At 61.1% G+C, this 224,699-nt stretch carries 218 protein-coding genes, 2 tRNA genes and 2 pseudogenes (1 of these 222 running past the window's edge); 127 read left to right on the top strand and 95 right to left on the bottom strand.

The window, feature by feature from the left end:
• On the top strand, positions 1–833 hold the 3' portion of the coding sequence (metA, locus tag ACQY1J_RS05140) for a homoserine O-acetyltransferase MetA (RefSeq protein ID WP_209902388.1). 91 nt of this gene lie to the left of the window's left edge; the window shows 833 of its 924 coding nt (coding positions 92–924); its start codon lies beyond the left edge, outside the window; the stop codon is at positions 831–833.
• Between the two features lie 121 nt (positions 834–954).
• Positions 955–1,977: an aldose epimerase family protein gene (locus tag ACQY1J_RS05145; protein ID WP_430250861.1), complete on the top strand. Its 1,023-nt coding sequence runs from the start codon at positions 955–957 to the stop codon at positions 1,975–1,977.
• Positions 1,978–2,115: 138 nt separating this feature from the next.
• Here ACQY1J_RS05145 and ACQY1J_RS05150 read toward each other — a convergent pair.
• Positions 2,116–2,190 (bottom strand) — tRNA-Gly (locus tag ACQY1J_RS05150).
• Complete coding sequence (locus ACQY1J_RS05155) at positions 2,191–2,403, bottom strand: hypothetical protein (protein ID WP_139283769.1); 213 nt, start codon at positions 2,401–2,403, stop codon at positions 2,191–2,193.
• A 50-nt stretch (positions 2,404–2,453) separates the two neighbouring features.
• Between ACQY1J_RS05155 and ACQY1J_RS05160 the strand changes: the two genes are divergently transcribed.
• From ACQY1J_RS05160 to ACQY1J_RS05175, 4 genes are all read left to right on the top strand, one after another.
• Positions 2,454–2,951 carry a prolyl-tRNA synthetase associated domain-containing protein gene (locus tag ACQY1J_RS05160; RefSeq protein WP_062462247.1) on the top strand — a complete coding sequence of 166 codons (498 nt, stop codon included), beginning with the start codon at positions 2,454–2,456 and terminating at the stop codon, positions 2,949–2,951.
• Positions 2,952–3,032: 81 nt separating this feature from the next.
• Complete coding sequence (gene trxA / locus ACQY1J_RS05165; RefSeq protein WP_430250862.1) at positions 3,033–4,046, top strand: thioredoxin; 1,014 nt, start codon at positions 3,033–3,035, stop codon at positions 4,044–4,046.
• Between the two features lie 162 nt (positions 4,047–4,208).
• Positions 4,209–4,883 carry an LON peptidase substrate-binding domain-containing protein gene (locus tag ACQY1J_RS05170; RefSeq protein WP_062462253.1) on the top strand — a complete coding sequence of 225 codons (675 nt, stop codon included), beginning with the start codon at positions 4,209–4,211 and terminating at the stop codon, positions 4,881–4,883.
• 14 nt (positions 4,884–4,897) lie between these two features.
• On the top strand, positions 4,898–5,086 hold the full coding sequence (locus ACQY1J_RS05175) for a Trm112 family protein (protein ID WP_062581585.1): 189 nt from the start codon (positions 4,898–4,900) through the stop codon (positions 5,084–5,086).
• A gap of 26 nt (positions 5,087–5,112) precedes the next feature.
• Here ACQY1J_RS05175 and ACQY1J_RS05180 read toward each other — a convergent pair whose 3' ends face one another.
• Positions 5,113–6,327 (bottom strand): ubiquinone biosynthesis hydroxylase, encoded by a 1,215-nt coding sequence (locus ACQY1J_RS05180; RefSeq protein WP_325265480.1) that lies wholly within the window; start codon positions 6,325–6,327, stop codon positions 5,113–5,115.
• A gap of 114 nt (positions 6,328–6,441) precedes the next feature.
• Between ACQY1J_RS05180 and tesB the strand changes: the two genes are divergently transcribed.
• From tesB to ACQY1J_RS05210, 6 genes are all read left to right on the top strand, one after another.
• Positions 6,442–7,329 carry an acyl-CoA thioesterase II gene (gene tesB / locus ACQY1J_RS05185; protein ID WP_430250863.1) on the top strand — a complete coding sequence of 296 codons (888 nt, stop codon included), beginning with the start codon at positions 6,442–6,444 and terminating at the stop codon, positions 7,327–7,329.
• A gap of 210 nt (positions 7,330–7,539) precedes the next feature.
• Positions 7,540–7,890, top strand: coding sequence for a P-II family nitrogen regulator (locus ACQY1J_RS05190; protein ID WP_062462263.1), 351 nt, complete (start codon positions 7,540–7,542; stop codon positions 7,888–7,890).
• 28 nt (positions 7,891–7,918) lie between these two features.
• Positions 7,919–9,280: an ammonium transporter gene (locus ACQY1J_RS05195; RefSeq protein WP_062462266.1), complete on the top strand. Its 1,362-nt coding sequence runs from the start codon at positions 7,919–7,921 to the stop codon at positions 9,278–9,280.
• Positions 9,281–9,504: 224 nt separating this feature from the next.
• Positions 9,505–12,186: a DNA translocase FtsK 4TM domain-containing protein gene (locus ACQY1J_RS05200; protein ID WP_430250864.1), complete on the top strand. Its 2,682-nt coding sequence runs from the start codon at positions 9,505–9,507 to the stop codon at positions 12,184–12,186.
• A gap of 93 nt (positions 12,187–12,279) precedes the next feature.
• The gene (locus ACQY1J_RS05205) at positions 12,280–12,939 is read left to right on the top strand and encodes an outer membrane lipoprotein carrier protein LolA (protein WP_430250865.1); all 660 of its coding nucleotides are present in this window, start codon (positions 12,280–12,282) and stop codon (positions 12,937–12,939) included.
• Between the two features lie 111 nt (positions 12,940–13,050).
• Complete coding sequence (locus tag ACQY1J_RS05210; protein WP_430250866.1) at positions 13,051–13,854, top strand: exodeoxyribonuclease III; 804 nt, start codon at positions 13,051–13,053, stop codon at positions 13,852–13,854.
• A 14-nt stretch (positions 13,855–13,868) separates the two neighbouring features.
• On the opposite strand, the gene ACQY1J_RS05215 is transcribed toward ACQY1J_RS05210, so the two are convergent.
• The 3 genes from ACQY1J_RS05215 to ACQY1J_RS05225 all read right to left on the bottom strand — a co-directional run bounded on the left by ACQY1J_RS05215 (position 13,869) and on the right by ACQY1J_RS05225 (position 15,474).
• The gene (locus ACQY1J_RS05215; protein WP_430250867.1) at positions 13,869–14,120 is read right to left on the bottom strand and encodes a hypothetical protein; all 252 of its coding nucleotides are present in this window, start codon (positions 14,118–14,120) and stop codon (positions 13,869–13,871) included.
• 193 nt (positions 14,121–14,313) lie between these two features.
• Complete coding sequence (locus ACQY1J_RS05220; RefSeq protein ID WP_430250868.1) at positions 14,314–14,769, bottom strand: cyclic nucleotide-binding domain-containing protein; 456 nt, start codon at positions 14,767–14,769, stop codon at positions 14,314–14,316.
• A gap of 24 nt (positions 14,770–14,793) precedes the next feature.
• Positions 14,794–15,474 (bottom strand): response regulator transcription factor, encoded by a 681-nt coding sequence (locus ACQY1J_RS05225; protein ID WP_062462280.1) that lies wholly within the window; start codon positions 15,472–15,474, stop codon positions 14,794–14,796.
• Positions 15,475–15,597: 123 nt separating this feature from the next.
• Here ACQY1J_RS05225 and ACQY1J_RS05230 point away from each other — a divergent pair, with 123 nt between their 5' ends.
• Complete coding sequence (locus ACQY1J_RS05230; protein ID WP_430251863.1) at positions 15,598–16,149, top strand: L,D-transpeptidase family protein; 552 nt, start codon at positions 15,598–15,600, stop codon at positions 16,147–16,149.
• A 1-nt stretch (position 16,150) separates the two neighbouring features.
• Here the strand turns inward: ACQY1J_RS05230 and ACQY1J_RS05235 are convergent.
• A pseudogene (locus ACQY1J_RS05235) lies at positions 16,151–16,330 on the bottom strand (EamA family transporter); the annotation flags it as partial.
• A 300-nt stretch (positions 16,331–16,630) separates the two neighbouring features.
• On the bottom strand, positions 16,631–18,040 hold the full coding sequence (gene leuC, locus ACQY1J_RS05240) for a 3-isopropylmalate dehydratase large subunit (RefSeq protein WP_062462289.1): 1,410 nt from the start codon (positions 18,038–18,040) through the stop codon (positions 16,631–16,633).
• Positions 18,041–18,368: 328 nt separating this feature from the next.
• Here leuC and ACQY1J_RS05245 point away from each other — a divergent pair, with 328 nt between their 5' ends.
• On the top strand, positions 18,369–19,397 hold the full coding sequence (locus ACQY1J_RS05245) for a sensor domain-containing diguanylate cyclase (protein WP_209902368.1): 1,029 nt from the start codon (positions 18,369–18,371) through the stop codon (positions 19,395–19,397).
• Positions 19,398–19,422: 25 nt separating this feature from the next.
• Here the strand turns inward: ACQY1J_RS05245 and ACQY1J_RS05250 are convergent, their stop codons facing one another.
• The 3 genes from ACQY1J_RS05250 to rplS all read right to left on the bottom strand — a co-directional run bounded on the left by ACQY1J_RS05250 (position 19,423) and on the right by rplS (position 21,838).
• Positions 19,423–20,259, bottom strand: a complete 837-nt coding sequence (locus tag ACQY1J_RS05250) for an amino acid ABC transporter permease (RefSeq protein WP_113111702.1) — start codon at positions 20,257–20,259, stop codon at positions 19,423–19,425.
• 40 nt (positions 20,260–20,299) lie between these two features.
• Positions 20,300–21,097: a transporter substrate-binding domain-containing protein gene (locus tag ACQY1J_RS05255; RefSeq protein ID WP_430250869.1), complete on the bottom strand. Its 798-nt coding sequence runs from the start codon at positions 21,095–21,097 to the stop codon at positions 20,300–20,302.
• Positions 21,098–21,301: 204 nt separating this feature from the next.
• Positions 21,302–21,838 (bottom strand): 50S ribosomal protein L19, encoded by a 537-nt coding sequence (rplS, locus tag ACQY1J_RS05260; protein ID WP_062462300.1) that lies wholly within the window; start codon positions 21,836–21,838, stop codon positions 21,302–21,304.
• Between the two features lie 270 nt (positions 21,839–22,108).
• On the opposite strand from rplS, the gene ACQY1J_RS05265 reads away from it, so the two are divergent.
• Entirely contained in the window at positions 22,109–22,855 is a 747-nt protein-coding gene (locus ACQY1J_RS05265; protein WP_430250870.1) for a sulfite exporter TauE/SafE family protein, read from the top strand.
• On the opposite strand, the gene trmD is transcribed toward ACQY1J_RS05265, so the two are convergent.
• The 5 genes from trmD to ffh all read right to left on the bottom strand — a co-directional run bounded on the left by trmD (position 22,852) and on the right by ffh (position 26,563).
• Positions 22,852–23,532 (bottom strand): tRNA (guanosine(37)-N1)-methyltransferase TrmD, encoded by a 681-nt coding sequence (gene trmD, locus ACQY1J_RS05270; protein ID WP_062462630.1) that lies wholly within the window; start codon positions 23,530–23,532, stop codon positions 22,852–22,854. The two genes, ACQY1J_RS05265 and trmD, sit on opposite strands and share 4 nt — an antisense overlap.
• Before the next feature lie 5 nt (positions 23,533–23,537).
• The gene (rimM, locus tag ACQY1J_RS05275) at positions 23,538–24,104 is read right to left on the bottom strand and encodes a ribosome maturation factor RimM (protein WP_430250871.1); all 567 of its coding nucleotides are present in this window, start codon (positions 24,102–24,104) and stop codon (positions 23,538–23,540) included.
• A 131-nt stretch (positions 24,105–24,235) separates the two neighbouring features.
• Positions 24,236–24,601: a 30S ribosomal protein S16 gene (rpsP, locus tag ACQY1J_RS05280; protein ID WP_062462306.1), complete on the bottom strand. Its 366-nt coding sequence runs from the start codon at positions 24,599–24,601 to the stop codon at positions 24,236–24,238.
• Between the two features lie 57 nt (positions 24,602–24,658).
• On the bottom strand, positions 24,659–24,973 hold the full coding sequence (locus ACQY1J_RS05285; protein WP_062462309.1) for a chorismate mutase: 315 nt from the start codon (positions 24,971–24,973) through the stop codon (positions 24,659–24,661).
• A 12-nt stretch (positions 24,974–24,985) separates the two neighbouring features.
• Complete coding sequence (gene ffh / locus ACQY1J_RS05290) at positions 24,986–26,563, bottom strand: signal recognition particle protein (RefSeq protein WP_113165678.1); 1,578 nt, start codon at positions 26,561–26,563, stop codon at positions 24,986–24,988.
• Positions 26,564–26,970: 407 nt separating this feature from the next.
• Here ffh and ACQY1J_RS05295 point away from each other — a divergent pair, with 407 nt between their 5' ends.
• From ACQY1J_RS05295 to ACQY1J_RS05325, 7 genes are all read left to right on the top strand, one after another.
• Positions 26,971–28,044 (top strand): MBL fold metallo-hydrolase, encoded by a 1,074-nt coding sequence (locus ACQY1J_RS05295; protein ID WP_430250872.1) that lies wholly within the window; start codon positions 26,971–26,973, stop codon positions 28,042–28,044.
• Between the two features lie 63 nt (positions 28,045–28,107).
• A complete protein-coding gene (locus ACQY1J_RS05300; protein ID WP_062581614.1) occupies positions 28,108–28,695 on the top strand; it encodes a biliverdin-producing heme oxygenase in 588 nt (195 codons plus the stop codon).
• Between the two features lie 112 nt (positions 28,696–28,807).
• Entirely contained in the window at positions 28,808–29,728 is a 921-nt protein-coding gene (dapF, locus tag ACQY1J_RS05305) for a diaminopimelate epimerase (RefSeq protein WP_113111882.1), read from the top strand.
• Positions 29,725–31,011, top strand: a complete 1,287-nt coding sequence (mtaB, locus tag ACQY1J_RS05310) for a tRNA (N(6)-L-threonylcarbamoyladenosine(37)-C(2))-methylthiotransferase MtaB (protein ID WP_430250873.1) — start codon at positions 29,725–29,727, stop codon at positions 31,009–31,011. The genes dapF and mtaB overlap by 4 nt, the downstream gene beginning before the upstream one ends.
• A 16-nt stretch (positions 31,012–31,027) precedes the next feature.
• Positions 31,028–32,404 (top strand): signal recognition particle-docking protein FtsY, encoded by a 1,377-nt coding sequence (ftsY, locus tag ACQY1J_RS05315; protein WP_430250874.1) that lies wholly within the window; start codon positions 31,028–31,030, stop codon positions 32,402–32,404.
• Positions 32,405–32,459: 55 nt separating this feature from the next.
• Complete coding sequence (locus ACQY1J_RS05320; RefSeq protein ID WP_062462334.1) at positions 32,460–33,110, top strand: septation protein A; 651 nt, start codon at positions 32,460–32,462, stop codon at positions 33,108–33,110.
• Between the two features lie 8 nt (positions 33,111–33,118).
• Complete coding sequence (locus tag ACQY1J_RS05325) at positions 33,119–33,694, top strand: DUF2585 domain-containing protein (RefSeq protein WP_430251865.1); 576 nt, start codon at positions 33,119–33,121, stop codon at positions 33,692–33,694.
• Positions 33,695–33,730: 36 nt separating this feature from the next.
• On the opposite strand, the gene ACQY1J_RS05330 is transcribed toward ACQY1J_RS05325, so the two are convergent.
• The 5 genes from ACQY1J_RS05330 to ccmA are packed head-to-tail and all read right to left on the bottom strand — an operon-like array spanning position 33,731 to position 36,640.
• Positions 33,731–34,342 carry a DsbE family thiol:disulfide interchange protein gene (locus ACQY1J_RS05330; protein ID WP_430250875.1) on the bottom strand — a complete coding sequence of 204 codons (612 nt, stop codon included), beginning with the start codon at positions 34,340–34,342 and terminating at the stop codon, positions 33,731–33,733.
• Positions 34,339–34,512: a heme exporter protein CcmD gene (gene ccmD, locus ACQY1J_RS05335; protein WP_430250876.1), complete on the bottom strand. Its 174-nt coding sequence runs from the start codon at positions 34,510–34,512 to the stop codon at positions 34,339–34,341. Before ccmD ends, ACQY1J_RS05330 begins: the two co-directional genes overlap by 4 nt.
• 1 nt (position 34,513) lies before the next feature.
• Entirely contained in the window at positions 34,514–35,296 is a 783-nt protein-coding gene (locus ACQY1J_RS05340; protein WP_430250877.1) for a heme ABC transporter permease, read from the bottom strand.
• A 40-nt stretch (positions 35,297–35,336) separates the two neighbouring features.
• Positions 35,337–35,996 (bottom strand): heme exporter protein CcmB, encoded by a 660-nt coding sequence (gene ccmB, locus ACQY1J_RS05345; RefSeq protein ID WP_113111713.1) that lies wholly within the window; start codon positions 35,994–35,996, stop codon positions 35,337–35,339.
• A complete protein-coding gene (ccmA, locus tag ACQY1J_RS05350; RefSeq protein WP_430241810.1) occupies positions 35,996–36,640 on the bottom strand; it encodes a heme ABC exporter ATP-binding protein CcmA in 645 nt (214 codons plus the stop codon). The genes ccmB and ccmA overlap by 1 nt, the downstream gene beginning before the upstream one ends.
• 281 nt (positions 36,641–36,921) lie before the next feature.
• Between ccmA and acnA the strand changes: the two genes are divergently transcribed.
• The 4 genes from acnA to ACQY1J_RS05370 all read left to right on the top strand — a co-directional run bounded on the left by acnA (position 36,922) and on the right by ACQY1J_RS05370 (position 42,241).
• On the top strand, positions 36,922–39,615 hold the full coding sequence (gene acnA / locus ACQY1J_RS05355) for an aconitate hydratase AcnA (RefSeq protein ID WP_062462356.1): 2,694 nt from the start codon (positions 36,922–36,924) through the stop codon (positions 39,613–39,615).
• A gap of 227 nt (positions 39,616–39,842) precedes the next feature.
• A complete protein-coding gene (locus ACQY1J_RS05360; protein ID WP_430250878.1) occupies positions 39,843–40,580 on the top strand; it encodes a TSUP family transporter in 738 nt (245 codons plus the stop codon).
• A gap of 177 nt (positions 40,581–40,757) precedes the next feature.
• Positions 40,758–41,525: a DUF1223 domain-containing protein gene (locus ACQY1J_RS05365; RefSeq protein WP_062462362.1), complete on the top strand. Its 768-nt coding sequence runs from the start codon at positions 40,758–40,760 to the stop codon at positions 41,523–41,525.
• 326 nt (positions 41,526–41,851) lie between these two features.
• Complete coding sequence (locus ACQY1J_RS05370) at positions 41,852–42,241, top strand: DUF2794 domain-containing protein (protein ID WP_192085694.1); 390 nt, start codon at positions 41,852–41,854, stop codon at positions 42,239–42,241.
• Between the two features lie 6 nt (positions 42,242–42,247).
• On the opposite strand, the gene ACQY1J_RS05375 is transcribed toward ACQY1J_RS05370, so the two are convergent.
• The 4 genes from ACQY1J_RS05375 to ACQY1J_RS05390 all read right to left on the bottom strand — a co-directional run bounded on the left by ACQY1J_RS05375 (position 42,248) and on the right by ACQY1J_RS05390 (position 47,082).
• Entirely contained in the window at positions 42,248–42,805 is a 558-nt protein-coding gene (locus ACQY1J_RS05375) for an N-acetyltransferase family protein (RefSeq protein ID WP_430250879.1), read from the bottom strand.
• Between the two features lie 123 nt (positions 42,806–42,928).
• On the bottom strand, positions 42,929–43,675 hold the full coding sequence (locus ACQY1J_RS05380) for a Bax inhibitor-1/YccA family protein (protein WP_062581634.1): 747 nt from the start codon (positions 43,673–43,675) through the stop codon (positions 42,929–42,931).
• Between the two features lie 156 nt (positions 43,676–43,831).
• Positions 43,832–46,375: an ABC transporter permease gene (locus tag ACQY1J_RS05385; protein ID WP_062581636.1), complete on the bottom strand. Its 2,544-nt coding sequence runs from the start codon at positions 46,373–46,375 to the stop codon at positions 43,832–43,834.
• Entirely contained in the window at positions 46,372–47,082 is a 711-nt protein-coding gene (locus ACQY1J_RS05390; protein ID WP_113111718.1) for an ABC transporter ATP-binding protein, read from the bottom strand. Before ACQY1J_RS05390 ends, ACQY1J_RS05385 begins: the two co-directional genes overlap by 4 nt.
• Positions 47,083–47,157: 75 nt before the next feature.
• On the opposite strand from ACQY1J_RS05390, the gene ACQY1J_RS05395 reads away from it, so the two are divergent.
• The 4 genes from ACQY1J_RS05395 to ACQY1J_RS05410 all read left to right on the top strand — a co-directional run bounded on the left by ACQY1J_RS05395 (position 47,158) and on the right by ACQY1J_RS05410 (position 49,266).
• Positions 47,158–47,808: a GDSL-type esterase/lipase family protein gene (locus tag ACQY1J_RS05395; protein WP_113167784.1), complete on the top strand. Its 651-nt coding sequence runs from the start codon at positions 47,158–47,160 to the stop codon at positions 47,806–47,808.
• Positions 47,809–47,874: 66 nt separating this feature from the next.
• Positions 47,875–48,462 carry an RNA 2',3'-cyclic phosphodiesterase gene (thpR, locus tag ACQY1J_RS05400; protein ID WP_092659293.1) on the top strand — a complete coding sequence of 196 codons (588 nt, stop codon included), beginning with the start codon at positions 47,875–47,877 and terminating at the stop codon, positions 48,460–48,462.
• 20 nt (positions 48,463–48,482) lie between these two features.
• On the top strand, positions 48,483–48,800 hold the full coding sequence (locus ACQY1J_RS05405; protein ID WP_092660928.1) for a 4a-hydroxytetrahydrobiopterin dehydratase: 318 nt from the start codon (positions 48,483–48,485) through the stop codon (positions 48,798–48,800).
• A gap of 64 nt (positions 48,801–48,864) precedes the next feature.
• Positions 48,865–49,266, top strand: coding sequence for a YkvA family protein (locus ACQY1J_RS05410; protein WP_062462639.1), 402 nt, complete (start codon positions 48,865–48,867; stop codon positions 49,264–49,266).
• A gap of 18 nt (positions 49,267–49,284) precedes the next feature.
• Here the strand turns inward: ACQY1J_RS05410 and ACQY1J_RS05415 are convergent, their stop codons facing one another.
• Positions 49,285–49,848 (bottom strand): sigma-70 family RNA polymerase sigma factor, encoded by a 564-nt coding sequence (locus ACQY1J_RS05415; RefSeq protein WP_062462388.1) that lies wholly within the window; start codon positions 49,846–49,848, stop codon positions 49,285–49,287.
• A gap of 417 nt (positions 49,849–50,265) precedes the next feature.
• On the opposite strand from ACQY1J_RS05415, the gene ACQY1J_RS05420 reads away from it, so the two are divergent.
• The 3 genes from ACQY1J_RS05420 to ACQY1J_RS05430 all read left to right on the top strand — a co-directional run bounded on the left by ACQY1J_RS05420 (position 50,266) and on the right by ACQY1J_RS05430 (position 53,647).
• Positions 50,266–50,793 carry an invasion associated locus B family protein gene (locus ACQY1J_RS05420; RefSeq protein ID WP_062462391.1) on the top strand — a complete coding sequence of 176 codons (528 nt, stop codon included), beginning with the start codon at positions 50,266–50,268 and terminating at the stop codon, positions 50,791–50,793.
• 237 nt (positions 50,794–51,030) lie between these two features.
• Positions 51,031–52,269, top strand: a complete 1,239-nt coding sequence (gene rlmN / locus ACQY1J_RS05425) for a 23S rRNA (adenine(2503)-C(2))-methyltransferase RlmN (protein ID WP_062581643.1) — start codon at positions 51,031–51,033, stop codon at positions 52,267–52,269.
• A 307-nt stretch (positions 52,270–52,576) separates the two neighbouring features.
• A complete protein-coding gene (locus ACQY1J_RS05430; RefSeq protein ID WP_430250880.1) occupies positions 52,577–53,647 on the top strand; it encodes a hypothetical protein in 1,071 nt (356 codons plus the stop codon).
• A 55-nt stretch (positions 53,648–53,702) separates the two neighbouring features.
• Here the strand turns inward: ACQY1J_RS05430 and ACQY1J_RS05435 are convergent, their stop codons facing one another.
• Complete coding sequence (locus ACQY1J_RS05435) at positions 53,703–54,344, bottom strand: LysE family translocator (RefSeq protein ID WP_062462396.1); 642 nt, start codon at positions 54,342–54,344, stop codon at positions 53,703–53,705.
• Between the two features lie 71 nt (positions 54,345–54,415).
• Entirely contained in the window at positions 54,416–55,273 is an 858-nt protein-coding gene (locus tag ACQY1J_RS05440; RefSeq protein ID WP_062462399.1) for an SDR family NAD(P)-dependent oxidoreductase, read from the bottom strand.
• A gap of 150 nt (positions 55,274–55,423) precedes the next feature.
• Between ACQY1J_RS05440 and ACQY1J_RS05445 the strand changes: the two genes are divergently transcribed.
• The 3 genes from ACQY1J_RS05445 (at position 55,424) to ACQY1J_RS05455 (ending at position 57,300) form a co-directional block, all read left to right on the top strand.
• Positions 55,424–55,678 (top strand): type II toxin-antitoxin system ParD family antitoxin, encoded by a 255-nt coding sequence (locus ACQY1J_RS05445; RefSeq protein ID WP_430250881.1) that lies wholly within the window; start codon positions 55,424–55,426, stop codon positions 55,676–55,678.
• Positions 55,675–55,965, top strand: coding sequence for a type II toxin-antitoxin system RelE/ParE family toxin (locus ACQY1J_RS05450; protein WP_430250882.1), 291 nt, complete (start codon positions 55,675–55,677; stop codon positions 55,963–55,965). Before ACQY1J_RS05445 ends, ACQY1J_RS05450 begins: the two co-directional genes overlap by 4 nt.
• Positions 55,966–56,076: 111 nt before the next feature.
• A complete protein-coding gene (locus tag ACQY1J_RS05455; RefSeq protein ID WP_062581647.1) occupies positions 56,077–57,300 on the top strand; it encodes an argininosuccinate synthase in 1,224 nt (407 codons plus the stop codon).
• Positions 57,301–57,356: 56 nt separating this feature from the next.
• Here ACQY1J_RS05455 and ACQY1J_RS05460 read toward each other — a convergent pair whose 3' ends face one another.
• Positions 57,357–58,532 (bottom strand): multidrug effflux MFS transporter, encoded by a 1,176-nt coding sequence (locus tag ACQY1J_RS05460; RefSeq protein ID WP_430250883.1) that lies wholly within the window; start codon positions 58,530–58,532, stop codon positions 57,357–57,359.
• 37 nt (positions 58,533–58,569) lie between these two features.
• Positions 58,570–59,073, bottom strand: a complete 504-nt coding sequence (locus tag ACQY1J_RS05465) for a MarR family winged helix-turn-helix transcriptional regulator (RefSeq protein ID WP_430250884.1) — start codon at positions 59,071–59,073, stop codon at positions 58,570–58,572.
• A 188-nt stretch (positions 59,074–59,261) separates the two neighbouring features.
• Here ACQY1J_RS05465 and ACQY1J_RS05470 point away from each other — a divergent pair, with 188 nt between their 5' ends.
• From ACQY1J_RS05470 to ppa, 4 genes are all read left to right on the top strand, one after another.
• Positions 59,262–61,352, top strand: a complete 2,091-nt coding sequence (locus ACQY1J_RS05470) for a M3 family metallopeptidase (protein ID WP_430250885.1) — start codon at positions 59,262–59,264, stop codon at positions 61,350–61,352.
• 150 nt (positions 61,353–61,502) lie between these two features.
• Positions 61,503–63,326, top strand: a complete 1,824-nt coding sequence (typA, locus tag ACQY1J_RS05475) for a translational GTPase TypA (RefSeq protein ID WP_062581654.1) — start codon at positions 61,503–61,505, stop codon at positions 63,324–63,326.
• A 200-nt stretch (positions 63,327–63,526) separates the two neighbouring features.
• Positions 63,527–64,033: a GNAT family N-acetyltransferase gene (locus tag ACQY1J_RS05480; protein WP_062462422.1), complete on the top strand. Its 507-nt coding sequence runs from the start codon at positions 63,527–63,529 to the stop codon at positions 64,031–64,033.
• Between the two features lie 115 nt (positions 64,034–64,148).
• Positions 64,149–64,682, top strand: coding sequence for an inorganic diphosphatase (gene ppa, locus ACQY1J_RS05485; protein ID WP_062462425.1), 534 nt, complete (start codon positions 64,149–64,151; stop codon positions 64,680–64,682).
• 147 nt (positions 64,683–64,829) lie between these two features.
• Here ppa and ACQY1J_RS05490 read toward each other — a convergent pair whose 3' ends face one another.
• A complete protein-coding gene (locus ACQY1J_RS05490; RefSeq protein WP_062462428.1) occupies positions 64,830–65,123 on the bottom strand; it encodes a YggT family protein in 294 nt (97 codons plus the stop codon).
• A 142-nt stretch (positions 65,124–65,265) separates the two neighbouring features.
• On the opposite strand from ACQY1J_RS05490, the gene ACQY1J_RS05495 reads away from it, so the two are divergent.
• Positions 65,266–66,501: an MFS transporter gene (locus ACQY1J_RS05495; RefSeq protein WP_174197148.1), complete on the top strand. Its 1,236-nt coding sequence runs from the start codon at positions 65,266–65,268 to the stop codon at positions 66,499–66,501.
• A 1-nt stretch (position 66,502) separates the two neighbouring features.
• Here ACQY1J_RS05495 and ACQY1J_RS05500 read toward each other — a convergent pair whose 3' ends face one another.
• From ACQY1J_RS05500 to hemC, 6 genes are all read right to left on the bottom strand, one after another.
• Positions 66,503–67,270, bottom strand: coding sequence for a glutamine amidotransferase (locus tag ACQY1J_RS05500; protein WP_430250886.1), 768 nt, complete (start codon positions 67,268–67,270; stop codon positions 66,503–66,505).
• 26 nt (positions 67,271–67,296) lie between these two features.
• Positions 67,297–67,791 (bottom strand): TerB family tellurite resistance protein, encoded by a 495-nt coding sequence (locus tag ACQY1J_RS05505; protein ID WP_062462449.1) that lies wholly within the window; start codon positions 67,789–67,791, stop codon positions 67,297–67,299.
• 27 nt (positions 67,792–67,818) lie between these two features.
• On the bottom strand, positions 67,819–69,444 hold the full coding sequence (locus ACQY1J_RS05510) for a heme biosynthesis protein HemY (RefSeq protein ID WP_430250887.1): 1,626 nt from the start codon (positions 69,442–69,444) through the stop codon (positions 67,819–67,821).
• 21 nt (positions 69,445–69,465) lie between these two features.
• A complete protein-coding gene (locus ACQY1J_RS05515; RefSeq protein ID WP_430250889.1) occupies positions 69,466–70,833 on the bottom strand; it encodes a COG4223 family protein in 1,368 nt (455 codons plus the stop codon).
• Positions 70,834–70,916: 83 nt separating this feature from the next.
• The gene (locus ACQY1J_RS05520) at positions 70,917–71,630 is read right to left on the bottom strand and encodes a uroporphyrinogen-III synthase (protein WP_062462456.1); all 714 of its coding nucleotides are present in this window, start codon (positions 71,628–71,630) and stop codon (positions 70,917–70,919) included.
• 4 nt (positions 71,631–71,634) lie between these two features.
• Positions 71,635–72,564, bottom strand: coding sequence for a hydroxymethylbilane synthase (hemC, locus tag ACQY1J_RS05525; RefSeq protein WP_062462652.1), 930 nt, complete (start codon positions 72,562–72,564; stop codon positions 71,635–71,637).
• A gap of 66 nt (positions 72,565–72,630) precedes the next feature.
• Here hemC and tsaD point away from each other — a divergent pair, with 66 nt between their 5' ends.
• From tsaD to ACQY1J_RS05550, 5 genes are read left to right on the top strand one after another with little or no spacing between them, the layout of a single operon-like run.
• Complete coding sequence (tsaD, locus tag ACQY1J_RS05530; RefSeq protein ID WP_062462459.1) at positions 72,631–73,728, top strand: tRNA (adenosine(37)-N6)-threonylcarbamoyltransferase complex transferase subunit TsaD; 1,098 nt, start codon at positions 72,631–72,633, stop codon at positions 73,726–73,728.
• A complete protein-coding gene (locus tag ACQY1J_RS05535) occupies positions 73,725–74,726 on the top strand; it encodes an NAD(P)H-dependent glycerol-3-phosphate dehydrogenase (protein ID WP_430250890.1) in 1,002 nt (333 codons plus the stop codon). Before tsaD ends, ACQY1J_RS05535 begins: the two co-directional genes overlap by 4 nt.
• A 20-nt stretch (positions 74,727–74,746) precedes the next feature.
• Positions 74,747–75,040, top strand: a complete 294-nt coding sequence (locus ACQY1J_RS05540) for a YciI-like protein (protein WP_062581670.1) — start codon at positions 74,747–74,749, stop codon at positions 75,038–75,040.
• Positions 75,041–75,047: 7 nt separating this feature from the next.
• Complete coding sequence (locus ACQY1J_RS05545; protein ID WP_062462467.1) at positions 75,048–75,488, top strand: EVE domain-containing protein; 441 nt, start codon at positions 75,048–75,050, stop codon at positions 75,486–75,488.
• Between the two features lie 7 nt (positions 75,489–75,495).
• On the top strand, positions 75,496–76,140 hold the full coding sequence (locus ACQY1J_RS05550; RefSeq protein WP_430250891.1) for a class I SAM-dependent methyltransferase: 645 nt from the start codon (positions 75,496–75,498) through the stop codon (positions 76,138–76,140).
• A 5-nt stretch (positions 76,141–76,145) separates the two neighbouring features.
• Here the strand turns inward: ACQY1J_RS05550 and ACQY1J_RS05555 are convergent, their stop codons facing one another.
• Positions 76,146–76,640 (bottom strand): hypothetical protein, encoded by a 495-nt coding sequence (locus tag ACQY1J_RS05555; RefSeq protein WP_430250892.1) that lies wholly within the window; start codon positions 76,638–76,640, stop codon positions 76,146–76,148.
• A gap of 285 nt (positions 76,641–76,925) precedes the next feature.
• Here ACQY1J_RS05555 and sdhC point away from each other — a divergent pair, with 285 nt between their 5' ends.
• The 13 genes from sdhC (at position 76,926) to lpdA (ending at position 92,004) form a co-directional block, all read left to right on the top strand.
• Positions 76,926–77,318: a succinate dehydrogenase, cytochrome b556 subunit gene (sdhC, locus tag ACQY1J_RS05560; protein ID WP_062462475.1), complete on the top strand. Its 393-nt coding sequence runs from the start codon at positions 76,926–76,928 to the stop codon at positions 77,316–77,318.
• Positions 77,319–77,330: 12 nt separating this feature from the next.
• Positions 77,331–77,711, top strand: coding sequence for a succinate dehydrogenase, hydrophobic membrane anchor protein (gene sdhD / locus ACQY1J_RS05565; protein WP_062462477.1), 381 nt, complete (start codon positions 77,331–77,333; stop codon positions 77,709–77,711).
• 6 nt (positions 77,712–77,717) lie between these two features.
• Positions 77,718–79,571, top strand: a complete 1,854-nt coding sequence (gene sdhA / locus ACQY1J_RS05570) for a succinate dehydrogenase flavoprotein subunit (protein WP_092659318.1) — start codon at positions 77,718–77,720, stop codon at positions 79,569–79,571.
• A gap of 17 nt (positions 79,572–79,588) precedes the next feature.
• On the top strand, positions 79,589–80,368 hold the full coding sequence (locus ACQY1J_RS05575; RefSeq protein WP_062462483.1) for a succinate dehydrogenase iron-sulfur subunit: 780 nt from the start codon (positions 79,589–79,591) through the stop codon (positions 80,366–80,368).
• A 201-nt stretch (positions 80,369–80,569) separates the two neighbouring features.
• The gene (locus ACQY1J_RS05580; protein WP_062581681.1) at positions 80,570–81,109 is read left to right on the top strand and encodes a protease inhibitor Inh/omp19 family protein; all 540 of its coding nucleotides are present in this window, start codon (positions 80,570–80,572) and stop codon (positions 81,107–81,109) included.
• Between the two features lie 21 nt (positions 81,110–81,130).
• Entirely contained in the window at positions 81,131–82,294 is a 1,164-nt protein-coding gene (gene zapE / locus ACQY1J_RS05585) for a cell division protein ZapE (protein ID WP_113166658.1), read from the top strand.
• Positions 82,295–82,467: 173 nt separating this feature from the next.
• The gene (mdh, locus tag ACQY1J_RS05590) at positions 82,468–83,430 is read left to right on the top strand and encodes a malate dehydrogenase (protein ID WP_092659322.1); all 963 of its coding nucleotides are present in this window, start codon (positions 82,468–82,470) and stop codon (positions 83,428–83,430) included.
• Positions 83,431–83,464: 34 nt separating this feature from the next.
• Positions 83,465–84,658: an ADP-forming succinate--CoA ligase subunit beta gene (gene sucC, locus ACQY1J_RS05595; protein ID WP_113111732.1), complete on the top strand. Its 1,194-nt coding sequence runs from the start codon at positions 83,465–83,467 to the stop codon at positions 84,656–84,658.
• Positions 84,659–84,673: 15 nt separating this feature from the next.
• Positions 84,674–85,576, top strand: coding sequence for a succinate--CoA ligase subunit alpha (gene sucD / locus ACQY1J_RS05600; protein ID WP_174197137.1), 903 nt, complete (start codon positions 84,674–84,676; stop codon positions 85,574–85,576).
• Between the two features lie 243 nt (positions 85,577–85,819).
• Positions 85,820–88,819: a 2-oxoglutarate dehydrogenase E1 component gene (locus tag ACQY1J_RS05605; RefSeq protein WP_430250893.1), complete on the top strand. Its 3,000-nt coding sequence runs from the start codon at positions 85,820–85,822 to the stop codon at positions 88,817–88,819.
• A gap of 61 nt (positions 88,820–88,880) precedes the next feature.
• A complete protein-coding gene (gene odhB, locus ACQY1J_RS05610; protein ID WP_430250894.1) occupies positions 88,881–90,137 on the top strand; it encodes a 2-oxoglutarate dehydrogenase complex dihydrolipoyllysine-residue succinyltransferase in 1,257 nt (418 codons plus the stop codon).
• 15 nt (positions 90,138–90,152) lie between these two features.
• On the top strand, positions 90,153–90,566 hold the full coding sequence (locus ACQY1J_RS05615; RefSeq protein WP_192077832.1) for an MAPEG family protein: 414 nt from the start codon (positions 90,153–90,155) through the stop codon (positions 90,564–90,566).
• Between the two features lie 31 nt (positions 90,567–90,597).
• Entirely contained in the window at positions 90,598–92,004 is a 1,407-nt protein-coding gene (gene lpdA, locus ACQY1J_RS05620; RefSeq protein ID WP_092659328.1) for a dihydrolipoyl dehydrogenase, read from the top strand.
• 70 nt (positions 92,005–92,074) lie between these two features.
• Here the strand turns inward: lpdA and ACQY1J_RS05625 are convergent, their stop codons facing one another.
• From ACQY1J_RS05625 to ACQY1J_RS05635, 3 genes are all read right to left on the bottom strand, one after another.
• Positions 92,075–93,055 carry a TraB/GumN family protein gene (locus ACQY1J_RS05625; protein WP_430250895.1) on the bottom strand — a complete coding sequence of 327 codons (981 nt, stop codon included), beginning with the start codon at positions 93,053–93,055 and terminating at the stop codon, positions 92,075–92,077.
• 244 nt (positions 93,056–93,299) lie between these two features.
• A complete protein-coding gene (locus ACQY1J_RS05630) occupies positions 93,300–94,370 on the bottom strand; it encodes a TraB/GumN family protein (RefSeq protein ID WP_430250896.1) in 1,071 nt (356 codons plus the stop codon).
• A 78-nt stretch (positions 94,371–94,448) separates the two neighbouring features.
• A complete protein-coding gene (locus ACQY1J_RS05635; RefSeq protein ID WP_430250897.1) occupies positions 94,449–95,384 on the bottom strand; it encodes a tyrosine recombinase XerC in 936 nt (311 codons plus the stop codon).
• A 139-nt stretch (positions 95,385–95,523) separates the two neighbouring features.
• On the opposite strand from ACQY1J_RS05635, the gene ACQY1J_RS05640 reads away from it, so the two are divergent.
• Positions 95,524–96,468 (top strand): GNAT family N-acetyltransferase, encoded by a 945-nt coding sequence (locus tag ACQY1J_RS05640; protein ID WP_430250898.1) that lies wholly within the window; start codon positions 95,524–95,526, stop codon positions 96,466–96,468.
• On the opposite strand, the gene ACQY1J_RS05645 is transcribed toward ACQY1J_RS05640, so the two are convergent.
• Entirely contained in the window at positions 96,455–97,405 is a 951-nt protein-coding gene (locus ACQY1J_RS05645) for a hypothetical protein (RefSeq protein WP_430250899.1), read from the bottom strand. The genes ACQY1J_RS05640 and ACQY1J_RS05645 overlap by 14 nt on opposite strands.
• 164 nt (positions 97,406–97,569) lie before the next feature.
• Between ACQY1J_RS05645 and ACQY1J_RS05650 the strand changes: the two genes are divergently transcribed.
• The 7 genes from ACQY1J_RS05650 to ACQY1J_RS05680 all read left to right on the top strand — a co-directional run bounded on the left by ACQY1J_RS05650 (position 97,570) and on the right by ACQY1J_RS05680 (position 105,449).
• Complete coding sequence (locus ACQY1J_RS05650) at positions 97,570–99,789, top strand: primosomal protein N' (RefSeq protein WP_430250900.1); 2,220 nt, start codon at positions 97,570–97,572, stop codon at positions 99,787–99,789.
• A 66-nt stretch (positions 99,790–99,855) separates the two neighbouring features.
• Positions 99,856–100,239, top strand: coding sequence for a DUF4345 domain-containing protein (locus ACQY1J_RS05655; protein ID WP_430250901.1), 384 nt, complete (start codon positions 99,856–99,858; stop codon positions 100,237–100,239).
• Between the two features lie 261 nt (positions 100,240–100,500).
• Positions 100,501–101,067 carry a F0F1 ATP synthase subunit delta gene (locus ACQY1J_RS05660; RefSeq protein ID WP_062581709.1) on the top strand — a complete coding sequence of 189 codons (567 nt, stop codon included), beginning with the start codon at positions 100,501–100,503 and terminating at the stop codon, positions 101,065–101,067.
• Positions 101,067–102,596, top strand: coding sequence for a F0F1 ATP synthase subunit alpha (gene atpA / locus ACQY1J_RS05665; RefSeq protein WP_062462534.1), 1,530 nt, complete (start codon positions 101,067–101,069; stop codon positions 102,594–102,596). The genes ACQY1J_RS05660 and atpA overlap by 1 nt, the downstream gene beginning before the upstream one ends.
• 29 nt (positions 102,597–102,625) lie before the next feature.
• Positions 102,626–103,513: a F0F1 ATP synthase subunit gamma gene (locus tag ACQY1J_RS05670; RefSeq protein WP_062581712.1), complete on the top strand. Its 888-nt coding sequence runs from the start codon at positions 102,626–102,628 to the stop codon at positions 103,511–103,513.
• Between the two features lie 23 nt (positions 103,514–103,536).
• Positions 103,537–104,967, top strand: coding sequence for a F0F1 ATP synthase subunit beta (gene atpD, locus ACQY1J_RS05675; protein WP_062581713.1), 1,431 nt, complete (start codon positions 103,537–103,539; stop codon positions 104,965–104,967).
• Positions 104,968–105,041: 74 nt separating this feature from the next.
• On the top strand, positions 105,042–105,449 hold the full coding sequence (locus tag ACQY1J_RS05680; RefSeq protein WP_062462547.1) for a F0F1 ATP synthase subunit epsilon: 408 nt from the start codon (positions 105,042–105,044) through the stop codon (positions 105,447–105,449).
• 74 nt (positions 105,450–105,523) lie between these two features.
• Here the strand turns inward: ACQY1J_RS05680 and ACQY1J_RS05685 are convergent, their stop codons facing one another.
• Positions 105,524–106,420, bottom strand: a complete 897-nt coding sequence (locus ACQY1J_RS05685; protein ID WP_184654585.1) for a LysR substrate-binding domain-containing protein — start codon at positions 106,418–106,420, stop codon at positions 105,524–105,526.
• A gap of 112 nt (positions 106,421–106,532) precedes the next feature.
• On the opposite strand from ACQY1J_RS05685, the gene ACQY1J_RS05690 reads away from it, so the two are divergent.
• The 5 genes from ACQY1J_RS05690 (at position 106,533) to fdhD (ending at position 112,418) form a co-directional block, all read left to right on the top strand.
• The gene (locus ACQY1J_RS05690; protein ID WP_430250902.1) at positions 106,533–107,678 is read left to right on the top strand and encodes an iron-containing alcohol dehydrogenase; all 1,146 of its coding nucleotides are present in this window, start codon (positions 106,533–106,535) and stop codon (positions 107,676–107,678) included.
• A gap of 16 nt (positions 107,679–107,694) precedes the next feature.
• Complete coding sequence (locus ACQY1J_RS05695) at positions 107,695–109,194, top strand: aldehyde dehydrogenase family protein (RefSeq protein ID WP_430250903.1); 1,500 nt, start codon at positions 107,695–107,697, stop codon at positions 109,192–109,194.
• Positions 109,195–109,365: 171 nt separating this feature from the next.
• Positions 109,366–110,490 carry a mandelate racemase/muconate lactonizing enzyme family protein gene (locus ACQY1J_RS05700; RefSeq protein WP_430250904.1) on the top strand — a complete coding sequence of 375 codons (1,125 nt, stop codon included), beginning with the start codon at positions 109,366–109,368 and terminating at the stop codon, positions 110,488–110,490.
• A 195-nt stretch (positions 110,491–110,685) separates the two neighbouring features.
• Positions 110,686–111,570 (top strand): LysR family transcriptional regulator, encoded by an 885-nt coding sequence (locus ACQY1J_RS05705; RefSeq protein WP_062462554.1) that lies wholly within the window; start codon positions 110,686–110,688, stop codon positions 111,568–111,570.
• Positions 111,570–112,418 carry a formate dehydrogenase accessory sulfurtransferase FdhD gene (gene fdhD / locus ACQY1J_RS05710; protein ID WP_430250905.1) on the top strand — a complete coding sequence of 283 codons (849 nt, stop codon included), beginning with the start codon at positions 111,570–111,572 and terminating at the stop codon, positions 112,416–112,418. The genes ACQY1J_RS05705 and fdhD overlap by 1 nt, the downstream gene beginning before the upstream one ends.
• Positions 112,419–112,447: 29 nt before the next feature.
• Here the strand turns inward: fdhD and ACQY1J_RS05715 are convergent, their stop codons facing one another.
• From ACQY1J_RS05715 to ACQY1J_RS05735, 5 genes are all read right to left on the bottom strand, one after another.
• Positions 112,448–114,205: a methyl-accepting chemotaxis protein gene (locus tag ACQY1J_RS05715; protein WP_430250906.1), complete on the bottom strand. Its 1,758-nt coding sequence runs from the start codon at positions 114,203–114,205 to the stop codon at positions 112,448–112,450.
• A gap of 213 nt (positions 114,206–114,418) precedes the next feature.
• Positions 114,419–114,898, bottom strand: coding sequence for a chemotaxis protein CheW (locus tag ACQY1J_RS05720; RefSeq protein WP_062462566.1), 480 nt, complete (start codon positions 114,896–114,898; stop codon positions 114,419–114,421).
• Positions 114,899–115,193: 295 nt separating this feature from the next.
• Entirely contained in the window at positions 115,194–119,684 is a 4,491-nt protein-coding gene (locus ACQY1J_RS05725; protein ID WP_430250907.1) for a translocation/assembly module TamB domain-containing protein, read from the bottom strand.
• Positions 119,685–119,701: 17 nt separating this feature from the next.
• Entirely contained in the window at positions 119,702–121,627 is a 1,926-nt protein-coding gene (locus tag ACQY1J_RS05730) for an autotransporter assembly complex protein TamA (protein ID WP_092659354.1), read from the bottom strand.
• Positions 121,628–121,810: 183 nt separating this feature from the next.
• Positions 121,811–122,074: a glycine zipper domain-containing protein gene (locus tag ACQY1J_RS05735; protein ID WP_062462576.1), complete on the bottom strand. Its 264-nt coding sequence runs from the start codon at positions 122,072–122,074 to the stop codon at positions 121,811–121,813.
• Between the two features lie 466 nt (positions 122,075–122,540).
• Here ACQY1J_RS05735 and hemA point away from each other — a divergent pair, with 466 nt between their 5' ends.
• A complete protein-coding gene (hemA, locus tag ACQY1J_RS05740; protein WP_062581729.1) occupies positions 122,541–123,755 on the top strand; it encodes a 5-aminolevulinate synthase in 1,215 nt (404 codons plus the stop codon).
• A 129-nt stretch (positions 123,756–123,884) separates the two neighbouring features.
• Here the strand turns inward: hemA and dxr are convergent, their stop codons facing one another.
• A complete protein-coding gene (gene dxr / locus ACQY1J_RS05745; RefSeq protein WP_430250908.1) occupies positions 123,885–125,069 on the bottom strand; it encodes a 1-deoxy-D-xylulose-5-phosphate reductoisomerase in 1,185 nt (394 codons plus the stop codon).
• Between the two features lie 100 nt (positions 125,070–125,169).
• Between dxr and ACQY1J_RS05750 the strand changes: the two genes are divergently transcribed.
• The 3 genes from ACQY1J_RS05750 to ACQY1J_RS05760 all read left to right on the top strand — a co-directional run bounded on the left by ACQY1J_RS05750 (position 125,170) and on the right by ACQY1J_RS05760 (position 127,841).
• Positions 125,170–126,402 (top strand): FAD-dependent oxidoreductase, encoded by a 1,233-nt coding sequence (locus ACQY1J_RS05750; RefSeq protein WP_430250909.1) that lies wholly within the window; start codon positions 125,170–125,172, stop codon positions 126,400–126,402.
• 148 nt (positions 126,403–126,550) lie between these two features.
• Positions 126,551–127,087 carry a DUF2937 family protein gene (locus ACQY1J_RS05755; RefSeq protein WP_062462586.1) on the top strand — a complete coding sequence of 179 codons (537 nt, stop codon included), beginning with the start codon at positions 126,551–126,553 and terminating at the stop codon, positions 127,085–127,087.
• 376 nt (positions 127,088–127,463) lie between these two features.
• Complete coding sequence (locus tag ACQY1J_RS05760; protein WP_325265530.1) at positions 127,464–127,841, top strand: DUF982 domain-containing protein; 378 nt, start codon at positions 127,464–127,466, stop codon at positions 127,839–127,841.
• A 340-nt stretch (positions 127,842–128,181) separates the two neighbouring features.
• Here the strand turns inward: ACQY1J_RS05760 and ACQY1J_RS05765 are convergent.
• Positions 128,182–128,258: transfer RNA gene (locus tag ACQY1J_RS05765), tRNA-Arg, on the bottom strand.
• Positions 128,259–128,313: 55 nt separating this feature from the next.
• Positions 128,314–129,504, bottom strand: coding sequence for a M20 aminoacylase family protein (locus ACQY1J_RS05770; RefSeq protein WP_430250910.1), 1,191 nt, complete (start codon positions 129,502–129,504; stop codon positions 128,314–128,316).
• 178 nt (positions 129,505–129,682) lie between these two features.
• Between ACQY1J_RS05770 and ACQY1J_RS05775 the strand changes: the two genes are divergently transcribed.
• Together ACQY1J_RS05775 and ACQY1J_RS05780 are read left to right on the top strand one after the other, a co-directional pair.
• The gene (locus ACQY1J_RS05775; RefSeq protein ID WP_244474111.1) at positions 129,683–130,768 is read left to right on the top strand and encodes a D-alanyl-D-alanine carboxypeptidase family protein; all 1,086 of its coding nucleotides are present in this window, start codon (positions 129,683–129,685) and stop codon (positions 130,766–130,768) included.
• Between the two features lie 30 nt (positions 130,769–130,798).
• Complete coding sequence (locus ACQY1J_RS05780) at positions 130,799–131,974, top strand: CobW family GTP-binding protein (protein ID WP_430250911.1); 1,176 nt, start codon at positions 130,799–130,801, stop codon at positions 131,972–131,974.
• A gap of 28 nt (positions 131,975–132,002) precedes the next feature.
• Here the strand turns inward: ACQY1J_RS05780 and ACQY1J_RS05785 are convergent, their stop codons facing one another.
• The 5 genes from ACQY1J_RS05785 to ACQY1J_RS05805 all read right to left on the bottom strand — a co-directional run bounded on the left by ACQY1J_RS05785 (position 132,003) and on the right by ACQY1J_RS05805 (position 135,954).
• The gene (locus tag ACQY1J_RS05785; RefSeq protein WP_113166674.1) at positions 132,003–132,239 is read right to left on the bottom strand and encodes a sulfurtransferase TusA family protein; all 237 of its coding nucleotides are present in this window, start codon (positions 132,237–132,239) and stop codon (positions 132,003–132,005) included.
• 5 nt (positions 132,240–132,244) lie between these two features.
• Complete coding sequence (locus tag ACQY1J_RS05790) at positions 132,245–133,603, bottom strand: L,D-transpeptidase family protein (RefSeq protein WP_430250912.1); 1,359 nt, start codon at positions 133,601–133,603, stop codon at positions 132,245–132,247.
• A gap of 204 nt (positions 133,604–133,807) precedes the next feature.
• Complete coding sequence (locus ACQY1J_RS05795) at positions 133,808–134,761, bottom strand: acetyl-CoA carboxylase carboxyltransferase subunit alpha (RefSeq protein ID WP_092659372.1); 954 nt, start codon at positions 134,759–134,761, stop codon at positions 133,808–133,810.
• Positions 134,762–134,825: 64 nt separating this feature from the next.
• Positions 134,826–135,767 (bottom strand): site-specific tyrosine recombinase XerD, encoded by a 942-nt coding sequence (gene xerD / locus ACQY1J_RS05800; protein ID WP_192085752.1) that lies wholly within the window; start codon positions 135,765–135,767, stop codon positions 134,826–134,828.
• A gap of 28 nt (positions 135,768–135,795) precedes the next feature.
• On the bottom strand, positions 135,796–135,954 hold the full coding sequence (locus ACQY1J_RS05805) for a hypothetical protein (RefSeq protein WP_092660944.1): 159 nt from the start codon (positions 135,952–135,954) through the stop codon (positions 135,796–135,798).
• A gap of 145 nt (positions 135,955–136,099) precedes the next feature.
• Here ACQY1J_RS05805 and ACQY1J_RS05810 point away from each other — a divergent pair, with 145 nt between their 5' ends.
• The 3 genes and pseudogenes from ACQY1J_RS05810 to ACQY1J_RS05820 all read left to right on the top strand — a co-directional run.
• Entirely contained in the window at positions 136,100–136,705 is a 606-nt protein-coding gene (locus ACQY1J_RS05810) for a shikimate kinase (protein ID WP_209902254.1), read from the top strand.
• Positions 136,702–137,832, top strand: a complete 1,131-nt coding sequence (gene aroB, locus ACQY1J_RS05815) for a 3-dehydroquinate synthase (protein WP_430250913.1) — start codon at positions 136,702–136,704, stop codon at positions 137,830–137,832. Before ACQY1J_RS05810 ends, aroB begins: the two co-directional genes overlap by 4 nt.
• Before the next feature lie 20 nt (positions 137,833–137,852).
• Positions 137,853–138,716 (top strand): annotated as a pseudogene (locus tag ACQY1J_RS05820) (transporter associated domain-containing protein); the annotation flags it as partial.
• Positions 138,717–138,723: 7 nt separating this feature from the next.
• Here ACQY1J_RS05820 and ACQY1J_RS05825 read toward each other — a convergent pair.
• A complete protein-coding gene (locus ACQY1J_RS05825) occupies positions 138,724–139,005 on the bottom strand; it encodes a BolA family protein (protein WP_430250914.1) in 282 nt (93 codons plus the stop codon).
• A 116-nt stretch (positions 139,006–139,121) separates the two neighbouring features.
• Here ACQY1J_RS05825 and ACQY1J_RS05830 point away from each other — a divergent pair, with 116 nt between their 5' ends.
• The 4 genes from ACQY1J_RS05830 to ACQY1J_RS05845 all read left to right on the top strand — a co-directional run bounded on the left by ACQY1J_RS05830 (position 139,122) and on the right by ACQY1J_RS05845 (position 143,793).
• Positions 139,122–139,769, top strand: coding sequence for a J domain-containing protein (locus tag ACQY1J_RS05830; protein ID WP_062461786.1), 648 nt, complete (start codon positions 139,122–139,124; stop codon positions 139,767–139,769).
• Between the two features lie 62 nt (positions 139,770–139,831).
• On the top strand, positions 139,832–140,824 hold the full coding sequence (cobS, locus tag ACQY1J_RS05835) for a cobaltochelatase subunit CobS (RefSeq protein ID WP_430250915.1): 993 nt from the start codon (positions 139,832–139,834) through the stop codon (positions 140,822–140,824).
• A 48-nt stretch (positions 140,825–140,872) separates the two neighbouring features.
• Positions 140,873–142,789 (top strand): cobaltochelatase subunit CobT, encoded by a 1,917-nt coding sequence (cobT, locus tag ACQY1J_RS05840; RefSeq protein WP_430250916.1) that lies wholly within the window; start codon positions 140,873–140,875, stop codon positions 142,787–142,789.
• 44 nt (positions 142,790–142,833) lie between these two features.
• The gene (locus ACQY1J_RS05845) at positions 142,834–143,793 is read left to right on the top strand and encodes an esterase-like activity of phytase family protein (RefSeq protein ID WP_174197236.1); all 960 of its coding nucleotides are present in this window, start codon (positions 142,834–142,836) and stop codon (positions 143,791–143,793) included.
• 32 nt (positions 143,794–143,825) lie between these two features.
• On the opposite strand, the gene ACQY1J_RS05850 is transcribed toward ACQY1J_RS05845, so the two are convergent.
• Together ACQY1J_RS05850 and rpmB are read right to left on the bottom strand one after the other, a co-directional pair.
• Positions 143,826–144,467, bottom strand: coding sequence for a queuosine precursor transporter (locus ACQY1J_RS05850; RefSeq protein WP_430250917.1), 642 nt, complete (start codon positions 144,465–144,467; stop codon positions 143,826–143,828).
• Between the two features lie 107 nt (positions 144,468–144,574).
• The gene (gene rpmB, locus ACQY1J_RS05855; RefSeq protein ID WP_062461777.1) at positions 144,575–144,877 is read right to left on the bottom strand and encodes a 50S ribosomal protein L28; all 303 of its coding nucleotides are present in this window, start codon (positions 144,875–144,877) and stop codon (positions 144,575–144,577) included.
• Positions 144,878–145,133: 256 nt separating this feature from the next.
• Between rpmB and ACQY1J_RS05860 the strand changes: the two genes are divergently transcribed.
• The 3 genes from ACQY1J_RS05860 to ACQY1J_RS05870 all read left to right on the top strand — a co-directional run bounded on the left by ACQY1J_RS05860 (position 145,134) and on the right by ACQY1J_RS05870 (position 147,255).
• The gene (locus ACQY1J_RS05860; RefSeq protein WP_113111780.1) at positions 145,134–145,910 is read left to right on the top strand and encodes a DUF3108 domain-containing protein; all 777 of its coding nucleotides are present in this window, start codon (positions 145,134–145,136) and stop codon (positions 145,908–145,910) included.
• A 28-nt stretch (positions 145,911–145,938) separates the two neighbouring features.
• A complete protein-coding gene (gene yddG / locus ACQY1J_RS05865) occupies positions 145,939–146,823 on the top strand; it encodes an aromatic amino acid exporter YddG (RefSeq protein ID WP_174197112.1) in 885 nt (294 codons plus the stop codon).
• Positions 146,824–147,129: 306 nt separating this feature from the next.
• The gene (locus ACQY1J_RS05870; RefSeq protein ID WP_256413811.1) at positions 147,130–147,255 is read left to right on the top strand and encodes a hypothetical protein; all 126 of its coding nucleotides are present in this window, start codon (positions 147,130–147,132) and stop codon (positions 147,253–147,255) included.
• A gap of 39 nt (positions 147,256–147,294) precedes the next feature.
• Here ACQY1J_RS05870 and ACQY1J_RS05875 read toward each other — a convergent pair whose 3' ends face one another.
• A complete protein-coding gene (locus ACQY1J_RS05875) occupies positions 147,295–147,711 on the bottom strand; it encodes a cupin domain-containing protein (RefSeq protein WP_430250918.1) in 417 nt (138 codons plus the stop codon).
• Positions 147,712–147,715: 4 nt separating this feature from the next.
• Positions 147,716–148,486, bottom strand: coding sequence for a hydroxyacylglutathione hydrolase (gloB, locus tag ACQY1J_RS05880; RefSeq protein ID WP_430250919.1), 771 nt, complete (start codon positions 148,484–148,486; stop codon positions 147,716–147,718).
• 88 nt (positions 148,487–148,574) lie between these two features.
• Between gloB and ACQY1J_RS05885 the strand changes: the two genes are divergently transcribed.
• The 3 genes from ACQY1J_RS05885 (at position 148,575) to ACQY1J_RS05895 (ending at position 151,469) form a co-directional block, all read left to right on the top strand.
• A complete protein-coding gene (locus ACQY1J_RS05885) occupies positions 148,575–149,336 on the top strand; it encodes a class I SAM-dependent methyltransferase (RefSeq protein ID WP_062461762.1) in 762 nt (253 codons plus the stop codon).
• Positions 149,337–149,416: 80 nt separating this feature from the next.
• A complete protein-coding gene (gene hisC / locus ACQY1J_RS05890; RefSeq protein ID WP_430250920.1) occupies positions 149,417–150,520 on the top strand; it encodes a histidinol-phosphate transaminase in 1,104 nt (367 codons plus the stop codon).
• Positions 150,521–150,539: 19 nt separating this feature from the next.
• On the top strand, positions 150,540–151,469 hold the full coding sequence (locus tag ACQY1J_RS05895; RefSeq protein WP_430250921.1) for a prephenate/arogenate dehydrogenase family protein: 930 nt from the start codon (positions 150,540–150,542) through the stop codon (positions 151,467–151,469).
• Positions 151,470–151,484: 15 nt separating this feature from the next.
• Here the strand turns inward: ACQY1J_RS05895 and ACQY1J_RS05900 are convergent, their stop codons facing one another.
• Positions 151,485–152,489, bottom strand: coding sequence for a DUF2125 domain-containing protein (locus ACQY1J_RS05900; protein ID WP_430242036.1), 1,005 nt, complete (start codon positions 152,487–152,489; stop codon positions 151,485–151,487).
• Between the two features lie 53 nt (positions 152,490–152,542).
• Between ACQY1J_RS05900 and ACQY1J_RS05905 the strand changes: the two genes are divergently transcribed.
• Positions 152,543–153,061, top strand: coding sequence for a gamma-glutamylcyclotransferase (locus ACQY1J_RS05905; protein WP_092660949.1), 519 nt, complete (start codon positions 152,543–152,545; stop codon positions 153,059–153,061).
• A 10-nt stretch (positions 153,062–153,071) separates the two neighbouring features.
• Here the strand turns inward: ACQY1J_RS05905 and ACQY1J_RS05910 are convergent, their stop codons facing one another.
• The 4 genes from ACQY1J_RS05910 to ftsE form a co-directional block, all read right to left on the bottom strand.
• Positions 153,072–153,866, bottom strand: a complete 795-nt coding sequence (locus ACQY1J_RS05910; protein ID WP_174197107.1) for a lysophospholipid acyltransferase family protein — start codon at positions 153,864–153,866, stop codon at positions 153,072–153,074.
• Between the two features lie 82 nt (positions 153,867–153,948).
• Entirely contained in the window at positions 153,949–154,683 is a 735-nt protein-coding gene (locus tag ACQY1J_RS05915) for a YdcF family protein (protein ID WP_062461744.1), read from the bottom strand.
• A gap of 73 nt (positions 154,684–154,756) precedes the next feature.
• On the bottom strand, positions 154,757–155,833 hold the full coding sequence (locus ACQY1J_RS05920) for a cell division protein FtsX (RefSeq protein WP_430250922.1): 1,077 nt from the start codon (positions 155,831–155,833) through the stop codon (positions 154,757–154,759).
• Positions 155,826–156,485: a cell division ATP-binding protein FtsE gene (gene ftsE, locus ACQY1J_RS05925; protein WP_062461741.1), complete on the bottom strand. Its 660-nt coding sequence runs from the start codon at positions 156,483–156,485 to the stop codon at positions 155,826–155,828. The genes ACQY1J_RS05920 and ftsE overlap by 8 nt, the downstream gene beginning before the upstream one ends.
• Positions 156,486–156,692: 207 nt before the next feature.
• On the opposite strand from ftsE, the gene ACQY1J_RS05930 reads away from it, so the two are divergent.
• The 3 genes from ACQY1J_RS05930 to ACQY1J_RS05940 all read left to right on the top strand — a co-directional run bounded on the left by ACQY1J_RS05930 (position 156,693) and on the right by ACQY1J_RS05940 (position 158,511).
• A complete protein-coding gene (locus ACQY1J_RS05930) occupies positions 156,693–157,394 on the top strand; it encodes a hypothetical protein (RefSeq protein WP_430250924.1) in 702 nt (233 codons plus the stop codon).
• A gap of 41 nt (positions 157,395–157,435) precedes the next feature.
• A complete protein-coding gene (gene hpt / locus ACQY1J_RS05935) occupies positions 157,436–157,978 on the top strand; it encodes a hypoxanthine phosphoribosyltransferase (RefSeq protein WP_092659399.1) in 543 nt (180 codons plus the stop codon).
• A gap of 155 nt (positions 157,979–158,133) precedes the next feature.
• Positions 158,134–158,511 (top strand): response regulator, encoded by a 378-nt coding sequence (locus ACQY1J_RS05940; RefSeq protein WP_062462002.1) that lies wholly within the window; start codon positions 158,134–158,136, stop codon positions 158,509–158,511.
• A 16-nt stretch (positions 158,512–158,527) separates the two neighbouring features.
• Here the strand turns inward: ACQY1J_RS05940 and ACQY1J_RS05945 are convergent, their stop codons facing one another.
• The 4 genes from ACQY1J_RS05945 to argH (ACQY1J_RS05960) all read right to left on the bottom strand — a co-directional run bounded on the left by ACQY1J_RS05945 (position 158,528) and on the right by argH (ACQY1J_RS05960) (position 164,425).
• Positions 158,528–161,287, bottom strand: a complete 2,760-nt coding sequence (locus ACQY1J_RS05945; RefSeq protein ID WP_430250925.1) for a TIGR02302 family protein — start codon at positions 161,285–161,287, stop codon at positions 158,528–158,530.
• A 136-nt stretch (positions 161,288–161,423) separates the two neighbouring features.
• Entirely contained in the window at positions 161,424–162,692 is a 1,269-nt protein-coding gene (gene lysA, locus ACQY1J_RS05950) for a diaminopimelate decarboxylase (RefSeq protein WP_430250926.1), read from the bottom strand.
• Positions 162,693–162,725: 33 nt separating this feature from the next.
• Positions 162,726–162,932 carry an LPS translocon maturation chaperone LptM gene (gene lptM, locus ACQY1J_RS05955; RefSeq protein ID WP_062581790.1) on the bottom strand — a complete coding sequence of 69 codons (207 nt, stop codon included), beginning with the start codon at positions 162,930–162,932 and terminating at the stop codon, positions 162,726–162,728.
• A gap of 92 nt (positions 162,933–163,024) precedes the next feature.
• The gene (argH, locus tag ACQY1J_RS05960; protein ID WP_430250927.1) at positions 163,025–164,425 is read right to left on the bottom strand and encodes an argininosuccinate lyase; all 1,401 of its coding nucleotides are present in this window, start codon (positions 164,423–164,425) and stop codon (positions 163,025–163,027) included.
• A 22-nt stretch (positions 164,426–164,447) separates the two neighbouring features.
• Here argH (ACQY1J_RS05960) and tlpA point away from each other — a divergent pair, with 22 nt between their 5' ends.
• Complete coding sequence (tlpA, locus tag ACQY1J_RS05965; protein ID WP_430250928.1) at positions 164,448–165,128, top strand: thiol:disulfide interchange protein TlpA; 681 nt, start codon at positions 164,448–164,450, stop codon at positions 165,126–165,128.
• Positions 165,129–165,221: 93 nt separating this feature from the next.
• Here tlpA and ACQY1J_RS05970 read toward each other — a convergent pair whose 3' ends face one another.
• The 7 genes from ACQY1J_RS05970 to ACQY1J_RS06000 form a co-directional block, all read right to left on the bottom strand.
• Positions 165,222–166,091: a 3-hydroxybutyryl-CoA dehydrogenase gene (locus ACQY1J_RS05970; RefSeq protein WP_082476452.1), complete on the bottom strand. Its 870-nt coding sequence runs from the start codon at positions 166,089–166,091 to the stop codon at positions 165,222–165,224.
• 180 nt (positions 166,092–166,271) lie between these two features.
• The gene (locus ACQY1J_RS05975; protein WP_430250929.1) at positions 166,272–167,201 is read right to left on the bottom strand and encodes an electron transfer flavoprotein subunit alpha/FixB family protein; all 930 of its coding nucleotides are present in this window, start codon (positions 167,199–167,201) and stop codon (positions 166,272–166,274) included.
• Between the two features lie 18 nt (positions 167,202–167,219).
• Positions 167,220–167,966 (bottom strand): electron transfer flavoprotein subunit beta/FixA family protein, encoded by a 747-nt coding sequence (locus ACQY1J_RS05980; RefSeq protein WP_430250931.1) that lies wholly within the window; start codon positions 167,964–167,966, stop codon positions 167,220–167,222.
• 140 nt (positions 167,967–168,106) lie between these two features.
• A complete protein-coding gene (locus ACQY1J_RS05985; protein ID WP_430250932.1) occupies positions 168,107–168,853 on the bottom strand; it encodes a rhomboid family intramembrane serine protease in 747 nt (248 codons plus the stop codon).
• A gap of 48 nt (positions 168,854–168,901) precedes the next feature.
• The gene (locus ACQY1J_RS05990) at positions 168,902–169,474 is read right to left on the bottom strand and encodes a cob(I)yrinic acid a,c-diamide adenosyltransferase (protein WP_113111798.1); all 573 of its coding nucleotides are present in this window, start codon (positions 169,472–169,474) and stop codon (positions 168,902–168,904) included.
• 33 nt (positions 169,475–169,507) lie between these two features.
• On the bottom strand, positions 169,508–169,711 hold the full coding sequence (locus ACQY1J_RS05995) for a twin transmembrane helix small protein (RefSeq protein ID WP_062461700.1): 204 nt from the start codon (positions 169,709–169,711) through the stop codon (positions 169,508–169,510).
• Positions 169,712–169,739: 28 nt separating this feature from the next.
• Positions 169,740–170,573 carry an SDR family oxidoreductase gene (locus tag ACQY1J_RS06000; protein WP_192077792.1) on the bottom strand — a complete coding sequence of 278 codons (834 nt, stop codon included), beginning with the start codon at positions 170,571–170,573 and terminating at the stop codon, positions 169,740–169,742.
• Positions 170,574–170,682: 109 nt separating this feature from the next.
• On the opposite strand from ACQY1J_RS06000, the gene ACQY1J_RS06005 reads away from it, so the two are divergent.
• Complete coding sequence (locus ACQY1J_RS06005) at positions 170,683–171,663, top strand: YihY/virulence factor BrkB family protein (protein ID WP_430250934.1); 981 nt, start codon at positions 170,683–170,685, stop codon at positions 171,661–171,663.
• On the opposite strand, the gene gluQRS is transcribed toward ACQY1J_RS06005, so the two are convergent.
• A complete protein-coding gene (gluQRS, locus tag ACQY1J_RS06010; RefSeq protein WP_430250935.1) occupies positions 171,586–172,500 on the bottom strand; it encodes a tRNA glutamyl-Q(34) synthetase GluQRS in 915 nt (304 codons plus the stop codon). The two genes, ACQY1J_RS06005 and gluQRS, sit on opposite strands and share 78 nt — an antisense overlap.
• A gap of 18 nt (positions 172,501–172,518) precedes the next feature.
• Between gluQRS and ACQY1J_RS06015 the strand changes: the two genes are divergently transcribed.
• The gene (locus ACQY1J_RS06015; protein ID WP_430250936.1) at positions 172,519–173,172 is read left to right on the top strand and encodes a DNA-3-methyladenine glycosylase family protein; all 654 of its coding nucleotides are present in this window, start codon (positions 172,519–172,521) and stop codon (positions 173,170–173,172) included.
• A 101-nt stretch (positions 173,173–173,273) separates the two neighbouring features.
• Positions 173,274–173,831 (top strand): HNH endonuclease, encoded by a 558-nt coding sequence (locus ACQY1J_RS06020; protein ID WP_062461688.1) that lies wholly within the window; start codon positions 173,274–173,276, stop codon positions 173,829–173,831.
• A gap of 10 nt (positions 173,832–173,841) precedes the next feature.
• On the opposite strand, the gene ACQY1J_RS06025 is transcribed toward ACQY1J_RS06020, so the two are convergent.
• The gene (locus tag ACQY1J_RS06025; protein ID WP_062583038.1) at positions 173,842–174,351 is read right to left on the bottom strand and encodes a disulfide bond formation protein B; all 510 of its coding nucleotides are present in this window, start codon (positions 174,349–174,351) and stop codon (positions 173,842–173,844) included.
• A gap of 219 nt (positions 174,352–174,570) precedes the next feature.
• Here ACQY1J_RS06025 and ACQY1J_RS06030 point away from each other — a divergent pair, with 219 nt between their 5' ends.
• Positions 174,571–175,320 carry an SDR family oxidoreductase gene (locus ACQY1J_RS06030; protein ID WP_430250937.1) on the top strand — a complete coding sequence of 250 codons (750 nt, stop codon included), beginning with the start codon at positions 174,571–174,573 and terminating at the stop codon, positions 175,318–175,320.
• 39 nt (positions 175,321–175,359) lie between these two features.
• Here the strand turns inward: ACQY1J_RS06030 and ACQY1J_RS06035 are convergent, their stop codons facing one another.
• Positions 175,360–175,794: a winged helix-turn-helix transcriptional regulator gene (locus ACQY1J_RS06035; protein ID WP_430250938.1), complete on the bottom strand. Its 435-nt coding sequence runs from the start codon at positions 175,792–175,794 to the stop codon at positions 175,360–175,362.
• A gap of 186 nt (positions 175,795–175,980) precedes the next feature.
• Between ACQY1J_RS06035 and ligD the strand changes: the two genes are divergently transcribed.
• The gene (ligD, locus tag ACQY1J_RS06040) at positions 175,981–178,659 is read left to right on the top strand and encodes a DNA ligase D (protein ID WP_430250939.1); all 2,679 of its coding nucleotides are present in this window, start codon (positions 175,981–175,983) and stop codon (positions 178,657–178,659) included.
• Between the two features lie 366 nt (positions 178,660–179,025).
• Here the strand turns inward: ligD and ACQY1J_RS06045 are convergent, their stop codons facing one another.
• Both ACQY1J_RS06045 and ACQY1J_RS06050 read right to left on the bottom strand, forming a co-directional pair.
• Positions 179,026–179,832 (bottom strand): Ku protein, encoded by an 807-nt coding sequence (locus tag ACQY1J_RS06045; RefSeq protein WP_184654548.1) that lies wholly within the window; start codon positions 179,830–179,832, stop codon positions 179,026–179,028.
• A gap of 14 nt (positions 179,833–179,846) precedes the next feature.
• A complete protein-coding gene (locus ACQY1J_RS06050; protein ID WP_184654547.1) occupies positions 179,847–180,764 on the bottom strand; it encodes a Ku protein in 918 nt (305 codons plus the stop codon).
• Positions 180,765–180,982: 218 nt separating this feature from the next.
• On the opposite strand from ACQY1J_RS06050, the gene coxB reads away from it, so the two are divergent.
• Genes coxB through ACQY1J_RS06075 form a run of 5 tightly spaced genes read left to right on the top strand, consistent with a single transcriptional unit; the run spans position 180,983 to position 186,630 of the window.
• Positions 180,983–182,050, top strand: coding sequence for a cytochrome c oxidase subunit II (gene coxB, locus ACQY1J_RS06055; protein WP_192077785.1), 1,068 nt, complete (start codon positions 180,983–180,985; stop codon positions 182,048–182,050).
• Positions 182,047–184,563: a cytochrome c oxidase subunit I gene (gene ctaD / locus ACQY1J_RS06060; RefSeq protein WP_430250940.1), complete on the top strand. Its 2,517-nt coding sequence runs from the start codon at positions 182,047–182,049 to the stop codon at positions 184,561–184,563. Before coxB ends, ctaD begins: the two co-directional genes overlap by 4 nt.
• Complete coding sequence (locus tag ACQY1J_RS06065; RefSeq protein ID WP_062461668.1) at positions 184,560–184,943, top strand: hypothetical protein; 384 nt, start codon at positions 184,560–184,562, stop codon at positions 184,941–184,943. The genes ctaD and ACQY1J_RS06065 overlap by 4 nt, the downstream gene beginning before the upstream one ends.
• Positions 184,940–185,581, top strand: coding sequence for a cytochrome c oxidase assembly protein (locus ACQY1J_RS06070; RefSeq protein WP_430250941.1), 642 nt, complete (start codon positions 184,940–184,942; stop codon positions 185,579–185,581). Before ACQY1J_RS06065 ends, ACQY1J_RS06070 begins: the two co-directional genes overlap by 4 nt.
• The gene (locus ACQY1J_RS06075) at positions 185,578–186,630 is read left to right on the top strand and encodes a c-type cytochrome (RefSeq protein WP_430250942.1); all 1,053 of its coding nucleotides are present in this window, start codon (positions 185,578–185,580) and stop codon (positions 186,628–186,630) included. The genes ACQY1J_RS06070 and ACQY1J_RS06075 overlap by 4 nt, the downstream gene beginning before the upstream one ends.
• Before the next feature lie 54 nt (positions 186,631–186,684).
• Here ACQY1J_RS06075 and katG read toward each other — a convergent pair whose 3' ends face one another.
• The gene (katG, locus tag ACQY1J_RS06080; protein ID WP_430250943.1) at positions 186,685–188,889 is read right to left on the bottom strand and encodes a catalase/peroxidase HPI; all 2,205 of its coding nucleotides are present in this window, start codon (positions 188,887–188,889) and stop codon (positions 186,685–186,687) included.
• 137 nt (positions 188,890–189,026) lie between these two features.
• Here katG and ACQY1J_RS06085 point away from each other — a divergent pair, with 137 nt between their 5' ends.
• Positions 189,027–190,016, top strand: coding sequence for a hydrogen peroxide-inducible genes activator (locus ACQY1J_RS06085; protein ID WP_430250944.1), 990 nt, complete (start codon positions 189,027–189,029; stop codon positions 190,014–190,016).
• Here the strand turns inward: ACQY1J_RS06085 and ACQY1J_RS06090 are convergent.
• Both ACQY1J_RS06090 and ACQY1J_RS06095 read right to left on the bottom strand, forming a co-directional pair.
• Positions 189,947–191,380, bottom strand: coding sequence for a family 16 glycosylhydrolase (locus ACQY1J_RS06090; protein WP_430250945.1), 1,434 nt, complete (start codon positions 191,378–191,380; stop codon positions 189,947–189,949). The genes ACQY1J_RS06085 and ACQY1J_RS06090 overlap by 70 nt on opposite strands.
• Before the next feature lie 228 nt (positions 191,381–191,608).
• Positions 191,609–192,514, bottom strand: a complete 906-nt coding sequence (locus ACQY1J_RS06095; protein ID WP_209902185.1) for a LysR substrate-binding domain-containing protein — start codon at positions 192,512–192,514, stop codon at positions 191,609–191,611.
• A 159-nt stretch (positions 192,515–192,673) separates the two neighbouring features.
• On the opposite strand from ACQY1J_RS06095, the gene argH (ACQY1J_RS06100) reads away from it, so the two are divergent.
• From argH (ACQY1J_RS06100) to speB, 6 genes are all read left to right on the top strand, one after another.
• The gene (gene argH / locus ACQY1J_RS06100; protein WP_430250946.1) at positions 192,674–194,134 is read left to right on the top strand and encodes an argininosuccinate lyase; all 1,461 of its coding nucleotides are present in this window, start codon (positions 192,674–192,676) and stop codon (positions 194,132–194,134) included.
• A complete protein-coding gene (locus ACQY1J_RS06105; RefSeq protein ID WP_430250947.1) occupies positions 194,131–195,003 on the top strand; it encodes an amino acid ABC transporter permease in 873 nt (290 codons plus the stop codon). Before argH (ACQY1J_RS06100) ends, ACQY1J_RS06105 begins: the two co-directional genes overlap by 4 nt.
• 8 nt (positions 195,004–195,011) lie before the next feature.
• Positions 195,012–195,782 (top strand): amino acid ABC transporter ATP-binding protein, encoded by a 771-nt coding sequence (locus ACQY1J_RS06110; protein ID WP_430250948.1) that lies wholly within the window; start codon positions 195,012–195,014, stop codon positions 195,780–195,782.
• A 50-nt stretch (positions 195,783–195,832) separates the two neighbouring features.
• The gene (locus ACQY1J_RS06115) at positions 195,833–196,666 is read left to right on the top strand and encodes an ABC transporter substrate-binding protein (RefSeq protein ID WP_062581841.1); all 834 of its coding nucleotides are present in this window, start codon (positions 195,833–195,835) and stop codon (positions 196,664–196,666) included.
• A 145-nt stretch (positions 196,667–196,811) separates the two neighbouring features.
• Positions 196,812–197,690, top strand: coding sequence for a polysaccharide deacetylase family protein (locus ACQY1J_RS06120; protein ID WP_430250949.1), 879 nt, complete (start codon positions 196,812–196,814; stop codon positions 197,688–197,690).
• Between the two features lie 21 nt (positions 197,691–197,711).
• Positions 197,712–198,764, top strand: a complete 1,053-nt coding sequence (speB, locus tag ACQY1J_RS06125; protein ID WP_062461637.1) for an agmatinase — start codon at positions 197,712–197,714, stop codon at positions 198,762–198,764.
• Positions 198,765–198,767: 3 nt separating this feature from the next.
• Here the strand turns inward: speB and tsaA are convergent, their stop codons facing one another.
• Positions 198,768–199,295: a tRNA (N6-threonylcarbamoyladenosine(37)-N6)-methyltransferase TrmO gene (gene tsaA / locus ACQY1J_RS06130; RefSeq protein WP_430250950.1), complete on the bottom strand. Its 528-nt coding sequence runs from the start codon at positions 199,293–199,295 to the stop codon at positions 198,768–198,770.
• A 222-nt stretch (positions 199,296–199,517) separates the two neighbouring features.
• Between tsaA and ACQY1J_RS06135 the strand changes: the two genes are divergently transcribed.
• Positions 199,518–200,837: an Nramp family divalent metal transporter gene (locus ACQY1J_RS06135; protein ID WP_062581848.1), complete on the top strand. Its 1,320-nt coding sequence runs from the start codon at positions 199,518–199,520 to the stop codon at positions 200,835–200,837.
• Here ACQY1J_RS06135 and ACQY1J_RS06140 read toward each other — a convergent pair.
• Entirely contained in the window at positions 200,809–202,023 is a 1,215-nt protein-coding gene (locus tag ACQY1J_RS06140) for a LysR family transcriptional regulator (protein WP_430250951.1), read from the bottom strand. The two genes, ACQY1J_RS06135 and ACQY1J_RS06140, sit on opposite strands and share 29 nt — an antisense overlap.
• Positions 202,024–202,185: 162 nt before the next feature.
• Between ACQY1J_RS06140 and ACQY1J_RS06145 the strand changes: the two genes are divergently transcribed.
• From ACQY1J_RS06145 to minE, 7 genes are all read left to right on the top strand, one after another.
• On the top strand, positions 202,186–203,562 hold the full coding sequence (locus tag ACQY1J_RS06145) for a dihydroorotase (protein WP_430250952.1): 1,377 nt from the start codon (positions 202,186–202,188) through the stop codon (positions 203,560–203,562).
• A gap of 4 nt (positions 203,563–203,566) precedes the next feature.
• A complete protein-coding gene (locus tag ACQY1J_RS06150) occupies positions 203,567–204,805 on the top strand; it encodes a Zn-dependent hydrolase (protein ID WP_430250953.1) in 1,239 nt (412 codons plus the stop codon).
• Between the two features lie 10 nt (positions 204,806–204,815).
• A complete protein-coding gene (locus tag ACQY1J_RS06155; protein WP_430250954.1) occupies positions 204,816–205,904 on the top strand; it encodes a DUF917 domain-containing protein in 1,089 nt (362 codons plus the stop codon).
• A gap of 395 nt (positions 205,905–206,299) precedes the next feature.
• On the top strand, positions 206,300–207,952 hold the full coding sequence (locus tag ACQY1J_RS06160; protein ID WP_430250955.1) for a urocanate hydratase: 1,653 nt from the start codon (positions 206,300–206,302) through the stop codon (positions 207,950–207,952).
• 91 nt (positions 207,953–208,043) lie between these two features.
• Positions 208,044–208,847, top strand: coding sequence for a septum site-determining protein MinC (gene minC, locus ACQY1J_RS06165; protein ID WP_430250956.1), 804 nt, complete (start codon positions 208,044–208,046; stop codon positions 208,845–208,847).
• 53 nt (positions 208,848–208,900) lie between these two features.
• On the top strand, positions 208,901–209,716 hold the full coding sequence (gene minD / locus ACQY1J_RS06170; RefSeq protein ID WP_062461610.1) for a septum site-determining protein MinD: 816 nt from the start codon (positions 208,901–208,903) through the stop codon (positions 209,714–209,716).
• On the top strand, positions 209,713–209,976 hold the full coding sequence (gene minE, locus ACQY1J_RS06175) for a cell division topological specificity factor MinE (RefSeq protein ID WP_062461607.1): 264 nt from the start codon (positions 209,713–209,715) through the stop codon (positions 209,974–209,976). Before minD ends, minE begins: the two co-directional genes overlap by 4 nt.
• A 5-nt stretch (positions 209,977–209,981) precedes the next feature.
• On the opposite strand, the gene ACQY1J_RS06180 is transcribed toward minE, so the two are convergent.
• Together ACQY1J_RS06180 and ACQY1J_RS06185 are read right to left on the bottom strand one after the other, a co-directional pair.
• Positions 209,982–210,632, bottom strand: coding sequence for a hypothetical protein (locus ACQY1J_RS06180; protein ID WP_430250957.1), 651 nt, complete (start codon positions 210,630–210,632; stop codon positions 209,982–209,984).
• A gap of 24 nt (positions 210,633–210,656) precedes the next feature.
• A complete protein-coding gene (locus tag ACQY1J_RS06185; RefSeq protein ID WP_430250958.1) occupies positions 210,657–210,875 on the bottom strand; it encodes a hypothetical protein in 219 nt (72 codons plus the stop codon).
• 275 nt (positions 210,876–211,150) lie between these two features.
• On the opposite strand from ACQY1J_RS06185, the gene ACQY1J_RS06190 reads away from it, so the two are divergent.
• The 3 genes from ACQY1J_RS06190 to ACQY1J_RS06200 all read left to right on the top strand — a co-directional run bounded on the left by ACQY1J_RS06190 (position 211,151) and on the right by ACQY1J_RS06200 (position 214,199).
• Positions 211,151–213,196, top strand: coding sequence for an NAD(+) synthase (locus ACQY1J_RS06190; RefSeq protein ID WP_209902158.1), 2,046 nt, complete (start codon positions 211,151–211,153; stop codon positions 213,194–213,196).
• 110 nt (positions 213,197–213,306) lie between these two features.
• Positions 213,307–214,002 (top strand): superoxide dismutase, encoded by a 696-nt coding sequence (locus tag ACQY1J_RS06195; protein WP_430250959.1) that lies wholly within the window; start codon positions 213,307–213,309, stop codon positions 214,000–214,002.
• 41 nt (positions 214,003–214,043) lie between these two features.
• Positions 214,044–214,199 (top strand): hypothetical protein, encoded by a 156-nt coding sequence (locus ACQY1J_RS06200; protein WP_092659468.1) that lies wholly within the window; start codon positions 214,044–214,046, stop codon positions 214,197–214,199.
• A gap of 33 nt (positions 214,200–214,232) precedes the next feature.
• On the opposite strand, the gene ACQY1J_RS06205 is transcribed toward ACQY1J_RS06200, so the two are convergent.
• The 4 genes from ACQY1J_RS06205 to ACQY1J_RS06220 form a co-directional block, all read right to left on the bottom strand.
• The gene (locus tag ACQY1J_RS06205; RefSeq protein WP_430250960.1) at positions 214,233–215,258 is read right to left on the bottom strand and encodes an acyltransferase family protein; all 1,026 of its coding nucleotides are present in this window, start codon (positions 215,256–215,258) and stop codon (positions 214,233–214,235) included.
• Positions 215,259–215,292: 34 nt separating this feature from the next.
• On the bottom strand, positions 215,293–216,606 hold the full coding sequence (locus ACQY1J_RS06210) for an O-antigen ligase family protein (RefSeq protein ID WP_174197073.1): 1,314 nt from the start codon (positions 216,604–216,606) through the stop codon (positions 215,293–215,295).
• 10 nt (positions 216,607–216,616) lie between these two features.
• On the bottom strand, positions 216,617–217,984 hold the full coding sequence (locus tag ACQY1J_RS06215; RefSeq protein ID WP_092659470.1) for a polysaccharide biosynthesis/export family protein: 1,368 nt from the start codon (positions 217,982–217,984) through the stop codon (positions 216,617–216,619).
• 151 nt (positions 217,985–218,135) lie between these two features.
• The gene (locus tag ACQY1J_RS06220) at positions 218,136–218,816 is read right to left on the bottom strand and encodes a sugar transferase (RefSeq protein ID WP_430250962.1); all 681 of its coding nucleotides are present in this window, start codon (positions 218,814–218,816) and stop codon (positions 218,136–218,138) included.
• Positions 218,817–219,558: 742 nt separating this feature from the next.
• Here ACQY1J_RS06220 and ACQY1J_RS06225 point away from each other — a divergent pair.
• Positions 219,559–219,840, top strand: coding sequence for an exopolysaccharide production repressor protein (locus ACQY1J_RS06225; RefSeq protein ID WP_082472025.1), 282 nt, complete (start codon positions 219,559–219,561; stop codon positions 219,838–219,840).
• A 102-nt stretch (positions 219,841–219,942) separates the two neighbouring features.
• Positions 219,943–220,974: a glycosyltransferase family 2 protein gene (locus tag ACQY1J_RS06230; RefSeq protein ID WP_430250963.1), complete on the top strand. Its 1,032-nt coding sequence runs from the start codon at positions 219,943–219,945 to the stop codon at positions 220,972–220,974.
• Here ACQY1J_RS06230 and ACQY1J_RS06235 read toward each other — a convergent pair.
• Positions 220,965–221,924, bottom strand: coding sequence for a polysaccharide pyruvyl transferase family protein (locus tag ACQY1J_RS06235; protein ID WP_430250964.1), 960 nt, complete (start codon positions 221,922–221,924; stop codon positions 220,965–220,967). The genes ACQY1J_RS06230 and ACQY1J_RS06235 overlap by 10 nt on opposite strands.
• Positions 221,925–221,969: 45 nt before the next feature.
• Positions 221,970–222,953 carry a glycosyltransferase family 2 protein gene (locus tag ACQY1J_RS06240; RefSeq protein WP_430250965.1) on the bottom strand — a complete coding sequence of 328 codons (984 nt, stop codon included), beginning with the start codon at positions 222,951–222,953 and terminating at the stop codon, positions 221,970–221,972.
• A 109-nt stretch (positions 222,954–223,062) separates the two neighbouring features.
• Here ACQY1J_RS06240 and ACQY1J_RS06245 point away from each other — a divergent pair, with 109 nt between their 5' ends.
• Positions 223,063–224,547 carry a lipopolysaccharide biosynthesis protein gene (locus tag ACQY1J_RS06245; protein WP_430250966.1) on the top strand — a complete coding sequence of 495 codons (1,485 nt, stop codon included), beginning with the start codon at positions 223,063–223,065 and terminating at the stop codon, positions 224,545–224,547.
• The last annotated feature ends 152 nt before the right edge of the window (positions 224,548–224,699 follow it).

The following is a 224,699-nucleotide window of genomic DNA, read 5'->3' on the forward strand; positions in this document are numbered from 1 at the left end:
AGGACATCCGGCCACTGCAGATCGGGCTTCTCAACCTCATGCCCAACAAGATCAAGACCGAAGTGCAGATGGCGCGCCTTGTCGGCGCTTCGCCGCTGCAAGTCGAGTTTTCGCTGGTCCGCATCGGCGGCCACAAGGCCAAGAACACATCGGAAGATCATCTCCTGTCGTTCTACGAGACGTGGGAAGAGGTGAAGCACCGCAAGTTCGACGGTTTCATCATCACCGGAGCGCCGGTGGAAACCCTGCCATACGAGGACGTCACATACTGGCAGGAGATGAAGGAAATCTTCGACTGGACCACCACCAACGTGCATTCCACCATGAATGTCTGCTGGGGGGCGATGGCCGCCATCTATCATTTCCACGGCGTTCCGAAGCACGGGCTGAAGGAAAAGGCGTTTGGGGTCTATCGCCACCGCAACCTGTCGCCGGCCTCCGTCTACCTCAACGGCTTCTCCGACGATTTCCAGGTGCCGGTGTCGCGCTGGACGGAAGTTCGTCGGGAGGATGTTGAAAAGGCCGGCAGTGACCTCGAGATCCTGATGGAATCCGACGAAATGGGCCTCTGCCTCGTGCATGAGCGGGCCGGACGGCGGCTGTTCATGTTTAACCACGTCGAATACGATTCCACCTCGCTTGCCGACGAGTATTTCCGCGATGTCGATGCCGGCATACCGATCAAGATGCCGCACGACTATTTTCCGCACAACGACGATACGCTGGCTCCGCTCAACCGCTGGCGCGGTCATGCGCATCTGCTGTTTGGAAACTGGATTAACGAGATCTACCAGACGACGCCTTACGACGTCGAAAAAATCGGCACCGAGTGACCGAGACCGGTTTCTGCCCCGTCATCCTTGCTGGATGATAGCCTGACGGATTTTTCCGCTGGCCTCGTTGCAGCTTTGACCGAAATCACGCAGTTTGCCGCAAACATTCGGGAGATGGGTTATGACGGGTCATGAATTCGAGATTTTCGGCACGACGAAGAGCGGCGAGGCGGTGCACCGGATCACGCTGTCGGGCGGCGGGCTGACAGCCCAGGTTCTCACCTGGGGTTCGGTTATCCAGGATCTGCGGCTTGCCGGCCACGAGCCGCCTCTGGTGCTGGGGTTCGACAATTTCGCAGACTATGAGGCCTACTCGCCCTATTTCGGCGCCACGCCTGGTCGCTGTGCCAATCGCATCGGCGATGGCCGCTTCTCGATCGACGGCACAGAATACCAGCTGGAACTCAACGAAGACGGCGTAACCCATCTGCACGGCGGATCCGACGGTATCGCCCGGCGCATTTGGTCGATCGTCGATCACGCGGAAGACCGAGTCGTGCTGCAGATCACCGACCCGGACGGACGCGCCGGATATCCCGGCAACTGCACCGTCACTGCGACCTACCAGCTGATGGAAGACGGGGTGCTTTCGGTGATCTACGACACGGTGACCAACCAGCCGACGCCCGCCAACGTCTGCCAGCACTCCTATTTCAATCTCGACGGTCGTCCCGACATTTTCGGCCACGACATGATGATCGCCGCGGCTGAGTTGACGGCGGTGGATGAAAGGATGGTGCCGACCGGCGTCCTGATGCCGCTTGCTGGCACCACGTTCGACCTGAGCGAGATGGGTCCGATCCAGCGCACCGGCGCCGATGGCGAACAGGTGAAGTTCGATCATAACTACTGCCTCTCGGAGGAGAGGACTGCCAAGCGCTCGGTCGCGCTTGCCCGCAGCCTGTATTCCGGCGTGCAGCTCGAAGTGCGCACCACGGAGCCGGGGATCCAGTTCTACGCGGGCTTCAAGCTCGCCTTGCCGGTGCCCGGCATGGAAGGCCGCCACTATGCGCCTTACGCCGGCTTCTGCCTGGAAACCCAGGTCTGGCCGGACGCCATCAACCACGAGACTTTCCCCAATGCAGTGCTTCGCCCGGGCGAAACCCTGCGCCAGGAAACCGACTACGTGTTTTCGAAGAGCTGATGCGAGGGGGACGAGGCTGCCGCAAGGCGGCCTCGGTCTGGCTGCGAGGATGCAGGCAGCCAGCGAATGACGATAATAGACGAGGTACCCTACTGGGTACCAATACCGTTATTCGTTTTTTCGTCTGAAGGAAAAATTTGGAGCGGGCGAAGGGATTCGAACCCTCGACCCCAACCTTGGCAAGGTTGTGCTCTACCACTGAGCTACACCCGCTCATAAACCGTCGACCCGGTGGTAGTCTGGATCGTCGGTGCCGCTCGTTGCCGGCGACGGGCGGTATATGGCCCAGACTTTTTTCAAATGCAACAGGGAAATGACGATCTCGATGAAGAATTTTTCAGGAGCTTCGAAAGCCCCTGCGAAACAAGGGTTTGCGCCAAAGCGTGCATCTTGGCCGGTCCGAACAATCTGTCTATAGTCCGCCATCCTTACCCCGCCGGCCGGGGCCAACACCTCAAGAGCAGCCAAGATCGATCATGCCAAAAACCGCAGAAGACCTGTTCGCCTTTCTCGATAGCCTCGATATTGCCCACAAGACGAAAGCGCATGCACCGGTGTTTACGGTATCGGAATCAGCCAGCCTGCGTGACGAGATCCCGGGCGGGCATACCAAGAACCTGTTCGTCAAAGACAAGAAGGACCAGTTCTTCGTCATCACGGTCGAAGAAAACGCCAGCGTCGATCTAAAGACCGTCCACAAGGTGATCGGTGCGTCCAGTCGCGTCTCGTTCGGCAATCCTGAAAAGATGCTGGAATTTCTCGGCGTCGTGCCGGGCTCCGTCACCGTGTTCGGCGCGCTGAACGACACGGATAACAACGTCACGTTCGTGCTCGACGAAGACCTCATGCGCGAAGAGGTGATCAATGGCCATCCACTCTCAAACGATGCGACGACGTCGATCGGTCGCGACGATCTTATCCGCTTTCTGGAGGCGACGGGCCATACGCCGCTTGTCTTGAAAGTGACGGGCTGACATACGATCTTTGCAATTCAGAGTAAGACATAATGCGCATCGGCCGTGTGCCGATTGGACTTTTTCCGGGAGAACACTTTCATGAGCGGCACGAACAATCCTTATGGTGGCTCCTACGGCGCCGGTAACTACGGTGGCCAGAACGCGACGGTGAACTTCGGTTCGACGCCTGCTGCGGCCCCAGCGCCCGCGGCTTCCTCTGTCCCTGCTGCTGCCGGTAGCTATATCTCGGACACGACGACCGCAGGCTTCGGCAAGGACGTGATCGAGGCATCGCGCAGCCAGCCGGTTCTCGTCGATTTCTGGGCGCCCTGGTGCGGTCCGTGCAAGCAGCTGACGCCCGTCATCGAAAAGGTCGTCAACGAAGCCCAGGGTCGCGTCAGGCTCGTCAAGATGAACATTGACGACCATCCCTCGATCGCGGGACAGCTCGGGATCCAGTCGATCCCGGCCGTGATCGCCTTTGCCGATGGCCGTCCGGTCGACGGGTTCATGGGTGCCATTCCGGAAAGCCAGATCCGCGAGTTCATCGAAAAGGTCGCAGGTCCAGAGGGCATGGACCAAGCGGCCGAGATCGAGGCGGTGCTCGGCGATGCGGAAACCCTGCTCGGACAGGACGATATCCAGGGTGCCGCACAGCTCTACGGCGCCGTGCTGCAGGCCGACCCGGAAAACCCCAAGGCTGCGGCCGGCATGATGCAGTGCCTGATCGGCATGGGCGAAACGGCCCGCGCCGGCGAGATGCTCGCCTCCCTGCCCGAAGAGATGGCTGCCGATCCCGCAATACAGGCGGTCGCCAAGAAGCTGGAGCAAATCGAGGAAGCCCGCAAGCTGGGTGACCCTATCGCACTCGAGCAGCAGCTTGCCGCCAACCCCGACGATCACGAGGCCCGCGTGAGCCTCGCTAAGATCCTCAACGTCCAGGGCGAACGCGAAAAGGCGGCCGATCACCTGCTGACCATCATGCGCAAGGACCGCACCTTCGACGACGATGGCGCGCGCCGCCAGCTGCTGCAATTCTTCGAGGTCTGGGGGCCGAAAGATCCAGCTACGATTTCCGGGCGCCGCCGCCTTTCGTCGATCCTGTTCTCCTGATTGTGTTGCCGATTGATCGCTAAGCCGGATCGCAGCCTTGCGTTCCGGCGACGATGCCCCACATTAGTTTTATAGGTTTGGCTGAACGGCCAGGTTTGGACAACGGCCAGATTCGGACAGACATTTTTGTCCGGTGAATGTGGTCTGGGAGGTATCGGACCAATGCATGTGGGAAACGCGCGCTATCTGAAGCGGGAGGATCTGCCGGAAACGATCCCGGTCTTTCCGCTGACTGGGGCTTTGCTCCTGCCGGGAGGCCAGCTTCCTCTGAATATCTTCGAGCCGCGTTATCTGTCCCTGTTCGATGCAGCGCTTGCGGGCGACAGGTTGATCGGCATCGTGCAGCCATCATTGATGGAACCGGACGAGCCGCTCGGCGGCGGGCGCTCGGCGCTGTCGTCGATCGGTTGCGCCGGCCGGATCACGTCCTTTGCCGAAACCGGCGATGGCCGCTACATCATTTCGCTCAGCGGGATCTGCCGCTTCAGGCTGCTCGATGAGATCGGTGGCGGCCATCCGTTCCGCAAATTCAGACACGCGCCTTTCCTGTCCGATCTGACCGACGAGGATGACGAAAAAGCCGTCAACCGGCCGGAACTGCTGCGGGTCTTCAAGGCCTATCTCGACGCCAACAAGCTGGAGGCGGACTGGGAAAGCATCGAGCGGGCCGGAAACCGGACGCTGGTGAATTCGCTGTCGATGATGTCGCCCTTCGGTCCTGCCGAGAAACAGGCGCTTCTGGAGGCACCGGATCTGAAGAGCCGGGCTGATACGTTGATCGCAATCACCGAGATCCTGCTTGCGCAGGGATCCGGGACAGCGAACGTGCTGCAGTAGGGCAAAGGCCGGTCATGGACGAAAAACTCAGCAAGGTGGATCCGAAACTGCTCGATCTTCTCGTCTGTCCGCTGACCAAGGGCAGGCTGTCACTCGATCGCGAAAACAACGAGCTCGTGTCGCAAGGCGCGCGCCTTGCCTATCCGATCCGCGACGGGATCCCGATCATGCTCATGTCGGAAGCCCGCAAGCTCGAGGACTAGCCTTCAGATCGAGCCGTGAGCAACCTTCAGATCGATCGGCCGCTCAGCAGTTTCGGGTTGTCCTTCACCGTCGTTCCGGCAGCCTGACCGATGAAGAAATCCTTGATCTTCGGAAGCCGCTCCACGACGCCCAAGCCGAAATCGCGGGCGATGCGGATCGGCGTGACGTCGTTTGAAAACAGCCGGTTCAGCACATCCGTCGTCACACCCATCCGGAACGTATCGAAACGCCGCCACGACTGGTAGCGCTCGAGCACATTGAGCGAGCCGATGTCGAGGCCGAGGCGATCCGCCTCGACGACGGTCTCGGCAAGCGCTGCCACATCCTTGAAGCCGAGGTTGAGGCCCTGGCCGGAGATCGGATGAATTCCGTGGGCGGCATCGCCGGCAAGCGCGAAGCGCGGTGCGACAAAGGCACGCGACAGGGTGAGGCTGAGCGGATAGGCCTTGCGACCGCCGACCAACCGGATTTCGCCCAGCTTGTGGCCGAAGCGCCGCTGCAGCTCTTCCTCGAAGATCAAGTCGTCCGATGCCATCAGGCGCTCGGCGGCATCGGTGCGCTCGGTCCAGACCAGCGACGAGCGGTTGTTGGTGAGCGGCAGGATGGCGAACGGGCCGGACGGCAGGAAATGCTCTTCCGCCACGCCTTCGTGGTCGCGTTCATGGGCAACCGTCGCGACGATGCCGGACTGGTCGTATGTCCAGTTGACAGTGCGGATACCGGCCATGTCGCGCAGCTTCGAGCGCACGCCGTCGCAGGCAACGAGAAGGCGGGTTTCCTCGGTCGAGCCATCGGAAAATTTCACGGTCGTATGCGTTGCGGTCGTCTCGAAGCCGGTGGCGGAAAGGCTGTGACGGATCGATACGCCGAGCCGTTCGGCGGCACCGCGCAGGGCGCGCACCATCGCGACGTTCGGCACCATATGGGCAAACGGCCTGCCTGCCTGGATCGTGCCGTCGAAGGTGAGAAAGACCGGGCGGACCGGATCGGATGTCCGGCTGTCGGTGACGATCATCCGGTTGATCGGCTGGGCGTGCGGCAATATTTCGTCCCAAGTGCCGAGGATGTCGAGCATCTGGCTGGCGGCCGCGATGATCGCGGAGGCTCGCTCGTCCTTTTCCCAGACACCGGCCGGTGCGGCCTCGACGACCTGGACCTCCAGATGCGGCGCCGCCTGCTTGACCGCGACCGCCGCCGCAAGGCCCACATAACCACCACCCACAACCAGCATGTCCAGCATTGAAAAACTCCCGAGCACGTCAAACACTTCGTGGCGTTTCCATTTGAGCTCGAAACGCTTAGCCTTAGATATAGATCATCAAGTGCCCGCTTCCTACCGCCGGAGTCCGTCTTAATGTCGAGTTCTTCTACCCCGATCGATCCCATCAGCGCACTGCTGACCGTACTCGACCTCGAAAAGCTGGAGGAGAACCTGTTTCGCGGTAGGACCGGCCCCGACACGGGATGGCAGAGAGTGTTCGGCGGACAGGTGATCGGCCAGGCGCTGGTTGCGGCACAGCGGACGGTCGCCAGCGATCGCTTCGTGCACTCGCTGCATGCCTATTTCCTGCGGCCTGGAGATCCGCTGGTGCCGATTATATACCAAGTGGAGCGTATCAGGGACGGGTCGAGCTTCACCACGCGACGGATTGTCGCCATCCAGCATGGTCATGCCATCTTTTCGATGTCCGCTTCGTTCCAGATCGACGAAGGCGGTTACGACCATCAGATGTCGATGCCGCCCGTCGCCATGCCGGAAGAGCTGATGCCGGAAAGCGAATTCAAGCAGATGTTCCTCAAGCACGGCTCGGATGCCGTGCGCCGCTACTGGTCTCGCGAGCGTCCGATCGAGATGCGGCCGACATCGCTTGCGCATTATCTGTCCAAGGAGAAGCTGGAGCCGCGCCAGGATATCTGGGTGAGGACCACCGGCCCGGTGCCGGACGACCGGCCGATCCAGGCGGCGTTGCTTGCCTATCTCTCCGACATGACGCTTCTCGATGCCTCTCTCTATCCGCACGGCACCTCGATCTTCGATCCAACCATCCAGGCCGCGAGTATCGACCATGCGATGTGGTTCCACCGTCCGATCCGTTTCGACGACTGGCTGCTCTATTCGCAGGACAGTCCCAGCGCATCCGGCGCGCGCGGCATGACCCGCGGCGCAATCTACAGTCGATCCGGCGAGCTCGTGGCATCCGTCGCGCAAGAAGGTTTGATTCGTAAAAGAGCAAATGAATAATATTTGGGCATTTTGAGAAAACTGCACAAGTTTTCGCCGCAATTTGGCCAGCGCGTTGCCCGTTATTTGGCGACGTTCTGAAAGGGTCATTCTTATCAATAGCTTAATATGGCTTCTCAAACTGGCATGACCCTTGAATGTGTCATGTCAGTCGCTGCTCTTGATCAGGCAGTGATCCAGGAGAATCGGCCCCGAGCCGAGCAACAAAGGATGGGAAGCCAGATGAAAATTGTAATGGCCATTATCAAGCCATTCAAGCTGGATGAGGTGCGCGAAGCCCTCACCGCTGTCGGTATCCAGGGCCTTACCGTGACCGAAGTAAAGGGCTACGGACGCCAGAAGGGACACACGGAAATCTACCGTGGGACGGAATATGCGGTCAGCTTCCTGCCGAAGCTGAAAATCGAGATCGCGGTTCCGACCGACCTCGTCGAAAAAGCCGTTGAAGCAATCGCCTCTTCCGCCAAGACCGGCCAGATCGGCGACGGCAAGATCTTTGTCTATTCGATCGAGCAGGCCGTGCGCATTCGCACCGGCGAAACCAATACTGAAGCGCTGTAAGAACGGCTGACAGGGGAGTCTTCAAGCTATGCAATTCACTAAATTTTCCACTCTCGGGCGTCTCGGTGCCGCGGCTGCGGCCTTCGCCGCGCCCGCCGTCGCCTTTGCGCAGGACGCTGCCGCCCCGGCAGTCGCCGCCGCGGCTGCCGCCCCGGTTGCCGACAAGGGCGACACCGCGTTCATGTTCATCTGCACGCTTCTCGTGCTGTTCATGCTGATGCCGGGCATCGCCCTGTTTTACGGCGGCCTCGTCCGCACCAAGAACATGCTGTCGGTCCTGATGCAGTGCACCGTTGCCGGTGCCGCCATCATGATCATCTGGGTGACCTACGGCTATTCCTTTGCCTTCGGCGGCAGCACCTCCGCCTTCTGGGGTGGTACGGCGAAAATGTTCCTGTCGGGTGTCAACATGGACTCGACGGCTGCAACCTTCTCCGACGGCGTGGTCATTCCGGAATTCATCTTCGTGATGTTCCAGATGACCTTTGCGGCTCTGACGCCTGCACTGATCATTGGCGCCTTCGCCGAGCGCATCAAGTTCTCGGCTTCGATCCTGTTCTGCATCCTGTGGGTTACCTTCGTCTACTTCCCGATCGCCCACATGGTCTGGGACGCAAATGGCCTGATCTTCGGCTGGGGCGCGCTTGACTTTGCCGGCGGCACCGTCGTTCACATCAATGCAGGTCTTGCAGGTCTGATCGGTGCGATCATGGTCGGCAAGCGTACCGGCTACGGCAAGGACATGATGGCTCCGCATTCGATGACGCTGACGCTCGTCGGCGCTGCAATGCTCTGGGTCGGTTGGTTCGGCTTCAACGCAGGCTCCAACCTCGAAGCTTCGGGCGGCGCAATGCTCGCAACGGTCAACACCTTTGTTGCAACCGCTGCAGCCGTCCTCTCCTGGTGCGTTGTCGAAACCTTCACCCGCGGCAAGGCTTCGCTGCTCGGTGCTGTCTCGGGCATGATCGCCGGTCTCGTCGCCATCACGCCGGCTGCCGGCATTGCCGGTCCGATGGGCGCCATCGTCATGGGCCTGATCGTCTCGCCGCTGTGCTACTTCTTCGTTGCCGTCATCAAGAACAAGTTCGGCTATGACGACACGGCAGACGTGTTCGGCGTCCACGGCATCGGCGGCCTGTTCGGCGCTCTTGCCACGGGCATCTTCGCATCCGCCTCGCTCGGCGGTATCGGCTATGCCGAAGGCGTCACGATGGGCGGTCAGTTCATGACCCAGGTCTATGCCGTTCTCGTCACCATCGCATGGTGCGGTATCGGCTCGCTGGTCATCTACAAGATCGTCGATCTCGTCGTCGGCCTGCGCGTCACCGTGGAAGCAGAACGCGAAGGTCTCGATCTCGCGTCGCACGGCGAAGCTGCCTACCACTCGTAAGAGGCTGCAACTGCCTCTCGAAGGCAGCGTCAATCTCTGATGACCATCACTCAAGCCCGGGCCTCTGGTCCGGGCTTTTGCGTTTTGCCAAGCGAATTCCAGCCGATCAATCTTGGTTAAAGTCGCGTTAACCATCGCGGGGGTATTCTGCCTGGAATTGCGTGACCGGCCGAAACCTGCCGGTTCATGAAACAGGCGGTTTTTCAGGACGGCGGGCAGACAAGATGGGCAGAAGCAGTTCGGCGGCTATGGCAAATCGATCCACCCGCCTGGTACTCACGGCCTTTGTCTGGCGACAGGCGCTCGCGCTGACAGGCTTTGGCATTTTCACGCTGCTGGCGCTGGCGGTGGCAGCCCTTGCCACGTGGAATGTCGCAGATCCGAGTTTCTCCTACGCCACCGACAACCCGCCTGCCAATATCCTCGGCTTTTCGGGCGCAGCCTTCGCCGACCTGATGATGCAGTTCCTCGGACTTGCGAGCATCTTTGCGCTGCTTCCAATCCTTGCCCTGGCGCTCGCTCTGATTTCCGGGCGTCGTTACGATCGCATTCCGGCGCGGCTTGCAGCATGGGGCGGCGGTACGCTTCTCGCCTCGGCGACGCTCGGCTGCTTTCCGGCGCCGGCGACCTGGCCGATCCCGAACGGCATCGGCGGCGTCATTGGCGACATGATCCTGCGCTTCCCGGCTCTCTTCGTCGGCGCCTATCCCACCGGCATGGTTGCAACCGTGCTTGGCTGCATCTTCACCATTCCCTGCATCTGGCTGATGCTGTTTGCGTCAGGCTTTGTCGGCGAGGCCGTCGAGACGGAAAGCGATGACGACGATGCGCCCGTGGCTGCCGTCTCCGCGCGCAACCGTCAGGATGAGGACGATGACGGCGACGACAACGGCCTCTTCGGAGGCTTCCTGGCGTTCGGCGCACTGGCACACTACTGGTATATCGCTCAGGCGCGCCTGCGGCGGCTGACTGGGGCAAAGCCCCGCGCCCGTGTCGGTTTCGACCAGCCCTATGATTTCAACGACGACGAATTCGGCACACTGAACGAGCCGGTTCGTGCCAAGCAGGCCTCTGCCGGTGGCAGAAGCCGGATGGAGCCGTCGCTCGATGGCGCACCGGAGCGGGTCCTGTCGCCACGCCGGATCGTATCGGCACCGCCGATGTCCTCCAATGACGCGGATGACGACGATGATTCGTCGCTCGATACGGGAGACAATCCACGGCGCCCGGCCGGGATCCTCGCCGACCACGATGAGGATTTCGCGGCCGCGCGCGGGCCGAAATCTGCTGGCAACGGCTCTCCGCGCGTCGTCCCGGCGGCACCGCCTCCCAAGCCCAGCGCCCGTGTCGGTCGCGATGCGCAGGGTTCGTTCATCTCGCCGGAAGGGTTCCAGCTGCCATCCGTGCATCTGCTGGCCGAACCGAAGGCGATCGCCCGCGATGCGTCGCTCTCTGCCGAAGCGCTGGAGCAGAACGCCCGCATGCTGGAAGGCGTGCTGGAAGATTTCGGCGTCAAGGGCGAGATCATCCACGTCCGTCCCGGTCCGGTCGTGACACTTTACGAACTGGAGCCGGCGCCGGGCATCAAGTCTTCCCGCGTCATCGGTCTCGCCGACGATATCGCCCGCTCGATGAGCGCGATCGCTGCCCGTGTCGCGGTCGTTCCCGGCCGCAACGCGATCGGGATCGAGCTGCCGAACCGCATTCGCGAAACGGTCTACCTGCGCGAAATGATCGGCTCGAAGGATTTCGAAACCAGCAAGGCAAAGCTTGCCATGGCACTCGGCAAGACGATCGGTGGCGAGCCTGTTGTCGCCGATCTGGCGAAGATGCCGCATCTTCTCGTGGCCGGTACAACCGGTTCGGGTAAGTCGGTCGCGATCAACACGATGATCCTGTCGCTTCTCTATCGCTACACGCCGGAGAAGTGCCGCCTGATCATGATCGACCCCAAGATGCTTGAGCTTTCCGTCTATGACGGGATCCCACATCTCCTGTCTCCGGTCGTCACCGATCCGAAGAAGGCCGTTGTCGCGCTCAAATGGACCGTCCGCGAGATGGAAGAGCGCTACAAGAAGATGTCGAAGATCGGCGTGCGCAATATCGACGGGTTCAATTCGCGCGTCGAGCAGGCGATGGAGCGCGGCGAGGTTCTGACCCGTACCGTCCAGACCGGTTTCGATCGCCAGACCGGCGAGGCGGTTTACGAGACGGAAGAGTTCGACCTGCAGCCGATCCCCTATATCGTCGTCATCATCGACGAAATGGCCGACCTGATGATGGTGGCCGGCAAGGATATCGAAGGCGCCGTCCAGCGTCTGGCGCAGATGGCGCGTGCGGCCGGCATCCATGTGATCATGGCGACGCAGCGCCCCTCGGTCGATGTCATCACCGGCACGATCAAGGCCAACTTCCCGACCCGTATCTCCTTCCAGGTGACGTCGAAGATCGACAGCCGCACCATTCTCGGCGAGCAGGGTGCCGAACAGCTGCTGGGCCAGGGCGATATGCTCTATATGGCGGGCGGCGGTAGAATTCAGCGTGTCCACGGGCCTTTCGTCTCCGATACCGAGGTCGAAGAGATCGTCGCCTACTTGAAAACTCAAGGGTCGCCCCAATATCTCGAAGCTATCACGGCTGATGACGACGAGGATGGCGAGGGCGCAGGACCTGCCGGCACTTCCAACCTCTCGGACTCGGACGATCCTTACGACCAGGCGGTGGCGGTGGTGCTCAAAGACGGCAAGGCCTCCACATCCTACATCCAGCGCCGTCTCGGCATCGGCTACAACCGTGCGGCATCGCTGATCGAGCGGATGGAGCAGGAGGGCCTGATCGGCCCGGCCAACCACGCCGGAAAGCGCGAGATCCTCGTGCCGACCGAAGCGGATGTACTGGATCGGTAAGGCCGGTAAAGCGGTCTTCAGGGGTTCGTGATCCGGCGCAAGCGGCCATCAAGACGCCGTGTTTCCACAACAGAAACACGGAAGGAGACCAGAATGACAGAAGAAAAGACTACTCTTTCCAAGAGCATGACCGGACTGCTCGGCCGTCGCCAGTTCTCGCTTGGCCTTGCCGGCGGATTTGCCGGGCTGCTGGTTGCAGGAGCGGCCAAGCCCGTTCTGGCGCAAGCCGCAGCCGGTGCCTCGGCTCAGCGGATCGCCGACCATTTCTCGTCGGTGAAGACGATGATGGGCGAGTTCGTTCAGTTCGGGCCGCGCGGCGAACAGACCGGCGGCAAGTTCTTTATCGAGCGCCCCGGCAAGCTGCGCTTCAACTTCGAGGATCCGTCGCCGCTGCGCGTGATTGCCGATGGTCGCAACGTGGTCGTGGGCAACGTCAAGCTCAAGACCTGGGATATCTACCCGCTGTCGAAGACGCCGCTCAGCCTGCTCTTGTCCGAGCGCATCGATTTGACATCCGCGACCGTGCGCAGCGTGCGTGAAGAGACCGACCTGACGACGATCGTGCTCGGCAACAAGTCGATCTTCGGCGATTCGACCATCACCATGATGTTCGACACCAAGACATTCGACCTTCGCCAGTGGACGATCACCGACGCCCAGAACAAGGATACGTCCGTGATGGTCTATAACGTCCGCAACGGCGTGGCGATGGACGAGAGAGTGTTCACCATCCCCTACGATCAGGTGAAGTAAGACCCATCCGCCGAGACGGATCGCTTTTGGAGGGCTGCGGAAACGCGGCCCTTTTTGCTTTTACTGCTATCCGAAATTGCCTAGAGGTGATGCCCATCAGCGAGGGCAGGCATGACATTTTCCATCACCACCTGGAACATCAACTCGGTCCGGCTGCGTATGCCGATCTTGCAGCAGTTCATTACCCGCAACCAGCCGGACATTCTCTGCCTGCAGGAGATCAAGTGCCAGGAGCCTGAGTTTCCCTACCAGCCGCTGAGAGACCTCGGCTACGAGCATATCATCGTGCATGGCCAGAAGGGCTATCACGGCGTCGCGATCGCCTCGAGGATCCCGCTGTCGGAAGATCACCGCCAGAATTACTGCAATGTCGGCGATGCCCGGCACATCTCGGCGCTTTTCGGGATGGGTTCCCGGCGGATCCGGGTGCATAATTTCTACGTGCCTGCGGGAGGCGACGAGCCGGACCGGACGATCAATCCGAAATTCGGTCACAAGCTGGATTTTGTCGAAGAGATGAAGGTTTTGCAGGCCGATGCGAAGCCCGGCATTTCGTCGATTCTCGTCGGTGATCTGAATATCGCACCGCTGGAGCACGATGTGTGGTCGCACAAGCAGCTTCTGAGGATCGTCAGTCACACGCCGGTCGAAACTGAGGGCATGAAGGAGATCATCTCCAAGGGCGGCTGGCTCGATCTGATGCGCCAGTACACGCCGGAGCCGGAAAAGATCTATACCTGGTGGAGCTACCGCGCCAAGGACTGGGAAGCCGCCAACAAGGGCCGCCGCCTCGACCATATCTGGTCGTCGCCGGACCTTGGCCCGTTCCTTGACCGGATCGAGGTGCTGAAGGAAGCCCGCGGCTGGACCCAGCCATCGGACCACGTTCCGGTGACGGCAGTGTTCAAGTTCTAAGCGGCGGGTGCCGTCTAGCGGCTGTGCTTATTTTCCGATGGATCATCGCTTAGAGCATTGAAATAGTTTTGGTTTTCCGGCGTCATTCGCGTTTGGAACCGCGCGCGCTGATCGATGAGACGGTTCATCTCACGGTTTGATTTCCAAGACCAGATCAGCAAGCCCAGGAGATAAACGCCGCCCAAACCAGCGAAGATTTTAGTTGCCCAGAACGCGAATTCGCCAGCTGGAGCTGAAAGCTCCTCCCAGGGAATAAGCGATGCCATTATTCCGGCGAGGGCTCCGACAATGATTGCTGCTTTACCGATACTGCTTTTTTTTGCCTTGCATGGCCACCCCTAAGCTTGTCCGCGCAAATTAACACGCAAAAATTGCCATGCGGTGTCGCTGCAATTTCGTGGTTAATCAAGCATTTAGGGTGAGGGATGGTCGACTAGGGAAGCAGCTAGCAGCAAAGCCTCAGCGGAACCGGTGCTGCATGGCGAGCGCCGCTTTGGCGAGGTTGACGATGTTGTCGCGGATGCGGTTTTCGATCAACCGACCGACCTGCGGATACTCTTCCAGCAGGCGCTCGAACAGGGAACGGCCGATCCTGAGCGTTTCGGAATCTTCGGCCGCGATCGCCGTGAACTTGCGCTCGACCATGGTCACCAGCGCGAGCTCGGATAAAAGCGTGCCGGCCCCGACCGTCTTGTCGAGACGAACGGTGCCGTCGCGAGTGGTCGAGTAAAGGTCGAAACTGCCTCGGCAGATGATGAAGGCCGATTCGGCGGGCGAGCGTTCGCGAAACAGCTCCTGGCCTGTCGATGTCGAACGCCGTTCGGCACCGAACGCGATCAGCCGCAGCTGGTCGCTATCCAGTTCCCTGAAAAGCGGCACCTGCGACAGAAGCCTTATATCGTCGGTCAGTGCCATTTTACGGGTTTGCTGTCTTCGTGGTTAAGGAACGATCTTGTATCCACCGTTCTCCGTCACGAGAATCTCAGCATTCGAGGGGTCGCGCTCGATCTTCTGTCGCAGACGGTAGACATGGGTTTCCAGTGTATGCGTTGTAACGCCGGAATTATAGCCCCATACTTCTTCCAGAAGAATATCGCGGGTGACAACTTTCAGGCCGGCGCGATAGAGATAGCGGATGATCGCCGCTTCCTTTTCGGTCAGGCGAATCTTCTTGCCGTCATCCGTCGTCAGAAGCTTCTGGCTCGGCTTGAACAGATAGGGGCCGACGGTAAACGTGGCGTCCTCGCTCTGTTCGTACTGGCGAAGCTGGGCGCGGATACGCGCAAGCAGAACCGCAAAGCGGAACGGCTTCGTCACATAATCGTTGGCGCCGGCTTCGAGGCCGAGGATCGTGTCGGAATCGGTGTCGTGGCCGGTCAGCATGATGATCGGGGCCTTGAAGCCGTTCTTGCGCAGGACCTTGACCGCCTCGCGGCCGTCCATATCCGGCAAGCCGACATCCATGATCAGAAGATCGACCTGGGTCGCCTTGGCGGTATTGACCGCCTTGGTTGCATTGGCTTCCTGCAGGATCGAGAATTCGTCGTAGAAGCCGAGCTGCTCCACAAGCGTCTCGCGCAGATCATCGTCGTCATCGACCAGCAGTATCGTTCTCGCCATGCAGTTCTTGCCTTCCGTAGCGCCTATTGCGTTTGTAAGACGTATCTAGGGATCTTCGATGTAAAACCCAACCCGCTATGAATTCAAACGAAATCATATTCAAAGCAAAACCTTGTGAGTGAAATGCATCGTTTTCGCGAGAAAGATCACAAAACCGGACCCGTCGTCGTAGTTCGTACCGCGCCGCGTGACCGCCGGCGTGCCATCGTGACATGCAGCGGGATCACCGTCCAGGCAGCGCTGGGGCGATCCGGAACGACCGCCTTCAAGCGCGAAGGCGACGGAGGAACGCCGACTGCCGCGATGCGGATCCTCAGCGGCTTCATCCGCGGCGACCGTCTTTCCGTGCCGGCCACGCGGCTTCCGCTTCGCCGCATCGGCCACGACATGCTGTGGTGCGACGAGCCGAAGCACCCGGCCTACAACCGCCTGGTGAAGGCCCCGTTCAAACCCTCCCATGAGGAGATGCAACGGGCAGACGAACTCTACGATATCTGCCTCGTGCTCGACTGGAACATCACCTCGCGCAAGCGCCACGGCGGCTCGGCCATCTTCTTCCACCTGATCCGCCCGGGCTACCAGCCGACCGCCGGCTGCGTCGCGGTTCACCCACGCGACATGAAGCGGCTGCTGCCGTTTCTGCGCAAGGGGACGATTGTGAGGGTGCTGGGATAGGCTACCGGCCGATGGCAATCGCACCGGCCGCCACGATGAGCCCTGCCACGATGCGCTTCGGTGTGAGTGTCTCGCCGAGGAACAGCCTGCCGATGATCATCGCGAAGACCACGCTCGTTTCGCGGATGGCGGTGATGGGGCCGGCAGGTCCCATGGAGTAGGCGATGATGACGACGCCATAGCCTGTCGGCGCCCGAGCGCAGGAATGCATTCCAGCTGGCATGCATGACGGCGGCGGTGAGCGCCAGCGCGATGACGGTCGGGCTCATTGCTTGGCGATCCTTCAGGCCCGCGGCAAAAGACGGAGCGGGCAGACAGGCATTGCCGTACCGTTCTCCTTAAAAAGTCTACCGTATTGGCGCGTCCCGAAAGGTCAAACGTGTTTTCCTGAACCGGCTGTGAGCGCTGTTCATCGCAACAAAAAGCCGCCGGATGCTTTCACATCCAGCGGCTTAGCTTATCGGGTGTGAAAAGCTTCAGCCTATTTCCAGTCGCGGATATCCACGAAGCGACCGGCGACGGCGGCAGCTGCTGCCATGGCCGGTGAGACCAGGTGGGTGCGGCCCTTGGAGCCCTGACGGCCCTCGAAATTGCGGTTCGAGGTCGACGCGCAACGTTCATAAGGGTTCAGGCGGTCGTCGTTCATGGCAAGGCACATGGAGCAGCCAGGCTCGCGCCAATCGAAACCGGCAGCCTTGAAGATCCGGTCGAGACCTTCGGCTTCCGCCTGTTCCTTGACGAGGCCGGAGCCCGGAACGACCATGGCCGACACCGTCGACGCAACGGTCTTGCCTTCGACCATCTTTGCCGCAGCGCGCAGATCCTCGATGCGGCCGTTGGTGCAGGAGCCGATAAAGACGCGATCGATGGTGATGTCGGTCATCTTCGTGCCCGGCGTCAGGCCCATATACTCGAGTGCGCGCCATTTGGAGGTGCGCTTGTTTTCGTCCTTGATCTGGTCCGGATCCGGCACCGTGCCTTCGATCGTGGTGACGTCCTCGGGCGAGGAGCCCCAGGAAACGATCGGGGGCAGGGCGGCTGCGTCCAGCACCACGACCTTGTCGTAATGAGCGCCTTCGTCCGTATGCAGTGTCTTCCAGTAGTCGACGGCCATATCCCACGCCGTGCCCTTCGGCGCGCGCGGCTTGCCCTTGATATACTCGAACGTCGTCTCGTCAGGAGCGATCAGGCCGGCACGGGCGCCACCTTCGATCGTCATGTTGCAGACGGTCATGCGGCCTTCCATGGAGAGCGACCGGATCGCCTCGCCGGCAAACTCGATGACGTGTCCGGTGCCGCCGGCCGTGCCGATCTCGCCGATGATCGACAGGATGACGTCCTTTGCCGTGACGCCCGCCGGCAGTTTGCCGTCGACGCGGACCAGCATGTTCTTCGCCTTGGTCTGCAGCAGCGTCTGGGTGGCCAGAACGTGCTCCACTTCCGATGTGCCGATCCCGTGCGCCAGCGAACCGAAGGCGCCGTGCGTCGAGGTATGGCTGTCACCGCAGACGATCGTCATGCCCGGCAGGGTAAACCCCTGTTCCGGCCCGACGATATGGACGATACCCTGGCGGACATCGCTTTCGGAAAAGTATTCGACGCCGAAATCCCTGGCGTTTTCCGCCAGCGCCTCGACCTGGATGCGGCTCTCCTCGTTCTTGATGCCGAGGTGACGGTCAGGCGAGGTGGGCACGTTGTGGTCGACGACGGCAAGCGTGCGCTGCGGCGAGCGCACCTTGCGTCCGGCCAGGCGCAGGCCCTCGAAGGCCTGCGGGCTCGTCACCTCATGCACCAGGTGACGGTCGATATAGAGAAGACAGGTATCGTTTTCATCACGGGAGACGACGTGGTCGTCCCAGATCTTGTCATACAAAGTACGAGGTGCGCTCATGGCTGCGGTCCAATAAGATTGAGAATGGGTGGGAAATAGAGGCGGCATCTTAGGCCGCGCCGGACATCTCTGCCCGGTCAGCTAAGTCGGCTGCATAGAGCGCCGGATACGCGCGCAAAAAAGCGTGACGGCAGACGCTTGTGGTCCTGCAGCACGATCATGCGGTTCGCGAGACATCCGAATTTCGATCCCATGGCAAAGGGTGTAGCAGTTTTTTGAATTCTCGGCAATTGCCTCCAGAAAACGTACATGCGAGAACGCTACTAAAGGAACCCCCTCATGGGGGGCCGGTCTGCAGCGCCTCCCGGGCCTGAAAGAGGAGACGAGAATGGCTTTGCCAGCCCAGCTTCCCGACAACGAGGCTGAACGCCTGCTCTCTGTGCGGGCCCTGATTTCCGCCGACGGACCCTCCACGCCGGAGCTCGAGGCGCTGGTGAAGCTTGCCAAGGATGTGTTCACGACGCCTTATGCGGCCGTCAACATCGTCGACGCCGATTGGCATCGGGTGGCCTGCCAAGTTGGCATTCGAACGAGCGAATGCCCGCGCGACATCTCGATCTGCTCCCGTGTCGTGTTCGACAACGAGGTCGTGGTGGTTCCCGATCTTGCCCGCCATCCGGAACTGCGCGATCTTCCTTATGTGCTGGGCGAGCCGGGTTTCAGGTCCTATGCTGGTGCGCCGGTCGCGCTGGAGCCAGGTCTTCCCGTTGGTGCCTTCTGCCTTCTCGATACGGAGCCGCGCGAATTCAGCGACCGGGAGATCGCCAATCTCATGCATTTCGCCGAGGTGGCGAGCGGTCTTTTGCGGCTTCAGAAGGCAAATCATGTGATGGGCTTTGCCGAGGAAAAGCTGCGGCTGGCCGCGATCACCGATCCGATGACCGGTTTCTACAATCGCGCGGCGCTGGTCTCTATCGTCGACGGCATGCTGGCCGATGCGTTTTCGGCGCACCAGACTGTCGGCGTTCTCTACATGGATATGGACGGGTTCAAGACGATCAACGACACGCTCGGCCATCCCGCGGGCGATGACGTGCTGAAGCAGGCGGCGCAACGCATTACCGAATGCCTCGGTGTCCAGGAAATTGCCGTCAGGATGGGTGGCGACGAGTTCGCCGTCTTTGTTCCGAACCTTGCCAATGCCGATGCGCTGGCCGGTCTTTCGGAACGCCTCGTGAAACGGTTCCGCAGCCCGTTTGCCGTGGGCAGGCATATCGTCAATGCACGTCTGAGCGTGGGTGCTGCCCTTGCGCCGCATGCAGGGTCGGATCGCCTCAGCCTGTTGCAGGCCGTGGACGAAGCGCTGTACGAGGCGAAGGCATCCGGCCGCGACAGGTTCGTCCTCAGGTCCTCCTGACGGCGGCGAATGCGGGCGATGCCTTCTATCGACGGCTTGCCTTTCTGATCCCCTGTTCCCGCATCCTCTTTTCGACTTGCCGCAAGGCAATCGACAGGCCGATCGTCAGGATCAGGTAGATATAGGCGACGATCGAATAGGTTTCGAAAAACCGGAACGAGCCGGACGCATAGATCTTGCCGGCCTGGCTGATATCGGCCACGCCGAGAACCGAAACGAGAGAACTGTCCTTCACCATGGCAACGAAGTCGTTCGAGAGGGGTGGGAAGATCACCCGTATCGCTTGCGGAAACACGACAAGGCGAAAGCGCTGACCCCGCGTCAGCCCGAGCGCCATGGCCGCTTCGACCTGGCCGCGATCGATGGACTGGAAACCGGCGCGAAAGATCTCGGCGATAAAGGCGGAATAGCCGATCGTCAGCGCAATGATCGCTCGCCACATCAGCGACAGATCGCGGACCTGCATCGGCTCCAGCCAGCCGCCGTCGACCAATGGCGTGATCAGGACATTGTAAAAACCGACGATCGCCGGTGCGCCGGCAAAGGCAATGTAGAATAAAAGCACCAGGATCGGGATGCCGCGCACGACTTCCACATAGAAGCGCGCCGCTTGCCGGAGGGCCAGGCGATCGGAAAGGCCCGCAAGGGCGATGGCCAGCCCCAGAGCGGTGGCAAGCACGAAGGCCGTGACCGTCACGAACACCGTCACCCAGATGCCGCGCGAGACGGTGGCGAAAACCTGGGCATAGAGATCGTTGACGACGATCACGGCTGCGAGCGCGAGGCCTATGACGACGACGGCTGCGAGCCACCACGGACGATCACCATCGCCGCCCGATGTCGGCAGGGTCTGAAAGGTCATCAGGTTTCGACCCTGTCCGCGGTGCCTGCCATCCTGATGGTCACTGGCCCATCTTGTAGTCGAGGAACCACTTTTTGTTCAGGGCATCCAGCGTGCCGTCGGCTTTCAGCGCGGCGATCGCGGCGTTGACGGGCGCTGCGAGATCCGATCCCTTCTTGAAGATGAAGCCGAAATCTTCGGCTCCGAGCGGGCCGCCGATCACCTTCAACCCGCCGTTCGACGCGTCGACATAGCCTTTGGCCGCGACGCTGTCGGTCAGCACGAGATCGACGTCGCCGCCTTTCAACGCCTGCACGGTTGCGCCAAAGGTCTCGAACAGCTTGATGCGCGGGTTCTGCTCGTTGCCGTCGAGGATGCTGTAGACTGACGTGTAGAACGGCGATGTGCCCGGCTGGGCGCCGATCAGCGCGCCGTCCACGGCCGCAAAGGCCTTTTCGTCCGCAAAGCGGGTCTCGTCGCCGCGCACCAGCATGAACTGTTCCGAGCGCAGGTAGGGATCGGAGAAATCGACCTGCGCCTTGCGTTCATCCTTGATGGTGATCCCGGTCATGCCGATGTCGTACTGGCCATCGGACACGGCCTGGATCATCGCGTCCCAGCTGACGTTCTGGTACTCGACCTTGAAATTCAACCGCTTGGCGATCTCGTTCATCGCGTCATATTCCCAGCCGATCGCCTTTCCCGACTTGGGATCCACGAATTGCAGCGGCGGATAGGCATTTTCGGTGACGACGACCACGGAACGGGCCTTCAGGTCCGGCAGGTTTTGCGCAAAAGCAGTGACCGGTGCCAGGCTTGCAACTGCGAGGGCGGCAATGACAAAACGTCTTTTCAGCATGGGGCGATCCTCAAGAGAAATATCTCAGCCAAATCTCACCAATTTCTGCGGGAAGACAAGCACAACCATTCCCTCAGACGAAGATCGCTGGGTTTGCCTTTGCAGACGCAACTGCAGTGGGGTCGATATCAATACCCGAGGGCAATCGCAGGCAATAAAAAAGGCGGCCAAACGGCCGCCTTTTCGTATCCCATAAGGGAAATCTTATTCAGCAGATGCTGCTTCTGCAGCCTTTGCTTCTTCCGCTGCCTTCGCTTCAGCGGCTTCTGCTGCTGCCTTGTCGGCGGCGAGAGCCTGTGCTGCTGCGATCTTTTCAGCTTCGATGCGTGCCTTTTCTTCGACAACTGCAGCGCGCTCGGCTTCGTTCAGCTTGCGTGCGCGCGTGCCGGTGTTCTCGACGATACGAGCCGACTTACCGCGACGATCGCGCAGGTAGTACAGCTTGGCGCGACGGACGCGACCGCGGCGAACGATTTCGACGCCTTCGACGAGCGGCGAGTAGACCGGGAATACGCGCTCGACGCCTTCGCCGTAGGAGATCTTGCGAACGGTGAAGCTTTCGTTGATGCCACCGCCGGAACGGGCGATGCAAACGCCTTCATAGGCCTGTACGCGGGTACGGGTGCCTTCCGTCACACGGACGTTGACGCGTACGGTGTCGCCCGGGGAAAATTCTGGAAGCGAGCGCTTGGCTTCGATCTTGGCGACCTGTTCGGCCTCAAGCTGCTGGATGATGTTCATGTGTCAAACCTCAGGTTTTTCTGAAACAGCCAGAGCGCTCTTAGGATCCGTTGGTCAAAGCCTCTGGATCTGCCTTGCGGCAGAGCGTTTCGCCATTCTTTGTTGCTGGCAGACGGGACAGTTTTCCCATTTCCGTTCGCGCCATTACACGAAAGGCATGCGCTTGTCATCGGGCATGCCGCAATTTTGTGGCGATCGGTGGCGTTTTCGCCGCTTGCTGGCTCTCCATAGCAGGTCTAAAGGCTGACCGAAAAGAATTCGGGAGGATTGATGTCGATCACCATGGTGGTGCTGCTGGCCGCGGCCGGCTTTTTCTCGGGCGCCGCCAACGCGATTGCCGGCGGCGGAACGTTTCTCGTTTTCGGCGCCTTGACGCTTGCCGGCGTGCCGCCGATCGCGGCCAACGCAACATCGTCGATCGTGCAGTTTCCGGGCTATGTCACCTCGACGCTTGCCTATCGCCGCGAGATTGCCAGGCACTGGCGAAGTGCTTTGGCGCTCGCAACCGTCTCCGTCATCGGCTCGATTTTGGGAGCGTTGATCCTGCTGGCGCTCGACAATGACGCGTTTCGCCAGGTCGTGCCGTGGCTCCTGGGCGCTGCGACCGCCGTGTTTGCGGCAGGCCCGTGGCTGAAGCCGAAAGCCTCGTCCGAGCGCCCTGCCAACTCGCCGCTTTCGGTCATCGGTCAGTTCCTGACATCGATCTATGGTGGGTTCTTCGGGGCCGGAATGGGGATCATGATGTTGGCGGTGCTGGGTCTGACGACCGGCGGCAGCTATCACCATCTCAATGCGCTGAAGAACATGCTGGCGGCGCTGATTGCCGGCGTCGCGATCGTCGTCTTCGTCGGCGGCGGCGTGATTGCCTGGCCGGAAACGATCATCATGATGCCGGCCGGCGCGCTCGGCGGCTATTGCGGCGTGTGGCTCGCACGACGCGTTCCGCAGGCAGTGCTGCGCTGGTGCGTGGTGGCGGTCGGCGCAGGCCTGACCGTCTACTATTTCGTCACCGGCTAGCTTTCGTTCAGCAGGTCCGGGCGGCGTTCCCGAGTAAGCCGCAGCGACTGTTCGAGCCGCCATTTCTCGATCGCGGCATGGTTGCCGGAGGTCAGAATAGCGGGGATTTCCCGGTCTTCGAAGACCTGTGGACGCGTATAGTGCGGGTGTTCGAGCAGGCCGTGCTCGAAGCTTTCGTGGGTGCCGGACAGCGCATTGCCCATCACGCCCGGCAGAATGCGAACGACGCTGTCGAGCAGCGTCAAAGCGGCCGGCTCGCCGCCCGAAAGGATATAGTCGCCGATCGACACTTCCTCGAGCTGGCGTGCATCGATCACCCGCTGGTCGACGCCTTCGAAACGTCCGCAGACGATCACCACGCCCTCGCCATCGCCAAGCTCGCGGACCCGCTTCTGGCTGAGCGGCTTTCCGCGCGGGCTCATCAGCAGGCGGGGACGGCTGTCATCTACGAGGGAATCGATCGCCTTGCCGAGAATATCCGCCCTTAACACCATGCCGGCGCCGCCGCCGGCCGGCGTGTCGTCGACAGTACGGTGCTTGTCCTCCGCGAAATCACGGATCTGCATCGCTTCAAGCGACCACTGCCCGCGTTCCATTGCCTTGCCGGAGAGGGAAAAGCCGAGATGGCCGGGAAACATTTCCGGATAGAGGGTGAGCACCGTCGCGCGAAACGGCATCGCGGTCACTTGTCCTTGCGCGGAAAGTTCGAGTTCGCGTCGTCTTCGTCCGGGTTTTCGATCAGGCCCGCAGCTTCGGGATCGATCAGGATCTTGCCGCCTTCGAGATCGATCTCCAGAACGGCTGCCTCGGTAAACGGAATGAGCGACGGACGACGGCCGGGGCCTTTCAGCTCCAGGAGATCGCCGGCGCCGAAATCGAACACGGCGCTGACCGTGCCAAAGCTCTTGCCGTCCTTGTCGACGGCTTCCAAGCCCTCGAGGTCGGCGTAATAGAATTCGTCGTCGTCCAGTTCCTCGTCCGGCAGGTTGTCACGGTCGACGAACAGCTCGATGCCGTTCAGCGCTTCTGCATCCTCGCGGCTGTTGATGCCGCGGAAGCGGACGATGACGACGGTTTTCGCCTCGCGGATATCGAGGATCTCGAAGACCCGGCCGTCCGTGGTGTAAAGATTGCCGTAGTCGCCGAGTGCGGTCGGATCCTCGGTAAAGGATTTCACCCGCACCTCGCCCCGCAGGCCCTGGGCAGCGCCGATCGTTGCCATCAGAACTGGGTTTTCGAGCTTGGTCATGCGGGAAGGCTCCGGTTTCTTCGCGCCCATTTAAGCGCAACACAGTGAAATGAAAACAGTCTCGGCGGAATGAAAACAGCAAAACGGGCGGTGCGTTGCCGCACCACCCGTCGAAGCAAAAGAAGCAGATCTTATTCCGCGGCAGCAGCTGCCTTGGCGTCTTCGATCTTCTTTGCGCGCTCGGCAGTGCGTTCCTGAGCCTTCTTGCCCGGCTTCGCCTTTTCCGGGTTGCTCTTGGCATCGCGCTGGCCAACGCCGGCTTCTGCCAGGAAGCGCAGAACGCGGTCGGTCGGCTGTGCGCCGTTGTCGAGCCAATGCTGAACGCGCTCTACGTTGACTTCAACGCGCTTTGCGTCGTCCTTGGCAAGCATCGGGTTCCACGAACCGACCTTTTCCAGGAAGCGGCCGTCACGTGGCGAACGGGCGTCAGCAACGACGATCGTGTAGTAAGGACGCTTCTTCGAGCCACCACGGGCAAGACGGATCTTCAAGGGCATTGTATTCACTCCTAGGTTTGTCTGGGCCGCCGTCCCGGCGGGCCGTGTCGTTATTGTTTAAGCAGTTTCCTTACCGCCGTGTTCGGCGGCGATGGCTTCATGATGCCGGATGACTTCCTTGATGACGAAGTTCAGGAACTTCTCGGCGAAATCCGGGTCCAGATGAGCGTCGTCGGCCAGGCGGCGAAGGCGTTCGATCTGGTATTCCTCGCGCGCCGGGTCTGCCGGCGGCAAATCGTATTGGGCTTTGAGGACGCCCACTTCCTTGGTGCAGCGAAAGCGTTCCGCCAGCATATGCACCAGTGCCGCATCGATATTGTCGATCGACTGGCGGTAGCTCGAAAGCTTTGCCTTGATTTCAGGGTCAACCATCGTGTCCTCCCCTTACTTCTTCTTGCCAGGCAGGCCGGGAAGACCCGGGAAGCCGCCGAGGCCGGGGAGCTTTCCGCCGCCAAGACCCGGCATTCCACCGCCGAGACCCGGCATGGAGCCAGGCTTCATGCCGGCAGCTTCGGCCTGCTTCTGCAGGGCTTCCAGCTGCTTCGGATCGAGCTTGGAAAGATCGGGCATGCCGCCCATTCCACCCATTCCGCCACCCATGCCACCAAGACCCATCTTGCCGGCAAGGCCGCCCATCATCTGCTTCATCATGCCGCCCTTGCCCTTGCCGCCCATCATTTTCATCATGTCGGCCATCTGGCGGTGCATTTTCAGCAGCTTGTTGATTTCGGATGCGTCCGTGCCGGAGCCGGCTGCGATGCGTTTCTTGCGGGAGTGCTTCAGCATATCCGGGTTGGCGCGTTCGGCCTTCGTCATCGAGCCGATGATGGCGATCTGGCGGTCGAACATCTTGTCGCTCATGCCGGATGCGGCAAGCTTGTCCTTCATGCCGGCCATGCCGGGCATCATTCCCATGATGCCGCCCATGCCGCCGAGCGATTTCATCTGGCGCAGCTGGTCGGCAAGGTCGTTCAGGTCGAACTTGCCCGACTGCATCTTCTTGGCCATCGCCGCGGCTTTTTCCGCGTCGATGTTTTCGGCTGCCTTTTCGACCAGGCTGACGATGTCGCCCATGCCGAGAATACGGTCGGCGATGCGGCGGGGATGGAACTCTTCGAGTTCGTTCATCCGTTCGCCGACACCGATCAGCTTGATCGGCTTTCCGGTGACAGCGCGCATCGAAAGCGCTGCACCGCCGCGGCCATCGCCATCCATGCGGGTCAGAACGAGGCCGGTAATGCCGACGCGTTCGTCGAAATTGCGCGCCAGGTTGACGGCGTCCTGGCCGGTCAGGCTGTCGGCCACCAGCAGGATTTCATGCGGGTTGGACTTCCGCTTGATTTCCGCCATTTCGGCCATCAGCGGTTCGTCGATATGCGTGCGGCCGGCGGTGTCGAGGATGACGACGTCATGGCCGCCGAGCTTGGCCGCCTGGACGGCGCGCGCGGCGATATCGGTCGGCGACTGGCCGGCAATGACCGGCAGCGTATCGACGCCGGTCTGGACGCCCAGCTGGCGCAACTGTTCCTGAGCTGCCGGACGTCGCGTATCGAGCGACGCCATCAGCACCTTTTTCTTTTCGCGGTCGGTCAACCGCTTGGCGATCTTGCCTGTGGTCGTGGTCTTACCCGAACCCTGCAGACCGACCATCATGATCACGACCGGGGCCGCGGCATGCAGGCTGATGCCGACGCCTTCGGTCCCGAGCATTTCGACCAGTTCGTCATGGACGATCTTGACGACCATCTGGCCGGGCTTGATCGATTTCAGAACCTCGGCGCCGACGGCCTTTTCACGAACCTTGTCGGTAAAGGCGCGCACCACTTCCAGCGCCACGTCGGCTTCCAGAAGCGCACGGCGAACCTCGCGCAGGGCGGCGGATACATCCGCTTCGCTCAATGCGCCACGGCCGGTCAGTCCATTCAGAATGGAGCCAAGACGGTCCTGGAGGTTTTCGAACATCGTGTATTCCTTCTTCGTTTCCGGGTGCCCAAAAACGTCGGTTCTTTCGCCGGCAAATACAAGGCACCAAGGAGTACGCAAAGCCAAATAGCACCCGAGGGCGCCACGCGCTGTCGGGTGTTGACCTCCGGGTTTCCGAATAGTTCGGCTCCCGGTCGGCGGCTCCAAGCTCTCGGACTTGTCAGCAGATTGCCGGGCTTAAACAGGAAATGGGGGTGGAAGTCAAGGCGCGCCGGGGTTTTGCGGCGGTTGCGGGCATCCCACGCACCCGATGCCGGAGATCTGATGTCTCCTCATGCTTCCGCCCCTACACGAATTGCCCTATTCTATAGGGGATACATGCGAATATAGATAGAGGTGGCCTTGATGGCGCAGCTCTTGCCAACTCCGGTGATCGAACAGACCTCATGAAACGTCGCAATTTTCTCAAATGGTCCGGGATCGGCGCAGTGGTGGCCCTTGCCGGCGGGTTGACCGCACGAGGTGCCATGGCAGCCAACAGCTATTATTCCGGTCCGGTGTCCGATCACTTCGACGGGACGCATTTCTTCAATCCCGGTGGCGAGGAGCCGCGGGGAACGTTCGACCTCCTGCGTTGGAAGCTCGGCAACGGCAATATTCCCTGGCCGGACACGTTTGCCAGCCCGTTTCCGCAGGCCGTGCCGGAGACGCGCGTGGGCGGCAATCGTCTTGTGGTCACCATGGTCGGCCATGCGTCGCTGCTGATCCAGGTTGCCGGCGTCAATATTCTGACCGATCCGGTCTGGTCGGAGCGTGCCAGTCCGGTCTCCTTCGCCGGGCCCAAGCGGGTCAATCCGCCGGGTATCCGCATCGGTGATCTGCCGCCGATTGATATCGTGCTCGTTACCCACAATCACTACGACCACATGGATCTCGAGACGCTGTGGGTGCTTGAGGGCCGCGACAAGCCGCATTTCATCACACCGCTCGGCAATGATGCGATCATCCGCTCCAAGGTGCCGGATGCGAAGATCACGGTCATGGACTGGGGCGGCAGCGAGACCGTCGCGCCCGGCGTCGTGTTTCACTGCGAGCCCTGCCATCACTGGTCGGCGCGGGGTCTCGGTGACCGGCGCAAGGCGTTGTGGGCGGCCTTCGTGTTTGAAACGCCGGCCGGCAAGGTCTATCATGTGGGCGATACCGGATTTCACGAGGGCGTCAACTATCGCGCCGCGGGCAGTAAGCATGGTCCTTTCCGCTTGGCGAACCTGCCGTTCGGCGCCTATGAGCCGCGCTGGTTCATGAAGGCGCAGCACCAGGATCCGCAGGAAGCCGTCGAAGGGATGCAGCTTTGCGGAGCCTCCTTCGTTGCCGGGCATCACTGGGGCACGGTCAAGCTGACCGACGAGGGCATCGACCAGCCGGTGGAGGCGCTGTTTGCGGCGCTCGACAGTCGTGGTATTGCGCGTGAACGATTCCGGCCGATGCGGGCAGGTGAGGTTTTCGACGTTCCGGCGTGACGGAGCTTGACGAGCCGCTCCACAGTTTGCTTGATGCCGAAACATGAGTATTTGGGGCAAGATATGCAGATCGAACTGGGCCGCCTGACGGACGCTACTCGCATCCAGCGCCTCAAGGCGCAGACAGCGGGTACGCATGATACGCTCGACAAGCGGATCATGCGGGCGGAGCCATTCGCCAATCGCGAGCGCTATGCCTTGTTTCTCGACGTCCAGCATCGGTTTCACGCCGATGTCGCGCCGCTTTACGCGGCCGCCGAACTCAACCGGCTGCTGCCCGGCCTTGCCGAGCGTTGCCGGCTGGAAGCGCTTCGCCATGACATTGCGGATCTCGGCGGCGTGCCGGAACAGCTGGGATCGACGACCGGCCCCCTCAATCCTGCGACCGCGCTCGGCTGGCTCTACGTCGCCGAAGGCTCCAATCTCGGCGCTGCTTTCCTGCGCAAGGAAGCGGCCAAGCTCGGGTTGTCGGACGATTTCGGCGCGCGGCATCTGGCCGGCCACACGGACGGCCGCGGCCTGCACTGGCGCAACTTCGTTTCGGCCTATAACGAGCTTCTGCTGACCGAGGCAGAGGAACTCGAGGCAGCAGAAGGCGCCAGGGCGGCGTTCCGCCGGGTGCATGCGCTGGTCGACCAGATCTTCGGATGACACGATCGGAGAATGGCGCTCGCCGCACAAGTTGCGCGCGCTACTGGCAATTCGTGGCGATTTCCGCCATATACGGCCGATGACCGGTAATTTACCGCACGGGTTGGCAATCATGGCAGAACAGGTCGAATTTGCGCGCATGAACGGGCTTGGCAACAAGATCCTGGTCATCGACATGCGCGGTCGCGCCGACAAGGTCACGCCGGAAGCAGCCGTTGCGCTCAACGCTGATGCTGCGACCCAGTTCGACCAGATCATGGCGATCCACGATCCGAAGATAGCGGGTACCGACGCGTTTATCGACATCCTGAACTGCGACGGCAGCAAGGCCCAGGCCTGCGGCAACGGCACCCGCTGCGTCGTCCAGGCCTTGAGCTCCGAGACCGGCCGCAAGGTTTTCACCTTCCAGACGGTTGCCGGCATTCTCAATGCACGTGAGCACGAGGATGGCACGATTTCGGTCGATATGGGCAAGCCGGCCTTTGCCTGGGACAAGATCCCGTTGTCTGAAGAATTCTACGATACCAGCCGGATCGAGCTGCAGATCGGCCCGATCGATGCGCCGATCCTGCATTCGCCGTCCGCAATGGCGATCGGCAATCCGCATGCGATCTTCTGGGTCGACCGCGACCCGATGGATTTCGATCTGGAACGGTTCGGACCGCTTCTCGAAAACCATCCGATCTTTCCGGAAAAGGCAAATATAACGCTGGCGCAGGTGACATCGGAAACGTCGCTGCGCACCCGGACATGGGAACGCGGCGCGGGGCTGACGCTTGCCTGCGGCTCCGCCGCCTGTGCCGCGGGTGTTTCGGCGGCGCGCACCGGCCGCACGGGTCGCACCGTGACCATCGACGTTGCCTCGGCGCCCACCCGGCAGCCGCTCGTCATCGAGTGGCGTGAAGACGATCACGTGGTGATGACCGGCCCTGCGGAATGGGAATGGTCCGGCAAGGTCGATCCGGTCAGCGGTGAATTTTTGCGCGACGAGGAATTGGGACAGGGCGCTCACCAAGGGGCGCAGGTCCATTGAGTGGCGTCGAGGTCATCACCTTTGGCTGTCGGCTGAACACCTACGAATCGGAAGTGATGCGGGCGGAGGCCGAAAAGGCCGGGCTCAACAATGCCGTGCTGGTGAATACCTGTGCTGTGACCTCGGAAGCCGTGCGCCAGGCCCGCCAGACGATCCGTCGCGTGCGTCGTGACAATCCGCATGCCCGGATCGTTGTGACGGGTTGCGCCGCCCAGACCGAGAAGCAGGCGTTTGCCGACATGCCCGAAGTGGACATGGTGCTCGGCAACGAGGAAAAGCTGAAGAGCCAATCCTATCGCGCGCTGCCGGATTTCGGCGTGTCGTCGGAAGAAAAGCTGCGCGTCAACGACATCATGAGCATCAAGGCGACGGCGCCGCAGATGATCCGTCATATCGACGGTCACGTGAGGGCCTTCATCCAGGTCCAGAACGGCTGCGATCACCGCTGCACCTTCTGCATCATTCCATACGGTCGCGGCAATTCCCGTTCGGTGCCGATGGGCGCGGTCGTCGAACAGGCGCGCAGGCTAACCGAAAGCGGGTATCGCGAGATCGTGCTGACCGGCGTCGATGCCACCAGCTACGGCGGCGACCTTCCCGGCCAGCCGACCCTCGGGCTTCTTGCGAAGACGCTTCTGAGGCAGGTGCCTGATATCCTGCGGCTGCGGTTGTCTTCGATCGACAGTATCGAGGCGGACAATCACCTCTGGGATCTGATCGCCGACGAGCCGCGCTTCATGCCGCATCTGCACCTCTCGCTGCAGCATGGCGACGACATGATCCTCAAGCGGATGAAACGCCGCCACAGTCGCCGCGAAGCCTTCGCCTTTATCGAACAGGCCCGCCGGCTGCGGCCCGAGATCGCATTCGGCGCCGACATGATCGCCGGGTTTCCGACCGAGACGGAAGAGATGTTTGAAAATTCGGCGACGCTTGCGCGAGACGCCGGCATTTCCTTTTTGCATGTTTTCCCCTATAGCCCGCGTCCCGGAACGCCGGCTGCGCGGATGCCGCAGCTCGACCGGGCTCTGGTCAAGGACCGTGCCGCGCGACTTCGTGCAACGGGTGAAGCGTTGCATAATGCCCACCTCGACCGCATGGTGGGGACCGAACAGATCGTCATCGTTGAAAACAACGGCCTGGCGCATACCGAAAACTTTTCGCTGGTCGCCGTGCCGGGGCTGGTTCCCCGGGACATCCAGCGCATTATGATAACTGGCCATAACGGCAAACATCTCGACATGCGGGTCATGGCCGCTCCCGCCACAGAGCGGGCGGCCTGACCGGAACGGATTTCTTATGGCACTGAGTTTCATCAAACGCGTCTTCACCTTCGGCGACGTCCCCCCCGAACAACAGGTCGAAGATCGCGCTCCGGCGCCGATCACAGAAGCGGACTCCGTTCAGGCGGAGCTTGAACCCAAGACCCGCGCGGAAGACCTGCCCGTCGCCGCTGTCGATCCGGTGGCCGCGATCGAGATGGAGACTGCCGGCGGACCGGCGTCGGATGAGCCTGCCGATATGGCTGACGTCGACGAGCCGGGTTCCGAGGCTGCCGCAGAGGACGAGGGTGCCATTCTCCCGGGTGTCGAGGAAACCTCCGAACTCGGGCTCGTGCCACTGTCGCTGCTGGAAGCGGAAGCGGCCGCAGATGTCGATTCCGCTCCACTGCCGACGCCCGTTCTTCCCAAGGGCTTTTCCACCGCCAGTGCGGCACCGGAGACGGTCACCATCGTGCCGCCGGCCAAACTCACCTGGTTCCAGCGTCTGCGCGAAGGCCTGTCGCGGACTTCGTCGCAGCTCACCGGCCAGATCGCGGCGCTGTTTACCAAGCGCAAGCTGGACGACCAGACGCTCGAGGATCTCGAGGATCTGTTGATCCAGGCCGATCTCGGCGTCGAGACCGCCATGCGGATCACCGGCACGCTGTCTTCCGAACGCTACGGCAAGGACGTGACCGGCGAGGATGTGTCGCGCATCATGTCGGCGGAGATCACCAGGGTGCTGACGCCGGTTGCCAAGCCGTTGCAGCTCGATCTCAGCCACAAGCCGCATGTCATTCTCGTCGTCGGCGTCAACGGCACCGGCAAGACGACGACGATCGGCAAGCTGGCGGCAAAACTTTCGGGCTCGGGGCTGAAGGTGATGCTGGCCGCCGGCGATACGTTCCGTGCCGCTGCCATCGAGCAGCTGAAAATCTGGGCCGACCGGACGGGATCGCAGTTCATCGGCACCAAGCTCGGCGCCGATGCGGCGGGTCTTGCCTATGACGCGTTCGAGCAGGCGCGTGCCAACAAGTCGGACGTGCTGATCATCGACACGGCCGGCCGGTTGCAGAACAAGACCGAGCTGATGGCGGAACTCGAAAAGATCGTTCGCGTGCTGAACAAGCTCGATCCGGACGCGCCGCATACGGTGCTGCAGACGCTCGATGCGACGACGGGCCAGAATGCGATGAACCAGGTCGAGATCTTCCGCAATATCGCCGGCGTCAGCGGTCTGATCATGACCAAGCTCGACGGCACCGCGCGCGGCGGTATCCTTGTCGCGATCGCCGCCAAGCACAAGCTGCCGGTCTATTTCGTCGGCGTCGGCGAAGGGGTCGACGATCTCGAGCCTTTCGAGGCCAAGGATTTCGCCGAAGCGATCGCCGGGCTGGCGCCCGCGCCCCATTGATGACACACAGAAACGAATTTGCTCCAGGCAATTACTGGCTTTAAAGTTGGACCCCATGCAGACGATTGAAAGCGACACCAAGCCGACCAAGGAAGAAAAGCAGCATCCGGGCCTGAAAATGGCGCTGGAGCTCGGGCCGCTCCTGGTGTTCTTCTTCGGCAACCTGCGCGGCGAATGGCTGGTGCAGAAATTCCCGGCGCTTTCGGCCGTCGGCGGCCCGCTTCTGGTGGCAACCGCGCTGTTCATGGTCGCCACGGTGATCTCGCTGGTGATCTCCAAGATCGTCTTCAAGCATCTGCCGGTCATGCCCTTCGTGTCGGGCGTGGTCGTCATGGTGTTCGGGTCGCTGTCGATCTGGCTGCAGGACGAAACCTTCATCAAGATGAAGCCGACCATCGTCAACACGCTGTTCGGCGTGGTGCTGCTCGGCGGGCTTTTCTTCGGCAAGTCGCTGCTCGGCTATGTCTTCAATGCCGCCTTCAGCCTGAATGAAGAGGGCTGGAGAAAGCTCACCCTGCGCTGGGGGATCTTCTTCCTGTTTCTCGCCGTGCTCAACGAAGTCGTCTGGCGCAATTTCTCCGACGAGGCCTGGGTCAACTTCAAAGTCTGGGGCACGATGCCGATCACCATCTTGTTCACCCTGTCGCAGATGCCTCTGATCATGCGCCATTCCGTCGAAGAGCCGAAATCAGGTTCCGAGGTGTGACTGCCGGGGTGCTTCCGCCAAGCGGTTCATCCGGACGACGCTGGCTTGTCGCAGCGCTGGTAATTTTTGTGGCGCAGATCGCCATTCTCTATGCGATTGGCCGCATTCCGATCTGCGAATGCGGCTACATCAAGCTGTTCGAGCCTGATGTAAATTCGTCAGGTAATTCCCAGCATCTGGGGGACTGGTATGTGCCGTCCCACATCATCCACGGCTTTCTGTTTTACGGGCTCGGCTGGCTGATCCTGCGCCGCGCGCCGGTTGCGGCCCGGTTCTCGCTTGCGGTGCTGATCGAGGCCGCGTGGGAAATCGCCGAGAATTCGCCCGTCATCATCGACCGCTACCGGACCGCGACGATGGCGCTTGGGTATTCGGGCGACAGCATCATCAACTCGGCGATGGATACGGTGTTCATGGCGCTCGGATTCCTGTTTGCCGCGCGCGCGCCCATCTGGCTCACCGTCTGCATCGCCCTGTTCTTCGAACTCTTCACCGGCTGGCTGATCCGCGACAACCTCGTCCTCAACGTGCTGATGCTGGTCTGGCCCGTCGATGCGATCAAGGTCTGGCAGAACGCGGTTTGAGGCGTTGAACAAGGTTCAGAATCAGCACGTGCCGGCTCAGCCTTTGCCTGCCGCTTCTTCGATGGCCGGTAGCAGATCCTGGGTGACGCTGCGGGTGTCGAAGGGGCCGACCTTCTTGTAGAGGATCGTGCCGTCGGGGCCGACAAGATAGCTTTCCGGAATGCCATAGACGCCCCAGTCGATCGCGGACTTGCCGTTCGGATCGATGCCGATCGCCTTGTAAGGGTTGCCGAGCTCGCCGAGGAAGCGCAGCGCGTTGTCGTTGCGGTCCTTGTAGTTGATGCCGACGATGGTGAGCCTTTTGTCTTCTGCCAGTTGCTTCAGGATCGGATGTTCCTGCCGGCAGGGGACGCACCAGGAGGCAAAGACATTGACCAGCGTCAGCTTGCCGGCAATGGCCGGAGAGGTCAGTGCCGCGGTGCTCGAGCCTTCGAGAGGCGGTAGCGCGAGGGACGGCGCTTTCTTGCCGATCAGGGCTGACGGAATGGCGGAGATGTCGCGTCCGTTGACATCCTGGTCGTAGAGCATCTTGCCGGCGACTGCGGCAAAGCCTGCGAAGGCAAGCAGCGGGATCAGCGCGAAGGCGTAACGGGTGAGACTGCGGCGCTTCGGCGGGATGTCCTGCGAGGATGAGGGTTCGGCGCTCATGCCTTGCCGCCTTCCGGCGCCGTTGCCGAGCGGCGGCGGATGCCGGCGGCTTCGAGCTGCGCAAGCTCCCTTCGGCGGGCGCGGCCATCGAGCCAGACCCAGCCGATCAGACAGAGCGAGATGAGGCCGGCAATTCCATAGGACATGGCGATATAGAATGTGTGGCTCATGTCAGTTGCTCTTCTCGATCGCCGAGCCGGGTTTGTCGCCGGCCATTCTTGCTGCCATCCGGCGCTGCGCGGACACGCGGCGGCGCCAGATCTCGTTGCGCATGGCGGCGATGTGCAGGGTGAAGAACAGCATCGTGAAGGCGAGTGCCATGACGAGCAGCGGCCGCAGGAACGACCCGTCGATGCTCGAACCGCCCATGCGGATGACGCTTGCCGGCTGATGCAGCGTGTTCCACCAGTCGACCGAGAACTTGATGATCGGAATGTTTACGAAGCCGACCAGGATGAGGATGGCGCAAAGGCGGGCGGCCTTGCCCGGATCATCCATGGCACGGTTGAGCGCGATCAGGCCGAGATACATCAGGAACAGCACGAAGACGGAGGTGAGCCGCGCGTCCCAGACCCACCAGGTTCCCCACATCGGCTTGCCCCAGAGAGAGCCGGTGGCAAGCGCGATCAGCGTGAAGGCGGCGCCGAGCGGGGCGGCGGTCTTGTGTGCAACGTCTGCCAGCGGATGGCGCCAGACGAGTGTGCCGATCGCCGAGAGCGCCATCACCGTGTAGCACATCATCGAAAGCCATGCCGCGGGCACATGCACATACATGATGCGAACCGTCAGCCCCTGCTGATAGTCGCCTTCGCCGGCAAAGCTCAGATAGAGGCCTGCTGCAAACAGGATCGCGGTGACCGCTGCAAGCCAGGGCAGGACGCGCGACGCCAGGCCTAAAAACCGGGTCGGGTTGGCGAGATCGCTGAATTTGGTGATGGCAAGGCTTTCGGACATCTGGGTTTTCTACTTCAGGGCGAAAAGAAGTTCCATCTAATCAATCGTCGGCGTTTCGCAAAGCGAGCGCTGCGCCAAGGGGCCCAAGCACTGCAAAAAACATCGTGATTGCCACCAGTATCAGAAAAGGCGGCAGGAATGGAGCAGGATCCTCCACCGCCGCATAGGAAGCGCTGACCCCGAAGATCAGCACCGGCACGGCAAGCGGCAGGACGAGGATCGAGACGAGCAGCCCGCCGCGCGGCAGGGTTACCGCAACCGCTGCGCCCACGGCACCGATGAAGGTCAGCGCCGGCGTACCGACCAGAAGCGTCAGCATGGTGGCGCCGATCGCCACTTCGTCCATGTTCATGAACAGGCCAAGCAGCGGCGAAGCGATGACCAGCGGCAGGCCGTTGCCGATCCAGTGGGCCAGGCATTTGACGAGCACGGTGAGAACGAGCGGATGCTCCTGCATCAGCATCAGGTCCAGCGATCCATCCTCGCGGTCGGTCTGGAACATCCGGTCGAGGCCGAGCAGGGCGGAGAGGAGCGCTCCGATCCAGACGATCGCCGGACCGATTCGCGACAGAAGGTTGAGATCGGGACCGACACCGAAGGGAATGACGGCGACAACCGTGATGAAGAACAGGACGCCGATCAGCGCGCCACCGCCGGCACGGACGGAAAGCTTCAGGTCGCGCAGGAGGAGAGCGGTCATCACCAGACCTCCTCGGCGATACCGGTAAAGCCGGCCATCTTCAGTTCCTGCGCGTTCTCCAGTCCGAGCGGTTGGTGGGTGGCGCCGATCAGGATGCCGCCGTTTCGGAGATGTGATTCGATCAGCCCGGTGAACACGCGTTCCGCACTCACGTCGAGGGCTGCGGTCGGTTCGTCGAGGATCCAGACCGGCCGGAAGGAGACGAGAAGCTTGGCAAATGCCATGCGGCGCTGCTGGCCGGCGGAAAGATATCCGAACGGCAGATGGGTGATGTCGCCAAGCCCGACCGCATCGGCCGCTTCGTCGACAGAAAGAGACTCGCCCTGCGGTGAATGGCCGAAAAACTGCTGCCAGAATGTCAGGTTTTCATACACCGAAAGTTCGGCTTTCATGGCATTGCGGTGGCCGAGGTAATGGCAGGCTTCTGCTGCCCGCATGCCCTTGTCAGCAGTCTCTGCCTGCCATGTGACGGTGCCGCTTTCGGGGCGCAGGAGGCCTGCCACGACGCGCAGGAGCGTGGATTTGCCCGATCCGTTTTTCCCCGTCAGAACAAGGCTTTCGCCGCGAGACAATGCGAAGGACACGCCCTGGAAGATCAGATCTTCGCCGCGCCGGGCGCTCAGATTTTCGGCAATCAGCCGCATGTGGTCTATGCCTTTTCGGGCCGGATTAAGCCTTCGATCACATCGCTGCCAAAAAATGTTTGGCGACCTGCGTCAAAGTGTCTGGAACGCTTCTTAGAAATTATCTATAAGCATCGCAACACGCCAGCGGCCGGCGTGATTTTCATCTAGCGCCGAACTTGAGGATCATCAAAAGTCCTTTCGTGCGGACAGCGGAAATGGTCGTACCCGCATCCTGATGTGCATGAAGTGCATAGGCGTCCGCACGCGCGTGTTGGCTCTTACATCAGCGGGGTTTATCCGTGGCTAAATCTGTCGACAGTTTCAATTGTCGCTCCGTCCTTACCGTAGGCGGTAAGGACTATGTCTATTACAGCCTTCCGAAAGCCGAGCAGAATGGTCTGCCGGACGTTTCCAAGCTGCCCTTCTCGATGAAGGTTCTGCTTGAAAACCTGTTGCGCTTCGAAGACGGAAAGTCCGTTACCAAGGACCAGATCCTGTCGGTTGCCGAATGGCTCAACAACAAGGGTCTGGCCGAGGCTGAGATCGCTTATCGTCCAGCCCGCGTGCTGATGCAGGACTTCACCGGCGTTCCGGCAGTCGTCGATCTCGCAGCCATGCGCGACGGCATCAAGGCACTCGGCGGCGATCCTGAAAAGATCAACCCGCTGGTCCCGGTCGATCTCGTCATCGACCACTCGGTCATCGTCGACGAATTCGGCACACCGACTGCTTTTGCCCGCAACGTCGAGCTCGAATACGAGCGCAACGGCGAGCGCTACCGCTTCCTCAAGTGGGGCCAGCAGGCGTTCAAGAATTTCCGCGTCGTTCCGCCCGGCACCGGCATCTGCCACCAGGTGAACTTCGAATATCTCGGCCAGACGGTCTGGACCAGTGAAGAAGACGGCGAAACCGTCGCTTATCCGGACACCTGCGTTGGCACCGATTCGCACACGACCATGATCAATGGTCTCGGCGTTCTCGGTTGGGGCGTCGGCGGTATCGAAGCGGAAGCCTCGATGCTCGGCCAGCCTGTCTCCATGCTTCTGCCAGAAGTCATCGGCTTCAAGCTGACCGGCAAGCTCAAGGAAGGCGTCACCGCGACCGACCTCGTGCTGACAGTCGTGCAGATGCTGCGCAAGAAGGGCGTGGTTTCCAAGTTCGTCGAATTCTTCGGCCCAGGCATGGACAACATGCCGGTCGCAGACCGTGCGACGATCGGTAACATGGGTCCGGAATACGGAGCGACTTGCGGCTTCTTCCCGGTCGATGCCGAAACCGTCAGCTACCTCCACATGTCCGGCCGCACCAAGGAGCGCATCGCGCTCGTCGAAGCCTATTCGAAGGCTCAGGGCATGTGGCGCGACACCGACGGTGCCGAGCTGGTCTTCACCGACACGCTGGAACTCGACCTCAACGACGTCGTGCCGTCGATGGCCGGCCCGAAGCGTCCGGAAGGTCGCATCTCGCTCGAGAACATCGCCTCCGGTTTCGCTGGCTCGATGGACACCGACTACAAGAAGCCGGGCCAGCTTGAAAACCGCTACCCGGTTGAAGGCACGGATTACGATCTCGGTCATGGCGATGTGGCGATTGCCGCCATCACGTCCTGCACCAACACATCCAACCCGTCGGTGCTGATCGCGGCTGGCCTTCTCGCCCGCAACGCAGTTGCCAAGGGTCTGACGTCCAAGCCTTGGGTGAAGACCTCGCTTGCACCGGGATCTCAGGTTGTTGGCGAATATCTCGCCAAGTCCGGCCTGCAGGATTCGCTCGATGCGATCGGCTTTAACCTCGTCGGCTTCGGCTGCACGACCTGCATCGGCAATTCCGGTCCTCTGCCGGCGCCGATCTCCAAGACGATCAACGACAAGGGTCTGATTGCTGCCGGCGTTCTTTCCGGCAACCGCAATTTCGAAGGCCGTATTTCGCCTGACGTCCAGGCCAACTACCTGGCTTCGCCGCCGCTCGTCGTCGCTTATGCGCTGGCCGGCTCGGTGCGCAAGGACCTGACCACGGAACCGCTCGGCATCGGCAGCGATGGCCAGCCGGTATTCCTCAAGGATGTCTGGCCGACCTCCAAGGAAGTTCAGGAGTTCATCCAGAAATACGTCACCCGCGAACTGTTCGAGAGCAAGTATGCGGACGTGTTCAAGGGCGACGAGAACTGGCAGGCAGTCCAGATCCCTGACGGCGACACCTATGCATGGGACGACAAGTCGACCTATGTGCAGAACCCGCCGTATTTCGTCGGCATGGGCAAGACGGGAACCGGTCTCAAGAACATCCACGGCGCACGCGTCCTTGGCCTGTTCGGCGACAAGATCACCACCGACCACATCTCGCCGGCCGGTTCGATCAAGGCTGCTTCGCCAGCCGGTGCTTACCTTTCGGAAAACGGCGTCGCCGTTGCCGACTTCAACCAGTACGGCACGCGTCGCGGCAATCATGAAGTCATGATGCGCGGCACGTTCGCCAACATCCGCATCCGCAACCACATGCTCGGCCCGAACGGCAAGGAAGGTGGCTACACCATCCACTATCCGTCCAAGGAAGAGATGTCGATTTACGATGCGGCCATGAAGTACAAGGATGAAGGCACGCCGCTGGTCATCTTTGCCGGCGTCGAATACGGCAACGGTTCCTCGCGTGACTGGGCTGCAAAGGGCACCAACCTGCTCGGCGTCAAGGCCGTCATCGCCCAGTCGTTCGAGCGTATCCACCGCTCCAACCTGGTCGGCATGGGCGTCGTTCCCTTCGTCTTCGAAGAGGGCGTGACCTGGGCTTCGCTCGACCTCAAGGGTGACGAGACGGTCGAGATCGTCGGTCTCGAAGGCGATATCAAGCCGCGCGAATGGAAGATCGCAAAGATCACCTATGGCGACGGTTCGGTGAAGGAAATCAACATCCTCTGCCGCATCGATACGCTGGACGAGGTGATCTACATGAACAACGGCGGCATTCTGCAGACCGTTCTTCGCGATCTGGTCGCTTAATAAAAAATCCTCCACCCGCCGGTCAGACCGGCGGGTGGAAATTCTTTGACGGCGATCGGCTCACCCGCCTGGATGTGCTTTTCGCAAGACTTCGTCAGCCCAAATTCCTGGGCTGGAGAACCGGTTTTCCGACCCTGCATGTGCCGGGTCGCTCAATTCCCCTGACCAGCACGGGGATGCGGTGGTGAGCATTTTGCCTTGGCCACCGACGTTAAGGTCTTCATTCCTTGTCCCTCATCATTTTTATCGGCATGGCCGTTACGGTTTTCCTGACGTCGCTTCTGTCTGGGATTTTCGGCATGGCGGGCGGGCTGATCCTCTTGTGGGTCCTGCTGTTTCTCTATCCGGTCGGCACGGCAATCGCGATCCAGGGCGTCATCCAGATGGTCTCCAACGGATCCCGCGCCTGGTTCTCCCGCGCCTATATCGACTGGAAGATCCTCTCGATCCTGTGTTCCGGTGTGGCGGTTTCCGCCCTCATCCTGTTTCTGACGAGCTATACGCCAAGCCTGATCGTGGTCCTGATCGGTGTCGGCCTGATGCCTGTTCTCGTCTGGATACCGGTCAACCGACTGCAGCTCGATGCGTCGCGTCCCTCGCATGCGTTTTTGGCTGGGCTGCTGTCGGGTGGGATGACGATCAGCGTCGGCGTGGCAGGTCCGACGGTCGATATCTTCTTCATTCGCACCGCGATGGACCGGCGCAAGGTCATCGCCACCAAGGCGTCGATCCAGACGATCTCGCATCTGGCAAAGATCGCCTTCTACTGGGATGCCGCTTCGAACCTTCCGACCGTTGACATGGTGGCGGTGCTGATCGCCGCGCCGATCGCCATCCTCGGCGCACGGGCGGGCAACGGTATCCTGCAAAAGATGACGGACGCCAATTTTCGGAGCTGGACCCGATGGGTGGTGACCGGCGTCGGCGCGGTCTACCTGACCCAGGGATTGCTGAGCTTTTTCTAACAGGCGGAACGGGCCGGACACGCGATCGCAGAGAGCGATCACATGTCGGATCCTCACCCGTTCGTGACTTCCTCTTGAACCGGTGCCGCGGTTACTTATCCGGCGTCCCACCGTTATGGCCTTGATTGCCCCTCGCAATCGTGGATAACAAACAACCTATCAAAGGGTTTGCCATTCATGCTGCTTCGTTTTCGCTCCATGGTCCTCGTTGCCGGTCTGCTGATAGCAGGCTCGGCTTCGGCAGGGGAATCGAAGGCCCCGAAGGGCGTCGTGGAACTGTTCACCTCGCAGGGCTGTGCCTCCTGTCCGCCGGCGGACACCACGTTCAGCCAGCTTGTGGCCCAGGGCGACGTCGTGGCGCTGTCCTATCACGTCGACTACTGGAACTATCTCGGCTGGACCGATACGCTTGCCTCCAAAGAGAATACCGAGCGTCAGTACGGCTATGCCAAGACGATGGGCCGCAGCGGCGTGTACACGCCGCAGGCCATCATCAACGGTCGCGACCATGTCAAAGGTACGGACCTGGTCGGCATCAACTCCAAGGTCGATGGTATGCGCAGCAAGGGAGAGGGGCTGGTTGTTCCCGTCTCGGCTGCCATGCACGGAGACGAGATCGAGATCGAGATCGGCGCCGGCAATGCACAGATACCGGCCGAGGCCGAAGTCGTCGTCGCCTACTTCACGAAGAAGCAGCAGGTCGAGGTGACGAAGGGCGAAAACAGCGGCAAGAACATGGATTACTGGCATAGCGTCTACGACGTGCAGTCCGTTGGCATGTGGAACGGCCAGACCATGTCGCTGAAGCTGCCAGGCAAGCTGATGGGCAAGTCCAAGAAGGACGGTTGCGCAATCCTGCTTCAGGCATCGGGCCCGAATGGCGAGCCGGCCGAGATCATCGGCGCAACAATCCTGATGGCCGGGCGCAAGAAGCTGGACGACTGACAGGGCATACCAACACCGCTCACCAGCAAGCTGGTCGCGGAGCGCCGCGCGCTCATTCTTTTCGACGGGAAGTTTGTTGGCGGCCCGGTCCAAATCCACTGGGGGGCTGGGGGTAAGGGTCAGCGAACCGAACCGGGCCAAATGGCGCTAAAGAACGCGCCAAACCAACATCTGCAATCTCGCTTGCAATTCGGGCGCTGTTTTGACCGAAATACGGCTTTCTCAGAAAACATCGCGGCAGCCGGTAACCTGGTATGGCAGCGTTGTAATTTCTAAAATGTCGGGGCACACTGTCACTGCTTTGACATCTATGATTGGGAGTCTTGATGACCGATCAGCCTGAATTTCCGAGGGGCCACCGGCCTCACGATGCTGCCGTCGTCGTCAATCTCAGCGAATACCGACAGAGCCTCGATCCTGCGCCCGTGACATTTCACCGTCGAGAGCTCGACTCCATCCTGTGGATCTATGGTCGGATGGTGGGCGAGGGCGAGTGGAAGGATTACGCGATCGACCACCTGAAGGACAAGGCCGTGTTTTCGATCTTCAAGCGATCGGGCGAGATGCCGCTGTTCAGGATCGAGAAGAACCCCAAGCTTGCCAACAAGCAGGGTGCCTATTCCGTCATCAACACGAACGGCGTGATCCTGAAGCGTGGTCACGAGCTGCCACAGGTGTTGAAAGTGTTCGACAAGGCGCTGAAGCTCATCGACTGAACTGGTTCACTCGGTGAACAGCGAACCGGGATAGACCGTCGGGTCAGGCGGTGTATCCTTAGCCTCTCCGAGTGCGATCTGCATCAGGACCGTGTCCAGCCACTGACCGTGCTTAAAGCCGGTGCCTTTCAGCGTACCGGTCATTTCGAAGCCTAGGCTCTTGTGGACCGCGACGGATGCGGGGCTTGCGCCACCGATCACGGCCACCATCTGGCGAAAGCCGAGCGCTGTGCAGCGGCTGAGCAGTTCCTGCAGCAGTGCCTTCCCGGCACCCTTTCCACGCGCCCCCGGAAAGAGATAGATCGAATCCTCTACCAGCCAGCGATAGGCTGGCCGCGTGCGGAAGGCGGATGCATAGGCATAGCCGATGAGCACACCGGCGTCGTCGATGGCGGCGATGTAAGGATAGCCCTTCTCGCGGAGGGCTTGGAAGCGCGCGGTGATCTCTTTCAGGTCAGGCGGGGTGATCTCGTAGCTTGCAGTGCCGTTCAGCACACTGTCCCGGTAGATGGCGGTGATGGCGGGCAGGTCGTCGGCTGTGACGTCGCGAAGGTGCTGGGGCATGGCAGGACTTGGAGCTTGAGGTGAGGCAGCAAGCCTATGACGCAGCCTCCCGGCGGGCAACAAAAAAGGCGACCTTGCGGCCGCCTTCTTGTGTGTCGTCTGGTCTGTCGTCCACTCCGTGGATCAGTTGTTACGGTTGCCCATGAACTGAAGCAGGAAGGTGAACAGGTTGATGAAGTCGAGGTAGAGCGTCAGGGCGCCCATGATCGCCTTGCGGCCCATGACCGTCGCATCATCCGCGTCGTAATACATTTCCTTGATCTTCTGCGTGTCGTAGGCGGTAAGGCCTGCGAAGATCAGCACGCCGATCGCGGAGATCGCGAAGCCGAGTGCCGAAGACGCCAGGAAGATGTTGACGATCGAGGCGATGATCAGACCGAACAGGCCCATGATCAGGAACGAGCCCATTGCCGACAGGCTTCTCTTCGTCGTGTAGCCGTAGAGCGACAGGGCGCCGAACGAAGCTGCAGTCACGAAGAACGTCTGCACGATGCTCTGGCCGGTAAAGACCAGGAAGATCGACGACAGCGAAAGACCCATCAGGGCAGCGTAGCCCCAGAAGGTTGCCTGGGCGGCGCTCACGCTCATCTTGTTGATCCTGAAGCTCAGGAAGAACACGACGGCGAGCGGCGACAGCATCACGACCCAGCGCAGCGGGCTTGCAAACAGCAGCTGGCCGAAGGGGGTCAGCTGGCCATCGGCGACGGCCATCTGCCAGGTCGCGAATGCCGCGATGCCGGTGATTGCCAGGCCGAGTGCCATCAGGTTGTAGACCTTGAGCATATAGGCGCGCAGGCCTTCATCGATCATCGCACCGGACTGCGCACCCGTCTGGGCGGCTCGGTTTTGATAGTTGTTGAAGTCAGCCATAGTATCCTCTTCAAGCTCCGGAATTTGTCACGGTGTCGGGCCCTAACGGTCAGACCCAGGCGCCGCTGCGGAGCCCAGCAAGCCTACCATCAAATATGAGGCGATAACCACGCCTATACAAGGGGGAAGGAACGCAATGGATCCCAAAGCTCCCGATCACAATTCCCGGAGGACCGGCGCCGCCTTCTGGCCGAGCACCCGCCATGTGCCGATAAGCCCGATGCCGACGGTCAGCACCAGCGAGGCCACAACCGTGATGATCGCCACATCCGGCAGGAAGGTCGAGGGAAGGCGCATGATGCGCGACACGATGAACCAGGCGGATACGCCGCCGGCCAGAAGCGCAAACACGGCGGTGGCGAAGCCGAGGATCATGTATTCATAGCTAAAGGCACGAATGAGCATGGATCTCGTTCCGCCCAGCGTCTTCAGGATCACGGCATCGTGGGTACGGGCGCGGTTTCCGGCCGCAAGCGCCCCGGCAAGCACCAGCACCGAAGCGATCAGCGCCACGGCGGCCGCTGCCCGGATCGCGGTTGCCAGCTGGCCGATCAACTGATCGACGATATCGATCGCATCCTTGACCCTAACACTCGTGATGGTCGGATAGGCATTGCTGACGGAGCGCAGGATTGTCGCTTCCTGCTGCGCCGTTGCCGATGGATCGGTGAGGGTCGCAAGCCAGGCATGCGGCGCGCCGCGGAACGTGTTGGGCGAGAAGACCATGACGAAGTTGATGGACAGCGATTCCCATTCGACGTTGCGGAAACTGGAGATCTTGGCGGTGATGTTGCGGCCGAGCACGTTGACGGTGACCGTATCACCGAGTTTCAGTCCGAGTTCGCCTGCCTCTTCCGCCGAAAATGAAACGAGAGGCTCGCCGTCATAGTCGGCCGGCCACCATTCACCCTGCGTCAGGGTCGAGCTTTCCGGCTTGTTCTTGGCGTAAGTGATGCCGCGATCGCCGCGCAGAACCCAACGGCCCTTTGCCGGAACATTCATCTGACTGACATCCTGACCGTTGAAGGCGAGGATGCGACCCCGCAGCATCGGCACCTCGAACAGCTTGGCGCCGGGTGCCTGCTCCTGCAGCAGCTTGCGGAAACCATCGACTTCGGCGCTCTGGACATCGACGAAGAAGAAGTTCGGCGCGTTGCGGGCGATGTTGCCGGTCAGCTGGTTGCGCATGTTGCCGTCGATCAGCGCCAGCGTCACCAGGAGTGCCAGACCGAGGCCGAGCGAGAGCACGACCGAGGGCGTCAAGGCGCCGGGACGGTGGATATTGCCGAGCGCCAGCCTCAAGGCCGGCGAACTTACGCGCGGAGCCCGACGGGCAAGCCACGAGATGAGCGCTGCAACCAGCCGCAGCAACACGAAGGCGCAGGCGACTGCGCCGAGGAAGACCGAGGCGACGAAGTGATTTTCGGACGAGAAGATCGCAAGGATCGCGAGAGCGGCGAGTGCTGCGCCTGCGGCTGCCAGATACGGCCAGGATGGAAGCCGGCCCGTGTCGAAACTCTGTTCTCTGAACAAAGCTGTGGCAGGGACCTCTCGCGCGTGTCCAAGCGGCAGAATGGCGAACGCAAAGGTGATCAGCAGACCGAACAGGGCGGCAAGCCCAAGCGCAGAGGGATAGATGTTGATGCCATCGGGTACCGGAAGCACGCCTTCGAGAAAGCGCAGTGCCACGATGGGCGAAACGGCGCCGATGACGAGGCCGGCCAGAATGCCGATCACTGCCAGAACCATGATCTGGAACAGGTAGATCAGCGTGACAACAGTTGCGGGTGCGCCGAGGCATTTGAACGTGGCGATCGTGGTGCGTTTGGCATCGAGGAAGGCCCGCACGGCGTTCGCCACGCCGACACCGCCGACGATCAGCGCGGTGAGGCCGACCAGCGTCAGAAACTGCGAGAAGCGCTCGACGTTTTCGGTAAGCGAGGGGGCTGCGCGGTCGCTGCTTCGGATCGACCAGCCGGCGGCCGGGAATTCGCGGTTGGCGCGATCGGCCAACCCGGTCCGGCTGGCAGGATCACGCAGCTTGATCTTGTAGGCGTGTTCGACAAGGCTGCCGTTTGCCATCAGGCCCGACGCCTGCAGCGCTTCCCGGCTGACCATCAGGCGGGGCGCAAAGCCGAAGCCATCGGACACCGCGTCCGGTTCCGACGCGATCGTGCCGCGCAGGACGAGCCTGATATTGCCAAGCAACAGTTCGTCGCCAGTCTTGATGCCGAGGCGCTCGAGCAGAAGCGGAGCGGCCAGTGCGCCGAAGGTCTCGCCCTGTTTGGCGACGAGTTCCTGCAGGGGCGCGGCCGGCTCGGCCTTAAACTCTCCGTAGAGCGGATAGGCGCCGTCGACGGCCTTGACCTCGACCAGCGCCTGTTCGGATCCATCCGGCTTGCGGGCCATGGAGCGCAGGCCGGTCGAGACGGACATTTCGCCGAGCCCGCTCAGAAAGGCGCGTTCCTGTTCGGTCGCTTCGCGGTTGTTCAGCTCAAAACGAATATCGCCTGCAAGCAGCTGCTGGCCCTGGCCGGCAATCGCTTCGGTAATGGCGCGCGAAACGGAATTGACGGCGGCGATGGAGCCGGTGCCAAGGGCGATGCAGGCGAGGAAGATGTAGAAGCCGCTAAGGCCACCGCGCATTTCCCGCAATGCCAGGCGCAGTGCAATTTTCAGCCGAGGGACCGCGACCATCATACGGATGCGACCTGAACGGCCGGAGCGCCTGCTCCGTCGTCGATGATTTCGCCGGAGCGGACGCGGATCTGGCGCGAGCAGCGGGCAGCGAGCGAAATGTCATGGGTGACGAGGATCATCGTCATGCCGCGCTCGGCCTGCTTGGAAAACAGAAGGTCGGCGATCTGGCGCCCGGTCTCGGTATCGAGATTGCCGGTTGGTTCGTCCGCGATCAGCACGGCAGGCGAGGGGGCGAGTGCGCGGGCGATCGCCACGCGCTGCTGCTCGCCGCCGGAGAGCTGGCCGGGATAGTGGTGCAGCCGCTCACCGAGGCCAACGGCTGTCAGCTCGCGGCGGGCGATCTCGAACGGATCTTTCGCATTCGCAAGCTCCAGCGGGACCGCGACGTTTTCGAGCGCGGTCATGTTGGCGATGAGGTGAAACGACTGGAAGACGATACCGATATTGCGGCCGCGGAAATCCGCCAGCGCATCTTCGGAAAGGTTGTGAAGCGCCTGGCCGTTAATGACGATCTCGCCGCTGTCGAGGCGTTCAAGGCCAGCCAGCACCATCAGCAGTGTCGATTTGCCGGAACCGGAGGGACCAACGATGCCGACCGCTTCTCCTGTGTCGACGTCAAGATCCATGCTCTTCAAAACGTGAACGGATGCCGCCGCGCTGCCGAGGGTGAGATCGGCTTTTCGCAGCGTGATGATGGTTTTAGTCAATGCAGACCGTCCTATATAGGCTTCAAGAGCAATTCATGCCGCGCTGCGGTTAAGCCCAAATCTAGGAGACCGATCGTGCGTTTTAAAGCAAGACCGCTTCAATTCCTCGTCATGATACTGGCAGCACTGACCGCAGCCCCGGCTTTTGCCCAGGACAAGACCCTCCAGATCGTCGGTTTTGGAGACAGTCTGATGGCCGGTTACCAGCTGGCGCCGGCAGAATCCTACACCGCCCAGCTCGAGGCAGCGCTGAGAGCGAAGGGCCTCAATGTGGCGATCAACAATGCCGGCGTGTCCGGCGATACCAGTTCCGGCGGGCTTGGACGCATCGACTGGTCGGTTCCAGATGGCACTGATGGCGTGATCCTTGAGCTTGGCGCCAATGATGCGCTGCGCGGCATCGCACCCGAGCAGACGGAAAAGAACCTCGATGCGATGATCACGCGGCTGAAGGCGCGCAACATTGCGATCTATCTGGTTGGCATCATGGCGCCGCCGAACATGGGCAGCGACTATGCGCAGAAGTTCAACCCGATCTACGAAAGGCTCGCCAAGAAACACGCGCTGCCGCTCTATCCGTTCTTCCTCGATGGCGTGACCACTGTTGCCGGAATGCAGCTCGAAGACGGCATGCATCCAAACGCAAAGGGTGTCGCGGCCATGGTCGAAAAGAGCCTTCCTTCGGTCGAAGCCTTCCTTGGGGACATCGGTAGTCAGCAAAAATAATATCTTGCGCGGAAGCGAGTTGCATGTTCCGCTGTTAGCATCTGCAAAAGATTCGAGGAGGTCCCTATGCCGAGACTTTTCATCGCCCTCGAAGTTCCACGCAATGTCGCGATGAGCCTGTCGCTGCTCCGTGGCGGCATCCCCGGCGCACGGTGGATCGATGTGGAGAACTATCACATCACCCTTCGCTTCATCGGCGACATCGACGGACGGACCGCAGACGAGATCGTCGACCGGCTGGACCGGATCGACCGTCCGGAATTCCAGCTAAAGCTGACAGGTATCGGTTCGTTCGGGTCCAAGAAGCCGCATTCGATCTTTGCCGGTGTCTCCCCGTCGCCCGAACTTCACGCGCTGCAGGGGGAAACCGAGCGGATCTGCCAGCGTCTCGGACTGGCGCCGGATCCGCGGAAATTCACGCCGCATGTCACTCTGGCACGTCTCAAACACTGCCGACTCGATGAAGTCGTACATTACCTTTCAGGGCGCGGGAATTTTCACACCGCGCCCTTTGTCGTTCCGCGTTTCGTGCTGATGTCTTCCAAGGAATCCTGCGGTGGCGGGCCCTACCTGACGGAGGAAATCTTCCCGCTGCGCGAGCTCAGCTACGGCTATGCCCAGGACGAGATGGAAACAGCCGAGCACCGTTTCTAGTCTCTGGCGAAGGTATGCTGATGGCTTATGAGGTGCTGGACAGAGAAGCGATCGAGCGCGAGATCGCCACTCTCGATGGCTGGACGATGGGCCCTGATGGCGACGCGATCACGAGGAGCTTTGTCTTTGCGTCGTTTCGCCAAGCCTTCGGGTTCATGGCGGAATGCGCGTTGGCGGCTGAAAAACTCGACCATCATCCGGACTGGTCCAACAGCTATTCGCGTGTCGAGGTGCAACTCACCACCCATGCGAAGAAGGGGCTGACAGATCGTGATTTCAAGCTGGCGCGAGCCATGGACGAGGCATTTCGCGCACGGATCGTCACGCCCCGGAATTGAACTTCACACCGGCATTCCCATATGCTGATGCATTGAAGCGAGCATCTGGAGTGACGGAATGAGCGTGGATGACGTCAAGATCGGCGAGATCCTTCTGCCCGGCGACGAAAAAACGCAGGATCGCCGGGAAAAGCAGGTGCGTGCCAGGTTCTGGCCGACGATGCGGCGAGCCGCGCGGCAAATTCCATTCAGCCGCGATCTGGTCGCCGCCTATTACTGCGCCGTGGACCGAAAAACACCCTTGCGCGTTCGCGGGACCTTGCTGGCAGCGCTCGCCTATTTCATTCTCCCCATCGACATCGTCCCGGATTTCTTTGCGGTCGTCGGCTTCAGCGATGATATCGCGGTTCTTGCTGCGGCCCTGCGCATGATCCAGGGCCATATCAACGACGGACATTACGACGCAGCAGACAGCGCGCTTGCCGATCACCCCGATATTGCAGCCGGAATGAAGACGAGCGGCTGATCCGGCCGCCCCGCCGCTTCAGTTCGGTGAAGTCTCTTCCAGTGCTCGCCGCAGGCGCTCGAACGCCAGCCTGATGCGCGACTTTACGGTGCCCAGCGGAAGCCCGGTCGAAGCGGCGATTTCGGAATGGGACTGACCCAGGAAAAAGGCCGCCCGCACCAGCTTCATCTGCTCGTCCGGAATCTGAGAAAGTGCATCACGGACCCTCTCGTCGCGCTCCTTGCTTTCAAACAAGGTGTCGACGCCCGGTACCTCCGCCAAGGCAAGAAATGTCTCCTGGCCGTCAAACTTGCGGTTTCGGGCGCGGCGCTTGGCATCGATGTGGCGGTTTCGTGCGACCCGGAACAGCCAGGTCGACAGGCTTGATCTTGCGGGATCATAGAGGCTGGCACGATGCCAAAGGATGGTCATGACATCCTGGACGAGTTCTTCTGCCTCGTCCGAATTCATGCCGCGCTTCATCAGCCAGGATTTCAGGCGTGGCGCGAAATGATCAAAAAGCGCAGTGAACGCGTCTTGATCACGCGTTGCAGCCACTGCCCTGACCAGGCGGGCGAAGCGGTCTCTCTCGTCCCCTAGCATCTAACCGGCAGTAGGCTTTCTTTGTGAGTAGGCGTCAGCTTTGCGACTATCCTACCGTATCGGTAGAAAAACGGGTAGCGGTTTTAAGCAGGATTTATACGTAGTTTCAAAGTGCTGCGGCCTGCGTCATCGGACGGACAAACTCTTGCCCAAATCGTTGTTGAGTGATGCGCCCAGAAAACTCGACGTCTGGAACGGGCATCATCAAACGCAACCCTGCGCCGCATTCGACCACATCCCGGTTCACTACATATTCAGCATCCAACCGATAGTGTTGACTCTTTGGTAACCGGAATGAAGTCAAAATGGGACCCGACCGTTGGGACGCCGCATATGACGCCCAGACATGACGCCGAGAAGGCATGTCCGTACTGGCCCGGCTCGGGCCCTTGAAATTACGAAAATTGGCAGGAGATCATGGCCGCTAGAACCGTCGCAATCGCATTGGCGCTTACTCTCGCCGGAATTGGCGCAGGACTTGGCGCCGGCACGGGTACCGCTTCCGCCCAGACGCCGAACCGCATCCAGCAGTTCAAGGCGTGGGGTGCGTATTCCTACAAACAGGGCGCGGCTACGGTCTGCTACGTCTTGTCCGTCCCGACGACCAAGGAGCCTGCAAGCGTCGATCACGGCGATATCTTCTTCATCGTGTCGCAGCGTCCAGGCCAGAACATCTCCTACGAGCCACAGGCGATGATGGGCTACACGATGCAGACCAATTCCAAGGTCACCGTGACGATCGACAACAAGAACTTCACGATGTTCACCAAGGACAAGGCCGCCTGGGTCGAGAACGCTGCCGAAGAACCGGCTCTCGTTGCTGCGATGCGGACCGGTCAGAAGATGAGCGTCAGCGCCGTATCCGGTCGCGGTACCAAGACGTCCTACGCCTATTCGCTGCAGGGCATTTCAGCGGCTCTGAAGCAGGTCGAATCCTGCAAGTAAGCAGAGATTGCCACCACCGCATTGGAAGGCCGGTCATCGACCGGCCTTTTGCGTTTGACGAAGAATAGTGACGTGGCGTCGTTTTGATGATAAAGCGCCCGTCAAGATTAGTCCTGCGCGACCGTTCCTCGGAAAGTCGCTTACCCGGGACGCCATGATTTCACAGAAAGACATGCCACGGCGATGCGCGAAACCTGCGCTGGGCGAAGGCATGTTATTCGAACGGGATATGAAGAAATGTCGGTCTCCGAGGCCTTTGCGCCTGTCGCCATCAAGAAGCCGCTCGTCGCCAATCCGGACCTGTTCAGTGAAAAGCCGTCGCTGATCGGTATGTCGCGCGAGGATATGAGCGCGGCGCTGAGGGAAAAGGGCATACCGGAAAAGCAGGCGCGGATGCGTGTCAGCCAGCTCTGGCACTGGCTCTACATTCGCGGCGTGTCGGATTTCGACGCGATGACGAATGTCGCCAAGGACATGCGCGAAATGCTGAAGACGCATTTCACGATTGCGCGTCCCGAAGTGGTGGAAGAGCAGATCTCCAATGACGGCACGCGCAAGTGGCTGCTGCGCTTTCCGCCGCGCGGTGCCGGCCGTCCGGTCGAGGTCGAAACGGTCTACATTCCCGAAGAGGGCCGCGGCACGCTCTGCATATCAAGCCAGGTCGGCTGTTCGCTGACCTGTTCCTTCTGCCATACCGGCACCCAGCGCCTCGTGCGCAACCTGACGGCCGAGGAAATTCTGAGCCAGTTGCTTCTGGCGCGCGACCGGCTGGGTGATTTCCCCGGTGCCGACACGCCGCCCGGCGCTTTCGTGCCGACTGGCGACCGCAAGGTCACGAATGTCGTCATGATGGGCATGGGCGAGCCGCTCTACAATTTCGAAAGCGTCAAGACGGCGCTGCTGATCGCGACAGACGGCGACGGGCTTTCGCTGTCGAAGCGTCGTGTCACGCTGTCGACGTCGGGCGTCGTGCCGGAAATCTATCGGACCGGCACGGAAATCGGCGTGATGCTGGCGATCTCGCTGCATGCGGTCCGCGACGAACTGCGCGACATGCTGGTGCCGATCAACAAGAAGTATCCGTTGAAGGAACTGCTGGAAGCCTGCCGCCAGTATCCGAGCCTGTCCAACGCCCGTCGCATCACATTCGAATATGTGATGCTGAAGGACGTCAACGACAGCCTCGAGGATGCCAAGCTGCTGACCCAGATGCTGAAGGGCATTCCGGCTAAGATCAATCTCATCCCGTTCAACCCGTGGCCCGGTACCAATTACCAGTGCTCGGACTGGGAGACGATCACCAAGTTTGCCGACTTCATCAACCAGGCAGGCTATGCCTCGCCGATCCGCACGCCACGCGGCCGCGACATTCTCGCCGCCTGTGGTCAGCTGAAGTCGGAATCGGAGCGCATGCGCAAGACGGAGCGTCTCGCCTTCGAAGCGATGATGATCGCCGGCCATGGCGAAGACGACTGACGCCGGGAGGGCTTCGATTGCTGGCTGAACCGGCTCGAAGCCTGGAAACCTCTCATCAGTCCTTTCGTTTCTGACACCGAGCGCTCGAGGGGCGGCAAAAATGCCGCCTGGCGCGGCGCAAATGCGCTTGATTCCGTTGTAGGGGTCATATGCAGACTGCAATAATCTGATATCGATGTGGCTCATCCAGGTGCAACCGGAAGATGCCACCATGTTTCAGCATCCCATTAGGAAGTCTGCATTTTATGTATCACTAACAGGCGGAACGATAGTTACTGCCTTAATTTCCACAACCGCAGAAGCCCATGTGAAATGGTTCGCACCCTACATCGTGGGTGCGCCACTGCAGCCGGTCGAAACTGTTCTGCGTGATATCTGGTTTTGGGTGGCGATCGCACTCGTTCTCGTTTGTTTCGCCGCAGCCCGGGTCATAGAAACCAGCCGTTTTGGACCGTTGATCTTCGAAGCGCTTGATCGCTTTACCTCGCCGCTCTGGGCGAGGATCGACGATTATGTCCGCGTCGTCATTGGCTCGTTCTTCGTCGCGATCTTTGCCACGGGTGGCGTTTACCTGACACCGGACCTGAAGACGCCTGCCGAATGGGTGTCCTGGCTGCAGTTGCTGATCGCTGCCCTGATCTTCTCGCGGCGGACCATGCCTTTCGCCGGCCTTGGAATTGTTGCCCTATGGCTGCTCGCGGCGCGGGACTACGATCTCTTCCACTTGTTCGACTATTTGGCGCTCGGGCTCGGCGTTGCCGCCTACCTGATCGTCGAGCCGATGAAAGACGACTGGCGTATCCACCGTTTTGAAGTGCTGCGCTGGGGGCTAGCCATCGCGCTCATGTGGTCGAGCCTCGAAAAATTCGCCTATCCCGAATGGTTCTATCCGCTGGTGCTGGAAAAGCCCTTTCTCACGATGGGCATGCCCCGCGATGTCTTTATTCCCATGGCCGGTATCGCCGAATTCACCATGGGCTTCGGTCTTCTCTGGACCGCGCTTATCCGCCGCCTTTCGGCCATCGCAATGATCGTCATCTTCACCTCGGCCGTCTTGCCGTTCGGGCGGATAGATCTGATCGGCCACGGGTTGATCACCGCCATCCTGGTGGCGGTTGCCTGCGACCAGAACCGGGCAGACGGGCTGCTGCCCGGACTGAAACAAAAGCTTTCGGCCATCCCTGCCGGGCTGGCTGTCGCCATCGTGGTTTTCTTGAGTGGCTATTGGGGCCTGCATCTCGCCTTCTATGGTGCCGGAGGCTTTTCCGGGCCGGTGGCGGCCGAAAAGACCACCCATTCCCACAGCGTCGAATACCCGCATGGCCCGCAGTCCGACATCGGAATTGGTGCCCCGCCCACCCGCGGCCAGGGGGAGTAACAGAAGAGTCGTCCTTCGACGCGAAGCGAAGGTAGTTTGAAACGAAGGGGCGACCTTATCTCGACTGCGTCATGAAGATCTTCACGGCGAAGACCGAGAACACGCCGGCGAAGGTGTAGTCGAGGCCGCGCAGGACTTTCGGATTTCTTTGCAGCCAGTTCGCAAGCCGATCGGCGGCAAGCACGACGATCAGGTTCACCGGCATGCCGATGGCGATGAAGAAGATCCCGAAGAAGACCAGCTTGCCCGTCACATGCGGATCTGTCGCCGTCACGAACTGCGGCAGGAAAGTCATGAAGAAGATGATCACCTTCGGATTGAGGATGTTCACCCAAAAGCCGATCGAGATATTTGCGAGCGGGCTCGCCGTTGCGCGCTCCACGGTTTCGACGGAGAAGCTGGAGCCGAAGCGGATCGCCTGGATCGCCAGCCACAGCAGATAGGCGGCGCCGCCTGTTTTCAGGATGAAGAAGGCGGTGGGCGAGGCGGTAATCAGCGCCGAGATTCCGAAGGCGACCAGAAGCGTGTGGCAAACGACACCGAGACTGGTGCCGAGCACCACGAACAGTGCCGATCTGCGCCCCTGCGCAAGCGCCCGGCTGATCGACAGCGTCATATCAGGCCCAGGCGTCAGAGCCAGAAGCAAGCCGGCTGCTGTGAAGGCCAGAAGCGATGCAAGGCTTGGCAGGAATTCCATTGATGTCCTCGACAGCCGGATAACGGTTGTCGCTTTTTATCCGGCTTTCGAAGTCCTGCCAAACCTGCCGATCAACTGCCGCTGATGAATTTTTTTGATGCATCCGTGAAGTCCGGATGCCAGCGCGACAGAGGTGGGCGGTTTTCGATGATGTCGCCAATCGCCCAGGCCATACGCCGCTCGTCCGTCTTGCGGTCGACGTCGTTGTCCGGGCAAAGGATGTAGAAATCCCCGCGTTCGAGGCTTTCCAGCATGAACTGCACCGTCTGTTCGGAGGTCCAGGCGGCATCGGGCTTTTCGGTGCGGTCTCCCTTGGTCAGGCCGGTATAGACGAAGCCCGGAATGAGAAGGTGAGCGCTGACCTTGCACTCGGGCATGTTGCGCAATTCGTGCTGCAAGGCTTCGGTGAAGGCTTTCACGCCCGCCTTGGAGACATTGTAGGCGGGATCGCCGGGAGGCGTGGTGATGCCCTGTTTCGACCCGGTGTTGATGATAAGCGCCGGTTCGCCATGGGCGATCATGCCGGGGCCGAAGGTTCTGCTGCCATTGACGACGCCCATCAGGTTGACGGCGAGAACGTTGTCCCAGTTGACCTGCGGGCCGAACAGGCTGCTGCCGGGCTGGATGCCGGCATTGTTCATCAGCACGTGCACCCGGCCGAAGCGCTGCAGAACGGCGCGTTCCAGAGCTTCGATTTCAGCCGGCTTCGAGACGTCGGTGCCGATTGCCACGACATCGGCCTCGCCATCGCTGGAAAGGGCAGCAACCTCGCGGCACGCCTCTGAAAGCCGGTCGCCCTCAAGATCCGCCAGGACGACGCACATGCCGAGTTTCGCAAATTCCTTGGCAGCGGCAAGGCCGATACCGGAGGCGGCGCCGGTGACGACGGCGACATTGTCTTTCTTCAGAGCAGGGTGAGTGATGGACATGGAAAGTCTCCTCTTTGACGCTTCTGTTGAAAGGTTTTGGCGTTCGAAGGTTCGGGCTGTTCTGAGACCCAAAGGTGTTCAACGGCTCGGCGCGATATGGTATCGTACAGCAGATCCGTCAACATGACGCGAGACCGAACCGGAGCCGGCATGATGGGCGAACTTGGATCTATCAAAGTTGACGAAAGACTGGCCGCCTTTGTTGAAAAGCAGGTCGAGGACGGACGTTATGGCTCCGCCAGTGAAGTGATCGAGGACGCGCTGCGCCTGATGCAGGAAAGCGACGCCGCCTCGCTGGAGGCCATCCGCGCGGCGATCCAAGAAGGCGAAGACTCCGGTGAGCCAGAGCCGTTCGATTTCGATGAATTCATAGAGCAGAAGCGGGCACGGCGCCTGCAGCCATGAAGGCGCTGGTTTTTGCGCCGAACGCCGTCGCCGATATCGATGGGATTTACGATCATACGGAAGAATTTTGGGGGTTCGAACAGGCTGAGGACTATACGTTCAGCCTGAGGCAGGCGTGCCGGATCCTCGCTGCGGGCGAACGACGGGGCCGGCATGTGCGCGGGATCAAGACCGGGTATCTGGCGCTGACCTATCGGTCTCACTTCATCATCTATCGCGAGACGAAAACCCAGACCGTGATCATCCGCATCCTCCACCAACGCATGAACCTGTCGCGCCATCTCTGACGCGGTCGCTTCCGGGTTTTTCTTGCGTGCCTTTTGAAACTCGCTAAAAGTGCGCCATCCCAGACACGACGGTTGATCCAACCGCCGCCACCCGCAGACGGACAATTCGACATGGCACTTCCGAAAGACGTAAAAAAGGTCGTTCTCGCCTATTCCGGCGGTCTCGACACCTCGATCATCCTGAAATGGCTGCAGACCGAACTCAACGCGGAAGTGGTGACCTTCACCGCCGATCTCGGTCAGGGCGAAGAGCTGGAACCGGCCCGCAAGAAGGCCGAGATGCTCGGGATCAAGGAGATCTATATCGAGGACGTCCGCGAGGAATTCGTCCGCGACTTCGTCTTCCCGATGTTCCGCGCCAATGCCGTCTATGAAGGCGTCTACCTGCTCGGCACGTCGATCGCACGGCCGCTGATTTCCAAGCATCTGATCGAGATCGCCCGCAAGACCGGCGCCGATGCGATCGCGCATGGCGCCACCGGCAAGGGCAACGACCAGGTCCGCTTCGAGCTATCGGCCTATGCGCTCAACCCGGACATCAAGGTCATCGCGCCTTGGCGCGACTGGGCGTTCAAGAGCCGCACAGACCTTCTGACGTTTGCCGAACAGAACCAGATCCCGGTTGCCAAGGACAAGAAGGGCGAAGCACCTTTCTCGGTCGATGCCAACCTGCTGCACTCGTCTTCCGAGGGCAAGGTCCTGGAAGACCCGGCGGTCGAGGCTCCCGAATATGTGCATATGCGCACGATTTCTCCTGAAGCTGCACCGGATCAGGCGACAACCATCAAGGTCGGCTTCCGCAAGGGCGATGCCTGCTCGATCAACGGCGTCGAGATGTCTCCGGCAACGCTGCTTGCCGCGCTCAACACCTATGGTCGCGACAACGGTATCGGCCGTCTCGATCTGGTCGAGAACCGGTTCGTCGGCATGAAGTCGCGTGGCATCTACGAGACCCCCGGCGGCACGATCCTGCTCACCGCTCACCGCGCCATCGAATCGATCACGCTCGACCGGGGTGCAGCTCACCTCAAGGACGAGCTGATGCCGAAATATGCCGAGCTCATCTATTACGGCTTCTGGTATTCGCCGGAGCGCGAGATGCTGCAGGCCATGATCGACAAGAGCCAGGAGCATGTGGAAGGCGAAGTGACGCTGAAGCTCTACAAGGGCAACGTCATGGTCATCGGCCGCGAGAGTGCAAAGTCGCTCTATTCCGACCAGCTGGTCACGTTCGAGGACGATCAGGGCGCCTACGACCAGAAGGATGCAGCCGGCTTTATCAAGCTCAATGCCCTGCGCCTGCGCACGCTCGCTAAGCGCAACCAGCTCCGCTAAGCGCCTTCGCGCCAAACGATATCAAGGCCTGTTTCCGGAAACGGAGGCGGGCCTTTTTATTGGCGGCGGTTGATGATCCGGTAGGCGATGTAGCTGCCGACGGCGATATATTCCATGGCGGGAATGATCGTGCCGATCGCCGTCAGCGGATCGCCGAAAAAAGCGGCGAGAAGGCCGCCGACAAAGCCGCCGCCCATCTGGATGAAACCCATCAGTGCGGAAGCGGAGCCTGCCGTCTTCGGGAATGGGGCGAGGCCGACCGTCACTGTGTAGGGCGAGATGAACGCGATGCCGAAGGTGGAGACGCCGACCGGCAGCATGATCGACAGGAAGGATGGCGGCAGCAGATATACGGAAAGCGCCATCATCGTGCCCCCGATACCGCTGAACATGAGCCCGATCACCACCGTCGTCGGCCCGCTGATGCGCCCGGACACAAGCCGCAGTGCAATCGACCCGCTGAGAAAAGCGCCGGTCTGGATGAGCATGCCGAGGCCGAACTGCGTCGGGGTCAGCCCCACGTCACCGATCAGCACGAAGGGAAGCATCGTGCCCTGGGCATAGAGCGCACCGATCGCGCCGCCGAGGACAAGCGAAGGAAGCAGAAAGCGCAGGTCCTTCAGAAGCGAAATATAGGTCGCGACAAGGGTCGAGGGACGCAGCCGGCTGCGGTCGGGAACCGTTGTTTCCTTGAGAAACAGCAGGCAGCTTGCAAGCAAGATAATGCCGAAGATGACCATCAGCACGAAGACGGATTTCCAGCCGAATACTGACAGGGACAGGCCGCCGATCGTGGGACCGATTGCCGGACCGACAGCTAGCATGATGCCGATCATGTTCATGATGCGGGTGGCTTCGAAACCGACGAACTGGTCGCGAACCGTGGCACGGGCAACGGTCATGCCGACGGAAGCGCCGATCCCCTGCACCAGCCGTCCGGCCAGGATCCAGTCGACCGAGGGCGCAAAGACCGCCATCAGCGAGCCGACGAGATAGATCAGCAGGAATGCGATACTCGCGGACCGGCGACCGAATGCGTCTGAGGCCGGTCCTGCCAGAAGCTGTGCGACGGCAAAGCCGCCGAAGTAAAGCGTCAGACTGAGCTTGATTGCGGCTTCCGACGTGCCGAAGGCTTTCACGAGTTCCGGCATCGCCGGCGTGTAGATTGCCATCGAGACAGGGCCGATCGCCGTCAGCAGGGCGCCGAGCAGCGTGGTTCGCAGAGCTGTCATCCGCTCGGGCGGTGTCACTAAGGAAGCTGCCTGCGTATCAGCCTTCATCAATTTCGGCCTGAGACGAATTGAAGCTCTGCAGGTTGCCGTTGAAAAGTTTCATGGCGTGTCCGAGGAGGTTCGCGGTTTCGGCATCCAACCCTTCGGTGGCGCAGGTGATGATGGCGCGCAGTTCCTGCTGGATTGACGCCAGCATGTCGGCGGAGGTCGGTGTCAGCATGATGCGCTTTGCCCGTCGGTCGGCGCAGCATTGTTGCCGTTCGATGAGGCCAAGCGCCTGCAGCCCGTCGAGATAAGCGCAAAGCGTCATCGGTTCGACGCCCATGCGCGACGCGATGTCGAGCTGGCGGCTGCCATCGACTTGGGCGATATGGATCAGTGCTCGTGCTTCGCCGGCGGTAAGGCCGAGGCCCGCCTGGGCGATGCGCCGCTCGAAAGCCGTGCGCAGAAGCCTCGCGGCATCGGCGATCAGGAAGCCGAGGGTTTCACCCTGGGCGACCAAGCCTGGCGTTTCCGGGCGATGTTCGTTCGCGAGCTTCATAAGGCAGCCTTACTATCTTTCCCCGACGACGCAAATCGAAATGCCTGGAAACCGTGTGCCGGGCGATTTCGCAACGATGTGCGTTCCAAAAATCTGCATCAGCGGATGAAGCTCTTGCCGTGCCTGCCTATATATGGTCGCTCTACGCAATTAGACGGTATCGAAGCAGCACAGTGAAGGACGACCCAATGGCAACTTTCTCAGCGAATTCCGCGCTTGTCGACTGGAACGGGCATCATGGCCTGCCGCGCTTCGATCAGGTCAAGGACGAGGATTTCGCGCCGGCCTTCGATGCCGCCATCGCCTTGCACGAGGCGGAAATTGCTGAGATCGCGGGAAATTCCGCTGAGCCCACATTCGAAAACACGATCGTTGCACTGGAAATCGCCGGTGACGAGCTGTCGCGCGTTTCGTCGCTCTTCTGGGGCAAAGCAGGAGCGCATACCAACGATACGATCCAGGCTCTGGAACGCGAAATCGCGCCGAAAATGTCGCGCCACTATTCGAAGATCGGCACCAATGCCGAACTGTTCGCGCGTATAGACGCCCTCTGGCAGAAGCGGGACGACCTTGATCTGACGGTCGAGCAGCAGCGGGTGCTGGAACGTCACTGGAAGGGGTTCGTCAAATCAGGCGCCAATCTGCCTGAGGACCAGCAGAAGCGGCTGTCGAGCATCAACGAGACGCTTGCCGGTCTCGGGGCGAGCTTCGGCCAGAATGTTCTCGGCGACGAAAAGGCCTGGTCGTTGAAACTGACCGAAGAAGCCGATCTCGAGGGTCTGCCGGTTTTTGTGAAAGAGGCGATGGCGGAAGCTGCCAAGGAGCGCGGCGAGGGCTCAGGCTATCTCGTCACGCTGTCGCGCTCGATCATCGAACCGTTCCTGACCTTCTCGACCCGCTGGGATCTGCGCGAACAGGCGTTCAAGGCCTGGGTGGCGCGCGGCGAAAATGGCGGCGAGCGGGACAATGTCGCGATCGTTCGCGAAACGCTGGCGCTGAGGGCCGAAAAGGCCAAGCTGCTCGGCTATGAGAATTACGCCGCGTTGAAGCTCGACAACACGATGGCGAAGACACCGAAGGCGGTAAACGGTCTGCTCGGCCAGGTCTGGCAGAAGGCCCGCACCAAAGCGCTGGAGGAAGAGGCAAGTCTTTCAGGTCTGATCTCGGAAGCGGGCGGCAATCATCCGGTCATGCCCTGGGACTGGCGCCACTACGCCGAAAAGCTGCGCGAGCGGACCTTCTCTTTCTCCGAGAGTGAGCTGAAGCCCTATCTCCAGATCGAGAAGATCATCGAGGCGTCCTTCGATGTGGCCGAGCGGCTGTTCGGCATCAAGGCTGTCGAGGTGAAGGGCTTGCCGGTCTATCATCCTGATGTCCGCGTGTTCGAGATCCATGACGAGGACGGCAATCTGAAAGCGCTTTTCCTCGGCGATTATTTTGCCCGCTCCTCGAAGCGCTCCGGCGCATGGATGAGTTCGTTCCAGTCGCAGCACAAGCTGACGCTGAAGAACGGCACTGAGGGTGAGCTGCCGATCATCTACAATGTCTGCAATTTCGCGAAGCCTGCCGAAGGCAAGCCGGCGCTTCTCTCGCTCGACGATGCGCGCACGCTGTTTCATGAATTCGGCCATGCGCTGCACGGCATGCTGTCGAACGTGACCTATCCTTCGGTTTCGGGAACCGGGGTCTCGCGCGATTTTGTCGAGTTGCCGTCGCAGCTTTACGAACACTGGCTGACGGTGCCGGAAATCTTCGAGAAATATGCGGTCCATTACAAGACGGGCGAGCCGATGCCGAAGGAACTGCTCGACAAGGTTCTTGCCGCACAGACGTTCAACGCCGGTTTCTCGACGGTCGAATTCACCTCGTCGGCACTGGTGGACATGGCTTTCCACACCCAGGAAAGCGCGGTCGATGATCCGATGGCGGTGCAGGCCAAGGTGCTGGCCGAGCTCGACATGCCGGCTTCCATCGTCATGCGCCACGCCACGCCGCATTTCCAGCACGTGTTTGCCGGTGACGGATACTCGGCCGGCTACTATTCCTACATGTGGTCGGAAGTCCTTGATGCGGATGCATTTGCCGCGTTCGAGGAGGTCGGCAATGCTTTCGATCCGGTGACGGCGCGCAAGCTCAAGAACAATATCTATTCGGTCGGCGGCTCGATTGATCCGGAGGAAGCTTATGCAGCCTTCCGCGGCAAACTGCCGGATCCGACGGCAATGTTGAAGAAGCGTGGGCTCTCCATCATGGCCGAGCTTTCGGGCGGAGACGGCTGACAAAAGCCATTATCTTTAAAAGATGAAGAGCGGGCGTTGATCGCAGATCGCGCTCGCCCCCTTTCGCATTTGCGAAAAACAGGGTATGAGCGCGCCAACGAAATAGGTGCGGTCCGTCGATCTGCGCCCCGAAACATCCGAGATCTAAAAATGGCTATGCGGAATATCGCGATTATCGCGCACGTCGACCACGGCAAAACGACCCTTGTCGATGAACTTCTGAAGCAGTCCGGCTCGTTCCGCGACAATCAGCGCACCGTCGAGCGCATGATGGATTCGAACGACCTCGAAAAAGAACGCGGCATCACCATTCTCGCCAAGGCAACTTCGGTCGAGTGGAAGGGTGTTCGCATCAACATCGTCGACACTCCCGGCCACGCCGACTTCGGTGGCGAAGTCGAGCGCATCCTGTCGATGGTGGATGGCGCCATCGTTCTGGTCGATAGCTCGGAAGGCCCGATGCCGCAGACCAAGTTCGTGGTCGGCAAGGCGCTGAAGGTTGGTCTTCGCCCGATCGTCGCGATCAACAAGATCGACCGTCCGGACGGTCGCCACGAAGAAGTCATCAACGAAGTCTTCGACCTGTTCGCGAACCTCGACGCCACCGACGAGCAGCTCGACTTCCCGATCCTCTACGGTTCGGGTCGCGATGGCTGGATGAACGTCAACCCAGAAGGTCCGAAGGATGAAGGTCTTGCACCACTGCTCGATCTGGTCCTGAAGCACGTTCCGGAGCCGAATGTCGGCGAAGGCCCGTTCCGCATGATCGGTACGCTTCTCGAAGCCAACCCCTTCCTCGGTCGTCTCATCACGGGCCGCATCGCATCCGGCTCGATCAAGCCGAACCAGGCCGTCAAGGTTCTGTCGCAGGACGGCAAGACCGTCGAAACCGGCCGTATCTCCAAGATCCTCGCATTCCGCGGCATCGAGCGTCAGCCGATCGAAGAAGCCCATGCAGGTGACATCGTCGCGATCGCTGGCCTTTCCAAGGGTACGGTTGCCGACACGTTCTGCGATCCTGCGGTCACCGAAGCGATGACAGCTCAGCCGATCGATCCGCCGACCGTTACCATGTCCTTCCTCGTCAACGACAGCCCGCTTGCCGGCACCGAAGGCGACAAGGTTACCAGCCGCGTCATTCGTGACCGTCTGTTCAAGGAAGCCGAAGGCAACGTTGCGCTGAAGATCGAAGAGTCTGACGGCAAGGATTCGTTTTTCGTGTCCGGCCGCGGCGAATTGCAGCTTGCCGTTCTGATCGAGACCATGCGTCGCGAAGGCTTCGAGCTTGCCGTTTCGCGTCCGCGCGTCGTCATGCACAAGGACGAAGCAACCGGCCAGACGCTGGAGCCGATCGAAGAAGTCGTGATCGACGTCGACGAAGAGCATTCCGGTATCGTCGTGCAGAAGATGTCCGAGCGCAAGGCCGAGATGGTCGAGCTTCGTCCGTCCGGCGGCAGCCGCGTTCGCCTGGTATTCTACGCGCCGACCCGCGGCCTGATCGGTTACCAGTCGGAACTTCTGACCGACACGCGCGGCACGGCGATCATGAACCGCCTGTTCCACGACTATCAGCCTTACAAGGGTGCGATCGTCGGTCGCGTCAACGGTGTTCTCCTGTCGAACCAGTCCGGTGAAGCCGTCGCCTACGCGATGTTCAACCTGGAAGACCGTGGCCCGATGATCATCGAGCCAGGCGAAAAGGTTTATGCCGGTATGATCATCGGCATCCATACCCGCGACAACGACCTCGAAGTCAACGTTCTTAAGGGCAAGCAGCTGACCAACATCCGCTCGGCCGGCAAGGACGAAGCTGTTCGCCTGACGCCGCCGATCCGCATGACGCTCGACCGCGCGCTGTCCTGGATCCAGGACGACGAACTGATGGAAGTGACGCCGAAGTCGATCCGCCTGCGCAAGATCTATCTCGACGCAAACGACCGCAAGCGCTTCGACAAGTCCAAGGCCGCCCTGTAAAAGGCGCGCCTCCTAGACCATCCAAGACCCCGGCAGAAATGCCGGGGTTTTTTTGTGGCTTGGTCTGGGCCACGCTTGTAGCGAAGGTAAAAAATGCGTTAACCTCCTTGCCATCGTCCCCATGAGAAGCTTGTGGGCAATCCACTTTACCCGGGTCGCGGGAATGGCGGAGAGCCCATGGCAGGACCTAGAATCGCGTTATGAAAACGTTATCGATCGATGTCAGGCGTGCGGAGCCGCAGGACGCCCCGGCTATCTCCGAGGTGCACCGCCAGGCATGGTCGCAAGCCTATGCCGGCCTCATTCCGCACAAGCCGCTGATCCAGATGCTGGAGCGCCGCGGCGAGGGGTGGTGGCGCAAGGCCGTCCGCGGGCCGGCGACGCTTCTGGTTCTGGATATCGGTGGCGTTATCGCGGGTTATGCGACGATCGGCCTCAACCGCGCCCGTGCGCTTCCCTATGACGGCGAGATCTACGAGATCTACCTGCGCCCGGAATATCAGGGCGTCGGCCTTGGCCGCCGCCTGTTCGGCGAAAGCCGCAGGCTGCTGAAATCGCTTGGCTGCAAGGGCTTGGTCGTCTGGTGCCTGGAAGACAGCGAGCATGCCGTCCGCTTTCTGCGATCCCATGGCGGGGCGGATCTTGCAGAGGGCATGGAGGACTTCGACGGAAAGTCCCTGAAGAAGATTGGTTTCGTCTGGCACTGACTTCGGGGCGGAAAGGTGCGCCACGACTTAACCTTGGCGGCAAACCTGTGTTGCCTTGCCAGCCAATTCCCGCTATCGACGGTTCACAAGTTCGTAAACCTCATCGGGGAAGACTATGCGCATCGATGCAATTTCTGTTGGCAAGAATCCGCCTGAAGACGTCAACGTAATCGTTGAAGTACCTGTCGGCGGCCAGCCCATCAAGTACGAGATGGACAAGGAAGCCGGCGCGCTGATCGTCGACCGTTTCCTGTACACACCGATGACCTATCCGGGCAATTACGGCTTCGTGCCGCATACGCTGTCCGAGGATGGTGATCCGATCGACGTTCTGATCTGCAACACCCGCCCGCTGGTTCCCGGTTGCGTCATCAATGTCCGCCCGATCGGCGTGATGGTGATGGAAGACGACGGCGGCAAGGACGAGAAGATCATTGCCGTGCCGGTTCCGAAGCTGACCCAGCGCTACGACAAGATCAAGAACTACACCGATATGCCAGAAATCACGCTGAAGCAGATCGAGCACTTCTTCACGCATTACAAGGATCTGGAGCCCGGCAAGTGGGTGAAGATCGAAGGCTGGAAGGACGTTGACGTCGCCAAGAAAATGATCGTCGCGGCGATCGAACGCTTCAACGCTCAGAAGTAATCTTTACCGCTGACCGCTTCCAAAATCCTCCGGTTCGTCTCGAGCCGGGGGATTTTTTGTTTCCGCTCGTAAGCCCAAAACAAAAACGGCCCGCGCGGGAAATTTCCCAGCGCGGGCCTACCGTGTCCGTGCTGAAAGTCTTTGGCTTCAGCCTGCGAGAGCAGGATAGATCGAGGTCCACATCAGCGAGCGAATGAAGAAGATGATCAGAAGCACGATGATCGGCGAAATGTCGATACCACCGAGGTTCGGCATGACCCGGCGGATCGGCGCGAGAACGGGCTCGGTGACATTGAAGAGAAACCGGCCGATTGCATCGACAAACTGGTTGCTCGAATTGATCACGTTGAAGGCGAAGAGCCATGAAAAGATGGCGCTGGCGATCAAGATCCAGGTGTAAAGGTTCAAGGCCAAGTCAATGGTCTGAAACAGGGCGAGCATTCACGTCTCCATTTCTTTGTTGACAGACATGTAGACATTGGCGAACTAACGGGCAAGTGCCGTCTATGGCCCGCGTCGCAGGATGTTTAACGGCGGCGTGTGCATATCGTGGGTTTCCGGCTTCGCTGAAAGTACAGGTTCCATGTCCATACCCACATCGGGTGATCGCTTCGCCGCCTTTCGTCACGCAGCTTATACGCGTTTCTTTCTCAGCCGGTTCTTCGCAGCCTTCGCGATCCAGATTGTCAGCGTGTCGGTCGGCTGGCAGATGTATGACGAGACGCGCAATCCGCTCTATCTCGGTCTGATCGGGCTCTTCCAGTTTCTGCCGTCGCTGCTTTTGATCCTGGTGACGGGATCGGTCGCCGATCGCTACAACCGACGCATGATCATGGCGATCTGCATGGTCGTCGGCGGACTGTGTTCGGCGGCGCTTTTGGCGCTTACCATCACCGACTCATTCACGCCGTGGCTGGTGTTTTCGATCCTTGTCGTCTTCGGCATCGAGCGCGCTTTCATGGGGCCGGCGGTGCAGTCGCTCGGACCGAACCTCGTGCCGGAAGAAGACCTTCCCAATGCGATCGCCTGGAATTCGTCCTCCTGGCAGACGGCATCGATCCTCGGACCGGTTTTCGGCGGGCTTCTCTATGGCGCGAGTTCGATCGCGGCCTATTCGGTCGCCTGTTTTCTCATGACGGTTGCCGCCATCCTCGTCTTCCTCATTCCGAAGCCCGCGCAGCGCACGCCGTCCTCCAAAGTCAGCTGGAACGAGATGCTGGCCGGTTTCCGCTTCATCGCCGGCGAGAAGATCGTGCTCGGTGCGATCTCGCTCGATCTGTTTGCGGTGCTGCTTGGTGGCGCGGTGGCGCTGATGCCGATCTTTGCCCGCGACGTCCTTGAGCTTGGCCCCTGGGGCCTCGGCCTGCTGCGTGCTGCGCCCGGTATCGGCGCGATCGGCGTTGCGGTCTGGCTTGCCATCCATCCGATCCGCCACCATGCGGGCACGGCGATGTTCATCGGCGTAGCGCTGTTCGGGTTGGGCACGCTGATCTTCGGCCTGTCGGCCACTCCGTGGATCTCGATTGCGGCCTTGATGCTGATGGGTGCGGCCGACATGATCTCCGTCTATGTGCGTGAGACGCTGATCGCGCTCTGGACGCCTGATGAGGTGCGCGGCCGGGTGAATGCCGTCAACATGGTGTTTGTCGGCGCATCGAACGAGCTGGGCGAGTTCCGGGCCGGAACCATGGCGCACGCGATCGGCGCGGTCCCTGCCGTCGTCATCGGCGGCATCGGCACGCTGGCGGTTGCCGTCATCTGGTCGATCGGCTTTCCGAAACTTCGCAAGATCGATAATCTGGAAGCGCCGCAGCGCTGAGTTATCCGTTCCCTTGGGCGGGATAGGCGGGCACGGCGGGGCGGCTTGCTTCAGCGGCGGGCCGATCGAAGACGATGTCCAGGAAGGTCCACAGCCAGTCCTTTAACGCGTGGTCGAAGATCATCCGTCCCTCGAGATGCTGATTTCCCTGCTGGGCATTCGGCATCCCAAAGCGTTCGGCGCCGTGCACCACCCAGCGATGCATCATGGCGCGGGTGAGTTCTGCATGGAACTGTACGCCCCAGGCATTCTCGCCGTAGCGGATCGCCTGATGCGGATAGGCGTCGCCTTCTGCCAGAAGCTTCGCGCCACGCGGCACGTCGAAGCCTTCGCGGTGGAAGTGGTAGACCATTTTCGGCCAGTGCATGAGAAGCCGGCCGTGTTCGGTGGCGCGCAGCGGATACCAGCCGATCTCGGTCACTTCGCCCTTCAGCGGCCCGACGCGGCCGCCGAGATTGCGCACAAGCATCTGGGCGCCGAGGCAGATCCCAAGATAGGGCTTGTTCTCCTTCAGCGGCACGTCGATCCAGTCGATTTCCGTCTTGATGAACGGGTCCGGGTCGTTGGCACTCATCGGACCGCCGAAGACGACGGCGCCTGCGTGGCCGGACATCGAGTCGGGGAGGGGATCGCCGAGAGCGGGCCTGCGGATATCCAGCGCAAAGCCCTTGTCGACCAGCATCTGGCCGACGCGACCGGTGGACGAGGTTTCCTGATGCAGGATCGCGAGGATGGGGAGTTTGGAGGATGGGCGGGAAGGGGTTCTCATGACGTCACGTCCTGAAGCGTTCCTGGCTAGACCTTTTCTTCCTCTTCCCCTGCGACCGGATGAGCCGAGGTGCGCGCGGCCGCTTCCTGCCGCTGTAGAACCCGGTCTCGGGCGGAAACGCCCAGGAGATCGGCGATACGCCAGATCACGTGGTCCTCGATCTCGCTGCGCTGCCCATCCGCGTAGACGATATCCCAGAGGATACCGAGAAGCTCGATCCGGTCCTCTTCGTCAACCAGATGCTTTCTGAGATCCGAGGTGAACCGGTAATAGTCGACAGCTTCGCTTCCAGCCTGCCGGCCCGCTTCTATCAGCGACTGCAACCCTTCCGGGCTCAGATCGTAACGATCGCGCATGAGGTCGCGGAACTTCTGCTGCTCTTCCTCAGACATGTTGCCATCGGCTTCCATGACCTGGAAACAGAGCGCCACGAAGGCTACGCGCGGGTCGTCGGGCGCAAATTCATCCGTATGGTGCGGGGCTGTCAGCGTGTGGAGGAAGGCCTGGATGCGATCGAGCATATGTAATCTGGGCCTTCTCCGGTTTTTCTAATAAAGCCTCAGCCTCGTGGGAGACTTCTCGGCACTTGCGTCCTTGACACCGGGATCATCGGGCGGACGACCGAAAAAGGGAACGGGCTCGTCCTGCTTTTCTGCCTCCGGGGGCTGCTCCGCTGTCACATTCGTGGCCGTAGGTGTTTTTGCTGCAACAGCTAAGTCCTCCTGAGGCACTACAACGGGCTGCATGTCGGCAACAACCTGATTGATGCTCTCGTTTTCCGGTGTTTCGACAGCCGGCGTGACGTCTTCGCGAATCGTGATTGCCGGAAGCGTTGCGATCGCCTCGTCTGCGGCCAAGGTGCCGTCTTCCACGGGTCCTTCGATCTGGCCGAACGGGACTTTCCATTCGAAGGCATCAAGACGTCCTGTGACCGGCGAGAGCGGCAGCCATTTGTCCGAAACGATACCGTCGGCAACCCAGGCAGGGTCACGGCCGGCGCGCAGAGCCTGCGCCATCCAGTGACGGACGCGGCCCTGATCGCCGGTTTCCGCTTCCTCGATATCGGCCAGCAGGAGATAGGCGGCCTCACGCGACTGCATGCGGGCTGCAGCTTCCGCCTTGGCGCGCGCCTTGGGGAACTGCTGGGCATCGAGAGCTGCCTGCGCGACGACCAGCAGCGATTCGATGTTGTTGGGACGCAGCGCTTCGAGCTTTTCGGCACGCTTCAGACGGTCAAGCGTGCTATCGCCGCTGCGGGCGCGAACGTAGGTACGACCGACGTCCGGATGCGGCTCGATCTTCCAGGCGCTTTCGAGGATGCTTGCTGCCTTGCGGATATTGTCTTCGCGCAGATAGGCCTTGGCTGCAATGATCGCGGCCGGCACGAGGCCCTTGGCGAGCTTCAGAGCGGCCTTTGCATCTTCGCGGGCACCGTTCGGGTCGCCTTCCAGGCGTTCGCTCGCCTTGGCGGTCAGAAGAACGGCTTTCAAGCGCTCGGCTTCGCCGCGTTCCAGCACACTTGCCGCCCGCTGTTGATCGAGTAGCTGGATGGCCTCGTCCCAACGGCCGGACTGGCTGCGCGATTCGAGCGTCGCCTGGGCTGCCCAGGGCAGGTAGGGCGCATGTTCGACGGCTTTTTCGGCATACTGACGAGCAGCTTCGTTGGCGCCGAGACGGCGTGCTTCCATGTAGAGGCCGCGCAGACCGAGTTCGCGGGTTTCCGGGTCTTCGGCCATCTGTTCGAACTTGGCCCGTGCGTCCGCATGGCGGCCTTCGATCAGAGCGGCCTGGGCTTCCAGAAGGTGAATGAGCGGTTCCTGATCGGCGCTGAGCAGGCCGCGCGTGCGGATGCTCATCTTGCGGGCGAGAACCGCATTGCCGGCACCGGCCGCAATCAGGCCGGTCGACAGCGCCTGATAGCCGCGGTCACGCTTGCGGGTGCGGAAATAGCGGCGCACCGACAGCGGCGATGTCCAGATCACGCCGATGACCCACCATACGATCATAACCGCCGCGATCAACGCCACGACCATGGAAGCGGCTACCATGATGCTGGTTTCGATCAGATGGTCCTGCCAGGTGATCGAGATCAGCCCTGGGCGATCCGCAATCCAAGAAAAGCCCCAGCCGAGGCCCAGAACCACGAGAAGAAAAATGAAGAGCCTGATGATCATCCGTTTCTTTCTTCTTCAGCCTTAAGAGCCTGATTTCGTGCCAGCAAGCGCGCGCGAAAGAGTTCCGCTCACGAGATTTTCAACCTGTACCCGCGCATCGAGCTTGCGCTTGAAATCGGTAGACGCAGATTTCGCGGCGTCCGGCAGCGTATCCCACTGCTGGGCGGCAGCCTGCAGGTCGCCGTTGCGCAACCGGTCCTCGATGCGCGATACGATCGCGTCGACCGTGTCACCCTCGACATCGCCGACGCGGCGAACCTTGACCACCGACATGGCGGAGGACAGAAGCCGGCCGGCAATGCCCTGGTCGGGATCTGCAGGCACAGACGCCTGGATGATCGCATCCGCGACGGCGGGAAACTCGCTCTGCAGCTGTTCACGCGACGGCGCGCCGTCTGCGGCGAATGTCTTGAGCTCGGCGATCGCGGGATCGTCGCCGGCAATGTTCGTATAGGCCTGAAGCTCTGCCTCGAACGAGCCGCCACGATCGATGGCGGCCTTCAATCCGGCAGCAGCGACTGCGCGGGCAACCTGCTGTTCCGGGCCGCGATCGTTGATCTGGGCCTCAGCCGCTTCGAGCCGGCGGGAAAGCTCGGCCGTCTGCGTGGCTGCCGCAGCCTTGGTGTCTGCCAGCTGCTGCTGGAGGGCATTCAAGCTTTCTTCGGTCGGACCGCCGGAATTCTGCGCGACAGAACTTTCCAGCGCCTGAACGCGGCTTGCGAGTTCCGTATCGGGAGACGCCGGCTGGCTGCGCAGCGTCTGGATATCCTGGCGAAGAGCTTCGACTTCGTCCGACAGTTCGGCCGAGCCGGATGCTGCGGGGGTCGATGACGGAAGATAACCGGCATACTGCATGCTGCCCGCCAGCAGAAGCGCGACGATGCCGCCGAAAATGCCGGCAGCAATCAGCGTGGACGCCGAGGTCCCACCGGAGCGGGTGGCTGGCTGGGCGTCCGATGCCTTGTCAAAGGTTTCATGCTTAGCGGCAGGTTCGTCAAAACCGGGCGTGGGCGACGGGGTGAATTCCTCGGTCGGCGAGGGGGCAGCGTCACGAGCAGCGTCTGTCGCAATCGGCGCGTCCGGCTCGGTCACAACCGGATCGGCTGTTCCCGTCACACCTGGCTCGTCTCGCCCATGGGAGCTATCCGGCTGGCCGATCACGTGGGACGTGTCGGTCTCTTCAGGCACGGTCGATGTCACCGGCTCGCCGGCCAGCGGGATGGCATCCGTCGTCTCAGAAGCTTCGACTTTTTCCGAAGCGGTTTCCGGGATGTCGCTGTCATGGCTGCGCACGGGCTCGGCCACCACGCCAGCGCCATCGGCCGTCAGGTCGATCGTGACCGGTTCTTTCTCCGCCATCGATCGGCGGGGTGGTTTTTCCGTTACCATCTCGACCTCTTTTCGCATCTGCTCAGGGAAAGTAGTTGGTGGGGCAGGGTAAGGAAAGGGGAGCGAGAGAATTTGGCTTGGCACTATGGTGAAAGAAACGCGAAAAGTGCGTCTTCGTCGGGTGTTTCAGCGACGAAGATAGCAGGATGAAATTTTTCAGGCACCGCGGTAGCGACGTTTTTGCTGAGGCAGATGACCTGCAAATGTTCGATCGAGGCTGCAAACGGCTGCACGAGTTCGAAGAACAGCGCGGCGTTGTGGCGCGAATAGAGAAGGACTGCGTCGGCCGCCGGGCGGGTCAGAAGCGGTTCGATGATCTCGGTCCGGTAGCCGACCTTGACCATCCGGTAGATCTCGATCGTTTTGCAGGCGATGTCGCGGGCGTGTAACCCGTCCTCCAAATCCGGCGAACGCGGATTGCCGGCAAGATAGAGGAGACTGGATGTTTCGCCGACATCCTGGGCGATCCTCTCCACCAGATCATGCCCGGTGCCATCGCCGCAGCGGATATCGGTAAAGCCGAGGGTGCGTGCTGCCTCGCCGGTCGCTTCGCCGACGGCGTATATCTGCGTGGACAGGCGATGCCGGAGTTCGTGTCCAAGTTCGCCAAGCACGCGAACGGCTTCGGCGCTGGTCACGACAAGTGCGGAATGGGGTTCGGACAGCGCTTCTCGGGCGATCTCCAGGTGATGCTCGGCGCGGGTGAGCGGCAGGAAGACCGGCTGATGGCCGAGGGTTTCGAGCCGTGCTGCGGTTCGCCGGGCGGAATGGTCAGGGCGGGTAACGATGACCCGCATGGCGTCAGACCCAGCCTTCGAAGAAGCCCGGTCCGGCAGCGGCGCGGACGGTTTCTCCGGCCTGGCGACCAAGCGTTTCCGCATCCGCCCGTCGGCCGCTGATGTCGACCGCATGTTCGGTCGATCCGTCCGGCGTCAGGATCAGGCCTGAAAATTTCAGATGATCACCGTCGCAGATCGCGTAGCCGCCGATCGGCGTCCGGCATGAGCCGTCGAGGGCTGCCAGAAACGCGCGCTCGCAACTGACCGCGTCAAAGGTGGGACAGTCGTTGACGGCTTTCAGCAGGTCATCGATGGCCGTGTCGCCGATGCGGCTCTCGAGGCAGATCGCGCCCTGTGCAGGCGCTGGCGGAAAATCGACGGGGTCGAGCAGTTCGGTCGCAACTTCCTCGCGGGCCAGCCGCTTCAGCCCGGCATACGCCAAAAGCGTCGCGTCCACATGGCCTTCATTGAGCTTGCGAAGGCGCGTGCCGACCGATCCGCGAAAAATCGCAACCTGGATATCGGGGCGAAGACGGCGCACCAGCGCCTGACGCCGAAGCGATGCGGTTCCGACGGTCGCACCGTCAGGCAGAGCCTTGAGGCTCGGCGCCGTGCGGCCGATGACGGCGTCGCGGATATCCTCGCGGGGCAGGTAGGCGGAGATGTAAAGGTCTTCCGGAAGCTTGGTCGGCATGTCCTTGGAGGAATGCACCGCGAAGTCGAGATCTCCCGAGGAGAGCTTTTCTTCGAGCTCCAGCGTGAACATGCCCTTGCCGCCGATCTCGCTCAGGGCGCGGTCGGTGATGCGGTCGCCGGTCGTGGACAGGACGACAATTTCGAACATTTCCTCCGGAAGGTCATGGGCTGCCATCAACCGTGCACGGGTTTCGGCCGCCTGGGCGAGCGCCAGCGGGCTGCCCCGCGTTCCTATCCGGAAAGGTTTTGTTTGCATCCGCGTCATTCCATTGTTACCGGAAGCCCTCGTAAACCTGTTTTCCTCTTCAATCAACGATAGGTCATGGCGGCATTTCTTCGCATCCTCGGCATTGAAACAAGCTGCGACGAAACCGCGGCCGCAATCGTCGTGCGCCACGAGGACGGTCGCGGCGAGATTCTCTCTGATGTCGTGTTCTCGCAGCTCGACGAGCACAGTGCCTATGGCGGCGTCGTGCCCGAGATCGCGGCGCGAGCCCATGTGGAGGCGCTGGACGGTCTGATCGAGGAAGCCCTGTCGCGAGCTGGCGTCTCGCTGGATGAGATCGACGCGGTGGCGGCGACCTCCGGTCCCGGCCTGATCGGCGGATTGATCGTCGGGCTGATGACGGCGAAGGCGATTGCACGCGCCACCGGCAAGCCGCTGATGGCGATCAACCATCTCGAGGGACATGCGCTGACGGCGCGGCTGACGGACGGATTGTCGTTCCCTTATCTTATGCTGCTGGTCTCCGGCGGGCATACGCAGCTGGTTCTGGTGCGTGGCGTCGGCGATTATGAGCGCTGGGGCACCACGATCGACGACGCTCTGGGCGAAGCCTTCGACAAGACGGCAAAGCTGCTCGGCCTGCCATACCCGGGCGGTCCCGCCGTCGAGAAGGCGGCGCTGACGGGCAATCCCGATCGTTTTCAATTGCCGCGGCCGCTGGTCGGCGAAGCCCGGCTGGACTTCTCGTTCTCCGGTCTCAAGACCGCCGTGCGTCAGGCTGCGACCGAGATCGCGCCGCTGTCCGAGCAGGATATCGCCGATATCTGCGCCTCGTTCCAGAAGGCGATCTCGCGAACGCTGCGCGACCGGATCGGGCGTGGACTTGCGCGGTTTGCCAAGGAATTCGGCCATCTGGATGTCGGTCCTGCGCTGGTGGTTGCCGGCGGCGTTGCCGCCAACCAGGAGATACGCCGAACGCTGCAGGCGCTCTGCATCGAACACGGATTTCGCTTTATCGCGCCGCCGATGAAGCTGTGCACCGACAATGCAGCGATGATTGCCTGGGCAGGGCTTGAACGGCTGGCCGAAGACATGCCGTTCGACGGCATGGATGTCGCGCCGCGCTCGCGCTGGCCGCTGGATGCCAATGCGCAGACGCTGCTTGGCTCCGGCAAACGGGGTGCCAAGGCATGAACGGGGCAGAGATGCCGCAAGAACGGATCGTCGTGATCGGGGCCGGGGCCTTCGGCACGGCACTCGCTGCCGTCATCGCGCTCGAAGGTCGTCACCCGGTAACGCTGATTGGTCGAAATACCGGCCTGATGGCCGATCTCAGAAACGACCGTGTGCATGACGCGGCACTTCCCGGCGTGACGTTGCCGGATGCGCTCGAATTCTCCGCTGAAGCCGACGCCATCTCGGATGCGAGCATCGTGCTGTTTGCCATGCCTTCGCAGGCGCAGAGCGATGCGGCGCGGTATTACGGTCCGTATCTCGCAAAGGATGCGGCGGTCGTTACCTGTGCCAAAGGCATAGACCGCGTGTCAGGGCTTTTGCTGACGGACGTTCTGGAGGCATCGCTTCCGAGCCACCCGATCGCGGTTCTCTCCGGCCCCGGTTTTGCATTCGACATTGCGCGCGGGCTTCCGACGGCGATGGCGCTTGCGGCGGAGGACCAACTGCTCGCGGAGCGTCTGGCGACCGTGCTGTCCAGCCGGACCTTCCGGCTTTACGCCTCGTCCGACCGGATCGGCGTGCAGCTCGGCGGGGCGATGAAGAACGTGCTGGCGATTGCCTGCGGCATCGTCGAGGGCGCAGGCCTGGGTGATTCGGCCCGTGCCGCGCTCATTTCGCGCGGACTTGCGGAAATGTCGCGTCTGGTCGAGGCGATGGGCGGCAAGGCGGATACGGTGCGGGGCCTGTCCGGTCTCGGCGATCTGGTGCTTACCGGTACCAGCCACCAGTCCCGCAATCTGCGCTTCGGCATTTCGCTCGGGCAGGGGCAGCCGGCATCGGCGTCCAGCGGACCGCTGGTCGAAGGCGCCTTTGCCGCGTCGGTCGCTGCCCAGCTCGCGCAGACCCATTCCGTCGATCTGCCGGTGACCGAGGCCGTTGCCGCGATCATCGACGGACGGCTTGGCGTGGCCGACGCGATGGAACGCCTGATGACCCGCCCGATCACGACGGAATAGATCAACCCAAGGAGAGAACGATGCTGTTTGCCTTCCTCTGCACCGACAAGCCCGGCCATCTCAACGTCCGGATGGAAACCCGTCCGGTCCATCTCGAACATCTCAACAAGCTGAATGCCGACGGCACGCTGAAGTTTGCCGGTCCTTTCCTGGACGATGAAGGCAAGCCGAATGGCAGCCTGGTCGTGGTCGAGGCTGCCGATATGGCGGCGGCCCGCACGCTTGCCGAGGCCGATCCCTATTACCTCGCCGGCCTGTTCGAAAAGGTCGACGTGAAGCCGTGGAACTGGACGATCAACAAGCCTGCGGAGTGAGATAACCATGGCCTATTGGCTCTATAAATCCGAACCGGATGTCTGGTCCTGGGAGCAGCAGAAGGCCAAGGGAAAAGCTGGCGAGGAATGGACCGGCGTGCGCAACTATCAGGCCCGCAACAACATGCGGGCCATGAAGATTGGCGACAAGGGGTTCTTCTATCACTCGAACGAGGGGCTGGAGATCGTCGGCATCGTCGAAGTCTGCGCGCTGTCGCATCCGGATTCCTCGGCCAAGGGCGATCCGAAGTGGGACTGCGTCGATATTCGCGCCGTCGAGGACGTGCCGAAGCCGATCACGCTGAAGGACATCAAGGCAAATCCGCAGTTCGAGAAGATGGCACTTGTCACCTCGATGCGGCTTTCCGTACAGCCGGTGACGGAAGAGGAATATCTCGAGATCTGCCGCTTGGGTGGTGTCAAGAACCCGCCCCGCTCGCCGGACTGACGCGTCCTTGAAAACCGACCCTGCGACCTTCATCCTCGCCAACACGGATGTCACCGCGCCGCCGCATGTTCCGGAGATCCGGCTTCATCTGGCGACCGAGGCGCATGACCTCTGGCTGAAGACCGAGGAAGAGTTGCAGGCGATCGGTCTGCCGCCGCCGTTCTGGGCCTTTGCCTGGGCCGGCGGGCAGGGGCTCGCCCGCTACATCCTCGATCATCCGCAGACGGTTGCCGGCAAGCGGGTGCTGGATTTCGCATCGGGATCCGGGCTGGTGGCGATTGCGGCAAAACAGGCTGCTGCAGCCCACGTGCTCGCCGCCGATATCGATCCCTGGACGGAAACTGCGGTGCGGCTTAACGCCGCGGAGAACGACGTAGAGATATCCTTCACGTCGCAAGATCTGATCGGGCGAGAGATCGAGGCGGATGTGCTGCTCGCCGGCGACGTTTTCTACGATCGCGGCATGGCCGATCTGTTGATACCGTGGTTTACCCGGTTATCGGAAGCGGGAAAGGTCGTTCTGGTCGGTGATCCCGGCAGGAGCTACTGCCCCAAGGATCGGCTTACCGAGATGGCCGTCTACCAGGTACCCGTCACCCGGGCACTTGAAGACAGCGAGGTCAAAAAGACGACCGTGTGGCGGTTCGCCTGAGACGACTATCGGCCGCCTCGAATGACGCAGACGCCGGCTTCAAACGAGCAGGATTTGTTCGAGGCCACCGCGTTGCCGCCCATCTCCTGCGCTACATCGATCACCTTGGCTTTCGGGGCGAGTGCCAGACTGCGGCGTTCCTGCTGCGGCCAGTAGATATCGTCGCGCACAAAATAGGTCCCATTGCCAGGGACCGAGTAGGCCTGGATCGAACCTGCATAGGTATCAATCCCGCGCGTGAAGGATGACGAGCCCTGATCAAAGCGACCCGATGCATAAGTACGGGTCATCCGGTTGATCTCGGCAGGACGGTTGCGTCGTCCGTCACCCTGGCGATCCCAGCGATTGTTTTCGACGAACTGGTGGCGATGGCCTCTGTCGTATCCACGGTCGGCATAGCCCTGATGGTGATGCCTGCGATCTGCCGCAGAAGCGACTGATGCGAAGGCTGCAAGCACTGCTGCGGCGATGACAAGGGGCTTGATCCGGTGACTGATCATGACGAACTCCGCGACACACAGGTTAACGAAACATTAACATGGAGCGAAAGCGGGTTTCTGGCAAGAAACCAATTGTTCGGGTTTGCCAGATATCGTGCCGCGATCTGGCAAACCCGAGACCTTGAGAAAAACACAATCGATTAAATTCTCGATCGTTTAGAATTGTTCTTGTCGTTGGGGAATTCCAAGATTAAACCACGCGAATGATGCAATGCACATTTTCTCGGCAGCGTGCATTGCCAAGGGCTCCCGCTCTTTGACGCATTACGACGCCGCGAGGTTCTGATGGCGAATGTGACTAACAACCGGCCTCTGTCGCCGCATCTCTCAATCTACAAGCCAATCCCCACAATGGTCATGTCGATCGTTCACCGTATCACCGGTGGCGCTCTGTATTTCGGCACGATCCTTGTCGCGTGGTGGCTGATCGCTGCAGCAAGCGGCCCGGCTTACTACGACTGGGCCAACTGGGCGCTTGGCAGCATTCCCGGCAAGCTGGTTCTTCTCGGCTATACATGGGCGCTGATCCACCACATGCTCGGCGGCTTCCGCCACTTCATGTGGGACTTGGGCCGTGGCTTCGAGAAGGAATTTTCGACCAAGCTCGCCATCGCCAACATCATCGCATCGCTCTGTCTGACCGTGCTGGTCTGGGTGGTCGGCTTCATCGTTCGCTAAGGAACAGCTTCCATGGATATGCGCACCCCGCTCGGTAAGGTCCGCGGACTGGGCTCCGCCAAAGACGGCACGGAACATTTCTGGCGTCAGCGGATGACCGCCGTCGCCAACGTGCCGTTGATGACCTTTTTCGTGATCTTCATGATCATCTATGCCGGCAAGCCGTTTGCCGAAGTGGTCGAGGCGCTGTCGAACCCGTTCGTCGCTGTTGTCATGGGCCTTGTCGTGATCTCGGGCATCATCCACATGAAGCTCGGCATGCAGGTCATCATCGAGGACTACGTGCACAGCGAGTTCGCGAAGGTCCTGTTCGTCATGCTCAACACATTCTTCTCGATCCTGATCGCCGGGCTTTGTCTGTTCGCCGTTCTGAAGATCGCTTTCGTAGGATAATCCGTCATGGCATCCGTCACCCCCATCGCTTCAGGCGCCTCTCAGACCGGCAAGGCCTATACCTATGTCGACCATTCCTACGACGTGATCGTCGTGGGTGCCGGCGGTGCAGGATTGCGCGCCACGCTCGGCATGGCCGAACAGGGCTTCAAGACGGCCTGCATCACCAAGGTCTTCCCGACCCGTTCGCACACGGTCGCAGCGCAGGGCGGCATTGCCGCCTCGCTGCAGAACATGACGCCCGATTCGTGGCAGTGGCATCTCTATGACACCGTCAAGGGTTCCGACTGGCTTGGCGACGTTGACGCCATGCAGTACATGGTCATGGAAGCACCCAAGGCCGTTTACGAACTCGAACATTACGGCGTGCCTTTCTCGCGCAACGAAGAAGGCAAGATCTACCAGCGCCCGTTCGGCGGCCACATGCAGAATTTCGGTGCAGGCCCGCCGGTGCAGCGCACCTGCGCTGCCGCTGACCGCACCGGCCACGCCATCCTGCACACGCTCTACGGCCAGTCGCTGAAGCACAACGCGGAATTCTTCATCGAATATTTCGCGCTCGACCTGATCATGTCGGATGATGGTCGCTGCACAGGCGTCGTTGCCTGGAACCTCGATGACGGCACGATCCATCGCTTTACCGCCAAGATGGTGGTTCTGGCGACCGGCGGTTACGGCCGCGCCTATTTCTCGGCAACCTCCGCCCATACCTGCACCGGCGACGGCGGCGGCATGGTGGCGCGTGCCGGCATGCCTCTTCAGGACATGGAATTCGTCCAGTTCCACCCGACCGGCATCTATGGTTCGGGCTGTCTCATCACCGAGGGTGCACGCGGCGAAGGCGGCTACCTCGTGAATTCCGAGGGCGAGCGCTTCATGGAGCGCTATGCGCCATCCGCGAAGGATCTGGCCTCCCGTGACGTGGTCTCGCGTTGCATGACGCTGGAAATCCGCGAAGGCCGCGGCGTCGGCAAGAACAAGGACCACATCTTCCTCCATCTCGACCATCTCGATCCGGCCGTCCTGCACGAACGTCTTCCCGGCATTTCCGAAAGCGCCAAGATCTTTGCGGGCGTCGACGTGACGCGCGAGCCGATCCCGGTTCTGCCGACCGTGCATTACAACATGGGCGGCATCCCCACCAATTACTGGGGCGAAGTGCTGAATGCGGACGCCAACAACCCGGAACGCATCCTGCCTGGCCTTATGGCCGTCGGTGAAGCCGGTTGCGCCTCGGTGCACGGTGCCAACCGTCTCGGCTCCAACTCGCTGATCGATCTCGTCGTGTTCGGCCGTGCCGCCGCCATCCGCGCCGGCCAGGTGATCGACCGCGAAGGACCGATCCCGGCACTGAACACAGCCGCCTGCGACAAGATCATGGACCGCTTTGACAGCCTTCGCCACGCCAGCGGCTCGACGCCGACGGCGATCCTGCGCGACAAGATGCAGCGCACCATGCAGGATGATGCCGCCGTGTTCCGCACACAGGAGTCGCTGGAATCCGGTTGCAAGCGCATGTCGGCAATCTGGGGCGAAATGCGCGACGTGAAGGTCACCGACCATTCGATGATCTGGAACTCGGATCTCGTCGAGACGCTCGAACTGCATAACCTGATGGCGAACGCGATCACCACGGTCTACGGTGCCGAAGCGCGCAAGGAGAGCCGCGGCTCTCATGCACGCGAGGACTATACGGACGGCGCGTTTTCCGGCCGCGACGATGTGACCTGGCGCAAGCACACGCTTGCCTGGGTCAACGACGCGGGCGACGTGAAGCTCGACTATCGCCCGGTCCACACGGACCTGATCGCCGACGGCATCGATCCTTACAAGATCGAGCCGAAAGCGCGCGTGTATTGATCTGAGGAAACTGGAACATGGTTGAACTCGCTCTGCCCAAGAATTCCCAGATGACCGAAGGCAAGGTCTGGCCAAAGCCGGACGGTGCCACGAACGTTCGGGAATACCGCGTCTACCGCTGGAGCCCGGATGACGGCCAGAACCCGCGCATCGATACGTTCTACATCGATATCGACGATTGCGGGCCGATGGTTCTCGATGGTCTTCTCTACATCAAGAACAATATCGACCCGACGCTGACATTGCGCCGTTCGTGCCGCGAAGGCATTTGCGGCTCCTGCGCGATGAACATCGACGGCACCAACACGCTTGCCTGCACCAAGGGCATGGATGACGTGAAGGGGACGGTCAAAGTCTATCCGCTGCCGCATATGCCTGTGGTCAAGGACCTGGTTCCGGATCTGACAAACTTCTACGCCCAGCACCGCTCGATCGAGCCCTGGCTGAAGACCGTCTCGCCGACGCCTGCCAAGGAATGGAAGCAGAGCCACGACGACCGTCAGAAACTCGACGGTCTCTACGAGTGCATTCTCTGCGCCTGCTGCTCGGCATCCTGTCCCAGCTACTGGTGGAACGGCGACCGCTATCTCGGTCCGGCTGTTCTGCTGCAGGCCTATCGCTGGCTGATCGACTCCAGAGACGAAGCCAAGGGCGAGCGCCTTGACAATCTCGAGGATCCGTTCCGGCTCTATCGCTGCCACACGATCATGAACTGTGCGCAGACCTGCCCGAAGGGTCTGAACCCTGCCAAGGCGATTGCCGAAATCAAGAAGATGATGGTCGAGCGCCGCGTCTAGTAAAACCTTACAGTATCCCGACCCTGCAGACGCAGGGTCGGGATTTTTCGATTAAAACAGCTCGCGTAATCGTGACAGTTGTCGTGCCTTCGCCAAATAGCGCCGGTATGACTTGATTAACTAAGTCCTTTTACGGTAATTCCGTCTCAATTGAATGGATCAGTTCCATGCAGAGATGCGGCTGAAAGCAGGAGTTTTGTGATGCAGTTCAGATATGTGGCGACAGGCGTTGTTCTTGCGCTGGCTCTTGCCGGTTGCCAGCGGACGTCCAATACCTCCTCTTATGCTGATCTGCCAGCACAGCCGTCCCGGCCCGCGCCGCTTCAGGCACAGCCTGTTCAGGGTGTGCAGGGCGGCCAGCTTCCACCTCCGGGTGGTGCAGCCCAATATCCGACGGCGCCTCAGGGTGGCCAGCAGATGGCATCCGTCGATCCGAATGCTGCGGCTCCTGCCAATGCTCTCGATATTACCAAGCAGCAGATGGTCGGCAACTGGCGCGTTGCCAATGGCGGCTCGTCCTGCGACATGTTCCTGACGCTGACCAATCTCGGCAGCGGATCGCGCGGCGGCACCCGTGGCTGCTCCGGCGAACTGACGACGATGGGTTCGTGGGAAGTGTCGGGCAAGATGGTTCAGTTCAAGAACCGCGCCGGCGACGTCATCGGCCGCGTCTACAAGAGCGGCGATACCCGTTTCGACGGCACCACCAATTCGGGCCAGCCTCTCGGTCTCAGCCGGTAAACGGTCTGCGGAGGCGGCAGGGTGGAGCCGATCCCGGACTACACATCAAGCGTCGGTGAAGAGCTGAAGGCACTGGCGGCGTCCGGGGTGCTGACGCCGGACACTGCGCAGATGCAGGTGGCCGCCAAGCTCGACCACATACTCAAATGCTTCAGAGACACGAAGCCAGCCAAGAAGACGAGTGCTCTCGGCTGGCTGTTTGCCCGCGGTGGCGGCAAGCCGCGGGAAATCCGCGGGCTTTATGTGCATGGCAGCGTCGGTCGCGGCAAGACCATGCTGATGGACATGTTCTTCAAGAAGGCATCCATCGCAAAAAAGCGGCGTCTGCACTTTCACGAATTCATGGCTGACGTGCATGGACGTATCCACGAGCACCGTCAAAAGCTGAAACGCGGCGAGACGAAACAGGCAGATCCGGTGCCGCCAATCGCTGCGGCCCTGTTCGCAGAAGCGGAACTTCTCTGCTTCGACGAATTCTCGGTGACCGATATCACTGATGCTATGATCCTTGCACGTCTGTTCACGGAATTGTTCGGCCTTGGATGCGTTCTCGTCGCGACATCGAACGTAGCCCCCGACGATCTCTACAGGGATGGCCTCAACCGCGGTCTGTTCACGCCGTTCATCGCGCTGCTCGGCCGCTACGTGGATGTCGTCACGCTGGACTCGCCAACCGACTACCGGATGCAGAAGCTGGCGAGCCTGCCCGTCTATGTGACGCCTCTCAGCCCCCAAGCGGATCTCGCGATCGAAAACACCTGGCATCAGGTGATCGACGGCGAGAAGGCGAGCCCTGTCGAGTTGCCGATGAAAGGTCGCACCATCAAAGTGCCGCTGGCGTCCGGCCGGGCTGCACGGTTCAGCTTTTCGGACTTGTGTGAAAAACCGCTAGGCGCGTCGGACTATCTGGCGATCGCCGATCGCTTTGACGCTGTCTTCATTGAGCACGTCCCGCAGCTCGGACCCGAAAAGCGCAACGCAACCAAGCGCTTCATCAATCTCGTCGATGCGTTCTACGACCATTCGGTCAGACTCTACGTCTCCGCCGCGAGCGAACCGGATCAGCTTTTGTTGGAGAAGCGCGGCACCGAGGGGTTCGAGTTCGATCGAACAATCTCCCGTCTCTGGGAGATGCGGAGCACCGATTACCTCGCTCTGCACAACGCAAAGCGTCAAGAAGCCTGACACTTTCATGACAGAATTTCTTACGTTTACGTAAGGTAATTGATATCTAACCGATTGAAAAATATCACTCCGAAATAATCGATTGCGATTTTTCCGATATGGCGCTATCGGTGGCGCCGCACGTGAACCTGCTATGACTTGACGCAGGTAAAGTCTTGAGAGGAAGCTTTTCGATGGCGCGCAAGAAAATTGCACTTATTGGTTCGGGCATGATCGGTGGCACGCTGGCACATCTTGCCAGCCTGAAGGAGCTGGGCGACATCGTCCTCTTCGACATTGCTGACGGCATCCCGCAGGGCAAGGGCCTCGATATTGCCCAGTCCGGTCCCGTCGAAGGCTTCAACGCCAAGCTTTCCGGTGCCAGCGACTATTCCGCCATCGAAGGCGCTGATGTCTGCATCGTCACTGCCGGCGTTGCCCGCAAGCCCGGCATGAGCCGCGACGATCTGCTCGGCATCAACCTGAAGGTGATGGAACAGGTCGGCGCCGGTATCAAGAAATACGCCCCGAACGCATTCGTCATCTGCATCACCAACCCGCTCGACGCGATGGTCTGGGCGCTGCAGAAGTTCTCCGGCCTGCCGAAGAACATGGTCGTCGGCATGGCCGGCGTGCTCGACTCGGCTCGCTTCCGCCTGTTCCTGTCGGAAGAGTTCAACGTTTCCGTCCAGGACGTCACGGCCTTCGTTCTTGGCGGCCATGGCGACACGATGGTGCCGCTCGCCCGCTACTCGACTGTCGGCGGCGTTCCGCTGACCGATCTCGTCAAGATGGGCTGGGTCACTGCCGAGCGTCTCGAAGAAATCATCCAGCGCACCCGTGACGGTGGCGCAGAAATCGTCGGCCTGTTGAAGACCGGTTCTGCCTACTACGCTCCGGCTGCTTCGGCGATCGAGATGGCCGAATCCTTCCTCAAGGACAAGAAGCGCGTTCTGCCTGCCGCTGCTTACCTGTCCGGCCAGTACGGCGTGAAGGACATGTATGTCGGCGTTCCCACGATCATCGGTGCCGGTGGTATCGAGCGGATCATCGAAGTCGAATTCAATAAAGACGAAGAAGCTGCCTTCGCGAAGTCGGTCGGCGCTGTTTCGGCTCTCTGCGAAGCCTGCATCAATATCGCGCCTGCGCTGAAGTAATCGCCTTCGGGCGCACGGATTTAAGGATACCTCGATGAACATTCATGAATATCAGGCCAAAGCCCTCCTGAAGGGTTATGGCGCACCGGTTGCGGAAGGTGTTGCAATCTTCTCCGCAGAAGAAGCCGAAGCTGCTGCAAAGCAGCTGCCGGGTCCGCTTTACGTGGTCAAGAGCCAGATCCACGCTGGTGGCCGCGGCAAGGGCAAGTTCAAGGAACTCGGACCGGACGCCAAGGGCGGCGTTCGCCTGGCTTTCTCGATCGATGAAGCCAAGAGCCACGCCAAGGAAATGTTCGGCAACACGCTGGTAACCGCGCAGACCGGCGACGCCGGCAAGCAGGTCAACCGCCTCTATATCGAAGACGGCGCCGACATTGCCCGCGAACTCTACTGCTCGCTGCTCGTCGACCGCTCGGTTGGTCGCGTTGCCTTCGTCGTTTCGACCGAAGGCGGCATGGACATCGAAGCTGTCGCTCACGACACGCCCGAGAAGATCCACACGATCGCGATCGATCCGGAAGCCGGCGTGACTGAAGCAGACATCGCTGCGATCTCTTCGGCGCTTGAGCTGTCGGGTGCTGCTGCGGAAGATGCGAAGTCGCTGTTCCCGCTGCTCTACAAGGCCTTCAACGAGAAGGACATGGCGCTCCTCGAGATCAACCCGCTGATCGTCATGAAGGACGATCATCTGCGCGTTCTCGATGCCAAGATGTCGTTCGACGGCAACGCGATCTTCCGCCATGACGACGTCAAGGCGCTGCGCGACGAGTCGGAAGAAGACGCCAAGGAAATCGAAGCCTCCAAGTGGGACCTCGCTTACGTGGCGCTCGACGGCAACATCGGCTGCATGGTCAACGGTGCCGGTCTCGCCATGGCGACCATGGACATCATCAAGCTTTACGGCAAAGAGCCTGCAAACTTCTGCGACGTTGGCGGTGGCGCCGGCAAGGAGAAGGTCGCAGCTGCGTTCAAGATCATCACGGCTGACCCGAAGGTCGAGGGCATCCTCGTCAACATCTTCGGCGGCATCATGAAGTGCGACGTCATCGCCGAAGGCGTTGTCGCAGCGGTTCAGGAAGTCGGCCTCAAGGTTCCGCTCGTCGTGCGCCTCGAAGGCACCAATGTCGAGCTGGGCAAGAAGATCCTCAACGAATCGGGTCTTGCGATCACGGCTGCTGACGATCTCGACGATGCTGCCAAGAAGATCGTCGCGGCGATCAAAGCCTAATTTGGGGACCTGATAATGTCTATTCTCGTTAACAAGAATACCAAGGTCCTGGTTCAGGGCCTGACCGGCAAGACCGGTACATTCCACACCGAACAGGCGCTTGCTTACTACGGCACGCAGATGGTCGGCGGTATCCATCCGAAGAAGGGTGGCGAAACCTGGACCGGTTCGAAGGGCGAAAGCCTGCCGATCTATGCGACTGTCGCCGAAGCCAAGGAAAAGACCGGCGCCGATGCGTCCGTGATCTACGTTCCGCCGGCAGGGGCTGCTGACGCGATCATCGAGGCGATCGAAGCCGAGATCCCGTTCATCACCTGCATCACCGAAGGCATTCCGGTCATGGACATGGTTCGCGTCAAGGCTCGCCTCGACCGTTCCAACTCGCGCCTGCTCGGCCCGAACTGCCCGGGCGTTCTGACGCCGGAAGAATGCAAGATCGGCATCATGCCGGGCTCGATCTTCCGCAAGGGTTCGGTCGGTATCGTGTCGCGCTCCGGCACGCTGACCTATGAAGCCGTGTTCCAGACGTCCAACGAAGGCCTCGGCCAGACGACGGCTGTCGGCATCGGCGGCGATCCGGTCAAGGGCACCGAGTTCATCGACATCTTGGAAATGTTCCTCGCAGACGAAGCCACGCAGTCGATCATCATGATCGGCGAAATCGGCGGCTCGGCTGAAGAAGAAGCGGCACAGTTCCTGATCGACGAAGCCAAGAAGGGCCGCAAGAAGCCGATGGCAGGCTTCATCGCCGGCCGGACCGCTCCGAAGGGCCGCACCATGGGCCATGCCGGCGCTGTCGTTTCCGGCGGCAAGGGCGATGCGGAATCCAAGATCGCTGCCATGGAAGCAGCGGGCATCAAGGTTTCGCCTTCGCCAGCACGTCTCGGCACGACGCTGGTTGAAGTCCTCAAGGGCTAACGCCACATAAAGGTCACCCATCGCCGATAGATAGACGGCGATGGACCAGACATCAAATGACCCGCGGGTTGCTGCATGCGACCTGCGGGTAAGTCGCTCCAGGCTAGGTCTACCCGAGGTAGGTCTACTAAAGAGCGGCGCCGCTCGCAGCGGTATCGAGCCATACGTCAGAGAATGCGGTTTCCGGTCAATTCATCCGGTGCCGATCAGGTCAGGAGGCGGGCGCGGCGCCCGCGGGAAGCAATGGCACGGCAAGAAGCCAACGAACAGTTCCTCATCACGTCTTTCCTCGATGGTGCGAACGCTGCCTATATCGAGCAGCTCTATGGGCGCTACGAAAGTGATCCAACGTCGCTTTCCGAGGAATGGCAGGCCTTCTTCAAGGCGCTGGCAGACAGCCCCGAAGATGTAAAGAAGGCCGCGCAGGGCGCCTCCTGGAAACGTTCGAACTGGCCGATCCCCGCCAATGGCGATCTGATCTCGGCACTCGACGGCAACTGGCCGATCGTCGAAAAGGCGATCGAGACCAAGGTCAAGGCGAAGGCGGAAGCATCCGCCGCGGCGACCGGCCAGCCGGTCCAGCAGACCGACGTTCTGCAGGCGACCCGCGACAGCGTGCGCGCCATCATGATGATCCGTGCCTACCGCATGCGCGGCCACCTTCATGCCAAGCTCGATCCGCTCGGGATCGCGAGCCCGGTCGACGATTACAACGAGCTGTCGCCGAAGTCCTACGGCTTCGAAGAGAGCGATTACGACCGCAAGATCTTCATCGACAACGTTCTCGGCCTTGAATACGCGTCCGTTCGCGAAATGATCGAGATCCTCGAGCGCACCTATTGCTCGACCATCGGCGTCGAATTCATGCACATGTCCAACCCCGAGGAAAAGGGCTGGATCCAGGAGCGTATCGAAGGTCCTGCCAAGGGCGTCACGTTCACGCCTGAAGGCAAGAAGGCAATCCTTTCGAAGCTGGTCGAAGCCGAAGGCTACGAGCAGTTCCTCGACGTGCGCTTCAAGGGCACCAAGCGTTTCGGCCTGGATGGCGGTGAATCGCTTATCCCGGCGCTGGAGCAGATCATCAAGCGCGGCGGTCAGGAAGGCCTCGAGGAAGTCATCCTCGGCATGGCCCACCGCGGTCGTCTGAACGTCTTGACCAACGTCCTCGGCAAGCCACATCGCGCCGTGTTCCACGAGTTCAAGGGCGGTTCGTTCAAGCCCGACGAAGTCGAGGGTTCGGGCGACGTGAAGTACCATCTGGGTGCCTCGTCGGACCGCGAGTTCGACGGCAACAAGGTTCACCTGTCGCTGACCGCCAACCCGTCTCACCTGGAAATCGTCAACCCTGTCGTCATGGGCAAGGCCCGCGCCAAGCAGGACATGCTGACCAAGGTCTGGGACAAGGACAACATCATTCCGCTGTCCGAGCGCGCCAAGGTTCTGCCGCTGCTGCTGCACGGCGATGCGGCCTTTGCCGGCCAGGGCGTGACGGCTGAAATTCTCGGCCTGTCGGGTCTCCGCGGCCACCGCGTGGCCGGCACGATGCATGTCATCATCAACAACCAGATCGGCTTTACCACCAATCCTGGCTTCTCGCGTTCGTCGCCTTATCCGTCGGACGTTGCCAAGATGATCGAGGCGCCGATCTTCCACGTCAACGGCGACGATCCGGAAGCGGTCGTCTACGCCGCCAAGATCGCCATCGAATACCGGATGAAGTTCCACAAGCCGGTCGTGGTTGATATGTTCTGCTACCGCCGGTTCGGCCATAACGAAGGCGACGAGCCTGCGTTCACTCAGCCGAAAATGTACAAGGTCATCCGCGCCCACAAGGCCGTGGCGGAGATCTATGCCGAACGTCTGATCGGCGAAGGTGTCATCACCGAAGGCGAATTCGAGAAGATGAAGGCCGACTGGCGCGCCAATCTCGAAACAGAGTTCGAGGCCGGCCAGAGCTACAAGCCGAACAAGGCCGACTGGCTTGACGGCCAGTGGTCCGGCCTGCGTTCCGCCGACAATGCCGACGAGCAGCGTCGTGGCAAGACCGCGATGCCGATCAAGGATCTGAGAGAGATCGGTCGCAAGCTTTCGACCATTCCGGAAGGTTTTAACGCCCACCGCACGATCAAGCGTTTCATGGATAACCGTGCGCAGATGATCGAGACCGGTGAAGGCATCGACTGGGCAATGGCGGAAGCGCTGGCGTTCGGTTCGCTGACCGTCGAAGGCACCAAGATCCGTCTTTCGGGTCAGGATTGCGAACGCGGCACGTTCTCGCAGCGTCACTCGGTTCTCTACGATCAGGAAACCGAAGAGCGCTACATCCCGCTTTCCAACCTGCAGGCTGGCCAGGGCAAGTACGAAGTCATCAACTCGATGCTGTCGGAAGAGGCAGTGCTCGGGTTCGAATATGGCTACTCGCTGGCGCGTCCAAACGCGCTGACGCTCTGGGAAGCCCAGTTCGGCGACTTCGCCAACGGTGCGCAGGTCGTGTTCGACCAGTTCATCTCGTCGGGTGAGCGCAAGTGGCTGCGCATGTCGGGTCTCGTCTGCCTTCTGCCGCATGGCTATGAAGGGCAGGGCCCGGAGCATTCCTCCGCCCGCCTGGAACGCTGGCTGCAGATGTGCGCCGAAGACAACATGCAGGTCGCAAACGTCACGACGCCATCAAACTACTTCCACATCCTGCGCCGTCAGGTGAAGCGCGACTTCCGCAAGCCGCTGATCCTGATGACGCCGAAGTCGCTGCTGCGCCACAAGCGCGCAACCTCGACACTGGCGGAAATGGCAGGCGAAAGCTCGTTCCACCGCCTGCTGTGGGACGACGCGGAGATGATCAAGGACGGTCCGATCAAGCTGCAGAAGGATGCGAAGATCCGTCGCGTCGTGATGTGCTCGGGCAAGGTCTATTACGATCTGCTGGAAGAGCGCGAAAAGCGCGGCATCGACGACATCTACCTGCTGCGCATCGAACAGCTCTATCCGTTCCCGGCCAAGGCGCTCATCAACGAGCTCAGCCGCTTCCGCAATGCGGAAATGGTCTGGTGCCAGGAAGAGCCGAAGAACATGGGGTCGTGGTCGTTCATCGATCCGTATCTGGAATGGGTTCTGGCGCATATCGATGCCAAGTATCAGCGCGTCCGTTACACGGGCCGTCCGGCGGCAGCATCGCCTGCAACCGGCCTGATGTCCAAGCATCTGGCACAGCTGGAAGCCTTCCTCGAAGACGCTCTCGGCGGCTGATTTTTCAGCCGTCTCCACCAATTGCTCCGAAACGATATCTGACAAACACGGAAAATAGATCATGGCCACCGAAATCCGCGTCCCTACCCTCGGCGAGTCCGTCAGCGAGGCAACCGTCGGCACCTGGTTCAAGAAGGTCGGCGACACGGTCAAGGCCGATGAGCCGCTGGTCGAACTGGAAACCGACAAGGTTACCGTCGAAGTCCCAGCTCCAGCATCCGGCGTTCTGACAGAGATCGTCGCCCAGAACGGCGAGACCGTCGGCCTCGACGCGCTGCTCGGCCAGATCTCGGCCGGCGGCGCTGCTGCCGGCACTGCCGCTCCTGCTGCACAGCCGGCGGAAGCCGCTCCGGCGAAAGCAGCCGAACCTGCACCTGCTGCCCCGGCACCTGCTGCCGCCGCAGCGCCTGCTGGTGGTTCGTCCATGCCGCCAGCCCCGGCTGCCGCCAAGGTTGCCGCCGACAACAACATCTCCACCTCGGATGTCGACGGTTCGGGCAAGCGCGGTCAGGTCCTGAAGGGCGATGTGATCGCTGCCATTTCCAAGGGCCCGGCTGCTCCTGCCGCACCGGCTTCGGTTCCGGCAGCTCCCCGCCCGGTTTCGTCGGCTGACGATGCATCGCGCGAAGAGCGCGTGAAGATGACGCGTCTGCGCCAGACGATCGCCAAGCGCCTCAAGGATGCGCAGAACACCGCCGCCATGCTCACCACCTATAACGAGGTGGACATGAAGGCTGTGATGGACCTTCGCAACCGATACAAGGACGTTTTCGAGAAGAAGCACGGCGTGAAGCTGGGCTTCATGGGCTTCTTCACGAAGGCCGTCACGCACGCGCTGAAGGAACTGCCGGCCGTCAACGCCGAGATCGACGGCACTGACCTGATCTACAAGAACTACTGCCACGTCGGCATGGCCGTCGGCACCGACAAGGGCCTCGTCGTTCCTGTCATCCGCGATGCCGACCAGCGCTCGATCGCCGGCGTCGAAAAGGAACTCGGCCGTCTCGCCAAGGCCGCCCGCGATGGTACGCTGTCGATGGCCGACATGCAGGGCGGTACGTTCACCATCACCAATGGTGGTGTCTACGGTTCGCTGATGTCGTCGCCGATCCTCAATGCGCCGCAGTCGGGTATCCTCGGCATGCACAAGATCCAGGAGCGTCCGGTTGCGATCGGCGGCCAGGTCGTGATCCGTCCGATGATGTATCTGGCGCTTTCCTACGATCACCGTATCGTCGATGGCAAGGAAGCGGTCACCTTCCTCGTTCGCGTCAAGGAAAGCCTCGAAGATCCGGAACGTCTGGTTCTCGATCTGTAATTTGCGGAGAGCAAAATGGACGCCGCTTCAGCCAATGCGACTTACCTCCTGGTACTTCTGTGCCTGAGCGTCGTCCTGCTTCTCGTGCATGTTCTGCTGCAGGGGAATTTCGCCACCAAGGATCGCGGCACGGCATGGAATGCCGGACCGCGGGACGGCGATAACGAACCCCAGAGCGTGATGGCCGGTCGTGCGGCCCGCGCTTCGCGAAACTACCAGGAAACCTATCCCGCCTTTATCGGCTTGCTGCTGGCGATGATCCTGACGGGTGACTCGTCGGGCTTCGGTCTGTTCGGGGCTGCGGTCTGGCTGGTGGCGCGGATCGTCTACATTCCACTTTATCTCAAGGGCATTCCGTATGTCCGCTCGCTTGTATGGCTGGTCAGCCTCGTCGGCCTCGCGCTGATGATGATCGCACTGTTCGTGTGACCGCCTCCTGCTCAATCAAAAGGATAGTCTGATGGCTTATGATGTTGTCGTAATCGGATCCGGCCCGGGCGGCTATGTCTGCGCAATCAAGGCGGCCCAGCTTGGGCTGAAAGTCGCCGTCGTCGAAAAGCGCTCCACCTATGGCGGTACCTGCCTCAACATCGGCTGCATTCCCTCCAAGGCGCTGCTGCATGCTTCGGAAATGTTTGCGCATGTGGCGCATGGCGTCGAAGAACTCGGCGTCGAGGTTCCGGCACCCACGCTGAACCTTTCGAAGATGATGGCGCACAAGGATGCGACGGTAAAGTCGAACACCGACGGCGTCGCCTTCCTGTTCAAGAAGAACAAGATCGACGGTTTCATCGGCACCGGCAAGATCGTTTCGGCCGGCAAGGTTTCGGTGACCGGTGAAGACGGCAAGGTCCAGGAAATCGAGACGAAGAACATCGTCATCGCCACCGGCTCCGACATCGCCGGGATTCCCGGCGTCAATGTCGACATCGACGAGAAGGTCATCGTCTCCTCGACGGGCGGTCTCACGCTAGACAAGGTCCCGGCCAACATGATCGTCGTCGGCGGCGGTGTGATCGGCATGGAACTCGGTTCGGTCTGGTCGCGTCTCGGCGCGAAGGTCACCGTGATCGAATATCTCGACAAGCTGCTCGGCTCGATGGACGCGGACGTTTCCAAGCAGTTCCAGCGCATGATGGCCAAGCAGGGCATGGACATCCGTACCGAAGCCAAGGTTACCGGCGTCGAGAAGACTGAAACCGGCGCCAAGGTCACCTATGAGCCGGTCAAGGGTGGCGATGCCGTCAGCCTCGAAGCCGATGTCGTGCTGATCTCGACGGGCCGCAAGCCGTATACCGCAGGCCTTGGCCTTGAAGAAGCAGGCGTTGCGCTCGACAATCGCGGCCGCGTCGAAATCGACGGCGGCTACAAGACCAATGTTGCCGGCATCTACGCGATCGGCGACGTGGTGAAGGGCCCGATGCTGGCGCACAAGGCCGAAGACGAGGGCGTCGCTCTCGCAGAGATCCTCTCCGGCCAGCACGGACACGTGAACTACGACGTCATTCCGTCTGTGGTCTACACCCAGCCGGAAGTGGCATCGGTCGGCCGCACGGAAGAAGAGCTGAAGGCTGCAGGCATCGCCTACAAGGTCGGCAAGTTCCCGTTCACGGCGAACGGTCGCGCCCGCGCGATGCTCGCCACCGACGGCTTCGTCAAGATCCTCGCCGACAAGGAAACCGATCGCGTTCTCGGCGGCCATATCGTCAGCTTCGGCGCCGGCGACATGATCCACGAGATTGCCGTGCTGATGGAATTCAGCGGTTCGTCGGAAGATCTCGGCCGGACCTGCCACGCGCATCCGACCCTGTCGGAAGCCGTGAAGGAAGCCGCACTCGCGACCTTTGCCAAGCCGATCCATATGTAATCGGCCAAGGCCAAAACTGATTTGGAGCCGCGGATCGAAGGATCTGCGGCTCTTTTCGTTTCGGTGAGGTCTATTCGATGCGCGTGACTTTGGCGCCTTGCTTGCGCAGAAGCTCGATAAGGCCTTCGCGACCCTGAAGATGGAGCGCCCCAACCGCAATGAACGCATTACCTTCAGCGAGAAAGGGAATGGCGCGCGCGGCCATGACGTGGTTGCGTTTGGTCAGAACGTTTGTTTCGAACTCGGAATACGTGTCAGCCGCCATCGTTTCCTTGCCCAGAGAATAGCTTCTAAGGAACGGACTTGTGCTTCTCAGGTCCCTGCTCGAATAGAGCTCAATCAGCGTCTCGAGAATGTCCTGGAACTGATCACGAAACACGATCGCCTCCACCAGTCCTTTGACCTGCCCCTCAAGCGACATGGCGTTCACCGCGCTGTATTGCTCCGCGAATGTTTCCAGCCCCTTGACGGGGATGTTGTTGGCGACCGCATCCACCGCAAGCTGCTGGTCCAGCGTTAACTGGCCTTTCTTCATTCGCTCCATGTCGCAGACCGGGATCGAGATGATTCTGGCGACGACCCCGGGTCTGAGATAGTTGACCGCCGACAGGGGCGCACCTTTGGCGACGAGTGCGGAATTCACATCCTCCCTCTGCTCCGCCGTCAGGAAGTCCTCTATGCGCTTTCCGGCCGGCATCATCATGACATCCGGCTGCATATACGCTTGGGCAATAGCCTGGGTAGGATCAAGGATTTCGGCGGATTCCAGCACGACGACCTTGGCACGGCGGTGTGCCTTTCGCGCTGCATCGGGAATTGCCAGAACCCGGGGGTCGTTCATGTGCATCGTGCCGAGCAGATAGGAAGGGGCTGACCCTTTCTTCTCGATCTTCCAGAAGATGCCGCGGCCGTTCGGGATCTTCTTTCCCTCTTGAACCACGCGCCTGTACTCCTGCGGGTTCTTCGCCTTGAGTTCGGCGAGAAGGTTCCGGCCCTCGCATTGTGGGGCATCATCCAAGGCTTGCGCCGTGCCGATCTGGGCACCGAACATTGCGCCAATGACCAGAGTGAAGAGCAGACATCTTAGGGTGGGCGGGAGCGAGATTTTTTTCGCGAACACAGAAAAGGAAAAACAGTCTCGTCTCATCATGCGCATACTCGAAACGGCCAGCGATCTGAGAACACCGGCTTTGAAATACCGATAGCAATGCATGAAGAATTGACGAGAACAGGAGTCTTTACAACCCCTGATGTTGCTGAAGGACCTGATGGCTGCTGGGGAGCGACGTCACGTCTTAGTGGACGGCGGTCATTCCGAAACCCTGCTTGCGCAAAAGCTCGACCAGCCCGTCATCACCGGGCAGATGCAGTGCGCCGACGGCGATGAAGGTGCTGCCTTCGTTGAGGATGGGTGCTGCGCGTTCGGCCATCAGCAGGTTGCGCTTGCGCACCACCAGTTCCTCGAATTCGGCATAGCCGCTATCATCGTCCTCGCCCTCAGGCACGACGGTCTTCAGGAAGGGGATGGTCATGCCCATGTCGCCGGAGAGATAGAGCCCGGTCATCGTCTCGAACACGTCGTCCAGCTTGGGGCCGAGCTTGATCGCCTCGATCAGCGACTTCAGGTGGATATCGACCGGAATGGCAGCCAACGTCGAAAGCTGCTCGGCAAAGGTCTCAAGCCCCTTCACCGACTTGCCGGCTTTCGCCGCATCCAGCGCCAGCTGCTTGTCGAGGAAAGGGGTGTTCTGGGTCTTGCGGGCCATCTCGCAGGCGGGCATCGAGACGAGGCCCATCAGCAGCCAGGGCTTCATTCTTGAGACGGCAGCGAGCGGCACGCCGCGCTGTTTCAGGGCATCGCTGAGAAGTGCGAGATCATCCTTCGTCAGCAGGCTCTCGATCGAGGTGCCATCGGTAAACATCGTCAGCTCCGGCTTGGACAACATGCCGGCCATTGCCTTCTGCTCGTCGAGCACTTCGTCTGACTCGACGACGATGGTCTTTGCTTCCTCGCGCGCGGCATCTGCGCCCTCAGGCATTTTCAGAACGCGTGGATCGGTCACATGCATGGTGCCGAGAAGGTAGGACGGGGGGAGGCCGGCTTTCTCGATTTTCCAGAAGATGCCGCGGCCGTTGGGGATTTTTTCGCCCTCTGCGACAACCTGCCGATAGGCGGCCGGATCGTTGGCCTTCATCTCCGCGATCAGGTCCCGCCCGGTGCAGGCCGGCGTCTCCGCGCGGGCGGCAAGCGAGGTGATCACGAGGCAGACCGAGGCCAGCAGCAGAACGTGCAAGGCGGCAAACACCCAAAGCGCAGCCGTCTGGGCGCGTTGAAGGATTGTGCCGGCGAAAATGCTGCGGATCATGTCATCAGTCCCAATTGTTGGGCTCACCCTAGCGGGACTGCTCGAACAGCGGCTTAACCGATGTGGTTAAGGATGGGTTCATGCCCTTGGATGGGCGCGGTCGTAGACTTCGAGCAGTCTCGACGTATCGACGCCCGTATAGACCTGCGTGGTGGAAAGGCTTGCATGTCCCAGCAGTTCCTGGATCGTGCGCAGATCGCCACCTCCGGCCAGAAGATGGGTCGCGAAGGAATGGCGCAGCGCATGCGGCGTGGCGCTGTCGGGCAGGTTGAACGCGCTTCTGAGCTTCTGCATCTCGCGCTGGATGATCGCCGGCTGAAGCGTCTTGCCGCGCGCACCCCGGAACATCGGGGCATCGCCGGCCAGGTGGTAGGGGCAGAGTTTCCGGTAGGTCTCGACCGCTTCGAGGATGACCGGAAGAAGCGGCACAATCCGCGTCTTGCCGCCTTTGCCGAGAATGCGAAGCGAGGTTGCGCCTGCATCGACATCGGCGGGCGTCAAGCCGAGCGCTTCGGAAATGCGCAGGCCGCAGCCGTAGAGCAGCGTCAGGATGGCTGCATCCCGTGCCGCGATCCATGGCTCTTCGTGCAGTTGCGCCTCTGCGGTGACGACGTTGAGGGCCTGGGTGTCTGTCAGCGGCTTCGGCAGCGATTTCGGCTGACGCGGGGCACGGATAGCGCCGGCGGCCGCGGCGTTCACCAGTCCCTTGCGCTCCAGATACCGCAGGAACGAGCGCAGTCCGGCCAGATGACGGCCCAGCGAACGCGCACCGGAGCCCTCGCGCCGCCGGGCTGCCAGAAAGCTTCTCAAGTCTGCCGGACGCAGGGTATGGATATCCGAAATCGTCGGCGGTCCGGCGAGGTGCGTGGTCAGAAAAGTCAGGAATTGCCGCGTGTCGCGCTCATAGGCGTCAAGCGTGTTGGGCGACAGCCGGCGCTCTCCACTCAGGCTCTCCAGCCATTCGCGGCGCCTCTCGAGGAGATCGGGGGCAGCGATAATGAGCAGTTCGTTCATGAGGGCGACGTTGATTTCCGTGGCATGCCGCCCCAGATTGCTCCCAGCATCGTTACGGAATCCCTAAGGGCACGGTAACCCTGCCACCGTAATATCATGCGGGCACTGCAAAAGTGCAGGCCCGCTTCAAGGAGTTTTAATGGACCGCCGTGATTCCATGACGAGCTTCGGCCAGTTCGCCGAAGCCATCGCACGCGTATCTCAAGGGCGTCCGGGCCACATCGTCGATACCCTCATCGCCGAGCGGGGCAAGCGGATCGTCGGCAGTCCCTTCTGGCCGGTCATGCGTCCGTTTCTCTACACGCTGCTGCGCTACGGAAGGGCGATCGAGTTCGCCGACGACATTGCGCCGAAGTCCGGCTACCAGTGTTTCGAATATCTGAGCGCGCATCTGAAGCTGAAGCTTTCGGTCAAAAACGAGGAGCGGATCCCCGACAAGGGAGGTTTCATCCTCGTCAGCAACCATCCGACCGGCATTGCCGACGGCGTCGCCGTGTTCGACCTGTTGAAGTCGCGCCGTCCGGACCTGATGGTGTTTGCCAACCGCGATGCGGTGCGGGTCAATCCGCGTTTTGCCGAAATGATCATTCCCGTCGAATGGCGCGACGATCACAAGAGCAAGCTCAAGACCCGCGAGACGCTGGTTCTCACCAACAAGGCGGTCGAGGAGGGCAAGGTGATGATCCTGTTCCCATCCGGCCGCATCGCCTACTGGGAAAATGGCCGGCTGAACGAGCGTCCCTGGAAGACCTCCGCCGTCGGACTTGCCCGCAAATACAATCTGCCGATCCTGCCTGTCCACATGACGGCGCGCAATTCCGGGCTGTTCTACTGGCTTGCCAAATGGTCGACCGAGCTGCGCGACATGACGGTGTTCCATGAGCTCCTCAACAAGAAGGGCAACCAGTTCGATTTCATCATCGGACACTTGATCCAACCGGACCAGCTGGAGGGTGACGTCGTCGAGGTCACCAAGGCGCTGGAGCGGCATACGGTTTTCGGTCTCGCAGCCGACGGCGATGCGCAGTTTGTGCCGATCGCGACACAGACGACTTCGAACGCCTTAAACCTCAATACTTGTTGAGAAATTTCTCGAGCGACCGGTTCAGGCGCAGTCCCTGCTGCCGATCCAGTTCTTCTATAGCAAGGTCCTTAGCCGTCACCGCAGTCGGCTTTGTCGTGGGTTTGGTCTGGGCGCTTGATCTTTTTGCCTGCACTATCTCTTTCTCTGATGGCGGAAGCGACAATGAAAATGTCACGGTGTGCGTATCCGTGCGGGAATTGGCGTTGGTCAAGGAGGCCTCGCTCAGGTGGAAGCCAGCTTTCGGCTCCTCTATCGAGAATTTTGGTGAAAACGAGCCCATAAGTTTTGTCGTGAATTCGATCAAGTCCGCAAATTTTCGGCTGGTCTTGTCGTCGTTTGACGATAGGTTCCCAAATTCATTCAGTTTGATGAACGTATCCAGGGCCTCGGACAGACCAATCCGTCCGGTCAAAGGATATACGATATCGATTTTCGCACTCTGGATGCTGCAATAGCGATCGGTCGCTTCACTCACCGCAAGATCGGCGAATTTATCCGCTATTCTAAAACTTCTGTCGTTCCGACGACTGAGTTCTACACCACCCCCGAGGCCAATGGAACGCGAGCCATTCGAGAACGGCTTTAGAAACTTCACGGACAATTCGTTGTTATTGGTCTCGGTGATGTTCAGCTGAAAATCGTAGGCTATGGCAGCATTTTCGTACCGGTCGAAGTATTGCTTCGTTTCTTGGCTGAAGTCCTTTCGGTACGCTTCAAGAAATGTAAGTTTCTTGTCAGTCAGCCGCTTCGCAAGATGTTTATCGTCGTCGGACCCATCCAGAAGCTGCGAGATCGCAATATTGCGGATCGCGTCGCGCGCTTCACATCGAACCTTCCTGACGATTTGATAGGTCGTATCATCCTTCGAGATATCCTCCGGCAGAGGATGGATATTGCAGCCAGCCAGCAGAAAAGCAGGCACCAAAAGTGTCGTCATTGACCTGATGAACATCCGCAGCCCCCACTCCGGTTTTCAGCTCTACCTATAGTAAGCAATTGTTTAAAATGCAACCTGAATTTCGCGCCGCGATGTTTGCCGTCGATGGGGCGGCTGCTCAAACAGCGGTTCCCTTTCGTTCCGGTTTTGGGCATGGTCCCGCCATGGACACAGATTCGTCCGACCTGTTCGGTCCGCTCCTCGATAAGCCCGTCGCGGCCGTCGTGCCGGTCCTGGTGCCTTTGCCGGTGCCGGGTCCATACAGCTATGCCGTGCCCGAGGGACTGGTCGTGGTGCCCGGTTCCGTCGTGCAGGTGCCGGTCGGTCCACGCCAGATGATCGGCGTCGTGTGGGATGGCGCGGACGACAGCGCGCTCGACCCGAAGAAGCTGCGGCCGATCACGCTCGCCTTCGATTGCCCGCCGCTTTCCAAGGAGATGCGCGATTTCGTCGACTGGGTCTCGGCCTACACGCTATCACCGCCGGGTTTCGTGGCACGCATGGCGATCCGGGCTCCGGCTGCGCTCGATCCGGAACCGATGGTGGAGGGTCTGCGCTTCATCGGTGGCGAGCCGGCGCGACTGACACCGGCCAGAACCCGGGTGCTCGACCGTGCGAAGGAGCAGGAAGCGCCCTGGACCCGCAGCGGCCTTGCGCATGCGGCCGGCGTTTCCCTGAGCGTCGTCGACGGATTGATCAAGCAGGGTGTGTTCGACACGATTTTCCTGCCGCCGCCGCCGGTGGTGGCAAGGCCGGACCCGGAATACACCGCGCCCCGTATCGAGGGACCTCAGAAGGGGGCGGCCGAAGAGATCGTCGCTTCGGTCCGCGCCGGCGGGTTTGCCGCGTCCCTGATCGATGGTGTCACGGGGTCCGGCAAGACGGAAGTGTATTTCGAGGCGATCGCGCAGGCGCTCCGACAAGACAAGCAGGTTCTGATCCTGTTGCCGGAAATCGCACTCACGTCGAGCTTTCTCGATCGGTTCGAGCAGCGGTTCGGGGCAAAGCCTGCCGAATGGCATTCGGATCTATCCCCCCGTATCCGTGAGAAAGTCTGGCGCGGCGTCGTGACGGGGGAGGTGAGGGTGGTTGCCGGGGCCCGTTCGGCTCTGTTCCTGCCGTTCGAGGATCTGGGGCTGATCGTCATCGACGAAGAACACGACCCTGCCTACAAGCAGGAGGACCGCGTCTTCTACAATGCCCGCGACATGGCGGTGGTGCGGGCCCGGATCGGCGATTTTCCGATCGTGCTGGTGTCGGCGACGCCTTCAGTGGAAAGCCAGGTCAACGGGCTCTCCGGGCGCTACACGACGGTCCACCTGCCGACCCGCTTTGGTGATGCAGCACTGCCGGACCTGCATCTCGTCGACATGCGCCGCCATCCGCCGGAACGCGGTGGGTTCCTCTCGCCCATTCTCCTGCGCGGCATGAAGAAGGCGCTGGAGCGCGGCGAGCAGTCGCTGCTGTTTCTGAACCGTCGCGGCTATGCGCCGCTGACGCTCTGCCGTGTCTGCGGCCACCGCTTCCAGTGCCCGCAATGTTCGAGCTGGCTGGTCGAGCATCGCTTCAGAAACCAGATCCAGTGCCATCAGTGCGGCTATCACGAACATACTCCGGAAGCCTGCCCGGAATGCGGGACGTTCGACCACCTCGTCGCCTGCGGGCCGGGCGTGGAGCGGATCGCGGAAGAGGTGGAGAAGCATTTCCCGGAAGCCCGCACCATCGTCATGTCGTCGGACCTGCTCGGCGGCGTGAAGCGGTTGCGGATGGAGCTCGACGCGATCGCCAAGGGCGATGTGGATATCGTGATCGGCACACAGCTGGTGGCGAAGGGCCATAACTTTCCGCTGATGACGCTGGTCGGCATCGTCGATGCGGATCTCGGCCTGTCGAATGGAGACCCGCGGGCGGCCGAGAGGACGTTCCAGCTGCTCAGCCAGGTAACGGGGCGTGCCGGGCGAACAGGGTTGAAGAGCCACGGCCTGATCCAGACCTTCCAGCCGCAGCATCCCGTCATGCAGGCAATCGTCTCCGGCGATGCGGGCGCTTTTTACGAGCGTGAGATCGCGGAGCGCGAAAAGGCAATCCTTCCACCGTTCGGGAGGCTGGCGTCGCTCATCGTGTCTGCCGATACGCGCGCCGATGCGGAAACCCATGCACGGGGATTGCGCGCGGCCGCGCCAAGGGTGACCGGCATTTCCGTGCTCGGTCCAGCCGAAGCGCCGCTGGCGCTGGTACGTGGGCGCCACCGCTTCCGGCTTCTTGTGCACGGACGGCGCAATTCCGACATGCAGGCTTTCCTGAAGGCGATGATTTCAGCCGGCCCGAAGGTGCGTGGTACGGTGCAGATCCAGCTCGATATCGATCCGCAGAGCTTTCTCTGATCTCATCTTTGCGAGTTGTTTACCGCTTTCGGTAAAATCGCCGCACAAGAACGATTCGAGGATGTCATGGAACTGTATTTCCCTACCGAGACCGGCGAGCAGCTGGCTTTTGTCTGCGCTGCCGCAACGGCTCTCATCGGGCTCCTCATCCTGCTGTTCCCCGGTCCCTGCCTGCGGTTTTCGGCGTTTCGGATCGGCGACGTGACGCCGGAGGGTTACGGATCGGTACGGGTCGCCGGCGCTCAATATGTCGGCCTCGGCGTCGTGCCGATCATCTTTGCCCAAGACTGGTTCTATATGGTGCTCGGCATCGTGCTCGGTTTGGGGGCATTCGGACGGCTTGTCTCGTTTGCTTTGGATCGTGGCGCGACTGTGAAAAATACACTGATTCTCCTACTTCAGGTTGTGCTTTCAGCGGGCCCGCTCGCCTATGTCTTCGGCTATCTCTGAGCTTTCCAATTGCGAGAGTTCATCGCAGACGCGGTCAAATCCAGCGCAGTTCGACATAAAAACGACTCAAGCTCTTGTCCGAGGGGCGTTTTCCCGCCTCTCCCGTGTTGCGAGTCCCTACATCCTATGCTAGACGGACCGCGAAAGTCGGAAATGGTGGGGTGGAGGCCTTGCTGGTTCTGATTAATAATCAAATATTTTCAAGGTCTTGCTGATCCTCTAACAAAGGGCGCGGCGCTTGGATGGCAATTCAGGGAAACTGTGCCCGTGGCTGACACGTCCCCGCTTATTTCCGGTGTCGCAGAGCGTTACGCTTCTTCGCTTTTTGAGCTCGCGCTCGAAACCGGTTCCATCGATAAAGTCAGCGCCGATCTCGATCGGTTTCAGGCGTTGCTGGATGAGAGCGAAGACCTTCGGCGTCTGGTTGCAAGCCCGGTGTTTTCCGCCCACGATCAGCAGAACGCGGTGACAGCCGTTGCCGAAAAGGCTGGCATCACCGGTGCCGTTCTCAACTTCATTAAGGTCGTTGCCGGAAATCGCCGTCTGTTTGCGCTTCCGGGCATGATCCGCAGCTTCCGCCAAATCGCTGCCGAGCATCGTGGCGAGGTTACCGCTGAGGTAACTTCTGCCCACGCGCTCACCCCAGCGCAGGAAACTGAACTTAAGTCGGCGCTGAAGGGCGTCACCGGCAAGGATGTGACAATCGCCGTTACGATCGATCCGTCGATCCTCGGCGGCCTGATCGTCAAGGTCGGCTCGCGTCAGATCGATACGTCCCTTCGCACCAAACTTTCCACCCTTAAGCTTGCATTGAAAGAGGTCGGCTGATGGATATCCGTGCAGCGGAAATTTCCGCAATTCTCAAGGACCAGATCAAGAACTTCGGCCAGGAAGCCGAAGTCTCTGAAGTCGGCCAGGTTCTGTCCGTCGGTGACGGTATCGCTCGCGTTTACGGCCTTGACAATGTCCAGGCTGGTGAAATGGTCGAGTTCCCGGGCGGTGTCCGCGGTATGGCGCTGAACCTCGAATCCGACAATGTCGGCGTGGTTATCTTCGGCTCCGACCGTAACATCAAGGAAGGCGACACCGTCAAGCGGACCGGCGCCATCGTTGACGTTCCTGTTGGTCCAGAACTGCTTGGCCGTGTCGTTGACGCGCTTGGCAACCCGATCGACGGCAAGGGCCCGATCAACGCGACCCGCCGTTCGCGCGTCGACGTTAAGGCTCCCGGCATCATCCCGCGCAAGTCGGTTCATGAGCCGATGTCGACCGGCCTCAAGGCCATCGATGCTCTGATCCCGGTTGGCCGCGGTCAGCGCGAGCTCGTCATCGGCGACCGTCAGACCGGCAAGACCGCGATCATTCTCGACGCGTTCCTGAACCAGAAGGCGATCCACGAGACCGGCCCGGAAAACGACAAGCTGTTCTGCGTGTACGTGGCCATCGGTCAGAAGCGCTCGACGGTTGCCCAGTTCGTCAAGGTTCTCGAAGAACGCGGCGCACTGCCTTACTCGATTATCGTTGCTGCGACCGCATCCGACGCTGCTCCGATGCAGTATCTAGCTCCGTTCGCCGGTTGCGCGATGGGCGAGTACTTCCGCGACAACGGTCAGCACGCGCTGATCGCTTATGACGACCTTTCCAAGCAGGCCGTCGCTTATCGTCAGATGTCCCTTCTGCTGCGTCGTCCTCCGGGCCGCGAAGCTTATCCGGGCGACGTCTTCTACCTGCATTCGCGTCTTCTTGAGCGCGCTGCAAAGCTCTCCGACGAGCGTGGCTCCGGTTCGCTGACGGCTCTGCCTGTTATCGAAACCCAGGGTAACGACGTTTCGGCGTTTATTCCGACCAACGTGATCTCGATCACCGATGGCCAGATCTTCCTTGAAACCGACCTGTTCTACCAGGGTATCCGTCCGGCCGTTAACGTCGGTCTGTCGGTGTCCCGCGTTGGCTCGGCCGCGCAGATCAAGGCGATGAAGCAGGTTGCCGGTTCGATCAAGGGCGAGCTTGCCCAGTATCGTGAAATGGCTGCGTTCGCGCAGTTCGGCTCCGACCTCGACGCCTCGACACAGCGCCTGCTTAACCGCGGTGCACGCCTGACCGAACTTCTGAAGCAGCCGCAGTTCTCGCCGCTGAAGACCGAAGAGCAGGTTGCGGTGATCTTTGCTGGCGTCAACGGCTACCTCGACAAGATCGCGGTTTCCGATGTCGGCAAGTTCGAGCAGGGTCTGCTCTCCTACCTTCGTTCCGAAGGCAAGGCGGTTCTCGAAACGATCCGCAGCGAGAAGCAGGTTTCCGACGACACGAAGGCAAAGCTCAAGGCAGCTCTCGACAGCTTCGCCAAGTCTTTCGCCTAAAACGGATCTAGATCGAGGACCGATAACGGATGCCTTCACTTAAGGATCTGAAAAACCGGATCGCCTCCGTCAAGGCGACGCAGAAGATCACCAGGGCGATGAAAATGGTCGCCGCTGCGAAACTGCGCCGTGCACAGGAGGCGGCCGAGGCTGCCCGTCCTTATGCGGAGCGTATGACCAAAGTATTGGCCAGCCTTACGGCTGCCAATGCCGGCAATGCTGAAGCACCGCTTCTCTTGTCCGGGACTGGCAAGGATCAGGTTCATCTCCTGATCGTTGCGACCGGCGAGCGTGGTCTGGCGGGGGGCTTCAACTCCTCGATCGTCCGTCTGGCACGCGAGCATGCGCTAAAGCTGATTGCACAGGGCAAGACGGTCAAGATCCTGACCGTCGGCCGCAAGGGCAACGACGTGCTTCGCCGTACGTTCAAGGACAACATCGTCCACTACGTGACCTTCCGCGAAGTTAAGCAGCTTGGTTTCGTCCAGGCCGACGAAGTGGCCCACAAGGTGCTCGAGCTGTTCAACGCCGGCGAATTCGACGTTGCGACGCTTTTCTTTGCGCGCTTCCAGTCGGTTATCGCGCAGGTGGCAACTGCCCAGCAGATCATCCCCGCAAAGTTCGACGTCAGGGATGCAGCACAGCCGGATGCCGGTTCTGCCGCACTTTACGAATACGAGCCGAGCGAACAGGAAATCCTGGAAGACCTGCTGCCGAAGAACATCGCAGTGCAGATCTTCCGTGCACTTCTTGAAAACAACGCTTCCTTCTATGGCGCGCAGATGTCTGCAATGGACAACGCGACGCGCAATGCCGGTGACATGATCAACAAGCTGACGCTCTCCTACAACCGTCAGCGCCAGGCACAGATCACCAAGGAACTCATCGAAATCATTTCGGGCGCGGAAGCGCTCTGAGGTAAAGAAAGAGGGTAATAATCATGGCTACCGCAACGGGCACGTCCCTCGGCAAAGTGACCCAGGTTATCGGCGCTGTCGTCGACGTGGCGTTCGACGGCGAACTGCCGGCGATCCTCAACGCGCTTGAAACAGAGAACAACGGCAACCGCCTCGTTCTTGAAGTCGCGCAGCATCTTGGTGAAAACCAGGTTCGCACCATCGCCATGGACTCGACCGAAGGTCTTGTTCGCGGTCAGCGCGTAACGGATACCGGCGCTCCGATCACCGTTCCGGTTGGTCCTGAGACGCTCGGCCGCATCATGAACGTCATCGGCGAGCCGGTCGACGAAGCTGGTCCGCTGATCACGTCGGGCAAGCGCTCGATCCACCAGGAAGCACCGTCCTACGTCGAGCAGTCGACCGAAGGCCAGATCCTGGTAACCGGCATCAAGGTCGTCGATCTGCTGGCTCCCTATTCCAAGGGCGGCAAGGTTGGCCTGTTCGGCGGCGCTGGCGTTGGCAAGACCGTTCTCATCATGGAACTGATCAACAACGTCGCCAAGGCGCACGGTGGTTACTCGGTATTTGCTGGCGTGGGTGAACGTACCCGCGAAGGCAACGACCTTTACCACGAAATGATCGAATCCGGCGTGAACAAGCATGGCGGCGGCGAAGGCTCGAAGGCAGCTCTCGTTTACGGCCAGATGAACGAACCTCCGGGTGCGCGCGCTCGCGTCGCTCTGACGGGTCTGACCATCGCTGAAGACTTCCGCGACAAAGGCCAGGACGTTCTGTTCTTCGTGGACAACATCTTCCGCTTTACCCAGGCAGGTTCCGAAGTGTCGGCTCTTCTCGGCCGTATTCCTTCGGCCGTTGGCTATCAGCCGACGCTTGCGACCGACATGGGTCAGATGCAGGAACGTATCACCACCACGACCAAGGGTTCGATTACCTCGGTTCAGGCCATCTACGTTCCCGCCGACGACTTGACCGACCCGGCTCCTGCAACCTCGTTCGCCCACTTGGACGCAACGACGGTTCTGTCGCGCTCGATCGCCGAAAAGGGTATCTACCCGGCTGTTGATCCGCTCGACTCGACTTCGCGCATGCTCGACCCGCTGGTTGTCGGCGAAGAGCATTACGAGATCGCTCGTAAGGTTCAGACTACGCTTCAGCGCTACAAGGCTCTGCAGGACATCATCGCCATCCTCGGCATGGACGAACTGTCCGAAGAGGACAAGATGACCGTTCAGCGCGCCCGCAAGATCGAGCGCTTCCTGTCGCAGCCGTTCTTCGTCGCCGAAGTGTTCACCGGTGCGCCGGGCAAGCTGGTTGCTCTCGAAGACACGATCAAGGGCTTCAAGGGCCTCGTTGCCGGCGAATACGATCACCTGCCGGAAGCTGCCTTCTACATGGTCGGCTCGATTGAAGAAGCCATTGAAAAGGCAAAGAAGCTTTCCGAAGCTGCCTGATCCTATAAGACGGCGCGCGGGAGATGATCCGGCGCGCCATTCCTGCTTGAAACACTCGAGGGAAGTGGACCTTGATGGCCGACGCTTTCAAATTTGAACTGGTATCGCCCGAGCGCCTGCTCGTGTCGGAGAATGTCTCCGAAGTGGTGATTCCGGCTACGCTTGGCGAAATGACGGTGCTTGCCAACCATGCGCCGACGATGACGACGATCAAGCCGGGCGTCGTGTCCGTGAAGCTTGCCTCGGGTCAGGTCACCAAATACGTCGTTTTCGGTGGTTTTGCCGATATCGTTCAGGACAGCTGCACGCTGCTCGCGGAATCCGCTGTGCCGGTGACCGAACTGAACCAGGACACGCTGCAGAAGCGCATCGATGCCACGCAGGCTGCCATCGACAACGCTAACAGCGACGAGCACAAGACGAAGCTCGAACAGTTCCTGTCCGAACTGACGCATCTGAACGGTATCGTCGTTCCGGCCTGATTATTCAGAGTCCAATATAATTTACGAAGGGCGGTCCATCGGGCCGCCTTTCTCGTTTCTGGCTCGTGCGTTGCCTATGGGTTTCCGAGCAGGTGCTGGTGGAGACGTGCGGCGCCTGGGGTGAGCGAGCGGTAGCGCGGCATGCCGAGATAGTAGCCATAGCCCGTATCGAGCTGCGCCGTACCAAGCTCCACCAGTGTTCCGGACGCGAGCTCCTCGGCAATCAATCCTCTGCTGCCAAGCGTCACGCCCTCGCCTCGAAGGGCGGCATCTATCGCCAGTGAGTAGGTCGAGAAGGACAGGCGCGGCTTGATCGCTGCCTTGGGTGGCTTCGGCAAGCGCGCGAACCATTGCCTGAGCGAAATCCAGTGGGCGTTGGCCCGCTCGTAATCGATCAGGTCCAGCTGTGTCATGGCGTCTGCGGTGAGCGACGCTGCATCGAGCCCACGTCTTTCCACATAGGCGGGGGAGGCGACGGGGACGAGGTTTTCCCGGATCAGCAAAGTGAGGTTCCACCGCGGGTGTTCGCCGGCGGCGTACAGGATAACGAGGTCGTTGGCTTCCGATGCCAGTTCCGACGGCACGTCCGTCGTCAGCAAACGCACGGAAACAGAAGGGCTTTCATTGTCGAAATCCTTCAGGCGCTTGCCGAGCCACAGATGCGAGACCGAGCTGCTGGCGGCGATCGAGATGGTTTCGCGGCCACCACCCCGGAACGGCTCAAGACTTTCCTCCAGATATTCCAGCGTGGCGCGCACCCTCTGGGCAAGACGGTCTCCCTCCGGCGTCAGGCTGAGATTGCGGCCGCGGCGGGTGAAAAGCTTCGCGCCGAGCTGGTCTTCCAGCCCCTGGATACGCCGGCTGACGGCGGCCTGGGTGATGTGGAGCTCACGACCTGCGCGGGAGAAATTCATGAACCGGCATGCGGCATCGAAGACGCGGAAGGCTTCCAGCGGAATTCTGTCCAGCATTTCATGCTCCATGATTTCACATCATCAATAAGCCCGAAAAACCGATGGATTTGAAGAGTTCAAATTGTGATGCACACTGTCGCCACGTGATCTTGTCCGGGGTGTCTCCATCATGCAGTTCTCGACTTCGTCAGTTCCAGACATCCGCTTCGGCACGGGGCTATTCCGCGATCTCGCCTCCGCTGTCAGAGGATTCGAGGACGTGGCGATCGCAACCGTTGTCATGGACGGGTTCCTGGCATCGAGCGGGCTCGCCGCAGCACTTGCGGATGAGTTGGTCACCGCCGGGATCGAGCCGCGACTGTATTGTGATTTCTCGGGCGAGCCCAAACTCACGCATCTTCGCGCCGCAAGTGAGCTGGCGAGGGGTTCCAATCTCGTCATCGGTATTGGCGGCGGGTCGGCGCTGGATATCGCCAAGATCGCCGCCTGCTGCGCGGCGTCCGGCGAGGATCCGATGCACTATGCACTGGCGGCCAATCCGCTTCCGCGCAACCCCCTGAAGAAGATCATGGTGCCGACGACTGCGGGCACCGGCTCGGAAACTTCAGCGACGAATATCTTTGCCGGGCCGGAAGGCAAGAAGCTGTGGATCTGGGGAGGGGAAACCAAGGCAGATCTCGTCATCCTCGATCCGGAACTCACCATTTCGCTGCCGTCGCACCTGACGGCGTGGTGCGGCATGGATGCCTTTATTCACGCGTTCGAGGCGGCGACCAACCGCAACACGCATGCCGGCGCGAAACTCTACGCTCATGAGGCCATGCGGCTGGTGGCAGGTTCGCTGGAAACGGCCGTCAAGGCTCCAGGCAATCTCGATGCCCGCGGGAAGGTGCTGCTGGGATCCTGCTATGCCGGTATCGCGATCGACAACTGCGGCACGGCTGTCGCGCACAATATCAGTCATGCGCTGGCGGGCCTTGCGCCGATTCATCACGGTCTTGCCACGGCGCTCGGCTTCGAGGCGACGCTTTCGTGGCTCTGCGATGCCGACACGCCGGACCTGAGCGACGCGGCCCATGTGCTGGGGCTTGCCGATGCGCAGGTGCTGCCCGGGTTTGTTACCGATCTCATGGATCGCTGCGGGGTGCAGCGCGCGCTGCCGAAGGCATTCGAGGCCTTTTCGGGTGCAGACCTTGCCGCCGAAATGCGGGCGCCGGAAAACCAGCCGATGCGGCGCTCGACCGTCCACGACGTTTCAGACGCTGACATCGATGCCTTCGCGAACACGATCATGGCGCTGCCGAAGACGCTTTAGGAACAGGGACACTCCGATGACCACGACCCATACCCGCGATTACTGGGAAAGCGCGCTTTCCTCGCTCAAGCTCGAAGGCCGTCTTTTCATAGAAGGCGACTACCGCCCGGCGCAGTCAGGCGAGACCTTCACCCGTCCGCGCCCGATGGACGGCAAGCCGGGGACGCCGCTCGCGCGCGGGGTGGGCGCAGATATCGACGTTGCCGTTGCATCTGCCCGCGCAGCCTTCGAGAGTGGTGTCTGGCGCAAACGAGAGCCGCTCGAGAAAAAGAAGGTCATGCTCCGATGGGCAGACCTCATCCGCGCCCATGCCGAAGAGCTTGCGATGCTGGAAACGCTCGATGTCGGCAAGCCGGTTCTGGCGTCGCTCAATGTCGATGTGCGCCTCTGCGCCGATGGCATCCAGTATTACGGTGAAATGATCGACAAGCAGTATGACGAGGTCGCACCGACCGGCCCGAATGCCCGCGCACTGGTGCGAAAAGTGCCGCTCGGCGTGATCGGGGTCATCACGCCCTGGAACTACCCGATGATCATCGACGCCTGGAAGCTTGGTCCGGCAATCGCGGCCGGCAATAGCGTCGTCCTCAAACCGGCCGAACAATCGTCTCTCTCGGCGCTCCGGCTTGCGGCACTGGCCGTGGAAGCAGGTCTTCCGGCTGGCGTGTTCAATGTCGTCACCGGTTATGGCGAAGAGGCCGGCAAGCCGCTGGCGCTGCATATGGATGTGGACATGATTGCCTTTACCGGTTCGACCGAAGTCGGCAAGCTGATCATGGGCTATGCAGCCCAGTCCAACGTGAAGCGCGTGGCGCTTGAGCTTGGCGGCAAGTCGCCCATCGTCGTGTTCGAGGATGCAGACCTTGATGCCGCCGCCTCGGCCGCCGCCTGGGGCTGCTTCTACAATGCCGGGGAAACCTGCCATGCCTCGACCCGGCTTCTGGTGCAGCGCTCGGTTCAGGAGAGGCTGATCGCGAAAATCGAGGCGGTGACGGCGAGTGACATCGCGCTCGCACATCCGTTCGAACCGTCGTCCCAGATCGGCGCGCTGATCGACGAAGCGCATATGGAAAAAGTACTCGGCATGATCGCTGCCGGAGAGACGGAGGGTGCCAAACGCGTCTTCGGCGCCGAACGCGTGCTTTCCGAGACGGGCGGCTTCTATATCTCGCCCGGTGTCTTTGTCGACATGACCAACGACATGAGCCTGGCGCGGCAGGAGATATTCGGACCCGTCCTTGGTGTGATCCCCTTCGATACGGAGGAAGAAGCTCTCCGGATTGCCAACGATACGATCTACGGTCTGGCCGGCGCGGTCTTCACCAAAGACATGGACCGCGCTCACCGCATTTCGGAAGCGATCCATGCGGGCACCGTGTGGATCAACACTTATGACATGGCGAATTTCTCGACACCCTTCGGCGGGTTCAAGCAATCCGGTTTCGGACGCGACCGTTCGGTGCATGCGATCGACAAATACTGCGACTACAAAACCATCTGGCAGCAGTTTGGGTAGGAAGGCCCTCTCTGGCCTGCCGGCCATCTCCCCCACAAGGGGGGAGAAGACTCGTGGCGGTCGCTCGTCTGGAATTGATCTCCGGCGTTGCGGCGGGTTAAAGCCCTCCCCCTCGTGGGGAGGGTGGGGAGGGGTCTTCGTCAGTCCGGCAACATCAGCGGAGGAAAGAACATGAGCCGTATCGCATCGATCGAGATCACCCATCATCGCCTGCCGCTCGATCCGCCGTTCAAGGCAAGCTGGGACGGCAGGCCGCGGCATCATTTCGACGCCACGATCGTTCGCGTCAGGGACGATGAGGGCCGGGAGGGGATCGGCTCGGGCGACCTGATGAAGGGTTTCGAGGGCCACGAGGACCTGTTCATCGGCCAGGACCCACGTCATCTGGAACGGCATTACGAGGTGCTCTCACATATCAACTTTCACTATGGCCGCTGCTGGCCGCTGGATCTGGCGCTTTGGGATCTGTCGGGCAAGATCAATGGAGAGCCCGTCTGGCGTATGCTCGGAGGCCGCTCGGACAAGGTGCGCCTCTACGCTTCGTCAGGCGTGCTGCGCGATCCCCAGGCGATGGCGGATCAGGGGGAGCGTTACGTCGAGGAGGGGTTTCCGGCCATGAAGGTGCGCTTCTCGTCGTCTGCCGGCGGTCGTTCCGGCTGGCGGGATGACATCAAGGCGCTGGGAGCGATCCGTGCCCGCGTCGGCGATCGCCTGGAACTGATGGTCGACTGCAATCAGGGCTGGCGCATGCCCTGGGATACGACACTGCCATGGACGTTCAAGGATGCACTTGCGGTTGCGAAGGAACTGGAAAGGCTCGACATCTACTGGATGGAAGAACCGCTGTTCCGGTCCGACCGCAAGGGCATGCGAGCGTTGAAGGAGGCGACGTCGGTGAGGATCGCGGGCGGCGAGATGACCCGCGAGCTCTCGGAATTCCGCGATATCATCGAGGAGCGTGCGTTCGACGTGATCCAGCCGGATGTTGCGCTGGTGGGCGGCATTACCGGCTGCCGGCGGCTCGTCTATCAGGCGCGGGAGGCGGGGGTGACGTTTACGCCGCACAGCTGGACCAACGGAATCGGCGTGCTTGCCAACGCGCATCTGACTGCCGGCGTGGGGGATGCGCCTTTCCTCGAATACCCTTACGACAATCCGGAATGGAGCGAGGCGCGGCGGGATTATCCGATGGCTTCGCCTCTGAAGCACAGTCACGGCTGGCTGGAACTGGGCGACGCGCCGGGTCTCGGCATCGTGCTGGAAGAGGATCGTCTCGCGTCAACCCGGATTGCCTGATCCCAGGCCGTCTGCACCCTGAGTTCGCAGAGCCTGCGGTCTACCAGCGTCGACCAACGAAGAGGTGATTGACGACGCCGAAATCTCCTGCGCATTCGATTTCTTTTGCCGCTATAAGTTGCCGGCAGAGTGATTTGATGGGATGTGGCGCCGGAAGTTCCGGCAATTCAGAGCCATATCGTGTGGGAGCGGGCTTTGATCGACAAGCTGGAATTCTTCATTGCGCTGGCACGGGAAGGCCATTTCGGTCGCGCGGCCGAGGAATGCGGCATTGCCCAACCTTCCCTGTCGGCGGCGATCCGGCACCTCGAAGACAGTCTCGGCGTCCAGCTCGTGGTGCGCGGTTCGCGCTATCAGGGCCTGACGCCCGAGGGACAGCGCGTGCTGGAATGGGCAAAACGCATTGTAGGCGATGCCCGCACGATGCGCGAGGAAATGCGCGCCGCCCGCAAGGGTCTTGCGGGCCACATCCGTCTTGCCGTCATCCCGACGGCGCTTGCCATGGTGCCCAGCCTGACGGGGCCTTTCCAGACCCGGTATCCGGATGTAACGTTTTCGGTCGTGTCCCGCACATCGCTGCAGATCCTGACACAGCTCGACAACTTCGAGATCGATGCGGGCATTACCTATCTCGACAACGAGCCGCTCGGTCGTGTCGTCAGCATTCCGCTCTATTCAGAAAGCTACAATCTTGTCACGGCCGACGGCACGCCTCTTTCCGACCGTAAACAGGTGACCTGGACCGAAATGGCCGGGTTGCAGCTCTGCCTTTTGACGCCGGATATGCAGAACCGCCGGATTATAAGCCAGCACCTCGCGGAAGCCGGCGTGACGGCGAGGCCGATGCTTGAATCCAATTCGATGGTCACGCTGCTGGCGCATGTCGGTACCGGTCGCTGGGCCAGCATCATGCCGCAGAACGTGGCCGAGTCCTTCGGTTTCTCGCAGAATATCCGCACCATTCCGATCGTGGAGCCGCATGTCAGCCATACGGTTGGTCTTGTCGCTCCGCATCGCGAACCCAATACGCCACTGGTTTCAGCGCTGCTCCACGAGGCGCGCCTGCTCGGAAAGTCCTGATGTCCACGTTGAATGATGAACACAAGGGCGGCATCGCGCCGACCGTTTCGCTGGCTGAAACGTCCTATCGCGATGGGCTCGTCAAGGAAACGAGCCGGTTCGTACCCGAAGAGGTGCCGATCGCCTTTTCCTACGGTGGCTCAACCCAGGCGGTGATGATGGGCACGCCTGCCGATCTCGAGGACTTCGCGGCCGGTTTCACGCTGACGGAAGGCATCATTGCTTCCATCGCCGAGATTGAAGGGATCGAGGTGCTCCAGGAGGGCGACGGTCTCGATGTTCAGGTCACGCTTGCCGAAGACAAGGAAGATGCTCTGCGCGCCAGACGACGCCATATGGCAGGACCCGTCGGCTGCGGCCTTTGCGGCATCGAATCGATCGAGCAGGCGATGCGTCCGGTGCCTGATGTCTCCGGTGTCGACATGCTTCTGTCAGCCGCTGACATTGCGCGTGCCAGCAACGCGCTCAATTCCGCCCAGCCGTTGCATGCCCAGACTCGCGCGGTTCACGGAGCCGGTTTCTACGTCCTCGGCGAGGGACTGGTTGCGGTGCGCGAGGATGTCGGTCGGCACAATGCGCTCGACAAGCTTGCGGGCGCCGTGATGCGCGCAGGCCGCACGGGCGCCGAAGGCGTCGTCGTCGTTACCAGCCGCATCTCGGTAGAAATGGTGCAGAAGGCCGCCATTCTCGGTGCCCCAGTCTTGATCGCCATATCGGCGCCGACCGCACTGGCCATCCGCACGGCGGACGCCGCAGGCATGACCCTTGTCGCACTCTCACGCGGCGAGGATTTCGAGATCTTCACGCATCCGCACCGGATCCGTTTCGAGCCAGCCGAGGTTACCTGAACGCCGCCCCGGCTGCTCTTGAGGGTGTCTCAGAAATCTTCCCAGCCACCGGCGGTTTTCAGATTGCCTTGGACCATGCGCAGCGGCGCCACGTTGGCTGCTGCCGGCGTATAGTTCGATTCCGGCCTGCGGACCTGGGAGGTGACGGAGCCGATATCGAATTGGCTGAGCAGAGCCTTCAGGCTATCGGCCTCGTTGGCCAGTGAATAGCTGGCGGCGGTGGTTTCTTCCACCATCGCGGCGTTCTTCTGGGTCGCCTGGTCCATGTGATTGACCGCGCTGCTGATCTCTCGCAGGCTGGTTGCCTGTTCGCGGGATGCCTCGACGATCGCGCCGACATTTTCATGGATGCTTGCCACCTGCACGAGGATTTCCTGCAGTGATCGGCCGGTACGCCCGACCAGTTCGACACCGCTGGAGACCTGATGTGCCGAGGTGTTGATCAGAGTCTTGATCTCCTTGGCGGCCTTGGCCGAACGCTGAGCGAGTTCGCGCACTTCCTGAGCAACCACGGCAAATCCCTTGCCCGCTTCACCCGCGCGCGCCGCCTCGACACCGGCGTTCAGGGCCAGGAGGTTGGTCTGGAAGGCGATGTCGTCGATCACGCCAATGATGTTGTTGATCTCGTTCGACGAGGCGGCGATCTCGTCCATCGCCGAAATGGCACTGCGGACGACAAGGCCGGATTGTTCGGCATTTTCCTTGGTGGCCCTGACCTGCTTGCCGGCCTCGTCGGCGCGGCTGCTGGAATCGGTGACGGTGCGCGTCACTTCCTCAAGGGCTGCTGCGGCCTGCTCAAGCGCGGCTGCCGCCTGCTCGGTGCGCTTTGCGAGCTCTCCAGATGCGTCACGGACTTCGGTTGAAGCCGCGGCAATACCGGCTGCATTCTGCGCCACGGTGCGCATGGCATCGGTCAGCTTGGCGGCGACCTCGTTGAAGTCGCTTCGGGTGGTTTCCATGCTCGGCACGAAGGGCGTATCGAGCGACTGGTCAAGCTTGCCGTCCGCGAGATTGCGCAGGCCTTTGCTCAGCATGCCGATTGCGTTCATGCGCGGCGTCACGTCGGTTGCAAACTTGACGACCTTCGTGACCTTGCCACTGAGATCGCGGATCGGGTTATAGGCGGCCTGGATCCAGATCTCGCGGCCACCCCTTCCGTAGCGGACAAACTCGTCGGCAATGAACTCGCCTTCCGACAGCTTCTTCCAGAATTCCGCATAGGCAGGTGACGCCGCATAGCCAGGCTCGCAGAACATCCGGTGGTGGCGTCCCTTGATCTCGGCCAGATCGTAGCCGACAGCGTTGCAGAGATTTTCGTTGGCGTCGAGGATTTCGCCCTGTGGTGTGAATTCGATGACGGCCTGCGACCGGCTGATTGCCGAAAGCTTGCTCGCGTCGTCGGCTGCCTTCAGCTTCGTGGCCGTGATATCGGTCGCGAACTTGATGACCTTGTATGGTTTGCCGTTGCGCATGACCGGGTTGTAGGAGGCCTGGATCCAGATTTCCCCGCCTGATTTGGTGATACGCTTGTACTCCCGCGCCTCGAACTTGCCGGCAGCGAGGTCTTTCCAGAAAGAGCGGTATTCGTCGGACGCAACGAAAGCGGGCTCGCAGAACATGCGGTGATGCTTGCCTTTTATTTCTGCGAGCGTGTACCCCAGCGCCTGGCAGAAATTCTCGTTGGCATCCAGGATGGTGCCGGTCAGATCAAATTCAATAACGGCCTGCGAACGCGATATGGCGTCGAAGATCCGCGCCACATCCCCGGCTTTACCCAATCCCAGCATGATTATCCCCTTGCCGCGCCGCGTCGGACACTCGGCTGCGTACTTTTGACGCCTTTTCCCAACAGCGGGATGGTCGTCGCCCCGGGATAACATTAGAAAGCATAAATATTAAAAAGTGATGGATGAAGCCTGGTTGTGAGCAAGTATTACGAAGCAAACGACAAAGGCCGCATGACTTAGTCATGCGGCCTTTGTTCAAATCGCGGGGATGGTTTAGGCAGCGAGTTCTTCTACTTCGGTGCCCTTGAACATCTTTGACAGGTTGAGGAAGCAGATCATGCCGTTTTCGTTGGCGATGATGCCTTCCGAGAACGACTTGTCGAACGAAGCGGAGACTTCCGGAACCGGCTGAACCGTGTTTGCGGGAATGGTCAGGATGTCGGACACGCGATCGACCAGCATGCCGATGACCATGTTATGCACCTCGGCGACCACAATCGCGCTCCGCTCGTTTGCGACAGTGCTCTTCATGCCCAGCTTGAAGGCCAGATCGATGATCGGGATGACGGATCCGCGCAGGTTCATGACGCCGATGACGTCGGCCGGTGCATGCGGGAGCGGTGTCGACGGGGCCCAACCGCGGATTTCGCGGATGGTGGTGGTCTTCACGCAGAACTCCTGATCGTGAAGGCGGAAGGCGATGATCTCAAGCGTATCGCCACTGTAAGTCTTCGAGTTGATCGTCGCGGACATCAAAGTTCTTCCCGGTTCGTGCAGGCCTTTCCGGCGACAGCGGCAGGTCCGGTTCAAGGCTTTCAGCTGGCGCTGCTGACCTTTCCGCAACGGTGCTGCAAACCGTATGGCAAGTTTCAATTCGCTAACTGTATGCGAAGAGTATTTCGCAATTCTAAACTTGCTCACCAGTTCGCTAATGTTCTGGCATGTCTCCGCAGGCAGGGTAGCTCTTGCTACGCCCGGTTGCCGGCCACGTTCAGGGCAGTCGGATGTTTCCCGTCTGGTGGGCTGTGGGTGGCTCTACGTCACCTGGTCAGTATTCTTTTTCGTAGAATACGCCTGCGGTGCCGCCTTCGCTGCCGGCGCCGGCCTTCAGCTTGACGCCACGCCCGACATCCAGATTGATGGTGGCCTGAGCGCCGTTCTGGCCGCCCTGCTCGACCTGGAAGTAGGTGCGCTTGTTGATGTAGCGCCCCACCGATACCGTCGTCTGGCCCGTATCGTCTGTGCTGATGTCGAGGTCATCGACGCCGAGGTTGCTGCGCAGCTTTTCGAGCAGCGACGTCGAGCCCCCGCCGGCAAGCTGGGTCACGGCATCGGCCAGCTGTGCAATCTGCAGCGGCGACAGACGCGACATCGACTGGTTGAAGATCAGTCGTGCCAGAACCTCGTCCTGCGGCAGGGCAGGGGCGGAGGAGAAGGAAATCGTCGGATCGTTGGCAACGCCGGTAATGTTCACCGTGATCGTCGTCTGGCCGGAGCTCGTGTTTGCTTCCATGTCGAGGATCGGTACCAGACCGCCGCCGAAGGTGATCTTGCCTTCGGTAAAGTCCAGCCGCTTTGACAGGATGACAATACGGCCTCTACGCATGTCGAAGCCACCGGAAATGACAGGGGTGACTGCGTCGCCCCTGATCGTCAGGTCGCCGCCGAGCTCGGCGTCGATACCGCGGCCTCGCACGAAGATACCGTTCGGTGCCAGGATCTGCAGGTCGAGTGCAATCGGCTCGCTGGCACCCTTTGCGCTTTTCGGCCGGATTTCCTCCATCTGGCGCACAACGTCGCGTGGGGCGTTGCGGTGGCGGATATCGATCGATGACAGTGATGACGGAAGCCGGGCCGGCACGGTGATTGCAGCCTTGGTCAGCGACACCTTGCCCTTCAGCGCCGGGCCCGACAGCAGCGGGCCGTTGATCGTGAGATCTCCGTCAGCGGTGACCGCAAACAGGTTTCCGTCCGCATAGCTCGCCTTGTTGAGGACGATGCGCAGATCGGCCGGAAAGCCCTCGGTCGTCTCTACGGAGCCTGTCACGGCGACGGTGCCGCCGCTTGCAAGCGTTCCGCCCAGCCGCTCGATCGTGGCGCGGGTGCCGTCGAGCCGAACGTTGAGAGCGAGATTGTTGATGGCGAGATTGCGCCTCGCATCGACGAACTTCGCCCCTGAGGAGGTGACGCTGCCTGAGAGAAGCGGTGCCTTGGCCGTTCCGCGAATGCCGAGATCGACATTGCCGGTGCCTGTCAGCACGAACCCCTGAGCGGCAAGTTGGCCCGCGAGTATGGAAAACGGAAAGCGCCCATCGAATTTGAGGTTCAGCGCCTTGTCGCCTTCGAGCGAGACAGCGCCGCCACCGGTGAGCGAAATACCGCCGCCGCCGGTAAGACCGAGGTCGACGGTTACGCGCGTACCCTCATAGGTACCCTTGGCAGTCACATCCACCGAAGCAACGCCTGCGGATGTCGACTGGCTGACGGAGGCGTTCGCCCAACGCAGATCGTAACGAACGGCCGGCGCCTGGGGACTTCCGGTTGCCACCACGGTCCCGGAGATCGCGCCTTTTGCGCCGAGGCCCGGTACGAAGGCATTTGCGAGACTGGCCGGGACAGATCTGGCCCTTGCATTGATGTCGAGCGCCGGCGCGCCGTCGGCGTTGAGGATCACGCGTCCGTCGGCGGTCAATTCGAGACCATCGGATCCCGTGAGACGGGTGCGGTCTAGTGTGACTGTACGGTCGGCGAAGCTTCCGGCAGCCTGGAGTCGAAAGGGTGCGATGCCAGCGTCGCGCATCTGGCGAAGCTGTGCATCACTCCATTCCAAATCATATTTGATCGCCGGGGCAGAGGTCGTGCCCGTTGCATTGATCGTGCCGGAAATGACGCCGGCTGCATTGATCGAGGGTACGAACGTGTTGATCAGGCTGGCCGGCAGGGACGTGATCTTGGCGGAAAGATCAAGCGCCGTGCCGGCGGTCCCGTTCAGAGACAGACGGCCGTTGCCGGTGGCAATGGTAAAGTCGGTAAACCGCGCGTTGCCGTTCTCGACAACGATCCGGGTTGGGGCAGCGAGGCGCACGGGGATCTTGCGTGGCGTCGCATTGAAGCTGTTGATCTCGACAGCAAGCCCGTTCGCGGTCTGGATCGCGCCGGCACCCTCGAGTGGCGCATTGTCGTAGGTTGCGGACAGCTTGAAGTCCGTCGTCGTACCACCGTGGGTGATACCCAACTGCATGTTATCGATGACGTTGGTGCCGCTGCCGATGCGCGCCGCACTGATCGAACCGGCAGCAGCAATCGCCTTCAGGTCCGGGATCGTCAGGTCGACCTTGGGTTGGGTGATCTCGATAGCACCTCGCTTCAGGAAGGAACCTTCGGCCTTCACGACAGCGCTCGCCTTGCCGTCGACATTGGCAAAGGTCGCCGAACCGCGAAGGTCGCCCTGCGCCTGCTGGGCTGCGAGTGCGGCAAGAAGTGCCACATCGGGGAAGTTGAAGGTGACTTCGCCGGTGGGAAGGAATTCCGGCGAGAAGGTCAGTGCGCCGTTCACGCGGTTCGGGCCGATTTCGGCGACGATATTGGGGGCAGACGTCTGGCCGTTCGCCGACTGCACATCGGCATTGATGCGGATCGGCTGGCTGTCCAGAGTGCCCTTGGCGACGATCGTGCCCTGCGGCGCCTGTGGATTGGCGGTGCCATTGATCGTGAAGCTCAGATCTTCGAGCTTGCGGCCGACGAGCCTTGCCTCGGCGGAGTTGACGACGGCCTTGACGGCCAGTGCCGTGGTGGGGCCGCTGGTGGTGATGTCAAAGCCTGCGGCGCCTTCGGCATCCGGCAACCAGCGCTTGATGTCCGGAAGGCGTCCGGCAAGGTGGCTGACCAGCGTGCCGTTCTCATAGAGCACGTTGCCGCGGGCTTCGAGTGCGTTCGATTTCAGCGTGACGTTTTCCAGGCTGATGCGGTTTGCCGAGGAGGCGTCGACATAGCCTTCGGCGGCAATTGCGCCTTCAAACTTCGGTGCCAGCGACGGCGGCAGGACCGAGGCATTGGTCGAAATGCGGAAATTGCCGGTGACTGTCTGCTTCGACGTATCGAATGCGCCGCTGACCGTGCCGCTGATGCCGGCGCTTTCGAGCGTCGCTGCATCCAGGCCGATGGCCGGTGGTGCCAGCCGAAGTGGCGCGTCGAGCGTCAGCGGCCCGCGGATCACACGGTTGAGGTCGGGATTGACGAAGCTCATCTGACCAATTGTCAGGCGGCTGCGGATGCTGCCGGCCCGCTGGATCAGGTCGAGATCCTCGCTTTCAGCCTGTAGCCTCACCTGGCCGAACCGGCCTTGCGGAAGCTCTGCGGAATTCAGCGCTGCCGTCGCATTGAAACGGGCAGAGGCTGCGGCGCCGGTCAGGGTGAAATTGATCGTATCAATGGAGAAGCGGCTCTCCTGGCCGTTGATCGGCCACGCGATCGAGACCGGGCCCTTGGTGCCGGAAACGCCGGCCGTCAGGCTGTTGTCGCCGTTCGGGTCCCATGCGCCCTTGGCGGTAATCTTAACGGCGCCGGAGGTTAGGTCGCCGCGCTGGATGTCGACGCGACCCGAAGGCGCGTAGATGGCGGCGACATTGATGTCCGTTGTACCTTCGACCAGCGACCGGAAGGCTGGCGGCATCAGCGTTGCAAGCTGGCCACCACCGATGATTTCCACGCGGTGGGCGCCGTTGTCGACTAGGACATGTTTGCCGTCCACGGAGATGACAGGTGCGCCATCGACATTGCCGACAAGACGGCCGGCCCAGTTCGAGAGAGGTCCTTCGCCATCCAGCCCCAATGCGACGGCAGGAGCGCCGGGAAGGCGCAACAGGCGGGCGAGCAGTCCGCCCTGCGGTTCGGAGACCGAGGCCTTCAGCTGCAGGCGGTTTTCCGACGGTGCGTAGACGATATCTGCGGATGCCTTCGCATCCATCTCGTCCTTGCGGGTTGCTTCCAGCTTGAGCGAGATGTTGGGCCCGGTCGCATCGATCGAGCCCTTCACCGATAGCGCAAAATCGCGTCCGGAGAGAGCCTGCGACAGGTTGATATCCGGCAGATCTATCTGCGCGACCCGAATGCCGACCGGCAGCGGCGAGCCGGACGACTTTGTCGTGCTCTGCGTCGTTATGGTCGCATCCGGCTGCGGCGGACGAATGAAGTTCACGGTCGTTGCGGAAACCCGGTCTGCGCGGAACACGCCGGAGACCAGCGCCGATGGCGACCAGTCGACTTCGATGCCGCCGATTTCGGCATAGGCACCGTCCTTGTCCGACAGCGTCAGGCTGTCGATGCGCAGATCACCCGACAGCAGACCTTCCGGTCGAGAGAAACTGACCTTGCGGTCCGGGGTGGACACCAGCGCCGAGATCCGCTCTGCCGCAATGTTTCCGCCGAACGGCGTCAATGCAACGAACAGGACGACGCCGAGCGCCATGACGAAAAGGACCCCGACCGCGGCAATCGCGGCCTTGAAGACCCATCTCAGCAGGCGAACGAAAAGCGTCATGCTGGCAACTTTACCTTTCAGAATGCCTGGCCAATGCCGGCATAAATTCCATACTGGCTACCGTCGTCATAGCGTCGCAACGGAAGCGCGACGTCCAGCCTGATCGGCCCGAAAGGAGTGGCGTAACGCAACCCGATCCCCGCTCCAGCTCTTATATCAGAAAAATCAGGCACGATTTCGGTCGAAACCGTACCGACGTCGAGAAACGGTACGATGCCGATGCTATCTGACACTTTTACGCGCATTTCAAAAGAGGCCACAGTGTAGGATCGTCCGCCCAGCGCTTCGTCATCGCCGTTATAAGGCGAAATTTCGCGATAGGAATAGCCGCGCACCGATCCGCCGCCGCCGGCATAAAAGCGCCTGGTGGCTGGGATGTCCTGCAGCTCGTCGGCGCCGACCAGCGTCCCCGCACTCAGCTTGCCTGCAAACACGACCCGATCCTCTGCACCCAAACCGAGATACCCGGAAATCGAGCCCTCGAAAGACGAGAAAATGCTTTGATTGAAGAACTCATAACTAGGCTTGGCGGAAAGCGTTGCGCGGTAACCTTCGGTTGGGTCCAGTTTGTTGTCACGCGCGTCGCGTTCGAAGCCGACAGGCACGCTGAACGTCAGGTACTCATTCTTTCCGAAGGCATCGTCGGCGAGAATATACGCGACTTCACCGCCGGCGGTGAGCTTGTCGGTGTCGTTGAGTTCGTAGGAAAAGCCGGCCGAATAGGCGATCGACTGCGCGTCGTAGATATCGTCTGGATTTTCGCTCTTGGCTTCCAGGCGCGATTCGAACGTTGCCTCAGGTACGGGAAAGCCCGGCTTGGTAAAGACGATACCGGCGGAATAGTCGAATGTGGTGACGTCGGTCGTTGCGCCGATGCCGGAGACCTTGCCTTCCACGCGCAGCGATTCGGCCTGGCCAAACAGATTGCGATGCCCCCAGTAACCCGAGAGACCCGCTCCATCGAGCGAAGAGTATTCGGCACCAAAGCCGAAATACCGCTGCTTGCCGTCCGAAACCTCGATCATCAGCGGCAGCGATCCATCCGGCGCAAGTGCATCGGATTCCTGAATCGTGACGCTCGAAAACACACCGAGCTCGCGCAGCCGGTCATTGGCCTTTTTCAGCTGCACCGGTGAATAGCGGCCACCCTTGTCGAGGCGGGAATAGCGTTTGATGAAGGCTGGGTCGACTGTGCGCGAGCCTTTGACCGTGACCATGCCAAACGGTGCGATCGGGCCCGAGATGGCGCCGAGCACGACATCGACCGTGTTGGTGCGATGGTCGGCGGTCACCTGCCGTTCGGTCAGCTTGGCAAGCGGTCGACCTTCTGCCTTGACGTCGACCAGCAGCTTTTCGCCGGCTTTCAGAATCACGCGCGAGCCGGCTTCGCCGCCAGGCTCCAGATCGTAGTCCGCGGGGTTACGACCGGCCGCATCCTTGTCGAACCGCACCGAGCCAAGTTTGAAAACCGGTCCGGGTTCGATCTGAACCGTCACGGGAACGGGTGATGAGTGGTCGAAGGTGGGGTTGGGTGGCAGCGCGTCGATATCCGTTCCGGCAACAGAGATACGGACGACCCCGCCATACCGGGCTTCTTCGTAGAGAACAGCAACCAGGCGGTCCCGGTCTTCGCGGGCCTTGATGACGATGCCGAGATCACCGGATACAGGCTCGTCCTTGTCGGCGATCAGCGATGCCGCGGTTTCCAGGCGATCCTTGAGTTTCTTGTCCGCATCACCGGCTTCCAGAGTCGCGTCGTAGCGGACCGGGTCGATCACCTCGACCTTGTCCTCGTCGTCGCCAAACAGTGTAATGCCGAAAAGCTTGAAAGCGTAGGCGCTCTCGATGAGCGCAGGCGAACAAAGAAGGGCGGCCGCAATCGCTGCGACGGAACCGGTCCTCCGGTAATTCATCTTCTTCCGCCCGCTGCTTACGTTCTGCATACGCTAACTTATTGCCGACTTATCACCGCCCCGGCCATCATGACCAGCTCCTGGTCTTGTGTAGCCGCAAATTGTTTAACGGGGTACCCCCGTCTCGTCGATAAGTATGTCTTCATAAATGAAAAAGCCCTGGAGCATGCTCCAGGGCCACAGTCTTGCGGTGCTCGTCGAGCGCCGCTCCGATTAGTAACGGCGCGGGCAATCGTCGATGTAGCGACGGCCGTAGCGATCGCGATAATAGCACTGGCCCGGCTGTTCCGACACGTTGCCGATGACCGCACCGGAAACGCCGCCGATGGCTGCGCCGACTGCTGCGCCGCGGACGTTACCGGTAACTGCGCCGCCAATGATGGCGCCGGATGCAGCGCCGATACCGGCACCCTTTTCAGTCGCGGTGCAGCTCGCGAGAGATGCGCCGAGCACGAGAAGCATCAAAGCCTTTTTCATGAATTCCTCCTGAGTAGTTCCTGCCGGTTGATTGTGTCCGGCGAAACCCTTGCAGGTGCGCACGCCGGGCTTTTGTGCATCCGATGAACAATAGGCCGGCTCTTCAAATAGTCCATATAAGCAAGACACATTCTGATCTCATTCTTCGATGGCTGTGGCAAAAATCCGCTTTCAGTCAGGTTTCGCCGGTATGAAATGGGGATTGATCGGCTGGCCGACTTGGGGAATGATGAGGAGGTGGGGGAAGTCGCATCACGCCAGATCGAGCCGATTGTTCGGAAAGTCGTTCGTCTTTTCGGGGTCGCCTGACTCGTAACGATTTCGGCAGATTTCAATGGTAGTTTCGCTTCATTGGAATTGTTCCAAAAATTCGGACTTTTCGCCGCAGGTCGGGGCAAATTGACCTATTCGGGCTTGACGCATGGCGAAACCGGACCCAAAACCGGGGTAGGTTCTGGAGTGTGACATGGATTTCGAGGCATTTTTCAAAAGCGAACTGGACGGACTTCATTCGGAAGGCCGCTACCGCGTGTTCGCCGATCTCGAGCGGCATCGCGGAAGTTTTCCGCGCGCGACGCGTCATACGCCCGAGGGACCGAGGGAGGTTACCGTCTGGTGTTCCAACGATTATCTCGGCATGGGCCAGAACCCGGCCGTGATCGAGGCCATGCACGAGGCCATTGATCACTGTGGCGCGGGTGCGGGAGGCACCCGGAATATTTCTGGCACCACCCACTACCATGTTCTTCTGGAGCAGGAGCTCGCGGACCTTCACGGCAAGGAATCCTCGCTCGTGTTCACGTCCGGCTATATCTCCAACTGGGCGACGCTGGGTACGCTCGGCCAGAAGATCCCCGGTCTGATCATCTTTTCCGACGCGTTGAACCATGCCTCGATGATCGAGGGCATCCGCTATGCCAAATGCGACCGGGTGATCTGGAAGCATAACGATCTTAACGATCTGGAAGCAAAGCTTGCGGCAGCCGATCCGAAGGCGCCCAAGATGATCGCGTTCGAGAGCGTCTACTCGATGGACGGCGATATCTCGCCGATCAAGGAGATCTGCGATCTTGCCGACAAATACGGTGCGATGACCTATCTCGACGAAGTTCATGCGGTCGGGATGTACGGCCCGCGCGGCGGCGGCATTGCCGAACGCGAAGGCCTCATGGACCGTCTGACGATCATCGAAGGTACGCTTGGCAAGGCTTTCGGCGTCATGGGCGGCTATATCGCGGCATCAACGGCGCTGTGCGACTTCATTCGTTCGTTCGCATCCGGTTTCATCTTCACCACGGCTTTGCCACCGACACTTGCGGCCGGCGCGATCGCTTCGATCCGCCACCTCAAGGCAAGCCCGTTCGAGCGCGTGCGTCACCAGGACCGCGTCAAGAAGCTGCGGATGATGCTCGACCAGCAGGGCATCCCGCATATGCACAACCCAAGCCATATCGTGCCTGTCATGGTCGGCGATGCGGCCAAGTGCAAGTGGATCTCCGACATCCTGCTCGACACCTGCGACGTCTATGTCCAGCCGATCAACTATCCGACGGTTGCGAAAAAGACCGAGCGCCTGCGCATCACACCGACGCCGCTGCATACGGATGCGGATCTGGAACATCTGGTCAGCTCGCTGCATCAGCTGTGGTCGCGCTGCGCATTGGCACGCCAGGTCGCCTGACACGACGTTTGCCTCATCCCCGTGCGTGTCACGGGGATGCCGGGCGCTCCAAGTCGCCCCGTCTTCACATCACGCAATGAACTTGTCTGATCACGCGGCCGTCCCGCCGTAGCCGATGGCTTTCGGCGCTTAGGCGGCCATTTCCCGTTTGTCGATGATTTCGTCGGCAACGCGGCGTGCTTCAGCGTCTGCTGCAAACACGGCGTCCATCGTTGTTGCCGCGTGACCCATCATCGCGTCCATCACGTCTTCGACGACATCCGCCATGGTGAGAAAGCCGATCCTGCCGGCGCAGAAGGCATGAAACGCCATCTCTTCCGCGGCATTCATGATCGCGCCCTGCGCGCCGCCGCGCTCCAGGGCAGTTCGGGCGAGCCTGAGTGCCGGGAATCGAACCTCGTCCGGCGCTTCGAAATCGAGCCTTGCCAGCTTCGCGAAATCGAGCCGCTCCACATTCAGCTTCGGCCGCTCGGGATAGGTCAGCGCATAGCCGATGGCGGTGCGCATATCCGGGCTGCCGAGCTGCGCAATGACGGATCCATCCTGGTAACCCACCATGGAATGAATGATGGACTGCGGATGCACGATCACCTCGATCTGGTCCGGCCTGATATTGAACAGGTGCTTCGCCTCGATGATTTCAAGCGCCTTGTTGAACATCGAGGCGCTGCCGATTGAGATCTTTAGCCCCATGGACCAGTTGGGATGGGCGCGGGCAACCTCTGCCGTGACGCCGGCCATCTCCTCGCGGCTCCATGTCCGGAACGGTCCGCCGGACGCGGTCAGAACGATGCGTTCGACTGCATGGTGCTGGTCGTCTTCCAGCGACTGGAAGATCGCGCTGTGCTCACTGTCGACCGGGATCAGCCGACCGCCGCCCTCGGCCACCGCCCGAACGAAGAGTTCGCCGGCGGAAACCAGGCACTCCTTGTTGGCAAGGGCGATGTCTGCTCCGCGCTCCGCAGCAGCAAGCGTCGGCGCAAGGCCGGCAGTCCCGACGATTGCCGCCATCACCAGGTCGGATGGTCGTGCACCCGCTTCGATCAGCGCCGCGCGTCCTGCCGCGACCTCGATCCCGGTGCCTGACAGTGCCGATTTCAGCGCGTCGTAATGGGCATCATCGGCGGTTACGGCCAGCGCTGCACCGCAGGCTATCGCCTGCTCGGCCAGCAATGTGACATTGGCGTTGCCGGTAATTGCCACGACATCGAATGCGTCGCGCCCGCCAAGCTGGCTCACGACATCGAGCGTGTTGACGCCGATCGAGCCGGTGGAACCAAGAATGCTGATGCGACGCTTGCCGGTTTCGGCCATGGTATGTCCTGTCTTTACGGTGACCGCTGGTCTAAAAGAGAAAGCGGCGGCTCACAAGTGTAAGCGCTCAACTCCGAACTTTCGAAGAGCCCGATAGGTCATGACGGATATGCAGACGATCGAGACCCAGACGATCGAAACCCAGTGTGTCATCGCCGGGGCAGGGCCGGCGGGCCTGATGCTGGGCTTTCTTCTGGCGCGGGCCGGCGTCGATGTGGTCGTGCTCGAAAAGCACGCGGATTTCCTGCGCGATTTCCGTGGCGACACCATCCATCCCTCGACGCTGGAAGTGATCACAGAGCTCGGCCTGATCTACGACTTTCTGGCACTGCCGCACACAAGGGCGCCAAAGCTTTCCGCGCAGATGGGCGGCGAGACGATCACCGTGGCGGATTTCTCCCGCCTGCCGGTCAAGAACCGTTTCATCGCCTTCATGCCGCAATGGGATTTTTTGAATTTCATGGCAAGGCAGGCGCAAAGCTATCCCAATTTCAAGCTGATCATGGATGCCAAGGTAACCGGGCTCATCGAGGAGAAGGACGCAATTGCCGGCCTCTGCGTCGAAACGCCGGATGGTCCGCTGACCATCCGCTCGCAACTCGTCGTCGGGGCCGATGGCCGCAATTCCATCATCCGGGAAAAGGCCGGCCTCACTGTCGAAAGCTTTGGAGAGCCGAGCGAAGTCCTGTGGATGAAGCTTTCCAAGCAGAAGGATGACCCGAACGAGGTGATGGGGCATGCCGGTCCAAGCCAGGGTCTGGTGCTGATCGACCGGGGTGACTACTGGCAATGCGGCTATGTGGTCCGTCGCACGACCTATGCAGACATCCGCGAAAAAGGCATCGAGGCTTTTCGTCAGCGAGTGGTGGACGTTTCGCCGCTTCCGGCCGCGCGGATGGCGGAGATCTCCTCCTTCGACGACGTCAGCCTTTTGACCGTACGGATCGACCGGCTGACACAATGGTGGCGCAGCGGCCTGATCTGCATCGGCGATGCGGCGCATGCGATGTCGCCGATCGGCGGCGTTGGCGTCAACCTTGCCATCCAGGATGCGGTGGCGACGGCAAACATTCTGGCAAAGCCGCTGCGCGAAAACAGGCTCTCGGATGCGGATCTCGCGGCCGTGGAAAAGCGCCGCAGCTTTCCGACGCGCGCCACGCAGAAACTGCAGCTGATGATGCGCTCGAGCCGCCGCAGCGATGAGGGCGATGCGCAAAAACGCAAAGGCCCGCCCGCTTTTATCCGCGGCATCGCCCGCTTTCCGCTTCTCGCCCATCTCTCGGGACGACTGATGGGCCTCGGCTTCCGTATGGAGCATGTCCGCAAGACCTGAACCGTTCGCCGTGGGTTTTCAGATCGACGAGGTCGGCGCAGCGGGAAAAGCGCAACTTTGAGGCGCCTCAAAATGACACCAGTATTCCTGCCCGCAACCTTTCCAGGTATCTCCCGTTGTGAAAGGGGTCCACGAACGGGGTGATGCGATGCTGATGTTCGGACGAATGCTGACGATGGCTGCAGCGATACTGGGCGGCCTCTTTTTCTCTCAGGCGCCCGAGTTTGCCCAGCAATACCGCCAGCGCATCGGCGGCGCGCTCGATGAGCTGAAGGTGATGATCACCCAGTTCGACACCCAGGCCAACCACCACGGTCTTGGCCGGCAAGAAGCGCTCAACGTCTATTCGAGCTCGCCGGAAACCTTCCTGCGCGACCAAGGCGACACGATGCGCGGCATCTTTCAGCGTTACGAGACTTTGCTGACGCAGCAGGATGAACTGATCAAGGCCTCGCTGCCGATCAAGCCATTCGTGGTGATGCGCAACGCCGACCCAATGACCTTCACCAATACCTGGCGCGACTACGTGCCGGCGGTGCCGATCGACGCCGCAGGCCTCATCTGGGCCGGCGGCGGCTTCTTCGCCGGCTGGCTGCTCGCCGGCATTCTCGGTTTTGTGCTCAAGGGGGCGACCCGCCCATTTCGCACAAACCGCGGCAGCAAGCAGGCCACGCCGCAAGTATAGACGAGGAGGGTGCGGAATTGGTGATCCCGAATGGACGGCGAAATCTCCGAGAACGTAATCCCGGGAACAGGGAATATTCGTAGGGAGAAACGCGACATCCTTCCGAAAGCGCGTTCTCAGCTACGGGAGCGGGCCTTCTGGAAGTGAAAGGCGTGGCGCAGTATGTAGACATCGTGCACTGGTATAGGAGTTTGGCCTGCTGGCGCCACACGTTGGCCAAGTACCCGCTTTCTATAGGTATCGACTTCAAGTCGATCTCGTACATTGGCGCCGATCTACTACATCGCCAGGTCCTCTTTTCCACACGACAGTCACCAGCCCCGCTCAAGTATTGCTCGCTAAATTAGTTCTACTTGCGGATTGGGCGAGCATAGCCATGGCTGAATGGGACAACGTCGTCACCATCGAGTTGCGGGGGGAAACCAAGACCTTTGTGCGTATCAAAAGCACGAAGGAGGCGGCGAAGTATTTGATCGAAGCGTGGCCGGGTTCCCGGGACGCAGCTTACCATGATGCCGTGGTCGCCTGCGCTGGAGCATTGAGGGGCCTCACGAACGAAAGACGCGTTGTCGAAGTGCTGTGTAAGGCGGCTTCGTCGTCCAACCTGATCGCTTACGACAGCATCGATGCTTTCGAGGCAGAGATGATCAGCGCAATCAGAATGGCCTTGGACACCGATCTTCAATCTTGTCTCGAGGCAACGTTAGATAAATTCGAGCCAAACAGTATAAATTTCGTCGAGGTCGGGATTTAGTTGATCCGCTGTTTGATGAAGTTTGCAGGCGCTCTATTGTGTATGAAAGAGCCATGCGAAAATTGAAGCCTGGCCAAAATCGAGACGTTGAGCATGGCCGCAGCAAAGCAGTTACGATGGCTTGGGTCGAAGCAAATCCTTTGCAACTACGAGTTCTCGCCACGGTTCTGAGTTTGCGTATTTCGACGGTAGCGGATGGTTGTGGTGCTGAGCTGTTTTTACTGTGCAGCAACGCATCACGTCGCGGGTAACGGCTGAGCGAACTCGGACGTAATCAGCCAGCGAATGATCAGTTTGTGGGAACGCGGGAACGCGGACGTCCCATAAGTCCTGCAAATAATGGTGATCCCAATTGGATTCGAACCAATGGCCTCAAGATTAGGAATCTTGCGCTCTATCCTGCTGAGCTATGGGACCACTCGGCAAAACCCATACAAAAGGTGATGCGTTTAGCCAAGTGTTTTTCTGCGGGTTATGGTGACAGGCGCTGCTCCGTGAGCTTGACCCAGTAGGAGATGCCGTAGGCGAGGGCTTCGTCGTCGAAGTCGTAGTTGGGGTTGTGCAGCGCTGCCGTATCGCCGTTGCCGATGAAGATGAAGGCGCCGGGGCGGCGTTTGAGCATGAAGGCGAAGTCTTCGCCGGCCATGGTCGGTTCGACGTTGGCATCCACATTGGCGGCGCCGACGATCGATGAGGCGACGCCGATTGCGTGGTCGGTCTCGCTGTCGTGGTTGGAGGTGACAGGGCATTTGCGCTCATAGTCGATCGACCAGCCGGCGCCGTGGGCGCTTGCCAAGCCTTCGACGATCTGGCGGATGCGGTTTTCGGCGAGATCGCGGGTGTCCTCGTTCAGCGTGCGCACGGTGCCCATGATGATCGCGTTGTCGGGGATGATATTGTGTGTCGTTCCGGCATCGAAGCGGGTCACTGATATCACCACCGACTGGACGGGGTCCGCATTGCGGGCGGCGATTGCCTGCAGGCTGCCCACCAGCTGCGAGCCGATGAAGATCGGATCGATGGTCTTGTGAGGCTGGGCCGCGTGGCCGCCGCGACCCTTGATGGTGATGGTGAAGCGGTCGGGTGCTGCCATGATGCCGCCCTTGCGGATCGCGAACTGGCCGACGGGAATGCCCGGCATATTGTGCATGCCATAGACTTCGTCGATGCCGAAGCGTTCCATCATGCCGTCTTCGATCATCGCCAGCGCGCCGGCACCGCCTTCTTCGGCGGGCTGGAAGATCAGCGCCACGGTGCCGTCGAAATTGCGGGTTTCGGCGAGGTATTTTGCAGCACCCAGCAGCATGGACGTGTGCCCGTCATGGCCGCAGGCATGCATCTTCCCAGGGGTTTTCGAGGCCCATGGCTTGCCCGTGAGCTCGGTCAGCGGCAGCGCATCCATGTCGGCGCGCAGACCGATCGTGCGTCCGCTGGCGTTTGCGCCTGTACCCGCGTCTGCGCCGCCCTTGCCCCTGATGATGCCGACAACGCCGGTGCGGCCGATGCCGGTCGCGACCTCATCGACGCCGAATTCCTTCAGCTTAGCGGCTACGAAGGCTGCGGTCTCAACGACGTCATAGAGAATCTCAGGGTTTTCGTGGAGATGTCGGCGCCATTCGCTAACTTCGCCTTGAAGTTCGGCGGCGCGGTTCAAGATGGGCATTCGGATTTCCTGTGCTGCTGCTCATAAGGTTGTGACCCATCCTCCCGAAGGGAGTGTGCCTCGCCTGATTGACGTAATCAATCATCTTTGCCATTGCTTGGCCACAGTGGCCACATATGCGCCAAACGTTTCGGGCCTCCATTCCCGGCTCCAGCGACGAGGAACGCTCTTGTCATTCTTGCATCTGAAATCCGCGACCGCCGTTCGGGTGGTCTCCGCCATTGCGGCACTAGGCCTCCTCGTTTCCGCCGGCAGCGCTGCGGCCAATCCGCGGCTGATCGTTGATGTGAAGAGCGGGCGGGTCATCGCCCATCAGGATGCGTTCCTGAAATGGTATCCGGCTTCACTGACCAAGCTGATGACGGCCTATGTCACCTTCAAGGCGATCAAAAGCGGCCGTCTTTCGCTCGAAACCCAGGTGGTGATGAGCAAGAAGGCGACGGACCAGCCGGCCAGCAAGATGTATTTCAAACCGGGCACGCGGCTGACGCTCGACAATGCGATGAAGATCCTTCTCGTCAAGTCTGCCAACGATATCGCCGTGGCCGTCGCCGAAACGGTGGGCGGCTCGCTCGACCAGTTCGTGGAAATGATGAATTCCGAAGCGCAGGGGCTCGGCATGGCGTCCAGCCACTTCATCAATCCGCATGGCTTGCCCGGCAAGGGCCAGTTTACCACGGCGCGCGATCTTGCCGTGCTGACGCTGGCGCTGAAGCGGGAATTTCCGCAGTACCAGAGCTATTTCTCGCTGGAAGGCATCGATACCGGCAAGAAGCAGTATCCGAACTTCAACACGCTGATCGGCCGCTTTGATGGGGCCGACGGCATGAAGACCGGCTTCATCTGTGCCGCCGGCTTCAACCAGATCGGCTCGGCCACCCGCAACGGCCGCACGGTGATTTCGGTCGTGCTCGGGTCCGACAGTCTCGCCGGCCGTGCGGATGATACTGCGAACCTTCTGCAGCAGGGGCTCACCTCCCAGGCAAACGAAGGCGTGCCGCTCGCCTCGCTGCCGCCCTATGGAAACACGGCCGAGGTGAATGATGTCAGCGCCGAGATCTGCAATCCGAAGGCTGCCAAAGTCCGCAGTGAAAATCGCGACGATGCCGGGCGCACCGTTCTGCATTCGCCCTATATTCACGAGATGACGCGGCCACCGCAATATGCGGTGACAAGCCTCATCCTCGGCGGTGAAGACGTGCCGGATGCCAATACGGGGACTAAGTCCGTACCGATCCCGCAGCCGCGCCCAGCCAATCTCTAAAAAGCTGGCTGAACTTTAAGGTACCAAAACATGTCGTTTAGCGGTCGCATTCCGGTTTCCATCCTCACCGGCTTTCTGGGGGCGGGCAAGTCCACGCTTCTCAACCGGATCCTGAAGGATCCGGCAGCCAGCAACACGGCCGTCATCATCAACGAATTCGGCGATGTGAGCATCGACAATTTCCTGGTCGAAAGCTCAGGCGATGCATTGCTTGAGCTTTCCAATGGCTGCCTGTGCTGCACCGTGCGCGGTGAACTCATCGATACGCTCGCCACGCTGATGGACGGCGTGCAGACCGGGCGGCTGAAGCCGATCCACCGGGTGGTCATCGAAACGACAGGCCTTGCCGATCCGGCGCCGGTCATGCAGTCGGTCATGGGCAATCCCGTCATCGCGCAAAATTTCGAGCTGGACGGCGTCGTCACCGTCGTCGATGCGGTCAACGGTATCTCGACGCTCGATCGTCATCCGGAAGCGGTCAAGCAGGCTGCGGTCGCCGACCGGCTGGTTCTGTCCAAGCTTTCCATGTCGAGCCCGAAGGAGATCGAGGCGCTGCGGGCCAGGCTGCGCGCGCTCAATCCGCGGGCGCCCATCGTCGATGGCGATGACGAAAGTGCCGGTGCCGCGGCGATCCTGATCAACGGGCTCTACGATCCGGAAACAAAGATCGCCGATGTCGGCCGCTGGTTGCGGGAAGAGGTGGCGCACGATCACGCGCATGAGGCTCATGGGCACGGGCACGATGGGCACGGGCACGGGCACGACCATCACGACCATAAGCACGATCCCCATGATCACGGCCACCATCATCACGATGTAAACCGGCACGGCGCCAACATTCGCTCCTTCTCGATCATCCACGACAAGCCGATCGAGCCGATGGCGCTCAGCATGTTCGTGGATCTGCTGCGCTCGGCGCATGGCGAAAAGCTTCTGCGCATGAAGGCGATCGTGGCGATGTCCGATAATCTCGAGCGTCCGCTGGTGCTGCACGGCGTGCAAAGCATTTTCCATCCGCCGGAACGATTGGCGAAATGGCCCGATGGCTCCGATCGGCTGACGCGCATGGTGCTGATCACCCAGGATCTGCCGGAGGCGTTCGTGCAGGATCTTTTCGCGGCCTTCACCGGCAAGCCGCAGATCGACCGGCCGGATCGTGCAGCGCTCGAAGACAATCCGCTCGCCGTGCCGGGTATGCAGTTCTAAGGCTGCGTCTTTGATGCTGTCGCCGGGATCAACCCTTGCGGATCACGAACCTGTGCCCCGTCTCCGTCCGCTCGGACGAGAGCAGGGCGTGGCCGTCCTGGCTGCAGAAATGCGGGATATCGATGCCGGCAAGCGGATCGGTGGTTTCCAGGGTAAGGGACGCGCCCGTCTCCATGAACTTCAGACGCTTGCGGGTCTTCAGCACGGGCAGGGGGCATTTCAGCCCGCGAAGATCATAGGTCTCTCCGAGGGCTTCGACAGGCATTGCCGTCAGTCCTTGGACCAGAACTTCCAGGCGGGCTTCTTGGCGGTCTCGGTCACCGGCTGCGTTGCCGTATAGGCAAGCGGGTTCTGTTCCGGCACTGGCACGGCAACGGTCGTTCCCTGCGCCGTCTGAACGGTCGGCGTTGCAGCCTGTGGTGCCGGCGCCGATGGAACGCTGGCGGTCTGGGCGCCACGCAACTGCGTATTGGCAATCGAGCCGGTCGTCGTTGCAGGCAGGCGGTCCTGCTTTACCATCATGCGCTCGTTGATCGAGGCTGTACGGGCAGACGTCGGGCCGGCGGAGGCAAGCACGGTGGTCGCCGGCTTCTCGCCGCCCGAGGCCATGCGCTTTTCCATCATCTGCTTGAATTCCGACTGGCTCAGCAGCTTGCCGGCTTCCAGCGACGTGCCTGTTGGTGCATAGGCGAGTTCACGGCCCTTGCGCTTGCCGGCAACGACGGCCTTGCGCTCGGCTTCCGTCGGCTCGTACCAGACCTTGCCGTCATACTTGTCCATCGCCTTCTGATAGGCGAGTTCGTAGGTCTTGGAATAGGACGACAGTGCGGATACCAGCGTCGGCGGCGTCGACATGGTCGGGCAGGCGGCGGCCGGTGCGAACTTGCCGTTGCTGTCGGTCTGCTGGTTGAAAACGTACTTCTTTTCGCAGACGTTCACTTCCGGCGGGCGCTTCGTCACTTCGAAATTGTCGTAGCCGGTCTTGATCATCTTCCAGAAGTCGTAGTTCTGGTTGTCGCGGTGGCGCACCATGTTTTCCGCGCTCATGCGGAAGGGAAGCGCCTGCAGCTGGATCGAGGTCTGGCCGCCCTGGAAGGCGTCGCGTGCAAAGGCGTAGATTTCCAGAACCTGTTCGTCGGTCATGGAGTAGCAACCCGACGACGAGCAGGCGCCGTGGATCATCAGATTGGTGCCGCTGCGGCCGTTGGCAGCGTCATAGCGGTTCGGGAAGCCGGTGTTGATGGCGAGATAATACTGCGAATTGGGGTTCAGGTGCGCAGGGGTCAGGCTGTAGAAGCCTTCCGGCGCCTGACGGTCGCCTTCCTTCACCTTTGGTCCGAGCTTGCCGGACCAGGCGCAGATATCATAGCTCTTGATGACGTCGAAGCGGTTGTCGGCCTTCGCCTTCCAGATCTCGAGCTTACCCTCTTCCTTGAGGATACGGATCATGATCGGCGACTGGCGCGGCATGTTCCTCTTTTGCATCTCGGCAACGATGCTGGAAGGAAGAGGCTGCTCCTTCTTGTTCTTGACGGTCGAGAGATCGATCTTTGCAGAGTCCAGCGTATCGTTACAGCCGGTCAGGGCCGTTGCGACAAGAAGGGCGAAGGCGATGTGTTTCAGGCGCATCGAGACAAACCACATATCAGGAATGGCGAACAAAACCGTACGAGACACGATCAATAAGACGGTAAGCTTTACATCTTCTTAAACGCTTGCACGCGGCTGTCTAGCGAAACCGCCGCGGTTTTCACCGCACACCGGCAATTGCCAAAGTCCTATACCGGCGATTTTGGCAATTTCAGGGGCAGACGATCGGTTTTACGCCTGATCCTACAGGTTGCGGCCGATATCGAGGAATTTCTGCCGGCGCTGGTTGCGCAACTCGATGCCGGAGAGCTTTCCAAGTTCTTCCAGAGCCGAAGCAATCACCTTGCCGGTGGCAGCAATAACGGTTTCCGGGTCGCGATGGGCGCCGCCGATCGGCTCCGGAATGATCTCGTCGATGATGCCGAGACCCTTCAGGTCGTCGGAGGTGATCTTCATGTTGGTCGCAGCTTCACGGGCGCGGGTCGAATCGCGCCACAGGATCGAAGCTGCACCTTCAGGCGAAATCACCGAATAGATCGAATGCTCCAGCATGTAGACCCGGTTGCCGGTGGCGATGGCAATCGCACCGCCGGAGCCGCCTTCGCCGATGACGATCGAGATCAACGGGACTTTCACGCCGAGGCACATTTCCGTCGAGCGGGCGATGGCTTCCGCCTGGCCGCGCTCTTCCGCGCCAACGCCCGGATAGGCGCCTGCCGTATCGATCAGCGAAATGATCGGCAGACCGAAGCGGTCGGCCATTTCCATGATGCGGATCGCCTTGCGATAGCCTTCAGGACGCGGGCTGCCGAAATTGTGCTTCAGGCGACTCTTGGTGTCGTGACCCTTTTCCTGGCCCATCAGCGCGACAGGCATACCGTTGAAACGGGCAAGGCCTGCCTGGATCGCCGCGTCTTCACCGAAATTGCGGTCGCCGGCAAGCGGCGTGAAATCGGTAAACAGCTTTGCGGCATAATCGACGAAATGCGGGCGCTGCGGATGGCGGGCAACCTGCGTCTTCTCCCAGGCGCCGAGCTTGGAATAGATGTCCTTGACCGCTTCCTTCACCCGGCCTTCAAGGCGGGTAATCTCGTCGGTCGTGTCTATGCCTTCATTCTCGTCCGTGAGCTTCTTGAGCTCGTGGATCTTGCCCTCGAGGTCAGAGATTGGCTTTTCGAAGTCGAGATACGTTTGCATGAGATCCGGTTTCCGGTTGTTTTTCTCTTGAGGAACGTAGCGTTCCAATTTTCGATCGGGGCTTCTAATCCCGGTTTTTGGCCTGTTTTGCAAGAGGGTGATGTGTTTGCACCGTCTGGCGAAGCCGTTCTTCCAGGACATGAGTGTATATTTGAGTGGTGGAAATGTCTGAATGTCCAAGCAGTTCCTGTACCACTCGAAGGTCGGCGCCGTTTGCCAAAAGATGGCTTGCAAAGGCGTGACGCATCACATGCGGCGAGATCGCAGCGGTTTTTAAGCCCGCCCGCGCCGCCAGTCCCTTGAGGTCGCGGGCGAAAACCTGGCGGGGAAGATAACCTTCCTTGCTGCTGGAAGGGAAGAGCCAGATGCTCTCCGCATCTTTTTCGCGGCTGCTCCGCATTTCGCCATAAACTTTCATCGCGGCGATGGCCGAGCGGGAGAGCGGCACCAGCCGTTCTTTGTTGCCCTTGCCGCGCACCATCAGGAACCGGCCTTCCTGGTCCAGCACCTTTGCCGGCAGTGAGACGAGTTCGCTCACCCGCATCCCCGTTGCATACAGAAGCTCGAGCAGCGCCAGCATGCGGGCGCGGGAAATCTGATCGGGTCCCGGCTGTGCCGCTTCCTCGATGGCAAGACTTAAGAGACGTGTCACGTCTGCCTCGGTCATGATCTTCGGCAGCGAACGGCCCTTCTTCGGGGCGTCCAGAATGGATGTCGGATCGTCGGTCCGAAGGCCTTCGGCATAGAGGAACTTGTAGAATTGCCGCATGGCAGAAAGGCGTCTTGCCTGCGAGGACGCGGCAAAGCCCTGCTTGCCGAGATGGCTAAGATAGGCCGACAGATCGGCGCTTTGCGCAGACGACGGCGTCGATTTGTGGGTCGCGAGGAAGGAATGCATGTCCTCCAGATCGCGCTCATAGGACGAAAGCGTGTTCATCGCCGCACCGCGTTCGGCGCTCATCATTTCCAGAAAGGCTTCGATGTGAGCGCGAGACAGGTCTGCCATCGGTACGTCCTAGCCCTTATTCGGGCGGTCAGGGCTTCTGGGCGGGCGGGTTCAGCCGCTCGGAGGGCACGCGCACCGTGACATCGCGTTCGCGCGGCTCCACCAGAAAGACCAGTGCCACCATGCTTCCGTAGATGATGCCAGCGATCACCGCGAGCACGAATAGAAACCGGAACAGGGTAGGCATCGAGAACTCCGCTTCGTTGCGCTGCACTATATCCGTAAATGTTTATAGATCGACAAGAAGAAACGGTGAGGGCGGTGTTTCAGGCGCCGCGCGGCTTGACGCCCATCCCGCATTTGTCGATACCGTTTCGCAAACGGACGAGACGATGAACGAAGTTGCATCCATTGCGGAACAGTCGCTCAAGCAGCGGGCGAGCGCGGCACTCGGTGGCCGCAACCTGACCCTTGTCGGCCTGATGGGAGCGGGCAAGTCGGTGATCGGAAAGCTGGTCGCCCAGGCGCTCAACGTGCCCTTCGTCGATACGGACGCGGAAATCGAAAAAGTTTCCCGCATGACGATCTCGGAGCTTTTTGCCGCATACGGCGAAACGGAATTCCGGGCACTGGAAACGCGGGTCATCGAGCGGTTGCTGAAGCAGGGACCGCGGGTGGTCTCGACCGGCGGCGGTGCCTTCATCAACGAGGCGACCCGCGCGCAGATCAAGGCCGGCGGCGTTTCGCTGTGGCTGAAGGCGGATCTGGATGTTCTGTGGGAGCGCGTCAACCGGCGCGATCACCGCCCGCTTCTGAAAACCGAAAACCCGAAGCAGACGCTGGAGAACCTGATGATCCAGCGCTACCCGATCTATGCCGAAGCCGATCTCACCGTGCTGTCGCATAATGTCCGCAAGGACGTGATGGTCAACGAGGTGCTAAAAGCGCTGGCCGGGCTTCCCAAGGCCGGCCTTGCAAAGACAGGTGACATGCCATGAACCAATTCTCCCGTGCTTCCGAACGCCTGGTGCATGTGCCGCTCCAAGGGCGCGCCTACGATATTCTGATCGGCCCCGGCCTCATCGAGCGCGCGGGCGGCGAGATCACGTCGCGGCTGAAAGGCCGGCGCGCGGCGATCGTAACGGACGAAAACGTGGCACCGCTCTATCTCGAAGCGCTGATGGACAGCCTCCAGACCGATGGCATCGAAGCCGTGTCGCTGACGCTGCCGGCCGGCGAAAAGACCAAGAGCCTCGAACACCTGTCAACGGTGTGCGACATGGTTCTGTCGGCCCGGATCGAACGTAACGATGCCGTGATCGCGCTTGGCGGCGGCGTGATCGGCGATCTCGCAGGTTTTGCGGCAGGCATCGTGCGGCGTGGCGTGCGCTTCGTGCAGATCCCGACCTCGCTTCTGGCGCAGGTGGATTCGTCCGTCGGCGGCAAGACGGGCATCAACACCCGTCACGGCAAGAACCTGCTCGGCGTCTTCCATCAGCCGGATCTGGTTCTCGCCGATACCGCAGCCCTCGACACGCTGTCCGAGCGGGAGTTTCGGGCAGGTTACGCCGAGGTCGCCAAATACGGACTGATCGACCAGCCGGATTTCTTCGAATGGCTGGAAAAGAACTGGAAGGCCGTGTTCTCAGGTGCGCCGGAGCGGATCGAGGCGATTGCCAGAAGCTGCCAGTCGAAATCCGATGTGGTGGTCGAAGACGAGCGCGAGACCGGCCGTCGGGCGCTTCTCAATCTCGGCCACACGTTCGGCCATGCGCTGGAAGCCGCCGTCGACTATGACGGAAGGCGCCTCGTTCATGGTGAAGGCGTCGCGATCGGCATGGTTCTGGCCTACCAGTTTTCGGCCCGCATGAACCTTGCAAGCCCTGATGATGCCAGCCGCGTCGAGGCGCATCTGAAGGCCGTCGGCCTGCCGACCCGGATCAGCGACATTCCGGGCGAACTGCCGCCGACGCAAAGGCTTCTCGATGCGATTGCGCAGGACAAGAAGGTCAAGAGCGGCAAGCTCACCTTTATCCTCACCCACGGGATCGGCCAGTCCTTTGTTGCCGACGATGTACCGTCTTCCGAAGTGCTGAGCTTTCTTGACGAAAAGCGGAGCCGATGAGCGCGAAACGCAGCCTGCCATCGCGCCTGCTGAACGCGGTCATCCGCCGCCTGCTTCGCATGTCCGGCCTGTCGCTGTCACCGGAAACGCTGGTCTTTGCGGACCGCGACGATCTGCATTCGGCACTCGAGGCCCGGCACCGGGAGCGCGATCCCGTGCAGCGGGACCGCAACCGGCTGAGCGGACTGTTCGAGCTTCAGGAGCTCGAAGTCTCCGACGTTATGCGGCATCGCACCGTCATGCGCGCCTTGAACGCCGACGATCCGCCCGAGGTTCTGGTGCGCACCGTGTTGGAAAGCCCCTATACCCGCATGCCGGTGTGGCGCAATTCGACCGAAAACATTATCGGCGTGCTGCATGCCAAGGACCTGTTGCGCACACTTGCCGACGTGGAGGCCGACGGGGCCCCTGTCGATGTTGTGAAGATCGCCCAGCGGCCGTGGTTTGTGCCTGATAGTACCAGCCTCAAGGACCAGCTTGCCGCGTTCCTGAAGCGCAAGGTGCATTTCGCGGTCGTGGTCGACGAATATGGCGAGGTGCAGGGCATCGTCACGCTGGAGGATATTCTCGAGGAAATCGTCGGCGATATCGCAGACGAGCACGATATCGAGGTCCGTGGCGTGCGCCAGGAAGCGGACGGCTCGATCCTGGTCGATGGCTCGGTGCCGATCCGAGATCTCAACCGGGCGCTCGGCTGGAGCCTTCCGGATCAGGAGGCAACGACGATCGCCGGCCTCGTCATTCACGAATCCAAGCTCATCCCCGAAGAGCGCCAGGCCTTCACCTTCCACGGCAAGCGCTTCATCGTCCTGAAGCGCGAGAAGAACCGCATCACGCGGCTGAGAATCCGCCCGGCAGCCGAGACAGCGCTGCCCGGCGAATAAGTCTCCGCTACCAGCGCGTCGCTTCGCCCGGTGCTGCAGCTTCCACGGCCAGCGCGTGCAGGCCTGCGTCAAGTTCGGGCTTCAGCAGCGCATTCACCGCCCGGTGCCGGTCGAGCCGGCTCTTTCCCGCAAATGCCGGAGACACGATCCGCACCCGCATATGGGTCTCGCCGGTTCCTGTAATATCCGGCTGATGTCCGGCGTGATGCTGGCTTTCGTCGATCACCTCGAGCCGATCGGGGGAAAGGTTGACGCGAAGCGTGGCTTCGATGCGGGCTCTTACGGTCATGTTCGGTTTCCTTTGATGGCAGACAGGGCGACGCAGAGGGGCATCTCAGAAACCAGCAACAAACCGGTTTGTCAATTCTTGTCCCGTCCTGAAGGCGGCCCCATAATAGGAGCCTTATGAAACTCGATTCCAAATATTTCGACCGTATCCGGACGCGCCGGAACAGGCAGCAGGAAACGGCTGCGCAGGCTCCGACCTGCCAGTGGGACGGGTGCGACAAGCCCGGCGCCCACCGCGCGCCCGTGGGTCGAAATGCCGAGGGACAGTTCTTCCTGTTCTGCTTCGAGCATGTGAAGGAATACAACAAGGGTTACAACTATTTCTCCGGCCTGTCGGATGGCGAGATTGCGCGCTACCAGAAGGAGGCGATCACTGGTCATCGCCCCACATGGACAGTTGGCGTCAACAAGGCGGCGAAAGACGGGCCGTTGCATTCGAGCGCGCGCTCGAGTGCGGGCGGTGCCAGCGGAACCGCTTACGCGCAGCAGCGTTTCAAGGATCCGTTCGGGTTCGTTTCTCAGGCCCGGGCGGGCACCGGTGGACGGTTCGAAACGCAGGGACGAAAGCTGAAAACGCTGGAAGCCAAGGCTTTCGATACGCTGGAACTGGCGGCAAACTCGAATTCGACCGATATCAAGCGGCGCTACAAGGAACTGGTCAAGAAGCACCACCCGGATGCCAATGGCGGAGACCGCGGTTCTGAAGACCGTTTTCGCGCTGTCATTCAAGCATACCAGTTGTTGAAGCAGGCGGGTTTCTGCTAAGCCGTAAAAACATATGGCAGCGAGGATGAAGGCCGGGCATTTGCCCGTGCCCTGGAGTTATGATGAGCAAGATCGACTTAGACATTTCCAACCTTCCCGACACCACAGTATCTGTCCGGGAAGTTTTCGGCATTGATACCGATTTGAGGGTTCCGGCCTACAGCCACGGCGACCCTTACGTTCCGGACCTCGATCCGGACTACCTGTTCGACCGCGACACGACGCTCGCTATCCTCGCAGGCTTTGCCCATAACCGCCGCGTCATGGTGTCCGGTTTCCACGGGACCGGCAAATCGACCCATATCGAGCAGGTTGCGGCCCGCCTCAACTGGCCCTGCGTGCGCGTCAACCTCGACAGCCACGTCAGCCGTATCGATCTCGTCGGCAAGGACGCGATCGTCCTGAAGGACGGCAAGCAGGTTACAGAATTCAAGGACGGCATCCTGCCCTGGGCCTACCAGCACAATGTCGCACTTGTGTTCGATGAGTACGATGCAGGCCGTCCCGACGTGATGTTCGTCATCCAGCGCGTGCTGGAATCGTCGGGCCGCCTGACGCTCCTCGACCAGAGCCGCGTCATTCGTCCGCACCCGGCATTCCGCATCTTCTCGACCGCCAACACGGTCGGTCTGGGCGATACGACCGGCCTTTATCACGGCACTCAGCAGATCAACCAGGCACAGATGGACCGCTGGTCGATCGTCACCACGTTGAACTACCTGCCGCACCAGAAGGAAGTCGATATCGTTGCCGCCAAGGTAAAGTCGTTCGGCAAGACGGCTGAAGGTCGCGAAACCGTGTCGAAGATGGTGCGCGTCGCCGATCTGACCCGCTCCGCCTTCATCAACGGCGACCTCTCCACCGTGATGAGCCCGCGTACGGTCATCACCTGGGCCGAGAATGCCGAGATCTTCGGTGATGTCGCCTTTGCCTTCCGCATCACCTTCCTCAACAAGTGCGACGAGCTTGAGCGCACGCTGGTGGCCGAACAGTATCAGCGCGCCTTCGGCGTCGAGCTCAAGGAAAGTGCCGCCAACATGGTTCTCGGCGCTTAACGTCGTCAGGGGCGTGACCTAACGCGCCAAGCGAAGGAAATGCAGGCCATGTCAGGTCGTGGAGACAATTCGAAACCCAAGTCCAGCGGCATGGTCGATACCGAGCCGTTGCGCCGGGCGATCACCGGCTGCGTCCGGTCGATTGCCGGCAATGGCGAGGTCGAGGTGTCGTTCGCCAACGAGCGCCCCGGCCTCGCCGGAGATCGCATTCGTCTGCCTGAAATCTCCAGGCGCCCGACGGCCCATGAGCTTGCCGTTACCCGCGGCCTCGGCGATTCCATGGCGCTGCGGATTGCCTGCCACGATACGGCCGTGCATGCCAATCTGGCACCGCAGGGATCGGATGCGCGCACCGTGTTCGATGCGGTCGAACAGGCCCGGATCGAATCGATCGGCGCGCTGCGAATGACCGGCGTTGCCTCCAACCTCAACTCGATGCATCAGGAAAAATACGCCAAGGCGAATTTTACCGGCGTCGAGCGTCAGGAAGACGCACCGATCGGCGAAGCGATCGCCATGCTGGTTCGCGAGAAGCTGACCGGCGTGAAGCCGCCCGAAAGTGCCGGCAAGGTGCTCGACCTCTGGCGTCCGTTCATCGAGGACAAGGCCTCCGGCGACCTCGACAATCTGAGAAATGTCATCGAGGACCAGCAGGCCTTTTCCAAGGTCGTGCGCCGCATGCTGTCATCCATGCAGATGGCAGAGGATCTCGCTGGCGACGAGAGCGAGCCTGAAGACATCGACAACCAGAACGACGAGGAACAGCCGAGCAGCGGCGAGACCGAGAACGAGGAAGTCGAGGAAGAAGCCGGCTCTGATGCCGCGCCCGCCGAACAGAGCGATGTTGCCGACGACGACATGGACGAAGGCGAGATGGACGGCGCCGAAATGTCGGACGAGGAGATGTCCGACGAAAGCGACGATCACTCCGAGACGCCGGGCGAAACCCGCCGCCCGAACAGCCCGTTCGACGATTTCAACGAGAAGGTGGATTATCACATCTTCACGCAGGAATTCGACGAGGAAATCACTGCCGAAGAGCTGTGTGACGAAGCCGAACTTGAGCGGCTGCGCGCATTCCTCGACAAGCAGCTTGCGCATCTGCAGGGCGCCGTCGGTCGTCTCGCCAACCGGCTGCAGCGCCGCCTGATGGCGCAGCAGAACCGCTCGTGGGATTTCGACCTGGAGGAGGGCTATCTGGATCCGGCCCGTCTCGTGCGTCTGATCATCGACCCGATGCAGCCGCTGTCCTTCAAGAAGGAACGCGATACGCAGTTCCGCGATACGGTCGTGACGCTGGTGATCGATAATTCCGGCTCCATGCGCGGCCGGCCGATCACGGTTGCGGCAACCTGCGCCGACATTCTTGCTCGCACGCTGGAACGCTGCGGCGTGAAGGTGGAGATCCTCGGCTTTACCACCAAAGCCTGGAAGGGCGGCCAGAGCCGCGAGAACTGGCTTGCGAACGGCAAGCCCGCGACGCCGGGCCGTCTCAACGACCTGCGCCACATCGTCTACAAGTCCGCCGATGCACCGTGGCGCCGCTCGCGCCGCAATCTCGGCCTGATGATGCGCGAAGGCCTGCTCAAGGAAAACATCGACGGCGAAGCGCTGATGTGGGCGCATAACCGTCTCATCGCGCGGCCGGAACAGCGCAAGATCCTGATGATGATCTCGGACGGCGCGCCGGTCGACGATTCGACGCTTTCGGTCAACCCGGGCAATTATCTGGAACGGCACCTGCGCGCCGTCATCGAACAGGTCGAGACCAAGTCTCCGGTCGAACTGCTGGCGATCGGCATCGGTCACGATGTGACGCGCTACTATCGCAATGCCGTGACCATCGTCGACGCAGACGAGTTGGCAGGTGCGATGACCGAGCAGTTGGCCGAACTCTTTGCCGATAAGTCGTCGGCACAGGGCGCCCGTGGCGCCCGCGGTGGCCGTATGCGACGGGCAGGCTGAGGGCTTCGGTGAAGTCCTTCCGCGTCGCCGTAGCTGCGGCTCTGATGTCGACTGCACTGGCCGCTCTGCCGGCCGGTGCCGCAGGTCCTGATGTAGAGGCGAGTGTCCATACCATTTCCCGTTTCAAGACGGGCTCTGACGCCACCCGTTTCGGCAAGCTCGAATTTTTGGGCGGGCTGCAGTTCTCCTCAAATGACAGCATGCTGCAATCGCTATCCGCGATCCGATTCCGTCCGGACGGTAAGAGTTTTGTTTCGGTGCTCGATACCGGTCACTGGCTGACCGGGCAGATCGAACGGGATGCGGAGGGCCGTCTCTCGGGTCTCAGCCGCCTGCAGGTGTCGCCACTGCTCTACAGGGGCGGGCGGCCGGGGTCGAAGTTCCATTCGGATGCGGAGGGTCTTGCCCTGCGTAAGGGCGAGGCAATGGTAAGCTTCGAGCAGCTGCACCGCATCGAAACCTATCCGGATCCCGGTTTCGAGGCTTCAGGCCCGACGCGCACCATAGACTTCGTCTTTCCCCGTAGGGAGTTGCGGATGAATGCCGGCATGGAAACGCTGGCACTCTCGCCTGAAGACAGCCCGCTCAAGGGCTCGCTCGTGACGGTCACGGAACACAGCCTCGATCAGAACGGCAACATGTTTGCGGCCATTCTCGAGGGACCGCTGAAGGGCGTTTTCAAGATCGTCCGTCACGACCCCTATGACGCGACCGATGGCGCATTTCTTCCTGATGGCGACTTTCTGTTGCTGGAGCGCCGCTTCAGCTTTCTCGGCGGCCTCGGCATGCGCATCCGCCGCTTCGACGCCGCACAGATCCGTCCGGATGCCCTAATCGACGGTGAAATCCTGCTCGAAGCGGACATGACCTACGCGATCGACAATATGGAAGGTCTCGACGTGATCGAGGCACCCGACGGCCGCCCGCATCTCATCCTCGTCTCCGACGACAACGGCAACTTCCTGCAGCGCAACCTGATGCTGGAATTTCGGCTCGCGGAATAAGAAAGGGGAGCTGCAGGCTCCCCTTGATTATGTCACACGGTCTTTGCAGTGACCTGCGGCATCGGCCGCAACACGGTCATCAGCGCGCCATAGGGCAGCAACAGAACGATGCCGACTAGGATCTTGACCACGAGGTCGCCGAGCGCCCAAGAGACCCAGCGCGGGGCTTCGGTCGAGAGTGCGCCCAGAATCGGAGACCAGCCGACGGCGAAGTCGTCATTGGCGCCGAGGAAGGCGAAGATCGGGGCAAATGCCAGCGAGAAGAACAGCAGCGTATCAAGCGCCGATCCGAGCAGCGAGCCTGCCAGCGGCGCCTGCCACCAGGACTGGCGACGCAGGCGGTTGAACACCGAGATGTCCAGAAGCTGGCCGATCAGATAGGCGGTGCCCGAGGCGATGGCGATGCGTGGAGCGGATGCCCAGAGCGACAGCGTCACGCCGAAGATGAAGCCGACGAGAACCACACGGCGTGCGATTGTCGTTCCGAACTGGCGGTTGGTCAGGTCTGTGACGAGGAAGGCGAAGGGATAGGTGAAAGCGCCCCAGGTCAGGAGATCGCCAAGGGCTACTCCGAAAAGGCCTCCTGTGACAGGGAACTGTACGAGGAAGTTCGAGGCGACGACGACCGCTGCCATCAGCAGGGCATAGATAAGGGTATAGCGTTTCGCTTGCATTTTTTTATCCTGGGGTATGCCACCAGTTGCGGATATGACCATGAGAAAGGGCTTGTCCGGTTATCCGGTCAAGCCCTCTTCAAAGCCGGTGATGTCGAAGGTGCTGATTAAGCAGCAGCAGTCGCTGCTTCTGCAGTCTTCTTGGCAATCTGGCGACGCAGGAGACGAGCGCGCATGGACAGCTCAGTCTCGCTGGACTTCAGAAGGAAAGCGTCGAGACCGCCGCGATGCTCAACGGAGCGAAGCGCGTGAGCGGAAACCCGCAGACGGAAGCGCTGGCCGAGCGAATCGGAGATCAGAGTGACCTGGCACAGGTTCGGCAGGAACCGACGACGGGTCTTGTTGTTGGCATGGCTGACGTTATTGCCGGTCATTACGCCCTTGCCGGTCAGTTCGCATACACGAGACATGGGATACACCTTTGTTCTATTCTGCAATCGGAAGCAATTTCCGGGCAATGCCCGACATGCCGATCCAATTGGTCCTGATTGGAAAGTTGCGGTTCTATAGTCAGTGAGGTCCGGCGCGTCAAGCCAAAACCTTGTGTTTCCGACTCTCAAGGCGTCGCTTGGTGCTTTTGCGGCTGGCGCGTCGCTGTTTTCTTGCCATTATGGTCAGTCACTATCGCCAGGCAAGTCGCTTCCATCTCATCCGTCAGGGCCGTTCATGCTTTCTCGCACATATTTCGCCGTCGCCCTGTCCTCTCTTGTGAGTTTCGGTGCAGCAACGCCTTCGATGGCGGCCGAAACCCGGCAGGTCAGCCATTACAGTATCACGCTCGGGATATTGCCGATCGCGACGGCGAGCTTTTCGAGCGAATTCGACGGCGGCCAGTACAAGATCAACGGAACGTTCAAATCGTCAGGTATCGCCGATATCATCAGCAAGGTTTCGGCGGAAACCAGCGTGACGGGTCGCATCGAGGGCCAGAAGCTGCAGGCTGACCGCTATAATCTTGTCTATAATGTCGGAAAGAGGAAGCGCGTCTACGATATCTCCTACAGCAACGGTAATGTGACCGATACGAAGGTCACCCCGCCGCCGCGTCGCAACCGGGAAAACTGGGTGCCCGTGACGGACAAGGATCTTCGCGCCGTGCTCGACCCGTTGAGCGGCCTGATCTTTCCGGCGGATGCCAAGATCTGCCCGAACCGGTTGCCGATCTATGACGGTGAATCGCGCATGGATCTGGTGCTGTCGCCGATGGGCACCAAGCCGTTTGCGGCGGAAGGGTTCAAGGGAGAGGCCATCGTCTGCTCGATCCGCTACACGCCCAAATCCGGGTTCCGTCGCGGGCGCACCGATATCGAGTATCTTCGCAAGACGCCGATGGAAATCTGGTTTGCCAAGGCCGATGGCGCAAATGTATACGCTCCTGTCTATGCCCGTATCCCGACCAGGATGGGGCCGCTCTACGTGACGGCCGTGAAGATCGGCGATTAGAAGATCGGCTTATGCCGAAGGAGGCATAGTGAAGATCCGGGGGACGCTGATCGGTTTTACGGCCATTCTGATGTGGTCGCTTTTGGCGCTGATGACGGCAGCATCCGGCAAGGTTCCGCCCTTCCAGATGAACGCGATGACGTTTGCGATCGGCAGCCTGCCGGGGCTGATCCTGTTCGCCTTCAGGCCGCAGCGCATCCGGTTGCTCAAACAGCCCGCCAAGGTGTGGATCATCGGGATCGGCGGATTATTCGGCTACCACTTCCTGTACTTCACGGCGCTGCGCAATGCGCCGGCCGTCGAGGCGGGACTGATCGCCTATCTCTGGCCGCTGCTCATCGTCGTTGGCTCGGCGCTTCTGCCGGGCGAGCGGCTGCGCTGGTACCATGTCGCCGGTGCGGTTGCCGGGCTTTGCGGCACGATCGCCATCGTCTCGCGCAACGGCCTGTCGTTCGATGGTGCCTATACGCTGGGTTATGGCACAGCCTTCATCTGCGCCTTCACCTGGGCGGGGTACTCGCTGCTTACCCGCAGCTTCGACCGTGTCTCGACCGACGTGGTGACCGGGTTCTGCCTCGCCACATCGCTATTGTCGCTTGTGTGTCATCTGGCGCTGGAGACCACGATATGGCCGGCGGACGCCAGCCAGTGGGCGGCGGTCGTCGGCCTCGGCCTGCTGCCGGTTGGCGCTGCCTTCTACGCTTGGGATTACGGTGTGAAGAACGGTGATATCCAGGTGATCGGCGCCGCAAGTTATGCCGCGCCGCTGCTCTCGACCTTGATCCTAGTGCTTTCCGGCTTTGCCGAACCGGACTGGCGCATCCTCGCGGCCTGCGTACTGATCACCGGTGGAGCGGTGCTCGCTGCACGTGATATGCTGCGGCCGAAATCGAAAGCTGTCGAAGCGGATTAGCAGCCTGAGCGTCAGGCTTTGGGTGTGTTGCCTGCAACTTATCCGCTAGATTGCCATCGCAACAGCGAGTGATCTGCCGACGATGTCGATCATCCATAACGAACGAACCAAGTACGTCGCCAATTCCTTCGACCGGGCGTCGACGTCCTGTCTCACGGTTGGCGTGTTTGCTCCGATCGCCGCGGCGATCTATGCGCCGTCAGTCTCGACTGGAAACGCTTTTATACTTTCGGTTGTGGGACCCGGTTGGCTTTTTGCCGCCGCTATTCTACATTGGGGAGGCAAGCGTATATTGAGGAAGCTGCTATGACAGGTTTGCAGATATATGCGTTCATCGTTCTTCCGCTCTCGATCGCGGCTTTGGGATGGGCCTATGCCTATTTCACAGTGCGACAGCACGAACGGAAGTATGGCAAGCGCAAGGAAGACTAGGCGCTCCACACCGGTTTGTGCTCGGGTTTGTGCACGCCCTCAACCCGGCTCCCAGCCAGGCGCTGCCATCTCGAAGCTCGCAAACTCGAATCCCGGCGCGACCGTGCAGCCCACCAGCGTGTAGGCGCCGAGTGGTTCTGCTGCCTGCCAGGCATCGGCCGGCACCACGGCTTGAGGCCGCTCGCCGCTGGCCAGATCCACACCGAGCCGGATTTCCTCGACGGTCTTTCCATCCGAGATCTTCAGAAGCAGCGGATCGCCGGCATAATAGTGCCAGACTTCCGCTGCATCGGGCACCCGATGCCAGTGCGATTTCTCGCCGGCTTGAAGCAAGTAGTAGATCGCCGTCGAGGCACCGCGCCCGGTGCCGTCTCCATCGCGAAACGTCTCCGCATACCAGCCGCCTTCCGGGTGGCGCTGCATGCCGAGAGTAGTGATGATCTCTTGCGCAGTCATCGTTTTAGAAATTGTCCTTGCGCTTGCGGATTTCGGCAAACACTTCTTCGTTGGTCTTGCCTTCCATGATCAGGTTGCGCCGGATCGCGGGATCGGCGGGGCGCAGGAAGGGGTTGGTTTCCTTTTCCAGGCCCATCATCGTCGGAATGGTGAACTTTCCGTCGGCGCGCAGGGCCTCGATCTCGGCGGCGCGGGTCTTCAGCCGCTCGTTGTCCGGATCGATCGTCAGCGCGAAACGGGCGTTGGACAGCGTGTATTCATGGCCGAAATAGATCGCCGTTTCATCCGGCAGAACCGCGAGCTTCTGCAGCGACGACCACATGTCGGCGGCGGGCCGCTCGAACAGGCGGCCGCAACCGAGTGCGAACAGCGTGTCGGCGGCAAACAGGATCTTGTCGTCCGGAAAATGGAAGCAGATATGGCCGGCCGTGTGCCCGGGCGTTTCGATGACGCGAACGAGATGGTCGCCGAAATGGAACTCGTCGCCATCTGCGACCGTCCGGTCGAGGCCGGGGATCGCCACCGCCTCGTTGACGGGGCCGATGATCTCCAGTCCGAACTTCTGCTTCAGCACAAGGTTTGCTTCCACGTGGTCGGTGTGGTGATGGGTGGTGAAGATGTGGGTGATCGTCCAGCCACGGCGGGCGGCGGCATCGACGATCGGTTTTTCTTCGGGCGCATCGATCGAAGCGGTCAGTCCGCTTTCCGGGTCATGCACGAGAACGCCGAAATTATCGCTCCGGCAGGAAAAAACTTCGAGTTCCAACGGCTTCATACTGCCTCACCTATTGCTCAAATCCACTTGTGGAACAATGTAGAGACTGGTGCCTTGAAGTCCAACCATCTTCAGCGAGCAATTTATCTTGTCCGTCGATATCGTCGATCTGCGTGAGTTCTATCATTCTGCCCTTGGCCGGTTTGCCGAGCAGTCGATCGTCGTGGCGTTGTCTTCGCTCTGGGCGCGCCTGCCGGAGGAGCGTCTGGTCGGGCTCGGCTATGCGGTCCCCTATCTCGATCACTTCCGGGCCGATACCGAGCGCACCTTCGCCTTCATGCCGGCCGGGCAGGGGGCCGTGAACTGGCCGCCGGGCGAGCTTTCGAGCACGGCTTTGGTGTTCGACGAGGAGTTGCCGCTGCCGGACAGTTCGGTCGATCGCGTGCTGCTGGTGCATTCGCTGGAATTTGCCGAAAACCCGCGCGAGACTCTGAAGGAGATCTGGCGGGTGCTGGCGCCCGGCGGGCGGCTGGTGATCGTCGTTCCCAACAGACGCGGTGTCTGGGCACGAATGGAGCATACGCCTTTCGGCTCCGGCCGGCCCTATTCGCGGGGCCAGTTGACGACGTTGATGCGCGAGACGAACTTTACGCCAGGCGCCAGCGCCGAGGCACTGTTCTTTCCGCCCTCGAAGGCGCGGACGATCATGAAGATGCGTCAGGTGTTCGATCGTATCGGTCGCCGCTTCTGGCCGGTGTTTTCCGGCGTCATCGTGCTGGAGGCGCAAAAGCGGCTGTATCAAGGGTTGCCGGTTGCCGCGCGCGCGTCGAGACGCGTGTTCGTGCCGGTCATGGCACCGCGCGGCGTGCCGACGACGCGGACGCAGCCCGACACGCCGAAAGGCTCTTAAAACCGGCTCGACATTGGGCCTTTTCAGCTTTAATGCCTGAGCATACCCCGCCTACAGGCATTACCGAGAAGGTCCAATCGATGAGCATCGTTGCGAGTGAGCCCGTTCCGCGTCCAGGCATTCTGGATATCGCCGCCTATGTGCCCGGCAAGGATCATGCTCCCGGCGTTGCGCGGGTGTTCAAGCTCTCGTCCAACGAAACACCGCTTGGTGCGAGCCCGGCTGCGATCGAAGCCTTCCGCGAGGCAGCCGGTCACCTCGAACTCTATCCGGATGGCCAGGCTTTGGCGCTGCGCGAAGCGATCGGCTCGGTGCACGGGTTGAACGCTGCCAACATCATCTGCGGCAATGGTTCGGATGAACTGCTCGGCCTGCTTTGCCATGTCTATCTCGGTGCCGGCGACGAGGCGATCATCACCCAGCACGGGTTCCTCGTCTACAAGATCCAGGTCACGGGTGCCGGCGCCAAGGCGATCGAAGTGCCGGAAAAGGATTGCACCGTCGATGTCGACGCGATCCTCGCTGCGGTCACGGACAAGACGAAGATGGTGTTCATCGCCAATCCGGGCAATCCGACCGGTACCTATGTCCCGGTATCCGACATCCGCCGCCTGCATGCCGGCCTGCCGAAAAGCGTCATCCTGGTTCTCGACGCGGCCTATGCGGAATACGTGAAGAAGAATGATTACGAAGCCGGCCTCGAGCTCGTTTCCAACAGCAAGAACGTCGTGATGTGCCGGACCTTCTCGAAGGCCTACGGTCTTGCGGCGCTTCGCATCGGCTGGATGTACGGCCCGGCCGCCATTCTCGATGCGCTCAACCGCGTCCGCGGACCGTTCAACCTGAATGCGCCGGCGATTGCCGCAGGTGCTGCGGCCATCCGCGATCGGGCGTTCGTCGAGAAGGCCGTCGAGCACAACACGCTCTGGCTCGACAAGCTGACCCACGCATTTGAAACGCTCGGGCTCAAGGTCACGCCGTCGGTCACCAATTTTGTGCTGATCCATTTCCCTGATGTGGACGGCAAGCGTGCGCCGGATGCCGATGCCTTCCTCACCAGCCGCGGCTATATCCTGCGGGTCGTCAAGGGCTATGGCCTGCCGAACGCGCTGCGCATGACGATCGGCTCGGAAGAGGCCAATCGCGGCGTTATCGAAACGCTCGGCGAATTTCTGGCACGCTGACAGCAACGGGACCGACATCATGACCCATCCGCAGTTCGATCGGATCGCTCTGATCGGCATCGGCCTGATCGGCTCATCTATTGCGCGCGACGTGAAGGAGCTCGGGCTCGCCAATCACGTCGTCATCTCGACACGCAGCGCCGACACGCTGAAGCGGGCCGAAGAGCTGGAGCTTGGCACAGAATACAACGCGTCTGCAGCCGACGCGGTGAAGGATGCCGACCTCGTTATCGTCTCCGTTCCTGTCGGTGCGTCCGAAACGGTTGCCAAGCAGATCGCGGGCAGCCTGAAGCCGGGTGCCATCGTCACCGATGTCGGCTCGACCAAAGCTTCGGTCATCGCGCAGATGGCGCCGCATATGCCTGATGGCGTGCATTTCATTCCCGGTCACCCGCTGGCCGGGACCGAGAAGTCCGGTCCGGATGCGGGGTTTCCCGGCCTGTTTCGCGATCGCTGGTGCATCTTCACGCCGCTGCCGGACACAGATCAGGCGGCGCTCGACCAGTTGAAGGCCTTCTGGGTAGCGCTCGGCTCGCGCATCGACGAGATGGATCCCGAACACCACGACAAGGTGCTCGCGATCGTTTCCCACCTGCCGCATATCATCGCCTACAATATCGTCGGCACGGCGGATGATCTGGAAACAGTCACCGAATCGGAAGTCATCAAGTATTCCGCCTCCGGTTTCCGCGATTTCACGCGTCTTGCGGCCTCCGATCCCACCATGTGGCGGGACGTCTGCCTGCACAACAAGGATGCGATCCTGGAAATGCTGGCCCGGTTTTCGGAAGATCTGGCCTACCTGCAGCGCGCGATCCGCTGGGGCGAGGGCGACAAGCTGTTCGAACTGTTCAGCCGCACCCGCACCATCCGCCGCTCCATCGTTCAGGCCGGCCAGGATGTGGACGCGCCGGACTTCGGCCGGCACGCACTGGATGTGAAGAAATAAGCAGGCCTCTCGGCCTCAGATCCGCGGAATTTCGCCGATCTGGATCAGCCCGCCCGCCAGAACTTTGCCGCGCCGGATGGTGATGTCGAGTGAGGCATTTTCACCACCTCCAAGCGCTGCCAGCATGTTTGCCGCGGTCTTGATGGTCGATGCGAGATCCGGAAACACTTCGCCGAGGCTCTGCTGCCACGCGTCGATCTTTTCCACGCGCAGTTTGAGCTTGCCTGACATGCGCCCTTCGTCATCGAAGGAGAAGGGGCCGGAGATAGTGGCAACCCGTCCCTCGCCGAGATCGGCCTTCAGGGAACGAAGCTCGCCCTTGGTATTGTAGAGTGCTGTACCGTTCGGATCGCTGCCGTCAATCATGCCGGCGCGACCGGCAAGCGTCACGTCCACGAGAGCGTTGAGCTTGGGCAGAAGCTCTGCCATGCCCTCGGCTGTCGTCGAGGTGCCGTCGAGCGAGATCGCGGCATCGAGATCGTCGCCGTTCTGGCGCAGGTGGATTTCCGTCCGGTCGGTGGTGATGTCGAAGGGCTGGGTGTTTGCCGCGGAAACGACGCTTGCGCGCGAGCCCTCGATGACCATCGACGCCCGCTCGACGCCTTTCAGCTTGGCAGCGATACTGGATTGCAGCGATTTCCAGGTGGTGGATACGGAGAAGCCATGGCTGGTGCGGACTTCAGAGGGTGCGTCGAGTTCCCAGACGATGTGACCAGGCGCATAGACCTGGGCTGCCGAGCGCAAAGCGCCGAACGTGCCCGAAATGCCGTTTTCACGGTCATCCACCGTCACCTTGGAGCAGAACAGGCCTATACGGAAAGGATAGCCGCGATATTCGGCATCGGTGCATTCGGCGACGATGCCGCGCTTCTGCTGGCTACCCAGCAGTGCCAGCGTGTTCTGTTTCAGAACCGATGCGGCATAGAACCAGCCTGCCGTATAAAGGGCTATCGCCAGAATGACGGCACTCGCCAGGATCCATAGTTTTCTGCTGACGCCGCTTCGGCTTGACGCTGCCATGTTGTTCTCCCAAAGGTCTTTTCGCAAATCTCGATGACGGCATGGCGTGCGATATGGACGAATTTTGGGTGTTTGGCTACGGATCGCTGATGTGGAACCCGGGCTTTCCGTTCGAAGAGAAGGCGCAGGCCCGCGTTTACGGCTTTCGCCGGTCGCTGTGCATCTGGTCGACAGTGCACCGTGGAACGCCGGATCGTCCGGGTCTGGTCATGGGGCTCGATCGTGGCGGATCGTGCAGGGGCGCGGCCTTCCGGGTAGCTGGCGGCGAATGGGACGATGCGATCGAGTATCTGCGTCGTCGCGAACTTGTCACCAATGTCTATCTCGAAAAGATCGTGCCGATCACGCTGATGGACGGGCGGCAGGTGAAGGCCGTCACCTATGTCGTCGATCGTTCGCACCGGCAATATGCCGGTGCGATGGATGTCGAGAAAGCAGCTGGCATCGTGCGTCACGCGGCCGGCCAGTCCGGCCCCAACGATGCCTATGTGTTCAACACCGTCGAGCATCTCGCCCAGATCGGTATTCGCGACCTGTGGCTGGAAGGGGTTGCCGCAGCGCTTGCGGCCTGAAGTTCCCCGCTCAAACCGGCGTTTGTTGCGCTTTCAGTTCCGCCAGACGTTTCGACGCCGTCGGAGGCAGCGGCACATGCGGGTTCGCCGCAACGGTCTCGACCAGCAGCTGATCGCTTGCCGTTTCCAGCGTTTCGATCAGGTGCTTGTAGAAGGCATCCGGCTGCATTCCCGGCTGGATGGCCGGCAGGATCCGGACCTTGAAATGGCCCGGATATTTCACCAGCTTGCGGCGTCCCCAGAACAGCCCCCAATGGGCGACGACCGGGACGACCGGAACCTTCGCATCGCGATAGATGCGGGCAATGCCGTAGCGATAGTCCGGCTCGGCGCCAGGCGAGCGACGGGTTCCCTCAGGGTAGATGATCAGCTGGCGGCCGCTTTCCATCTCTTCCTTGGTGCGCTTCATCACCTCGACCATGACCTTGCCGCGGGCACCGCGATTGACCGGGATCATCCGCTGCCTGGCCAGATACCATCCGAACAGCGGGATCCACAGAAGCTCGCGCTTCAGGATATAGACCGGGTCGGGATAGTGGGGCATCAGCGCAAAGGTGTCCCACACAGACTGGTGCTTGGGCGTAAAGATGCAGCCGCCTTCCGGAATATTCTCGAGCCCCTCGATTTCGAAGGTCGCGCCGACAATCTTGCCCATCAACCAGTTGCTGGATGAAGCCCAGCCCTTGGGGACGCTGAAGGCGGCCTTTCGCGAAGCCAGGAAGTAGTAGGGAGCAAACACGATCATCCGCAGGATCATGTTGGCGTAGAAGGCGGTATTGAACACGACGGAGCGGATGAGAAGCATGGAGCGGGCTTTCTTGCAGACTGCCCGTTGCCTACACGAGAACTCGAGCGGACAAAAGCGCGAGATCGACGGCCTGCTCAGATCAGGGAGATTTTTTCGGCACCGACCCGGTCGAATCGCCGTCGGTTCGGAGGCCGCTGCCCTTCTGCATGCCCACCCAGTCGCGAATGGTTGCCAGCACCACCTTGACGTATTCCGACAGCATCGTGCGCAGCGTATCCGGCTCGGCGAACCAGGCGCGGCGGGCGAGATCTGCATTGATGACCGGATAGGGAATGAATTCCGTCGCGGGATCGGCGCGGCGCAGTTCGTGCAGACTGCGCAGCATGTGGTAGTTGTTGGTCACGACGAGCACGGATTTGTAGTCTTTGTCGTGGATCCAGCGGGAGATCTCGTTGGCATTGCCGATTGTATCGATCGCATCATAGCCGATATCGACGCAGCACTTGAAAAGGTCGGGCGAGGCCTGCGTGACCTTGCGGATCTGCGTTGGCGTGGTGGATGGATGCGCGCCGGAAATCAGAAGCCGCCTGCCGGCCCCGTCGCGCAGCAGACCGAGCGCCTGTTCTATGCGCAGATATCCACCTGTCAGAACAACGATTGCATCGGCCTTGACGCCATCGGGCGCTCGCAACGATGTGACCGCGTCCGCGAACCAGAGGAAACCGCCGACGACGATCGCAACGCAGATGAACGCCACCATGACGATCCGTCTTGCTATTCGTCTAAACGTGCTCCGGCGCGAGAGCAAAGCCCTTCGTCTCCGGTCCGAAGTCCGGTCGTCCGTCACATCGGGAGGGGTCTGGCCGAGTGTCATGATTTCGTTGATAGACCTAGATTTCGTTGTCGCCTAGCCCCACAACGGGTTCACTTCAAAAAACACGTGCGGGTTATGATTTCGGCGCGCCATCCGCCCGTGCCGGATCGGAGCGGATCAGGTCGATCTCGTCGATGGTTTTCATCACCGTCAGGCGGGCGGTCAGCGTCGTCAGAAGGGCGATCACCAGGATCGTCGCGAAGATCCCGAGATAGCCGCCGAAGCCGATCGTGAAGGATCCGAACAAGGCGGTCGCCTGCTCGCTCTGGGGCGTCGCGCGCGAATGCGACTGCCACAGATTGGCGGCCGCAAACAGCAGTGCCGCCAGCGCGCCGCCGGCTGCCGATCCCTTGATGCTGATCTTCAGGAAATGCTTCTGGAATTCGCGGGCGACGAAACCGCTTTCGGCGCCGACGAAATGCAGGACTTCGATGATATGCCGGTTGCCGGACAGGGCGCCGCGGGTGGCAAACACGACGGTCAGGATCATCGCGGTAAAGACGAGGATCAGCACACCCATGCCGATCAGCACCGTGGTGCGCGCCATCGAGACCAGCCGGTCCACCCAGGTACGGTGGTCATCGAGAAAGGCTTGCGGCACCTCGGTCTTCAGGAGGTCGCGCATGGCTGCGAAATCGGGCGGGTTCTGCTCGTCGATCGTGATGATCACCAGCCGCGGCACGGGCAGGTCGGCAAGGTCGAGGCCGGTGCCGAGCCAAGGTTCCAGCAGCCGCGCGGTGGCGCTGTCATCCATGATCGTGCCGTCCCGGGTGCCGACAAAGGTCAGTGCGACATCGCGCGCCTTCTTCAGCGCCGCATCCATGTCGAGGCCATCGTCCGGCTTGATCTGGATGGTGATTTCGCGGGCGATCTCGCTCTGCCAGCCGGCCGCGGTGGCGCGAACCATGCTGACCCCGCCGAGCGTCAGGCATGCGAGGAAGGCCATGATGGCGATCACCACCATCAGCGCATTGCCCTGGATATTGGAGGGAGGCAGGATCGGGGCTGTCGGGCGCACCCGCATCGAGGCGCGGCGCGGACCCTGGTCGGTCGCTGTCTCGGCGCCTTTCTCCTGCCAAGCGTTTGCCGGTGCCGGGGCTTTCTCCGTCTTAGCCGGTTTGGTCTTCTTGGGAGGGCGCGGCTCATTCATAGATATCGAGCCGCCCTTCGGTGAGGATCATCCGCCGTGCATCGACCTGATCCATCAGCGCCAGATCGTGCGTCGCGATGACGACGGCGGTGCCGAGCCGGTTGAGCTCGAGGAACAGGCTGAGCAGCCGGCGGGCCATGGGCGGGTCGACGTTGCCGGTGGGTTCGTCGGCGAGCAGTATTTCCGGCCGGTCCATCAGGGCACGGGCAATCGCCGCACGCTGCTTTTCGCCGCCGGACAGGACGGCCGGCAGCACATTGATGCGCTCGCCGAGGCCGACCCATTTGAGGAGCTCGATCACGTCATTGCGATAGGACGCCTCGTCCTTGCCGCGCACCCGAAGCGGCAGGGCGACGTTCTCATAGGTGGTCAGATGGTCGAGCAGGCGAAAGTCCTGATAGACGATGCCGATTCGCCGGCGCAGCATCGGCAGCTCGCTCCGCGGGATCTGCGACAGCTCGCGGCCGAACATGCGGATGATGCCGCGGGTGGGGTAGAGTGAGGTGAAAAGCAGACGCAGAAGCGTCGTCTTGCCGGCACCCGATGGGCCGGTCAGGAACTGAAATGACCGTTTCGGGATGTCGAACGTCATGTCCCGGAGAATCTCCGGGCCCATGCCGTATCGCAACCCAACATTTTCGAAATGAATCAACGGAAGACCAAATCCCTGAACCCTTCAGATTCGCACCTGACCATCTCTTAACGATGAAGGTAAACGAAAGGTAAAGCGCCGGTCAAAAAGGGCTTATTTCGGGCGCTGTTTGCAAACGGTTAACCAATCGAATTTACGACTAGGGGGGATTCGTTTCAATGGCCGCCTCTTTCGATATCGGGGGACAAGCGGCGCCGAAGAGGTCCGATGAACACGTTCAGCAGCCGCGCCGGCAAGACGATTGTCCGCATGGACATCCTGCCGCCCGAAATCACAACAGGCCCCAAGGGCCGGGTGAAGGCGCGTGGTCCCGTGGTGGATGCGCAGTTCGTGCCCGTGACTGATGGCGGGTGGCAGCGGTCCAGACCGCGTTCGCACAACGACAATTCAGACAACAGGACCAAGAACCGAGCGACCGGTAAGCCTGCAGAGAGGGTGAGGTCCGGTGCTCCGTCCTCGGTGCCGAATGGCTTCGTCGGCAAGGTCGAGCGCGTGCTGAATACGCTTTCGGCCGATCTGTTCTGCGCTCTTGTGGCTGCCGCTTTCGTGCTGGTGTTTGCGAGTGCCGGTGGCTTCTCGTTCCTGTTCAACGACAGCGGAGAAGCCCAAGCCGAGCCATCGCTCGATATTACTCACATCACCATGACGCCACGCGATGCGGATGGCATGCGGGTTCTACTGATCAACGGAATCGTCGAGAACCGGACCAGTGACGCAAAGACCATGCCCGCGATCCGGGCCGAATTCATGGCCGGCGACACGCTGGTCGCCTCGACGTTGATTGCCCCGCCGGCTTCCGCCATTGCTGCCGGCCACAGCCGCGGGTTTTCTGCGCGGGTGCCGCATCCCGGCGGAAAACTCCCGGATTTGCGCCTGACCTTTGCGGAACGGGATGCGTCCCGCCTCTGATTGTGCTATCGCGGCGCTTCCGATCTATCAGGAGTATCCGTATGCCCGTCGTCCGCGGCAAAAACATCGAGCCGCTTTTCACTGCCGAACAGATCGCCGTGCGCAATCACCAAATCGCAGCGCAGATCGCGACCGGTCCCACGAAGGATCTGCTCGTCATCGCCGTCCTCAAGGGCTCGTTCATTTTCGCAGCGGATCTTCTGCGCGCGCTGCATGAGACGGGCCTTGCACCGGAAGTGGAGTTCATCACACTTTCGAGCTACGGCACCGGCACGGTCTCGCAGGGCGTTCGCATCGTCAAGGATATCGACAGCGACGTGAAGGACCGCGATGTTCTTCTGATCGACGACATCCTGGAATCCGGCCGCACGCTGAAATTCGCCAAGGAACTGCTCTATGAGCGCGGCGCCCGCCATGTTTCGCTGGCCGTTCTTCTCGACAAGAAGGTGAAGCGCAAGGAAGAGCTTGAGGCGGATTACGTCGGCTTCGAATGCCCCGACTACTTCGTCGTCGGCTACGGCATGGACGTCGCCTACGCGTTCCGCGAACTGCCTTTCGTCGGCGTCGTGACTGGCGACGCGTGAGTTGATTTTGGTTCGGATGGGGGCAGAAATCTGCCGCCATCCGGTCGCAAGGTGTTAACCATGGCGCGGTTTGAGCCTCGCCTGTTTACTCCTCGACAACCAAACTCTGGTGAATTGCTCCCGGATTGATACACAAAATGGGAGCGATGATCGCTATGGCCAAGATCCTTATTACCGAGGATGAACACACGTTGCGCATGTTTGTTGCGCGCGCTCTCCGGATGGATGGCCATGAGACGCATGAGGCCGGCGATGGCGCCGAAGGCCTTGAAAAGCTCGAGCAGGGCGCGTTCGATCTTCTGCTTTCCGATATCCGAATGCCTGTCATGGATGGCATTGCGCTGGCGCACGAAGCCGCCGCCCAGTATCCCGACATGAAGATCCTGCTGATGACCGGCTATGCCGAACAGCGCGAACGCGCCGATGACCTGTCGTCGAAGATCGTCGATGTGGTGCAGAAGCCTTTCGCATTGCCGGAGATCCGCAAGGCTGTCGCCATGGCGCTTGCCGTGCAGACTTCCTGCGCGGCCTGATCTCTCGCAGGTGGATTTAGCGGATCTCGAGCAGCCGCTCGAGATACTGACGCTCGGCATCGCCAGACAGGGTGTTGCCCAGCTTCTCGCGGATCGCATCGAGGATCTCGCGGGCGCGCTGCACGTCGATTTCGTCGGGCACCTTCACCTGATCGCCAAAGTCCGGACCTGACGTCGCACGCGGGCGCCCTAGGGGATCGCGACCGTTCTGGCCGCCCTGGTTGGCCATGCCCTGTCCCTGGCCGTCCTGCTGGCCTTCGCCTTGGCCCTGGCCCTGCTGCATCGCCTGCATCATCTGCTGCATCATGCTCTGGGCGCCTTGGCGAAGCGCGTTAAGTGCGTTGCCCTGGCCCTCGACAGCCTGGTCGCCCTGGCCGTCACCGAGCGCCTTGCCGGCGCTGCCCATTTCACTCTGGGCTTCCCCGAAGCCTTGGCCGGGATCCATGCCCATGCCCTTCAGGGCCTGCTGCAGCTCACCCAGCTGTTTGCCGAGGCCTTCCTGCTGTGCACGCAGGTTCTTCAGCGCCTCACGCAGCTGTTCGGCGGTCATCTGTTCGGTATTCTGTTCGCCGCCTTGGCCCTGCTGGCCCTGACCCTGCTGACCTTGCTGGCCCTGCTGGCCCTGCTGACCTTGTTGGCCCTGCTGACCGTTCTGGCTCTGCTGCTGCTCACCCTGTTCGCCGCCCTGCTGCTGGGGGTCGCCGCGCTGCATGCGGTCGCGCAAGGCCTGGTCCAGCTTGAAGGTCTGGTCCATCAGCCGCTGCTGTTCCTGCATGATCTGGCCGAGCTTGTCGATCTGCTGGCGCATCTGGCTGTTTTGCTGCTGCTGCTGGCCCTGCTGACCGCGCTGCGGGCGTCCGGCCTGCAGGTTGTTCATCATCCGCTGCATCTGCGACAGCATTTCCTTGGCAGCGTCACGATTGCCTGAACGAGCGAGGTTTTCGATCTGATCCATCATGTTCTGCAAGTCGCGCTGGCGGATGACATTCTGCGCCTGCATGTTCTGCTGGCCCTGCGGCGCGTTCTGCATGCGCTGGGCGAGCTCGCTCATGAACTGCTGCATCGCCTCGCGCAATTCCTTCATCAGGGCCGCGATTTCCTCGTCGCCGGCGCCTTTTTCGAGCGCGTCGGAGAGATTGCGCTGGGCATCGCGCAAACGGCGTTCGGCAGCCGAGAGATCGCCGTCCTCGATGCCGAGCGCGATTTCCCACAGGTAGTCGGCGGCGTCCTTCAGCTGTTCCTCGTTGCGGGCAATCTTCATACGCTCGCGGGCCGACCGGATTGCCAGGAAGTGGCCAAGGTTCGGAATGGTCTCGTCGGGACGGATCGCCAGCGCGTCGTTGAGCTCGATCGCGCGCGGCACCTGGCGCGTGTCGAGCGCAAAAACCTGGCGCTGTTCGGCAACGGCGGCCGCCAGCGGTTCCGAGAAGCCGCGGCCCGGCATTACCATTTCATGGGCGGGGCTGCGGCCGGTCTGGCCCGCGCCGTCCTTGGCAATCAACGTAATCCTGACCCGCTTTCCGGCCAGCGGATGCTCGACCAGGCTGCGGCTGGTCAGGGCCTTCACCTCCTGGCCGCGGTTCTGGCGCGGCAGGTCGAGGCGGTATTCTGGCGCCGGGTAAAGCGGCGTGGCCGCCGGGTCGACAGGGCCGACAGGCTCGATCAGCGCATGGGCTTCCCGAATGCCGTAATCATCCTTGCCGCGGAAACCGATTTCCAGCGCGCCATTGACGGACCGCTTCGGCTGGCCGTCGAAGGCGATCTCCGGCGGCCGGTCGGGAATGACGTCGAAGGTCCATGTCTGGCCGTTGACTGTGAGCTCGCCGCTTTCGTCCACGTTGAACGCATAGCTGCGCGGCGGCACTGTCTGTGCAGTCTGGGGCTCACTTACAGGAGCCTGTGGCTTGGCCTGCTGGCCCTCGGGCGTTGGGGAGTTACCCTGTGCCTGCTTGCTCGCCTCTTCAGCCGACTTGCGCGCTTCTTCGGTGATCAGCGTCAGGGGCTCACCGCCGGATTTCGGCGTGAAGACAACCGCTTCCTCGCCTTCGCCACCGGTTACGCGCACGGTCAGGCCGGAATTTTGCGGCACGGATGCGGTGTTGCTGGCAGCATCGCGGCCGGTCAGGAATATCGGGGCGCGGCCGGTGTAGGATGGTGGTGTCAGCCAGGCGTCGATGCGAAGGTCCGGGTTGGTGCTTGCAGCCAGTGGTGCCGGGCGGAAGGCGTCCGCTGGCGAACCGCCACCGTTCGAGAAGGAATAGCCGAGCGCCACGGCAAACACGAGCGCCGGTACGGCGCGCAGCGCGAACCGGTCATGGCTGGCAATATCGGGCCGCGGCATGCCCGTATCGAGCGCCGCGATCCGCTCGGCCATGCGGATCTGGTGTTCTTTCCAGAGCGCGCGGGCAAACGGTGTCTCGAATGCCGGCTGGTCTTCCTGCACGGCGACGGGCTGGTGGGGCAGGCCATTGCGCTCTTCCAGCAACCGGTCCGCATCGGCAGCATCGGGCCAGCGAAGCCCCGCCAAGGGAAGGAGAGAGGTCAGGAACGCAAAGGTGAAAAACCCGAGCAGGATCCAGCGCAGCAGATCAGGCGTGACGCGGAAGAGGCCGAACCAGGAGACGGAGAAAAACAGGGCGACGACCGCGAGCGGGGCCAGAAGCTTCGGCAGAAGGCGTTCTGAAAACAGCACGAAACGGGCAAACGACCGTTTCAGCGCGACGCGTCTTGCGAGCGCCGGATGTGTTTCGAAAGCACCTTTGCGGATCAAGCTCATGCGGTCCGTCTCCGATCGTGGCGGCCCAAATCAAGCTATCAACATAACAATGTTTGTGGCGAAGACGAGGGCGGCGACATGCCGGCCCCGATATTTACAGGGGGTTTGCCGCAAAAGTGAACGTTTCTGCGCGGGTCTAGCCGAGCCAGGCGGGCACGGAATCCAGTCCAATCAGGTCCTCGTAGGAGCCGCGCGGGCGGATCACATGGAACTCGGATCCCTTCACCAGCACTTCCGGCACAAGCAAGCGGGAATTGTAGGTGCCGGCCTGCACGGCGCCATAGGCACCGGCAGAACCGACGGCGATCAGGTCACCGGGCTTCGGTTCCGCCATCTCGCGGTCGAGCGCCAGATAGTCTCCGGTCTCGCAGACGGGACCGACAACGTCGCCCTTGATCCGCGGCGCATCGGCCGGCGGTACCACGACGGGGCGGATCGAATGATAGGCTTCGTAGAGTGTCGGGCGGATCAGATCGTTCATCGCGCCATCGACGATCACGAAGGTCTTTTCGCCGCCATCCTTCACATAGATGACCTCGGTCACCAGAATGCCGGCATTGCCGACGATCAGGCGGCCGGGTTCGGTGACGATCTTGCAGTCGAGCGTGCGCAGCTGCCGCTTGATCGTTTCCGCATAGGCATCCGGCAGCGGCGGCGGGGTGTTGTCGTCCTTGTAGGGAATGCCGAGACCGCCGCCGACATCGACGTGGCTGATCGTGTGGCCATCGCCGCGCAGGACATCGACGAGTTCGCGCAGGAGCCGGTAGGCATCCTCGAACGGCTGGAGCTCGGTGATCTGGCTGCCGATATGCATGTCGATGCCGGTGACTTCGATGCCGGGAAGCGTTGCCGCATGGGCATAGACGTCACGGGCCCGGTCGTAAGCGATGCCGAACTTGTTTTCCTTCTTCCCCGTCGAAATCTTGGCATGGGTGCCCGCATCCACATCCGGGTTGATGCGGAAGGAGACATGCGCGCGCTTGCCGACTTTGAGAGCGCGCAGGTTCAGCACTTCCAGTTCCGGCTCGGATTCGACGTTGAAGCAGTAGATCCCGGCCTCGAGCGCCAGATCCATTTCGGCAACGGTCTTGCCGACGCCCGAAAACATGATGCGGGATGCGGGAATGCCGGCCGCCAGCGCGCGCCGCAACTCGCCGCCCGAGACGACGTCGACGCCGGCGCCGAGCTTTGCCAGGGTTTTGAGGACTGCCTGGTTGGAGTTCGCCTTCATGGCGTAGCAGACCATCGCATCCACATCGGAAAACGCCTGCGCGAACACCTTGTAATGGCGCTCCAGCGTGGCTGTCGAATAGACGTAGAATGGCGTGCCGACGGCTTTTGCGATTTCCGGGATGGCGACGTTTTCGGCGTGAAGGACGCCGTCGATGTAGTGGAAATGATTCACGTCAAAACTCGGAAAACTGAAGGGGTCTGGGAACTACAGAAGCGGGTCGAGGACGAACGGCCGCTCGGCAACCGGTTCCTTGTTGGCGTCACCGGGTTTGCTGCTCTTGCGGATGTTCTGCTGTTCGACGGGCGTGCTGGGGCGGTCGAGGTCGCCCTTGCGGCCGCAACCGGCGACAACGAGGCTGACGACGCCCAGGATCAGGCTGACATGGGCGATTTTCACCAGGGATTTCGACATTCTCTTCCTTCTCCGGCACGGTCACGCACACTTCATAGCGAAGTTCCGCGCGCTTGTGCAGTATCCTTGCCGCTTCATTCGTCGCGCAGGCGTCAGTTTCTCTCGCGCCACCAGGCGATCTGCTTGCGCACCTCGGAGGGAGCCGTACCGCCGAAACTGACGCGGCTGGCAACCGAGGCATCCACCGAAAGCACGTCGAAGACCTTGTCGGTGATGGCAGGGTTGATCGCCTGCAGTTCTCCAAGGGAGAGCTCGGAAAGGTCGCAGCCCTTCTTCTCCGCCAGCGCGACGGCATGGCCGGTCGCATGATGGGCTTCGCGGAAGGGCAGGCCGACTTCGCGAACCAGCCAGTCGGCAAGATCTGTCGCGGTGGAGAAGCCGGCGCCGGCCGCGGCGCGCATCTTGTCGGCGCGGATGGTCATATCGCGCATCATGCCGGTCATGGCGGCAATCGCCAGTTCCAGGTTTTCGGCGCAGTCGAACACCTGCTCCTTGTCTTCCTGCATGTCCTTGGAATAGGCGAGCGGAAGACCCTTCATGACGGTCAGCAGCGCGACCAGCGAACCGTTGATGCGGCCGGTCTTGGCGCGCACCAGTTCGGCGGCATCCGGGTTCTTCTTCTGCGGCATGATCGAGGAGCCGGTCGAAAACGCGTCGGACAGGCGCACGAAGCCGAATTGCGGCGTCGACCAGATGACGATTTCTTCCGCAAGACGCGACAGATGCACGGCGCAGATGGCAGCCAGCGACAGGAATTCCAGCGCGAAATCGCGGTCGGAGACGGTGTCGATGGAATTGCGGGTCGGCTCTCGGAAGCCGAGGGCCTTCGCCGTCATGTGGCGGTCGATCGGGTAGGGCGTGCCAGCAAGGGCTGCGGCGCCGATCGGGCTTTCGTCGAGATGCTCGATCGCATGGCGAACGCGGGCTCGGTCACGGCCGAACATTTCCACATAGGCCATGCAGTGATGGCCGAAGGTAACCGGCTGTGCCGTCTGCAGATGGGTAAAGCCGGGCATCACCGTATCGGCATGCTCTTCGGCGCGGTCGAGAAACGCGGCGATCAGACCCGTCAGCATCTTCTCGGTCTTGACGAGCTCTTCCTTGACCCAGAGGCGGAAATCGAGCGCGACCTGGTCATTGCGGGAGCGGGCGGTGTGGAGGCGACCGGCGGCTGGACCGATCAGGTCTGCCAGCCGCGCCTCGATGTTCATGTGAATGTCCTCAAGCTTGCGCGAGAACTGGAACTGTCCGCTTTCAATCTCTGACATGATCGTGTTCAGGCCGGAAACGATCTTGTCTTTATCTTCGTGCGAAATAATGCCTTGTTCCGCCAGCATCGTCGCATGGGCGATCGAACCGCGGATATCCTGGGCGAACAGCTTCTTGTCGAAACCGATCGAGGCATTTATCTCCTCCATGATCGCATCCGGCCCGGAAGCGAAGCGTCCGCCCCACATCTGGTTGGAAGATGTCGCGTCCTTCGTGTCGGCCATGAATTCAGTCCTGGAGTAGTTGATGACGTCCAAAAGACCGCTTGGCCTTCCTTCTGTCCGATTGATCCTGATTGCCGCCGTCCTCGGGATCGTCGCCGGCACCGTCGCCGTATACGTGACGAACATGGGGTCTGGCAATGGTTCGGATGGGGCGGCAGACGCCTCACTCTCCCCGTCGGCCGGCCAATGCGAGGGCTCGGCCGAACTCGCAAAGTCCGTCGGTGCCTTCTCCAAGGGCCAGGTTGCCGCCATGGTCGAGGCACAGCCACCGCGCCCGCTCTCCCTGTCCTTCAAGGGACCGGCGGGGCAGGACATGACGACGGCCGATCTCGCCGGCAAAACGGTGCTGCTTAACCTCTGGGCCACCTGGTGCGTGCCCTGCCGCGAAGAGATGCCGGCGCTGAACGGGTTGCAGGCGGCGATGGGTGGCATTGATTTCGAGGTCGTCGCCATCAACATCGATACCGGCAGCGACGAGAAGCCGAAGAACTTTCTTGAAGAGTACAAGATCGACAAGCTCGGCTTCTACCGCGACAGTTCGATGGGCACGTTCAACGCCTTGAAAAAGGAAGGCCTCGCCTTCGGCCTGCCGGCAACGCTGATCCTCGACAAGAAGGGCTGCCTGATCGGCGCCATGAACGGCCCCGCCGCATGGGACAGCGACGACGCGAAGGCGCTGGTGACGGCCGCCAAGGGCGCTTGAGGGCTGCGGATGAAGGTCTTGCCCTTCACCTCAGCCGACCCCTTCTAGCATCCAGTCAAGCGGGTGCGGAGCGGGCCGCCACAAGGCTGATCCCTACCGCGTCGGGACCGGGACTTCGCCGCGATAGTCGTAGAAGCCGCGGCCGGATTTGCGGCCGAGCCAGCCGGCTTCGACATATTTGACGAGAAGCGGGCAGGGGCGGTATTTGCTGTCAGCGAGGCCGTCATGCAGCACCTGCATGATCGACAGGCAAGTGTCGAGGCCGATGAAATCGGCAAGCTGCAGCGGTCCCATCGGATGGTTGGCGCCAAGCCTCATGGCCGTATCGATCGCCTCGACCGAGCCAACGCCTTCATACAGCGTATAGATCGCCTCGTTGATCATCGGCAGCAGGATGCGGTTGACGATGAAGGCGGGGAAATCCTCGGCAACGGTGGCGGTCTTTTCCAGCGCGACCACGTATTCCTTGGCGGCCCGGAAGGTCGGCTCGTCGGTGGCGATACCGCGCACCAGTTCCACCAGCTTCATCAGCGGCACCGGGTTCATGAAATGGATGCCCATGAAGCGCTCGGGCCGGTCGGTCGCGGCGGCAAGCCTGGTGATGGACAGCGACGAGGTGTTGGTGGCGAGAAGCGCTTCGGGCTTCAAAACCGGACAGACCTGCGCATAGATCTTGCGCTTGACGCTTTCGTCTTCGGTCGCAGCTTCGATGACCATGTCCATCGGTGCGAGGTCGTTGACATCGGCGGAGCCGGTGATGCGGGACAGGGCTGAGTTGCGATCCTCGTCGGAAAGCTTGTTGCTGGAAACCTGGCGGGCGAGGTTGCCGTTAATGGTTGCAAGTGCGCCTTCGATCCGGTCCTTGGAGAGATCATAGATATGCACGTGATAGCCGGCGAGCGCCGAAACATGTGCAATTCCGCAGCCCATCTGGCCTGCGCCGATGACGCCGATATTCTTCATGATCTCACTCGCTCCCTGGGTGCGGTTTTCGCCCGCGTCTCGCATTCATCATAACCGTACGGCGTCTCACAGCAAAATGCCGGGTTGCGTGAGACAGCCCGGCATTTTTCTAGTCTGCTAGCGTGTTTTTTGCCAGCATTTTCGCGTCGCCGAACTGCGGTGCGAAAAAGCCGGTTGGCCTCACAGGGCCTTTTCGAGCTGCGGCAGGATCTCGAAGAGATCGCCCACGAGACCGAAGTCGGCCACCTGGAAGATCGGGGCCTCCTCGTCCTTGTTGATCGCAACGATGACCTTGGAATCCTTCATGCCGGCCAGATGCTGGATGGCACCGGAAATCCCGACCGCGATGTAGAGCTGCGGAGCAACCACCTTGCCGGTCTGGCCGACCTGCCAGTCGTTCGGAGCATAGCCTGCGTCGACCGCTGCGCGCGAAGCGCCAACGGCCGCACCCAGCTTGTCGGCGACGGGCAGGATGACTTCCTGGAATTTTTCCGAGGAACCGAGTGCACGGCCACCGGAGATGATGATCTTGGCGGATGCGAGTTCAGGACGGTCCGAGGAGGCAAGCGCATCGGAGACAAAGGACGATACTTCAGGGTTTGCTGCGGCCGCCACTGTCTCCACGGAAGCGGAACCGCCTTCATCCGCTGCCGCGAAAGATGCCGTGCGCACAGTGATCACCTTCTTGGCATCGGTCGCCTGGACGGTCTGGATGGCGTTGCCGGCGTAGATCGGACGACGGAATGTATCCGGCGAAATCACCTCGATGATTTCCGAAACCTGCGCCACATCGAGCAGCGCGGCAACGCGCGGCATGACGTTCTTGGCGGACGCTGTTGCCGAGGACATGATGACATCGTAGGAGCCGGCCAGCGACACGATCAGTGCTGCAAGCGGTTCGGCAAGGCTGTTGGCAAGGCTTGCGTCGTCGGCAAGCAGGACCTTCGAGACGCCGGAAAGTTTCGCTGCGGCGTCGGCTGCGGCCTGCGCGCCCGAACCGGCGACCAGAACGTGGACATCGCCACCAATTTGTGACGCTGCAGTCAGCGCCTTGGCGGTCTGGTCGTTGAGGCTGGCATTGTCGTGTTCTGCCAGAAGAAGAATGGCCATGAGTTTATCTCCCTAAAATCAGATCACGCCGGCGGTCTTCAAGGCGCCGACCAGTTCCTCGACGGACTTCACCTTGATGCCTGCCTTGCGGCCGCCCGGCTCCTCGGTCTTCAGAACCTTGAGGCGAGGGGCGATATCGACGCCGAAATCCGCTGCCGTCTTCTTGTCGAGAGGCTTCTTCTTCGCCTTCATGATGTTCGGCAAGGACGCGTAGCGCGGCTCGTTCAGGCGCAGGTCGGTGGTGACGACGGCTGGAAGCTTGACCTCGACGGTCTGCAGGCCACCATCGACTTCGCGCGTGACCACAGCCTTGTCGGCGGAAAGTTCGATCTTCGAGGCGAAGGTTGCCTGTCCGGTTCCGAGCAGGGCTGCCAGCATCTGGCCGGTCTGGTTGGAATCGTCGTCGATAGCCTGCTTGCCGACGATAATGAGGCCCGGCTGTTCGGCGTCGACGACGCCCTTCAGGAGCTTCGCCACGGCAAGCGGTTCGACCGTTTCGTCGGTCTCGATCAGGATCGCCCGATCGGCGCCCATTGCAAGCGCCGTGCGCAGCGTTTCTTCAGCCTTTGCCGGACCGATCGATACGACGATCACTTCCTTTGCCTTGCCGGCCTCCTTCAGGCGCAGGGCTTCCTCGACGGAAATTTCGTCGAACGGGTTCATCGACATCTTTACGTTGGCAAGCTCGACACCGGATCCATCCGGCTTGACGCGGATCTTCACGTTGTAGTCGACGACGCGCTTTACAGGCACCAGGATCTTCATGGGGTCCTTCCTTGACTTTTCTCCAGCCGCAGATTGCGACATTTGCGGCTTATCCATTTGTCAGTGGGCGACATGGATACCCATTTTTGCCCTGATGACAACGTGGATTATCCCATCTGGGTTGCGGTTTTCTCATAGGCCTATTCGGCCGGTCGCGTCTCCTGCGATACGCTCGGCTTGTGCAGCACGGCCTTCGGCGTGACGATCTCGCGGTCGAACAGGGGAACGCCCCGGCGGCGCATCACGATGACGAGTGCGGCACCCGCCAGAATTCCTCCGACATGCGCACCCCAGGACACCGCACTATCGGCTTCGAGCCAAAGCATCACGAATTGCTGAACGATCCACAGGGTCAGCGGCACGAAGGCTGGCAGCGGCAGCGGAATCCGAAACAGAACAAGCACCCATACCCGAACGCGCGGATGCAAAAGGAAATACGCGGCGACGACACCGGAGATCGCGCCCGATGCGCCGATCAGCGGCCCCTCGGACATCGGGCCGACCAGGCCGTGCACAAGAGCTCCGGCTGCGGCACAAAGCAGGTAGAATATCAGAAAGCGCACATGACCCAGTGCGTCCTCGACATTGTCGCCGAACACCCAGAGAAACAGCATGTTCGATGCAAGGTGCCAGAAATCCAGATGCAGGAAGGCATAGGTGACGAAGGTCGCATCTTCCGGGACGAGGATGGCAGAGGGATCGAGCACCGCATAGTCGAAGATGATCGCCGGAATGAAGCCGAGACCCAGCGAGGCGATCTCCGTCGTTTCCGATGGAGCAAGGCTCGTGAACAGCCACATGAGTATGTTGGCGGCGATCAGCGAGAACGTCACCCACTGCACGCGGATGTATTTCAGCGCGACGGCATCATGCAGGGGAATGAACATGCGTCGCTTCCTCTCCTCCCGTCCGTCGCGCCTTGGTCGCGCTTTCGCCTATCGGTTCTTGCCGGGCACCCACAGAATGTCGGTCCTGCCATTCTCGTTGGCGACGCGGGCCGCGACAAACAGGAAATCCGACAGGCGGTTGATATATTTGAGCGCAGCCGGGCCGATCGCCTCATGCCTCGAAAGCTCGACCATCAGCCGTTCGGCACGCCGCGATACGGTGCGGGCGAGATGCAGATAGGCGGAAGCCGGCGAACCACCGGGCAGGACGAAGGATTTCAGCGGTTCGAGATCGGCGTTCAGCGTGTCGATTTCGGTTTCCAGACGTGTCGCCTGCGCTTCGATGATCCGCAGAGGCTCGTATTCGGGCTTTTCGCCGGTGTCTGGCGTTGCAAGATCGGCACCGAGATCGAACAGGTCGTTCTGGATGCGAAACAGCATCTGATCGACGTCGCCCATGCCTGCCGTATGAAGCCGCGCCATGCCGATCGTCGAGTTGACCTCGTCGACCGTGCCATAGGCCTCGACCCTGATATCGTGCTTGTCGCGTCGCGGACCGGATACCAGTGCTGTCGTCCCGTCGTCGCCGGTGCGCGTGTAGATCTTGTTGAGCTTGACCATGAAGACTGTAATTTCCTTAGTTCGGCATTTGCTCTAGCTCGGCCGGCCGCCGCCGGTCAGCCAGAGCGTGAACATGATGAGGATGACGGCGACGGCCTGGAGCAGCAGACGCAGTTGCATCAGCTTGTTCGACCGGTTGGCATCGGTGCCCTTTACCATGTTGAACAGGCCCTTGATCAAAACGAGCACGACCAGGCCGATGACGATCACGGTCAGAACGGTGGTAAAGGTGGCCATCAAGATTTTGCTTTCCGCTTGCGGGCGATCAGTCGATCCGTTGCATCAATTTGTAGAAGAGCGCTGCCGGCAGGATACGTTTCAGGAACGCGCCCTGCTTGGCCGGCTTCGTCACCAGATAATGTGGCTTCGGGTTGTCTGCGGTCAAGGCATGCTTCAGTACCGTGTGAACGGCGTCCGGACCCAGCTTGTGGCGGTTGACCGGCCCGCTCCCGTCCAGCCGCTGCAATTGCCGCTTGTATTGTTCGGCATGCGGCGAATTGACCAGGTCGATATGCTCCTTGACCTTGGCGAGCGCGTTGGCCGTGAACTGCGTGTCGATCGGTCCGGGCTCGATCAGGCTCACATGGATGCCGCTTCCGTGCAGCTCCATCCGCATCGTCACGGTCAGACCTTCCAGCGCGAATTTCGAGGCGGTGTAGGCGCCGCGGTAGCGGTAGGGAACGATGCCGAGAATGGAGGAGCAGTTGACGATGCGTCCATGACCCTGTCGCCGCATGACGGGGATGATGCGGGTCGTCAGGTCATGCCAGCCGAACAGATTGGTCTCGAACTGGAGACGCAGCACGTCGGTCGAAAGGTCTTCGACAGCACCTGGCTGGCCATAGGCGCCGTTGTTGAAGAGCGCATCAATGCGTCCGCCTGTGCGGGCGAGAACGGTGTCGACCAACGCCGCGATCGTCTCAGGCTTGGTGTAGTCCATCAGCAGGGCTTCGATGCCGTCCTGTTCCAGCGCTGCCAGATCGGCCTCTTTGCGCACCGTCGCGAACACCCGCCATCCCTCGGATTTCAGCGCGCGGGCACAGTGAGCGCCGATCCCTGAGGAACAGCCTGTCACGATAATCGTTCTTCCGTCTGTCATGCCGATTGCATACCGTTAAGGTCTCTCTGTACAAGTTGCCGCCTACCTTCCATATTTCGCCACAAGCCTCAACTGATCCTGCACTTAAGCTCCTAGGGAGATGTCGTCTTTGGAAGAAAACTCCCCGGTCAGGTGGCCGAGACTGGCGTTCAAGGTGCTTTGGGATGCCTATTGGCATTTCTCGGAGGATGATGGGTGGGCGATGGCGAGCCACGTTGCGCTGTCGGGGCTACTGGCGCTGTTCCCATTCCTGATCTTCGGCACGGCACTTGCCGGCTTTCTCGGTGCAGGCGGGTTTTCGCAGACGACTGTACATCTCCTGTTCGATACATGGCCGGCCGATGTTGCCGATCCGATCGCGTCCGAACTTCAGCGGGTGCTGGAGATACCGCGCGGCGGGTTGCTGACCGTATCCGTGCTGGCGGCTGCCTATTTCGCGTCGAACGGCGTCGAGGCCCTTCGCATCTCGCTCAACCGCGCCTACCGGGTCACCGAAACGCGACCCTGGTATGTGACGCGTCTTGCCAGTCTGGGTTACGTCATCCTGGCGGTGGTGATCTTTGCGGTCATCAGCATTCTTCTGCTGGCGGTCCCCGTCGCATCGCGGTTTGCCCAGACCCGCTTTCCGTGGCTGATCAGCGATCTCAACGCGGCCGCCAACTGGGGTCTCGTCGGCACGGCGTTTCTCCTGATGATCGGTCTGCTCGGGTCGCACAAATACCTTCCGGCGGGAGATCGCCGGCTGATCGACATCATGCCGGGCGTGGCGCTGACGGTGCTTTTGTGGACATGCTTTGGGTTCGGTTTCGCGGCCTATCTTTCGACCTTCGCCAATTACGCAGCGACCTATGCGGGTCTGGCGTCGATCATGATCGTGCTGATCTTCCTATATATGGTGGGCGTGATCTTCATGCTCGGCGCCGAGTTCAATGCGGCGTTGATGAAGTACCGGATCTATTCGGTCTTCTCCCGCGTCCGGAAAGAGCGTCGCCGCCGGGGCGATGCTTCGGCTCTAGCCCTCAAGGCCGAGGAGGCGGCGAATGTCGAGCGGGCCGAGACCCACGTCGCGCAGGGCCGCAAGCCCGGTTGATCCCTCGCTTTTCGACAGTTTTCGCCCGTCTGTGCCAAGGATCAGCCGATGATGGTGGTAGATCGGCTGCGGCAGGCCGAGCAGCTCCTGCAGAAGCCGATGAACCGACGTTGCGTGATAGAGATCCATGCCGCGCACCACGTGGGTAATGCCCTGCGCCGCATCGTCCACGGTGACGGAGAGATGGTAGCTCGACGGAGCATCGGAGCGCGACAGGACGACATCGCCCCAGGCCGCCGGATCCGCCGGGACCTGCCCTTCGGCGCCGTCGCAGATTTCCCGCCATGTCAAAGCGTCCGAAACTCTCGCCAGCGCCTTGTCCATGTCGAGCCGCCAGCTGTAGCGGATGCCGCTTTCGATCAGCGTCTTTCGCTCGGTATCGCTCAGGTGCCGGTCATGATCAGGATAGAGCGGTGACCCGTCCGGGTCGCGCGGCCATGTGGCGCCATCGGCCTCGAAGTCCGCGACCTTCGCCTTTACCTCGCCGCGCGTCATGAAGGCTGGATAGACGAGCCCCATGTCCATCAATCGGCCCAGCGCTTCACGGTACGTCTCGAAATGCTCGGACTGGCGACGCGGCGGTTCTTTCCAGGAAAGGCCCAGCCAGTGAAGGTCGCGGTAGATGGCGTCCTCATAGTCAGGCGTGCAACGGGCAAGATCGATATCCTCGATCCGCAGCAGGAAGCGGCCATTCATGTCCCGCGCCATTTCGTGGTTGAGGACCGCCGAAAGCGCATGTCCGAGATGCAGCAGTCCGTTCGGGCTTGGCGCGAAACGCAAGATTGGTCTATCAGGATCGGTGGCGATTTGGGCGGCTGGCATGCCTCCTTCTGCCATGATTTGTGATGCGCAACCATGGAGAAAACCGTGCGGATCATCCGCGACCGATCGGATATCAATGAGGGACTTGCCGAACTGGTGATCGCCGATCCGCGCCTTGCCCCCATCATCGAGATGTCCGGCGAGCTTCCCCTGCGGCTCATCGAACCGGGTTTCGCCGGCCTTGCCTCCATCATCGTCTCGCAGGTCGTGTCGCGGGCAAGCGCCGAGGCGATCTGGAGGCGCATGGCAGCGGTCGGTGCAACGGAAGCCGAGGCTTTTGCAGCGCTCGATCCCGAGGTGGTGGCGAGCTTCGGGCTCTCGCGGGCGAAGGCTGCGACGCTGATGCATCTTGCGACGGCGATTGCGCAGAAAGGGTTCAATCTCGATGCCATCGCGGGATTGGAGGCATCCGAAGCGACACGGCAGCTGATCGCACTTCCCGGCATCGGTCCCTGGACGGCAGAGTGCTACATGATGTTTTCGGCAGGTCACGCAGACTTCTTCCCCGCTGGCGACGTGGCGCTGCAGGCAGCGGTTGCCGACGGGCTTGGCATGGAAGCGCGCCCGACCGAAAAGCAGCTTGCCGCCATCGCGCTCATCTGGCGTCCCTGGCGCTCGGTCGCGACGAGGCTTTTCTGGTCCTATTACGGGGTCCGGACGAAGCGCGACGTCTCGCCGATTTTGTGAAGTTTGAGTGACGAAGCCGCCTGTATTTAAAGGGCTTCACAATCCTGTAACAACGGTCCTAATATAGAGGAGATAGATGCCGAATCCGTTAGGAGCGTCATTTGACGATTGCAGTCTCCCCGCAGGCCTTACCGGCGCTCGTGTTGAACGCTGACTATCGGCCACTGAGCTATTATCCCTTGTCGTTGTGGTCCTGGCAGGACGCGATCAAGGCGGTTTTCCTCGACCGTGTGAACATCATTGCCGAATACGATCATTCGGTATGTTCGCCCAGCTTCTCGATGAAACTGCCAAGCGTTGTCAGCCTGAAGACCTATATCCAGCCGACCCGCAATCCCGCCTTTACCCGCTTCAACGTGTTCCTGCGCGACAAGTTCGAGTGCCAGTATTGCGGCGATCATGACGATCTGACCTTCGATCACGTCATTCCGCGCGCTCATGGCGGCGAAACGACCTGGCAGAATGTCGTGGCGGCGTGCTCGCCCTGCAATTTGCGCAAGGGCAGCAAGCTTCCCAAGCAGGCCGGCATGTTCCCGCACCAGAAGCCCTATGCGCCGACCGTGCAGGACCTGCATAACAACGGCCGGCTGTTTCCGCCCAACTATCTGCACGAAAGCTGGATGGACTATCTCTACTGGGATTCCGAGCTGCAGCCGTAAGGGTTACGTCTCACGCGGCCTTCTTGGCGCCGATGAAGGCGATGGCCGCGAGGATGACGCTGGCGATCACGTTCCAGCCTGCAAAGGACAGACCGAGCACGCGGAGTGCTGCTTCCGTGCAGGACGGACCATGCACCGTGTTGAGGTCGGAGAGAAGGCTGCCGGCATTGGTGGTGACGCCCGCGCCGCCGCCGCAGCTTGCGGGACCTTCCCAGAAGGCCCATTCGACGCCCGCGTGATAGACGCCCATGCCGGCACCGACCAGCATCATCAGGCCGACGAGGATCAGAAGCGTGCGGCCGATCCAGGCGGGCATGCCGAATGCCAGGGCACCCATGGCAAGAATGCCGACCGGAATTGCGTAGTAATAGGGTTCGCGCTGCAGGAGGCACATCGCGCAGGGAATATAGCCGCCGAGATACTGGAAGCCGAGCGCTGTGCCGACGGTTGCCGCCATGCCGAGCGTGACGATGACCGCATGGCCGAGGCCTTTGCGGGCATGGGTGGTGGAAGCTGTCAGCGCCATCGGCTTATCCTTGTATTCCCGACGAGATTTCGGGCGAAGCTGTAAATCAGAACCGGCCACCCTGTAAACCGTGTGCCCCTTGTCAGGCAGGGCGTGTGCGGCACATTGCCGTGATGGCCCCACCCGATTTCCCATTTCTTACGAAAAGGTGCCTTCTTACTAAAAGTTACTATGGATGATATTGAAGCGCATCAGCAGCATTGGAGAATGCAAATGGATTTCACGAAAGCAACAATCCTGATCACCGGCGGCAATTCCGGCATCGGCCGCGGTCTCGCCATCGCCCTTTCCGAACGCGGCGCGAAGGTGATCGTCACCGGGCGCAACAACACGAGTCTGAATGAAACGCTGAAGGACAATCCGGCGCTTTCCGGATACCAGCTCGATGTGACGGACAAGGACGGTCTGAACGAGTTTGCCGCTTCGGTCGTGAAGGACCATCCGGATCTCAACGTCGTCATCCACAATGCCGGCATCATGGAACGCGAGAACGTGCTCGCTGATGTCTACGACGTCGATGTGGCCGAGCGCACCATCACCACCAACCTTCTCGCGCCGATCTGGCTGACCTCGGCACTGCTTCCGCATCTGCGCCAGAAGCCGGAAGCGGCGATCGTCACCGTTTCCTCCGGCCTCGCCTTCGTCCCGCGCACCGATTCCATGAGCTACAGCGCCACCAAGGCGGCCATCCATTCCTGGACAATGAGCCTGCGGCACGAATTGCGCAGCACCAAGATTGCCGTGGTGGAGCTTGCCCCGCCGCAGGTGGCGACGGAGCTGACGCCCGGCCAGTCGAAGTTCGCGACGGCCATGCCGCTGGCTGATTTTGTGTCCGAATCCGTCGGGCTGCTCTGCGCCGATCCGACGCCCTCGGAAGTGATGGTTGAGCGGGTGATGCGGCAGCGCACGGCGGAAGCCACTGGCAACTTCGACAAGGTCTTTTCGATGATCAACCCGAGCTGAAGGCGGAACGATGTGGAGGCGCCGGTATCGCCGGGGCCTTCAGCCTTCGTCGTCGAATGCTGTCCGGGCCTTTGCCACCGCATCGTGGTTCTCGACCGCCCAGATCCACACATTGCAGAAGGCTGCCCCGAGCGTCAGGCCGAGCGGCGAGAGGCTGTATTCCACCTTCGGCGGCACGCAGGCATAGGTCTTGCGGATGACCAGACCGTCGCGTTCCATGCGCCGAAGCGTCTGGGTCAGCATTTTCTGGCTGATGCCGGTGACGCGGCGGGCGAGGTCGGAAAATCTCAACGTACCTTCGTCCCACAGCGTATCCAGGATGACCACCGTCCACTTGTCGGCAAAGCCCAAGATCATCTGGCGGACGAGGTCTTCCACCTTCGGATCGACATTGTCAGGATAGTCGCGCGCCTTGTAGGTCTCTGCCCGCGCCACGTCTTCGGCCGTAAAGACCGGCTTCTGCTGGATGCCCATGGTGGCGTGTCCCCTACTGTCGAACCTTGAGTGCGTTTGTATCGAAAAGAGAGTTAGGCAGCAAGGCGAGGGCATTCTGTCACCTGCTGTTGAGGTGATTAACGGTGTTCGATCCGTCCACCGTGCGTTGTGGAACTATTGCGCCGGTGGGACATTCGGACTCCCTAGCCGTGCCGGGAGCGTTCCATGTCCGATACTCTTTCAACCTACCGCAGCAAGCGTGATTTCAAGAAGACCAAGGAGCCGAGCGGCGCCGCTAAAGTGCGGCCGTCCAAGCGCGGCCGCTTCGTCATTCAGAAGCACGATGCGACGCGGCTGCATTACGATCTGCGGCTGGAAATGGATGGCGTGTTCAAGTCCTGGGCGGTGACCCGCGGCCCGTCGCTCGATCCTCAGGACAAGCGCCTTGCGGTCGAGGTCGAGGACCATCCGCTCGATTACGGCGATTTCGAAGGGACCATTCCGAAAGGCGAGTATGGCGGCGGCACGGTCATGCTGTGGGACCGGGGTTACTGGGAAGTCGATGGCGCGCTCCCACTCGAAAAGGCGCTCGCCAAGGGCGATTTCAAGTTCATCCTGGATGGCGAACGGCTGCAGGGCGGCTTCGTGCTGGTGCGGATGAAAAAGGACCGCGATGGCGGCAAGCGCACCAACTGGCTGCTGATCAAGCATCACGACGATCACTCGGTCGACAAGGACGGCGATGCGGTCTTGAAAGAGATGGAAACCTCGGTCGCTTCCGGTCGCGACATGGCGACGATTGCTGCGGGCAAGGGACGCAAGCCGAAACCTTTCATGCTGACCAGCAGCGCGGTCGATGCGGATGCTGTGTGGGACAGCAGCGAAGGGCTGGCGGCTGACGAACGGAAGGCTGGGAGCAAGAGTGCAAGTAAGGGCAAGAGCGCAGATAAGGCGAATCCGGCCTCGGAAAAAATGCCGGATTTCATCGCACCGCAACTCTGCCAGATCCGCGACCGGCCACCGTCGGCAGAAGGCTGGTTGCATGAGATCAAATTCGATGGATATCGGGTTCAGATGCGCGTGCAGGATGGCAAGACCATCTTGAGGACCCGTAAGGGGCTCGACTGGACGGATCGGTTTTCGCAGATTGCCGAGGATGCCGAAGTTCTGCCGGATACGGTGATCGACGGAGAGATCTGCGCGCTTGATCATGACGGTGCGCCGGATTTCGCAGCGCTGCAGGCGGCACTTTCCGAGGACAAGACAGACGATCTCGTCTATTTCGCCTTCGATCTCCTCTTCAACGAGGGCCAAGACCTGCGCGACATGCCGCTCGATGAGCGCAAATCGAGACTTTCGCAGTTGATTGCCGAGGCGGAAGCGGGCGCCCGGATCCGCTATGTCGACCATTTCGAAACCGGTGGCGATGCGGTTCTGCGTTCCGCCTGCCGTCTCTCGCTCGAAGGCATCGTCTCGAAACAGGCGGACGCGCCGTACCGGTCGGGGCGAAGCGACACCTGGGTCAAGGCCAAGTGCCGGGCCGGCCACGAAGTGGTGATCGGCGGCTATGCGACAACCGAAGGCAAGTTCCGCTCGCTTCTCGCCGGGGTCTATCGCGACAACCATTTCGTCTATGTCGGACGCGTCGGAACCGGTTTTGGTGCGGGCAGGGCTGCGGATCTGATGTCCAAGCTCGAACCACTTTCAGCCGAGAAAAGTCCGTTTACCGGTATCGGAGCGCCGAAGAAGACCAAGGACATGCATTGGGTGAAACCGGAGCTGGTTGCCGAGATCCAGTTCGCGGGCTGGACCAATGATGGTCAGGTGCGCCAGGCGGCATTCAAGGGCCTGCGCGAAGACAAGCCGGCTGATGAAGTTGAGGCGGAAAAGCCGGCTTCACCGGATCAGGAGACGCCGCAGCCAAAGGCGGAAAAGACCGCCAGCGGCGCGAAACCCACGAAGGTGCCGCGCGGCAGGGGCGGCAAGGCGGAAGTGATGGGCGTGATGCTCTCCAATCCCGACAAGCCGCTCTGGCCAAGCGATGCCCAGAACGGTGACACGCCTGTTACCAAGGAGGATCTCGGCCATTACTACGAATCGGTCGCGGGCTGGATGATAGAGCACATCAAGGGTCGGCCCTGCTCGGTCATCCGCGCGCCCGACGGGATCGGCGGCGAGCAGTTCTTCCAGCGGCATGCCATGCAGGGCACATCGAACCTTCTGGAACTGGTCAAGGTCCATGGCGACAAGAAGGCCTATCTGCAGGTCGATCGCATCGAGGGACTGGCAGCTCTCGCGCAGGTCGGATCGCTGGAACTGCACCCATGGAACTGCCAGCCGAACAAGCCCGAGGTTCCCGGAAGGCTCGTCTTCGACCTCGATCCCGCTCCCGATGTCGCCTTTCCGAAGGTAGTCGAGGCGGCGCGGGAAATCCGCGATCGGCTCGACGAACTGGGGCTGATGAGCTTTTGCAAGACGACGGGCGGCAAGGGCCTGCACGTGGTCGTGCCGCTGAAGACGGGCGGCCGCAAGGAACTAACCTGGGATGAAGCCAAGGATTTCGCGCACCGGGTTTCCAACCTGATGGCGCAGGACGATCCCGATCTCTATCTCACCAAGATGTCGAAGAAGCTGCGTGAAGGCCGCATCTTCATCGACTATCTGCGAAACGACCGCATGGCGACAGCCGTCGCGCCGCTTTCGCCGCGCGCGCGCGAGGGTGCGACCGTGTCCATGCCGCTCACCTGGAGCCAGGTCAAAGCCGACCTCGACCCGCAACGCTTCACCATTCATACGGTGCCGGCGCTGATTGCGAAAAGCGAAGCGTGGAAAGACTATTGCGACGCCGAACGGCCGCTTGCCGAGGCGATCAAGCGGTTGAAGAAGGTTGAGGCTCGAGGTTGAGTGGTGAGGACAGTAGGCCGGCGTTCGGCCTACTCACGCAGCTGACAATGCTGTTATTGAACAACTCTACAGTCAATTGGAAAAGTGAGCCTAGTCCCAAACGCCCCTCATCCTCGCCCTTGTGGCGTGGATCCAGTCAGCTCAAGTCCTTGAGCTGACAAGAGTCTTCGACCCGACAGGCGTCGTGTCGCTGGATCCCCGCCACAAGGGTGAGGATGAGGGAAGTGGGGCGTCGCTCTCGTCAAGCAACGCGCGGCTGGGGGACTTTCAAGGCCTGCGCGACCGAGGTATCGCCTGCATCCTGAGCAGTAGCTTCTTCAGTGGTTGTCAGCAGCCTGAGGCCACCGTTCCCCAGAAGCCGTTAGCCTACTTGCTTTTCCGCTTGTCTGCCGCCAGCGAGCGTTTCAGCGCATCCATGATGTCGATGACGTTGCTGGGCTTGTCCGACTCTTCCTTCTCGGCCTTTTTCGGTGTCGGGCGGCGTTGTTTCTTTTTCGACTTGATGATGTCGAGCAGATTGTCCTGCACCGGATCGGTCACGAATTTCGCGTCCCAGGGGCGGGTCTGCTGTTCGATCAGCTTGCGGATCAGCGGCAATGTCTCTTTCTCGGGCTCGGCCTTGTCCAGTCCGTCAAAATAGTCCTTGGCTTCGCGCACCTCGTCGCCGAAGCGCAGCGTCCAGAGAACGATGCCCTTGCCGCGGGGCTCGATCATAACGGCCCGTTCGCGCCGGCCGAGCACCAGTCGCGAAATGCCGACCATCTCCTGGCTGTCCATGGCGGCGCGGATCACCGAGAATGCCTCTTCGCTGACCTTTTCGTTCGGCGTCAGATAGTAGGGGGTATCGAGCCAGATCCAGTCGATGTCGGAACGCGGCGTGAAGGTCGAGATATCGATCGTCTTGGTGCTTTCGAGCGCGACATTGTCGAGCTCCTCGTCTTCTAGCATCACGTAGTCGTCTTCGCCTCGCTGATAGCCTTTGACTTCATCGTCATCGCGCACGGGCTTGCCGGTCACCGAATCCACGTAGTGGCTCTGCACCCGGTTGCCGGTTTCGCGGTTAAGCGTGTGGAAGCGCACCTTCTCGCTTTCCGAGGTCGCCGGTGTCATCTCGACGGAGCAGGTGACGAGCGAAAGCTTCAGATAGCCTTTCCAGTAGGGACGTATCGCCATGGCTGTCGTTTCCCTTAACCGGCCTTGCGGCGCGTGCTTGTCGAGGATGATGGTGCGGATTTGGCAGTCTTGCGTGGCGTCTTGTTGGTGTTGGCGGATTTCGGCTTGGCGGGCGCCTTGGTCTTTGCCTTCGGCTTGTCCGTTGATCCGGACTTGCCGCCCATGCCGGCGCTTTCACGCAGGGCCTGCAGAAGATCGGATGGTTTGGAGGCTGTCGGGGCCTTCCGCTTCGGGATCTTCTTGCCCTCGAGCTTCGCCTTCACCAGTTCGGCCAGCGCTTCTTCATACCGGTCGTCGAACTTGGTCGGGTCGTAGCTACCCTTCTTGGTGCCGATGATATGGGAAGCGAGTTCGAGCATCTCCTTGTCGATCTTGACCTCTGTCACGTCTTCGAAGGCCTTGTCCGTCGAGCGGACCTCGTAATCGAAATTGAGCGTGGTGCCGATCAGCCCGTCGCCGTGGGGACGGATCAGCACTGTCCGCAACCGCCGGAAAAGCACGGTGCTGGCGATCGCTGCGACGCCCGCCTCCTTCATGCCGTCGCGCAGAAGCGCAAAGGCTTCCTCGCCGAGCTTCTGGGGCGCGAGATAGTAGGGCTTGTCGAAATAGATGTCGTCGATCTCCGCGCAGGAGATGAACGCGTCGATATCGAGCGTCTTGTCGCTCTCGGGGATAGCGGCGGCGATCTCGTCTGGCTCCAGCACCACGTATTTGCCGCTGCCGGTCTCGTAGCCCTTCACCTGGTCGTCGTGCTCGACGGGGTCACCTGTCTCGCTGTCCACAAACTCGCGGCGCACGCGATTTCCGGTCTTGCGATTGAGGATGTTGAAGCTGATCCGGTCCGACGATGAAACCGCCGTATAGAGCGCGACGGGGCAACTCACCTCGCCGAACTTGATATGACCTTTCCAGTTGGCACGTGGTGCACTCATATCAACCTGCTCCCTTGCTTGACGGCGAGATCGTCAACGAACGTGACGTAACGGAGCCAGAGGGCGATAGTTCCTTTTCGCGAGCGGTTGTCATGAAGTTCGATGAGACGCGGCCCTTAACGCTCATCGTTTTCACCGGGTAAAAAAATTTCGTTTGGGGTGGGAACAAATTTAGAAGTCATGCATTGCGCCTGTTCGAGCCGGGGGTGAAGAGCAGAATGAACGATGACCGCGTGACCGGCGACAGCCGGCCAACCCGATCTCAAACCTATTTCGACGATGTCATCGTCCGCGCCCTTCTGCCTGCGGCGAAAGCAGTCCTTTCCCTAATTCTCCTCTGTCCGCTGATGGTTTCCTGCTCCGGCGTGCAGTCGGTGCTTGATCCCGCGGGACGGGAAGCCGCGGGTGTCGCGACACTGTTCTTCGCGATGCTGATCGGCGGCGCGGTGATCTGGGTCGGCGTCGTGGCGCTTCTGTTTTATGCGGCGCGCAAGAAGAACGCCCATTCCGAACAGGGGGCGGGCAAGCTGATCCTATGGGGCGGCGCCGTGATGCCCTGCATCGTTCTTGGCGCGCTGTTATCCTACGCCATGTGGCTGATGCCCAATGTCCGTCCGTTTTTCTCGGGAGGCGGTGAGGGGCTGCAACAGATCGATGTCACGGGCGAGCAGTACTGGTGGCGGGTCCGTTATCTCGATCCGGACGGCTCTGTCGCCTTCGAGACCGCCAACGAGATCCGCATGCCGGTCGGCGAGCGGGTGGCGTTTCAGCTGACCTCGCCCGATGTCATCCATTCGTTCTGGATCCCGGTGCTCGGCGGCAAGATGGACATGATCCCTGGTCGTCGCAACGTGCTGACGCTGGAGGGTGACAAGCCCGGCTCCTATCGCGGTGTCTGCGCCGAATTCTGCGGCACCTCGCATGCGCTGATGGGCTTTACCGTGGAGGTGATGGAAAAGCCGGCCTATGACGCCTGGCTCGCCTCCCGCCGCAGCGCTTCCGGTGGCGGCGATGCCGAGGGACTGGCGCTGTTTCTGAAACACGGCTGTTCCGCCTGCCATGCGATTTCCGGCACCGAGGCGCGCGGCGTCATCGGCCCGGATCTGACTGCATTCGGCGAACGCGGTTCGGTCGGGGCCGGAACGCTTGGCAATTCGACCGCCGATATCGCCCGCTTCCTGCGCGATCCCGCCGGCATCAAGCCCGGCGTGCGGATGCCGCATTACAACATGTTGCCTGAAGCCGAAACCGATCGCATTGCACAGTATCTGAAGGGGCTTCGATGAGCGTTGAACTCGGAAATTTCTCGCCCGAGGAGCGCGCCGCCCAGGAAAAGAGGCTGCGCGATACCTGGGAAACGCCAAAGGGCTGGCGCTACTGGACCTCGGTCAACAACAGCGAGATCGGGCTTTGGTATGGCGTCACGGCATTCGTCTTCATGCTGTTTGCCGGCGTTCTCGGGCTGCTGATCCGGCTGCAGCTCGTCGTTCCCAACAATGATTTCATGTCGGCCGAGCTGTTCAACCAGGTCTTCACCCTGCACGGCACGGTCATGATGTTCCTGTTCGCGGTGCCGATCTTCGAGGCGATCGCGATCTTTCTTCTGCCCTCCATGCTCGGCGCGCGCGAACTGCCGTTCCCGCGGCTCTCGGCTTTCGGCTACTGGAGCTTTCTGCTCGGCGGCATCTTTGTCTGCGGCTCGATCTTCTTCAACGCGGCACCCAATGCCGGCTGGTTCATGTATCCGCCGCTCGCCACCGACAAGGAATATGCCGGCATCGGCGCCGACATCTGGCTGCTCGGCCTCTCCTTCATCGAGGTGGCATCGATTGCGGCAGCGGTCGAGATCATCGTCGGCATCATGAAATGCCGCGCCCCCGGCATGCGCATCAACATGATGCCGATGTTTGCCTGGTATCTGCTGATCGTCGCGGGCATGATCCTGTTTGCCTTCCCGCCGCTGATTGCCGGCGACATCCTGTTCGAGATGGAACGGATGTTCAACTGGCCGTTCTTTGATCCATCCCGCGGCGGCGATCCCTTGCTCTGGCAGCATCTGTTCTGGATCTTCGGGCACCCGGAAGTCTACATCGTCTTCCTGCCGGCCATCGCCTTGATGGCAATGATCGTGCCGACGTTTTCGCAGCGCCCGATCGTCGGCTATTCCTGGATCGTGCTGGCCGCCGTCGGCACCGGTTTCCTGAGTTTCGGGCTGTGGGTCCACCACATGTTCGCGACCGGCCTGCCGCAGATTTCGCTCGCCTTCTTCTCGGCGGCATCGGAAGCGGTGGCGATCCCGACCGGGGTGCAGATCTTCGTGTTCATCGCCACTATGCTTGCGGGACGGGTGATCTTTTCCGTGCCGATGCTGTTTGGGGCCGGCGGGCTGATCATCTTCGTGATCGGGGGGCTGACCGGCGTCATGGTGGCGCTCGTTCCGTTCGACTGGCAGGCGCATGACACCTATTTCATCGTGGCGCACCTGCATTACGTGCTGATCGGCGGCATGTTCTTCCCGATCGTCGCCGGCATCTACTATTACTTCCCCTTCGTGACCGGCAAGAAGCTGTCGGATACCTGGGGCAAGGTGTCGTTCTGGCTGATGTTTACGGGCTTCAACACCGCGTTCTTCCCGATGCATTTTTCCGGGCTGCGGGGCATGCCGCGACGCGTCTTTACCTACCCGGAAGAATTCGGCTGGGATATTTTCAACCTCGTCTCGACCATCGGCGCCTTCATCTTTGCGGCAGGCGTGGCAACCTTCGTGATCGATATCTTCCGCCCGAAACCCAAGCCTGCGGAACGCAATCTCAACCCGTGGAATTCCGGGACGCTGGAATGGACCAACGATCCGGACGAGAGCTGGGGCATGCGCTCCGTGCCGATCATCACCAGCCGCTATCCGCTGTGGGACCAGCCGAACCTGCAGGCCGATATCGAGGCGGGCCGCTTCTATCTGCCGGACGCGAAATCCGGCCGGCGCGAGACGCTGGTCACGTCGGTGCTCGATGCAAAGCCGCTGCAGTGCCTGCGCGTCGGCGGCGTGTCCTATGTCACCATCATCGCGGCGCTGGCGCTTGGCGGCGTGTTTATCGCGCTCACTTTCCACTGGTGGATCCCCACCATCATCTGCGCCATCATCACCTTTGTCGCCATCATCTACTGGCTGTGGACGGGCACGGCGCAGATCCCGGATACGGCTGAGACGGATGTCGGGCTGGGCCTCAGCCTGCCGGTCTATGTTTCAGGCCCCGCGTCCGTCGGATGGTGGGCGATGTTCATCACCATGGTTGGGGACGGTACCGCCTTTGCCAGCCTGATCTTCGGCTATTTCTTCTACTGGACGGTGCATGACGATTATACCGGCGTCAGTGCCGGGCCGGGTGTGTTCTGGCCGATGGTGGCGCTGGTGCTCTATCTTGTCGCCTGGGGCCTGACGATGCTGGCCCGGCAGCTGAACGAAAAGGGCCCGGTCGGTTGCCGCTTGGCCCTCGTTGCAGCCGCAGCCGTTACCATCGCCGCCTCGCTTGCCGGTCTCGCCGGTCCATATCTTACCGGCATGGACCCGACCTCCAACGTCTATCCGGCCACCGTCTGGGTGATTGCCCTCTGGACCGTCATCCACGGCGTGGTCGGCGTCGTGATGCAGCTCTATTGCCTTGCCCGCAGCCTCACCGGCAACATGACAGGCGAATACGATCAGGATATCCGCAACGTCACGCTCTACTGGCATTTCATGGCGTTTACCGCCGTCGTCACGTTCGGCGTGCTCGGTCTCTTTCCGCTGGTGGCATCATGAAGAGCGTCATCCCCCGCGAGGTCGAAACTCTCTGGACCCTTTTTACGGCGCCCGTGGTCTGGGCGCTGCATTTCATCATCTGCTATGCGACGGTCGCGGTTTTCTGCGCCAAGCGTCTGCCGGCGTCGTTCAGCTTCGACACGGTCCGGATCGTGCTTGTCGTCGTGACACTCGCCGCGCTCGCGATGATCGTGCTTTCTGCCTATCTCGCCTGGCGCCAGTGGGGGTTCGGTGCCAAGGACGCGCCGCATGACGAACCGACGCGCTCGTCGCGCACGCTGTTCCAAGGGTTTGCAACGCTGCTGCTGTCGGGCCTGAGCTTCGTGTCGGTCGTCTATGCGGCCATTCCGCTGATCTTCATTGCGGAGTGCCAGCCATGAAACGCCTTGCGCTGATCGCGGGGGCGCTGGTCCTAGGTCTGCTCTGGTTCGGCATCATGCCGTTTTCCGATCGCGGCTCGTTCTCGGTGCATATGGTCGCCCATATGGGTGTCGTTGCCATCGCGTCGCCGCTGATCGCGTTTGGCATGTCCGGAAGCCGCTTCGATTTCACGGCCGGTCATCTCTGGCTCACACCGATGCTCGCCTCGGTGCTGGAACTGTTTGCCGTCTGGGGCTGGCATATTCCGGCCATGCGCGAGCTATCGGAAGGGTCGGTCCCGTTCGCCGCTCTCGAGCAGATGGTATTTCTCACGGCCGGGCTGACGCTGTGGCTCTCCTGTCTCGGCGGTGCGGCATCGGGACGCGAGGCGCGTCGACTTGCCGGCACGTTCGGCCTCTTGTTTACCTCGATGCATATGACGCTGCTCGGCGCGCTCCTGTCGCTTTCGCCGCGGCCGCTATACGGGGCGGGCGAGGTGAGCTGTTTCGGCATTTCGCTGACGGCACTCGCCGATCAGCAGACAGGCGGTGTGGTGATGCTGCTGGTTGGTGCTATCGTCTATCTTGCAGGCGGCGTGGCGCTGCTCGCCGGCATGCTGAGGCATGATCCGGCTCCTGAGCTTGAGGGGAACGCATGATGACGATCCGCTGGAAGCATCTGATCATTCTTGCCATCCTTGCGCCGATCCTCGGCCTCGGCGTCGCGTGGTCGGGCCTGATCAGCGTGCGCGCCTCGACCGGACACTGGGCGGCGACCGACTGGTTCCTGCATTGGGTAATGCGCAATTCGGTCAGCACTGCCTCAATGTCCGTCGATCCGCCACCGCTCGACAATCCGGCCCTGGTGCCTGCGGGCGCCGGTCATTTCGAAAGCGGATGCGCTACCTGTCACGGGTCGCCGGCGCAGGGCCGTTCCGATGCCGTGCTGTCGATGCTGCCACCGCCACCGGATCTCAAGGAAGTCGTGCCGACCTGGACCGACGCACAGCTGTTCGAGATCGTCAAGCATGGTGTTCGCTTTACCGGCATGCCGGCCTGGCCGGTGCAGACACGCGACGACGAAGTCTGGGCGATGGTGGCGTTCTTGCGCAAACTGCCCGAGATGGACGGCAAGGCCTATATCGCCGCGTCCGGGCTGCACGGCATGGGAACCGCCGGCGAAGTATCGCCGCTGCCGATCACCTGCGAAAGCTGTCATGCGGAGGCAAAACTCAACGACGGCAGCATAATTCCGCGCCTCGCAGGACAGTCGGAGACCTATCTGCTGGAAAGCCTGAAGGCCTACCACGACAACAGGCGGCCGAGCGGTATCATGGGTGTCGCGGTCGGGACGCTCCCGGAGGAAAGCCTGCCGGAATTGGCGCGCTACTATGCCAGCCAGCAAAGCCCGAAACGCGACATGCCGCCGAAGGATCAGGCACTTGTGGAAAGAGGGCGGCAGCTTGCCGAGAAGGGACGGTCTGCGGACAAGATCCCCGTCTGTCTCAGCTGTCATGACAAGGGGGGTGCGAACCCTGCCTATCCGAAACTTTCGGGGCAGAATGCCGCCTATCTGAAGCAGCAGCTCGATCTGTTTCGAGGCGCCGTTCGTGGCGGCACGTCATCGAGCCATCTGATGGTGAATGCCGCAAAATATCTTCAGGACGACGATATCGATGCTCTCTCGGCGTTCTTCAGCCAGCGCTGACGCCAGAAAGAGATCGGCCGGGCGCAACGTGTGTTGCGTCCGGCCGGTTTTGTTTTAGGCGCGCAGGTCGAAACGATCTGCGTTCATCACCTTCACCCATGCGGCCACGAAATCCTTGACGAACTTCGTCTTGGCATCGGCCTGGGCATAGATTTCGGCAATCGCGCGCAGCTGCGAATGCGAGCCGAAGATCAGGTCGGCGCGGGTGGCAGTCCACTTCTGCGCGCTGGTGCTGCGGTCGCGACCTTCATAGACGCCACGCTCGCCGGCAACAGGTGCCCAGACGGTGCCCATGTCGAGGAGGTTGACGAAGAAGTCGTTCGTCAGCGTCTCCTTGGCAGTCGTGAACACGCCATGCTCAGGGGTGCCAACGTTCAGAACACGAAGGCCGCCGACCAGAACGGTCATTTCCGGTGCCGTCAGGGTCAGAAGCTGGGCACGGTCGACCAGTGCTTCTTCCGCCTGCATGAACTGCGTGCGCTTTTCGTTCACGTAGTTGCGGAAACCGTCGATGCGCGGCTCGAGTGCTGCAAACGACAGGGCGTCGGTCTGCGCCTCGGAGGCATCCATCCGGCCGGGCGAGAAGGGCACGACGACATCGTGACCAGCAGCCTTCGCCGCCTTTTCAACGCCGGCAGCGCCAGCCAGCACGATCAGATCGGCAAGCGAGACCTTCTTTGCACCGGCATGGGCCGTGTTGAAGGCGGTCTGGATGTCTTCCAGCTGACGGAGAACTTTGGCAAGCTGTTCCGGCTGGTTGACTTCCCAGTCCTTCTGCGGGCTCAGACGGATGCGGGCACCGTTGGCACCGCCGCGCTTGTCGGAACCGCGGAAGCTGGACGCCGAAGCCCAGGCGGTGGACACCAGTTCCTGAACCGAAAGGCCGGTTGCCAGAACCTTTTCCTTGAGGTTGGCGATGTCAGCATCGTCGATCAGCGGATGATCGACCGGCGGAATGACGTCCTGCCAGATCAGGTCTTCGGCTGGCACTTCCGGGCCGAGGTAGCGAACCTTCGGGCCCATGTCGCGGTGCGTCAGCTTGAACCAGGCGCGGGCAAACGCGTCGGCAAATTCAGCCGGGTTTTCGAGGAAGCGGCGCGAGATCGGCTCGTAGATCGGGTCGAAACGCAGCGCCAGGTCGGAGGTGAGCATGGTCGGGACATGCTTGCGGCCGGGGATATGCGCGTCGGGTACCGAAGCTTCGGCGTTCTTTGCCTGCCACTGATGGGCGCCGCCCGGGCTCTTCGTCAGTTCCCATTCGAAGCCGAACAGGTTTTCGAAGAAGTAGTTGCTCCACTGGGTCGGCGTCTGCGACCAGGTGACTTCGAGACCGCTGCCGATCGTGTCGGCGCCCATGCCGGTGCCGTGCTTGCTCGCCCAGCCGAGGCCCTGGGATTCCAGCTCGCCGCCTTCCGGGTCGGTTCCGACCAGCGACGGATCACCGGCGCCATGGGTCTTGCCGAACGTGTGGCCGCCGGCGACCAGCGCAACGGTTTCCTCGTCGTTCATCGCCATGCGGGCAAACGTGCTTCTGATGTCGCGGGCCGAGGCCAGCGGGTCCGGGTTGCCGTTCGGGCCTTCCGGGTTGACGTAGATGAGGCCCATCTGCACGGCGCCGAGTGGTTCGGCCAGCTCGCGCTCGCCGCTATAGCGCTCGTCGCCCAGCCAGCTACCTTCGGGACCCCAATACAGCTCTTCCGGCTCCCAGACGTCGGGACGGCCGCCGGCGAAACCGAAGGTCTTGAAGCCCATTGATTCCAGCGCAACGTTGCCGGTCAGGATCATCAGGTCGGCCCAGGAGATCTTGTTTCCGTATTTCTGCTTGATCGGCCACAGAAGGCGGCGAGCCTTGTCGAGGTTGACGTTATCTGGCCAGCTGTTGAGCGGTGCGAAACGCTGCTGGCCCATGCCGGCGCCGCCGCGGCCGTCGGTGATGCGGTAGGTGCCGGCGCTGTGCCAGGCCATGCGGATGAAAAGACCGCCGTAATGACCGAAATCGGCCGGCCACCAGTCCTTGCTATCGGTCATCAGCGCATGAAGGTCCTGCTTCACGGCGTCGAGATCGAGCGTCTTGAATTCTTCGGCATAATCAAACGACTTGCCCAGCGGGTTGGCCAGTGCCGTGTGGGTATGCAGAATCTGAACGTTTAGCTGGCTTGGCCACCAGTCGCGGTTCGAGCGACCGCGCGGCGTATTGCCCTGGGGGTTCTGGCCATGTGCAACGGGACACTTGCCCGCAGTGTCAGTTTTCGTGTCCATGACATTCTCCTTAGATTGTCTGTGTGCATTGCATGAAAAGGGGAGGATTGTGTGTCTCAACCCGTTGCCGAGAGTTCTACAGGAACATTTCGATAAATTTAAGTTGGATTTCCTGATGGTTGCGATAATTTCACCTTATGACCAATTTCACTCTCAAGCAGCTCCGCTATTTCGAAGCTTTGGCGCGCGAGGCGAGTTTCCGCAAGGCGGCGGAAGCCTGCGCGATCTCTCAACCTGCGCTGTCGATGCAGATCAAGGAACTTGAGGATCAGGTGGGCCGGGCCCTGTTCGATCGGGGCACGCGCGACGTCCGGCTGACCGCGTTCGGCGAGCTTTTTGCTCTGAGGGCCCGCGACATCGTGCGGGCTGCCGACGAACTCGCGGATCTCTCCCGTGCCTCGCGGGACCGCTTTCTATCGCGGCTTCGCATCGGCGTCATTCCGACCGTGGCACCCTATCTGCTGCCGTCTGTTATCAACGAGCTCAACCGCGCCTTCGATGGTATCCGGGTCGAGATCCGCGAGACGCAGACGACCAGGCTGGTTCAGGAAGTGATGCAGGGCGGGCTCGATGTGGCGATCGTCGCGCTGCCGGTGTCCGAACCGTCGCTGACGGAGCTTAAACTGTTCGACGAGGAATTCGTGCTGGTGCGGAGCCGGGAGGATGGGGCAAAGCCGGTACCCGAGCCGGATGCGCTGAAGGAAATGCGGCTTCTTCTTCTCGAAGAGGGGCATTGTTTTCGCGATCAGGCGCTGTCTTTCTGCGGCATCGGGTCGAACCGCCCGCGCGAGATCCTGTCGCGGGAAATCATGGAGGGAAGCTCGCTGTCGACGCTGGTGCAGATGGTCGGTGCCGGCATCGGCGTCACGCTTATTCCGGAAATGGCGGTGCCGGTCGAGACCCGCTCGGCGCGGGTCTCCATTTCGCGGTTCGATTCACCGCCACCGGCCCGCAGCATCGGCATGATCTGGCGCAATTCGACGCCGCTTGCCAAGCAGTTGCTGCAGGTGGCCGACGTGGTTCTCGGTGCCGCCGCCATCATGCGGCAGCAGACGGCCTATACGAGGCCGTCGTCCGATGCGCTTGAGATCGACGACGTAGGCGCTGCGTCGTCGTCGATTTCGTAGGCATGGATATAGTCGATGACCATCTTGGCTCCGCCGGACAGATCGCCCGGCTTCCCGGCCGCGCCGCCGACGGCCAGATTGACCAGAAGGTACATCGGGTCATGCATGTCTGACGGTGTCTCGGCGCTGGCAATCGCCACGTCGTCGAAATACCAGACGATTTCCTCTTCGGTCCACAGCATGCCGTAGGTGTGGAAGCCTTCGGTGCTGGGAACGCTGATCGCAGACGTCTGCGTGGTCTGCTTGCCGGTCTCATTGGAATGCGCGGAAACATGAACCGTGTTCGGGTCCTGGCCGCGCATTTCCACCACGTCTATTTCCGGTGGCCACGATCCGTCTTCCGGCAGCAGCCAGAAGGCTGGCCATGTCGCCTGGTCGGTCGGCATGTCGGCGCGCATTTCGAAATAGCCGTAGGTCTGCGAGAATGTCGAATAGGTGTTCAACATTCCAGACACGTAGTCGTAGCCGTTGACCGCGTCCGAGATCGCATCCGGCGTATTCTTGGCGGTGATCGTCAGCGCGCCGTTTGAGACCGAGAACGGGCTGTAGCCGGCGGTCGGCGCATAAAGCGGGTTCACGTACCATTGGCTTTCGCCATTCGTCGGCAGGGAACTGCCCTGGTCCGGCGCCCAGTGGAAGTTTGCGTCCCACGTGCCGCTCGTGCCGTTATTCAGGGAAAGCGCGTTGAACTCGTCGCCGAATGTCTTCGTCAGGACCGAGCGGTCGAGGCTGAGCGCAAACTGGTCGGCAGACAGGTCATCGGCTGTCGTGCCCGCAAACACGAGGCTGTCGCCGTCCCCGAGGTCAAGCCGCAGATTGGCGCCTTCCTGGGTCAGGCTGTTGCCCACCTGTTCGAAGGAGGTGAAGCTGTAGCCATCGAGGCGGATCTTGTCGTCGGCACTGAAATCGGTGATCAGGTCGCTGCCATTGCCCTTGGCGACGATAAATGTGTCGGCCCCGCCGCCACCGGTCAGCACATCGTTTCCGTCGCCGCCATCGAAGGTCTGGCGCGAGGACGAGCCCGAGATGATGTTGTCAAGATCGTTTCCGAAGGCGAAGCGGTTGTCACCGGTGACGCGCAGGTTTTCGATATTGTCCGGCAGCGTGTAGCTCATCCAGGTATCGACCGTATCGATGCCCTGGCCTGCCGCTTCAGCGGCCCGGTTGATGCTGGAATAGAGGTAATAGACGTCGTCGCCGGCGCCGCCGCTCATGGTCACGTTGACGGCGCTGTCGCCGTACATGGAGTCATTGGCCGCTGTGCCTGATAGTGCGGTGCCGGCACCCGTCGCCGAAATCCAGGCTTTGGATGTGCCGCTGTAATACAAGGTTTCGCCAAGGGCGTTCAAAACGGTTTTGGTCATCAAAGTGTCTCCTGTTTGAAAAACGTTGACCTTTGGTCTTCTCCTCCGTTTCGTTAGAGCTCCCTGTTTCAGGCTACCGCGTCGATGCTGCACCGCACAGCGCGAACCGCTGGAGGGCTGAACAAGCTGTTCCCATTTCTGGACGCGACTGTTCGTGCCGTCCTTTTTTGCGACAGAAGCGTGCGGGTATGGGGCAGGTGTGCCAGATCTGGCTGTGGACAGTCGCGGTTACGGGCGGTCCAGTTCAGGTCCCAGCTGCGCGGTCAGCCATGTCTTGAATGTCAGCATGGACGGGCTGGAATGGATATGGGGCGTACTGAACCAGTAGCCGAAATCGCTCCGGTAACCGAGGCCGGCCGGATTGATGAGCCTGCCGGTAGCAATCTCGTCGAGGATCAGGCCGCGCGGGATCAGGGCCATGCCCTGGCCTGCAAGTGCGGCGCGGATCACCATCGTGTAATAGCCGAAGCGGGTAATGTGGCGGACGGTGGCGCCGTCACGGTTGTGATGGGCGGCAAAATTCTGCCAGTGAAACGGCGTCTGGGGATGTTCGAGCATCACGTGTTCGGCAAGGTCGTCGATGTCACAAGGCGTTCCGGCCTTGGCGAAATAGTTCGGTGCGCTCACCAGAAGCACGTCTTGACCGAAGAGATAGGTGCTGTTGTCTCGGTGTTGTGGCGTCGCCGCAAACTCGAAAATGCCGTCCGGGACTTCAGACTGCGATGGCGAGATGAAGGTCGTGAACTGCACCTCGATGTCAGGATGCTGTTCCGCAAACAGATGAAACTTCGGCAACAGCCAGCGATCGCCGAAAATCGGCAGGACCTGCAAGCGCAGCACGCCCGGGCCGGGCTTCAGCCGTGCGACCAGCAGGGCCGCATCCTCCATGGCCTTCAGGGCCGTGCGCGCGTGGTCGATATAGATGCGGCCGGCCTCGGTTGCCACCATGCCGCGCGGCGTGCGCAGGAAGGCGGGGCTGCCGATCAGTTCCTCAAGTGCCAGCAGCTGCTTGCTCACAGCACTCTGGGAGAGCGCCGTCGTTTCCGCGGCAGCACTGGTCGATCCGCGTTCGGCCACCGCCAGCAGAACCTGAAGCGATGCGGTGGACGGCAGGCGCCTGCGACGTTGCTCCATCAGGGTCTCGCTGTTTTGTCGGGATGCGTTCGATCCATTATCGCCAGCGCGTCGTTTTGCGCTAGTCGTTTTTGTCATAGGGCCAAGGAAATAAGTTCGCTTGCCCATTCGTGGTGCACATGGGATCCCTGCCCATTATCTGAACAGAGGGGTTTGCTCATGTCGGCATCCGCACAGCTCTGGGGTGGACGTTTCAAGTCCGGTCCTTCCGAAGCTCTGGCCAATCTTTCACGGGCACCTGCCTCCTATTTCCGTCTCTATCGCGAAGACATCGCCGGCTCCCGGGCGCATGCGTCCGAGCTGAAGCGCGCCGGCGTGCTGGATGCCGCGGAATTTTCAGCTATCCGCTCGGCGCTCGACACGATCGAGGCCGATGTCTCGGCAGGCCGCGAAACGCCTGTTGCCGGCGACGAGGATGTGCATACTTTCCTGGAACGGCTGCTGATGGCCCGTCTCGGCGCTCTCGGCGGCAAGCTGCGCGCCGGTCGGTCGCGCAACGACCAGACCGCCAACAACACCCGTCTCTATCTCCGTCGCATGGCACGTGAGCTCTCCGCCGGCCTGATCGACGTCGAGGACGCGATCCGCGAGCAGGCGGCAAAGCATGTCGACACCGTCATGCCCGGTTTCACCCATCTGCAGCCGGCGCAACCCGTCGTGCTTGGTCATCACATGATGGCGCATGCGCAGTCGCTGCTGCGCGATCTCGAACGCTTTGGCGATTTCGACCGCCGCTTCGACCGGTCGCCGCTTGGTGCGGCAGCGCTTGCCGGTTCCGGCATCGTCAACCGGCCGGATCTCTCGGCACTTGAGCTCGGGTACTCGGCAGCTGCCGAGAACTCGATCGACTCGGTCGCGTCGCGCGATATCGTCGCCGAATTCCTGTTCATCGCTTCGCTGATCGGCGTCAACCTGTCGCGTCTGGCTGAGGAAATCTGCATCTGGAGCTCCAAGCAGTTCTCCTGGGTGCGCCTGCATGACAGCTATTCCACGGGCTCGTCGATCATGCCGCAGAAGAAGAACCCCGATATCGCAGAGCTGACGCGCGGCATGTCCGGCACGCTGATCGGCAATGTCACCGGCTTCCTTGCCACGATGAAGGCAATGCCGCTCGCCTATAACCGCGATCTTGCCGAGGACAAGAAGGTCTTGTTCGAGACGATCGATACGCTGCAGCTGATCCTTCCCGCCTTTGCCGGCATGGTCGCGACGCTGGAGTTCGACGTCGAGAAGCTGCGGGCAGAAGCGCCGCGCGGCTTTACGCTGGCAACGGAAGTGGCCGACTGGCTGGTCAGCCAGAACGTTACCTTTGCCGAAGCCCACGAAATTACCGGCGCTGTGGTGCGCTACTGCGAAGAGCGCGGCCATGATCTTGAAGGGCTCACCGCCGAAGATCTGCCGAAGATCGATCCGCGTCTCGGCCCTGGCCTGCTTGAGGCGATCACGCTCGAACATGCGCTTGCCAGCCGCACCGGTTACGGCTGCACGGCACCCGCTGCGGTGCGCGACCAGATCGGCCGGTTCGAGGTAGCGATCGACGCCCGCCGTCAGTTCGCACTGGAAGAGATCGGCGCAAAGACGGCTGTTGCCGCAAACTCTGCGGAGGCTGGCAAACGATGAGCGCATCCACAACCGTTGCTGTAGACGACAGCGCAAAATACGAGGTCGCCCATCTGAAGCTGGTGCCGAAGCGGCATATCGGTCGCAATGTGGCCGCCGGCATCGTCATCCTGCTGATGGCAGCGCTTATCCGCGCCTTCAGCGTCGGCCAGATCGAATGGTCTTATGTGCGCGACTTCCTGTTTGCGCCCGTCATCCTGCAGGGTCTCGTCAACACGCTGGTCATGACGGTTGCTGCCATGGCGATCGGCATCGTGCTCGGCGTCGTCATCGCCATCATGCGGATCTCGGGCAACCCGGTTCTGTCGTGGATCGCGATCGGCTATCTGTGGATCTTCCGCGGCGCGCCGGCTCTGCTGCAGCTGATGCTGTGGTTCAATCTGGCGCTGATCTTTCCGACACTCGGCATTCCCGGCCTGTTCGAATTCCGCACCGTCGATATCATGACGCCGTTTGTCGCGGCCATGCTTGGTCTCGGTATCCAGCAGGGCGCCTATACGTCGGAAGTGGTGCGCAGCGGTCTTCTGTCGGTCGATAGCGGCCAGTACGAAGCGGCCCGCACGATCGGCATGACGCAGATGAAGATGCTGCGCCGCATCGTTCTGCCGCAGGCCATGCGCGTCATGGTTCCGCCTGTCGGCAACGAGGTGATCGGCATGGTCAAGCTCACCTCGCTTGCCAGCGTCATCCAGTTTTCCGAAATCCTGCACAATGCGCAGGTCATCTACTACGCCAACACCCGCGTTCTCGAACTGCTGCTGGTGGCAAGCTTCTGGTATCTCGTCGTGGTGTCCGTTCTGTCCGTCATCCAGCAGCGCATCGAGCGCTATTATGGCCGCGGATCGAAATCTATCAGAGCATCGATGTGAGGTTGGACATGACGAAAGATATTCTGGTCAAGGCAATCGACGTCACCAAGAGCTTCGATGCGTTCAAGGCGCTCGACAAGGTGAGCCTCGAAGTCCGGCGCGGCGAAGTCGCCTGCATCGTCGGCCCCTCCGGCTCCGGCAAGAGCACGTTCCTGCGCTGCATCAACCTTCTGGAGCGGATGGACGAAGGTGCGATCTGGGTCAATGACGAGCTGATGGGCTATCGCCGCGAAGGCGACAACCTGCATGAGCTGGCGGACAAGGAAATTTCCCGCCAGCGTCGCCGCATCGGCATGGTGTTCCAGCGTTTCAACCTGTTTCCGCATCTGACGGCCGTCGAAAACGTCATGGAAGGACCGATCCAGGTTCTCGGCCAGCCGGCCGCCAAGGCGCGCGAAGATGCGCTTGCGCTTCTCGCCCGCGTCGGCCTGTCCGACAAGGCGAACCATTACCCTTCAGAACTCTCCGGTGGCCAGCAGCAGCGCGTCGCGATCGCCCGTGCCATGGGCATGCAGCCCGACCTCATCCTGTTCGACGAGCCGACGTCGGCGCTCGATCCGGAACTCGTGTCTGAAGTGCTCGATGTGATGAAGGATCTGGCAGCGTCCGGCATGACCATGATCGTCGTCACCCATGAAATGGGGTTTGCACGCAACGTTGCCAACACCGTCACGTTCATGGAAGCGGGCAAGGTCGTGGAAACGGGACCCGCTTCGGAAGTTTTGTCGGCGCCGAAAAGCGCGCGCACCGCGGAATTCATCCGGGCGGTCCATAACTGACCGCCTTCACGTTCAACCAGTCGACAAAAAACAAGAGAACAGGGGATATCATGACTAAGACATTCGCAATCGTCGCCCTCGCAGCCGTTGCTGCCGCCAGCTCGGTTTCAGCTCAGGCCCTGCCGGAGCGTATCAAGACCGCTGGCAAGATCGTCGTTGCCAACACGCCGAACTATCCGCCGATGGAATACAAGGACCCGGCCACCAACACGCTGATGGGCCTCGATATCGATCTTGGCCTCGCGCTTGCCAAGCAGCTCGGCGTGACCGTCGAATGGTCGGATATCGGCTTTGAACAGATGGTGCCGTCGGTTGCCACCGGCCGCGTCGACATCATCCATTCGGGCATGAGCGACCTGCCGAAGCGCCGCGATGCTCTCGATTTCGTTGACTACATGAAGTCCGGCGCCCAGTTCTATACGACGGCGGCCCGCAAGGATGAACTGAAGTCCGAAACCGATCTCTGCGGCAAGAATGTCGGCATGAGCCGCCGCACGTCCTTCCCGGACGAAACGGCGAAGTGGAGCGCTGCCAACTGCGAAGCCAAGGGCCTGCCGGCCGTCAAGGTCGTCGGCACCGAAGGTTCGGCCGATGCCCGCACCCAGCTGAAGCAGGGCCGCGTCGATGCCGCCGTGCAGGGTTCGGAAACCGTTCCCTACCTGATGACGCTTGAGAAGGGTGCGTATGTTTCGATCGGCGCGCCGTTCACTGCCATCTACCAGGGCATCGGTTTCTCCAAGAAAGATACCGAACTGCGCGACGCCTATATCGGCGCGATGAAGGCCCTGATGGCCAGCGGCGAATACAAGACGATCCTTGCCAAGTGGAACCTAGAATCGGCTGCCCTCGACGGCATCTACGTCAACAGCGAAGCCCAGAAGTAATCTTTCACGTGTCGCAGAACGGGTGCCTCCGGCCTGATCTCCTTCAGGCCGGACGGTCGGCGGACCAGTCCGTTTTGCATCGGAAGCCGGGCTATCTGTTCAGCGGTGGCCCGGCTTTGCATTCTTCCCGACCGGAGGTTTTATAATGCCCTTCGACCTTTCTCCCCGTCCGCTCAATCCGGCGCCTGTCACACCCGCCATGGTTTGGCCTAACGGCGCGAAAAGCGCCGTCTTCATCGGCTTCGACGTGGACGCGGAAACCGCCTGGATCGGCAACAATCCTTCCAATGTCGACCGCATGGTTACGACGTCGCATGGCGGCTACGATGCCCGCGTCGGCATTTCGAAAATCGTGTCGCTGATGGAGGAGCTGTCGCTGCCGGCGACCTTCTTCATTCCCGGCTGGACGGCATTGGCGCATCCCGCCCAGTGCGAAGCGATCCTGAAAGCTGGCCACGAGATCGGCCATCACGGCTATCTCCATAAGCTGCCCGACCGCGACAAGCTGGATGAGGCTTTCGAGGAAATCGATCGCGGCTATGAGGCGTTGCAGCAGGTGCTAGGCGTGCGGCCGATCGGCTACCGCGCACCATCGGGTGAGAATTTCCCGGAACTGCTCGCCTATCTCTCGAAATCCGGCATGCGCTATTCCAGCTCCTTCCGCGACGATATCCTGCCTTACAGGCATGCGGATCATGGCGGCGAGCGGGGTCTGATCGAGATCCCGGTCAACTTCGCCTTCGACGACTGGAATTTCGGCATGACGAGCCGCACCAGTTCACGGCCGATCTTCGGACGCGACGCGGTGCTGCAGATGTGGATTGACGAGTTCGAGGCGACCCATGCCTGGGGCGGCGTCACGACGCTGGTCCTGCATCCGCAGGTTTCGGGACGGCCGATGCGCTGGCATCTGCTGCGCGATTTCCTGATCCATGTGCAAAGCAGAACCGATGTCTGGATTGCCACGGGCGCCGAGATATCGGACCATTTCGACGCGCTGGAAGCGGCGCGCGCAGAGCTTTAAGAAAGACCTGGAGAGATCGACATGACGTTCGACACGAAAAAGCTGGAAGAGCTTCGAGCAAAATACGGCGAAGGCCACGGCGGCAGCATCCATGATCCGGAATTTCGCGCTGTTGCCGACCGGATCTTTTCCGCAAGCGGCACGCGCTCAGCCCCCTATGCCGGCGTGCCGACGCTTCTCGATGCTCCGCTCGTCCACATCGATGCGGACAATCCGGATTTCGGCGATCTTCAGGTGGCGCTGATCGGCGTACCGATGGATCTCGGCGTCACCAACCGTCCGGGCTCCCGCTTCGGGCCGCGGGCGCTGCGCACGATCGAGCGCGTCGGTCCCTATAACCATGTCCTGAAGACTGCGCCGACCTTCGAGATGAAGGTGGCCGATATCGGCGACGTGCCGTTCCGCAGCCGTTACCGGCTGGAAATGAGCCATGACGATATCGAGGCGCATTTCAACAAGGTCGTCGATGCGGGCGTGATCCCCTTGTCGGTCGGCGGCGACCATTCGATCACGCATCCGATCCTCAAGGCGGTAGGGCGCGACCGGCCGGTCGGAATGATCCATATCGATGCCCATTGCGATACGGGCGGCGCCTACGATCTCACCAAGTTCCACCATGGCGGCCCGTTCCGCAACGCGGTTCTCGACGGCGTGCTCGACCCGACACGGGTCATCCAGATCGGCATTCGCGGTGCGGCGGAGTATCTCTGGGAGTTCTCCTTCGAAAGCGGGATGACCGTCATTCATGCCGAAGAGATCGGCAAGATGGGCATCGACGCCGTCATCGCCAAGGCGCGCGAGATTGTCGGCGATGGCCCGACCTATCTGTCCTTCGATATCGACAGCCTCGATCCGGCCTATGCGCCCGGCACCGGCACGCCTGAAATCGGCGGGCTCACCAGCCGTCAGGCGCTCGATATCCTGCACGGGCTAAAGGGTCTGAATTTCGTCGGCGGCGACGTCGTCGAAGTGGCGCCGCAATACGATACGACCACCAACACGGCGCATGCGGGCGCCCAGATGCTGTTCGAAATCCTCAGCCTGATCCGTTTCAGCCCGGCACTGAAGGGCTGAGCATCAAGCTTTCTGACAGTAATGCGCCGTCGGTGCATTGCTGTCAGGCTCGGCTTCGCCTGGCTGCGGCGACACGATCGGCTTGAACAGGCTCCGGTCGGGCTTGAGGTCAAGAAGCGGCGTGCCGTCGAGGCAATCCATGCCGCGCACCAAAAGCACATTCCCCTCGACGCCTTCGAGAACCACGATCGACGTCCCGATCGGGTTCGGCCGGACAGGAGAGCGCAGAGAGAATGTGCCGTGCACCTTGCCGCTGCTGGCGGGGCTCTGCAGCACGAGATCGCGGCGCGCCTGATGCAGCCAGTAGAGGATTTCCAGCCTCTCGAATGTCTTGACGCCCTTCAGGGCCGCAACCCAGGGCTCGAATATCTCGATCCGGCAGATCGGTCCGGTATGGCTGCCCTGACGCGGCGTTTCGCTGCGTGCGGTCCAGGGGGTCGAAATGCGTCCAATGAAGATCAGCCCCGCATCGTTCGCCTCCGGCGGCGTCACCTGAACCTCGTTCTCGCGGATGCCGTTATCGTGCGCCATGTCGTTCTCCGATCAACTGGTCCTGCTCAACGTTTCGCGAAGCAACCAGATCTCCCCAGCATGGCTGAAATACCGCTGTTTCGCAAAATGTGAAACTGCGCGGAACAGTTTCCCGGTTTTCAGATTTCTTATTGCGAATAATTTGCAACTACGATCTTTATGTGCGAATGAATTGCAATTGCAACAACGAGAGCACGATCCACGATGGATATCCGATCCCGAATGAATTCCAGCGGCTGGCTCAAAAGCGGCGGTGACGCCTCGCTGATGGATGTTCATCGCTCGATCCCGGTGCGCGGACAGGGATCGAAACTTCGGCGGGCCTTCGCGTTCTTCGGTCCGGGTTATCTCGTCGCCGTCGGCTACATGGATCCGGGCAACTGGGCGACGTCGCTCGCCGGCGGTTCGCAGTTCGGTTACCTGCTCCTGTCGGTCGCACTCTTGTCGAACATCATGGCGATCGTGCTGCAATCGCTCTGCGCCCGGCTGGCGGTCGCTTCCGGCCGCGATCTGGCACAGGCCTGTCGCGACGCCTTCCCGCGTCCCGTCGCCTACATGCTCTGGCTGTTTGCCGAAATCGCCATCATCGCCACCGATATCGCCGAGGTGATCGGCACCGCGATCGGTCTCAACCTGATCTTCGGCATTCCGCTGGAAATCGGCGTTCTCATCACCGCGCTCGACGTCTTCCTCATCCTGTACCTGCAGAAGCTTGGCTTCCGGTTCCTGGAAGCCTTTGTCATCGGCTTGCTGGGCGTCATTACCGCTTGTTTCGCCATCCAGATCGCCATGGCCGATCCGAACTGGGGCGAGGTCATCCGCGGCTTTGCGCCGACCACCGAGATCGTCACCAACCCAAACATGCTCTATCTGGCCCTCGGTATTCTCGGCGCCACCGTCATGCCGCATAACCTCTATCTGCATTCCGGCATCGTCCAGACCCGCAATTACGGGGACAGCGTCGAGGAGAAGCGGGAGGCGATCAAGTTCGCGACGATCGACAGCACCGTCGCCTTGATGTTTGCGCTTCTGATCAACGCATCGATCCTCATTCTGGCGGCCGCCGCTTTTCATGCCAACGGCCATACGGCGGTGGCGGAACTCGGCGACGCGCACAATCTTCTCTCACCGGTTCTCGGCTATGCCATCGCGCCGACGCTGTTCGGCATCGCGCTCCTGTGCTGCGGCCTCAACTCGACGGTGACGGCGACGCTTGCCGGCCAGATCGTCATGGAAGGGTTCCTGCATATCCGGCTGGCAGCCTGGGTGCGCCGGTTGATCACCCGCGGCATCGCCATCATTCCGGCGGCAGCGGTCACCATACTCTATGGCGATGGCGGCACGGCGGAGCTTCTGATCCTGACGCAGGTCGTGCTCAGTCTGCAGCTCTCCTTCGCGGTCTTTCCGCTGGTGATGTTCACGTCCGACAAGCGCAAGATGGGCGTGTTCGTCGCACCTCTGTGGCTACGTGCCTTCGCCTGGCTGATCGCCATCGTCATCGGCGCCCTCAACATCAAGCTGCTGGTGGATTTCGTCCTGTAACCGGAAAAGTCATCGAGCCCAGAATGTGTTCGGCCGTGCGGGCAATCGTCTCGGCGGCCGCTCCCTTTTTCCAGGCAAGCGACAGATGCATGTCGTAGGCCTCGGGAAGCGCGATTGCCGCCATCCGCTCGTCCGGCTGCGGAATGGCCCAGAGCGGCAGAAGCGCGATATAGCCGTGATCGCTGACCAGATTTGCGATGACGGGAATGGAATCGATTTCGACGAAGGTCAGTGCCGCCCGTTCGTCCGGGGTCAGGATGTCCTCGGTCAGCGTTCCGAATTTCTGCCGCAACCCGCTTTTGAGGCTCGGCAGCGCGATCGGATGACGCAACAGCAATTGCCGCAGGTCGCCACGATGGTCAGCGATCACGTCCGCTGCTCCCACCATGGCAAGTCCGCTGCGTGAGATCACCCGGTGCTCGACGCCGGGCGGCATGTCGAGCGTGTCGACCAGCACGAGATCATACGTCCGGTCGGTGATACCAGACAGCAGCTCCTCGGCATTGGTGCTGGAGATATAGAGCGGCCGTCGCGGCATGTGCTTCGGCCAGTCGGCGGCGAGCTTTGCGAGGATCCGGGCAATTAGGCTTTCGCGTCCGAGCGGCGTCACCGAGCCGACGCGGGTCGTCGATGCGGCACGCCGGAAACGGTCGCCGGCATGGTCAGAAATTTTCAGCCAGATCGCTTCGAGCTCTTCTCCGAGAGCGATCACCCGTTGCCCGCTCGCATTGGGAACGGCGCCGGCGGCCGCCCGGTCGAGAAGGGGAAGGCCGAGATCGCGCTCCAGACTGCGGATCTGCCGCGTCAGCTGCGGCTGGCCGATGCCGATCTCCTGCGCCGCCCGCCTTATGCTGCCGCTGCGGCCGACCACGAGGAAACGCTGCAGCGCCAGAAGCGGTACGGAAAGCCGGGCTCCGTCTTCGGGCGAGCCGTCCTTGTCGCCGAGACCCGAGAGCTCGCCGACCAGCATGGCAGCTCGCTGCAGATCGCGACCGATCCTGACGCCCTCAAGCGTTGGCTGGATGCGGTTGCCGGATGTCGTCGTCAGCGGTGTGGCGATATGAAACTGCAGCCTTGCCAGCGCGGCAGAGACGCTGGAGACCGGTCGGTCCAGCACCTTCGCCGTTTCGCGGATGCCGCCCAAGGCGAGCACATGATGGGCGATCAGCAGCGAGGCAAGGTCCATGACGGCTTCCGGGTGAGCATATAAGAGGATGACAGCAATGATATCGTGCGTTCACGATATGGGATATCCCTCTGCCAATCAATTTCTCCTAGTCTGCCCCCAAGCGGTTCCGATCGAACGCGCGCCAAGGCTAAAGGGCTCAGGGCTGAAGGAGACAGGCCGATGTCGGATTTCGATCTTGTTCTGAAAGGCACGCTGGTCCTTGCCGACCGCATCGTTCCCGAAGGTTACGTGGCGGTCCGCGACGGTCTCATTGCCGCTGTTGGTCAGGGCCAGATGCCGTCTGCCCACGATAGCCACGATCTCGGCGCGTCGCTGATCCTTCCGGGTGCGATTGATGCGCAGGTGCATTCGCTTTCGCAGAAGAACCAAGAGGATTTCATCTGGTCGACCCGCTCGGCTGCTGCCGGTGGCGTCACCACCATTGTCGACATGCCCTATGACGAGGGCAATCTGGTCTGCTCGGCGGATGCCGTGCGAAGCAAGGCCGCTCATGCGGAAAGCCAAGCGCGGGTCGATTTCGCGCTTTATGGCACCGTCTATCCGCAGGAAGGCGCGGTGCGCATCCGCGAACAAGTGGATGCCGGTGTCGCGGCCTTCAAGTTCTCCACGTTCGGGACAGACCCGAAGCGCTTTCCGCGCATCTTCGCGCCGCTTATGGCCGAGTGCTTTGCTGCGATCGCGCCAACCGGCCTGACGGCCGGGGTCCACAACGAGAATGACGAATATGTCCGCTGGGCGATGGCTGAGGTGAAGACCTCCGGCATCACCGATTACCGTGCCCACGAAATGTCGCGTCCGCCGCTGACCGAGCTTCTGGCGATGACCGAAATCTACGAGATTGGCGCGGCCACCGGCTGTCCGGCGCATGTGGTGCATTGCTCGCTCGGTCGCGGCTACGAGATCGCCGCCGGATACCGCGCGCAGGGGCATCGCGCCACCGTCGAATGCCTGATCCACTACCTGACGCTCGACCAGGAAACCGATGCAAGAAGGCTCGGCGGCAAGTCGAAATGCAATCCGCCGATCCGGCCGCGGGCGGAGGTGGAAAAGCTCTGGCGGCATCTGGCGGCCGGCAATGTCACGCTTTTGTCCACCGATCACGTCAGCTGGTCGCTCGACCGCAAGACCAATCCGGATATGCTCGCCAATGCCTCCGGCCTGCCGGGTCTCGAGGCGATGGTGCCACTGTTTATCAAGGGCGCCCTGGAACGCGGCGTGCCGCTCACCTGGGCCGCGAGACTGATGGCGCTCAATCCCGCGCGGCATTTCCGCATCGATCACGTCAAGGGCGCTCTGGAAGTCGGCAAGCATGCCGATATCGCGGTGCTGACGGCGGAAGAGCATGTGTTCGACGCGTCGAAGACCGGCAACAACGTCGTCGGATGGTCGCCCTATGACGGAATGACCTTGCCCTACAAGGTGGCCGGAACCTATCTTCGCGGCGCACTCGCCTATGACGGATCGAAGGTGCTGGCGCAGCCCGGCACCGGCCGGTTCGTGCGGCCCCCGGCCAACCTTTCACTTCAGGATTTTTGATCGCATGACATCCAATCTCGCCGTCAACGCCGACCGGATCGCAGCCGATATCGAAGCGCTGGCTGATATCACCGAACCGGACAGGCCCTGGACGCGGCGGGCCTTCACGCCGATGTTTCTCAAAGGTCGCGCCTATGTCGAGAAGATCTTCCGCGAGGCGGGCCTCGAAACCCACATCGATGCCGCCGGCAACATGACCGGGCGGCGCAAGGGAACGGTGGAGGGCAAGGGTACAATCATGCTCGGTTCGCATACGGATACAGTGCCGAACGGCGGCCGGTTCGATGGCATCGCCGGCGTCATCGCGGGTCTCGAAGTGGCGCGATCACTCAAGGATGCCGGCATCGCGCTCGAACATGATCTGGAAATCGTCGATTTTCTGGCCGAGGAAGTGTCGATCTTCGGCGTGTCCTGCATCGGCAGTCGCGGCCTGACCGGCGTTCGCCCGCCCGAATGGCTGGAGCGCAGCACCGATGGCGTAACGCTCGCAGACGGCATCCGTCAGGTCGGCGGCGATCCGGATGCCGTGTTCACGCGCACCGATATCAAAGCCTTCCTCGAACTGCATATCGAGCAGGGCACGGTGCTGGAGCGCGAAAACGTCGATATCGGCATCGTCGGCGCCATTACCGGCATTTCCCGGTTCGAGATCCTGGTGGAAGGCCGCGCCGATCACGCGGGCACCACGCCGATGAATGCCCGCTATGATGCGCTGGGGGCCGCATCGATCATCGTGCTCGGTATCGAGGAGATCGCGCGGGAGCTTGCGTCGGGCAAAAGCTATTTCGCCGGCACGGTCGGCGAGTTCTCGATGGAGCCGAACGCCGCCAATGTCATCCCCTCGCATGTCCGCATGCTGATCGATGCGCGCGCCGTCGATGACGCGGTGATGGACGAATTCGTCGCTTCCGTCACCGTGCTTTGTGGACAGACGGCCTCGGAGCGCAGCGTGACGATCGCCGAGCCGCGGCGGGTGTCGCATGCGGCGCCGACGCCGATGTCTGAGATGGTCACCGGCGTGCTTGCCGAAAGTGCGCAGCGGATCGGCGCGACCAGCCGACCGATGGTGTCGGGCGCCGGTCACGATGCGGCCTTTCTCTCAAAGGTGGCGCCGGCTGCGATGATCTTCATCGCCAGCAAGGATGGCCGCAGTCACGCCGCGGAAGAGTGGTCCGACAACGACGATATCGCGCTGGGCGCTGCCGTTCTCTACGAGGCGGTCTTGGCACTCGACAAACAATAGGGGCAAGGGCATGGGTCGCATACTGACGGAGAAGGATGTCGAGGCGGCGGTACGCGGCGGCTCGGTCTATGCGGCCGGCGGCGGCGGCTGGTCGGATCACGGGCGCATGCTCGGCTATGCGGCCGTCTCGGTCGGCCGGCCCGAACTCGTCTCCATCGACGAGCTGTCCGACGACGACTGGGTGGCGACGGCTGCCGCGATCGGAGCCCCGGCGTCGACCACGGCCTGGGAAATGCAGGGCATCGACTATGTGAAGGCCGTGCAGCTGCTGCAGGATGCGCTGGGCGAAAAGGTTGCGGCGCTGATGATCGGCCAGAACGGCAAGTCCTCGACGCTTAACGGCTGGCTGCCATCGGCCATCCTCGGCACCAAGGTGCTCGATGCGGTCGGTGACGTGCGCGCCCATCCGACAGGCGATATGGGCTCGATCGGCATGGCGAATTCGCCCGAGCAGATGATCCAGACCGCAGTCGGCGGCAACCGGGCGGAAAACCGCTATATCGAACTCGTCGTGCGCGGCGCCACCGCCAAGGTCTCGCCGATCCTGCGCACCGCCTCTGACATGTCCGGCGGCTTCATCGCCTCGTGCCGCAATCCGCTGCGCGCCTCCTATATACGCAAGAATGCAGCCTTGGGCGGCATCAGCCTGGCGCTGACGCTCGGCGAGGCGATCATCGAAGCCGATGCGAAAGGTGGATCTGCCGTCATCGACGCGATCGTCAGGACCACCGGCGGGACGATCCTGGCAGAGGCCGAGGTAACCGCCAAATCGGTCGTCTATACCAAGGAAGCCTTCGATGTCGGCACGATCACGGTCGGTTCAGGCGACGGGGCGATCACGCTGCATGTCATGAACGAATACATGGCGGTGGACGATGCCGGCGGCAACCGGCTCGCCACCTTCCCTGATATCATCGCGACGCTCTCTCCGCAGGGCGAACCGATGAGCGTCGGTCAACTCGAGGTCGGCATGGCGGTGTTTCTGCTGCATGTGCCAAAGACGCTCATTCCGCTGTCGTCCAGCGTCAAGGATCCGTCGGTTTACCCGATCTGCGAGACGGCGCTGGGAATCAGCATTGCGGATTATGCGCTGGGATAGGGCGGAGCAGACCCCGCCCCAAACCCCTCCCCACAAGGGGGAGGGGCTTAACCTGCCGCACTGTCACAGCCTTTTTGGGACGCGACAGTGCCGCAGATTTTCTCCCCCCTTGTGGGGGAGATGGCCGGCAGGCCAGAGGGGGTCTGGCTGCCCCTCACCCTAACCCTCTCCCGCGAGCAGGGAGAGGCGACGTGCCTCGATTCGGGCAGGGAGCGTGCAGCAGGTTTTCTCCCCCCTTGTGGGGGAGATGGCCGGCAGGCCAGAGGGGGTTTTGGCTTGCCCCTCACCCTAACCCTCTCCCCGTGAGCGGGGAGAGGGTTAGGGTGAGGGGCAGCAACGCGACGAGAGAACAGGTGAGGGGCTAAGTCCCCGACATCAAAGAGGACACGATCCACATGCCAAAGCCCAACCCGCGCCATCCGAACTTCCCGATCCCCGGTGGGCCCGAACTGCGCGCCAAGGGCTGGCGGCAGGAGGCTCTGCTGCGGCTTCTGGAAAACGTGCTCTCAGTCGGCGAGGATCCGGACAATCTGATCGTCTATGCGGCGCTCGGCAAGGCGGCGCGCAATTGGGCGGCGCATGAGGCGATCGTGCGCACATTGAAGACGATGGACGAGGACCAGACGCTGATCATCCAGTCCGGCAAGCCGGTCGGGTTGTTGAAAACCCATGACAAGGCGCCGCTGGTGATCATGGCCAATTGCAACATTGTCGGGCAGTGGGCGAAGGCCGAATATTTCTACGCGTTGCAGGAAAAGGGTCTGATCTGCTGGGGCGGGCTGACGGCCGGGGCGTGGCAGTATATCGGCAGCCAGGGCGTCATCCAGGGTACCTATGAGATCTTCATGCGGATCGCCGAGAAGCGCTTCGGCGGCACGCTTGCCGGTCGCTTTATCCTGACCGCCGGCCTCGGCGGCATGGGCGGCGCGCAGCCGCTGGCCGGTCGCATGGCGGGCGCTGCGATCTTGGTGGTCGATATCGATCCGGAGCGGGTCGCCAAACGCCGCGAGATCGGTTTTCTCGATGAGGTCGCACCGGATCTCGACACGGCGCTTGCGATGATCGATGCGGCGGTCAGCGACAAACGCGCCGTCTCGATCGGTCTCGTCGGCAATGCCGCCGACATCTACCCGCAGATCGTCAAGCGCGGCATCGTGCCCGATATCGTCTCCGACCAGACCTCGGCGCATGATCTCGTTTACGGCTATGTCCCGAAGGGGATGAGCCTCGATGAGGTGAAGCGGCTGCGTGTCGAGGGGCAGGGTCAGCTGATGGCAGCGAGCCGTGCCTCGATCGCCGATCATGTCCGCGCCATGCTGAGCCTGCAGGAAAAGGGTGCGGAAGTGTTCGACAACGGCAACCTCATCCGCACCCAGGCGCGCGAGGGCGGCGTTGCCAACGCCTTCGACATTCCGATCTTTACCGAGGCCTATCTGCGGCCGCTCTTCTGCAAGGCGATCGGGCCGTTCCGCTGGATGGCGCTGTCGGGCGAGGAAAGCGATATCGCCCGCATCGACGATCTCGTGCTCGAGCTTTTTCCGGACAATTTCATCGTCACCAACTGGATCCGGCTGGCGCGCGAAAACGTGCCCTTCGAAGGCCTGCCGGCACGCATCGCCTGGCTCGGGCATGGCGAACGCACCAAGCTCGCGTTGGCCGTGAACGCGCTGGTCGCAAGCGGCGAACTTGCCGGGCCGATTGCCTTTTCGCGCGACCATCTCGATGCAGGCGCCATGGCGCATCCCAATATCATGACCGAAAACATGAAGGACGGATCGGATGCGATCGCCGACTGGCCGCTGATCAACGCGATGACGATGTGCGCGTCGATGGCGGACCTTGTCGTCATCCATTCGGGCGGCGGCGGCTATGCAGGCTACATGACGTCAGCCGGTGTCACCATCATTGCCGATGGCACCGAAAAGGCCGTCGAACGGCTTGAACATTCGATCACCAACGACACCTCGCTCGGCATTATCCGCTACGCGGATGCCGGCTACGACGAGGCGATCGAGGCTGCCGAAACGGCGGGGCTGAAATTGACCTAGAAGGGGTCTTCGTTAAAGCTTTGGAGGGGTGCGTTAACCTTTTGTTAACCACCCCGGCGCTACATCTAACGTCAACGATTTGTTTACGTAGATGACCAAAGTGCTAACAGACGCTCGCTCAATCCGTATCAAGGGCCGCTCGTTTTTGGCGGTCGTCTTGTCCCCCGATCTGCCGCTCGACAACTGGCTCTCGCGCCTTGACGATCTGGCAGCCCGCTCGGCCGGCTTCTTTCTCGACCGGCCGGTCGTGCTCGATATTTCCGAGGTCTCGATCGACAAGATCGAGCTGAAGGACCTGCTCGAACAGCTGGCCGAACGCAATGTCCGGATCATGGGTATCGAAGGCGCTCGCCCGTCGATGCTTGGCCCCGGCATGCCGCCGGCGATGCGGGGCGGCAAGGCTGCATCCGATTTCGAAGTCCCGGAAAAGTCCGAGGATAAGTCGGCTCAAGAAAGCTCCGGACAAGTTGGCGCTGCTACCAAGCAAGGTGCCCAGCAGCCGGAAACGGATACCGACAGTCAGCTCCGCAACGAGCCGATCAAGGTTGCCGAAGTCCGGCCGGTCATCCAGTCGCTGGTGATCAACGAGCCGGTTCGCTCCGGTCAGTCGGTCATCTTCGCGGAAGGTGACGTGACCGTAATCGGTTCGGTTGCCTCCGGTGCCGAAGTGATCGCCGGCGGTTCGGTGCATGTCTACGGCGCAATACGCGGCCGGGTCATGGCTGGATCACTGGGAAATGCAACGGCGCGGATCTTTTGCCGCAAGCTCGAGGCCGAACTGGTCGCGATCGACGGCATCTACAAGATGGCCGAGGACATGGACACAAGCCTTCGCGGGCAGCCGGTCCAGCTCTGGCTCGACGGCGACATCATCATGGCAGAAACGCTCAGTTAAGAAATGAAAAAAAGCAAATGATAACGGGCCGGCAGGACACAGGAGAGATTGGTATGGGGAAAGTCATAGTTGTGACTTCGGGCAAGGGAGGGGTCGGCAAGACGACCTCGACCGCGGCCCTCGGCGCGGCGCTTGCCAGCCGCGGCGAAAAGGTCGTCGTCGTCGATTTTGATGTCGGGTTGCGTAACCTCGACCTCGTCATGGGTGCCGAGCGCCGGGTCGTCTACGACCTCGTTAACGTCATCCAGGGCGATGCGAAGCTTCCGCAGGCCCTGATCCGCGACAAGCGCCTCGACAACCTGTTCCTGCTGCCCGCCTCGCAGACACGCGACAAGGATGCCCTGACATCCGAAGGCGTCGAGCGCGTGATGGCCGATCTGAAGCGCTACTTCGACTGGATCATCTGCGACAGCCCTGCCGGCATCGAGCGCGGTGCAACGCTTGCCATGCGCCATGCGGATATGGCCGTCGTGGTCACCAATCCGGAAGTCTCCTCGGTGCGCGACAGCGACCGCATCATCGGTCTTCTCGATTCCAAGACGCTCAAGGCCGAAAACGGCGAGCGGATGGAAAAGTATCTTCTGCTGACCCGCTACGACGTCAACCGTGCCGAGCGTGGCGACATGCTGAAGGTGGACGACGTTCTGGAAATCCTGTCGATCCCGCTGATCGGCATCATTCCGGAAAGCATGGATGTGCTGCGTGCCTCCAACATCGGTGCGCCGGTGACGCTGGCCGACGCCAAGAGCGCTCCGGCCCAGGCTTATTTCGATGCCGCGCGGCGTCTCGCCGGCGAGGTCCTGCCAATGACCATCCCGGGCGAAAAGCGCGGTCTCTTCGGCAAGATCTTCGGAAGGAAGGCCGCATGAACATGTTCCGCCTTTTCAACAGGCCGAAATCGGCGCCCGCGGCCCGCGAGCGTCTCCAGGTACTGCTTGCTCATGAACGCATGGTTGTCGGCACCGATCTGGTCGCCGTGCTACGCGAGGAAATTCTGGCCGTCATCGCCAAGCACGTCCAGCTGGACGCCGACCGCGTAACGGTAAAGATGGATCGCGACGAACATTGCACTATCCTGGAGATCGACGTCGAGATCCCGCTCAATGCGAGCGCCCAGGCCGCAGCCTGAACGACCTAACGAGTTAGCCTCCCAAGGCTGGTTTGAAAGGCGGGTATGTCCGGCGGGACATGCCCGCCTTTTGCGTCGTCCCAGCGGACTTCCAGATGGCCGCCGAGCGCCCGGACGCCCTTGTCGATGGCTTTGAAATCCGGGTAGCGGCTCTTGTATCCGCGGGTCTGGAAATACTGGCCGGTGCCGGCCTCTTCATCCATATCGCGCATGATCCACCGGATGGCGTAGCAGCGGCTTCGCAGCTGATCGAGCGCCGGAATGCCTGTCAGCTTGTAGGGCTTCCGGCTGCGGCGAAAACCGTAATAGCGGGCCGCCGCCTGGATCCGGTCCCAGCTGACGCCCGGAAACGCGTCGCAGATCTCTTTCCGGCCTGCGTCGGGATAGAGCCTGCGCAATTTCTGCCGGGCCGACCATCCCCAGGCCTGCCGGCGTGGTGCAAGACCCAGTCTCTGGCAGCGTGTCTGTATGGCCTTTTTCGACCGGGCATGCAGAACCTGGCTTATGGCAAAGTAATCGGGATGAAAGATCCGGCAGATCAGGTCTTCCTCATCCGTCCAGAGCTTGTGTCCGCTGACGGTGAAGCCCGAACGCAGTATCTTCAGTCGTGTCCGCTCGGTGAGAGCTAAATTTTTCGCAAGCTGCGCCAGGTCCATTGCAGGGTCCTCTGACGCTGGCGGCTATGGCTTCTTGACGTTCAGCGCCCGGAATGAGTTGAACGTTCCTCCCTTGTCGGTGAACAGGTCCACAAGCGGCTTCGGCAGACCGTTCAGCTCCCGCAGCTTGAGCGCAAGGAGGGCAAATTCCAGCTTGAGGCGATCGATTTCCTGCGCCCGGGCATCGAGAATGCGTGCCTCGATCTCAGCTTTCTGGCGAAGAAGATCATCCAGTACGGACATGACAACGCTCCAAAATATGACGTTTGAATTTGGCTTTCTTGAAAAATTGCATGCGGGAAAAACCGTGTGCGGTCACACGTTCGGACAAGCTGTCACGGAAATTCGATTTTGCCAATCGCCGTCGCCATTTCCAACGTCACCCGATTCTGATGTCGCTATGCTGGCGCGTGTTTACAGAGGTGCTATACAGGCCAATGATTTAGGTAGGCGTCTCGGGCAGTCGCAAATGCGAGACGTCACGATCGCGGCCAATGACCATGCCTTCGGAGTGCCAGATGAATTTCCATTCGCCCTATAGCCACGGCTTCATTCGCGGCGCCGCCTGCACGCCGGTCTGCGAACTCGGCGACCCGGATTTCAACGCGCGTGCGACGCTCGACCTCGCCCGTGAAGGTCACGCGCGCCGCGTTGCGCTGATGGTGTTTCCGGAACTTGGCATTTCCGGCTATTCGATCGACGACCTGCTCGGCCAGGACGTTCTTCTCGATGCGGTCGAAAGCGCGCTTGCAACGATCGTCGAGGAAAGCAAGGCGCTGCTTCCCGTGCTTCTTGTCGGCGCTCCGCTGCGTCACGAAGGACGTCTGTTCAACTGCGCCGTCGTCATCCATGCAGGCCGCATTCTCGGTGTGGTGCCGAAGACCCATATCCCGAATTACCGCGAATTCTACGAGAAGCGCTGGTTCGCATCCGGCCGGAGCGTGCGCGACATGATGATTTCGGTTGCCGGACAATCGGTGCCCTTCGGGATCGATCTGCAGTTTGCCGCTGAAAATATCCGCGATTTCATCTTCCACGTGGAGATCTGCGAAGACGTCTGGCTGCCAGCGCCGCCGAGCGATTTCGGCGCGATGGCCGGTGCTCTGATCCTCACCAACCTGTCGGCCAGTAACATCACCGTCGGCAAGGCGGAGATGCGCAAGCTGCTTTGCGCCACCCAGTCGGCGCGCAACTTTGCCGCCTATCTCTATTCGGCCGCAGGCCCCGGCGAATCCACCACCGATCTCGCCTGGGACGGCCAGGCCTGCATCTACGAACTGGGCGATCTGTTGGGCGAGACCGAGCGGTTTCCGGCCGGCCCGCAGATGTGCGTCGCCGATATCGATGTCGAGCGGCTGCGTCTCGAGAGAATGCGCACCGGCACGTTCAACGATGCCGCAACGCTGCATCTGACGGCAGGCAAGACGTTCCGGCGCGTCCTGTTCGACTTCGAGCGGCCGCAAGAAACGCTTGATCTGGAGCGGGCCATCCAGCGCTATCCGTTCGTGCCATCAGATCCGAAACGGCTCGACCAGGATTGCTACGAGACCTTCAACATCCAGGTCCAGGGGCTGATGAAGCGGTTGAAATCGACCGGCATCAAGCGGCTCTGCATCGGCATTTCAGGCGGCCTTGATTCGACCCATGCGCTTTTGGTCGCAGCCAAGGCCTATGATCAGCTCGGCTGGCCGCGCACCGATATCCTCGGCTTTACCATGCCGGGCTTTGCGACCGGCGATGACACCAAATCGAACGCCTGGGCGCTGATGCGCGGCATGGGCATTACGGCCGAAGAGGTCGACATCAAGCCGCTTGCCACCCAGCTTCTGCACGATCTCAAACATCCGTTCAGCGGTGGCGAGCCGGTCTATGACGTGACGTTTGAAAATGTGCAGGCGGGTCTGCGAACCGATTTCCTGTTCCGCGCTGCCAACCAGCGCAACGCGCTTGTGCTCGGCACCGGCGACCTGTCGGAGATCGCGCTTGGCTGGTCGACCTACGGCGTCGGCGACCAGATGAGCCATTACAACGTCAACGCTTCGGTGCCGAAGACGCTGATTCAGCACCTCATCCGTTGGGTCATCGAGGCCGAGAGCTTCGATGATGAAACCAATGCAACGCTGCAGCGCATCCTCAATACGCTGATCTCGCCGGAACTGGTGCCGGCAGGCGCCGACGGGGCCATGCAAAGCACCGAAGACAAGATCGGCCCCTACGATCTGCATGATTTCACGCTCTACTATCTCACCCGGTTCGGCCTGAAGCCGTCGAAGATCGCCTATATGGCGCTGCAGGCATGGAAGGATGCGGGCGCTGGCGCCTGGCCCTCGCATTTCCCGGAGGAGAAGAAGCGGCAGTTCGATCTGCCTGTCATCAAGCGATGGATGGAGACGTTCCTGTTCCGCTTCTTCACCATCAGCCAGTTCAAGCGCTCCGCGTCGCCGAACGGGCCGAAGGTGACGTCGGGCGGTTCGCTCTCGCCGCGCGGCGACTGGCGGGCGCCGTCGGATGGCAATGGCCGGATCTGGATCAAAGAGCTCAAGGACAACGTTCCGGACGCATGACCTCGGCGGTTCACAACACGCAATTGTCAGGCGGAATCGGCGAAATCGGGAAACCGATGGGCGCCTAAGGGGTTGTTCCTTCCAGAGACAACAGGGAAGGAGCTCAATTCATGGAACTCAACCGTCGAACCGTTCTCACCGCAACCGCTTTCACAGCGGCCGCTGCGGTGTTTCCAATTCCCAATATCGCACGGGCCGCCGCGCCGTTTGCACAGCCGAAGCTGCCATTCGGCGAGGGCGATCTGGCACCCGTCATTTCCGCAAAGACCGTGGGCCTGCATTACGGCAAGCATCACAAGGCCTATTTCGACAAGCTGAACACGCTGTCGACCGGCACCAAATATGCCGACATGGATCTTGAGGCGATCGTTGTGGAATCAGCCAAGTCCGATGCCGATGCGGACAAGAAGATCTTCAACAATGCCGCCCAGGCCTGGAACCATGTGGCCTACTGGGATCAGTTCGTTCCCGGTGGCCCGAACCGACCGCAGGGCGAGCTGGCAACGACGATCAACGAGACGTTCGGCGACTATGATGGCTTCATCAAGCGCGCCGTCGATATCTCGGATACGGTCTTCGGCACAGGCTGGGTGTGGCTCACTAGTGATGACGCCGGCAAGCTGGCACTGATCGGCTATGAGGACGGCAAGAACCCGATTGCCGTCGGACGTCCCGCCTATCTCGGCATCGATATATGGGAACATGCCTATTACGTCGATTACGAGAACCGCAAGCCGGAGCATATCCGCGCCGTCCTCGACAAGCTCGTGAACTGGCGTTCGGTCGAGGAACGCATGGCAGCCTGAATCTGCGATGTTCCCTTTAGTCAACAGAGAGAGGAGTGCCCATGGCCCAGGATCCATTTGAACCCGTACCCGGCCCAATCCCGCCAACACCCGCTCCGCCGGTCCCTCCGATCGGTGAGCCGGAGCCCGACAGGTTGCCGGATGAAGATCCGGTGCCGAACCCGGATGAAAACGACGATCCGCCGCAATACGCCTGAGTTAGCGGCTCACCACGATGAACGGACGGCCGGTCAAGGGACCGGTCGTCTTTCTGTCTGCTTCGCCGGAAGGCGCCACAGGCCCGTCCGCTTTCCCCTCACCAGTGCCTGCATCGGCCGCTCCAGCGCTTCATAGGCGAGGACGCCGACCAGCGTGCCGGCGACCACGGCGATCGTGGTTGCCGCGACAGGCGGCAGGGATGCAGACGACAGGATCTTGACGGCGACCGAGACCGCAAACGTATGCCAGATGTAGATTGAGTATGACGCATCGCCGAGATAGGCGAGGGCAGGGATCTTTGGGACCGAGCGGCTCTTTTCAAGGCTGAGCGCGCCGGTCACCAGCATGATCGCAAGCGGTCCACAGGACCACGCATCGAATTCAAGCTTGAAAATCTGGATCGCCGCGAACCCGGCGATCGACAGGCAGATCAGCGCCAGCCCGATCGTGGCCGGCGGGACCGCGCCGCGCTGCCAGAGTTTCGCAAGTGCTGCACCTGCCACGAATTCCAGAATGACCGGGGCCGTGTAGAAGCCAACCGACGGATTTTCGGGCGGCATGACGAGGCCGATTGCGACAAGCGTTCCGAACACCAGCGCCAGCAACGGAAGCCGGGCCGATGGGCGCGCAAACAGGGTGAGCGCAAACACGGCGTAGAAGAAGATCTCGTAGTTCAGCGTCCAGCCCTGCACGAGGACAGGCCAGAGTGCGCCGGTGCTGGGCGAGGCAACGGGCAGGAACAGCAGCGAGCCCAGCACATGCGGCAGGCTCAGCACGAGGTTTGGAAACGCACCGGCGAGGGCGCCGGCGATCATCAGAAGCGTCGCCGCCCAGTAGATCGGCACGATGCGCAGCAGCCGGTTTTTGAAGAACTTGCCGGGACTTGCCGAGCGGGCGTCGCTGATCGCCATCATGATAAAGCCGCTGACGACGAAGAACACGTCGACACCCGCCGCACCGATGGTGAAGTGCAGGCCGCTTTTCTCGCCGGCATGAAACAGCACCACGGCCAGCGCCGCAAAGGCTCTCAGATACTGGATCGAATAGAGAGTAGGCATTGTCTTCACGTCCTTCGACGCCCGTTCGGGCGTGTCAGCCTGCCGGAATGCCCGGTTCGCCATTTTGCCCGCGCTCGGGCCCCGTGGGTGAATTCGGCATGAAACCGTATTGAGGGCGGTCCGCCTTTGCCTTGACCGGCCTTACCGCCAGCGTCAGACGACCGGCCATGAAGTAGAACAGGAAAGACCCCACCTGGTATGGGTTGAGGATGTCGATCTCCACGAAGGACCGAATCACAAGCAGGGTCGACAGCCCGACAAACAGCAGCGATTCCGGCGTGCGCGAGATGGTCAGCAGCCGTTTCAGATGGCCGGTGAGGCAGGCGATCAGGATGAAGACAAGCAGGCCCGTGCCGATGATTCCAGTCTCCACCATGCTTTCGATATAGGTGTTGTGGAAATGGAATCCGCTGCGGCCGGTAATGAAGAATTCCTGCCAGAGGCGTTCGGCCTCGGAGGCGCCTGGAACCCAGTATCCCTGGTAGCCCATGCCGATGATGGGAGACTGTGCAGCGGCGGCAATGCCCTGCTGCCATAGATAGGTGCGGCCCGTCAGGGTCGAGTCCTTGCCGAACACGCCGAGGATCGCATCCATCGCGCCGAACTGCAGCGCACCGACGATGCCGGCAAGCCCGAACACGAGCGCAATCGCAAAGAAGCCGCGTCGGTGCTTCGGCGAAAAGAACATGAACCCCTGCAGGCCGATGCAGAGCGCCACGACACCGGCTGTGGTGATGACAGAGGTCGCAGACTGCGAGGCGAGGAGGCAATAGGCCGACAGAAGCGCGCTGCCGCCGGCACCGATCATCCAGATGCCGCGCATGCGAAACAGCATCACCGCCGCATAGGAGAAGATCACGCCGAGCGACGCGAAGAAACCCAGCTGGTTCTTGGAGGAAAATGCGCCGACGAAGCTGAACGTATTGTCCATCGCGTCCATCAGATAGGTGCCGAACAGGATCGAATAGACGAGCACGATCCCGGTTCCGATCAGGCCGCCGCGCAGCAGCGTCTTTGTGCTGAGCATCCGCATGGCAATCAATGCGCAGACGATATGCGTCAGATACTGGATGGCCGTGCGCAGCGACACGCCAAAGGCTGGCGACCAGAAAGCGGAGATGAAGCAGAAGATGCCGAACGAGAAGATCCAGAGGAACCGGGAATAGCGGCCCAGCACCCGTCGGTAGTCGGTCACGACCGGAAGGAACCATACGCCGTAATAGGCAAGGATCGAGATCTGCCCGAACCTGCTCGAATAGGCAAAGACGAAAAAGGACAGCGCGACAGCAGCAATCCCGTAAATCTCGTTCTTCTCCGGGTCGATCAGGGACGACTTGGCAATCTTCATCCGGTTACCCCTATTGCATCAGCAGTTCGGAGGTCACCTTCACCACATCGCCCGGCATCAGACGGGCATTCTCGTCGACGGCCACTTCCTTGGGGCCGTCGCCTTCGTCGCGCACGACGGTGTATTTGATCGTCGCGGCTGTCTTGCTCGGGTCGAAGCGCAGCGCCTCGGCGGACTGTGCAACTGCCTCCGAGATCAGTTGGCGGCTGGTGGTCAGCTGCAGGCCGAGCTTTTCGAGTTCCGCTTCGGTATCCTGAAGCTCCTTTGCCCGGTCTGCTTCCCAGTCGTTGCGCAGGTTGATCTCGTCCTGGTTCGCCTGGCTGATATCCTGCTTTGCCTTCAAGGTCGACGTGTCGATGTCGAGCAGGGTCGACTGGATGCTGGCCGTGCGCTCCTCGATGGTCAGAAGGCGGCTGCTGGTAGCCAGACCCTGTTCGGTGAGCCGGGACATCTTGTCCCGGTTTTCCGACACGAGATCGAGCTGGCGCTGTTGCGTCTCTGTCTTTTGCGCGAGCGACTTCACTTCGCTTTCGAGAAGGCTGCGCAGCTCGTTGAGGGCCTGCAGCTGCAGCTCATAGCGGTCGCGGCGCGATTTCATCAGCGATGTCTCGCTGGCAATCAGCTGCGCGGCATTGGGAACGTCTTTCAGCTCCGCCGGGATCGGCAGATCGCGCGATCCGGAAACCTCGGCCACAAGCCGTGCCCGGCGGGCAATCAGGCGGCCGCGCTGGTTGTCGTAGACGGCAACGTCGCCCTGCGCGTTGATGAAGTCCTTGGCAAAGCGCTGACCCGCGTCGGAACGGCGCAAGCCGCCAGCAAGGCTTACCGCCTTCAGCACCGTCAGGTTTGGGGAATAGGGAAACTCTCCCGGGGTCGTGACGTCGCCTGCGAGATAGACCGGCCGGTACTGGCTGATTTCAACCGAGGCAGAGGGCAGGTTTCGAAGTGCGAACTTGTCGCGCAGCTGCTGGCCGATCAGACCGGCAACTTCGGCGGTCGTCTTTCCGGCTGCGTCGAGATCGCCGATAAACGGAAGCGACAGCGCCCCGGACGGGCCGACCGTGTATTCGCCGCCGACCACGTCCCAGTCGCGCACCGTGCCATCGGCCGGCTGCCATTCGGCCACGCGGATGCGCAGCTTGTCCATGACGCCGAGCTTATAGCCGCCGCTGGCGGGACCGCTTGCGGCAGCCGCTGCAGGGGTCTTGGGTGCCGCAGCCTTGCCAGGTGTTGCGGTTTCGGCCTCAGTGGAGGTCTGTTGTGTGGTCTTCGGGGCTTTGTCCTGCGCCAGGACTGGCGCGACTGAACTCAGCAGCAGGGCGCCGGCTGCAAAAAGGAGCGCCGGCGAACCGCTTTTCGAATGATCGTTCTTCAACATCTACGGGTCCTTCAATCGCATTCAAACGCAAATCCGTGGGAGGTCGGCTTGCGCTTGTTTCGACTGTTGAGTTCGTCTGGTGACTTGTTCTTGGTTTTTCTTGCGGCCGGTGACCGACCAGGATTTCTCAGGCTATCAACGGAACATCAGATCAATAGCTGCCGCGGGCAAAGCAGACGGCAGGAATGGTCTTTGCAATGATGGCGATGTCGCGAACCAACGACCAGTTCTGGACGTATTGCGTATCGAAAGCGATGCGGGTCTCGTAGGACACGTCGTTGCGACCGCTGATCTGCCACAAGCCTGTGAGGCCAGGACGGGTGCGGAGGTAATAGACGGCAAACGAGTCGTAGACTTTCAGTTCCTCGTCCACGACCGGACGCGGTCCAACCACGCTCATTTCGCCACGCACGATGTTGAGCAGCTGTGGCAGCTCATCGAGCGACAGCTTGCGCAGGACTTTGCCAACGCTCGTCACGCGTGGGTCGTCTTTCAGCTTGCGCGTCTGACGCCACTCTTCGGCGGCATGCGGATTGTCACGCAGATAGGTGCGCAGCAATTCGTCGCCGTCGGTCGCCATGGTCCGGAACTTGAGGCATTTGAAAATGCGTCCGTTATGGCCAATGCGGCTATGGCCATAAAAAGCAGGGCCCTTGTCGGTGAGTTTCACCAGGGCCATGATCATCAGGAATAGCGGGCTGAACAGGATCAGCGCGCAGGCAGCTGCGGTCATATCGAAGCTGCGTTTAGCGAGGCCACCGATCGGGAGGGTACCGAAGGCCTGGTCGGAGTCTACAAACGGCGAACTAGCCGAACGTGTCGCTGACTTCATAGAGGGTAACTCCATTTAGGTTTTGCGATAGTCGGTGATGCCTTTCGGCGGGTCTTTTCGTCGACAATTTGATAATAAGTCTGTGTTCGGAATTTGATGCCAGCCAATTTTTTCCGGGAGCGCTGTCCCGATGCGGGTCGATGTGCGCTGAAATCCGATCAGTACTCCGATTTTTTTACAATCGATTGAATAGCCACCCCAGGTCTACTGTTCTTTTCTGGCAACTATACCCGGAGTTAGAATAATACCCGTGCCATTAGCGTATTGGGGGGCTTCTGCGCAGGGCCAGTCCAGAGCTAAACCTGTGATTGCTTCTTTGCGCAGGGCCAGGAAGTAGCTTGCGTATAAGACCAAAGGCCTACGCATTTCGCACCGCAATACAATGATGCAGCGCAATATGGCTTCGTCGGGCCTCGTCACCTTTGTAACAAAAGTTGAACGCCGGTGACCCGGACTCTGCGACATCCAGCAGCGGAATGTTCCAGACGGCGAGCTTCACGTCCAAATTGTGGCGAAAATGCGATTGGGCGCTGTGGTACCAAGGTAAGAAACCATTCACGCTAATCGCAAGGAACTGCCGAGGCGGGGCAGGGAACCGGCAAACCTTACGAAAGTTTCATTAATACTCGGCATAGCAGATGCTGTATTGCTTGCATCCGACTACTGCCGGTCCTATCGTGACGGTGCAGGGAGGAGCCTGCGTCTAGAAGCCAAGAACTATAAGCTGCTCGGGAGGGCGATCATGTATGCGCCGCGCGTATTTATAAGTATCCTTTGCGTCCTGGTCGTTTTCGCGCTCGCGTCCTTTTTCATCAGCGGGTCCGTCTACACAGCATTTATACACACGCTCCTCTGCGCGGTTATTATCCAGGTGGGTTATTTCGTTGGCATCGTTTACCTCGTTCACCGCGAGAAGCTCGCGGGTAGCAGGGGTCGGACAGATACCGCCGTCGCTGCGCGCTCCAGAGAGGTTTCCAACCTTCCGTCCGACGTGACGTCACACCTGCCTGCCCGGGATATCTAGCCGGCGCTCTCAGTCCCATTTCGGTTTTTGTTGCAGTGCTTCCATATGGAGGCCATCTTCCTGCGTTCAGGTGCTCGCACGACGAACGATGGAGACAGTCTCATGGAGAGCGCAACGGCCCACCCCGATGTTCAGACGATTTGCGTCGTCATCGCAGCCAAGAACGCAGCAGACACGATCGCCACCGCCGTCCGGTCCGCCTTGCATGAAGCGCTTGTCAGCGAAGTCGTCGTGGTCGATGACGGCTCGAGCGACGACACGGCCGGCGCTGCCCGCAGTGTGGATGATGGCAGCGGGCGGTTGCAGATCATCTCGCTGGAGAAGAACCAGGGCCCGTCTGCTGCGAGAAACCGGGCGATCGCCGCCTCCAGTGCGCCGCTGATCGCCATTCTCGATGCGGACGATTTCTTCTTTCCTGGACGGTTCGAGCCAATGCTGGCGCTTGGCGACTGGGACATGCTGGCCGACAACATCGCCTTCATCTCCGATCCTGCCGCCGCAGTGCCGCCCGAAAAGTTCGAGTCGAGGGCGCGGACGATTTCGCTCATCGAATTCGTCGAGGGCAATATTTCCGAGCGCGGAAAGCCGCGCGGCGAGACAGGGTTTCTGAAGCCGATCATTCGTCGCTCGTTCCTCGATGCCCATCGTCTTCGGTACGACGAGGGCCTGAGGCTTGGCGAGGATTACGATCTCTATCTGCGGGCTCTGGCCAAGGGTGCGCGCTACAAGGTGATCGAGCATTGCGGCTACGGCGCCGTCGTCAGGGCCGATTCGCTCAGCAGCCGCCACCGCACCCATGACCTCAAGACGCTATACGAAGCGGACGAGGCGATCCTGTCGGATCCGCTGCTGCCGACGCAGGCGAGGGCGGTGATTACCCGTCACCGCGACCACATCCGGGAACGCTACGAGCATCGCGCCTTCCTTGATACCAAGTCTAATTCGGGGATTGTCGCAGCCGCTAGCTACATGTTCGGCCGGCCGCAGTTCCTGCCCTATGTCGCGCAGGCGATCCTGCTGGACAAGATGGAGGCGAGACGTGGCGGACCGGTTCCGGTCGCCACGCCGCTTGCCATGCGCTATCTGCTGCCCGGTGTCCCGGCAGCAGCAGACCCTGCCGTCGCTCAGAAGTAGTCGCGGCGGATCTCGTCGAGAACAGCGCGAAAACGCTGCTTCTTGTCTTGAAGCATTGCATCCGGGCTGAGCTGCGGCTCGGTCCGGCTTGCCTGCCAGAGCGCCAGGATGGACGGTGCTGCAAGAACCTGTTTTGCCATGCCGCGAAGGCCTGTCTGGGCCGATGCCGCGGGGGCTGCGGTCCGCGTCATCACCGATGCGTCTGCGCTTGCAGGCTGGTGATGGGCCGGCTGTTGCTGGCCACCGCCATCAAAGCTCATTCCCCAGAACTTGGTTTTCTTCGCTACGGCCTCGGCGCGCGTCGAAACCGGCACAAAGTGAGGGTTGTAGGTCGCACCGACCGATTGCGCCCAGTCGTTCCACTTGAAATTGTTGATGGATCTGGACGTGCTGACCGCAATCCACGGAACGCGGAATGCATCCGCCAGGATCGCGCCGTGCATGGATTCGGCAACGATCATCTCGGACTGGGCAATCGCCCGGATGACCGATTTCGCCTCGCCGCGCGGGTCGAGCCAGGTCAGTCCTGCGGGCTCGCAGACCGATTGCCACATGCCGAATTCAGCCGATTCCCAATGCGGAACGAAGGTCTTCTTGTAGATCTTCGGCAGGTTCTGGAATTCCGGCATGTCGGGAATGAGGGCTGCCGGGTCGGTGATGCCTCTGTCGGGGCTAAGACCAAGCTTGGCGGCTGTCAGTGGTCCGCGCACGCAGCGCACGTCCCATTCGGGATCGTTGATATCGGGTGCCTCGCCGTAGCCATAACCGCTGCCGATCACCAGTTTCTTCTGCCCGGGCGGCAGCAGGACGGGGTTTAGAACGGTGCCGACGCCGACCAGCATCGTATCGGCATGGACGTCGCGAAAGCCCGGGAGAAGATAATCCCAGAGCCAGAGATTGAGGTCATCACCAAAATTGCCGTGGTGGGATGCCCAGTAATAAGGTTGCATAGAAGCCTCCTGATGGGAGTGAAGTCTTTGTAAGGAATGGAAAGTTTACGTAGCCGAGCGCTCGCGCGTGCCCATGCCGAGCTTTCCCGCTGCCAGTTCGAAGGCGGCGCGGATAAGCGCCGGGTCGCGCATCACCCACTTGGCCAGAAGGCCGAATTCCGGGCTTTGGCGCCGTTTCATGCGTCCGGCCTGGCCCCACAGGGCCTGCCGTCTTGCGGTGTTCTTGTAGCCTGCAATCGACGCGACGTCGCCCGGCCTGTTGCTGAAACGCTGTTCCAGCGTATCGAGCGCCACCCAGGTGTTAAACTGCTGGCGCAGGAATTCCGGCGACTGGTTGTCGATCGAATGGAAGATGTTGATGCCCATGCCGCGGGCAGCGCCCGGCTCGTCGCACAGGATCGTCCGTTTCGATTTCAGGATGCAGTCGCAGAAGAACAGCACGTCTTCGGCGGCCAGTCTCAGTTCGGGCTCGAAGCGGACCGCCTCGAAGACCGGGCGGGACATCACCATGCAGGTGAGATGCAGGAAACTCCAGTTGCGCAGCATGACGCTTGCCAGGTCCTGAAGCTCGATGATGAGCGGCTTTTCCGATAGCCGTGTGCCGCCTTCGGTCTTCTCCAACTGCGCCATGCCGAAGTGGTAATAGAACTCTTCGCTCGCCTGCATCGAGGCCCAGTAGCACTCGGCGCCGAAGCGGCTCATGCTCTCGAATGCGTTGGTGAGATGATCCGGAAGCCACACGTCGTCGCTGTCGAGAAGCGCCACAAAACGCGTTTCGGCGGGCACCGCGTCCAGCCCGGTATTGCGCGCCGCCCCCGGCCCGCCATTCTTTTGTTCGATGATTCGGATGCGCTCGAGCCAGGTCGGATCGGCGTCCTGAAGTTCGATTTTTGCGTTATGGGGTGACTCGTCGTCCACGACGATGATATCAAAATCCACGAAGCTCTGGCTGAAAACAGATTGCAGGGCCCGGGTAAGGATACCCGGTTCCCGTTGATAAAATGGAATAATTACGGTGAATGTCGCCATGTTTCTGCCCCTGCTTTTTTCAAGAATTGCAAACCGCTAGCCGCCTGGACGGCTTGGATTGCGGCTTCACGCTGGCTCTCAATCAGTATCCAACAATAGGAATTCGAAGATGGCCCCAACCCAAGGCGTGAAGACGATCACGACAAATGTCGGTTGGAGTGTGCTGTCAAAGACCGCCACATTCGGGCTGAAATTTGTCACTGTACCGATATTGGCAAGACTGCTGACCCCGGAAGATTTCGGAACGGTGGCTGTGGCGCTCACTGTTGTGCAGTTTTTGGCGATGATCGGAGGGGCCGGATTGACCTCGGCGCTGATCGTCGACCGGGACAGTGGAATGGATACCGTGCACACGGTTTTCTGGGCCAATCTCGCCATGTCGCTGACCATGTCGGTGATCCTTTACTTCGGCGCGAGCGGTATCGGCAGCTGGATGGGGGCGGCCCAAAGCGCCGATCTCTTGCGCATCATGGCTTTTCTCATTCCGCTGCAGCTGACGGCCGATGTCGCCTATTCGCTGCTCGCCCGCGAGATGAATTTCAGCAAGGACGCGATCCTCAGTACCGTGTCGGAAACCACGGCGGCACTGGTCGCGCTTACGCTCGCCTTCATGGGTTTCGGCATCTGGGCGCTGGTCGTGCAATTGTTTTCCTCGGCCGTGATCCGGCTTGTCGGCCTTTACTCGATCACGCGCTATGTGCCGCGTTTCGTCATCAAGCCGGAGCGGATGGGCCCGCTGGTGCGCTATTCTTCGGGGCTGATGGGGTCCGAGATCGCCAATTTCGTGACATTCCAGGCGCCGATGGTGGTGATCGCGCGGATGCTGACGCTTGCCGATGCGGGGGCCTATTCGGCGGCCAACCGGTTTGCCAGCATTCCGAACCAGGTCGTGCTGTCGGCGGTGATGGGCGTGCTTTTCCCGGCCTTCAGCCTGATGGGAGATGACCGCAAGCGCCGCACCGACGCGTTGATGCTGTCCACCCAGGTGATGACGGTGGTGCTGGCGCCTGCCATGTTCGGGCTTTGGGCGGTGGCGGAACCGGCCATGCTGGTGCTGTTCGGGCCGCAATGGGCCTATGCCTGGCCGGTGCTTGGCCTGCTGGCGCTGTCAAAAGCGATCGTTACGCCCTGCAGCACGTTCATTCCCTATCTCAAGGGCACCGGCCAAAGCCGCGTGCTGTTCTGGTCGGCAGTGCTGCGCGCCATTGCAACGACACTCGCCATCATCCTCGGCGCCACCTATGGCAGCCTTGTCGATGCGATGGTGGCGCTCTGCGTCGTCAACGCCATCACGCTGGTCGGATATTCCTGGGCCGTGTTCCGGGTCGACGGCATTCCGTTCTTTTGGGGTCTGATGACCAGCAGCCGGTCGATGCTGACCTCGCTCGTCATGGGCGTCGGGGTCCGGCTCACCCTTTCCACGTTCGAAGCACAGCTCACCAGCCCCTATCTCCAGCTTCTGGTCGGCGCTGTCGTGGGCGGCGTGCTCTACGGCGCCATGTTCCTCGTGACGGAAAGGGCGCTGGTCAAAAAAATAATCGGCATGGTCAAGCGGCGTCGTGGTGGGTCGGTTGCGGATGCACCTCCTGCATAACGAAGGATGCCCTTGCCTCATCGTTGAGACGCATTTTCGCCTTAATCGCGCCGCAATCGGGCGAGTATGCGAACCGATTTGATTGAGTGTCGTCTGAGGTCGAAGTTATTTTCACGACGAATTGATTTTTTTCTCTGTTGTGCAGTGCAGCA

The sequence above is a fragment of the Neorhizobium sp. DAR64860/K0K1 genome, assembly GCF_050500205.1.
Classification (GTDB): domain Bacteria; phylum Pseudomonadota; class Alphaproteobacteria; order Rhizobiales; family Rhizobiaceae; genus Neorhizobium; species Neorhizobium soli.

Bases quoted from the DNA above. Each gene is read 5' to 3' on its own strand.
- ACQY1J_RS05145 (WP_430250861.1), top strand. From the start codon at position 955: ATGACGGGTCATGAATTCGAGATTTTCGGCACGACGAAGAGCGGCGAG.
- ACQY1J_RS05155 (WP_139283769.1), bottom strand. From the start codon at position 2,403: ATGGCGGACTATAGACAGATTGTTCGGACCGGCCAAGATGCACGCTTT.
- ACQY1J_RS05160 (WP_062462247.1), top strand. From the start codon at position 2,454: ATGCCAAAAACCGCAGAAGACCTGTTCGCCTTTCTCGATAGCCTCGAT.
- trxA (WP_430250862.1), top strand. From the start codon at position 3,033: ATGAGCGGCACGAACAATCCTTATGGTGGCTCCTACGGCGCCGGTAAC.
- ACQY1J_RS05170 (WP_062462253.1), top strand. From the start codon at position 4,209: ATGCATGTGGGAAACGCGCGCTATCTGAAGCGGGAGGATCTGCCGGAA.
- ACQY1J_RS05175 (WP_062581585.1), top strand. From the start codon at position 4,898: ATGGACGAAAAACTCAGCAAGGTGGATCCGAAACTGCTCGATCTTCTC.
- ACQY1J_RS05180 (WP_325265480.1), bottom strand. From the start codon at position 6,327: ATGCTGGACATGCTGGTTGTGGGTGGTGGTTATGTGGGCCTTGCGGCG.
- tesB (WP_430250863.1), top strand. From the start codon at position 6,442: ATGTCGAGTTCTTCTACCCCGATCGATCCCATCAGCGCACTGCTGACC.
- ACQY1J_RS05190 (WP_062462263.1), top strand. From the start codon at position 7,540: ATGGGAAGCCAGATGAAAATTGTAATGGCCATTATCAAGCCATTCAAG.
- ACQY1J_RS05195 (WP_062462266.1), top strand. From the start codon at position 7,919: ATGCAATTCACTAAATTTTCCACTCTCGGGCGTCTCGGTGCCGCGGCT.
- ACQY1J_RS05200 (WP_430250864.1), top strand. From the start codon at position 9,505: ATGGGCAGAAGCAGTTCGGCGGCTATGGCAAATCGATCCACCCGCCTG.
- ACQY1J_RS05205 (WP_430250865.1), top strand. From the start codon at position 12,280: ATGACAGAAGAAAAGACTACTCTTTCCAAGAGCATGACCGGACTGCTC.
- ACQY1J_RS05210 (WP_430250866.1), top strand. From the start codon at position 13,051: ATGACATTTTCCATCACCACCTGGAACATCAACTCGGTCCGGCTGCGT.
- ACQY1J_RS05215 (WP_430250867.1), bottom strand. From the start codon at position 14,120: ATGGCATCGCTTATTCCCTGGGAGGAGCTTTCAGCTCCAGCTGGCGAA.
- ACQY1J_RS05220 (WP_430250868.1), bottom strand. From the start codon at position 14,769: ATGGCACTGACCGACGATATAAGGCTTCTGTCGCAGGTGCCGCTTTTC.
- ACQY1J_RS05225 (WP_062462280.1), bottom strand. From the start codon at position 15,474: ATGGCGAGAACGATACTGCTGGTCGATGACGACGATGATCTGCGCGAG.
- ACQY1J_RS05230 (WP_430251863.1), top strand. From the start codon at position 15,598: ATGCATCGTTTTCGCGAGAAAGATCACAAAACCGGACCCGTCGTCGTA.
- leuC (WP_062462289.1), bottom strand. From the start codon at position 18,040: ATGAGCGCACCTCGTACTTTGTATGACAAGATCTGGGACGACCACGTC.
- ACQY1J_RS05245 (WP_209902368.1), top strand. From the start codon at position 18,369: ATGGCTTTGCCAGCCCAGCTTCCCGACAACGAGGCTGAACGCCTGCTC.
- ACQY1J_RS05250 (WP_113111702.1), bottom strand. From the start codon at position 20,259: ATGACCTTTCAGACCCTGCCGACATCGGGCGGCGATGGTGATCGTCCG.
- ACQY1J_RS05255 (WP_430250869.1), bottom strand. From the start codon at position 21,097: ATGCTGAAAAGACGTTTTGTCATTGCCGCCCTCGCAGTTGCAAGCCTG.
- rplS (WP_062462300.1), bottom strand. From the start codon at position 21,838: ATGAACATCATCCAGCAGCTTGAGGCCGAACAGGTCGCCAAGATCGAA.
- ACQY1J_RS05265 (WP_430250870.1), top strand. From the start codon at position 22,109: ATGTCGATCACCATGGTGGTGCTGCTGGCCGCGGCCGGCTTTTTCTCG.
- trmD (WP_062462630.1), bottom strand. From the start codon at position 23,532: ATGCCGTTTCGCGCGACGGTGCTCACCCTCTATCCGGAAATGTTTCCC.
- rimM (WP_430250871.1), bottom strand. From the start codon at position 24,104: ATGACCAAGCTCGAAAACCCAGTTCTGATGGCAACGATCGGCGCTGCC.
- rpsP (WP_062462306.1), bottom strand. From the start codon at position 24,601: ATGCCCTTGAAGATCCGTCTTGCCCGTGGTGGCTCGAAGAAGCGTCCT.
- ACQY1J_RS05285 (WP_062462309.1), bottom strand. From the start codon at position 24,973: ATGGTTGACCCTGAAATCAAGGCAAAGCTTTCGAGCTACCGCCAGTCG.
- ffh (WP_113165678.1), bottom strand. From the start codon at position 26,563: ATGTTCGAAAACCTCCAGGACCGTCTTGGCTCCATTCTGAATGGACTG.
- ACQY1J_RS05295 (WP_430250872.1), top strand. From the start codon at position 26,971: ATGAAACGTCGCAATTTTCTCAAATGGTCCGGGATCGGCGCAGTGGTG.
- ACQY1J_RS05300 (WP_062581614.1), top strand. From the start codon at position 28,108: ATGCAGATCGAACTGGGCCGCCTGACGGACGCTACTCGCATCCAGCGC.
- dapF (WP_113111882.1), top strand. From the start codon at position 28,808: ATGGCAGAACAGGTCGAATTTGCGCGCATGAACGGGCTTGGCAACAAG.
- ftsY (WP_430250874.1), top strand. From the start codon at position 31,028: ATGGCACTGAGTTTCATCAAACGCGTCTTCACCTTCGGCGACGTCCCC.
- ACQY1J_RS05320 (WP_062462334.1), top strand. From the start codon at position 32,460: ATGCAGACGATTGAAAGCGACACCAAGCCGACCAAGGAAGAAAAGCAG.
- ACQY1J_RS05330 (WP_430250875.1), bottom strand. From the start codon at position 34,342: ATGAGCGCCGAACCCTCATCCTCGCAGGACATCCCGCCGAAGCGCCGC.
- ccmD (WP_430250876.1), bottom strand. From the start codon at position 34,512: ATGAGCCACACATTCTATATCGCCATGTCCTATGGAATTGCCGGCCTC.
- ACQY1J_RS05340 (WP_430250877.1), bottom strand. From the start codon at position 35,296: ATGTCCGAAAGCCTTGCCATCACCAAATTCAGCGATCTCGCCAACCCG.
- ccmB (WP_113111713.1), bottom strand. From the start codon at position 35,996: ATGACCGCTCTCCTCCTGCGCGACCTGAAGCTTTCCGTCCGTGCCGGC.
- ccmA (WP_430241810.1), bottom strand. From the start codon at position 36,640: ATGCGGCTGATTGCCGAAAATCTGAGCGCCCGGCGCGGCGAAGATCTG.
- ACQY1J_RS05365 (WP_062462362.1), top strand. From the start codon at position 40,758: ATGCTGCTTCGTTTTCGCTCCATGGTCCTCGTTGCCGGTCTGCTGATA.
- ACQY1J_RS05370 (WP_192085694.1), top strand. From the start codon at position 41,852: ATGACCGATCAGCCTGAATTTCCGAGGGGCCACCGGCCTCACGATGCT.
- ACQY1J_RS05375 (WP_430250879.1), bottom strand. From the start codon at position 42,805: ATGCCCCAGCACCTTCGCGACGTCACAGCCGACGACCTGCCCGCCATC.
- ACQY1J_RS05380 (WP_062581634.1), bottom strand. From the start codon at position 43,675: ATGGCTGACTTCAACAACTATCAAAACCGAGCCGCCCAGACGGGTGCG.
- ACQY1J_RS05385 (WP_062581636.1), bottom strand. From the start codon at position 46,375: ATGATGGTCGCGGTCCCTCGGCTGAAAATTGCACTGCGCCTGGCATTG.
- thpR (WP_092659293.1), top strand. From the start codon at position 47,875: ATGCCGAGACTTTTCATCGCCCTCGAAGTTCCACGCAATGTCGCGATG.
- ACQY1J_RS05405 (WP_092660928.1), top strand. From the start codon at position 48,483: ATGGCTTATGAGGTGCTGGACAGAGAAGCGATCGAGCGCGAGATCGCC.
- ACQY1J_RS05415 (WP_062462388.1), bottom strand. From the start codon at position 49,848: ATGCTAGGGGACGAGAGAGACCGCTTCGCCCGCCTGGTCAGGGCAGTG.
- ACQY1J_RS05420 (WP_062462391.1), top strand. From the start codon at position 50,266: ATGGCCGCTAGAACCGTCGCAATCGCATTGGCGCTTACTCTCGCCGGA.
- rlmN (WP_062581643.1), top strand. From the start codon at position 51,031: ATGTCGGTCTCCGAGGCCTTTGCGCCTGTCGCCATCAAGAAGCCGCTC.
- ACQY1J_RS05435 (WP_062462396.1), bottom strand. From the start codon at position 54,344: ATGGAATTCCTGCCAAGCCTTGCATCGCTTCTGGCCTTCACAGCAGCC.
- ACQY1J_RS05440 (WP_062462399.1), bottom strand. From the start codon at position 55,273: ATGTCCATCACTCACCCTGCTCTGAAGAAAGACAATGTCGCCGTCGTC.
- ACQY1J_RS05445 (WP_430250881.1), top strand. From the start codon at position 55,424: ATGATGGGCGAACTTGGATCTATCAAAGTTGACGAAAGACTGGCCGCC.
- ACQY1J_RS05450 (WP_430250882.1), top strand. From the start codon at position 55,675: ATGAAGGCGCTGGTTTTTGCGCCGAACGCCGTCGCCGATATCGATGGG.
- ACQY1J_RS05455 (WP_062581647.1), top strand. From the start codon at position 56,077: ATGGCACTTCCGAAAGACGTAAAAAAGGTCGTTCTCGCCTATTCCGGC.
- ACQY1J_RS05460 (WP_430250883.1), bottom strand. From the start codon at position 58,532: ATGACAGCTCTGCGAACCACGCTGCTCGGCGCCCTGCTGACGGCGATC.
- ACQY1J_RS05465 (WP_430250884.1), bottom strand. From the start codon at position 59,073: ATGAAGCTCGCGAACGAACATCGCCCGGAAACGCCAGGCTTGGTCGCC.
- ACQY1J_RS05470 (WP_430250885.1), top strand. From the start codon at position 59,262: ATGGCAACTTTCTCAGCGAATTCCGCGCTTGTCGACTGGAACGGGCAT.
- typA (WP_062581654.1), top strand. From the start codon at position 61,503: ATGGCTATGCGGAATATCGCGATTATCGCGCACGTCGACCACGGCAAA.
- ACQY1J_RS05480 (WP_062462422.1), top strand. From the start codon at position 63,527: ATGAAAACGTTATCGATCGATGTCAGGCGTGCGGAGCCGCAGGACGCC.
- ppa (WP_062462425.1), top strand. From the start codon at position 64,149: ATGCGCATCGATGCAATTTCTGTTGGCAAGAATCCGCCTGAAGACGTC.
- ACQY1J_RS05490 (WP_062462428.1), bottom strand. From the start codon at position 65,123: ATGCTCGCCCTGTTTCAGACCATTGACTTGGCCTTGAACCTTTACACC.
- ACQY1J_RS05495 (WP_174197148.1), top strand. From the start codon at position 65,266: ATGTCCATACCCACATCGGGTGATCGCTTCGCCGCCTTTCGTCACGCA.
- ACQY1J_RS05500 (WP_430250886.1), bottom strand. From the start codon at position 67,270: ATGAGAACCCCTTCCCGCCCATCCTCCAAACTCCCCATCCTCGCGATC.
- ACQY1J_RS05505 (WP_062462449.1), bottom strand. From the start codon at position 67,791: ATGCTCGATCGCATCCAGGCCTTCCTCCACACGCTGACAGCCCCGCAC.
- ACQY1J_RS05510 (WP_430250887.1), bottom strand. From the start codon at position 69,444: ATGATCATCAGGCTCTTCATTTTTCTTCTCGTGGTTCTGGGCCTCGGC.
- ACQY1J_RS05515 (WP_430250889.1), bottom strand. From the start codon at position 70,833: ATGGTAACGGAAAAACCACCCCGCCGATCGATGGCGGAGAAAGAACCG.
- ACQY1J_RS05520 (WP_062462456.1), bottom strand. From the start codon at position 71,630: ATGCGGGTCATCGTTACCCGCCCTGACCATTCCGCCCGGCGAACCGCA.
- hemC (WP_062462652.1), bottom strand. From the start codon at position 72,564: ATGCAAACAAAACCTTTCCGGATAGGAACGCGGGGCAGCCCGCTGGCG.
- tsaD (WP_062462459.1), top strand. From the start codon at position 72,631: ATGGCGGCATTTCTTCGCATCCTCGGCATTGAAACAAGCTGCGACGAA.
- ACQY1J_RS05535 (WP_430250890.1), top strand. From the start codon at position 73,725: ATGAACGGGGCAGAGATGCCGCAAGAACGGATCGTCGTGATCGGGGCC.
- ACQY1J_RS05540 (WP_062581670.1), top strand. From the start codon at position 74,747: ATGCTGTTTGCCTTCCTCTGCACCGACAAGCCCGGCCATCTCAACGTC.
- ACQY1J_RS05545 (WP_062462467.1), top strand. From the start codon at position 75,048: ATGGCCTATTGGCTCTATAAATCCGAACCGGATGTCTGGTCCTGGGAG.
- ACQY1J_RS05555 (WP_430250892.1), bottom strand. From the start codon at position 76,640: ATGATCAGTCACCGGATCAAGCCCCTTGTCATCGCCGCAGCAGTGCTT.
- sdhC (WP_062462475.1), top strand. From the start codon at position 76,926: ATGGCGAATGTGACTAACAACCGGCCTCTGTCGCCGCATCTCTCAATC.
- sdhD (WP_062462477.1), top strand. From the start codon at position 77,331: ATGGATATGCGCACCCCGCTCGGTAAGGTCCGCGGACTGGGCTCCGCC.
- sdhA (WP_092659318.1), top strand. From the start codon at position 77,718: ATGGCATCCGTCACCCCCATCGCTTCAGGCGCCTCTCAGACCGGCAAG.
- ACQY1J_RS05575 (WP_062462483.1), top strand. From the start codon at position 79,589: ATGGTTGAACTCGCTCTGCCCAAGAATTCCCAGATGACCGAAGGCAAG.
- ACQY1J_RS05580 (WP_062581681.1), top strand. From the start codon at position 80,570: ATGCAGTTCAGATATGTGGCGACAGGCGTTGTTCTTGCGCTGGCTCTT.
- mdh (WP_092659322.1), top strand. From the start codon at position 82,468: ATGGCGCGCAAGAAAATTGCACTTATTGGTTCGGGCATGATCGGTGGC.
- sucC (WP_113111732.1), top strand. From the start codon at position 83,465: ATGAACATTCATGAATATCAGGCCAAAGCCCTCCTGAAGGGTTATGGC.
- sucD (WP_174197137.1), top strand. From the start codon at position 84,674: ATGTCTATTCTCGTTAACAAGAATACCAAGGTCCTGGTTCAGGGCCTG.
- ACQY1J_RS05605 (WP_430250893.1), top strand. From the start codon at position 85,820: ATGGCACGGCAAGAAGCCAACGAACAGTTCCTCATCACGTCTTTCCTC.
- odhB (WP_430250894.1), top strand. From the start codon at position 88,881: ATGGCCACCGAAATCCGCGTCCCTACCCTCGGCGAGTCCGTCAGCGAG.
- ACQY1J_RS05615 (WP_192077832.1), top strand. From the start codon at position 90,153: ATGGACGCCGCTTCAGCCAATGCGACTTACCTCCTGGTACTTCTGTGC.
- lpdA (WP_092659328.1), top strand. From the start codon at position 90,598: ATGGCTTATGATGTTGTCGTAATCGGATCCGGCCCGGGCGGCTATGTC.
- ACQY1J_RS05625 (WP_430250895.1), bottom strand. From the start codon at position 93,055: ATGTTCGGTGCCCAGATCGGCACGGCGCAAGCCTTGGATGATGCCCCA.
- ACQY1J_RS05630 (WP_430250896.1), bottom strand. From the start codon at position 94,370: ATGATCCGCAGCATTTTCGCCGGCACAATCCTTCAACGCGCCCAGACG.
- ACQY1J_RS05635 (WP_430250897.1), bottom strand. From the start codon at position 95,384: ATGAACGAACTGCTCATTATCGCTGCCCCCGATCTCCTCGAGAGGCGC.
- ACQY1J_RS05640 (WP_430250898.1), top strand. From the start codon at position 95,524: ATGGACCGCCGTGATTCCATGACGAGCTTCGGCCAGTTCGCCGAAGCC.
- ACQY1J_RS05645 (WP_430250899.1), bottom strand. From the start codon at position 97,405: ATGACGACACTTTTGGTGCCTGCTTTTCTGCTGGCTGGCTGCAATATC.
- ACQY1J_RS05650 (WP_430250900.1), top strand. From the start codon at position 97,570: ATGGACACAGATTCGTCCGACCTGTTCGGTCCGCTCCTCGATAAGCCC.
- ACQY1J_RS05655 (WP_430250901.1), top strand. From the start codon at position 99,856: ATGGAACTGTATTTCCCTACCGAGACCGGCGAGCAGCTGGCTTTTGTC.
- atpA (WP_062462534.1), top strand. From the start codon at position 101,067: ATGGATATCCGTGCAGCGGAAATTTCCGCAATTCTCAAGGACCAGATC.
- ACQY1J_RS05670 (WP_062581712.1), top strand. From the start codon at position 102,626: ATGCCTTCACTTAAGGATCTGAAAAACCGGATCGCCTCCGTCAAGGCG.
- atpD (WP_062581713.1), top strand. From the start codon at position 103,537: ATGGCTACCGCAACGGGCACGTCCCTCGGCAAAGTGACCCAGGTTATC.
- ACQY1J_RS05680 (WP_062462547.1), top strand. From the start codon at position 105,042: ATGGCCGACGCTTTCAAATTTGAACTGGTATCGCCCGAGCGCCTGCTC.
- ACQY1J_RS05685 (WP_184654585.1), bottom strand. From the start codon at position 106,420: ATGCTGGACAGAATTCCGCTGGAAGCCTTCCGCGTCTTCGATGCCGCA.
- ACQY1J_RS05690 (WP_430250902.1), top strand. From the start codon at position 106,533: ATGCAGTTCTCGACTTCGTCAGTTCCAGACATCCGCTTCGGCACGGGG.
- ACQY1J_RS05695 (WP_430250903.1), top strand. From the start codon at position 107,695: ATGACCACGACCCATACCCGCGATTACTGGGAAAGCGCGCTTTCCTCG.
- ACQY1J_RS05700 (WP_430250904.1), top strand. From the start codon at position 109,366: ATGAGCCGTATCGCATCGATCGAGATCACCCATCATCGCCTGCCGCTC.
- fdhD (WP_430250905.1), top strand. From the start codon at position 111,570: ATGTCCACGTTGAATGATGAACACAAGGGCGGCATCGCGCCGACCGTT.
- ACQY1J_RS05715 (WP_430250906.1), bottom strand. From the start codon at position 114,205: ATGCTGGGATTGGGTAAAGCCGGGGATGTGGCGCGGATCTTCGACGCC.
- ACQY1J_RS05720 (WP_062462566.1), bottom strand. From the start codon at position 114,898: ATGTCCGCGACGATCAACTCGAAGACTTACAGTGGCGATACGCTTGAG.
- ACQY1J_RS05725 (WP_430250907.1), bottom strand. From the start codon at position 119,684: ATGACGCTTTTCGTTCGCCTGCTGAGATGGGTCTTCAAGGCCGCGATT.
- ACQY1J_RS05730 (WP_092659354.1), bottom strand. From the start codon at position 121,627: ATGCAGAACGTAAGCAGCGGGCGGAAGAAGATGAATTACCGGAGGACC.
- ACQY1J_RS05735 (WP_062462576.1), bottom strand. From the start codon at position 122,074: ATGAAAAAGGCTTTGATGCTTCTCGTGCTCGGCGCATCTCTCGCGAGC.
- hemA (WP_062581729.1), top strand. From the start codon at position 122,541: ATGGATTTCGAGGCATTTTTCAAAAGCGAACTGGACGGACTTCATTCG.
- dxr (WP_430250908.1), bottom strand. From the start codon at position 125,069: ATGGCCGAAACCGGCAAGCGTCGCATCAGCATTCTTGGTTCCACCGGC.
- ACQY1J_RS05750 (WP_430250909.1), top strand. From the start codon at position 125,170: ATGACGGATATGCAGACGATCGAGACCCAGACGATCGAAACCCAGTGT.
- ACQY1J_RS05755 (WP_062462586.1), top strand. From the start codon at position 126,551: ATGCTGATGTTCGGACGAATGCTGACGATGGCTGCAGCGATACTGGGC.
- ACQY1J_RS05760 (WP_325265530.1), top strand. From the start codon at position 127,464: ATGGCTGAATGGGACAACGTCGTCACCATCGAGTTGCGGGGGGAAACC.
- ACQY1J_RS05770 (WP_430250910.1), bottom strand. From the start codon at position 129,504: ATGCCCATCTTGAACCGCGCCGCCGAACTTCAAGGCGAAGTTAGCGAA.
- ACQY1J_RS05780 (WP_430250911.1), top strand. From the start codon at position 130,799: ATGTCGTTTAGCGGTCGCATTCCGGTTTCCATCCTCACCGGCTTTCTG.
- ACQY1J_RS05785 (WP_113166674.1), bottom strand. From the start codon at position 132,239: ATGCCTGTCGAAGCCCTCGGAGAGACCTATGATCTTCGCGGGCTGAAA.
- ACQY1J_RS05790 (WP_430250912.1), bottom strand. From the start codon at position 133,603: ATGCGCCTGAAACACATCGCCTTCGCCCTTCTTGTCGCAACGGCCCTG.
- ACQY1J_RS05795 (WP_092659372.1), bottom strand. From the start codon at position 134,761: ATGCAAACGTATCTCGACTTCGAAAAGCCAATCTCTGACCTCGAGGGC.
- xerD (WP_192085752.1), bottom strand. From the start codon at position 135,767: ATGGCAGACCTGTCTCGCGCTCACATCGAAGCCTTTCTGGAAATGATG.
- ACQY1J_RS05805 (WP_092660944.1), bottom strand. From the start codon at position 135,954: ATGCCTACCCTGTTCCGGTTTCTATTCGTGCTCGCGGTGATCGCTGGC.
- ACQY1J_RS05810 (WP_209902254.1), top strand. From the start codon at position 136,100: ATGAACGAAGTTGCATCCATTGCGGAACAGTCGCTCAAGCAGCGGGCG.
- aroB (WP_430250913.1), top strand. From the start codon at position 136,702: ATGAACCAATTCTCCCGTGCTTCCGAACGCCTGGTGCATGTGCCGCTC.
- ACQY1J_RS05825 (WP_430250914.1), bottom strand. From the start codon at position 139,005: ATGACCGTAAGAGCCCGCATCGAAGCCACGCTTCGCGTCAACCTTTCC.
- ACQY1J_RS05830 (WP_062461786.1), top strand. From the start codon at position 139,122: ATGAAACTCGATTCCAAATATTTCGACCGTATCCGGACGCGCCGGAAC.
- cobS (WP_430250915.1), top strand. From the start codon at position 139,832: ATGAGCAAGATCGACTTAGACATTTCCAACCTTCCCGACACCACAGTA.
- cobT (WP_430250916.1), top strand. From the start codon at position 140,873: ATGTCAGGTCGTGGAGACAATTCGAAACCCAAGTCCAGCGGCATGGTC.
- ACQY1J_RS05845 (WP_174197236.1), top strand. From the start codon at position 142,834: ATGTCGACTGCACTGGCCGCTCTGCCGGCCGGTGCCGCAGGTCCTGAT.
- ACQY1J_RS05850 (WP_430250917.1), bottom strand. From the start codon at position 144,467: ATGCAAGCGAAACGCTATACCCTTATCTATGCCCTGCTGATGGCAGCG.
- rpmB (WP_062461777.1), bottom strand. From the start codon at position 144,877: ATGTCTCGTGTATGCGAACTGACCGGCAAGGGCGTAATGACCGGCAAT.
- ACQY1J_RS05860 (WP_113111780.1), top strand. From the start codon at position 145,134: ATGCTTTCTCGCACATATTTCGCCGTCGCCCTGTCCTCTCTTGTGAGT.
- ACQY1J_RS05870 (WP_256413811.1), top strand. From the start codon at position 147,130: ATGACAGGTTTGCAGATATATGCGTTCATCGTTCTTCCGCTCTCGATC.
- ACQY1J_RS05875 (WP_430250918.1), bottom strand. From the start codon at position 147,711: ATGACTGCGCAAGAGATCATCACTACTCTCGGCATGCAGCGCCACCCG.
- gloB (WP_430250919.1), bottom strand. From the start codon at position 148,486: ATGAAGCCGTTGGAACTCGAAGTTTTTTCCTGCCGGAGCGATAATTTC.
- hisC (WP_430250920.1), top strand. From the start codon at position 149,417: ATGAGCATCGTTGCGAGTGAGCCCGTTCCGCGTCCAGGCATTCTGGAT.
- ACQY1J_RS05895 (WP_430250921.1), top strand. From the start codon at position 150,540: ATGACCCATCCGCAGTTCGATCGGATCGCTCTGATCGGCATCGGCCTG.
- ACQY1J_RS05900 (WP_430242036.1), bottom strand. From the start codon at position 152,489: ATGGCAGCGTCAAGCCGAAGCGGCGTCAGCAGAAAACTATGGATCCTG.
- ACQY1J_RS05905 (WP_092660949.1), top strand. From the start codon at position 152,543: ATGGACGAATTTTGGGTGTTTGGCTACGGATCGCTGATGTGGAACCCG.
- ACQY1J_RS05910 (WP_174197107.1), bottom strand. From the start codon at position 153,866: ATGCTTCTCATCCGCTCCGTCGTGTTCAATACCGCCTTCTACGCCAAC.
- ACQY1J_RS05915 (WP_062461744.1), bottom strand. From the start codon at position 154,683: ATGACACTCGGCCAGACCCCTCCCGATGTGACGGACGACCGGACTTCG.
- ACQY1J_RS05920 (WP_430250922.1), bottom strand. From the start codon at position 155,833: ATGAATGAGCCGCGCCCTCCCAAGAAGACCAAACCGGCTAAGACGGAG.
- ACQY1J_RS05930 (WP_430250924.1), top strand. From the start codon at position 156,693: ATGAACACGTTCAGCAGCCGCGCCGGCAAGACGATTGTCCGCATGGAC.
- hpt (WP_092659399.1), top strand. From the start codon at position 157,436: ATGCCCGTCGTCCGCGGCAAAAACATCGAGCCGCTTTTCACTGCCGAA.
- ACQY1J_RS05940 (WP_062462002.1), top strand. From the start codon at position 158,134: ATGGCCAAGATCCTTATTACCGAGGATGAACACACGTTGCGCATGTTT.
- ACQY1J_RS05945 (WP_430250925.1), bottom strand. From the start codon at position 161,287: ATGAGCTTGATCCGCAAAGGTGCTTTCGAAACACATCCGGCGCTCGCA.
- lptM (WP_062581790.1), bottom strand. From the start codon at position 162,932: ATGTCGAAATCCCTGGTGAAAATCGCCCATGTCAGCCTGATCCTGGGC.
- argH (WP_430250927.1), bottom strand. From the start codon at position 164,425: ATGGCCGACACGAAGGACGCGACATCTTCCAACCAGATGTGGGGCGGA.
- tlpA (WP_430250928.1), top strand. From the start codon at position 164,448: ATGACGTCCAAAAGACCGCTTGGCCTTCCTTCTGTCCGATTGATCCTG.
- ACQY1J_RS05970 (WP_082476452.1), bottom strand. From the start codon at position 166,091: ATGAAGAATATCGGCGTCATCGGCGCAGGCCAGATGGGCTGCGGAATT.
- ACQY1J_RS05975 (WP_430250929.1), bottom strand. From the start codon at position 167,201: ATGGCCATTCTTCTTCTGGCAGAACACGACAATGCCAGCCTCAACGAC.
- ACQY1J_RS05980 (WP_430250931.1), bottom strand. From the start codon at position 167,966: ATGAAGATCCTGGTGCCTGTAAAGCGCGTCGTCGACTACAACGTGAAG.
- ACQY1J_RS05985 (WP_430250932.1), bottom strand. From the start codon at position 168,853: ATGTTCATTCCCCTGCATGATGCCGTCGCGCTGAAATACATCCGCGTG.
- ACQY1J_RS05990 (WP_113111798.1), bottom strand. From the start codon at position 169,474: ATGGTCAAGCTCAACAAGATCTACACGCGCACCGGCGACGACGGGACG.
- ACQY1J_RS05995 (WP_062461700.1), bottom strand. From the start codon at position 169,711: ATGGCCACCTTTACCACCGTTCTGACCGTGATCGTCATCGGCCTGGTC.
- ACQY1J_RS06000 (WP_192077792.1), bottom strand. From the start codon at position 170,573: ATGACAGACGGAAGAACGATTATCGTGACAGGCTGTTCCTCAGGGATC.
- gluQRS (WP_430250935.1), bottom strand. From the start codon at position 172,500: ATGGCAGAAGGAGGCATGCCAGCCGCCCAAATCGCCACCGATCCTGAT.
- ACQY1J_RS06015 (WP_430250936.1), top strand. From the start codon at position 172,519: ATGGAGAAAACCGTGCGGATCATCCGCGACCGATCGGATATCAATGAG.
- ACQY1J_RS06030 (WP_430250937.1), top strand. From the start codon at position 174,571: ATGGATTTCACGAAAGCAACAATCCTGATCACCGGCGGCAATTCCGGC.
- ACQY1J_RS06035 (WP_430250938.1), bottom strand. From the start codon at position 175,794: ATGGGCATCCAGCAGAAGCCGGTCTTTACGGCCGAAGACGTGGCGCGG.
- ligD (WP_430250939.1), top strand. From the start codon at position 175,981: ATGTCCGATACTCTTTCAACCTACCGCAGCAAGCGTGATTTCAAGAAG.
- ACQY1J_RS06045 (WP_184654548.1), bottom strand. From the start codon at position 179,832: ATGGCGATACGTCCCTACTGGAAAGGCTATCTGAAGCTTTCGCTCGTC.
- ACQY1J_RS06050 (WP_184654547.1), bottom strand. From the start codon at position 180,764: ATGAGTGCACCACGTGCCAACTGGAAAGGTCATATCAAGTTCGGCGAG.
- coxB (WP_192077785.1), top strand. From the start codon at position 180,983: ATGAACGATGACCGCGTGACCGGCGACAGCCGGCCAACCCGATCTCAA.
- ctaD (WP_430250940.1), top strand. From the start codon at position 182,047: ATGAGCGTTGAACTCGGAAATTTCTCGCCCGAGGAGCGCGCCGCCCAG.
- ACQY1J_RS06065 (WP_062461668.1), top strand. From the start codon at position 184,560: ATGAAGAGCGTCATCCCCCGCGAGGTCGAAACTCTCTGGACCCTTTTT.
- ACQY1J_RS06070 (WP_430250941.1), top strand. From the start codon at position 184,940: ATGAAACGCCTTGCGCTGATCGCGGGGGCGCTGGTCCTAGGTCTGCTC.
- ACQY1J_RS06075 (WP_430250942.1), top strand. From the start codon at position 185,578: ATGATGACGATCCGCTGGAAGCATCTGATCATTCTTGCCATCCTTGCG.
- katG (WP_430250943.1), bottom strand. From the start codon at position 188,889: ATGGACACGAAAACTGACACTGCGGGCAAGTGTCCCGTTGCACATGGC.
- ACQY1J_RS06085 (WP_430250944.1), top strand. From the start codon at position 189,027: ATGACCAATTTCACTCTCAAGCAGCTCCGCTATTTCGAAGCTTTGGCG.
- ACQY1J_RS06090 (WP_430250945.1), bottom strand. From the start codon at position 191,380: ATGACCAAAACCGTTTTGAACGCCCTTGGCGAAACCTTGTATTACAGC.
- ACQY1J_RS06095 (WP_209902185.1), bottom strand. From the start codon at position 192,514: ATGGAGCAACGTCGCAGGCGCCTGCCGTCCACCGCATCGCTTCAGGTT.
- argH (WP_430250946.1), top strand. From the start codon at position 192,674: ATGTCGGCATCCGCACAGCTCTGGGGTGGACGTTTCAAGTCCGGTCCT.
- ACQY1J_RS06105 (WP_430250947.1), top strand. From the start codon at position 194,131: ATGAGCGCATCCACAACCGTTGCTGTAGACGACAGCGCAAAATACGAG.
- ACQY1J_RS06110 (WP_430250948.1), top strand. From the start codon at position 195,012: ATGACGAAAGATATTCTGGTCAAGGCAATCGACGTCACCAAGAGCTTC.
- ACQY1J_RS06115 (WP_062581841.1), top strand. From the start codon at position 195,833: ATGACTAAGACATTCGCAATCGTCGCCCTCGCAGCCGTTGCTGCCGCC.
- ACQY1J_RS06120 (WP_430250949.1), top strand. From the start codon at position 196,812: ATGCCCTTCGACCTTTCTCCCCGTCCGCTCAATCCGGCGCCTGTCACA.
- speB (WP_062461637.1), top strand. From the start codon at position 197,712: ATGACGTTCGACACGAAAAAGCTGGAAGAGCTTCGAGCAAAATACGGC.
- tsaA (WP_430250950.1), bottom strand. From the start codon at position 199,295: ATGGCGCACGATAACGGCATCCGCGAGAACGAGGTTCAGGTGACGCCG.
- ACQY1J_RS06135 (WP_062581848.1), top strand. From the start codon at position 199,518: ATGAATTCCAGCGGCTGGCTCAAAAGCGGCGGTGACGCCTCGCTGATG.
- ACQY1J_RS06140 (WP_430250951.1), bottom strand. From the start codon at position 202,023: ATGGACCTTGCCTCGCTGCTGATCGCCCATCATGTGCTCGCCTTGGGC.
- ACQY1J_RS06145 (WP_430250952.1), top strand. From the start codon at position 202,186: ATGTCGGATTTCGATCTTGTTCTGAAAGGCACGCTGGTCCTTGCCGAC.
- ACQY1J_RS06150 (WP_430250953.1), top strand. From the start codon at position 203,567: ATGACATCCAATCTCGCCGTCAACGCCGACCGGATCGCAGCCGATATC.
- ACQY1J_RS06155 (WP_430250954.1), top strand. From the start codon at position 204,816: ATGGGTCGCATACTGACGGAGAAGGATGTCGAGGCGGCGGTACGCGGC.
- ACQY1J_RS06160 (WP_430250955.1), top strand. From the start codon at position 206,300: ATGCCAAAGCCCAACCCGCGCCATCCGAACTTCCCGATCCCCGGTGGG.
- minC (WP_430250956.1), top strand. From the start codon at position 208,044: ATGACCAAAGTGCTAACAGACGCTCGCTCAATCCGTATCAAGGGCCGC.
- minD (WP_062461610.1), top strand. From the start codon at position 208,901: ATGGGGAAAGTCATAGTTGTGACTTCGGGCAAGGGAGGGGTCGGCAAG.
- minE (WP_062461607.1), top strand. From the start codon at position 209,713: ATGAACATGTTCCGCCTTTTCAACAGGCCGAAATCGGCGCCCGCGGCC.
- ACQY1J_RS06180 (WP_430250957.1), bottom strand. From the start codon at position 210,632: ATGGACCTGGCGCAGCTTGCGAAAAATTTAGCTCTCACCGAGCGGACA.
- ACQY1J_RS06185 (WP_430250958.1), bottom strand. From the start codon at position 210,875: ATGTCCGTACTGGATGATCTTCTTCGCCAGAAAGCTGAGATCGAGGCA.
- ACQY1J_RS06190 (WP_209902158.1), top strand. From the start codon at position 211,151: ATGAATTTCCATTCGCCCTATAGCCACGGCTTCATTCGCGGCGCCGCC.
- ACQY1J_RS06195 (WP_430250959.1), top strand. From the start codon at position 213,307: ATGGAACTCAACCGTCGAACCGTTCTCACCGCAACCGCTTTCACAGCG.
- ACQY1J_RS06200 (WP_092659468.1), top strand. From the start codon at position 214,044: ATGGCCCAGGATCCATTTGAACCCGTACCCGGCCCAATCCCGCCAACA.
- ACQY1J_RS06205 (WP_430250960.1), bottom strand. From the start codon at position 215,258: ATGCCTACTCTCTATTCGATCCAGTATCTGAGAGCCTTTGCGGCGCTG.
- ACQY1J_RS06210 (WP_174197073.1), bottom strand. From the start codon at position 216,606: ATGAAGATTGCCAAGTCGTCCCTGATCGACCCGGAGAAGAACGAGATT.
- ACQY1J_RS06215 (WP_092659470.1), bottom strand. From the start codon at position 217,984: ATGTTGAAGAACGATCATTCGAAAAGCGGTTCGCCGGCGCTCCTTTTT.
- ACQY1J_RS06220 (WP_430250962.1), bottom strand. From the start codon at position 218,816: ATGAAGTCAGCGACACGTTCGGCTAGTTCGCCGTTTGTAGACTCCGAC.
- ACQY1J_RS06225 (WP_082472025.1), top strand. From the start codon at position 219,559: ATGTATGCGCCGCGCGTATTTATAAGTATCCTTTGCGTCCTGGTCGTT.
- ACQY1J_RS06230 (WP_430250963.1), top strand. From the start codon at position 219,943: ATGGAGAGCGCAACGGCCCACCCCGATGTTCAGACGATTTGCGTCGTC.
- ACQY1J_RS06235 (WP_430250964.1), bottom strand. From the start codon at position 221,924: ATGCAACCTTATTACTGGGCATCCCACCACGGCAATTTTGGTGATGAC.
- ACQY1J_RS06240 (WP_430250965.1), bottom strand. From the start codon at position 222,953: ATGGCGACATTCACCGTAATTATTCCATTTTATCAACGGGAACCGGGT.
- ACQY1J_RS06245 (WP_430250966.1), top strand. From the start codon at position 223,063: ATGGCCCCAACCCAAGGCGTGAAGACGATCACGACAAATGTCGGTTGG.